Origin of the sequence: Reyranella sp., assembly GCF_965229815.1 — a bacterium.
Taxonomy (GTDB): Bacteria; Pseudomonadota; Alphaproteobacteria; order Reyranellales; family Reyranellaceae; genus Reyranella.
Window position 1 is genome coordinate 1914683 of record NZ_CBDDJN010000006.1, and the last position, 227309, is coordinate 2141991.

Annotated in this window: 201 protein-coding genes, 2 tRNA genes and 2 pseudogenes (2 of these 205 running past the window's edge); 74 read left to right on the forward strand and 131 right to left on the reverse strand. The window is 69.3% G+C overall.

Annotated elements, in window-relative coordinates:
- Positions 1-335: the 5' portion of a hypothetical protein gene (locus tag ACO073_RS20440; RefSeq protein ID WP_421999792.1), read on the reverse strand. It extends 100 nt beyond the left edge of the window; only the first 335 of its 435 coding nucleotides appear in the window; the start codon lies at positions 333-335; its stop codon lies off the left edge, out of view.
- 325 nt (positions 336-660) lie between these two features.
- Here ACO073_RS20440 and ACO073_RS20445 point away from each other — a divergent pair, with 325 nt between their 5' ends.
- Positions 661-1971: a hypothetical protein gene (locus tag ACO073_RS20445; RefSeq protein ID WP_421999794.1), complete on the forward strand. Its 1311-nt coding sequence runs from the start codon at positions 661-663 to the stop codon at positions 1969-1971.
- An 88-nt stretch (positions 1972-2059) separates the two neighbouring features.
- On the opposite strand, the gene ACO073_RS20450 is transcribed toward ACO073_RS20445, so the two are convergent.
- Positions 2060-2431 carry a hypothetical protein gene (locus ACO073_RS20450; RefSeq protein WP_421999796.1) on the reverse strand — a complete coding sequence of 124 codons (372 nt, stop codon included), beginning with the start codon at positions 2429-2431 and terminating at the stop codon, positions 2060-2062.
- Positions 2428-5085 carry an alanine--tRNA ligase gene (gene alaS / locus ACO073_RS20455; RefSeq protein WP_421999798.1) on the reverse strand — a complete coding sequence of 886 codons (2658 nt, stop codon included), beginning with the start codon at positions 5083-5085 and terminating at the stop codon, positions 2428-2430. Before alaS ends, ACO073_RS20450 begins: the two co-directional genes overlap by 4 nt.
- Positions 5086-5141: 56 nt before the next feature.
- On the opposite strand from alaS, the gene ACO073_RS20460 reads away from it, so the two are divergent.
- Positions 5142-5834, forward strand: coding sequence for a YkgJ family cysteine cluster protein (locus ACO073_RS20460; RefSeq protein ID WP_421999800.1), 693 nt, complete (start codon positions 5142-5144; stop codon positions 5832-5834).
- Between the two features lie 151 nt (positions 5835-5985).
- On the opposite strand, the gene recA is transcribed toward ACO073_RS20460, so the two are convergent.
- The gene (recA, locus tag ACO073_RS20465) at positions 5986-7017 is read right to left on the reverse strand and encodes a recombinase RecA (RefSeq protein WP_421999801.1); all 1032 of its coding nucleotides are present in this window, start codon (positions 7015-7017) and stop codon (positions 5986-5988) included.
- 377 nt (positions 7018-7394) lie between these two features.
- On the opposite strand from recA, the gene ACO073_RS20470 reads away from it, so the two are divergent.
- A complete protein-coding gene (locus ACO073_RS20470) occupies positions 7395-8444 on the forward strand; it encodes a class I SAM-dependent methyltransferase (protein WP_421999803.1) in 1050 nt (349 codons plus the stop codon).
- 36 nt (positions 8445-8480) lie between these two features.
- On the opposite strand, the gene ACO073_RS20475 is transcribed toward ACO073_RS20470, so the two are convergent.
- From ACO073_RS20475 to ACO073_RS20490, 4 genes are all read right to left on the reverse strand, one after another.
- On the reverse strand, positions 8481-8678 hold the full coding sequence (locus ACO073_RS20475; RefSeq protein ID WP_421999805.1) for a hypothetical protein: 198 nt from the start codon (positions 8676-8678) through the stop codon (positions 8481-8483).
- Positions 8679-8847: 169 nt separating this feature from the next.
- Positions 8848-22530 carry a hypothetical protein gene (locus ACO073_RS20480; RefSeq protein ID WP_421999807.1) on the reverse strand — a complete coding sequence of 4561 codons (13683 nt, stop codon included), beginning with the start codon at positions 22528-22530 and terminating at the stop codon, positions 8848-8850.
- A gap of 188 nt (positions 22531-22718) precedes the next feature.
- Complete coding sequence (locus ACO073_RS20485; RefSeq protein WP_421999808.1) at positions 22719-23192, reverse strand: cupin domain-containing protein; 474 nt, start codon at positions 23190-23192, stop codon at positions 22719-22721.
- Between the two features lie 10 nt (positions 23193-23202).
- Positions 23203-24393, reverse strand: a complete 1191-nt coding sequence (locus ACO073_RS20490; protein ID WP_421999810.1) for a CaiB/BaiF CoA transferase family protein — start codon at positions 24391-24393, stop codon at positions 23203-23205.
- Positions 24394-24467: 74 nt separating this feature from the next.
- Here ACO073_RS20490 and ACO073_RS20495 point away from each other — a divergent pair, with 74 nt between their 5' ends.
- Together ACO073_RS20495 and ACO073_RS20500 are read left to right on the forward strand one after the other, a co-directional pair.
- Entirely contained in the window at positions 24468-24770 is a 303-nt protein-coding gene (locus ACO073_RS20495; RefSeq protein WP_421999812.1) for a BrnT family toxin, read from the forward strand.
- On the forward strand, positions 24754-25017 hold the full coding sequence (locus ACO073_RS20500) for a BrnA antitoxin family protein (protein ID WP_421999814.1): 264 nt from the start codon (positions 24754-24756) through the stop codon (positions 25015-25017). The genes ACO073_RS20495 and ACO073_RS20500 overlap by 17 nt, the downstream gene beginning before the upstream one ends.
- A gap of 6 nt (positions 25018-25023) precedes the next feature.
- Here the strand turns inward: ACO073_RS20500 and ACO073_RS20505 are convergent, their stop codons facing one another.
- Entirely contained in the window at positions 25024-25668 is a 645-nt protein-coding gene (locus tag ACO073_RS20505) for a hypothetical protein (protein ID WP_421999816.1), read from the reverse strand.
- Positions 25669-25721: 53 nt separating this feature from the next.
- Between ACO073_RS20505 and tcuA the strand changes: the two genes are divergently transcribed.
- From tcuA to ACO073_RS20520, 3 genes are all read left to right on the forward strand, one after another.
- Positions 25722-27212: an FAD-dependent tricarballylate dehydrogenase TcuA gene (gene tcuA / locus ACO073_RS20510; protein ID WP_421999818.1), complete on the forward strand. Its 1491-nt coding sequence runs from the start codon at positions 25722-25724 to the stop codon at positions 27210-27212.
- Between the two features lie 98 nt (positions 27213-27310).
- On the forward strand, positions 27311-28288 hold the full coding sequence (locus ACO073_RS20515) for a Bug family tripartite tricarboxylate transporter substrate binding protein (protein ID WP_421999820.1): 978 nt from the start codon (positions 27311-27313) through the stop codon (positions 28286-28288).
- A 63-nt stretch (positions 28289-28351) separates the two neighbouring features.
- Complete coding sequence (locus tag ACO073_RS20520) at positions 28352-28822, forward strand: PaaI family thioesterase (RefSeq protein ID WP_421999822.1); 471 nt, start codon at positions 28352-28354, stop codon at positions 28820-28822.
- Between the two features lie 3 nt (positions 28823-28825).
- Here the strand turns inward: ACO073_RS20520 and ACO073_RS20525 are convergent, their stop codons facing one another.
- Genes ACO073_RS20525 through ACO073_RS20535 form a run of 3 tightly spaced genes read right to left on the reverse strand, consistent with a single transcriptional unit; the run spans position 28826 to position 30466 of the window.
- Complete coding sequence (locus tag ACO073_RS20525) at positions 28826-29071, reverse strand: carboxymuconolactone decarboxylase family protein (RefSeq protein ID WP_421999823.1); 246 nt, start codon at positions 29069-29071, stop codon at positions 28826-28828.
- Positions 29072-29131: 60 nt separating this feature from the next.
- The gene (locus ACO073_RS20530) at positions 29132-29374 is read right to left on the reverse strand and encodes a hypothetical protein (RefSeq protein WP_421999825.1); all 243 of its coding nucleotides are present in this window, start codon (positions 29372-29374) and stop codon (positions 29132-29134) included.
- 60 nt (positions 29375-29434) lie between these two features.
- Entirely contained in the window at positions 29435-30466 is a 1032-nt protein-coding gene (locus tag ACO073_RS20535; protein ID WP_421999826.1) for a methyltransferase, read from the reverse strand.
- Positions 30467-30736: 270 nt separating this feature from the next.
- On the opposite strand from ACO073_RS20535, the gene ACO073_RS20540 reads away from it, so the two are divergent.
- Positions 30737-32497: a chloride channel protein gene (locus ACO073_RS20540; RefSeq protein WP_421999828.1), complete on the forward strand. Its 1761-nt coding sequence runs from the start codon at positions 30737-30739 to the stop codon at positions 32495-32497.
- A gap of 203 nt (positions 32498-32700) precedes the next feature.
- Here ACO073_RS20540 and ACO073_RS20545 read toward each other — a convergent pair whose 3' ends face one another.
- The 5 genes from ACO073_RS20545 to ACO073_RS20565 are packed head-to-tail and all read right to left on the reverse strand — an operon-like array spanning position 32701 to position 36414.
- Complete coding sequence (locus ACO073_RS20545; protein ID WP_421999830.1) at positions 32701-33633, reverse strand: carbohydrate ABC transporter permease; 933 nt, start codon at positions 33631-33633, stop codon at positions 32701-32703.
- Positions 33623-34891 carry an MFS transporter gene (locus tag ACO073_RS20550; protein ID WP_421999832.1) on the reverse strand — a complete coding sequence of 423 codons (1269 nt, stop codon included), beginning with the start codon at positions 34889-34891 and terminating at the stop codon, positions 33623-33625. Before ACO073_RS20550 ends, ACO073_RS20545 begins: the two co-directional genes overlap by 11 nt.
- Before the next feature lie 27 nt (positions 34892-34918).
- Positions 34919-35113, reverse strand: coding sequence for a hypothetical protein (locus ACO073_RS20555; protein WP_421999834.1), 195 nt, complete (start codon positions 35111-35113; stop codon positions 34919-34921).
- Complete coding sequence (locus ACO073_RS20560) at positions 35113-35526, reverse strand: hypothetical protein (protein ID WP_421999836.1); 414 nt, start codon at positions 35524-35526, stop codon at positions 35113-35115. Before ACO073_RS20560 ends, ACO073_RS20555 begins: the two co-directional genes overlap by 1 nt.
- Before the next feature lie 12 nt (positions 35527-35538).
- The gene (locus ACO073_RS20565; protein ID WP_421999838.1) at positions 35539-36414 is read right to left on the reverse strand and encodes an MBL fold metallo-hydrolase; all 876 of its coding nucleotides are present in this window, start codon (positions 36412-36414) and stop codon (positions 35539-35541) included.
- Positions 36415-36571: 157 nt separating this feature from the next.
- Between ACO073_RS20565 and ACO073_RS20570 the strand changes: the two genes are divergently transcribed.
- Together ACO073_RS20570 and ACO073_RS20575 are read left to right on the forward strand one after the other, a co-directional pair.
- A complete protein-coding gene (locus ACO073_RS20570) occupies positions 36572-37330 on the forward strand; it encodes a hypothetical protein (protein ID WP_421999840.1) in 759 nt (252 codons plus the stop codon).
- Positions 37331-37361: 31 nt separating this feature from the next.
- On the forward strand, positions 37362-37949 hold the full coding sequence (locus tag ACO073_RS20575) for a metallophosphoesterase family protein (RefSeq protein ID WP_421999842.1): 588 nt from the start codon (positions 37362-37364) through the stop codon (positions 37947-37949).
- A gap of 124 nt (positions 37950-38073) precedes the next feature.
- On the opposite strand, the gene ACO073_RS20580 is transcribed toward ACO073_RS20575, so the two are convergent.
- The gene (locus ACO073_RS20580; protein WP_421999844.1) at positions 38074-38448 is read right to left on the reverse strand and encodes a hypothetical protein; all 375 of its coding nucleotides are present in this window, start codon (positions 38446-38448) and stop codon (positions 38074-38076) included.
- Positions 38449-38705: 257 nt separating this feature from the next.
- Between ACO073_RS20580 and ACO073_RS20585 the strand changes: the two genes are divergently transcribed.
- Both ACO073_RS20585 and ACO073_RS20590 read left to right on the forward strand, forming a co-directional pair.
- The gene (locus tag ACO073_RS20585) at positions 38706-39473 is read left to right on the forward strand and encodes an SDR family NAD(P)-dependent oxidoreductase (protein ID WP_421999845.1); all 768 of its coding nucleotides are present in this window, start codon (positions 38706-38708) and stop codon (positions 39471-39473) included.
- A 42-nt stretch (positions 39474-39515) separates the two neighbouring features.
- Positions 39516-40082, forward strand: coding sequence for a DsbA family protein (locus ACO073_RS20590; RefSeq protein ID WP_421999846.1), 567 nt, complete (start codon positions 39516-39518; stop codon positions 40080-40082).
- 316 nt (positions 40083-40398) lie between these two features.
- On the opposite strand, the gene ACO073_RS20595 is transcribed toward ACO073_RS20590, so the two are convergent.
- Positions 40399-40908 (reverse strand): VOC family protein, encoded by a 510-nt coding sequence (locus ACO073_RS20595; protein WP_421999848.1) that lies wholly within the window; start codon positions 40906-40908, stop codon positions 40399-40401.
- 35 nt (positions 40909-40943) lie between these two features.
- Complete coding sequence (locus tag ACO073_RS20600) at positions 40944-41825, reverse strand: TauD/TfdA dioxygenase family protein (protein WP_421999849.1); 882 nt, start codon at positions 41823-41825, stop codon at positions 40944-40946.
- Between the two features lie 214 nt (positions 41826-42039).
- Here ACO073_RS20600 and ACO073_RS20605 point away from each other — a divergent pair, with 214 nt between their 5' ends.
- A complete protein-coding gene (locus tag ACO073_RS20605; RefSeq protein WP_421999851.1) occupies positions 42040-43170 on the forward strand; it encodes an acyl-CoA dehydrogenase family protein in 1131 nt (376 codons plus the stop codon).
- Between the two features lie 133 nt (positions 43171-43303).
- On the opposite strand, the gene serA is transcribed toward ACO073_RS20605, so the two are convergent.
- The 6 genes from serA to ACO073_RS20635 all read right to left on the reverse strand — a co-directional run bounded on the left by serA (position 43304) and on the right by ACO073_RS20635 (position 50087).
- Entirely contained in the window at positions 43304-44887 is a 1584-nt protein-coding gene (gene serA, locus ACO073_RS20610; RefSeq protein ID WP_421999853.1) for a phosphoglycerate dehydrogenase, read from the reverse strand.
- 170 nt (positions 44888-45057) lie between these two features.
- Entirely contained in the window at positions 45058-46224 is a 1167-nt protein-coding gene (locus ACO073_RS20615; RefSeq protein WP_421999854.1) for a phosphoserine transaminase, read from the reverse strand.
- A 110-nt stretch (positions 46225-46334) separates the two neighbouring features.
- Positions 46335-48023, reverse strand: a complete 1689-nt coding sequence (locus ACO073_RS20620) for a hypothetical protein (protein ID WP_421999856.1) — start codon at positions 48021-48023, stop codon at positions 46335-46337.
- A gap of 60 nt (positions 48024-48083) precedes the next feature.
- Complete coding sequence (locus ACO073_RS20625) at positions 48084-48350, reverse strand: cupin domain-containing protein (protein ID WP_421999858.1); 267 nt, start codon at positions 48348-48350, stop codon at positions 48084-48086.
- A 10-nt stretch (positions 48351-48360) separates the two neighbouring features.
- Positions 48361-49125, reverse strand: a complete 765-nt coding sequence (locus tag ACO073_RS20630; RefSeq protein WP_421999860.1) for a class I SAM-dependent methyltransferase — start codon at positions 49123-49125, stop codon at positions 48361-48363.
- Complete coding sequence (locus tag ACO073_RS20635; RefSeq protein WP_421999861.1) at positions 49122-50087, reverse strand: glycosyltransferase family 2 protein; 966 nt, start codon at positions 50085-50087, stop codon at positions 49122-49124. Before ACO073_RS20635 ends, ACO073_RS20630 begins: the two co-directional genes overlap by 4 nt.
- Positions 50088-50574: 487 nt before the next feature.
- Here ACO073_RS20635 and ACO073_RS20640 point away from each other — a divergent pair, with 487 nt between their 5' ends.
- The 3 genes from ACO073_RS20640 to ACO073_RS20650 all read left to right on the forward strand — a co-directional run bounded on the left by ACO073_RS20640 (position 50575) and on the right by ACO073_RS20650 (position 53766).
- The gene (locus ACO073_RS20640; RefSeq protein WP_421999863.1) at positions 50575-51321 is read left to right on the forward strand and encodes a TetR/AcrR family transcriptional regulator; all 747 of its coding nucleotides are present in this window, start codon (positions 50575-50577) and stop codon (positions 51319-51321) included.
- A complete protein-coding gene (locus ACO073_RS20645) occupies positions 51305-52096 on the forward strand; it encodes a response regulator (protein ID WP_421999865.1) in 792 nt (263 codons plus the stop codon). The genes ACO073_RS20640 and ACO073_RS20645 overlap by 17 nt, the downstream gene beginning before the upstream one ends.
- A gap of 158 nt (positions 52097-52254) precedes the next feature.
- The gene (locus ACO073_RS20650; RefSeq protein WP_421999867.1) at positions 52255-53766 is read left to right on the forward strand and encodes an ATP-binding protein; all 1512 of its coding nucleotides are present in this window, start codon (positions 52255-52257) and stop codon (positions 53764-53766) included.
- A 30-nt stretch (positions 53767-53796) separates the two neighbouring features.
- Here the strand turns inward: ACO073_RS20650 and ACO073_RS20655 are convergent, their stop codons facing one another.
- From ACO073_RS20655 to gor, 4 genes are all read right to left on the reverse strand, one after another.
- A complete protein-coding gene (locus ACO073_RS20655) occupies positions 53797-54426 on the reverse strand; it encodes a glutathione S-transferase family protein (protein WP_421999869.1) in 630 nt (209 codons plus the stop codon).
- Positions 54427-54530: 104 nt separating this feature from the next.
- Positions 54531-55682, reverse strand: coding sequence for a hypothetical protein (locus ACO073_RS20660; RefSeq protein WP_421999871.1), 1152 nt, complete (start codon positions 55680-55682; stop codon positions 54531-54533).
- Positions 55683-55718: 36 nt separating this feature from the next.
- Positions 55719-57155, reverse strand: coding sequence for a class II 3-deoxy-7-phosphoheptulonate synthase (locus ACO073_RS20665; protein WP_421999872.1), 1437 nt, complete (start codon positions 57153-57155; stop codon positions 55719-55721).
- 101 nt (positions 57156-57256) lie between these two features.
- Positions 57257-58642, reverse strand: coding sequence for a glutathione-disulfide reductase (gene gor, locus ACO073_RS20670; protein WP_421999873.1), 1386 nt, complete (start codon positions 58640-58642; stop codon positions 57257-57259).
- Positions 58643-58779: 137 nt separating this feature from the next.
- On the opposite strand from gor, the gene ACO073_RS20675 reads away from it, so the two are divergent.
- Positions 58780-59322 (forward strand): EF-hand domain-containing protein, encoded by a 543-nt coding sequence (locus tag ACO073_RS20675; protein ID WP_421999875.1) that lies wholly within the window; start codon positions 58780-58782, stop codon positions 59320-59322.
- A gap of 71 nt (positions 59323-59393) precedes the next feature.
- Here the strand turns inward: ACO073_RS20675 and ACO073_RS20680 are convergent, their stop codons facing one another.
- The 7 genes from ACO073_RS20680 to ACO073_RS20710 form a co-directional block, all read right to left on the reverse strand.
- Positions 59394-60620 (reverse strand): ABC transporter substrate-binding protein, encoded by a 1227-nt coding sequence (locus tag ACO073_RS20680; protein WP_421999877.1) that lies wholly within the window; start codon positions 60618-60620, stop codon positions 59394-59396.
- A gap of 176 nt (positions 60621-60796) precedes the next feature.
- On the reverse strand, positions 60797-62017 hold the full coding sequence (locus ACO073_RS20685) for an ABC transporter substrate-binding protein (RefSeq protein ID WP_421999879.1): 1221 nt from the start codon (positions 62015-62017) through the stop codon (positions 60797-60799).
- Between the two features lie 107 nt (positions 62018-62124).
- On the reverse strand, positions 62125-63297 hold the full coding sequence (locus ACO073_RS20690) for an ABC transporter substrate-binding protein (protein ID WP_421999881.1): 1173 nt from the start codon (positions 63295-63297) through the stop codon (positions 62125-62127).
- Between the two features lie 221 nt (positions 63298-63518).
- Positions 63519-64523, reverse strand: a complete 1005-nt coding sequence (locus ACO073_RS20695) for a branched-chain amino acid ABC transporter permease (protein WP_421999883.1) — start codon at positions 64521-64523, stop codon at positions 63519-63521.
- 1 nt (position 64524) lies between these two features.
- Complete coding sequence (locus ACO073_RS20700; RefSeq protein WP_421999885.1) at positions 64525-65430, reverse strand: branched-chain amino acid ABC transporter permease; 906 nt, start codon at positions 65428-65430, stop codon at positions 64525-64527.
- 9 nt (positions 65431-65439) lie between these two features.
- Positions 65440-66153, reverse strand: coding sequence for an ABC transporter ATP-binding protein (locus tag ACO073_RS20705; RefSeq protein ID WP_421999887.1), 714 nt, complete (start codon positions 66151-66153; stop codon positions 65440-65442).
- The gene (locus tag ACO073_RS20710; protein WP_421999889.1) at positions 66153-66941 is read right to left on the reverse strand and encodes an ABC transporter ATP-binding protein; all 789 of its coding nucleotides are present in this window, start codon (positions 66939-66941) and stop codon (positions 66153-66155) included. The genes ACO073_RS20705 and ACO073_RS20710 overlap by 1 nt, the downstream gene beginning before the upstream one ends.
- Positions 66942-67198: 257 nt before the next feature.
- Between ACO073_RS20710 and ACO073_RS20715 the strand changes: the two genes are divergently transcribed.
- Entirely contained in the window at positions 67199-68320 is a 1122-nt protein-coding gene (locus ACO073_RS20715) for a hypothetical protein (protein ID WP_421999891.1), read from the forward strand.
- Positions 68321-68488: 168 nt separating this feature from the next.
- Here the strand turns inward: ACO073_RS20715 and glmS are convergent, their stop codons facing one another.
- Both glmS and glmU read right to left on the reverse strand, forming a co-directional pair.
- Positions 68489-70312 (reverse strand): glutamine--fructose-6-phosphate transaminase (isomerizing), encoded by a 1824-nt coding sequence (gene glmS, locus ACO073_RS20720; protein ID WP_421999892.1) that lies wholly within the window; start codon positions 70310-70312, stop codon positions 68489-68491.
- Between the two features lie 22 nt (positions 70313-70334).
- A complete protein-coding gene (gene glmU, locus ACO073_RS20725) occupies positions 70335-71693 on the reverse strand; it encodes a bifunctional UDP-N-acetylglucosamine diphosphorylase/glucosamine-1-phosphate N-acetyltransferase GlmU (protein WP_421999894.1) in 1359 nt (452 codons plus the stop codon).
- A 59-nt stretch (positions 71694-71752) separates the two neighbouring features.
- Between glmU and ACO073_RS20730 the strand changes: the two genes are divergently transcribed.
- The 5 genes from ACO073_RS20730 to ACO073_RS20750 all read left to right on the forward strand — a co-directional run bounded on the left by ACO073_RS20730 (position 71753) and on the right by ACO073_RS20750 (position 76165).
- Entirely contained in the window at positions 71753-72454 is a 702-nt protein-coding gene (locus tag ACO073_RS20730; protein WP_421999896.1) for an HAD-IA family hydrolase, read from the forward strand.
- Between the two features lie 46 nt (positions 72455-72500).
- A tRNA-Val gene (locus ACO073_RS20735) sits at positions 72501-72575 on the forward strand.
- 191 nt (positions 72576-72766) lie between these two features.
- A complete protein-coding gene (locus tag ACO073_RS20740; protein WP_421999898.1) occupies positions 72767-73273 on the forward strand; it encodes a hypothetical protein in 507 nt (168 codons plus the stop codon).
- Complete coding sequence (locus tag ACO073_RS20745; protein WP_421999900.1) at positions 73260-73805, forward strand: hypothetical protein; 546 nt, start codon at positions 73260-73262, stop codon at positions 73803-73805. The genes ACO073_RS20740 and ACO073_RS20745 overlap by 14 nt, the downstream gene beginning before the upstream one ends.
- Before the next feature lie 293 nt (positions 73806-74098).
- On the forward strand, positions 74099-76165 hold the full coding sequence (locus tag ACO073_RS20750) for a hypothetical protein (protein WP_421999901.1): 2067 nt from the start codon (positions 74099-74101) through the stop codon (positions 76163-76165).
- Positions 76166-76284: 119 nt separating this feature from the next.
- On the opposite strand, the gene ACO073_RS20755 is transcribed toward ACO073_RS20750, so the two are convergent.
- Positions 76285-76641, reverse strand: coding sequence for a hypothetical protein (locus ACO073_RS20755; protein ID WP_421999902.1), 357 nt, complete (start codon positions 76639-76641; stop codon positions 76285-76287).
- 698 nt (positions 76642-77339) lie between these two features.
- On the opposite strand from ACO073_RS20755, the gene ACO073_RS20760 reads away from it, so the two are divergent.
- The gene (locus ACO073_RS20760) at positions 77340-77588 is read left to right on the forward strand and encodes a hypothetical protein (protein WP_421999904.1); all 249 of its coding nucleotides are present in this window, start codon (positions 77340-77342) and stop codon (positions 77586-77588) included.
- Positions 77589-77769: 181 nt separating this feature from the next.
- A complete protein-coding gene (locus ACO073_RS20765; protein WP_421999906.1) occupies positions 77770-78822 on the forward strand; it encodes a prolyl hydroxylase family protein in 1053 nt (350 codons plus the stop codon).
- Positions 78823-78840: 18 nt separating this feature from the next.
- On the opposite strand, the gene ACO073_RS20770 is transcribed toward ACO073_RS20765, so the two are convergent.
- From ACO073_RS20770 to ACO073_RS20800, 7 genes are read right to left on the reverse strand one after another with little or no spacing between them, the layout of a single operon-like run.
- The gene (locus tag ACO073_RS20770) at positions 78841-79578 is read right to left on the reverse strand and encodes a hypothetical protein (protein ID WP_421999907.1); all 738 of its coding nucleotides are present in this window, start codon (positions 79576-79578) and stop codon (positions 78841-78843) included.
- 55 nt (positions 79579-79633) lie between these two features.
- Entirely contained in the window at positions 79634-80662 is a 1029-nt protein-coding gene (locus ACO073_RS20775; protein ID WP_421999908.1) for a TauD/TfdA dioxygenase family protein, read from the reverse strand.
- On the reverse strand, positions 80659-82194 hold the full coding sequence (locus ACO073_RS20780; protein WP_421999909.1) for a M81 family metallopeptidase: 1536 nt from the start codon (positions 82192-82194) through the stop codon (positions 80659-80661). Before ACO073_RS20780 ends, ACO073_RS20775 begins: the two co-directional genes overlap by 4 nt.
- A gap of 13 nt (positions 82195-82207) precedes the next feature.
- Positions 82208-82774, reverse strand: coding sequence for a carboxymuconolactone decarboxylase family protein (locus tag ACO073_RS20785; RefSeq protein WP_421999911.1), 567 nt, complete (start codon positions 82772-82774; stop codon positions 82208-82210).
- 43 nt (positions 82775-82817) lie between these two features.
- Positions 82818-83480 (reverse strand): ChrR family anti-sigma-E factor, encoded by a 663-nt coding sequence (locus tag ACO073_RS20790; RefSeq protein ID WP_421999912.1) that lies wholly within the window; start codon positions 83478-83480, stop codon positions 82818-82820.
- Positions 83477-84034 (reverse strand): sigma-70 family RNA polymerase sigma factor, encoded by a 558-nt coding sequence (locus ACO073_RS20795; protein WP_421999914.1) that lies wholly within the window; start codon positions 84032-84034, stop codon positions 83477-83479. The genes ACO073_RS20790 and ACO073_RS20795 overlap by 4 nt, the downstream gene beginning before the upstream one ends.
- Before the next feature lie 10 nt (positions 84035-84044).
- Entirely contained in the window at positions 84045-85439 is a 1395-nt protein-coding gene (locus ACO073_RS20800) for a M20 family metallopeptidase (RefSeq protein WP_421999916.1), read from the reverse strand.
- A 62-nt stretch (positions 85440-85501) separates the two neighbouring features.
- Here ACO073_RS20800 and ACO073_RS20805 point away from each other — a divergent pair, with 62 nt between their 5' ends.
- Positions 85502-86644 carry an iron-containing alcohol dehydrogenase gene (locus ACO073_RS20805; RefSeq protein ID WP_422002186.1) on the forward strand — a complete coding sequence of 381 codons (1143 nt, stop codon included), beginning with the start codon at positions 85502-85504 and terminating at the stop codon, positions 86642-86644.
- Here the strand turns inward: ACO073_RS20805 and ACO073_RS20810 are convergent.
- The 15 genes and pseudogenes from ACO073_RS20810 to ACO073_RS20880 form a co-directional block, all read right to left on the reverse strand.
- Complete coding sequence (locus ACO073_RS20810; RefSeq protein ID WP_421999918.1) at positions 86641-88308, reverse strand: SulP family inorganic anion transporter; 1668 nt, start codon at positions 88306-88308, stop codon at positions 86641-86643. The genes ACO073_RS20805 and ACO073_RS20810 overlap by 4 nt on opposite strands.
- Before the next feature lie 80 nt (positions 88309-88388).
- Entirely contained in the window at positions 88389-89696 is a 1308-nt protein-coding gene (gene mgtE / locus ACO073_RS20815) for a magnesium transporter (RefSeq protein ID WP_421999920.1), read from the reverse strand.
- 1 nt (position 89697) lies between these two features.
- Positions 89698-90540, reverse strand: a complete 843-nt coding sequence (locus ACO073_RS20820) for a magnesium transporter MgtE N-terminal domain-containing protein (RefSeq protein WP_421999922.1) — start codon at positions 90538-90540, stop codon at positions 89698-89700.
- On the reverse strand, positions 90533-91372 hold the full coding sequence (locus ACO073_RS20825; RefSeq protein WP_421999924.1) for a mechanosensitive ion channel family protein: 840 nt from the start codon (positions 91370-91372) through the stop codon (positions 90533-90535). The genes ACO073_RS20820 and ACO073_RS20825 overlap by 8 nt, the downstream gene beginning before the upstream one ends.
- A 137-nt stretch (positions 91373-91509) precedes the next feature.
- A complete protein-coding gene (locus ACO073_RS20830) occupies positions 91510-92358 on the reverse strand; it encodes an alpha/beta fold hydrolase (RefSeq protein WP_421999926.1) in 849 nt (282 codons plus the stop codon).
- Positions 92359-92393: 35 nt separating this feature from the next.
- Positions 92394-92684, reverse strand: coding sequence for a hypothetical protein (locus ACO073_RS20835; RefSeq protein ID WP_421999928.1), 291 nt, complete (start codon positions 92682-92684; stop codon positions 92394-92396).
- A gap of 52 nt (positions 92685-92736) precedes the next feature.
- Entirely contained in the window at positions 92737-93726 is a 990-nt protein-coding gene (speB, locus tag ACO073_RS20840) for an agmatinase (protein ID WP_421999930.1), read from the reverse strand.
- 17 nt (positions 93727-93743) lie between these two features.
- Entirely contained in the window at positions 93744-95081 is a 1338-nt protein-coding gene (locus tag ACO073_RS20845; protein ID WP_421999932.1) for an aspartate aminotransferase family protein, read from the reverse strand.
- 103 nt (positions 95082-95184) lie between these two features.
- On the reverse strand, positions 95185-96336 hold the full coding sequence (locus ACO073_RS20850) for an NAD(P)/FAD-dependent oxidoreductase (RefSeq protein WP_421999933.1): 1152 nt from the start codon (positions 96334-96336) through the stop codon (positions 95185-95187).
- A 92-nt stretch (positions 96337-96428) separates the two neighbouring features.
- Positions 96429-98069 (reverse strand): hydantoinase B/oxoprolinase family protein, encoded by a 1641-nt coding sequence (locus tag ACO073_RS20855; protein WP_421999935.1) that lies wholly within the window; start codon positions 98067-98069, stop codon positions 96429-96431.
- 148 nt (positions 98070-98217) lie between these two features.
- A complete protein-coding gene (locus tag ACO073_RS20860) occupies positions 98218-100287 on the reverse strand; it encodes a hydantoinase/oxoprolinase family protein (protein WP_421999936.1) in 2070 nt (689 codons plus the stop codon).
- A 19-nt stretch (positions 100288-100306) separates the two neighbouring features.
- The gene (locus tag ACO073_RS20865; protein WP_421999938.1) at positions 100307-101623 is read right to left on the reverse strand and encodes a Rieske 2Fe-2S domain-containing protein; all 1317 of its coding nucleotides are present in this window, start codon (positions 101621-101623) and stop codon (positions 100307-100309) included.
- 40 nt (positions 101624-101663) lie between these two features.
- On the reverse strand, positions 101664-102338 hold the full coding sequence (locus ACO073_RS20870) for an alpha/beta family hydrolase (RefSeq protein WP_421999939.1): 675 nt from the start codon (positions 102336-102338) through the stop codon (positions 101664-101666).
- A 4-nt stretch (positions 102339-102342) separates the two neighbouring features.
- Positions 102343-102591, reverse strand: coding sequence for a hypothetical protein (locus tag ACO073_RS20875; protein WP_421999940.1), 249 nt, complete (start codon positions 102589-102591; stop codon positions 102343-102345).
- Between the two features lie 55 nt (positions 102592-102646).
- Positions 102647-102781: pseudogene (locus ACO073_RS20880) on the reverse strand (hypothetical protein); the annotation flags it as partial.
- A 26-nt stretch (positions 102782-102807) separates the two neighbouring features.
- On the opposite strand from ACO073_RS20880, the gene ACO073_RS20885 reads away from it, so the two are divergent.
- Complete coding sequence (locus ACO073_RS20885) at positions 102808-104220, forward strand: amidase (RefSeq protein ID WP_421999942.1); 1413 nt, start codon at positions 102808-102810, stop codon at positions 104218-104220.
- A gap of 12 nt (positions 104221-104232) precedes the next feature.
- On the opposite strand, the gene ACO073_RS20890 is transcribed toward ACO073_RS20885, so the two are convergent.
- On the reverse strand, positions 104233-104724 hold the full coding sequence (locus ACO073_RS20890) for an AAA family ATPase (RefSeq protein ID WP_421999944.1): 492 nt from the start codon (positions 104722-104724) through the stop codon (positions 104233-104235).
- 109 nt (positions 104725-104833) lie between these two features.
- Positions 104834-106147: an amidohydrolase family protein gene (locus ACO073_RS20895; RefSeq protein ID WP_421999946.1), complete on the reverse strand. Its 1314-nt coding sequence runs from the start codon at positions 106145-106147 to the stop codon at positions 104834-104836.
- A gap of 61 nt (positions 106148-106208) precedes the next feature.
- Here ACO073_RS20895 and ACO073_RS20900 point away from each other — a divergent pair, with 61 nt between their 5' ends.
- From ACO073_RS20900 to ACO073_RS20910, 3 genes are read left to right on the forward strand one after another with little or no spacing between them, the layout of a single operon-like run.
- Positions 106209-107129, forward strand: a complete 921-nt coding sequence (locus tag ACO073_RS20900) for a polysaccharide deacetylase family protein (RefSeq protein WP_421999948.1) — start codon at positions 106209-106211, stop codon at positions 107127-107129.
- Complete coding sequence (locus ACO073_RS20905; RefSeq protein WP_421999949.1) at positions 107126-108058, forward strand: polysaccharide deacetylase family protein; 933 nt, start codon at positions 107126-107128, stop codon at positions 108056-108058. The genes ACO073_RS20900 and ACO073_RS20905 overlap by 4 nt, the downstream gene beginning before the upstream one ends.
- A gap of 18 nt (positions 108059-108076) precedes the next feature.
- Entirely contained in the window at positions 108077-108883 is an 807-nt protein-coding gene (locus ACO073_RS20910; RefSeq protein WP_421999951.1) for an SDR family NAD(P)-dependent oxidoreductase, read from the forward strand.
- Positions 108884-108979: 96 nt separating this feature from the next.
- Here ACO073_RS20910 and ACO073_RS20915 read toward each other — a convergent pair whose 3' ends face one another.
- Complete coding sequence (locus ACO073_RS20915) at positions 108980-109945, reverse strand: NAD(P)H-dependent flavin oxidoreductase (protein ID WP_421999953.1); 966 nt, start codon at positions 109943-109945, stop codon at positions 108980-108982.
- Positions 109946-109957: 12 nt separating this feature from the next.
- Positions 109958-111112, reverse strand: coding sequence for a 2-methylaconitate cis-trans isomerase PrpF (prpF, locus tag ACO073_RS20920; protein ID WP_421999955.1), 1155 nt, complete (start codon positions 111110-111112; stop codon positions 109958-109960).
- 265 nt (positions 111113-111377) lie between these two features.
- On the opposite strand from prpF, the pseudogene ACO073_RS20925 reads away from it, so the two are divergent.
- The 3 genes and pseudogenes from ACO073_RS20925 to ACO073_RS20935 form a co-directional block, all read left to right on the forward strand.
- Positions 111378-111536 (forward strand): annotated as a pseudogene (locus tag ACO073_RS20925) (helix-turn-helix domain-containing protein); the annotation flags it as partial.
- Between the two features lie 133 nt (positions 111537-111669).
- The gene (locus tag ACO073_RS20930; RefSeq protein ID WP_421999956.1) at positions 111670-112215 is read left to right on the forward strand and encodes a TRAP transporter small permease subunit; all 546 of its coding nucleotides are present in this window, start codon (positions 111670-111672) and stop codon (positions 112213-112215) included.
- A gap of 10 nt (positions 112216-112225) precedes the next feature.
- Complete coding sequence (locus ACO073_RS20935; RefSeq protein WP_421999957.1) at positions 112226-113809, forward strand: TRAP transporter large permease; 1584 nt, start codon at positions 112226-112228, stop codon at positions 113807-113809.
- 48 nt (positions 113810-113857) lie between these two features.
- On the opposite strand, the gene ACO073_RS20940 is transcribed toward ACO073_RS20935, so the two are convergent.
- From ACO073_RS20940 to ACO073_RS20960, 5 genes are all read right to left on the reverse strand, one after another.
- Complete coding sequence (locus ACO073_RS20940; protein WP_421999959.1) at positions 113858-114967, reverse strand: TRAP transporter substrate-binding protein; 1110 nt, start codon at positions 114965-114967, stop codon at positions 113858-113860.
- A gap of 123 nt (positions 114968-115090) precedes the next feature.
- Positions 115091-116785, reverse strand: a complete 1695-nt coding sequence (locus ACO073_RS20945; RefSeq protein ID WP_421999960.1) for a putative 2-aminoethylphosphonate ABC transporter permease subunit — start codon at positions 116783-116785, stop codon at positions 115091-115093.
- Positions 116782-117849 (reverse strand): putative 2-aminoethylphosphonate ABC transporter ATP-binding protein, encoded by a 1068-nt coding sequence (locus ACO073_RS20950; protein ID WP_421999962.1) that lies wholly within the window; start codon positions 117847-117849, stop codon positions 116782-116784. Before ACO073_RS20950 ends, ACO073_RS20945 begins: the two co-directional genes overlap by 4 nt.
- An 87-nt stretch (positions 117850-117936) precedes the next feature.
- Positions 117937-118965: a putative 2-aminoethylphosphonate ABC transporter substrate-binding protein gene (locus ACO073_RS20955; RefSeq protein ID WP_421999963.1), complete on the reverse strand. Its 1029-nt coding sequence runs from the start codon at positions 118963-118965 to the stop codon at positions 117937-117939.
- Positions 118966-119011: 46 nt separating this feature from the next.
- Complete coding sequence (locus ACO073_RS20960) at positions 119012-119530, reverse strand: MarR family winged helix-turn-helix transcriptional regulator (RefSeq protein WP_421999964.1); 519 nt, start codon at positions 119528-119530, stop codon at positions 119012-119014.
- A 39-nt stretch (positions 119531-119569) separates the two neighbouring features.
- On the opposite strand from ACO073_RS20960, the gene ACO073_RS20965 reads away from it, so the two are divergent.
- On the forward strand, positions 119570-120355 hold the full coding sequence (locus tag ACO073_RS20965) for a 2-keto-4-pentenoate hydratase (RefSeq protein WP_421999965.1): 786 nt from the start codon (positions 119570-119572) through the stop codon (positions 120353-120355).
- On the opposite strand, the gene ACO073_RS20970 is transcribed toward ACO073_RS20965, so the two are convergent.
- Entirely contained in the window at positions 120348-121826 is a 1479-nt protein-coding gene (locus ACO073_RS20970; RefSeq protein WP_421999967.1) for a flavin-containing monooxygenase, read from the reverse strand. The two genes, ACO073_RS20965 and ACO073_RS20970, sit on opposite strands and share 8 nt — an antisense overlap.
- A gap of 90 nt (positions 121827-121916) precedes the next feature.
- Between ACO073_RS20970 and ACO073_RS20975 the strand changes: the two genes are divergently transcribed.
- Complete coding sequence (locus tag ACO073_RS20975; protein WP_421999969.1) at positions 121917-123698, forward strand: adenylate/guanylate cyclase domain-containing protein; 1782 nt, start codon at positions 121917-121919, stop codon at positions 123696-123698.
- 31 nt (positions 123699-123729) lie between these two features.
- Complete coding sequence (locus ACO073_RS20980; protein WP_421999971.1) at positions 123730-124080, forward strand: hypothetical protein; 351 nt, start codon at positions 123730-123732, stop codon at positions 124078-124080.
- A gap of 6 nt (positions 124081-124086) precedes the next feature.
- Here ACO073_RS20980 and ACO073_RS20985 read toward each other — a convergent pair whose 3' ends face one another.
- From ACO073_RS20985 to ACO073_RS21005, 5 genes are all read right to left on the reverse strand, one after another.
- Positions 124087-124911: an isocitrate lyase/PEP mutase family protein gene (locus ACO073_RS20985; RefSeq protein ID WP_421999972.1), complete on the reverse strand. Its 825-nt coding sequence runs from the start codon at positions 124909-124911 to the stop codon at positions 124087-124089.
- 73 nt (positions 124912-124984) lie between these two features.
- Positions 124985-125959, reverse strand: a complete 975-nt coding sequence (locus ACO073_RS20990; RefSeq protein WP_421999974.1) for a Bug family tripartite tricarboxylate transporter substrate binding protein — start codon at positions 125957-125959, stop codon at positions 124985-124987.
- Between the two features lie 41 nt (positions 125960-126000).
- Positions 126001-127449, reverse strand: a complete 1449-nt coding sequence (gene phnY, locus ACO073_RS20995) for a phosphonoacetaldehyde dehydrogenase (RefSeq protein WP_421999976.1) — start codon at positions 127447-127449, stop codon at positions 126001-126003.
- An 11-nt stretch (positions 127450-127460) separates the two neighbouring features.
- On the reverse strand, positions 127461-128723 hold the full coding sequence (gene phnA, locus ACO073_RS21000) for a phosphonoacetate hydrolase (protein WP_421999978.1): 1263 nt from the start codon (positions 128721-128723) through the stop codon (positions 127461-127463).
- An 11-nt stretch (positions 128724-128734) separates the two neighbouring features.
- Positions 128735-129886 (reverse strand): 2-aminoethylphosphonate--pyruvate transaminase, encoded by a 1152-nt coding sequence (locus tag ACO073_RS21005; RefSeq protein ID WP_421999980.1) that lies wholly within the window; start codon positions 129884-129886, stop codon positions 128735-128737.
- Positions 129887-129959: 73 nt separating this feature from the next.
- On the opposite strand from ACO073_RS21005, the gene ACO073_RS21010 reads away from it, so the two are divergent.
- Positions 129960-130829 (forward strand): LysR substrate-binding domain-containing protein, encoded by an 870-nt coding sequence (locus ACO073_RS21010; protein ID WP_421999982.1) that lies wholly within the window; start codon positions 129960-129962, stop codon positions 130827-130829.
- Positions 130830-130902: 73 nt separating this feature from the next.
- On the forward strand, positions 130903-132585 hold the full coding sequence (locus ACO073_RS21015; protein ID WP_421999984.1) for a Na/Pi cotransporter family protein: 1683 nt from the start codon (positions 130903-130905) through the stop codon (positions 132583-132585).
- A gap of 154 nt (positions 132586-132739) precedes the next feature.
- On the opposite strand, the gene ACO073_RS21020 is transcribed toward ACO073_RS21015, so the two are convergent.
- The 6 genes from ACO073_RS21020 to ACO073_RS21045 all read right to left on the reverse strand — a co-directional run bounded on the left by ACO073_RS21020 (position 132740) and on the right by ACO073_RS21045 (position 142721).
- Entirely contained in the window at positions 132740-135190 is a 2451-nt protein-coding gene (locus tag ACO073_RS21020; RefSeq protein ID WP_421999985.1) for a GcvT family protein, read from the reverse strand.
- A 91-nt stretch (positions 135191-135281) separates the two neighbouring features.
- Positions 135282-136448 (reverse strand): iron-containing alcohol dehydrogenase, encoded by a 1167-nt coding sequence (locus ACO073_RS21025; protein ID WP_421999987.1) that lies wholly within the window; start codon positions 136446-136448, stop codon positions 135282-135284.
- Positions 136448-137812 (reverse strand): glutamine synthetase family protein, encoded by a 1365-nt coding sequence (locus tag ACO073_RS21030; RefSeq protein ID WP_421999989.1) that lies wholly within the window; start codon positions 137810-137812, stop codon positions 136448-136450. Before ACO073_RS21030 ends, ACO073_RS21025 begins: the two co-directional genes overlap by 1 nt.
- Positions 137813-137888: 76 nt before the next feature.
- Positions 137889-138851 (reverse strand): TRAP transporter substrate-binding protein, encoded by a 963-nt coding sequence (locus ACO073_RS21035; RefSeq protein ID WP_421999991.1) that lies wholly within the window; start codon positions 138849-138851, stop codon positions 137889-137891.
- A gap of 110 nt (positions 138852-138961) precedes the next feature.
- Complete coding sequence (locus tag ACO073_RS21040) at positions 138962-140635, reverse strand: hydantoinase B/oxoprolinase family protein (RefSeq protein WP_421999993.1); 1674 nt, start codon at positions 140633-140635, stop codon at positions 138962-138964.
- 7 nt (positions 140636-140642) lie between these two features.
- Positions 140643-142721, reverse strand: coding sequence for a hydantoinase/oxoprolinase family protein (locus ACO073_RS21045; RefSeq protein WP_421999995.1), 2079 nt, complete (start codon positions 142719-142721; stop codon positions 140643-140645).
- Between the two features lie 92 nt (positions 142722-142813).
- On the opposite strand from ACO073_RS21045, the gene ACO073_RS21050 reads away from it, so the two are divergent.
- The 3 genes from ACO073_RS21050 (at position 142814) to ACO073_RS21060 (ending at position 146519) form a co-directional block, all read left to right on the forward strand.
- Entirely contained in the window at positions 142814-144007 is a 1194-nt protein-coding gene (locus tag ACO073_RS21050) for a cyclic nucleotide-gated ion channel (RefSeq protein ID WP_421999996.1), read from the forward strand.
- A gap of 141 nt (positions 144008-144148) precedes the next feature.
- Positions 144149-145555, forward strand: a complete 1407-nt coding sequence (locus ACO073_RS21055) for a mannose-1-phosphate guanylyltransferase/mannose-6-phosphate isomerase (protein WP_421999998.1) — start codon at positions 144149-144151, stop codon at positions 145553-145555.
- A gap of 4 nt (positions 145556-145559) precedes the next feature.
- Complete coding sequence (locus ACO073_RS21060) at positions 145560-146519, forward strand: hypothetical protein (RefSeq protein ID WP_422000000.1); 960 nt, start codon at positions 145560-145562, stop codon at positions 146517-146519.
- Positions 146520-146664: 145 nt separating this feature from the next.
- On the opposite strand, the gene ACO073_RS21065 is transcribed toward ACO073_RS21060, so the two are convergent.
- From ACO073_RS21065 to gyrA, 13 genes are all read right to left on the reverse strand, one after another.
- Positions 146665-147963, reverse strand: a complete 1299-nt coding sequence (locus ACO073_RS21065) for a glycosyltransferase (RefSeq protein ID WP_422000002.1) — start codon at positions 147961-147963, stop codon at positions 146665-146667.
- Positions 147963-149213: a glycosyltransferase family 2 protein gene (locus tag ACO073_RS21070; protein ID WP_422000004.1), complete on the reverse strand. Its 1251-nt coding sequence runs from the start codon at positions 149211-149213 to the stop codon at positions 147963-147965. Before ACO073_RS21070 ends, ACO073_RS21065 begins: the two co-directional genes overlap by 1 nt.
- Positions 149214-149225: 12 nt before the next feature.
- Positions 149226-149942, reverse strand: a complete 717-nt coding sequence (locus ACO073_RS21075; protein ID WP_422000005.1) for an ABC transporter ATP-binding protein — start codon at positions 149940-149942, stop codon at positions 149226-149228.
- A gap of 1 nt (position 149943) precedes the next feature.
- Complete coding sequence (locus ACO073_RS21080) at positions 149944-151245, reverse strand: hypothetical protein (RefSeq protein WP_422000007.1); 1302 nt, start codon at positions 151243-151245, stop codon at positions 149944-149946.
- Positions 151245-152204, reverse strand: a complete 960-nt coding sequence (locus tag ACO073_RS21085; RefSeq protein WP_422000009.1) for an HlyD family secretion protein — start codon at positions 152202-152204, stop codon at positions 151245-151247. The genes ACO073_RS21080 and ACO073_RS21085 overlap by 1 nt, the downstream gene beginning before the upstream one ends.
- An 84-nt stretch (positions 152205-152288) precedes the next feature.
- Positions 152289-153335 (reverse strand): polysaccharide biosynthesis/export family protein, encoded by a 1047-nt coding sequence (locus ACO073_RS21090; RefSeq protein WP_422000011.1) that lies wholly within the window; start codon positions 153333-153335, stop codon positions 152289-152291.
- Positions 153336-153527: 192 nt separating this feature from the next.
- Entirely contained in the window at positions 153528-153893 is a 366-nt protein-coding gene (locus ACO073_RS21095; RefSeq protein ID WP_422000013.1) for an STAS domain-containing protein, read from the reverse strand.
- Between the two features lie 14 nt (positions 153894-153907).
- The gene (locus ACO073_RS21100) at positions 153908-155065 is read right to left on the reverse strand and encodes a glycosyltransferase (protein ID WP_422000015.1); all 1158 of its coding nucleotides are present in this window, start codon (positions 155063-155065) and stop codon (positions 153908-153910) included.
- 6 nt (positions 155066-155071) lie between these two features.
- Positions 155072-155854 (reverse strand): ABC transporter ATP-binding protein, encoded by a 783-nt coding sequence (locus ACO073_RS21105; RefSeq protein WP_422000017.1) that lies wholly within the window; start codon positions 155852-155854, stop codon positions 155072-155074.
- The gene (locus ACO073_RS21110; RefSeq protein WP_422000019.1) at positions 155832-156710 is read right to left on the reverse strand and encodes an ABC transporter permease; all 879 of its coding nucleotides are present in this window, start codon (positions 156708-156710) and stop codon (positions 155832-155834) included. Before ACO073_RS21110 ends, ACO073_RS21105 begins: the two co-directional genes overlap by 23 nt.
- A gap of 28 nt (positions 156711-156738) precedes the next feature.
- Positions 156739-156813: transfer RNA gene (locus ACO073_RS21115), tRNA-Lys, on the reverse strand.
- Between the two features lie 87 nt (positions 156814-156900).
- Positions 156901-157407 carry a pantetheine-phosphate adenylyltransferase gene (gene coaD / locus ACO073_RS21120; RefSeq protein WP_422000020.1) on the reverse strand — a complete coding sequence of 169 codons (507 nt, stop codon included), beginning with the start codon at positions 157405-157407 and terminating at the stop codon, positions 156901-156903.
- Between the two features lie 70 nt (positions 157408-157477).
- Positions 157478-160279 carry a DNA gyrase subunit A gene (gene gyrA, locus ACO073_RS21125; protein ID WP_422002188.1) on the reverse strand — a complete coding sequence of 934 codons (2802 nt, stop codon included), beginning with the start codon at positions 160277-160279 and terminating at the stop codon, positions 157478-157480.
- Between the two features lie 231 nt (positions 160280-160510).
- Between gyrA and ACO073_RS21130 the strand changes: the two genes are divergently transcribed.
- Both ACO073_RS21130 and ACO073_RS21135 read left to right on the forward strand, forming a co-directional pair.
- Positions 160511-161116: an HAD family hydrolase gene (locus ACO073_RS21130; RefSeq protein ID WP_422002190.1), complete on the forward strand. Its 606-nt coding sequence runs from the start codon at positions 160511-160513 to the stop codon at positions 161114-161116.
- Positions 161113-161544, forward strand: a complete 432-nt coding sequence (locus ACO073_RS21135; RefSeq protein WP_422000022.1) for a thiol-disulfide oxidoreductase DCC family protein — start codon at positions 161113-161115, stop codon at positions 161542-161544. The genes ACO073_RS21130 and ACO073_RS21135 overlap by 4 nt, the downstream gene beginning before the upstream one ends.
- Here the strand turns inward: ACO073_RS21135 and ACO073_RS21140 are convergent.
- The 3 genes from ACO073_RS21140 to ssb all read right to left on the reverse strand — a co-directional run bounded on the left by ACO073_RS21140 (position 161531) and on the right by ssb (position 163786).
- Entirely contained in the window at positions 161531-162067 is a 537-nt protein-coding gene (locus ACO073_RS21140) for a DUF4166 domain-containing protein (RefSeq protein ID WP_422000024.1), read from the reverse strand. The genes ACO073_RS21135 and ACO073_RS21140 overlap by 14 nt on opposite strands.
- Before the next feature lie 59 nt (positions 162068-162126).
- Positions 162127-163134 carry an amidohydrolase family protein gene (locus tag ACO073_RS21145; RefSeq protein WP_422000026.1) on the reverse strand — a complete coding sequence of 336 codons (1008 nt, stop codon included), beginning with the start codon at positions 163132-163134 and terminating at the stop codon, positions 162127-162129.
- Between the two features lie 145 nt (positions 163135-163279).
- Positions 163280-163786, reverse strand: coding sequence for a single-stranded DNA-binding protein (gene ssb, locus ACO073_RS21150; protein ID WP_422000028.1), 507 nt, complete (start codon positions 163784-163786; stop codon positions 163280-163282).
- 186 nt (positions 163787-163972) lie between these two features.
- Between ssb and ACO073_RS21155 the strand changes: the two genes are divergently transcribed.
- Together ACO073_RS21155 and uvrA are read left to right on the forward strand one after the other, a co-directional pair.
- Positions 163973-165217 (forward strand): MFS transporter, encoded by a 1245-nt coding sequence (locus ACO073_RS21155; RefSeq protein WP_422000030.1) that lies wholly within the window; start codon positions 163973-163975, stop codon positions 165215-165217.
- A 75-nt stretch (positions 165218-165292) separates the two neighbouring features.
- Positions 165293-168196, forward strand: a complete 2904-nt coding sequence (gene uvrA / locus ACO073_RS21160) for an excinuclease ABC subunit UvrA (protein WP_422000032.1) — start codon at positions 165293-165295, stop codon at positions 168194-168196.
- On the opposite strand, the gene ACO073_RS21165 is transcribed toward uvrA, so the two are convergent.
- The 4 genes from ACO073_RS21165 to pdxH are packed head-to-tail and all read right to left on the reverse strand — an operon-like array spanning position 168197 to position 172231.
- Positions 168197-169198 carry a hypothetical protein gene (locus ACO073_RS21165; protein WP_422000034.1) on the reverse strand — a complete coding sequence of 334 codons (1002 nt, stop codon included), beginning with the start codon at positions 169196-169198 and terminating at the stop codon, positions 168197-168199. It lies immediately after the preceding gene.
- A gap of 31 nt (positions 169199-169229) precedes the next feature.
- A complete protein-coding gene (locus tag ACO073_RS21170) occupies positions 169230-170729 on the reverse strand; it encodes an AAA family ATPase (protein WP_422000036.1) in 1500 nt (499 codons plus the stop codon).
- A gap of 3 nt (positions 170730-170732) precedes the next feature.
- Positions 170733-171629, reverse strand: a complete 897-nt coding sequence (locus ACO073_RS21175; protein WP_422000038.1) for a cation diffusion facilitator family transporter — start codon at positions 171627-171629, stop codon at positions 170733-170735.
- Positions 171630-171637: 8 nt separating this feature from the next.
- Positions 171638-172231, reverse strand: a complete 594-nt coding sequence (gene pdxH, locus ACO073_RS21180) for a pyridoxamine 5'-phosphate oxidase (protein WP_422000040.1) — start codon at positions 172229-172231, stop codon at positions 171638-171640.
- A 78-nt stretch (positions 172232-172309) separates the two neighbouring features.
- Between pdxH and fabI the strand changes: the two genes are divergently transcribed.
- Genes fabI through sppA form a run of 4 tightly spaced genes read left to right on the forward strand, consistent with a single transcriptional unit; the run spans position 172310 to position 176569 of the window.
- Positions 172310-173146, forward strand: a complete 837-nt coding sequence (gene fabI / locus ACO073_RS21185) for an enoyl-ACP reductase FabI (RefSeq protein WP_422000042.1) — start codon at positions 172310-172312, stop codon at positions 173144-173146.
- Positions 173147-173163: 17 nt separating this feature from the next.
- Complete coding sequence (gene aroC, locus ACO073_RS21190; protein WP_422000043.1) at positions 173164-174234, forward strand: chorismate synthase; 1071 nt, start codon at positions 173164-173166, stop codon at positions 174232-174234.
- 10 nt (positions 174235-174244) lie between these two features.
- Positions 174245-174778: a hypothetical protein gene (locus ACO073_RS21195; RefSeq protein ID WP_422000044.1), complete on the forward strand. Its 534-nt coding sequence runs from the start codon at positions 174245-174247 to the stop codon at positions 174776-174778.
- Between the two features lie 21 nt (positions 174779-174799).
- Positions 174800-176569, forward strand: a complete 1770-nt coding sequence (gene sppA / locus ACO073_RS21200; protein ID WP_422000046.1) for a signal peptide peptidase SppA — start codon at positions 174800-174802, stop codon at positions 176567-176569.
- Between the two features lie 128 nt (positions 176570-176697).
- Here sppA and ACO073_RS21205 read toward each other — a convergent pair whose 3' ends face one another.
- From ACO073_RS21205 to ACO073_RS21230, 6 genes are read right to left on the reverse strand one after another with little or no spacing between them, the layout of a single operon-like run.
- Positions 176698-177201: a 2'-5' RNA ligase family protein gene (locus tag ACO073_RS21205; RefSeq protein ID WP_422000048.1), complete on the reverse strand. Its 504-nt coding sequence runs from the start codon at positions 177199-177201 to the stop codon at positions 176698-176700.
- A 1-nt stretch (position 177202) separates the two neighbouring features.
- Positions 177203-178030 carry a DUF169 domain-containing protein gene (locus ACO073_RS21210; RefSeq protein WP_422000049.1) on the reverse strand — a complete coding sequence of 276 codons (828 nt, stop codon included), beginning with the start codon at positions 178028-178030 and terminating at the stop codon, positions 177203-177205.
- A gap of 27 nt (positions 178031-178057) precedes the next feature.
- Positions 178058-178795, reverse strand: coding sequence for an SDR family NAD(P)-dependent oxidoreductase (locus ACO073_RS21215; protein WP_422000051.1), 738 nt, complete (start codon positions 178793-178795; stop codon positions 178058-178060).
- Positions 178788-179576, reverse strand: a complete 789-nt coding sequence (locus tag ACO073_RS21220; protein ID WP_422000053.1) for an alpha/beta fold hydrolase — start codon at positions 179574-179576, stop codon at positions 178788-178790. The genes ACO073_RS21215 and ACO073_RS21220 overlap by 8 nt, the downstream gene beginning before the upstream one ends.
- 3 nt (positions 179577-179579) lie before the next feature.
- Entirely contained in the window at positions 179580-180875 is a 1296-nt protein-coding gene (locus ACO073_RS21225; protein ID WP_422000055.1) for an O-acetylhomoserine aminocarboxypropyltransferase, read from the reverse strand.
- A 4-nt stretch (positions 180876-180879) separates the two neighbouring features.
- Positions 180880-181068 carry a DUF1192 domain-containing protein gene (locus ACO073_RS21230; RefSeq protein WP_422000057.1) on the reverse strand — a complete coding sequence of 63 codons (189 nt, stop codon included), beginning with the start codon at positions 181066-181068 and terminating at the stop codon, positions 180880-180882.
- 66 nt (positions 181069-181134) lie between these two features.
- Between ACO073_RS21230 and ACO073_RS21235 the strand changes: the two genes are divergently transcribed.
- Entirely contained in the window at positions 181135-182127 is a 993-nt protein-coding gene (locus ACO073_RS21235; RefSeq protein WP_422000058.1) for an NAD(P)H-quinone oxidoreductase, read from the forward strand.
- Between the two features lie 3 nt (positions 182128-182130).
- On the opposite strand, the gene ACO073_RS21240 is transcribed toward ACO073_RS21235, so the two are convergent.
- The 6 genes from ACO073_RS21240 to ACO073_RS21265 all read right to left on the reverse strand — a co-directional run bounded on the left by ACO073_RS21240 (position 182131) and on the right by ACO073_RS21265 (position 187529).
- Entirely contained in the window at positions 182131-183399 is a 1269-nt protein-coding gene (locus tag ACO073_RS21240) for a TRAP transporter large permease (protein WP_422000060.1), read from the reverse strand.
- The gene (locus ACO073_RS21245; RefSeq protein WP_422000062.1) at positions 183396-183881 is read right to left on the reverse strand and encodes a TRAP transporter small permease; all 486 of its coding nucleotides are present in this window, start codon (positions 183879-183881) and stop codon (positions 183396-183398) included. The genes ACO073_RS21240 and ACO073_RS21245 overlap by 4 nt, the downstream gene beginning before the upstream one ends.
- Before the next feature lie 186 nt (positions 183882-184067).
- On the reverse strand, positions 184068-185030 hold the full coding sequence (locus ACO073_RS21250) for a TRAP transporter substrate-binding protein (RefSeq protein ID WP_422000064.1): 963 nt from the start codon (positions 185028-185030) through the stop codon (positions 184068-184070).
- 171 nt (positions 185031-185201) lie between these two features.
- Positions 185202-185858: a DUF1013 domain-containing protein gene (locus ACO073_RS21255; protein WP_422000066.1), complete on the reverse strand. Its 657-nt coding sequence runs from the start codon at positions 185856-185858 to the stop codon at positions 185202-185204.
- 164 nt (positions 185859-186022) lie between these two features.
- On the reverse strand, positions 186023-186982 hold the full coding sequence (locus ACO073_RS21260) for an OmpA family protein (RefSeq protein WP_422000068.1): 960 nt from the start codon (positions 186980-186982) through the stop codon (positions 186023-186025).
- A gap of 202 nt (positions 186983-187184) precedes the next feature.
- Positions 187185-187529, reverse strand: a complete 345-nt coding sequence (locus tag ACO073_RS21265) for a hypothetical protein (RefSeq protein WP_422000070.1) — start codon at positions 187527-187529, stop codon at positions 187185-187187.
- Between the two features lie 124 nt (positions 187530-187653).
- Here ACO073_RS21265 and ACO073_RS21270 point away from each other — a divergent pair, with 124 nt between their 5' ends.
- A complete protein-coding gene (locus ACO073_RS21270; protein ID WP_422000071.1) occupies positions 187654-188445 on the forward strand; it encodes an enoyl-CoA hydratase-related protein in 792 nt (263 codons plus the stop codon).
- A 48-nt stretch (positions 188446-188493) separates the two neighbouring features.
- Here ACO073_RS21270 and ACO073_RS21275 read toward each other — a convergent pair whose 3' ends face one another.
- The 7 genes from ACO073_RS21275 to ACO073_RS21305 form a co-directional block, all read right to left on the reverse strand.
- Positions 188494-188940, reverse strand: coding sequence for a Zn-ribbon domain-containing OB-fold protein (locus ACO073_RS21275; protein WP_422000072.1), 447 nt, complete (start codon positions 188938-188940; stop codon positions 188494-188496).
- On the reverse strand, positions 188937-190118 hold the full coding sequence (locus tag ACO073_RS21280; protein ID WP_422000074.1) for a thiolase C-terminal domain-containing protein: 1182 nt from the start codon (positions 190116-190118) through the stop codon (positions 188937-188939). The genes ACO073_RS21275 and ACO073_RS21280 overlap by 4 nt, the downstream gene beginning before the upstream one ends.
- A 10-nt stretch (positions 190119-190128) precedes the next feature.
- Complete coding sequence (locus ACO073_RS21285) at positions 190129-191331, reverse strand: amidohydrolase family protein (protein WP_422000076.1); 1203 nt, start codon at positions 191329-191331, stop codon at positions 190129-190131.
- A 28-nt stretch (positions 191332-191359) separates the two neighbouring features.
- Complete coding sequence (locus ACO073_RS21290; RefSeq protein ID WP_422000077.1) at positions 191360-191821, reverse strand: MarR family winged helix-turn-helix transcriptional regulator; 462 nt, start codon at positions 191819-191821, stop codon at positions 191360-191362.
- Positions 191822-191886: 65 nt separating this feature from the next.
- Positions 191887-192525 (reverse strand): TIGR02466 family protein, encoded by a 639-nt coding sequence (locus ACO073_RS21295; RefSeq protein ID WP_422000079.1) that lies wholly within the window; start codon positions 192523-192525, stop codon positions 191887-191889.
- Positions 192526-192606: 81 nt separating this feature from the next.
- Positions 192607-193521, reverse strand: a complete 915-nt coding sequence (locus tag ACO073_RS21300) for an MBL fold metallo-hydrolase (protein WP_422000080.1) — start codon at positions 193519-193521, stop codon at positions 192607-192609.
- 4 nt (positions 193522-193525) lie between these two features.
- Positions 193526-194326 carry an enoyl-CoA hydratase/isomerase family protein gene (locus ACO073_RS21305; protein ID WP_422000082.1) on the reverse strand — a complete coding sequence of 267 codons (801 nt, stop codon included), beginning with the start codon at positions 194324-194326 and terminating at the stop codon, positions 193526-193528.
- 122 nt (positions 194327-194448) lie between these two features.
- Here ACO073_RS21305 and ACO073_RS21310 point away from each other — a divergent pair, with 122 nt between their 5' ends.
- Positions 194449-194931 (forward strand): TerB family tellurite resistance protein, encoded by a 483-nt coding sequence (locus tag ACO073_RS21310; RefSeq protein ID WP_422000083.1) that lies wholly within the window; start codon positions 194449-194451, stop codon positions 194929-194931.
- 27 nt (positions 194932-194958) lie between these two features.
- Here ACO073_RS21310 and ACO073_RS21315 read toward each other — a convergent pair whose 3' ends face one another.
- Together ACO073_RS21315 and ACO073_RS21320 are read right to left on the reverse strand one after the other, a co-directional pair.
- Positions 194959-196746, reverse strand: a complete 1788-nt coding sequence (locus ACO073_RS21315; protein WP_422000084.1) for an acyl-CoA dehydrogenase C-terminal domain-containing protein — start codon at positions 196744-196746, stop codon at positions 194959-194961.
- Positions 196747-196771: 25 nt separating this feature from the next.
- Positions 196772-197224, reverse strand: coding sequence for a MerR family transcriptional regulator (locus ACO073_RS21320; RefSeq protein ID WP_422000085.1), 453 nt, complete (start codon positions 197222-197224; stop codon positions 196772-196774).
- A 69-nt stretch (positions 197225-197293) separates the two neighbouring features.
- On the opposite strand from ACO073_RS21320, the gene ACO073_RS21325 reads away from it, so the two are divergent.
- Genes ACO073_RS21325 through ACO073_RS21340 form a run of 4 tightly spaced genes read left to right on the forward strand, consistent with a single transcriptional unit; the run spans position 197294 to position 200910 of the window.
- Entirely contained in the window at positions 197294-197818 is a 525-nt protein-coding gene (locus ACO073_RS21325) for a gamma carbonic anhydrase family protein (RefSeq protein ID WP_422000087.1), read from the forward strand.
- 30 nt (positions 197819-197848) lie between these two features.
- Positions 197849-198559, forward strand: a complete 711-nt coding sequence (locus ACO073_RS21330; protein ID WP_422000089.1) for a VOC family protein — start codon at positions 197849-197851, stop codon at positions 198557-198559.
- Positions 198560-198565: 6 nt separating this feature from the next.
- On the forward strand, positions 198566-199309 hold the full coding sequence (locus tag ACO073_RS21335) for a DUF2272 domain-containing protein (RefSeq protein ID WP_422000090.1): 744 nt from the start codon (positions 198566-198568) through the stop codon (positions 199307-199309).
- A gap of 11 nt (positions 199310-199320) precedes the next feature.
- A complete protein-coding gene (locus ACO073_RS21340) occupies positions 199321-200910 on the forward strand; it encodes a GMC family oxidoreductase (protein ID WP_422000092.1) in 1590 nt (529 codons plus the stop codon).
- Positions 200911-200950: 40 nt separating this feature from the next.
- Here ACO073_RS21340 and ACO073_RS21345 read toward each other — a convergent pair whose 3' ends face one another.
- Complete coding sequence (locus ACO073_RS21345) at positions 200951-201757, reverse strand: DUF2272 domain-containing protein (protein WP_422000094.1); 807 nt, start codon at positions 201755-201757, stop codon at positions 200951-200953.
- 69 nt (positions 201758-201826) lie between these two features.
- On the opposite strand from ACO073_RS21345, the gene ACO073_RS21350 reads away from it, so the two are divergent.
- Positions 201827-202579 carry a GNAT family N-acetyltransferase gene (locus ACO073_RS21350; protein ID WP_422000096.1) on the forward strand — a complete coding sequence of 251 codons (753 nt, stop codon included), beginning with the start codon at positions 201827-201829 and terminating at the stop codon, positions 202577-202579.
- 7 nt (positions 202580-202586) lie between these two features.
- On the opposite strand, the gene ACO073_RS21355 is transcribed toward ACO073_RS21350, so the two are convergent.
- A complete protein-coding gene (locus ACO073_RS21355; protein WP_422000097.1) occupies positions 202587-206282 on the reverse strand; it encodes a hypothetical protein in 3696 nt (1231 codons plus the stop codon).
- Positions 206283-206456: 174 nt separating this feature from the next.
- On the opposite strand from ACO073_RS21355, the gene ACO073_RS21360 reads away from it, so the two are divergent.
- From ACO073_RS21360 to ACO073_RS21375, 4 genes are all read left to right on the forward strand, one after another.
- Positions 206457-208178 carry a long-chain-fatty-acid--CoA ligase gene (locus ACO073_RS21360; protein WP_422000098.1) on the forward strand — a complete coding sequence of 574 codons (1722 nt, stop codon included), beginning with the start codon at positions 206457-206459 and terminating at the stop codon, positions 208176-208178.
- 122 nt (positions 208179-208300) lie between these two features.
- Positions 208301-208897 carry a hypothetical protein gene (locus tag ACO073_RS21365; RefSeq protein ID WP_422000100.1) on the forward strand — a complete coding sequence of 199 codons (597 nt, stop codon included), beginning with the start codon at positions 208301-208303 and terminating at the stop codon, positions 208895-208897.
- Between the two features lie 17 nt (positions 208898-208914).
- The gene (gene ggt / locus ACO073_RS21370) at positions 208915-210513 is read left to right on the forward strand and encodes a gamma-glutamyltransferase (protein ID WP_422000101.1); all 1599 of its coding nucleotides are present in this window, start codon (positions 208915-208917) and stop codon (positions 210511-210513) included.
- A gap of 463 nt (positions 210514-210976) precedes the next feature.
- The gene (locus tag ACO073_RS21375) at positions 210977-212017 is read left to right on the forward strand and encodes a hypothetical protein (RefSeq protein ID WP_422000103.1); all 1041 of its coding nucleotides are present in this window, start codon (positions 210977-210979) and stop codon (positions 212015-212017) included.
- A 37-nt stretch (positions 212018-212054) separates the two neighbouring features.
- On the opposite strand, the gene ACO073_RS21380 is transcribed toward ACO073_RS21375, so the two are convergent.
- From ACO073_RS21380 to ACO073_RS21390, 3 genes are all read right to left on the reverse strand, one after another.
- A complete protein-coding gene (locus tag ACO073_RS21380; RefSeq protein ID WP_422000104.1) occupies positions 212055-212456 on the reverse strand; it encodes a GFA family protein in 402 nt (133 codons plus the stop codon).
- A gap of 22 nt (positions 212457-212478) precedes the next feature.
- A complete protein-coding gene (locus tag ACO073_RS21385) occupies positions 212479-213063 on the reverse strand; it encodes a GNAT family N-acetyltransferase (protein WP_422000106.1) in 585 nt (194 codons plus the stop codon).
- A 307-nt stretch (positions 213064-213370) separates the two neighbouring features.
- Entirely contained in the window at positions 213371-213745 is a 375-nt protein-coding gene (locus tag ACO073_RS21390; protein WP_422000107.1) for a VOC family protein, read from the reverse strand.
- Positions 213746-213841: 96 nt separating this feature from the next.
- Here ACO073_RS21390 and ACO073_RS21395 point away from each other — a divergent pair, with 96 nt between their 5' ends.
- Positions 213842-214393, forward strand: coding sequence for a CGNR zinc finger domain-containing protein (locus tag ACO073_RS21395; protein ID WP_422000109.1), 552 nt, complete (start codon positions 213842-213844; stop codon positions 214391-214393).
- Between the two features lie 6 nt (positions 214394-214399).
- On the opposite strand, the gene ACO073_RS21400 is transcribed toward ACO073_RS21395, so the two are convergent.
- Positions 214400-215260 carry a type 1 glutamine amidotransferase gene (locus ACO073_RS21400; RefSeq protein ID WP_422000110.1) on the reverse strand — a complete coding sequence of 287 codons (861 nt, stop codon included), beginning with the start codon at positions 215258-215260 and terminating at the stop codon, positions 214400-214402.
- 235 nt (positions 215261-215495) lie between these two features.
- Positions 215496-215792, reverse strand: coding sequence for an SCP2 sterol-binding domain-containing protein (locus ACO073_RS21405; protein ID WP_422000112.1), 297 nt, complete (start codon positions 215790-215792; stop codon positions 215496-215498).
- A 99-nt stretch (positions 215793-215891) separates the two neighbouring features.
- Here ACO073_RS21405 and ACO073_RS21410 point away from each other — a divergent pair, with 99 nt between their 5' ends.
- The 11 genes from ACO073_RS21410 to ACO073_RS21460 form a co-directional block, all read left to right on the forward strand.
- A complete protein-coding gene (locus tag ACO073_RS21410) occupies positions 215892-216755 on the forward strand; it encodes an SDR family oxidoreductase (protein WP_422000113.1) in 864 nt (287 codons plus the stop codon).
- A gap of 112 nt (positions 216756-216867) precedes the next feature.
- The gene (locus ACO073_RS21415; RefSeq protein WP_422000115.1) at positions 216868-218484 is read left to right on the forward strand and encodes an acyl-CoA carboxylase subunit beta; all 1617 of its coding nucleotides are present in this window, start codon (positions 216868-216870) and stop codon (positions 218482-218484) included.
- 2 nt (positions 218485-218486) lie between these two features.
- Positions 218487-219647 carry an acyl-CoA dehydrogenase family protein gene (locus tag ACO073_RS21420; RefSeq protein WP_422000117.1) on the forward strand — a complete coding sequence of 387 codons (1161 nt, stop codon included), beginning with the start codon at positions 218487-218489 and terminating at the stop codon, positions 219645-219647.
- A gap of 136 nt (positions 219648-219783) precedes the next feature.
- On the forward strand, positions 219784-220944 hold the full coding sequence (locus ACO073_RS21425; RefSeq protein ID WP_422000118.1) for an acyl-CoA dehydrogenase family protein: 1161 nt from the start codon (positions 219784-219786) through the stop codon (positions 220942-220944).
- A gap of 100 nt (positions 220945-221044) precedes the next feature.
- A complete protein-coding gene (locus tag ACO073_RS21430) occupies positions 221045-221863 on the forward strand; it encodes an enoyl-CoA hydratase/isomerase family protein (protein ID WP_422000120.1) in 819 nt (272 codons plus the stop codon).
- On the forward strand, positions 221860-222321 hold the full coding sequence (locus tag ACO073_RS21435; protein ID WP_422000122.1) for a cupin domain-containing protein: 462 nt from the start codon (positions 221860-221862) through the stop codon (positions 222319-222321). The genes ACO073_RS21430 and ACO073_RS21435 overlap by 4 nt, the downstream gene beginning before the upstream one ends.
- Positions 222318-224189: an acetyl/propionyl/methylcrotonyl-CoA carboxylase subunit alpha gene (locus ACO073_RS21440; RefSeq protein ID WP_422000124.1), complete on the forward strand. Its 1872-nt coding sequence runs from the start codon at positions 222318-222320 to the stop codon at positions 224187-224189. The genes ACO073_RS21435 and ACO073_RS21440 overlap by 4 nt, the downstream gene beginning before the upstream one ends.
- A complete protein-coding gene (locus ACO073_RS21445) occupies positions 224173-224952 on the forward strand; it encodes an ABC transporter ATP-binding protein (protein ID WP_422000126.1) in 780 nt (259 codons plus the stop codon). Before ACO073_RS21440 ends, ACO073_RS21445 begins: the two co-directional genes overlap by 17 nt.
- 95 nt (positions 224953-225047) lie before the next feature.
- Positions 225048-225677 (forward strand): hypothetical protein, encoded by a 630-nt coding sequence (locus ACO073_RS21450; RefSeq protein WP_422000128.1) that lies wholly within the window; start codon positions 225048-225050, stop codon positions 225675-225677.
- A gap of 10 nt (positions 225678-225687) precedes the next feature.
- Positions 225688-226956 carry a hypothetical protein gene (locus ACO073_RS21455; RefSeq protein ID WP_422000130.1) on the forward strand — a complete coding sequence of 423 codons (1269 nt, stop codon included), beginning with the start codon at positions 225688-225690 and terminating at the stop codon, positions 226954-226956.
- Between the two features lie 20 nt (positions 226957-226976).
- On the forward strand, positions 226977-227309 hold the start of the coding sequence (locus tag ACO073_RS21460) for an ABC transporter permease (protein WP_422000132.1). It continues 468 nt past the right edge of the window; the window shows 333 of its 801 coding nt (coding positions 1-333); it begins with the start codon at positions 226977-226979; the stop codon falls past the right edge of the window.

The following is a 227309-nucleotide window of genomic DNA, read 5'->3' on the forward strand; positions in this document are numbered from 1 at the left end:
ATCGCCACGTCGACGAAGCGCGTCTCGCCGGGCTGCAGGGCAACGATGCTGCGCCCCGTCTCGCCGCCCACCGTGCACTGGACTTCGACCGATCCCGGCGGCGCGTCGACGCGGATGAAGGTGTTGTAGTCGAGCTGTGCCGACGGGCCACCGCTCAACGCGACATCGACGGGGCGCGCGAACCCCATAAGTCCCGACCGGTAGACGTACAGGGCGCCCGCGCCGGCGGACGGCGGCGGGAACTGCTTGGCCGCGACATCGGCCTGCGGGACGGCGGCCGGACTGCCGGCGCACGCCCCCGCCAGGAGCAGGATGGGAAGGGATAGATATCGCATGGCCGACCTCCGGCAGAGGAAACGCGGCGGCGCCCGGGAAGATGCGTCGATCGTTTGTCGCCCCGGCCGAAGCGAAGGGCCTTTGGCCTACAGAAAGGTCCCTCGCTGCGCCCGGAATGACAAGGCGTCCGCAGCCCCGATCGCCAGGCCAGAGCACGGGCCCTGGACGATCCCCGGGAAGGGCAACGGCCGGGGCTGGTCTGCGTTGCGGTCCGCGGTCGAGCCCCCACTCCCCATCCTGCACTCCGCGCTTGCCGCCTCCGCCCGAACCGTTGCATTGGAGGATCGTGCGGATACTGAACAAGGCCATCGGGGGCGCTGCGGCTTGAGGGCACTGATCTTCGTCGTCGCCGCCCTGCTGCTCGTGACCGGCCAGTTCCACAAGGCTTTCGACGGCGCCGAGCGATACGGCTACATGGCCGACATCATGCCGGCCGAGTGGGGCGCCACCAACCTCTGGCTGGACAGCACCGAGTGCGCCGTCGAGCGCGGCGTATGGCTGGCGATCTGCGACAAGGGCAAGCTCGTGCCGCTGTCCGAGTACGCCATCGCCGACGACCCGGGCCACGCGCTGCTGCTCGACCTGTGGGCCATGGCCAAGCAGAGCCGCGCCACCTTGCCCGACGTCGCGCGCCTGAACACGCTGCTCGACACGCTGGGACTGGTGGCGCTGGCCGGCCTGCTGTTCGCGCTCCGCGCCTACCTCGCCTCGCTGGTGCTGCTGTGGTTCGGACCCGTCGAGTATCTCGGCTGGATGACGACGGCGCCGCACTGGGCCTTCATCGGCATGGTGAGCCTGGCCGGCATCCTCCCCCTCGCGGTCGCCGGCCGCGACCTCGGCCTGCTGTCGCGCCGCGCCGGCGCCTGGTGGATCGCCGCCGGTGTCGTGTTCCTGGCCCTCGCCACCCTGATCCGCGAGGCGATCGGCCTCATGGGCGTGGCCGTGACGCTGGGGATGGTCGTGTTGCTGGCGCTGCGCCGCCCCTGGGCCACCCGCCGGCTGGGCGGGCTCGCGCTCGCCGTCGCGCTCGCGGTCGCGGCCTTCACCACGCCGAAGTGGGTGGTGCTGGCACGCGACCTTTCGTTCGACATGCAGCGCGCGCAGATCGTGCCGACCCACGGCCTGTCGCACACGCTCTACCTCGGCCTCGGCTTCGTCGAGAACAAGTGGGGCATCCAGTACGACGACTATTACGGCCAGGCCGTCGCGGCGGAGATCGATCCCTCGATCGTGTTCTGCTCACCCGAGTACTTCCGGCTGATGTGGAAGCTCTACCTCGCCCGCTGGGCGGAGGATCCGGGCGAGATCCTGCGCATCTACGCGACCAAGGGCTGGGAGCTTCTGGCCCGTCCGACCATGTATCCCGGCCCGCCGTTCGGCGTCGTGCTGCTGATCGGGCTGGTCCACCTGCTCGTCGCCTCGGCGTTCGGCCTGTGGGGGCGGATCGGCTTCGTCCAGGGCGCGCTGATCGAGACGGCTTGCGTGGCCTTCTTCGGACTGTTCCTGGCGCAGGCCATGGCGGCCCTGCCGAGCCACAACTACGCCATGCCGGTCAATGCCTGGGTGCTCGTCCTGTGGGGCGTGATCGCCGAGTTCGTCGCGCGTTCGCTGTTGCGGGTGCGCCGGGCCGCGTGAGCGGCGCCCAGGAGCATCGAGCGTTCGGTCGGCATCGGCCGAACGATCGATGCCGAAGGTGGCATCGCCCGATCTATCGCGAGTCCCTCTACTTGCTGGTCGAGCCGCCGAAGGTCGAGTTCCGCTGCCACCACGCGCTGAGACCGTTCTGGTTCTTGGGCGCCCACCCGCGCGCTTCCATGCAGCGCGCCGTCAGCCGGTCGACGTTGTTCTTGTAGCCCTGGTTGTCCATCGTGACGTAGAGGTCCTGCTGGCCGTAGCGCTCGCGCTCGCCGGCGAAGACAGAGCGCCGCTGGTCCTCGATGTCGCGGTCGCGGTTGGCGATGGCGCGCACCTGGGACCGGCACTGCGCCTCGTCCTTGGTCATCTGCTCGGCGTCCTTGCCTTCCATGGAGAAGTTCTTCGGCGCGCAGGCCGCGGCCGACAGGAGGGCGAGCGCGACCAGCGCCGGCCGGATCATCGCGCACCCGCCAGCGCGGCTTCGATGGCCTTCAGCGCCTCGCCCGCCTTGGCGGCATCGGGGCCGCCGCCCTGTGCCATGTCGGGCCGGCCACCGCCGCCCTTGCCGCCCAGGGCCGCGACGCCGGCCTTCACCAGCTCGACGGCGCTCAGCGTCTTCGACAGGTCGTCGGTGACGCCGACCACCGCCGAAGCCTTGCCGTCCTCGACGCCGATCAGCGCGACCACGCCCGAGCCCAGCTTCTTCTTGAACGCGTCGGCCATGCCCTTGAGGTCCTTGCCGGGCACGCCGGTCAGCACCCGGCCGATCATGCTGACGCCGCCGACGTCCCGTACCTCGTCGGCCGCCGACGCCTGGCCGCCCGCCGCGCCGGCGAGCGCCAGCGCCTTGCGGGCATCGCCGAGCTCGCGCTCGATGCGGCGCTGCCCCTCGACCAGCGCCTGCAGGCGGGCCGGCACGTCCTCGGGCCGCACCTTCAGGATCGTGGCGGCCTCGCTCAGGAGCTGCGCCTGCTGGCGCACATGCTCCTCGGCCGCCAGGCCGGCCAGCGCCTCGATGCGGCGGACGCCGGCCGAGACCGCGCCTTCGCCGACGATCCTGAACAGGCCAATGTCTCCGGTGCGCAGCGCATGGGTGCCGCCGCACAGCTCGACCGAATAGGTCGAACCGTCGTCGCCGCCCATCGACAGCACCCGCACCTCGTCGCCGTACTTCTCGCCGAACAGCGCCATGGCGCCGGCCGCGATCGCCTCCTCGGGCGTCATCAGCCGGGTCTCGACGGCCGAGTTGCGCCGGATGCGGTCGTTGACCTCGTCCTCGATGCGCCGCAGCTCCTCGAGCGAGATCGCCTTGGTGTGGCTGATGTCGAAGCGCAGCCGGTCCGGCGCCACCAGCGAGCCCTTCTGGGTGACGTGCTTGCCGAGGTGACGCCGCAGGGCCTCGTGCAGCAGGTGGGTGGCCGAATGATGCGCGCGCAACTGCGCCCGGCGGATCGGGTCGATGGTCATGGCGACATCGTCGCCGACCTTGAGCTCGCCCTTCGATACCGTCGCGTGATGGGCACTGAGATCGCCGACCCGCTTCTGGACGTCGGTGATCGCCGCCTCGCCGCCGGCGGCGGCAAAGGTGCCGGTGTCGCCCATCTGGCCGCCCGACTCGGCGTAGAACGGCGTCTGGTTGACGACGATCCAGCCGGTCTCGCCGGCCTTGATCGCCGGGACTTCCTTGCCGTCGACGACGATCGCCCGGATCTGGCCCTCGGCGCGCTCGGTGTCGTAGCCCAGGAACTCGGTGGCGCCCGCCTTCTGGCGCACGTCGAACCAGATCGCCTGGTCGGCGGTCTCGCCGGAGCCGGCCCAGGCGGCGCGCGCCTTGGCGCGCTGCTCGGCCATCGCCGCCTCGAAGCCCTCGACATCGACCTTGATGTCGCGCGCCCGCAGCACGTCCTGCGTCAGGTCGAGCGGGAAGCCGAACGTGTCGTAGAGCTTGAAAGCGACGTCGCCCTTGAGCGTGCCGCCGCCCGCGAGGTCGCGCGTCTCGTCCTCGAGCAGCTTGAGGCCGGTGCCCAGCGTCTTCTTGAAGCGGCCCTCCTCCAGCTTCAGCGTCTCGGTGACCAGCGGCTGGGCGCGCACCAGCTCGGGGTAGGCGTCGCCCATCTCGTGCACCAGCGTCGGCACGAGCCTGAAGATCATCGGATCCTGCGCGCCCAGGATGTGGGCGTGGCGCATGGCGCGGCGCATGATGCGGCGCAGCACGTAGCCGCGCCCTTCGTTCGACGGCAGGACGCCGTCGGCGATCAGGAACGCCGTGGTGCGCAGATGGTCGGCGATCACCTTGTGCGAGGCCGACTGCGGCCCGTCGGGATCGACGCCCGTCTCGTGCGCCACCGCCTCGATCAGGGTGCGGAAGAGGTCGATGTCGTAGTTGTTGTGCTTGCCCTGCAGGACGGCGGCGATGCGCTCCAGACCCATGCCGGTGTCGATCGACGGCTTGGGCAGGTCGATGCGCTGCTCGCGGGTGACCTGCTCGTACTGCATGAAGACCAGGTTCCAGATCTCGATGAACCGGTCGCCGTCCTGGTCGGGACTGCCCGGCGGGCCGCCCGGGATGCCCTCGCCGTGATCGAAGAAGATCTCCGAGCAGGGCCCACACGGGCCGGTGTCGCCCATCGCCCAGAAATTGTCGGAGGTCGGGATGCGGATGATGCGGTCGTCGCCGAGGCCCGCGATCTTCTTCCAGTGGCCGGCCGCCTCGTCGTCGGTGTGGAACACCGTGACCAGCAGCTTCTCCCGCGGCAGGCCGAGGTCGCGGGTCAGCAGGTTCCAGGCCAGCTCGATCGCCTGCTCCTTGAAGTAGTCGCCGAACGAGAAGTTGCCCAGCATCTCGAAGAACGTGTGATGCCGCGCGGTGTAGCCGACATTCTCGAGGTCGTTGTGCTTGCCGCCGGCGCGCACGCATTTCTGCGAGGTCGCGGCGCGGCGGTACGGCCGCTGCTCGAGCCCGGTGAAGACGTTCTTGAACTGCACCATGCCGGCGTTGGTGAACATCAGCGTCGGGTCGTTGCGCGGCACGAGCGGGCTCGAGGCCACGACCTCGTGGCCGTTGCTCCGGAAGTACTCTAGGAAGGTGCGGCGAATGTCGCTGACGCTTTGCATGCGGGCCTTTTAGCGTGCGGGCTCGGGACTCGTCCAGAACAGGGAACCGCCCCGAAATGGCCGCCAAGGCCCATTCCACCGCCACTCTTCGGCTCTCCGTCGGGAGCCTCCGGATCGCCCATCCGATCACCGTGCCGTCCGGGCCCGTGCCCGCCACGGAAATCCTCCCGGCGCTGCAGGGCCTGGTCAATGCCGTCGTCGCGGCGGCCGAGCAGGGCCAGGCGATCTCCTGCCGCAAGGGCTGCGGCGCCTGCTGCCGGCAGCTCGTGCCGGTGTCGCGGACCGAGGGCGAGCGGCTGCTCGAGCTGGTCCGGGCGCTGCCGCCCCGGCGGCGCGAGGCCCTGGCCGGGCGGTTCGCGGCGGCCGAGGCGGCGATCGAGACGGCCGGCCTCGGCGAGCGCCGCGGCCGCAGCGACCGCGACCTGTCGACCGCCTATTTCGCCCTGGGCGTGCCCTGCCCCTTCCTCGAGGAGGAAAGCTGCTCGATCCATCCCGATCGGCCGCTGATCTGCCGCGAATATCTCGTCACTTCGCCGCCCGAGCGCTGCGCCAGCCCGACCCAGGAGGGCGTGGCGCCGCTCGCCGTGCCGAAGGTGTCGATGGCTGCACGCGGCCTGCAGGACGAGGCCGACGACTGGTTCCCGCTGGCGATGCTGATGGCCTGGGCGCGGTCCCGGCCGCGCAAGGCGGCGCGGCGCACGGGCCCCGAATGGGTGCAGCGGTTCCTCGGAAGGCTCGGCATCAAATAAAATGGGGCGGTGCTGCGCGTGGGGATGCAGCACCGCCCCGGCGACAGGAGACAGGGGATCCTGGTCGCAAAAACCTCGTCCCGGGCGCAGCGAGGGATCTCGTCAGAGATTTGGAGATCCGTCACTTCGCTCAGGGTGACACGCGAACGTGTCAGCCCTCGTCGTCCTCTTCCTTGCCGCCCTCCATAAGGGCGGTGGCCAGGATGCCGGCATTGGCCCGCACCTTGTTCTCGATCGCCTGGGCGACCTCGCGATGCTCGCGCAGATAGTTCTTGGCGTTCTCGCGGCCCTGGCCGATGCGCTGGCCGTCGTAGGAGTACCAGGAGCCCGACTTCTCGACGACGCCGGCTTTCTCGCCGAGGTCGATCAGCTCGCCGGTCTTGCTCACGCCCTCGCCGTACATGATGTCGAACTCGACGACCTTGAACGGCGGCGCCACCTTGTTCTTCACCACCTTCACACGCGTCGCATTGCCGACCACTTCGTCACGGTCCTTGATCGCGCCGATACGGCGGATGTCGAGGCGGACCGAGGCGTAGAACTTCAGCGCGTGACCGCCCGTCGTCGTCTCGGGGTTGCCGAACATGACGCCGATCTTCATGCGGATCTGGTTGATGAAGATCACCAGCGTGTTGGACTTGGAGATCGAGGCGGTGAGCTTGCGCAGCGCCTGGCTCATCAGGCGGGCCTGCAGACCCGGCAGCGAATCGCCCATCTCGCCCTCGAGCTCGGCCTTCGGCACCAGGGCCGCCACCGAGTCGATCACCAGCACGTCGATCGCGCCCGAGCGGACCAGCGTGTCGGCGATCTCCAGCGCCTGCTCGCCGGCGTCGGGCTGGGAGATCAGCAGATTGTCGATGTCGACCCCGAGCTTCTTGGCATAGGCCGGATCGAGCGCATGCTCGGCATCGACGAAGGCGCAGGCGCCGCCCTTCTTCTGGGCCTCGGCGACGACATGCAGCGCAAGCGTCGTCTTGCCCGAGCTCTCCGGGCCGTAGATCTCGACGATGCGGCCCTTCGGCAGGCCGCCGATCCCAAGCGCGATGTCGAGGCCCAGCGAGCCCGTCGAGATCGCCTCGATCTCCAGCGCCTCGCGCTGGCCGAGCTTCATGATGGAGCCCTTGCCGAAGGCTCGCTCGATCTGGGCCAGGGCGGCGTCCAGGGCCTTGTTCTTGTTTTCCATGCCTTCTTTTTCGACCACTTTCAGAACTGCGGACATTGACTGCCTCCTCGTTCTCCCACGCCCCTGTCGGGAGCGGCAATGCGGATAAGTCCGCCGGGGGTCGCGCCAATGTACCCATTTTGTTCCAGACGACAAGGGAACAAATAACTCCCTGAGAAAACTAATCTTCTTGACACAAGTTCTAGTAATGTTCGCGGACCCGCGCCGCAGTCATCCCCAGGGCGAACAACGCCCATCGCTGTGGCCCTCCCGCCCGTTTCACGGTGCCGCAGGCCCCGATACGCGCCCCGCCGCCCCCGCGAATGGCGTATGGGTGCCGGGAGCCGCACGCTTCCGCACGCGTTTCTTCGTGCAGTCTACATCCTGGGAGTTGTTCATTGTTCTTCAGCAAGGCCGGCCGGCGCTCCCTGCGCCCCCTCGAGCCGATCACGACGCAAGCGCCCCCCTCCACTCCCGACAATCTGCAATCGACCGAACTCTATGGGCAGGCGGTGGCCTACCTGAAGGACTATCCCGCAGGCTCGCTGATGAGCGACGAATCGCGGGCGGTGCTGTATTCGCTGCTGCGCATCCTGCGGCCGACCTACATCGCGGAGATCGGCACCTTCATGGCCGGGACGACGGAGGTGCTGGCGCGCGCCTGCTGGGAGAACAACTGGGGGATCGTCTACACGACCGATCCGTTCGGCGCCAAACGCTGCCCCGGGATCATCCGCCGATGGCCGGAAGACCTGCGCAAGTACGCCTCGTACCATCCGCTCACCGCCGCCGATTTCTTCTACTATCTGGACGGTCGCTGCATCTCGCTCGACTTCACGCTGATCGACGGGAATCACGACTACGAGTTCGCGATGTTCGACCTGCTCATGACGTCCCGCCGCTGCCGGGCCAACGCCGTCATCGTGATGGACAATGCCGAGCAGAGCGGTCCCTTCCGCGCCTCGCGCGATTTCCTCGAACTCAATCCGCTGTGGCGAGAGATGGGCAATGCCGTCGCCGGCCACGATCCCTCGGTGCCGTTCGACGCGGCGCGCGCGTCGCTGCCCGACACGACCTTCATCATCCTGCAGGGACCGCCGTTCCAGCCGGTCGATCGCGGCCCGATCTCCTGGGGGCAGATGAAGACCAAGTCGACGCGCGTGACCGGCGTAAACTGGCCGCTGGCGGCTCAGGACTGCGCCGGCACGCTGCACTATCAGGTGATCTTCCGCGCCTTCCGGGACGGCCAGGCCCCCGTCGAGGTGAAGACGATCAGCAAGCTGCGCATCGACGCCCACGATGCCGAAACGCGGGAGCATCGCTTCCCCGAGCCGCTCCAGCACCCCGAAGGCGCCCACTATACGGTGGAGATCGACGCCTCCTGGCAGGCCGATCCCGGCGCGCCACCGCTCGCCCTTACAAGTTCGCCGGAACCGATCGCCGGCTGAGCGTTCGCGGCACGGCGCAAGGCGAGCCCGGATCGTTCAGCGGCCGAAGGGCGTCTGGTAGACGGCATCCCAGGGCAGGACGATGTGCGGGACCGGCGGCCGCTGCGTCCGCGGCTTGGAGACAACGACCCAGAGAAAGGTGAGCAGGGCGAACAGGGTGCCGCCGAGAGGCGCATCCGCGAGGGCGGCGACGATGGCGAGCAGGGCCAGGAGGCATCCGACCAGCTGATACATGGGTTCCCCCGTTCTCGATGCGGCGGGAACGACATTGCCTCCGCCGATGCCGCCGGCCCTCGCAGCCAGCAGCGTCGTCGCCCTTTTGATCCCCGCCGCGCGTGGCGTCTGTGTGGGAGCGCACATTCGAGTCCGCGCACCGCGTGGCTCTCGCCGCGAGCCGGAGGCATCACAGGATGTGGTCGCCGTGACTCACGCGCAGCACCATGTCGTTGTAGTCGAAGTCCGATCCCCTGTTGTAGGCGAGGTCCTCGAAGCCGAACGTGTTCTCGCCGTAGATGCGGATCTGCTCGTGGCCGCCCGGGTTCGAGGTGCCGACGACGAACACCTCGCCCGACTGCGTGATCAGCACCGGCGCGTAGTAGCCCCTGTCGCCGGCGACGGTCCAGCTCAGCTCGGCGTGGAAGTTGCCGCCGTGCGTGTCCTGGAAGCCGACATCCATGTGGCTGCGGACGGCGTTGGCGAAGGAAGCGGTCTCGCCGTAGGCGACGCCGCCGACGCTCCACGCGCCCGTGGCCGCGTCGACGTCGAACCGCACGAAGCCCAGCGTGTTGGCGTTGGCGGAGCTGCCCGCCACCTCGACGCTCACCGTGTCGCCGTGCCGCAGGAAGAGAAAGGCCTCGTCGGTGGAGCGCTGCGCGCTGGCGAGGTCCATCGCGTCCGAAAGCGCGTTGTTGGTCATCGCGTGCAACCGCAGGCCGCCGATATTTCCCTGCAGCCAGCCGTCCGGACCGACCGAGAGCTGCGTGCTCGGCGCGGCGTCGATGCCCTGGTGGCCGTTCAGGACGGCGAAGCGCAGCTGCTCGCCGGCCTGCAGGTAGACCGACTGGCTGCCCATGAAGAGGCTCGCGCCGTGATCGTCCATGACGCCGCCCATCCGGGCGATCACGGCCTGCTCCAGGGTGACGTCGCTGCCGGCATGGTGGTCGTCGCGGTTGATCGGATTGCCGGATGCGTCGACCGCGTAGATCAGCAGGGTCGAGCCGGCCGGCAGGCTCGAACCCGTCACGCTGAACTTGACCCAGTTGCCTGCCACCGACAGGCCGCCCGGCGCCAGTTCGATGCCGCGCCCGTCGAGGCTGATCGCCAGCGGGACCTCGCCGCCGCCCGCGCCGGTGTCGCCGAAATGGCCGATCTCGTCGCGCCCGTCGGCCACATGGTTGGCGAGATTGGCCCCGGTATAGCGGGCGATGACGTCGGCCAGCAGCGCCGGGTCGGCACCGGCAGCCGCCAGCGCGTGCGCCGTGTCCCCCTGGGCCGTCAAGCTCACCGCGCTCACCGCACGCAGGAAGCTCAGCGGATCGGCGGCGGTCGACAGCGAGCGGGCCGTGAGCGCGTTGCTGGCGGTGATGAGCTGCGTCGCCGCCCCGGCGGCGTCGCCGGCCACGCCGGCGGCCGCGACCAGGTTCGCGACGAAGGCGGTGTCGGTGAGATTGAGGACCCGACGGTCGGCGGCGGCCGCCGCGATCTCGTCGGCGATGGCGTCGAACGGATCCGCCGCGCCGGCCGCGCTCAGCATCGAGGCGGTATTGAGGACGCTGGCCGCCTGGGCGAAGGCCCCGGCACCGCCGGCGGCGCCCGTCCGCGTGGCGGCGATCGGGTCGAGATTGCCGAGGTCGAGGCCCGCGGGCAGACCGAGGGCGGCCGCCACGGCCTGCTGCGCGGCCACCGGGTCGCCGCTGCCCGAAGCCGCCACCCGCTGCACGAGCGTGGTGAGCGGCGTGACGACGGTCGAGCCGGCGGGGGCCTGCATGGTGCCGGCGAACGGCAGGAGAGTCGCCGTGTCGATGCCGCCCTGGAGAACCAGGGGCGCGGCGCTGCGAGGCAGGACGTAGTTGCCGTTGGCGTCGGTGACGGTCGAAAGCTCGCCGGCGTCGAGCACGCCGTTGAAGTTCGCATCCGCGAAGACGGTGGCGCCCGAGATGTATCCGTCGATGCCGAGGCCGTGAAGCACGTCGCTGAAGAAGCCGCCGACCGTGTGCGCCACCGACCGCAGGACGTTGCCGGCGCTGTCGATGCCCGTGCCGACGTACAGCAGCCCGGTGAGGACGTTCTGGCCGAGGATACGGTAGGAATCGTTGATCTCCGCCAGCGCCTCGTTGATCGTCCCGGCAAACTCCACCATGCGATCGCCGATCGCGTGCAGGTACGGGTTCTTGATCACGAGGTCGAGATAGGCCGCACCGAGCGCCTTCACGTCGTTCCCCAACTCGCCGGTGTCGCCGGTGAAGAGGTGGACGATCAGATCGGCGAACCGCTCCCCGACCACTCCGTAGAGCCGGGGATCGACGCCGGTCTGCAGCTTGTAGTAGTCGAGCGCCAGCTCGCCGATCGAGCTCGCGATACCGACCGCATCGCCGCGCCCGACGGCGCTCGAGAAGTCGATGAAATGCGGCGCCATGCCAGCAGCAATGCCGACACCCACGGTGCCGAGATCCGAGATCGTGTTGCCGATCAGGCTGGCGGTCGCCGCGGCGATGGTAAGCTGGCCGTGCAGGTAGGCCGTCGGCCCCTCGCCCAGCGCGTCCTGCACGGCGCCCATGCTGAGCACGTAGAGAGCCGCCTGTGCGCCGAACTTCGTGGCGGTGATCGCCAGCCCCCAGGGCGTGCCGGCGAACATCGCGTCCACGACCGCCTTGTTGGCCACGACGATGCCGACCTGCGTGCCGAACTGCAGCCAGGCGTTGGCCTCGGCCGGATCGTCCAGCACATTGACGTAGGATCGGCCGAGCGGGTGCCGGTCGAGCACGTACGCCATGCCGTTGCCCATGGTCGTCAGCGCGTCGATGACGGCCTGGTCGCGCTCGCTGAGCGTCAGCGTCGACGGCGTGTGACTGCGGATCGTGTCGAAGGCCTCGCGATAGGCCATCTGCTTGTCGAGCGTGGTGACGAGGGCCCCGGCGCCCGACGACGACATGCCCAGGATCGAGCCGAATCCGGTCAGCAGATCGTCGGAATGGCGCGCGTCCTGCAGGTGCAGCAGCATCTGCCCGACCGCGACGGCACCGTCCGTCCCGGCATGGTTGGCCACGTACTGGCGTCCGCGCAACTGCAGCCAGGCGAGCGCGATCGCGTGCATGATGTCGGGGTCGATCCCGTTGGAACCCAGGGTGGCTGCCGCGGCCTCGCGGTCGAGCACCCCCTCGACCTGGTCGATCGTCAGAAGCCCCGCCGCATAGTTGACGACCAGCGTATCGGCCGCGACGCCCTTGAGGATGCGCGTGCTCAGCTCGTTGACGACGGCGGCGTAATCGGCAGGCTCGGGTGGCCGGTCCGGCGACGCGAGACGCTCGGCCAGCGAGGTCAGCGCCACGTCGAACGCGTAGGCCGTGCGACCGATGTCGGGCGTCGGATTGAACGTCGGGTTGCCCTGCCGCATCGCGTCGATGATCTGGCTGATCGAGGTGAAGCTGACCGTGTCGATGCGGACCTGCTCGGCGACCCACAGCGCGTCGGCGAAGACGTAGCGCGCCTGGGCCACGTCGGCCGGCAGGTAGGCGTTGGTCGCCTCCTCGTTCAGGATGGCGAGCGCCTCCGACTTGGTCAGCGCGGCGGGATCGGCGGCCTCGAGGCGGAACGAACCCGCGCCATCGGACACGAAGGCGGACGTCGTGTGCTCGGCGACGCGTCCTGCCAGCTCGATGGCAAGCTCGCCCGTCGCGATCATGTCGACGCGCGCCTGATGCGCCAGCGTGTGGCCGGCGCCGTCCTGATAGCGCGCGAAGAGCTGGTCGAGCACGTAGATGCCGGCATAGGCCGAGACGTCGTGGCTCGCGGCATAGTCCTTGATGTGGGCGATCGCCTCGGCGGCCGTCATCTGCGCCGTCCGGACCTGGAGGAAAGTCACCCCGGCCTCTTCGAGGATGCCGGTGAAGTAGGCGTCGTCGCCGGCTCCGAATGCCGCCCCGAGATGGTCTGCCTGCGCCGCGAAGTACGCACCGATGGCGGCGTCGTCGGCGGCGCTGCCGGCGCCGTACAACGAGAAGGCCAGGACCTCGGCATGCGAGCCGTCCATGACCGCGGCGTCCTGGGCGGCCTGCGTTGCGGCCATGACCTCGGCGACCGTGACGGTCCCGGCGCGCGCCAGCGCCACGATCTCGTCGCGCGCGGCCTGGAACGCCGGATCGCCGACCTCCGGGACGGCGGCGACGCCGATCAGCATCTGCAGGCCCTGGATGGGGCCGAGGATGCCGCCGTCGACGGCGTCGTGGATGGCGGAAATGTCGGCGCCGATCGTCCCCATCACGGCGCCGAGCCCGAACAGCGCATCCGGCACGGCACTCGTCGCGGCCGCAAGCAACGCCGCCGAAACCGTCACGGAATCGACCAGGCCGTCGGTGACGTAGTCGTGCAGATGAGACGCCGCCCAGAGACGGACCGCGCCGCCCGGATCGGAGGTCAGGGCCGCGAGCAGGCCGCCAATGACGTGCGCCGCCCCCTCCCCCGTCAGGCTGCCGCCTGTCACCGCCGCATCGATGACGTCCAGATACTGGCTGCCGACCGTCGCCACGGGCGCGATCTGGGCGCCGGCCGCTTGCTGCAGGCCCGAATCGCCGTGACCGGCGAGGCCGACATAGAGTTGCACGGCCGTCGGCCAGGTGATGGCGACACCGGGCTGCGCCTGGACGATCTCGCCGATGTAGCCCAAGGCCTGGGATTGAGTCAGCGCGCCGCCGTCGATCAACGTCACGATCTCGGCGGCGATGGCATCGCGCAGGGTCTCCGCGCCCGAGGCGGCGGCGAGCCAGTGCGTCAAGGCCCGGAGGTTCAGCCAGGGCACCGCCGCGTCGACAGAGGCCATCGCGTCGGTCGCGGTCAGCGTACCGGCTTCGACCAGCGCGTCGAGCACATGCGTCGCGGTGGCAGCGCCGGTGGCGGAATTCTGCGCGCCCATGCCGGCCAGCACCTGGGCGAGCTGGTCGGGCGTCAGCACGCCGGCGGCGAGGGCCTGCTCGAACGACTGGAGAGCGGCTTCGTCGGCCGAGGGTGAGCCGCCGAGCACGTAGAGGAGCGGAAAGCTCACAGCGACCGCGGTCGCGGCGTCGGCCGAGGCCATGCCGAGCATCAGCGTGACAAAGAGACCGTCGCCGAGCGCCGCCTGCTGGATCCCGTTCTGAACGGTGTCGAAGGCAAGCGCCCCCGAGGCGATCGTCGCCCCGAGGGCGCGCGCGATGGCGACCTGCCCGGCCGTATCCTCGGCCAGGGCCATGGCGGAAATGAGCTCGCCCTGCCGCGCGCCCACGACATGCGCGCCGACCTCGCGGAAGATCGCGTCGAACGTCGTGGCGCCGTCGTCGACGATCCGCGTCAGCTCGGGTGCGATCGCGTCCGCGGCGCCGGTCTGCGCCTGCAGATGGACCAGCAGCCCGACGACGACGCCGGCAGCGAGGCCGCCCGCCGCGTAGGCGCGGTCGACGGCCGCCACGGCGACATCGGCCGACGCCGCGGCAAGGACGGTCGCCAGGCCGGCAAGGTAGTCGCCGGCGGCGGGGAGGCTCGCGATGCCGCCCGCGACGTAAGCGACCAGCGACGCCGCCGCCGCCGGCTCGATCAGCCCGGCATCGATGCCCTGCACCGTGAGCAGCAGCAGGAGCGCATCGGGATCGAGCCCCTGACCGACGACGTCGCCGAGCGCGGCGCCCAGCACCGCCATCGCCGCCTCGTCGGCAGCGTCGGCCAGCCCGACCAGGATGGCGGCAGCGTCGGCGATGGCCAGCGTTCCCAGCGCCTGTGCCGCCGTGACCGCGGCCGCTGCCTCGGCCCAGGTGACCGCGCCCGCCTCATGGAGCGCCGCCACGATGTGCGCGACCGCAGCCACCACAGGCCCGTCGGGACTGCCGGCCGCCGGTCCGCCGTGCGGCGCGACGAGCAGGCCGTCGATCGCTTCTCCGGCGTCGAGCCCCTGCCCGATCAGCGCCAGGATCTCCTGCGTCACGATGCCGGTCAGGCCGCCGTCGAACGCCGCCAGCCAGGCCATGAAGGCGAGGCCGTTCGCCATCGTCAGGTGGCCGGCGTCGATCTCCGCCGTCACGCCGTCCACCACCTCCTGCGCCGCGAGCGCGCCGCGGCCGATCAGGGCCACGAACTCCGCGGCCACGGCGGTCGATCCGGCGACGTCGCCGGCGACGTCGTCGAAAGCGTCGGCCATGGCGAAGAGGATGGCCTTGGCCTGCTGCGCCGACAGCGCCTGCGGCGTGTCCACGAGCGAGTCGAGCACGGCCAGGACCGCGGATGCCGCCAGCAGTCCCGATAAGTGGATGCCGGCCAGCGCCTGTCCGATCGCGGCCTGGAGCCCCGCGGCGGCGTGCCCGGCCATCGCGGCCAACAGCGCGACCTCGCCCGGCACGTCGCCGGCCCGGAAGTTCGTCTGCGCCGCCAGGATGGCCGTCATCGACGGGGCGATGCCGAGGGCGCCCGCATCGATCTGCCCGCCCAGCCAGTCGCCGAGCGCGACCGCCAGCCCATGCGAGGACGGGTCGGCATCGTGGTGCAGCGCTGCGCCGACGGCGATCGTCGTGGCGACCGCCCCGTCGAACGTCCCGGCATCCACGGCATCGGCGAGCGCCGCCACGACGGCAGCCGGACTGGCGCGGCCGGCGTCGACCAGGGCGGCGATCAGGGCGCCGGCCTCGGCCTGCATCACGACGGCGGCGACGCCGGTCGTTCCCGGTCGCGGCGTCAGCAGGATTGCCATCGCGTCCGCAGCGCCGATCCTGTCCGGGACCAGCGCCACCAGCTCCGCCGCCAGGGCTGTGCGCGGAAACAGTACCTGCCCGGCCGGCCGCAGCCCGAAGCCGCCGGCGAGCAGCGCCAGGGACTGGACGGCGTCGGCCGGGGGCAGCGAGCCGTCACCCACGGAAGCATCGATCGAGCCCACCAGGGTGGTGATGGCCGCGTCGCTCATGTTGGCGAGGAAGTAAGTGCCGATCGGCGAGTCGCTCTCGACAAGGCCGAGGACGAGCATGCCGGAGACGGCGTCGGAGACCTGCGACAGCGCCACCGGGATGTTGGCGGTGGTGAGCTCCGCCAGCGCCTGCCCGATCAGGATCCGGTCGGCCGCGCCGACGCCGGCGGCGAGGCCGGTGAGGAGCAGCGCATGGCTGGTCGGCTGGATGTCGGTCACGCCGACGAGGATGTTGAGGACCTGGGCCACGGCGAGGTCGTCGCCGACGAGATCGGCCATCGCCATGCCGGCCGCGAGGCCGAATTCGGGATAGAGGATGGGACCGTCGAACTCGGCCGCGGACGGATTGCTGACCGTCATGTAGGCCAGCACGCCGGCGACATCGGCCGCCGTCAGCCCGTGATCGACACCGGCCACGACGGCCGTCGCCAGTTCTCCGGCGGTGAGATGGAGCGTGGCACCGACCAGGGCGATCTCTGCCCCGCCGGCCGCCGCCCACGACGGGCCATTGGCCGCCAGCGACAGCGTCGCCTTGGCGAGGAGCGCGACCGCCGTGTCGTAGCCCTGGCCGTACTGCTGGACGAGGCCCACGATCTCCTGCGCGACCAGCTCGCGCACCGCGGAATCGCCGAGCTGTGCGTAGGCCGAGAGGGCGAGCACGACCTGCCCGTAGCGCAGGCCGTTGGCGTCGTGAACCGCCGCGTCGGCAAGGACGGCGTCGACGAGGGCGGCGATCACCGGCTGGACGTACGGCGAATAGTCTGTCGTGAAGGGCGGCTCGTGCAGCGAGGCGATGATCTCGCGCAGCACCGGCTCGGGCACCGTGGCCGCATCCGGATCGAGCATGGCGGCGAGAACCATCGTCGCCAGCGCCGGCGTAACGCCGGCCGCCCCGAAAGCCGCGCGCAGGTCGGCCATCGCCACACCCTGCCCCGCCAGCGCCTCGCCGAGGGCGATCTCGGCCACCACGCCGCCCTCGGTCGCGAGGTCGATCAGGACCGGCAGCGCCTGCGCCGCCGTGAGCCCCTCGGCTCCCATCACCGAGGCGGCGTAGCCGACAATGGCGGCTTGTCCCACGGGATCCGCCAGATACGCGTTCAGTGCCGCCTGGAGGCCCTCGCCGAGAACCGAGGCGGCATCGACATTCGCCGCGATCGCCGTCAGCAGCGGCACGCCGCCGAAGGCCGGAAGGTCCACGAGGTCGCCGAGCAGCGTGGCGGCCGTGACGTCGCCGCTCGACACGAGACCGGCGAGCGCCGACGCGGCGGCCACGATGACGGCGCGGTCGGCGGCGTCGACCGGCGGCTGCACGTGGTTCTCCGCCAGCTCGACCAGGACGGCGATCGCCTCGGCTGCGCCGAGCGGGTGTCCACCGTCGTGAACGGCGGCTAAGATCGTCGTGGCTGCCTCGCCCGCCGTCATCAGCCCCGAACCAATCATCGTGTTGAGGTTGGCGACGATCAGCGTGTTCGATGCCGCGTCGCCCAGCAGCGGCGTCATGGCGAAGAGGGAACCGGTGGGCGAGAGGTGCCCCGCATTGACCTCGGCCATCACCGCCGCCACGGCGGCGTAGACGGTGGCAAGACCTGCATCGACGAGCGCGGCCAGCTCGGCGCCGACGGAGAGCTGCTGGCCCTGCGTGCCGCCGCCGGCGAGTCCGGCCAGCAGGTACAGGGCTCCCGCCGGGTCGATCGTGGCCGCGGTGACGGCCGTGTCGATCGCCTCGATCGCATCGGCGAAGCGCTGGGAATCCGAACCGATCAACGCGATCAGTGTCGCCCCCGCCGCCGCGGCCGCCTGCGTCACGGTGGCCGCGCCGATCAGAAGAGCGGCAGCATCCGCGAAGGCGAGCACGGCCGGGCTTGCGGCCAGCGCTTCGCCCAGCCCCGCGCCGATCTCGGTGAAGGTCAGGTCGCCGGCGACGACCGCCTCGGCCAGCCCGACGCCCAGCAGGCTCTCCGACGCCGGCAGGTCGGCCGCCAGGTGCGCGACCAGGGCGACGGTCTGGTCGGCGGTGAGACCCCAGTCCGCCCTGCCCTCGGCGAGCTGGACGACGGCGGCGTCGGCAGCGAGCAGGCCGTCCGCGATCAGGGTCGAGAGGAAGACGGCACCATCGTGGATCGAGGCCGATTCGAGCGCGAAAGCGACGCTGCCCGCGACCATGGCGGCGGCGGACAGCATGCCGGCGGAGACGGCGTCGGCGAGGCTGGCGGCCAGCGCCTCGGCGGTCGCGAACCCATGGAACGTCACCTGGTAGAGCGTCTGGGCGCCGACGGCGGCGGCGCCGGCTGCCCACACACCGGCCGTGACCGTGACCAGGCCGTCGAGCGTCAGCCCATGGTCGAGGAAGGCGGTATAGACGGCGGCGGCGCCCGCTTCCGTCGTGACGTCGCCGGCGGCGACCAGGGCCGCGATGCCGCCGCCGACCGCCACCTGGAAGGCCACCGGGCCCGCCGCGGCAGCGTCCGCCAGCAGCGCGGCCGCCTCAGCGCCCGTGACGGTGCCGGCGGTCGCGCTGGCGACCACGGCCGCCACGCTCGACGCGTCGCTCCCCGGATGGGCAGCGACGAAGGCCGCGATCTCGCCGCCGATCGCCGCGAGCACCGGAGACGAGGCGCCCGCCGCGATGGCCGCCATCGCCGTCACCGCCTGGACCGCCGTGACCTGGCCGGCGACGATCAGCGACTCGATCTCGCCAAGGACCGCTTCCTGCAGCGCGGCGGTGGCGGGGTCCGAGGCCGACGCTTCCTCGAATCGCAGGAGGAGCATCTCCTGCAGCAGGCCGAGCGCCTCGGCCGCCGTCAGGGTGCCGGCAGCGATGCTGCCGTCGAGCGCCGGCATCACCGCGGCGGCGGCAAGCTGCCCGTCGGCCAGCGCCCGTTCGAGCGCCGCCACGGCGGCATCGCCCAGCGCGCCGCCCGCCACCACCAGCGCGGCCAGCGCGTCGACGCCGGTCGCGGCCGAGTGCGTCCCGGACACCATGGCGCCGACGATCGCCGTGGCGACGCCGCCTGGCGCCGTCGCGCCGGCGGCGATGTCGGCCAGCTCGGCAAGGACTGCCGCACGGGCGCCCGTCGCATAGACGGAAAGCAGAAACTCGACGGCCTTCGACGCCGTCAGATGATCCGGCGGAAAGCCGACCAGCCCGCTGATGTCGTCGAGGGCGTCGCGCTGCTCGCTCGTCGACAGGCCCGCGATCCAGCCGCCGGCCGCGGTGCCGAACTGCGCCGGCGCGCCGGCATCGCCCAGGAAACCCGCCACCTCGGCGACGAGCGTGATCTGCTGGTGCGCCGTGAGCGCGCCCGCCGAGCCCAGGCTCGACAGGATCTGGCCTGACGTCAGCACGGTGCCGATGCTGGCGATCTCGGCCGCCGTCTCCGCGACGCGTCCCAGGTCCGCGCCCGCGCCGTTGGCGAGTGCGGTGATCGCCTGCGTCGCCGTGAAGCCCCAGACCGGATTGCCGTTGGCCTGCGCCGCCGCGCTGGCGGCCGTCACCTGGCCGATATAGGCGTAGATCGCGTCGCGCGCGTCGGCCACGGCGGACAGCGCCACGAGGACGGTCAGTGCCTGGAACGGGTTGACCAGCGGGCTGCCGTTGGACGGCGAGAGCTGGTTGGCGATGTGCTGGATGGCGTCGGCCGTCGCCACGAATCCGCCGGCGACCAGCGACGTGAGCTCCGCCAGGCTGTCCGCGCGGATGCCGGCGTCCGGCAGCGGCATCAGCGACAGCAGTTCCAGGAAGGCGGCGTCGCCGATTCCCGGTGCCACGGCCGCCAGCGCCTCGATCGCCTGGTAGCCGACCAGCCGCGTGTCGTGGTCGCCGCTCAGCGCGAGATCGATGAAGATCGTATAGGCCTGGCTGGCGAGGGCGGGCGTCGCCGACACCAGCGCCTGGATCTCCGCCAGCGCCTCGTCGCGCAGCACCCGCGCTGCGCCCGACACGACGCTGCCAAGGACCGAGACCGCATTCGAGGCGCCGTACTGTCCCGCGGCGACCGCCGCATCGAGGGCGTCGACGGAAACCACCCCGCCCGAGACCAGCCCGGCCAACGCGCCGTTGACGGCCGCCGCGCCACGCGTCGCGAGGTCGCCGAACACGGCGAAGACCTCGGCGACCGTCAGGCCCCCGGTGTTCGCCTGCACGGCAATGGCGTCCGCCATCGTCCCCACGCCGATGTCGGGCGCCGCCTGCCCGCCGTGCACGGTGGTGAGGTCGGCGATGGCGGCGAGCACGGCCGGCGCGCCGTCGCCGCCCTGGGCATAGACCTTCGCCAGCAGGGTCGCCGCCTGCCCGCCGGTCAGCGTACCTGCCTCGATGCGGCCCGCCAGGGCGTCGAGCACGCTCTGCGCCAAGGTCGGGTCGCTCGTGAACAGCGAGGCGAGCAGGATGGCAGCCGCCTGCACCTGGGCCGGAGACCCGAGCCCCGCCGTGTCGGCGAGCGTGGCGGGATCGGTCAGCAGGATCGCCAGCTCGTCCTCGAGCACCGACAGAAGGGCGCCGGAAGCGCCTGGCAGCATCGCCTGGAATTCGGCGATCGCGTCGTCGATCGCGATGGCGCCGCTGCCGATCAGGCTGCCGATCGCAGTCTGCGCGGCCTCCCGCAACGCACTGTCGCCGGCGGCCGCCATGTGGATCAGCACGACGAGCGCGCCGTCGGCCGCCAGGGTGGCTGGCACGGCCCCCTCGACGACCGCCAGCACGTCGGCGCTCGCCAGCGCGCCGTGGCCGATCACGGCAGCGAGCTCGGCGCCCACCGTGCCCTGCAGCGCCGCTGTCCCCTCGCCGGCCAACCCGACCAGCTGGAGGGCGAGGTCGCCCGCGCCGATGGCGCCGCCGTCCACCCAGGCGAGCAGGACGCCGCTCAGCGCGTCGGCCGTCGCCACCGAGCCGAGGGCGGCCGTCTCGGCCAGGACGAAGACGCCCAGCGCGGCGTCAAGGACGCCCGATGTCACCGCCGCTTCCAGCACCGCCGCTCCGGCCGCGGGATCGGCGTCCATCTCGGCGGCGAGCTGCGCGAAGATCTCCGGCAGCCCGACGGGCGGCGTCGCCGTCGCCGCGCCGGCCAGCAGCAGGATCGCCTCGCCGTGGCCGAGAAGTCCCGCCGCGACCGCATCGGCGATCTCGGCCACACCGTCGGTCGCGCTGATGAACTGCTGGTTCAGCACGAACGAGAGCTCGCGACCGGCCGCCACCTGCTCGCCGGCGCTCCCCTCGCTCGCGTAGCCGACAACCATGGCGATCGCCGCGGCCGAATCGAGCACGCCGCCCAGCAGCCCGTCGCTGACGCCGCTCATGGCGTAGGGGCTGGCGCCGTCGGACAAGGCGAGCGCCGCGCCGACGAAGGACAGACCCTGCGGGTCGACGGCCGCCAGCGCCACCGCGGCCTGCACGATCGTGCCCATCGCCAGCGCGGCGCTGTCGACGCCGAGCGGGAAGACGCCGTCGAACGCCGCCCCCAGCGCCGCTTCCGTCAGGCCCTGATCGTGGACGAGTCGGGCGATGCCTGCTGCCGCGGCGGCGACAAGATCGGGATTGCCGACATAGACGACCGTGTTGCCCAGGATCTGCTGCGCGCCGCTGCCGCCCAGGCCCACCAGGGCCGTCACGCCCTGCGCGGCCGTCAGGCCAAGCGGTTCCAGCGCGGCAACGATGGTGGCGACGGCGTCCTCCGCGCCGATGGCTCCCGACAGCAGGTCCCGGATGCCATCTGCGGCGACGTTCAGGGCGTTGCGGTCCGGCGTGGCGCCGCCCGGGACGGTCGCCATGGCGGCCAGCAGGACGACCGCCTCGGGCGCCGACACCCTCGCCGTATTGAAGGCACCGACGATGGCGGTGCGCGCATCCTGGGCCGTCATAAGGCCGCCCGGCACCGAGAAGAGCGGGCTCGTCGTGTCGATAAGCTCGGCGAGGTGCCGGCCGATCGGATAGACCATGTCCGGGTCGACGCTGACGAAGGCGATCAGCAGCGACAGGTTCGAGGCATACAGGGTGTCGATCGTGTCGGCGGCCGTCGCGACGCCGTCGTGGATCAGCCCGTTGACCTCCGTCGCCACCGCCTCGAGGGTCGACACGCTGAGCGAATCGTAGCGCGAGCCGATGCCCAGCATCATCGTGAGGCCACCGGCCGGCGACACGGTCCCGGCCGCGACGCCGCCCCCGATCACGTCCAGCATCTGCGGCAGGGTGAAGGCCGGCGTGACGAAGGTCGTCGCCACCGTGTAGATCGTGCTGGCGATGTTGTCGCTGTAGACCGCGACGGCGCCCAACAGCAGGTCGATGACGTGCTGGACGTTTGCGATATCGCCGCCGGCGTTCGCCTGGAGTTCGGCCAGCGCCGCCGTATACAGGCGGAAGTTGTTGGTGATGGCGGCGCCCACCAGGACCTCGTCCGCCTGCGCCCGGGTGAGGCTGCCGGCCGTCACCGCGTCCTCGATCGCCTGGATCGCGCTGGCCGCGGTCAGGCCACCGTCCTCGCTGCTCCCCGAGACGATGTCGCGCAGCGCGATGCCGGCGCGGAGCTGGAGCTCGGTCGAATCGGTGGCGCCGAGCGCCAGCACGACCTGCAACGCCTCGGACCGGCTGATCCAGCGGTCGAACACCGCGAAGAACAGGTCGGACAGCGCCGGGCCCGAGTCGAGCTCGCCGCTCACGATCAGCCGCGCGACCTCCGCGGCCGCCGCAACGGGATGGCTGGCGTCGCCGTCGAGCTGGGTCAGCGCGTGGGCGAAGGACAGCAGGACGAGGACCGGGCTGGCGTCGTTGTCGGCGCCGACCGCCTCGATCAGCGCCACGCCGTTGGCGTAGCGCGCCGCGCCCGTGAGGTTGGCGAAGGCGGCGGCCGCGATCTGCGTGCCGAGCGCACCGCTTTGCAGCGCACCCGCATCGAGCGTCAGGGCCGAGGTGTCGAAGCCCGCGATGGAATCATAGTCCTGGGGCGAGCCGCTCATCGTGTTCCCTCATCGAGGCGACGACGGCCGTCGCTCACGCGCAGGAAACTAGGAGAAGCGACTCTGGAGAATCAATTTGCCACGACGATTCTACGCCGACTTTTATTGGGTGCTTTCGACTCGAGCATCGCGCGGCGCCACGCGAGAGCGCATGATGAACTCGGCGCTTCCCGCCAGGCCGCCTTGCCTCAGCCGTGGGCCGGCAGCGGCTTGCCGTCGTGCTCGACCGGCCGTGCGTCGATCAGCACGAAGGCGATCACGCACGGCGCGTCGGAGCGGTTGATCCAGTTGTGGACGGTACCGCGCTGCACCAGCACGTCGCCGGCGCGCAGCGTCACGACCCGGCCCTCGTCCAGGGTCATGTCGATCTCGCCCGACAGCACGACGGCATAGTCGATCGAGTCGGTGCGATGGTTGCGCGGCGCGACGCCGGGCGCGAACTCGATGACGCGGAACACCGTGCCGCCGGCCCGGGTCGTCGCCGTGATCTCCTTGGCGGTGTCGGCGAAGCCGTTGTTGTCGACCGGGAAGCCCATCGTCGACCAGATGTTGGCCACCGTCGCGCCGGGGCGGAAGGAGACGACGTCGCGCGAGACTTCGTCGATGGCGACGAGGGCGCCGCCCTTCTCGTCGTGACCGGTGACCACCCGCCTGATCTTCATGTCGACCTGCCTATTTCGGTCCGAGCACGCCCGCCTTGCCGAGCGAGGCGATCGCGGCGGCATCGTAGCCGATCCCGGCGAGCACCGCCTCGTTGTCCTGGCCGATCGAAGGCGGATCGGACACCAGCGGCGGCCGCCAGCCGAGCATCTGGAAGGGCAGGAGTGGCAGGCGGGTCTGGACGCCGCCGGCCAGCGTCGTCGGCGCCAGCGAGCCGTTGGCCAGCAGATGCGGATGGTCGAACAGGTCCTGCGGCTGGGCGACTGGCGCGAAGGAGATGTCGGCGTCGAGGCACAGCCGCTCGAGCTCGTCCTTCGTGTAGCCCTTGAAGATCTCCGCGACCTTCGGCACCAGCCAGGGCCGCGCCTCGATACGCTGGTTGTTGGTGGCGAGCTTGGGATCGGCCGCCAGCGCCTGCTGGCCGAAGAACTCGCAGAAGCGCTTCCACTGGCCGTCGCTGGTGATGCCGATGAAGACCTGTTGGCCGTCGCTGGTGGCGAAGATCTCGTAGATCGCCCACGAGCTCACGCGTTCCGGCATGGGCGGCGGCGGTGCGCCGTTGATCGCCGTGATGGCGAGGTGCTGGCCCATCAGGAACACCACCGATTCGAACAGCGCACTCTCGACCAGGCCGCCCTTGCCGGTGCTGTCGCGGGTCTTGAGCGCCAGCACGGTCGCGAAGGCGCCGAACATGCCGCCCACGATGTCGACCACCGAGGTGCCGGCGCGCAGCGGCCGGCCCGACGGGCCGGTCATGTAGGCGAGCCCGCCCATCATCTGGACGACCTCGTCGAGCGCCGGCCGCTTCTCGTAGGGACCGGGCAGGAAGCCCTTCAGCGAGCAGTAGACCAGGCGCGGGTTGATCTTCTCGAGGTCGGCGGGGCCGAGGCCGCGCTTGGCCATCGATCCCGGCGCGAAGTTCTCGATCATGACGTCGGCCGACTGGAGCAGCTTCACCAGCACCGCCCGGCCGTCGGGCGAATCGGCGTCGAGCGCCAGGCTCTTCTTGTTGCGGTTGAAGTAGCCGAAGAAGCCGGCGCCGAAGCCGCGCAGCTTGCGCGTGCGGTCGCCGTCGACCGGTTCGACCTTGATCACCTCGGCGCCGAGATCGGCCAGGATCATGCCGCAGGACGGCCCGAGGATCGTGTGCGTGAGCTCGACGACGCGGATGCCCTTGAGGGGTGGCGTGATGCTTGAGGTCATGGCGACCTCAATACCCAGCGCGGCCACGGCGCTCAACTCCTTGCCGGCAATGTATATTATGGTAATATACGTCCATGCTGGACTGGCGGCTCGTCGAAGGCTTCGACTGGGACGATGGCAATGCCCGCAAGAGCGTCGACAAGCATCGAGTCAGCCAAGGTGAAGCTGAGGAGATCTTCTTCAACGAGCCCTTGCTGATCGGCGAGGATATCGCCCACAGCATCGGCGAACCGAGGTTCCACGCCCTGGGGCGTGCGGATGCGGGACGATTTCTTCATGTCACCTTCACGCTCCGCAACGCGGGAAGGCTGATCAGGGTCATCTCGGCAAGGCCCATGCATCGCAGGGAACGAGCGCGTTATGAGCAAGAGTCCTAAGACTGTCCCGAAGTTCAAGAGCGAGGCCGAGGAGCGTCGCTTCTGGGAAACGCACGATTCCAGCGACTATGTCGACTGGAGCAAGGCCCGGCGCGCCCGTTTCCCGAACCTGAAACCGTCGACCACCTCGATTTCCCTAAGACTGCCGGTCACTCTTCTCGACCGAATCAAGATCGCCGCCAACAAGCGCGACGTTCCCTATCAGTCCTTGATCAAGGCCTGGCTCGCCGAGAAGACCGACAAATAGTCGCCTTCATTGTGAACCGAACCAGCCCTCGATGTCCTTGGTGAGCGGCAGGCCCGCCGCCTCGCCCAGCACCTGGTGGGCCATGCCGGCGCCGACCAGGAACGCTTCCTGGTGCGGCAGGTTGTTGGCCTTGAGCAGGCGGCGGATGGCCGGACCGTCATGGCCCCAGCCGATTGCCTCGACCTTGCCCTCGAAGGCACGGTTGAGCGTGGCGAGGAAGTCGGCGCGCTCGACGTCGGTCAGCCCCGGGACCGCGTCGATGTCGCCCAGGACGAACAGCCGGCCGCGGAATTTCGCCACGAGATCGGCGACCGAATTGCGCGCCTCGACGACGATCTCTCCGCCGGGCCCGCGGCGCACGCGGGCCGCCAGCGACAGCGGCAGGATGGCGGCGCCGAGATGGGCACCGGAATCCATGAGCGCGGCCGTCAGTTCCTTGTAGGTGATCCCCAGCCGTTCTGCTCGCCGGAGGCGCATCCGGGCCACTTCGGGCTTGGGCGTCTTCCAGGCCTTGGCGGTGGCGCGGCGCCACACCCAGGCCTCCCAGGACATGTCGAAGGTCGGCCCGTTATTGTGCCCGATGCCGGGCCGGCGCAGCAGGGCCTCGACATTGGCATGTCGGAGCCCTAGACGGTCGAAACGATCACCCATGGCCGCATTCTAGCGCTAAATTCAGGGTGATGCAGGCAAAGGGAGTGCCAAAGGTGGACGATTTCCAGGTCGATGTGCTGGTCGTGGGCGCGGGCAACGCGGCCGCCTGTGCGGCGCTGGCGGCGCGCGAGAGCGGCGCGACGGTGGCGATGCTCGAGGCCGCGCCGGAGGAAGAGCGCGGCGGCAACAGCACCTACACCGCCGGCGCCATGCGCGTGGTGTTCCACGGCGTCGACGACCTGGCGCAGCTCTATGACCTCACCGAGGACGAGAAGCGCGACGTCGACTTCGGCAGCTACTCGGCCGACGAGTATCTCGACGACATGGGGCGGGTCACGAACTACCGCTGCGACCCCGAGCTGACCGACATCCTGATCGGCCGCAGCTTCGAGACCCTGAAGTGGATGCGGACCAAGGGCGTGCGCTTCCAGCCCTCCTACGGCCGCCAGGCGTTCAAGGTGAACGGCAAGTACAAGTTCTGGGGCGGCCTCGCGGTCGAGGCCTGGGGCGGCGGGCCGGGCTTGGTCGACCTCGAGCACAAGGCGGCGATCAAGGCCGGCATCCCCATCCACTACCAGACGGCAGCGGTGTCGCTGATCGAGGAGGATGGTGTGGTGCGCGGCGTGATCGCCCGCCACAAGGGCCGCAAGGTCCGGATCGGCGCCAAGGCCGTCGTGCTGGCCTGCGGCGGGTTCGAGAGCAACGCCGAGATGCGCACCCGCTACCTTGGGCCCACCTGGGACCTCGCCAAGGTGCGCGGCACCCGCTTCAACACCGGCGCCGGCATCAACATGGCGCTGGCGGTCGGCGCCAAGCCGCACGGAAACTGGTCGGGCGGCCACGCCGTCGGCTGGGACATGAACGCGCCGGAGTTCGGCGACCTCGAGGTCGGCGACAACTTCCAGAAGCACTCCTACCCGCTCGGCATCATGGTCAACGCCAACGGCGTGCGCTTCGTCGACGAGGGCGCCGACTTCCGCAACTACACCTACGCCAAGTACGGCGCTGTGATCCTCAGCCAGCCGCAGCAGTTCGCCTGGCAGATCTTCGATTCCAAGGTGCTCGACAAGCTGCGCGACGAGTACCGGATCAAGCGCATGACCAAGGTGCGGGCCGACACGATCGAGGAGCTGGCCGGCAAGCTCGAGGGCGTGAACGCCGAGCAGTTCCTGAAGACGATCAAGGAATGGAACGCCGCGGTCATGACCGAGGTGCCGTTCAACCCGACCGTCAAGGACGGCCGCGGCACGCGCGGCCTCGCCGTGCCGAAGAGCCACTGGGCCAACACGATCGACGAGCCGCCGTTCGAGGCCTATGCCGTGACCTGCGGCCTCACCTTCACCTTCGGCGGGCTCAAGATCACGACCGACGGCGAGGTCGAGAGCACCGACGGCCCGCCCATCCCCGGCCTGTTCGCGGCCGGCGAGCTGGTCGGCGGCCTGTTCTACCACAACTACCCGGGCGGCACCGGGCTGGTGTCGGGCGCCGTGCTGGGCAAGCTTGCCGGCGACAGCGCCGGGCGCTACGTGCAGGGGAAGAACTAGAACGCACGGTGTCATCCCGAGGGCGAAGCCCGAGGGACCTTTGAGGCTACCCAAAGGTCCCTCGCTCCGCTCGGGGTGACTGCATTGCCGGGGGAAACATGATCAAGCTCACGCGTCGCAACGCCCTGCTCGCCGGCACGGGCGCCTTTCTGCTGCCCGGATCCGGGCGCGCCCAGGCGGCCTGGCCCAACGGGCCGGTCACCTTCGTGGTCGGCTATGCCGCCGGCGGCGGCGCCGACATCAATGCCCGCGAGCTGGCCAACATCGAGGGGCCGATGATCGGCGCCCAGATCGTGGTCGATAACAAGGGCGGCGCGGCCGGCAGCGTCGGCGCCCGCATCGTCGCCGCCGCCAAGCCGGACGGCCAGACGCTGTTCTATGCCGTCGGCACCAACGTCATCATCAATCCCTGGGTCCAGAAGGGCATGATCGACACGCTGGCGACGCTGGCCCCGATCTGCCAGACGACGGCTTACCAGTACGTATTGGCGGTCAATCCCAAGGTGCCAGCCAACACCGCCGCCGAGCTGGTGGCACTGGCCAAGAAGGACCCGGAGAAGCTCACCTTCTCCTCGTCCGGCGTGGGCGGCAACAACCACCTCGCCGGCGCGCTGTTCGCCGAGGCGGCCGGCATCAAGATCGTCCACGTCCCCTACAAGGGCACCGGACCGGCGCTGGCCGACGTGATCAGCGGCGTCATCACCATGAACTTCTCGTCGCTGCCGCCGGCCGTCGGCCAGGTCAAGGCCGGCAACCTGAAGGCGCTGGCCGTCACCGGCGAGAAGCGCGTCAGCTCGCTGCCCGACGTGCCGACCCTCAAGGAGCAGGGCATCGACGTCGTGGTCAACGGCTGGCATGGCCTGTTCGCCCCCGCCAAGACGCCGGACGCCGTGCTCGACAAGATCGCCGCCGACACCAAGGCCGCGATGAAGGACCCGCGCTGGGCGACGGCCCTGGCCAAGGACGGGCTCGAGATGCCGCCCGATCTCAGCCGCGCCCAGTTCGCCAGGTTCGTCGCCGACGAGCACGCCTTCTGGGGCAAGAAGCTGAAGGAGCTCCACGTCCAGATGGAATGACGGCGGGAAGACCGGGTCCGCTTTCCGCCAGCGCCACGGCTGGCCCTGGGCTAGTGAGGGCCCATGACCGAGAAACGATACGGCGTCGTGCCGCCGTCCCAGCAGGCCGCCCTGAGCGGCCTCGACTTCGTCCAGGGGCTCGTGAGCGGCGCCCTGCCCCACAACAGCATGGCGCGCACCCTGGGCTACGACATCGTCGAGGCGACGGCCGGCCGCGTCACGGTGACGGCAACGCCGAGCGCCGACCTCCTCAATCCCGCCGGCACCGTCCATGGCGGTTTCTCCGCGACGCTCCTGGACACCTGCATGGGCCTCGCGGTGCTGACGACGGTGGAGAAGGGATTCGCCTCGACGACGCTGGAGTTCAAGATCTCCTTCGTCCGCCCGATCACGCCGGAAACCGGGCAGGTGCGCGCAGAGGGGATCGTCGTTTCGGCAGGACGGCGGATCGGCACCGCCGAAGGCCGCGTGACCGACGGCACGGGACGGCTGCTCGCCCACGCCACGACGACCTGCCTGATCTTCGAGCGCTGACCGTCAGCGTTTCGGCACCATGCAGAAGCCCTGGGCCTCGATGCCGAGCGGCGGGTTGAACTTGGAGCGGAAGTTCTCCATGGCGATCGCCGCCGTCAGCTCGACGATCTGCGGCTCGGTGAAGTGCTTCCTCAGGTCGGCGAAGAAGGCCGCGTCGACCGTCTGCCCGGTCGTGGTGATGCGCTCGGCGTACTCCAGCGCCAGCCGCTCGGCGGGGCTGAAGAGCGTGCTGGTGCGCCAGTCGAGCACCTCGGCGAGCTTCTCGGAGCCGCCTTCATGTTCCGTCGCCCGGACGGAATTAATGTCGATTCAGAACGGGCAGCCGTTGATGGTGGCGACCCGGACATAGACCAGCGGCAGCAGGGCCTTCGGGAGCTGGCCCGATTGCTCGATCGACGCCCCCAGGAGCTGGGCGGCGCGCAGGATCGGCGGGCAGTGCGCCATCACCTTGGTGGGATTGAGCAGGCCGCCGAACATCTCGCGCTGGCGGTCGAAGACCGCCTTCAGGGTGGGGTCGCCACCGTCTTCCTCGATCTCGCTGATGCGGGCCATGGTCGCTCCTCTGCTTTGGCCTCACCATGCAGACCGCTTGCTCCATCGGCAAGGTACGCCTCAGCGCGATTCCTTGTAGGCGACCGCCGCGCGGGAGGGGCCGTCCAGCGGGATCGTCTCGAAGCGACGGAACCCCGCCTCCCCGCACCACTCCCTGAATTCGGCAACGGTGAAGTCGAACGCGTCGCCGAACTCGATCAGCATCGTGAGCGAGAGGAAGAGCCCGAAGCTGTTGCTGCGGCGTGCGTCGTCGATGAACGATTCGATCGCGACGAACGCGCCTCCTTCCGGCAAGGCCTCGAAGACCTTGCGGACGAGCAGCTTCTTCCTCTCGAGGTTCCAGTCGTGCAGGATCATGCCCATCGTGATCACCTGCGCACCGGGCAGCGGATCCTCGAAGAAGTTGCCCGAGACCGCGGTGATCCGGTCCGACAGGCCGGCAGCCGCGATCCTGCGCTCCGCGAGCGCCGACACGGCCGGCATGTCGAAGCTGATGCACCGGAGATGGGGGTGCGCGGCCGCCACCTCCCGGCTGAGCAGCGCATCGGCCCCGCCGATGTCGGCCATGGTCCGGTAGCGACCGAACGGAAAGCTGCGCGCAAGCGCCTGGAAGTTGCGGATCGACGCGCCGTGCATGGCGCCCATGAAGGCCTCGAGCTGCGCCGGATCGGCGAGCATGGACTCGAAGAACGGCGTTCCGGCGTGCTTCGCCTCGTTCTGCGGCTGGCCGGTGCGCAGGCCTTCCGTCAGGTCGGCCCAGAACCGGTAGTTGCGCTTTTCCCAGATCTCGATGATGCCGCCGATATAGTCGGGCCGGTTCCGGTCGAGGTAAAGGGCCGTCGCCGTTGTGTTGCGGTAGCGCGCGCCCAGCCCGTCGCCGTCGCGATCGAGCAGGTCGGTCGAGACCAGCAGGTCGAGGAAGTCCCTGGCAGGCCGGGGCTTGAGGCCGAAGGCCGCGACGACCTCGTCCAGCGTCATCGGTCCGTCGGCCAGCCGCGTGAAAAGCCCGATCCCGACGGCCGACAGCAGCGCCTTCGAGACACCATAGCCGCTCGCGATTCGCATGATGTGGGAGGGATCCGGTGCGGCCATGGCACTCCACCTCGCAACTGCGCCGCCAGGGGCGCGCTTCGATCCTTCGTACCATGGGTTCCGGGGCCGCCGCGACCGCGAGCCGCATCGGTACGGCCGCCGTTGCCGGCAATGCGCCTCAAGATGGCCCCGAATGACGAGGAAGGAGAGGGCCGACTCGATATCGGAACCGATCGAAGGCAGAGGGCGACCATGGCGGGAAACGCGGCGGCAAGGCCGTCCCGATGGGCCCGGGCAGCGACCTGGGCGCGGGCGCGACGCGTCTTCCGCATGCAGAGCCGCCTGCGGTCCAACGACTTCATCCAGATCCTCGTCTGCGCCGCGTTCGGCGCCGTCGTGGGCGCCCTCGTCGCCGGCGTCCATGCGCTGGTCGATCTCCTGCACGAGACGGGTTTCCGGCTGGCCACCGAGCACAGCCTCAGCACCGGCATCGGGGTCGACCCGCAGCGCATCCTCGTCATCCCGCTGATCGGCGGCCTCCTGCTTGGGCTCTCCGCCCTCGTCGGACGCCGCTTCCGCCCGAAGGAGGTCGTCGACCCGATCGAGGCCAACGCCCTCCATGGCGGGCGCCTGTCGCTGATCGACAGCCTCCGCCTGCTGGTCTCGACGATCATCTCGAACGCCTCGGGCGTGGCGGTCGGCATGGAGGCGGGCTACGCCCAGCTCGGCTCCGGCGTGCTCTCGAAGGTCGGGCAGCTGTTCCGGCTTCGCCGGTCGGACCTGCGCATCTTCGTGGGCGCCGGCGCCGCCGCTGCCATCGCCGCCGCCTTCAATGCGCCTCTGGCCGGTGCGTTCTACGGCTACGAGCTCATCCTGGGCAGCTATTCCGTGCAGTCCCTGGCGCCGGTGGCGGCGGCGGCCCTCACCAGCACGCTGACGCTGCGCGCCCTGATGGACCCCGCCCCGCTGTTCGACGTCGGGTTCATCTTCCCCTTCAGCCCGTGGCTCTACCTCGCGTTCGCCCTGCTCGGCATCCTCTCCGCCGGGTTTGCCGTGCTGGCCATGCAGGCGGTGACCTGGGCCGAGCGCGGGCTGCGCCGGCTGCCCCTGCCGCCCTGGCTTCGCCCGGCGGTCGGCGGCCTGCTCGTGAGCGCCATCGCGCTCCTCGTGCCGCAGGTGCTGGGCAGCGGGCACGGCGCCATCCAGCTCGTGTTCGACAGCAGCTTCACCCTGCCGCTTCTGCTGGTCCTGCTCGCCGCCAAGCTGCTGGCCTCGGCCCTCTCGCTGGGGGCCGGCTTCCGCGGCGGCCTGTTCAGCGCCTCGCTGTTCCTCGGCTGCCTGTTCGGTGCCGCCTTCGCCGACGTGGCGGGCTACCTCGCGCCCCACCTCGTCCAGCAGCACGCGACGCTGATGATGGTCGGCATGGCCTCGGTGGCGGCCGGGGTGATCGGCGCCCCGCTGACCATGATGTTCCTCGTGCTCGAAGGGACCGGCAATTTCCCGCTGACCGTGGGCGTGATGGTGGGCGTCGTCTTCGCCTCCACCATCGTGCGCCTCACCTTCGGCTACTCCTTCTCGACCTGGCGCTTCCATCAGCGCGGCCTCGGCATCCGCAGCCCGCACGATGTCGGCTGGCTCGCCGACCTCACGGTGAGCCGCCTGATGCGAGCCGATCCCAAGACCGTGCCCGCCACGATGCCGATCGACGCGGTGCGCGAGAAGTTCCCGCTCGGCAGCGCGAAGCGCGTGTTCGTGGTCGACGGCAACGGCGCCTTTGCCGGTACGATCGACATCTCGGCCGTTCACGAGGCCGAGGCGGGCGACGGGCCCGACCGGCGCCTCGCGGGCGATCTCGCCGCGGACGCCGATCTCTTCCTGCTGCCCTACGACAATGTCCGCACCGCCCTCGCCCGCTTCGAGCAGCGGGAAGTGGAAACGCTGCCGGTGCTGGCCTCCGTCGGCGACCGTTCGGTGGCCGGCTACCTGACGGAGCAGTTTGCCCTGCGGCGCTACAACCAGGAGCTCGAGCGCCGGCGGACCGCCGAGCTGGGCGAGCGCGACCTGTTCTCGATCTCCGAGCCGCGGCGCTAGCAACGAGAGCCCCTCCCGAGCGCTCACGACGCCCCCGGCAGATGATAACAGAAGTCATTGTCGATCACCAGGGTCCCGTACGGCGGTCACCCGCGCGATCTTTTATTGCGACTTTTTGGGCTCCAGGGGACGCCACCCCCTGCGGGCACATCCGGCCGCGACACCACACCTTGTGCGTCTATCAGCGTGTGCCTGCAGTGCCGTCAGGAATCGCTGCCCCGCCGGACGACGCCGCGCAGCACCAGGATCGCGGCCGCCGCCAGGACGGGCACCATGAAGAGCGAGATGGCCGCCCCCATCGGGAGGTTGCCGCCGATGATGCCGACGAGGAACGCCGACGTGCCCAGCACCTGGGTGGCGCCCAGCGGGCCGCCGTTGGTGAGCACGTTCACGATGGTGAAGCCCGCGAAGCTGCCGATCAGCGAGAAGATCATGGTGATGGCGATGATGTTGCGCATCATCGGCAGGGTCACGTAGCGGATGCGCTGCCACCAGGTGGCGCCGTCGATCGACGCCGCCTCGTAGAGCTCCGCGGGCACCGACTTCAGCGACGCCAGGTACATGACCATGAAGAACGGGGCGCCGAACCACACGGTCACCAGGATCACGGACAAGCGCGCCCAGCCCGTCTCGCCGAGCCAGAGGATGCGGGGCAGGCCCACCTGCTCGAGGATCCAGTTGAGGGCGCCGAACGAGGGCTCGAACAGGAGCCGCCAGGCCAGCACGCTCATGGCCGCCGGGATCACCCACGGCACGAGCAGCATGCCGCGCCACTTGCGCTGGCCGCGGGCCGGGAGGTTGTGCACGAAATGGGCGGCGACGAAGCCCAGGAACGCCTTCAGCGCGACGGCGGCGAACGCGAACAGGCAGGTCTGCCAGACGATCCCCCAGAACCGGCTGCTGTCGAGAAGGAGCGCGAAGTTGGCGAGCCCGACGAACCGCGTCGTCGTGCGGTCGAGCATCGACAGCCAGATCGCGAAGCCCGTGGGATAGGCCACGAGCCCGACCATCACGACCAGCAGCGGCACGGTCATCAGGAAGGCGATCGCCGACCGGCGCTGCAGCAGGGCGTGGAGGCCGCGGCGGCGAGCGGGCACCGGTCCCTGCTGCTGGCGCGCTTGTCCCTCAACCGGCATGTCGATCGCGCCGACGGGCCGTCGCCATCACCAGCGCCGCGAGCGCCTGGAGCGCCGCGGTCAGCGCCAGCGCCCAGCTATAGGCGTCCGGCTCCCAGCCGCCCGAAACGGTGCGGGGCCAGAGATCGAGGATCCAGCCGATCGCCGCCTGGACCAGGAAGGCGCAGCCCAGCGTCAGGGTGTTCACCGCCGTCGATACGCGTCCCGTCTGCTCGGGCGGAAACATCTGGCACACCGCGATGTAGCCTGCCGGTCCGGCCGCCCCGCACACCGCGATCCCGAGCCACAGCGCAAGCACGACGGAAGGCTGGCTCGGCTGGAGCATGAGGCCGCCCTGCAGCAGCACCAGGCCGACCAGCGACACGACCGGAACGAGGAACGGCGGCAGGCCGGCCGCGCTCGCGCGGCTGGCGGCGCCGCCGGCAAGCAGGCTGCCCGCGACCATCGCGAAGGTGTAGAGGAACAGCACGCCGGCCCGCCCCGGCCCGTCCATGCCGGCGACGTCGCGCAGCCACGGCCCTGCCCACAGGCCGAGATAGACGAAGTTGAAGGTCGACAGCGTCGCCACCGCCGGTGCGAACCGCCAGAACGGCCGCGAGGCGAGGATGCGGCCGCTCAACGCGATGTCGTCGCGCAGGCGCCGCGCAACGCCTCCCGCACGCCGATCGGCGGCCGGCTTTTCCGGCAGCGACAGGAAGATCCAGGTCGCGACGCCAAGCGCCACCAGGCACAGGACCCAGAACACGCCCCGCCAGCCGACCGCCGGCAGCATGGCCTGCGCGGGCGAGGTGGCGAGCGTGCTGCCCAGCGCGCCGAGGGCGCTCGCGATACCGGTCATGGACGCCACCCGGCTCCGCTCGAACCAGTCGGCATGCGCCTTGATCACCGCCATGAGGCCGGCCGAGATGCCGATCCCGAGGACGATGCGTGCCACGACGAGCCCGGCAAACCCCGGCGACAGCGCGAAGATCGCGAACCCGACCGCCGCCAGCACCATCAGCACCGTCTGCACGCGCCGGGCGCCGAAGGCATCGAGCGCGACCCCCAGCGGCAGTTGGACGGCGGCGTAGGCGGCGAACAGGCAGGCGGCGAGCACGCCCAGCTCGACCGCGGACAGGCCGAGTTCCACGGCGATGACGGGACCGACGATCGCCATCACGGTGCGCGAGGCCTGGTTCATCACGTTCGCCGCGGCCAGCGGAAAGGTCACCCGGACCAGCATCCGCGGCACCAGCGGCATGACGTTCTCCTTCTTCACGGGAGGGCTGACGGTTCCTTCGATGCGCTACTGGTAGGCAGCCTTTATCGTCCGGGTCAGCTCATCGTCCGGTCCGTCCGGCGGATGCTCCGAATCTCCGGCACCGGAGGCCGTCGACGGCGCGACAGGATCGACGTCGGCCATCGACTTCACGGCGGGAACCGCGACCGACCGGCCGCCGCCCTTCACCCCGACCCTACGTCCGGGAAGGCGCTTCCTCATCAGCCCGCCCGCACGTCCTGGTCTTCCAGGATCTCGAGAATCTCCAGATCGCGGATCGACACCCAGGTCGTGGAACCCGGCCAGTTCGGCGGGCACTGCATCATGGGTTGTGTGCCCTCGGATGCCGTTTCGGTCATGCCGACATGCCGAAAAGTGTCCTCGCGGCCGATGAAGCGCTCGAGGCCGGGCGCCAGCCCGTCGCGACTCCGCGGACGGAAGACGGCGCGCACGCTGTCGAGATAGTGGACGGCGGTACGGTCGATCGGGGTCGGGCGGACGCAGGCGCCGGGGGGCTTCCCCGGCGGCGCCGACCGCTCAGCGTCCGTCATCGAGGGCACGGCCGGCACGTCGATCGTGCGCCGTCCGACCCGCAGGCGCCCGGCAGGCTTCCGGGAGACTCCCTTGCGATTCATCGGTCCTCGGCTTCAGCCCTTGACGTACTCCAGGCGGAAGCCGTCGCCCCATCGCTTGACATGGCCGACCGAGGGCGACGGGAAGTGCATCGTGCAGCACAGCGTGTCGGTATCGCAGTAGCGCTCGAAGAAGCTCCGGCGCGTGCGGACCGCCTGGTCGCGGTCGGTGTCGACGCGCATGACCAGGTCGGGGTAGCGGGCCTGGATCGGCGAATGGATCAGGTCGCCGGTGAACACCGCGGCGTCGGAGCCCTTGCCGGCGCAGACCGCGAAATGGTCGGGCGTGTGGCCCGGCGTCGGGTTCAGCCGGATATGGTCGTTGAGCGCATGGTCGCTCGTGACCAGCTCCGCCCGGTTGGCCTCGATGATCGGCAGCACGCTGTCGGTGATCTGGTCGAGCGGCGTCTTCTGGTGGATCTCGCTCCAGTAGGTGTATTCCTTCCTGGAGAAGAGGTAGCGCGCCTTGGGGAAGGTCGGGACCCAGCGGCCGTTCTCCAGGCGCGTGTTCCAGCCGACATGATCGCCGTGCAGATGCGTGCACATCACGAAGTCGATGTCCTCGACCCCGAGCCCGGCCGCCTCGAGCGCCGCCATCCAGTTGCTGTCGGTCTTCTTGTTCCAGGTCGGCCGGTTCGGGAAGTTCTTGTCGTTGCCGATGCAGCTGTCGACCAGGATGTTGTGATGCGGCGTCTTGACGACGTAGGACTGGAAGCACAGCACGACATTGCCGCTCGCGCTGTCATAGCCCCCGGGCGCCAGCCAGGAGAGGTTCTCGTCGAGGGTTTCCTTCGACAGGGTCGGCAGGAAGTCGAGGATGGGCGTGAAGCCGCTCTCCTGCTCGACGATCCGGTGGATGGTCATGTCGCCGACGGAAAAGCTCGTGCGCATGGCTGGCGTCTCCTCACCCGTGTTGTTCCCGATTGCCGGCATCGTAGACCAGCCGGAAGTCGATGACGAAGGGCGGATTTCGACCATCAGTCGGTCTGCAGCCCTGACGATCCGACCGCCCTTGGTCGGACGCGGCGCCTGGACTACCGTGCGTGCCATGCAACGGGGACGAAAAGACCGGCTGGCGTCGCTCTCGAGCGGTCTCGCCATGGCGGTGCTGCTGGGAACCCTTCTCGGCCTCCCCTTCTGGCTGCTCGGGCTGCTCCGCGTCATCCGGATCAGCGGCTACTGGCGCGCCGTGCACTACGTCCGGCGCGGCCGCGTGCTGATCGTCGCCAACCATCCATCGCTCATCGAGACGTTCCTCATTCCCCTCGTGTTCTGGCCCTGGGCAATGTTCAGCCTCCGCATGTTTCCGTGGAGCCTTCCGGACAAGAAGCTGTTCAAGGGTCTCACGCCGGAAGGCCATGAGCGCCTGTGCTGCATCCGGGTCGGCCGCGACGACACGCTGGAATCGCGGAAACTCAACTGGTCCGCGATGAAGCGGGTGATGGAACTGTTCGAGAGGCGGCAATCGTTCATCGCCCATCTCGAAGGCGGCCGGACGGTCAAGCAGGCCGAGCACGTCTCGGTCGGACCGAACAGGATGGGCCGGATCCGGAACGGCCAGGTCCTGAAGGCCGCCTGGAAGAAGCGGGCCTGGATCCTGCCGCTGCATGTCGGGATGACGGAGGCCATGAGCCGCGATCTGCCGGGCTTCGGAGAGTCCCTGCGGCGCCTGCTCTTCAGCCCGAGATGCTGGCCGATCCGGCTCGAGTTTCGCCGTCCCTACAGGATCGTCGGGCCGACGTTCGACGAGGAGGCGGAGAAGCGGCGCCTGGAGCTGGCGATCCTCACGCCGGCGCTGCCGGCATGATCCGCCGGCATTTCCCGTCCGGGGGAATTCGTTGAAGGTCGGTATCGTCTCGGACCTGCACTGCAACATCGCCGGCCTCGACCGCGCGCTGGCGACCATGGGACCGGTCGAGGCGCTGTTGTGTCTCGGCGACAGCATCTCCGAGCACAGGTTCTCGAACGCCGTGATCGCTCGGCTGCGCGAGCGCGACGCGATCACCATCCTGGGCAATCATGAGGAGGTCTTCCTCGGCGCAGCCGGCGTGCGGGCGCGGTCCGCGCCGGAGATCGACCGCGACCTGCTCGACTGGCTCGCCGGGCAGCCCCACCGACGCGACGTGCTTCTCGGCGGCAAGCGCATCCTGATGGTTCATTCGACGCCGTGGGAGCCGCGCGGCAGCTACGTGCTGCCCACCAGTTCCGAGCTGGAGCGCTTCGGCGAGGCGGACGCCGACATCCTGCTCTACGGCCACACGCACCGGCAGGTCGTCCGCCGCGTCGGCCGGGTGCTGGTGGTCAACCCGGGCTCGGCCGGCGAGGGCCGCGACCCGCATAACGGCCGGCAGTTGAGCTGCGCCGTCCTGGACACCGTGACCGAGGAAGTCGTGGTGCACGATTTCCAGCCGGCGATGCGTGGCTAGCGAGCGATGGCGCGCGCGCCCCCCGCTAGCAGAGGGCGTCAAAATTCGGAGCGCGGACCTCCAGGTCCGCATCATGATCATGAGCGGACCTGGAGGTCCGCGCTCCGATCAAGGGCTTATCGAGTCAGCACGAAGGCGCGGTGCGGGTCTGGTAGCCGTCGTAATACTGGCTGCCGCAGACGACCTGCTGCTGGACGACGTCGTCGCGATACCCGTTCTGGCCGCGGTTCGTCACGGTGACCGAGGTGTAGCGACGGCCGTCTGACTTGTTGTACCAGGAGCCCTGCTGCTGCTGCGCATAGCCGTACTGGTTGCCGTACGGGTTGCCGTACTGGCGCGGCGGCGGCGCGTAGGCATTGCCGTAGTACGGGGCGCGGTAGGCCGGCGCCGACTGATAGTAGACGGGCGCCGGCTGCTGATAGTAGCCGGTCGGGGTGCCGTAGCCGGCGCCATCCTGGCAGGCCGCCGCAGCAAGGCCGATGCCGGCAACGAGAGTCATTCTCAGAAAGAGCCTCGACATCTCGATTCCTCCCAGATGGGACCGGTTCAATAACCGCCCAATTTGTCCGCTCGATGGCGGGTAACGACTGGTGATACGGATGGTTGCCGCCGGCCGTGCCCGGCGAACCGCCGTTCCATCCGGCCGGAATCGCTTCCCACGCCCTCTCTCGCGGTGGTTTTGACCGGTCCCAGCCCGGCCGGCATGCTGTGGCGGTCGCAACAGGCGACCGACACGACCGAATGAAGGGGGAAACCATGGGAAGGCTCGACGGCAAGATCGCCGCGGTGACGGGCGGGGCCTCGGGAATCGGCGAGGCGACGGTCAGGCGCTTCGTCGCCGAGGGCGCGAGCGTGGCGTTCTGCGATCGCGACGGCGAGCGCGGCCGCCGCGTGGCGGGCGAGCTCGAGGCCGCGGGCGCCAAGGTCGCCTTCACGCAGGCCGATGTCGGCAGCGAGGCCGCCTGCCTCGGCTTCGTCGAGGGTGCGGCGCAGCAATTCGGGCGCCTCGACATCCTCGTCAACAATGCCGGCATCCGCAAATACGAGAAGATCGACCAGGCGAGCGCGGCGAGCTGGAACGAGATCCTCGGCGTCAACCTGATGAGCTACGTCTTCTGCGCCAAGGCGGCGGTCCCGCTGATGCGCAAGGGAAACGGCGGCGCCATCGTCAACGTCGCCTCCGTCCGCTCGGTCGTCGCGGGCGGCGGCAACCTTCAGTACGACACGACCAAGGCCGCCATCGCGGGCCTCACGCGGGCGCTCGCCGCCGACCACTCCTCGGAGGGCATTCGCGTGAACGCCGTCGGTCCCGGCCCGATCTTCACGCCGTTCCATGCGCGGCGCATCGCGGCGGCCGGCGAGACCGTCGAGCAGTACAACGCCCAGGCCGCCCGCGGCACGATGATGAAGCGCCCGGGCCGGGCCGAGGAAGTCGCCGCCGCCATCCTCTTCCTCGCCTCCGACGATGCCTCCTATGTCACCGGCACCCTGCTGTTCGTGGACGGCGGCATGACGGCGCTGTGAGGAGGCCATGCGGCAGGCACGACGGAAGCAAGGAGTGAACGAATGGCCGACAAGAACACGGCGTGGCGCGCGGATCCGCTGACCTGGGGGCACGGGCCGAAGGTCTTCGAGGTGTTCCTCGAGCCGACCTGCCCGTTCTCGGCGAAGGCGTTCGGCAAGCTCGACGAGACCCTGCAGTCGGCGGGTGCCGACAGGATCACGCTCAGGATCTGGCTGCACTCCCAGCCCTGGCATCTGTTCTCCGGGGTGATCACGCGGTGCGTGCTCGCCGCCTCCACGCTCGGCGCGGGCAAGGACGCCGCCCGCAAGGTGCTGGCGGGCGTCGCCAACCACCGCGACCAGTACGAGCCCGCCGACCACTGCAGCGGTCCCCTGCTGGACCTGTCGCCCGCTGACGTCATCGCGCGCGTCGAGGACCATTCCGGCCTGAAGCTGGCCGAGGCCTACGCCCTTCCGACGCTGGACCGGGAGGTCAAGCGGCATACGAAATATGCCCGCCAGAACGGCATCCATGTGTCGCCGACCTTCATGATCGATGGCCTGGTCCAGGGCGACATGAGCAGCGGCGACGCGGTCTCTGCCTGGGTGGCGCGGCTGTCGGGGAATTAGGCGCGCTATCCCATCGATTCATTGCTGGGCGCGCGCTACTCCGAGCACGTGAAGTTATCGGAGCGGCATACCCGCCCCTCGGCAGCGAAAGAACGCGTTCTTCCTCATGCTCCTCTCCCCCGTTAGGGGGAGAGGTTGGGTGAGGGGGCTGCAGGCAGCCTTCTACCCCCTCACCTAGCCTCTCCCCCTAACGGGGGAGAGGAACCCGATTGTCACTGCTCGGACCAATGTTCTTCTGGACCGCGGACCCCCGGGTCCGCTCATGATCATGAGCGAGCGTGGAGGCTCGGGGTCCGGAAGACGACGAGCGCGCCGGCTACCCCGCAGCCGCCCGGCTCGGCGGTGGCGGGGCGATCTCGGCATCCCAGGGGCCGGGGAAGCGGCCGGTCCCGGTCTTCTCGCGCGTGAACACGTTGTAGTCGACCGGCCAGTCGGCGCGCGGCATCTCGTAGAAGACCTCGACGCCGTTGCCGTCGGGGTCGCGCAGGTAGATGCCGAGCGAGATGCCGTGGTCGATGATGCGCTCGATCGGCTGCCCCGCGGCCTTGAGATTCGCGTAGAACGCCTTGAGGTCGTCGAGGCTTTCGAGGCGCCAGGCCATGTGGTTCAGGCCCACCTGGCCTTTCGCCTGCAGAGGCGCGTCCTCGCCGACCTGCATCAGCGCCACCTCGTGCGACTGCTCTTCGTCGGCGGACAGGAAGGCGGCCCAGCCCGGCCGGTATTCGTAGACGTGGAGACCGAGCAGGTCCTCGTACCATTGCTTCGACCGCTCGACGTTACGGACGTAGACATTGACGTGCTGCAGATACATCGGTCGTTTCGCCATGTCGTCCTCCCCTTTCCGGCCTTTCCTGGACGGACTCAGTAGGGCCGGTCGCCCCGCACCAGCATCCGGTACAGGCGACGGTGCTGGCTGTGATCGTAGTCGAAGCCCGCTTTGTGCAGCGAAGCGCGGTCGTCGATGATCAGCAGGTCGCCCTTCCGGTACTCGTGCGTGTAGCAGTACTGCGGCTGCGTGATGCGGTCGGTGAGCTCCTGCAGGAACTCCTGGGTTTCCTCGGGCGACAGGCCGCTCACCCGCTCGGTCTTGGCCTTGTGGAACCACAGGGCCTTTGTCCCCGTCTCGGGATGGGTTCGGACCAGCGGATGCACCGTCGGCGGCCGGGTCGACTCGCGCTGGGCCTTCACGATGTCCGGATTGGCGGTCTTCATGCGCGCGCTGCTGATCAGCGTGTTCTCCGTGCGGGCGCCGTCGATCCTGCGCTTCAGCTCGTCGGGCAGCGCTTCGTAGCCGGCCCGCGCGTTGCAGACCGCCGTCCCGCCACCCCGGTCCGGCACGGCCACCGCATAGAGCATGGTGAACTTCGGCGGCAATTCCTGGTTGGTATGGTCGGTGTGCCAGGTGGCATTGGCGCCGACCTTTGCCGGCTGGCCCTTGCTGTCGAGGTGATGGTTGTCGAGCACGCTGATCAGCGGGAAGCCGTCGACCAGGTATCGCCGGTTCTGGTCCTCCATCAGTTCGCCGAACATTTCCGCGGCGGCCTGCAGCTGGCCCGGCGTCAGATGATCCTGCCCGCGAATGACGAGGACCACGTTCTCGACCACGGCGTCGTAGAGCGCCTTCCGGGTGGCGCCGTCGAGAGGACGGGCGAGATCGATGCCCGTGACGATGGCACCGATATGCTCCTTGACCTTGTCGATCCTGATCGACTGGGCGGGACTCAGCGACGCTGATGCGTTCATGATCCGGCTCCTCCCGGGAAGCATTCTTGCTCCCAGCATCGGCCGAATGGCGGCCTCTATCAAGATCGTCCCAAAGGTGACCCGGCCGTGGCCCGCGGCGGCAAACCCGTTCCAACCTGCGGTTCGCGGCTGGCCGGACCCGCGATCCCTTGACCAGGGTGCCCGGTCCGTCGGAAATCGATCGGGCCGCGCTTCGCGGAGCAGGAGACAGAGCATGGCGACCGTCCATCCGCAGGTGCAGAAAGCGCGCGATCTCGCGCCCCTGATCGCCGCGGCCTCGGAGGAGAACGACGAGAGCCGCCGGCTCGCCAGGCCCGTGGTCCAGGCCCTGGTCGATGGCGGGTTCTTCACCCTGCTGAAGACGAAAGATGTCGGCGGCATGGAGCTTAAACCCTCGATCTTCGCCCAGGTCACCGAGGCGCTCGCCAGCGCGGACGGTTCCACGGGCTGGGTGGTGTGCCAGAGCAACGGCTGCTCGACCGCGAGCGCCTATCTTCCGCCGGACATTGCCCGGGAGATGTTCGGCCGCCCGGACGGCATCCTCGCCTGGGGGCCTCCCGGCCCGTACGAGGCCATGCCCGTGGACGGCGGCTACCGCCTCACCGGAAAATGGCGTTTCCTGAGCGGCAGCCAGAACGCCACCTGGCTCGGCGCACATGTGCGGGTCGCCGGCACCACGGAGCTGAAGACTTTCCTTTTTCCCAAGGCCAGCGCCACGTTCCACGACATCTGGCACACGCTGGGACTGCGCGGCACGGCCAGCAACGAGTATTCCGTCGACGACCTGTTCGTGCCGCACGAGTGCGCGATCTGGCGCGACGACGCCCGCGACCGCCGCAGCGACAGCCCGATCTACCGTTTCACCAGCACCCAGCTCTATTCGATCGGGTTCGGCGGCGTCGCGCTCGGCATCGCCCGCGGCACGATGGATGCGTTCTTAGGGTTGCCGCGGGAAAAGACCCGCGGCGGCGCGGCCAGGCCCATGGCGGAAAACAACGTCGTCCAGAGCCACGTGGCGCAGTGCGAGGCGAAGTGGCGGTCGGCGCGCTACTTCCTGCACGCGGCGGCGGACGAAGCGCTCGAGACGATCGAGGAACGCGGCGAGATGGACCTGGACCAGCGCACGCGCCTGCGGCTCGCCTCGACCTGGGCGATCCAGTCGTCACGCGAGATCGTCAACACGCTGTTCCACCATTGCGGCTCGATGGCGATATTCGAGGACAGTTCGTTCGAACGCCGCCTGCGCGACATCGACACCGTCGCGCAACAGGGCCAGGGGCGCCTCATGCACTACGAGACGGTCGGCCAGATCATGCTCGGCCTGTCGCCGGAGAATATCTACTAGCGCCTCATGCTCCTCTCCCCCCCTCGAAGGAGAGGCTGGGTGAGAGGGTGATACGGGAAAGGGTCTTCGCCTTGCCCCCTCACCTAACCTCTCCCCCGGAGGGGGAGAGGAACATGATGGGGGAGGCGCTAGACTAGAACCCCAGCACCTTCGCCTGTACCACGCCTTCGATGGCGGCGATCTTCGTCAGGAGTTCCGGCGAGATCGGCTGGTCGACCTGGACCAGCGCGATGGCCGAGCCGCCGGGCTTGTCGCGGCCGAGGTGGAAGGTCGCGATGTTGACCTTGTTCTCGCCGAGCATCGTGCCCAGCCGGCCGATGAAGCCCGGCTTGTCGTCGTTGGTGATGTAGAGCATGTGCGGGGCGAACTCGGCCTCGATCTCGATGCCCTTGATGTCGACAATGCGCGGATGCTTGCCGCCGAACAGCGTGCCGCTGACCGAGCGCGTCTGCCGGCCGGTCGTCACGGTGACGCGGATCAGCGACTGGTAGTCGCTGGCACGCTCGTGCTTGACCTCGGCCATCTCGACGCCGCGCTCGCGGGCGATGACGGGCGCGTTCACCATGTTGACGCTGGCGAGCTGCGGGCGCAGCACGCCCATCAGTGCCACCTGGCTGAGCGGCGTGATGTTGAGCGTCGCGACATGGCCTTCGTACTCGATCGACACCGCCTTGATCTCGGTCTCGGTGAGCTGACCCGCGAAGGAGCCCAGCTTCTCGGCGAGCTCCAGGTAGGGCGCAAGCTTGGGCGCGTCCTCGGCCGTGACGTTGGGCATGTTGAGGGAGTTCACGACCGCGCCGGTCAGCAGGTAGTCCGACATCTGCTCGGCGACCTGCAGGGCCACGTTCTCCTGCGCCTCGACCGTCGAGGCGCCGAGATGCGGCGTGCTGACCAGGTTGGGCGCGCCGAACAGGACATTGTCCTTGGCCGGCTCCTCGGTGAAGACGTCGAAGCCGGCGCCGGCGATGTGGCCCGAGACCAGCAGGTCGCGCACCGCCAGCTCGTCGACCAGCCCGCCGCGGGCGCAGTTGATGATGCGCACGCCCTTCTTGGTCTTCATCAGGTTGGCGCGGCTGAGGATGTTCTTGGTCTGCTCGGTGAGCGGCGTGTGCACGGTGATGAAGTCGGCGCGCGCCAGCACCTGGTCGAGCGTCGCCTTCTCGACGCCCAGCTCCTGGGCGCGCGCGTCGGACAGGAAGGGATCGTAGGCGATCACGCGCATCCTGAGGCCGATCGCGCGCTCGGCGACGATCGAGCCGATGTTGCCGCAGCCGATCAGGCCCAGCGTCTTGAAGCTGAGCTCGGTGCCCATGAAGCGGTTCTTCTCCCACTTGCCGGCCTGGGTCGAGGCGTTGGCGTCGGGGATCTGGCGGGCGACGGCGAACATCAGGGCGATGGCATGCTCGGCGGTGGTGATGGCGTTGCCGAACGGCGTGTTCATGACGACGACGCCGCGCGCGGTCGCCGACTTGATGTCGACATTGTCGACGCCGATGCCGGCGCGGCCGACGACCCGGAGCTTCGTGGCTTCCGCCAGCACTTCGGCCGTCACCTTGGTGGCCGAGCGGATCGCCAGGCCCTCGTAGTTGCCGACGATGGCGCGCAGCTCGGCCGGCTTCAGGCCCGGCTTGAAATCGACGTCGCAGCCGCGCTCGGCGAAGATCTCGACGGCGCGGGGGGACAGCTCATCGGAGATGAGAACCTTGGGCTTTGCCATCTACGTCACTCCAACAACTTCGTGTGCTTCATGCTCCTCTCCCCGCAGGGGGGAGAGGTTGGGTTAGGGGGTTGCAGGCGGTCTTCGAGGCCCCCACTCCTAGCCTCTCCCCCTGGCGCGGGAGAGGAACATGAGGAGCGAGGAACTCGAGGGCGACGCCGCTGCAGGCGTCAGGCCGCGGCCTTGCCGAACTCGCGCTCGATCTCGGCGTAGGCCCAGTCGAGCCAGGGCAGCAGGGCCTCGAGGTCGGCCTTCTCGACCGTGGCGCCGCACCAGATGCGCAGGCCGGGCGGGGCGTCGCGGTAGGAGCCGAGGTCGTAGCCGGCCTTCTCGCTCTCCAGCAGGTCGGCCATCTTCTTGGCGGCGGCGGCCTGACGGTCGGCCGGCAGCGCGGCGAACCACGCGGCGCCGATCACGAGGCAGACCGAGGTGTTGGAGCGCACCGCCTTGTCGGCAGCGAGGAAGTCGATCCACGGCCGCGCCGCGACGAAGCCCTCGAGCACGCCGAGATTGGCGGCCGAGCGGGCCATCAGGCCCTTCAGGCCGCCGACGCCCTCGCCCCAGCGCAACCCGTCGATCGCATCCTCGACGCAGAGCAGCGACGGCGTGTTGATCGTGTCGCCCTTGAAGATCGCCTCGGAGAATTTGCCGCCCGAGGTCAGGCGGAAGATCTTCGGCAGCGGCCAGGCCGGCGTGTAGCTCTCCAGGCGCTCGATGGCGCGCGGCGACAGGACCAGCATGCCGTGCGCGCCCTCCCCGCCCATCACCTTCTGCCAGGACCAGGTGACGACATCGAGCTTGGCCCACGGCAGGTCCATGGCGAACACCGCCGAGGTGGCGTCGCAGATCGCGAGCCCCTGGCGGTCGTCGGCGATCCAGTCGCCGTCGGGCACCTTCACGCCGGAGGTCGTGCCGTTCCAGGTGAAGACGACATCGTGCGTCCAGTCGACCGCCGCGAGGTCGGCGATCTTTCCGTACGGCGCCTTCAGCACGCGGGCGTCCTTGAGCTTGAGCTGCTTCACCACATCGGTGACCCAGCCCTCGCCGAAGCTCTCCCAGGTCAGCATGTCGACGGGACGGGCGCCCAGCAGCGACCACAGCGCCATCTCGACGGCGCCGGTGTCCGAGGCCGGCACGATGCCGATGCGGTAGTCGGCGGGAATGCCCAGCAGGGCGCGCGTGCGGTCGACCGCCTCGACGATCTTGCGCTTGCCCAGCTTGGAGCGATGGGACCGCCCGACGGCGGCATCCTTCAGGATTTCGGGCGTCCATCCCGGACGCTTGGCGCAGGGTCCGGACGAAAAGTCGGGACGCGCCGGACGCATGGTCGGCTTCATCAAACCTCTCCCTTACAGAAGAGCTGCACTCCGGTGGGGGAGCGTGGCCCGCGGCGTCTATACGGTCGCGCGGCGGCGGCGTCAATGCGCCGAGGGCTTCAGGGGAATGGTCAGCGTCGTCGCAGCTCGTAGTAGGTTCCGGCCATCGGGTCGCTGAAAACCGGGCGTGCGTCGTAACCGTCGTGCAGCATGCGCCAGATCGCGGGCGCGCGGCCGGCCGCGGACAGGCCGCCGAGCTGGCCCGCCAGCTCGCGCTCGCTCCACGTCCAGACGTCGGAGATCACCACGCGATAGCCACGGTCGAAGGCCTGGTCGATGTCGCGCTTCAGCACCGCGGCATTCTCCTCCGCCGACCAGCCGGGATGGCGGATGGCACCGGCATCGAGTGCGATCCACTTGAACACCGGGTCGGCCGACGGTGCCGGGCCGAGCGGCCGGGCGCCGTCGAGGTCCCAGGTGCGGCTCCACAGCGCGTACTGCCACATGGTGATGGGCTCGAAGCCCCAGTAGACGAACACGGTCGAGGCCGGCGGAAAGCGCAGCTCGAGCTCGGCGACGGCGCGCAGCGCCGCGGCATCGCCGCCGCGGAAGCGCGTGAGCTGGCCGACATTCCAGGCCAGCGGCAGCAGCGACAGGGCGACCAGCACAGTGGCGAGATCGGGCGCACGGGCGAGCAGCGCGGCCCCCAGCAGGCCCCACGCCACGGCGAGAAACGCCATGACGTTGATCTGCATCTGCGGGTCCTGCGGCTGGGAATAGAGGTTGAACGCCTGGCCCGCGACCAGCGTGCCGAGGAACACCACCGCGATGGCGCGCAGCCGGCGGTTGCCGCGCTGCGGCCACAGCATGACCGCGGCAGCGGCCAGGAGCGCGAGCTGCAGGAGCAGCGACAGGGCGAGCGGTCCGGCGGCGCGGCGCGCCGACAGCGGATCGACCCAGCCGCCGACGATCAGGAAGTAGTTGCCGACGCCCGAGAGCATCATCCAGGCCTTGTCCCACGACAGGCCGGCCCAGCCGGTGGCCACGCCCTTGCCGGTCCACAGCAGGTCGTGCAGCCCGACGGCACCCTCGTGACCTTCCCACAGGAGCTGCACGATGCCGGCGACGGCGAGGATCGACACGAGCAGCGTGCCGATCCAGGCGGCGCGGCGCATCGGCCGCCCATCGGCCACGGCGAGCGCCGCCAGCAGGGCCGGCAGGGTCGGGAAGATCAGCCGCCACTCGACCAGCCAGGCCAGGGTGAACAGCGCACCGACGATGGCGACGCGGCGATGGGTCGGAGCGTCGAACCACAGGCCGGCCAGCGCCATCGCGCCCAGCACCAGCGTGTAGCCGGGCATGATGTCCTCGCTGATCACCGACAGCAGCAGGACGAAGCCGCAGCCGAAGTGGAAGCAGGCGGCCAGCGCCGACGCCCGCCAGCTCCCGGTGGCGCGATGGACGAAGGCGTAGACGATGGTCGTGGCGATGCTGGCGAAGAAGGCGTTGAGCCAGGCGAGCTGGCGCCACGGCAGGCCGCGCTCGATGTCGAGCCCGTCGAGCAGCCGGCACAGCGTGCCGTAGAGCGGGAAGTAGAGATAGTTCGACGGGTCGAGGCGCGCGCGCGCAGGATCGGCGATCCAGGGCTCCGCCTGGATGCTCTTGTACATGCCGTTGGCGGTGATGATGTGGACGTTCTGCAGCCAGTCGATCAGACCGCAGAGCGCCCCCAGGGAAAGCGCGAAGGCGACAAGCAGGTGCCAGACGGGAGCCCCCCTGCCGTCCCGGGCGGGGCGCGGGACCTCATCGGCGGTCGCCAACGGAACGAGATCCTTCGCGTCGCTCAGGATGACGGAGGGCTCAGGACGACGAGACAGCCGTCACATCTTCCGGCCGACCAGGGTCACAGCTCCTTCGTCGCCATAGCTTTCGGCGTGCAGGCAGCCCTTGGCCATGGTGAAGATCTCGCCCGGGCTGTAGGTCGTCGTCTTGCCGCCGGTGGTGAGCGTCAGCGCGCCCTTCAGCACCATCGCCCGGACCTCGAAGGGGTGGCTGTGCTCGGGGTTCACCTTGGCGCCCGGCGTGGTGCTGGTCTGGATGTCATAGCCGTCGCGCTTCAACTCGGCCTCGAAGCTCTGCTGGTCCATCCGATCTCTCCTATTGAGCGCCTTTTCGCGCCGCCACGACATATTGCGCCCCCAGCGGCAGCCACGCCAGCGCACGGTCGATCGGCCGCAGCGGCGCGATCCCGGGCGGCATGAACATGAGGTAGTCGGTGTCGAGCTCGTAGCGCGCCGTGTCGAGCAGCCCGTGCCGGATCTCGCGCGCGTCGAGCAGGATGGCGTTCTCGTCGATCGGCGTCCGCGCCACGACGTAGCGGACCAGCGGATTGCGCGGATTGTGCTCGAAGGCATAGAGTCGCCCGCCCGGCTTCAGGAGCCGCCCCAGCTCGCGGTAGACGGAAGGCCGCTCGGCGACCGGCACGTGATGCAGCACGGCGCTGATGGTGACGATGTCGAACTGTCCGTCGGCAAAGGGAGCGAGTGCCCCGTCCTGGGCGGCGAACGCCGGTGCCGGCCCCAGCCCGGCGGGCCAGCGCCGGCCGGCCTCGGCCAGCATGCCGGTCGAGACGTCACAGCCGGTGAAGTCGGCCCGCGCGCCGAGTGCCGCCAGCACGCGCATGAGGTCGCCGGCGCCGCAGCCATAGTCGAGCAGGGCGAGCTTTCCCCTTCCCGGCTCAGCTACCGGCCCTGGCCCCGGGCCCGGCCGGAGCGCGGGCTCGCGGCGCAGCAGCCAGCGCGCCTTGACGGCGATGAACTGGTCGGGCGAGCTGCCGAGCAGCCGCTTGACCGGATTGTCGAGGCCGCCGTCGTAGGTGGCGGCGTGGCGGTCGAACTCGGCCTGCTTGCCGTCCGGCGTCATCGCGGACCGCCGACGATGTCGCGGATCATGAAGAGCGGCCGGCCCTTGCTCTGGTCGTAGAGCCGGCCGAGATAGGCGCCGATGATGCCCAGCATCAGGAACTGCATGCCGCCCAGCAGGCCGACGGCGGCCATCAGCGAGGTCCAGCCCGGCAGCGTGTGGCCGAACAGCCAGCCGACGATCGAATAGACGAAGAACGCGAAGCCGATGGCCGCCATCACCCAGCCGATCGTCATCGAGGCCATCAGCGGCACGACCGAGAAGGCGGTGATCGCATCGACCGCGAAGCGGACCATCTTGGCCAGCGGATACTTGCTCTCCCCCGCGGCGCGGGCCTGGCGGTCGTAGACCAGCGGCACCTGGCGGCCGCCGATCCAGGCAACCATGCCGCGGATGAAGCGGTGACGCTCGGGCATGGCGGTCAGCAGATCGAGCACGCGCCGGGTGATCAGCCTGAAGTCGCCGGCATCGGTCGGGATCTCGATGTCGGTGATGCGGCCGATCAGCCGGTAGAAGGCGGCGGCGCTGGCGCGCTTGAACAGGCTCTCGCCGTCGCGCTGGCGACGCTGGCCGTAGACGACGTCGGCGGCGCCCTGCCCGTCGGCGCCGTCCATCAGCGCCATCATCTCGGGCAGCAGCTCGGGCGGGTCCTGCAGGTCGGCGTCGATGATCAGGATGCGCTCGCCGCGGCACAGGCTGAGGCCGGCCGTGAGGGCGAGCTGGTGGCCGTGGTTGCGCATGAGGCGTACCGCCACGATGCGCGGGTCGGCCGCCGCCGCGCCGGTCATCGCATCCCAGGTGCCGTCGCGCGAGCCGTCATCGACCAGCACGATCTCGCTGGTCCCGCCGATGCCATCGAGGACCGAGCTCAGGCGGCGCAGGAACTCGGGGAGAACGTCCTGCTCATTGTAGCAAGGCGCCACCACCGACAGGGCCGGGCGATTGGCGGCGGTCGGGGACACGCGGCAGGAGGTACTATCAGCGGAGCCGTCCGGCGACCGCGCGTCTTGAGATCCCATACTCGGCAATCATAACAAACCGGTACAGGCAGAGCGACGGCGCCGTTTCGGACCGATGGCCACCCCGCCCGCGTCGCCCCTCGCGTCCGGCCCGGCGTGACCCGCCGGCTCCAGCGAGGGCCGGTGGGGAGCTTCCGGCCTTTCCCGGAAAATGACCCGATCGGCACCGTGTGCGCTCTTGCGACGCAGGCGCGCCACAGACCGTTTCTCCCGGCGCCCGGATCCCGGTGGAAACGGATGCAACCAAAACGACAATGAAATCAGTCCACTGTCACCATAGGTGACGGGAGCGTCATTCTCTGGTCCGCGCCATGGTGCAGACACCGCGCGCTTGCCGGGCACCCGCGCCGTCGTTAAACATCTGTTTAATTGCAGTTGCAATCACCGCCGGACACCGTTGCGGCGGATGGCGCAGGATGGAGAAGATCGGATGTCGCCTACGCCGCGGCGCAAAACCTCGACCAGGGCCGACGGAAGGCCCGAGCCGCGCGCACGAATCCTCGCCGCGGCGCGCGAGCACTTCGCCGAGCACGGCCTGCGGGATTCGTCGGTTCGCCGGATCACACGAAATGCCGGCGTAAACGTCGCCCTCATCACCTATCACTTCGGTTCAAAGCGAAGCCTGTTCGAAGCCGTTCTCGCCGACTGCGTGGAAGCCCTGAACCGCCCTCGCTTCGAAGCGCTGGAGAGGCTGCAAAGGAGGGCCGCGGGTCAGGCGGTGCCGATCGACAAGATTCTCGCGGCCTATGTGCTTCCCTACAGACTCGCCGCCGAAGGCAAGTCGGTCGAAGCCCTGATCTACATCCGCTTCTTCGGCCGCCTGTTCACGGAGCGGACCGACGATATGCGGCAGATCCTCCGGACACAGTTCAAGGCGCTCCATCTCCGCTATGTCGAGGCCTTTGCAGCAAGTCTCCCCCACGTCGCCAGAAAAGAACTGTTCGTCCGGTTCACGTCACTGAACGGCGCCATAGCATTCATGTTCGCAGACACCGGTACGCTCGAGTTGATATCGGAGGGAGCCTGCTCGACCCGGCCGGCCGCACTCTTCTGGAAGCAGTTCTGCCGCGCCTGGGCCGCAATGCTGAGCGCGCCTGCTCGGTCTCCCCAAAAGCGTCCTGCAACAGCGCCGAGGTCGGTCGGCGCCCGAGGGAATAGGCATGACAATGGATCGTGAAGAGCTTTTGAAGGCATTCGTCGAGAAGATGGGCGGATATGGCGTGATCCTGCTCGATCCGAACGGAATGATCCTCAGCTGGAACGAGGGGGCCTCCACCTTGCTCGGCTACGCGACGCCGGACGTCATCGGTCGGGAGTTCGCCGGTCTGACGGCCATCGACGCGAGCGCCGCCCAGCGCTGGCGCGGCCTCCTTTCAGCAGCCCGCCACAAGCGCCAGGACTCTCCGGAGAAATGTCGAGGTGCCGACGGCAAGCCGAGGAACCTCCGATGCCTGCTGCAGCCCATCACGGATCCGGCCGGCCGGTTCCTCGGCATCGGATGCCTCTTGCGGGGTGACCCGGGAGCGAAAGGCGCCGCCATCCCGGGGCGTGCCCAGGGTCCGCGCTGGCAGAAGACCGTTCTGGTCGTCGACGACAACGAGGATGCGCGTCAGGTCGCGGCCGATCGGCTGCGGGTCCTGGGCTTTGCGGTGATCGAGGCCGCGAGCGGCGCCGAAGCTCTCCGGGTACTGGAATCGAGCGCAGACATCGACATGCTCTTCACGGACGTCGTCATGCCCGGCGACGTCGATGGCCGCACCCTGGCGGAAGAGGCGCAACTGTTGCGCCCGGCCCTTCGCGTTCTTTTCGTGTCGGGCTACCTGCCGCACGCGCTCGTGGCCACCAACCAGCTCAAGCCGGGCTGGCCCATCCTGGTGAAGCCGTACAGCCGGCTGCAGCTGGGGGAGATGATCCAGAGGCTGCTACCCGTCGGGCATCGGAATGCGCCTTGAGGATCGATAGACGTCCCGATCTCGCGGCGGCCCGCGCAGGCGCCGCGCCTTTCCCTCCGGCACAGGTTTCCCTGCCGCCGAGCGCGAAGGCGTTTCGCGCTGCCCGGTCGGCGGCGGACCGCGCCATCGCGAACGAGCGAAACGCCATCCTCAACGCGTTGCCCATGCGGCTGGCGCTGCTCAGTCCCGCCGGCGTGATCGAAGTCGTCAACAAGGTCTGGGAGGACTATTTCCCACGGCTCGGCGGCGACGTCGGCTGCAGGATCGGCGAGGTCTATGCCGACTACTGGAGATCGGAGAAGGTCCGCGGCCGGGTCGACGGCGACGAGGCGATCCGGGGCATCGAGGCGGTGCTGCGGCAGGAAACGAAGATTTTCTCGTGGGAGTACGAGCTGCCGACCCGCAAGGGGCGGCGCTGGTATCGACTCGTCGTCTCTCCCCTGGTGGGAGGAATCCAGACCGGCGCCATGGTCATGCAGGGGGACATCACCGAGCGCAAGAAGACGGAGGAGGCTCACCGGCTGGCCGACGAGAAGATCACGCAGATGCAGCGCCTCGATGCGATCGGGCAGCTGACCGGCGGCGTCGCCCACGACTTCAACAACCTGCTTACCGTCATCATGGGCAAGGCCGAGCTGCTGCAGGACAGTCTCGACGAGGCCGACGGACGTCGGCGCTGGGCGGACGACCTGTTCACCGCGGCAGAACGAGGCGCCACGCTCACGCAGCGCCTGCTGGCCTTTGCCCGTCGCCAGGCGCTGCAGCCCCGCCGGGTGGACGTGGTCGCCCTGCTGGAGAGCACCACCGCCCTGCTCCGGCGCTCCCTGGGAGAGCACATCGGCGTCGTCCTTCCGGAAGACAGGTCGCCGCGATTCGTCCGGGCGGACGCGCCTCAGCTCGAGAACGTCGTGATCAACCTCTGCGTCAATGCTCGGGATGCAATGCCGAACGGTGGCACCATCACGTTCGAGGTCGACGAGGTCGTCGTGACGGAGCTCGAAGCGACCCGAAGCCCCGACGTGACCGCGGGGCGGTACATCCGCATCGCCGTCGCCGATACAGGCGACGGCATGGACGAAGCGACGGCCCAGCGCTGCTTCGAACCGTTCTTCACCACCAAAGCCGTCGGCAAGGGGACCGGGCTCGGACTGAGCATGGTCTATGGCTTCGCCAAGCAGTCGATGGGGTCGGTAGCCCTCCGCTCGACTCCCGGGAACGGCACCCGGGTGATCCTGCTGCTTCCGCGATCGGACGACCTGCCGCAGGCGGCCACGGAAGCCGAGGAAGAGACGGCGCCCAACGGGTCCGGCGAGCATGTCCTCATCGTCGAAGACAATCCGATGGTGAGCCGCCACGTCACCGAGCAGATCGCGAGCCTCGGCTACCGGGTTCGCACGGCATCGAACGCGGCCGAGGCTCTCGCCACGATCGAGTCGGCGGACCGCATCGACCTGCTGTTCACCGACATCGTCCTGTCGGGAGGCATGAACGGCCTCGAGCTGGTCGAAGCGGCACGAGCATTGAAACCGGACCTGCACGTACTCCTGACGTCCGGTTACGCCGAGGCGCTCGAGCATGCGGCAAGGTCGCGATTCACCGAATCCCTGCTCGCCAAGCCGTATCGAAAGCTCGCGCTGGCGCGAAAGCTCCATGCCGCCCTCGCGGCATGAGGTTTCTCGCAGAGCCCGGCTGACCGCGGGTCACGCCGCGACGAGAACGTTCTGCTCGCGCTCGAGAACGCGGCGCACGGCCGGCCGGGCCAGCATGCGGTCCTTCCACGCCGTGTAGTTCTTCAGCTCCTCGACCGGCAGGCCGATGCGCTTGCCCCAGCCGTAGAAGACCAGGGCGTAGCCGTCGACGACGCTGAACTTGTCGCCCAGGATCCACTCCTTGCCGGCCAGCATCCCGTCGATCTCCTTCAGGGCGTTGAAGAAGTTGTCGCGGCCGACCGACTTCAGGTGGTCGAACACGGCGGTGTCGGTGGCGAAGCGCTCGGGGCGAGCGATGTGCGTGAAGGCCGGGTGCACGTTGTTGGAGAACCAGGCCATCAGGGAGATGGCGCGCGCCCGCTGCACCGGATCCGATGGCATGAGCTGCGGCGCGTATTTGGCCGCGACGAAGTCGAGGATGGCGGTGTTCTCGACGATCGTGCCGTCGTCGATCGCCAGCGCCGGCACGCGGCCGCGCGGGTTGATCTTCAGGTACTCCGGCGTCCTCTGCTCGCTCTTGGCGAAGCTCAGCGCCTGCGAATCGTATTTGGCCCCGCTTTCCTCGAGGGCGATGTGCGACGCCGTCGAGCAGGCGCCGGGGGCGTAGTAGAGCTTGAGCATTGTTGAACTCCCTTGATGTTCGAGCGACCGCTGTCGTCCCGAGCGAAGCGCCTGCCCTGAGCGAAGCCGAAGGGAGGGCGCTGCGCTCGGGATGACACAAACTGCTACAGCGGCTGCGTCGCGCCGTTGGTCGAGCGCACGCGGTGCAGGAATTCGCGGCCGACCTTGACGCGCTTGTCGCCGTCGTACTCGACGATGTCGGCGGTGGCGTAGGTCTCGGTCCAGTTGGACGGCAGGAAGGAGCCCGAGCCCACCACGTCGATCGGCGCCTTGGCCTCTGCCATGACGCGGCACTTCGCAGGGCCGAAGCCCGACGAGGCCACGATCTTCACCTTGTCGAAGCCCGCGCCGTCGAGCGCGGCGCGCAGGTGGAAGATCGCCGCCGCCGACACGCCGGTGCCGACGAGGTAGCGCAGCTCCGCCTCGCTGCGATAGCCGCGGATCGATTCGGGCGAGAAGCGCTCCAGCACCGCATAGGAGGTCGCCGGATCCAGCCCCTCGATGTAGCGGCCGCCTGTCGTGTCGAGGCGCAGCGAGAGGTTGCCCGCGGCCGCGAGCTCGGGGAAGCGCCGGCAGACCTCGAGCGAATCGGAGATCTCGCGGGCGAAGTAGTCGACGAGCACGGTCATCGCCTCGCCGGGAAAGGTCTCGTGGTACATCTCGGCGGCACGCACGGTCGATCCGGCATAGCCGATCAGGGCGTGCGGCATGGTGCCGAGCCCCTTGTCGCGGCCGAAGAAGTGCGCCGTCGCATGGGTCGCGTTGCCGATGAAGCCCACCGCGCCGACCTTGCGCCTGGCCCGCGCCGATCCCACCGAGGCGGCATAGGCCATCATCTCGGCCATCTCCTGGCCCGCGCAGTGGCGCGCATCCATCGCCAGGAACGCCGATTTCGGCATGTCGGCGCACATCGTCCAGGCGTTGTAGGCCGCCACGCAGGCCGGCCCGAGCTTCTGCAGGAAGATCGTCTCGAGGTCGACGAGGTGAAAGAACGAGCCGGTGATGTACATCATCGGCTCGCCGGCGCCGACCCACTTGCCCTCGCCGTAGCGCAAGTCGAGATCGACCGCGGTGTTGCGCGAGCGGCCGAGCTCCTCCAGCCATTCAAGGGCCAGCCGCGGCGCGAACACGACCGGGCGCCGCATGAAGATCGCGTAGGTGACACGGCTGTCGCCGAAACGGCCGATCACCTGCTTGGTGCGATTGAAGTAGTGGTCGGTGAATCGTTCGATCTCACCGTCCGACGGATGCATCATGGCCCTCCCCCTCGAGCTCGCCGCCGTCCGCCGCCCTCAGGCCGCCGGTCTCGCCCGGGCCACCGCCAGCCGCTCCGACTTGAGCTGCTCGGCCAGCAGGAAGGCAAGCTCCAGGGCCTGGCTGGCGTTCAGTCGGGGATCGCACTGCGTCTCGTAGCGCTCGGCGAGGTTGTCGACGGTGATGTCGACGGCGCCGCCGACGCATTCGGTGACTTCCTGGCCGGTCATCTCGAAGTGGACGCCTCCGGGATGCGTGCCCTCGGCCCGGTGCGCGGCGAAGAAGTCCTTCACCTCGCGCAGGATCGAGTCGAAGTGCCGGGTCTTCCGGCCGTTGGTCGCGGTGACGGTGTTGCCGTGCATCGGATCGCACGACCAGACGACCGAGCGGCCCTCCTTCTTGGCCGCGCGCAGCAGCGCCGGCAGCTTGTCGCCCACCTTGTCGGCGCCCATGCGCGCGATGATGACGATGCGGCCGGGCTCGTTGGCCGGGTTGAGCGCCTCGTTCAGGCGCAGGAAGTCGTCGACCGAGAGGCTCGGGCCGGCCTTGAAGCCGAGCGGGTTGCGCACGCCGCGGAGGAACTCGACATGGGCGCCGTCGGGCTGGCGGGTGCGGTCGCCGATCCACAGCATGTGGGCCGAGCAGTCGTACCAGTCGCCCGACGTGGAATCGACGCGGGTCAGCGCCTCCTCGTAGGGCAGCAGCAGCGCCTCGTGGCTGGTGAAGAAGTCGGTCTCGGCGATCTGCGGCGTCGTGGCCGAGGTGAGCCCGCAGGCAGCCATGAAGTTCAGCGTCTCGTCGAGGCGGGCCGCAAGATCGTGGTAGCGCTCCGACGCCGGCGAGGCGCGCACGAAGTCGAGGTTCCAGCGGTTGACCTCGTGCAGGTCGGCATAACCGCCCTGGGCGAAGGCGCGCAGCAGGTTGAGGGTCGCCGCCGACTGGTTGTAGGCCTGCACCATGCGCTCGGGATCGGGCAGGCGCGACTGGGCGGTGAACTCGAAGCCGTTGACGTTGTCGCCGCGGTAGGACGGCAGCTCGACCTCGCCCTGCTTCTCGACGTTCGAGGAGCGCGGCTTGGCGAACTGGCCGGCCATGCGGCCGACCTTGACCACGGGAACGCCGGCGCCATAGGTCAGGACGACGGCCATCTGCAGCAGCACGCGGAACGTGTCGCGGATGTTGTTGGCGGTGAAGTCGGCGAAACTCTCGGCGCAGTCGCCGCCCTGCAGCAGGAAGGCCTCGCCGGCCGCCACCTTGGCGAGCGCCGTGGTGAGCTTGCGGGCCTCGCCGGCGAAGACCAGCGGCGGATAGCGCCGCAGCCGCGCCTCGACGCCGCCCAGCGCGGCGGCATCGGCATAGACCGGCATCTGCTGCGCCGGGCGGCCCCGCCAGCTCGTCGGCGTCCAGTCAGGTGCGCGCGTGCTGCGGGACTGCGCCTTCGCAGCCGTGCGGGACGGGCTCTGGATCGCGGTCATCTCTTCTTCCTCCTCGTCCCGGCGATCGTCCGGCCGCCGGGGGTCGTGAACCTATACGGGGTGTGGATAAAAGGCCAGCTTCCGGCCTTCCTGCCCCGCCCCTACTCCGCGGCTCTCGCCCGCGGCGCGGGCTCGGCGCGGGCCGTGCGCATGGTGACGAACTCCTCGCCGGCGGTCGGATGGATGCCGACCGTGGCGTCGAACTGCGCCTTGGTGGCGCCGGCCTTCACCGCGACGGCGAGGCCCTGGATCAGCTCGGCGGCATCGTCGCCCACCATGTGGACGCCGACCACGCGGTCGGTCGCGGCCTCGACCACCAGCTTCATGAAGGTGCGCTGCTCGCGGCCCGAGATGGTGGCCTTCATCGGCCGGAAGGCCGAGGCGAAGATCCGCACCTCGCCCAGCCGCATGCGCGCCTCCTCCTCGGTCAGGCCGACCGTGGCGAGCTCGGGCTGGCTGAACACGGCGGACGGCACGTCGCGATGATCGGGCTTGCGCGGCCGGTTGCCGAACTCGGTGTCGGCGAAGCAATGGCCTTCCATCAGCGCCACCGGCGTGAGGTTGATGCGGTCGGTGACGTCGCCCACCGCCCAGATGTTGGGCACGGTCGTCCGCGACCATTCGTCGACCGCGATGGCGCCCGCCTTGTCGAGCTGCACGCCGACCTTCTCGAGGCCGATACCGGCCGTGTTGGGAGCGCGGCCCGTGGCGTACATCACAAGATCGGTCTCGAACATGCCGCCGAGCTGGGTGCTCACCTGGAAGGGCGCCTTGCCGCCGCTCGCCTCGATGCGGACGATCTCGGTCTCGGTGCGCAGGCGGATGCCGCTCGAGCGCAGGCCCTCGTTGACCGCCGTGCGGCACTCCTCGTCGAAGCCGCGCAGCACCCGGTCGCGGCGCAGCACGATGTCGACCTCGCAGCCCAGGCCGTTGAAGATGCCGGCGAACTCGACCGCGATGAAGCCGCCGCCGACCAGCGCGATGCGCTTCGGCAGTTCGGCCAGGTGAAAGGCCTCGTTGGAGGAGATCGCCCATTCCTTGCCGGGAACGTCGGGCGAGACGGGATGGCCGCCGGTCGCCACCAGGATCTTCTCGGCCGTCACCGTCTCCTCGCCGATCGCGATCGTGTGGCGGTCCATCAGCCGGCCGCGTCCCAGGTGCAGCTTCACGCCGGCGCTCTCGAGCAGGCGGATATAGACGCCGTTCAGCCGGTCGACCTCCTTGGCGACGTTGTCGCGCAGCGTCTCCCAGGAATGGGTGGGCGTCGGCACCGTCCAGCCGAACGGCGCGGCGTCCTCGAACTCGTGGGCGAACTTCGAGCCGTAGACCAGCAGCTTCTTCGGCACGCAGCCCCGGATCACGCAGGTCCCGCCGACGCGAAAATCCTCGCAGATGCCCACCCGCGCGCCATGGGCGGCGGCGATGCGCGAGGCCCGAACGCCGCCGGAGCCCGCTCCGATGACGAAGAGGTCGTAGTCAAACGCCATGTGGATATCCCGAGAACAAAACCACAACACGGCCCCAATTGGGACGCCGGGCCGACTATATCGACGCTTACAGGGCCGGGTAAGGGAGATGGAGACGAGAATTTCCGTCTTCCGATACAACCTTACGGAGAGACACGATGTCGAAGTTCCCCCGCCTGTCCATCGGCCTGCCCCTCGTCCTGCCGCTCGCCGCGCTCGTGCTGCTGGCAGGCCCGGTCCGGGCCCAGCCCAGCGGCCCGCCGTCCGCCGAGTCGCCGGCCGCCCGGCCCGCGCCCGCCAGCCCGGCCCGCGCGCAAACCGCCCCCGGGCCGGCCGGCCGCCCCGCACGCGGGATCATGCGCTACGACAGCAACCAGGACGGTGTGGTGGACCGGGCCGAATGGATGGCCGGGCAGGAAGCGCGCTTCCGGCAGCTCGACGCCGACCGCGACGGCAGGCTCACCCAGGACGAGCTGTTCGCCCGCTCCCGGGCGACGCCGGCGAACGCCGTCCTGCCGTCCGACCGCGAGGCGCAGCGCCAGTCCGCCTACTTCCAGCGCCTCGACGCGGACAAGGACGGCAGCGTGAGCCAGGCCGAGTTCATCGCCCAGGCGGAGCGCAACTTCGCGCGCTGCGACGCCGACAAGGACGGTCGCACCGATGCGGCGGAGTGCCGGCAGGCCCTGCAGCGCAACCGCTGAAGCCTGGCCCCTGCCGGACATGAGAAAGGCCGCCTCGCGGCGGCCTTTCCCTCGATTTAGCGCAAGCCGCTCTAGCTGCTCTCGGCGTGCATGACGTCGCCGAACAGCTCCCAGCTCTCGCCCTTGAAGCGCTGCAGCTGCACCGCCTGGATGGGATAGAAGTCGGTCGGGCTGGTCGAGATCGTGATGCCCGGCAGCAGCATCGGCAGCTTGAACTTCTTGAAGCTGGCCGCCTGCTTCATGAGGTTCTCGCGGGTCAGCTCGTTGCCGCAGCGCTTCAGCGTCTCGTGCATCAGATGCGCCACGGCATAGGCGAAGACGTTGGAGCCGTCCGACAGGCTGGCGCCGGAATTGTGCTTGGTCATCCAGGCCTTCCACGCCTTCATGTCGTCATTGCCGTCCCACTGGCTGTCCGTCGGGTCCATCAGGTAGGCCGCCGTGATGACGCCCTGCACGTTGTCGAAGCCGGCCGGCTTCATGACGGTCGCGACGCTGACCGACACGTTGTTGAGGTACTGCGCCGGCTTCCAGCCGATGTCGCCCGCCTTGCGCATGGCCTGGGCGGCGAACTTCGGCGTCGAGATGTTGAAGAAGACGTTGGCACCCGAATCCTTGAGCTGGATGACCTGGCTGTCGACCGTCGGGTCGGTGACCTCGTAGGTCACGTGCTTGACGACGCGGCCGACCTCCTTGCCGAGGCCGTCGCGCAGGCCTTCCCAGTAGTCCTTGCCGTAATCGTCGTTCTGCATCAGCACGCCGATCTTGGCATCCTTGACGTTGGCCAGCATGTGCTTGGCGTAGATGACGGCCTCGGTGTGGTAGTCGGGCTGGAAGCCCATCGTCCACGGGAACTCCTTGGGCTTGCCCCACTTCGAGGCGCCGGTCGCGACGTAGAGCTGCGGCACCTTCTTGGCGTTCATGTACTTGTGGATCGCCGTGTTGGTCGGCGTGCCGAGCGTGTTGAACAGGCACAGGACCTTGTCCTGCTCGACGAGCTGACGCACCAGCTCGACCGTCTTCGGCGGGCTGTAGCCGTCGTCCAGCGTGATGAAGTCGATCTTGCGACCGTTGATGCCGCCCTGCTCGTTGACGTACTTCCAGTACGCCTGGAGCGTCTTGCCGATCACACCATAGGCCGAGGCCGGACCGCTGTAGGGGTTGGTGTGCCCGATCTTGATTTCGGTGTCGGTGGCGCCGTCTGAATACTTCTTGGCACCCTGGGCGAACGAAGCGCCCGATGCGGAGAGAACTGCGACAGTCGAAACGCCGCCGAGAAAGGTACGCCTATTGGTCTTCAACGTTAGCCTCCTGTACTTATGTTTTTTACGGGAGGCAGGGTCGCGCGAAATCGCGGCGCGGAAAAGCGAAAAACTCGCCCTGCGATATACAGTTTTTCAATGTTGCATGGCGGAAGCGGGCAAAAGGAAGGCCGCCCGGTGGCGGTCGGCCTTCCCACAGGCTGTGAAACCGGCCGTCAGGTGCTCTCGGCCGACATGATCTCGCCGAACAGTTCCCAGGTCTCGCCCTTGAAGCGCTGAAGCTGCACCGCCTGGAGGGGATAGAAATCCGTCGCGCTGGTCGAGACGGTGATCCCGGGCAGCAGCATGGGCACGCGGAACTTCTGGAAGCCGGCCGCCTGCTTCATGAGGTTGGCGCGGGTGAGCGTGTCGCCGCAGCGCTTCAGCGTCTCGGTCATGAGAAAGGCCACGGCGTAGCCGTAGATGTGGTTGGCGTCGGCCTTGTTGGCCTGCGGCATGTGCTTGTCCATCCACGCCCGCCAGGCCTTCATCTCCTCGTTGCCGTCCCACTGATGGTCGGTCGCATCCATGAGATAGGCGGCCGTGATGATGCCCTGGGCGTTCTCGTAGCCCGCCGGCTTCATGACCGCCGCCACCGACGCAGAGACGTTGTTGAGATAGTGCGCCGGCTGCCAGCCGAGATCCGCCGCCTTGCGGATGCCCTGGGCGGCGGCCTTCGGGCCCGAAACGTTGAAGAAGACGTTGGCGCCCGAGTTCTTGAGCTGGATGATCTGGCTGTCGACCGTGGGATCCGTCGCCTCGAACGTCACGATCTTGACGATCCTGTCGACGTCTTTGCCGAGGCCTTCCTTGAACCCGTCGAGATAGTCGCGTCCGTAGTCGTCGTTCTGGTGCAGCACGCCGATCTTCGGATCCTTGACGTTGGCCATGAGGTGCTTGGCGTAGATGATCGCCTCGGTGCGGTAGTCGGGCTGGAAGCCCATCGTCCACGGGAAGTGCTTGGGATCGCCCCACTTCGACGCGCCGGTCGCGACATAGAGCTGAGGCACCTTCCTGGTGTTCATGTACTTGTGAATCGCCGTGTTGCACGGCGTGCCGAGCGACTGGAAGAGCGCGAAGATCTTGTCCTGCTCGACCAGCTGGCGGACCATCTCGACCGTCTTGGGCGGGCTGTAGCCGTCGTCGAGGGAGATGAACTTCACCTTGCGGCCGTTGATTCCGCCCGCGTCGTTGACGGACTTGAAGAAGGTATCGATCGTCCGGGCGATCGCGGCATAGGACGAGGCCGGACCGCTGTAGGGATTGGTGTTGCCGATCCTGATCTCGGCGTCGGTGACGCCCTCGTCGTACTTCTTCTCGGCCAGCGCCGCGGAGGAACCGGAAAGCACGGCCAGCGCCGAGGCGCCGCCGACGAACTGCCGCCTTGTCGTCGTCACTTGGGGACTCCCTAGCTATCGTTCTTGTTGCCTCCAGTCTGATCCGGTTCCGGGCAAAAAAGAAGGCCGCCTTTCGGCGGCCTTCGCTCGGCAGGAGCCGACAGTCCCTATGAACCTTCGGCCGACATGATGTCCCCGAACAGATCCCAGGTCTCGCCCTTGAACTGGGCGAGCTTGACCGACTGGATCGGGTAGTAGTCGGTCGCGCTGGTGCTGATGGTGATGCCCGGGATCAGCATGGGCAGCCGGTACTTCTGGTAGTTGGCCGCCTGCTTCATGACGTTCTCGCGCGTGAGGTTGTCGCCGCACTTCTTCAGCGTCTCGTGCATGAGGTTCGAGACGGCGTAGCCGAAGACATGGTTGACGTCGGCCAGGTTGGCGCCCGGCATCCACTTGCCCATCCAGGCCTTCCACGCCTTGAAGTCGTCGTTGTTCTCCCACTGCTTGTCGGTGGGATCCATGAGGTACTGGGCGGTGACGATGCCCTGGCTGTTCTCGAAGCCCGCCGGCTTCATCACAGAGCCGACCGAGGCCGACACGTTGTTGAGGTACTGCGCCGGCTTCCAGCCGAGATCGGCCGCCTTGCGGATCGCCTGGGCGGCTGCCTTGGGCGTCGCGATGTTGAAGAAGGCGTTGGCGCCGGAATCCTTGAGCTGGATGACCTGGCTGTCGACCGTCGGATCCGTCACCTCGTAGGTCACGTGCTTGACGATCTTGTCGGCGTCCTTGCCGAGCCCTTCCTTGAAGCCTTCGTAGTAGTCCTTGCCGTAGTCGTCGTTCTGCATCAGCACGGCGATCTTCGGATCCTTGACGTTGGCCAGGAGGTGCTTGGCGTAGATCTTGCCCTCGGTGTGGTAGTCGGGCTGGAAGCCCATCGTCCACGGGAAGTGCTTGGGATCGCCCCACTTCGACGCACCGGTGGCGACGTAGAGCATCGGCACCTTCTTCACGTTCATGTACTTGTGTATCGCCGTGTTGGTCGGCGTGCCGAGCGTGTTGAAGGTGCACAGCACCTTGTCCTGCTCGACCAGACGGCGAACCAGTTCGACCATCTTCGGCGGCGAGTAGCCATCATCCAGCGTGATGAAGTTGATCTTGCGGCCGTTGATGCCGCCTGCCTCGTTCACGCTCTTCCAGTAGGCCTCGATCGTCTTGCCGATCTGGCCGTAGGCCGATGCCGGGCCGCTGTACGGTCCGGTGTGGCCAATCTTGATCTCGGTGTCGGTCGCACCGTCGGAATACTTCTTCTGCGCGAAAGCCGCAGTCGAACCGGAAAGCAAGGCAAACGCCGAAACGCCACCCACGAAACCACGCCTACTCGTTTCCACCACACACCTCCATGTTTTCAGATGGCCGCGAGTTTCTTTCAGAATCGCGGAAAAAAGAAGGCCGCGGGGTTGCGGCCTTCCGCATCACGGACATGTTGCACGCTGTCGCCGCACCGATTGTACGCCGCAAGAGTGGATAGAATTTCCCCCTGCCGGTCAGGCCGCGGCGCCCCTCAGCCGCGCGCGGCGCGCAGGCGGCGCCAGGCCATGTAGATGCCGCCGGCAATTCCCATGGGCATCAGGTAGATGATGCCGACCAGCAGCACGCCGAACACGGTATAGGCCGACAGGTCGAACGGCAGGCCGAGGTCGTTCTTGATGAACTGCGACAGGGCCTGGGCCGAGTTGTCGACCAGCACGTAGAACACGCCGCCGATCACCGAGCCGGCCAGCGAGCCGATGCCGCCCACGACCAGGCCGATCAGGAACTTGATCGACAGGAAGATGTTGAAGCTGTCGGGCGCGACGAAGGCGATGGCCGAGGCCGAAAGCGCGCCGGCGATGCCGGTATAGGCCGCGCTGATCCCGAAGGTGACGGTCTTGTAGAGGGCGATGTCGATGCCCATCGTCTCGGCCGCCATGTTCTGGTCGCGGATCGCCATCATGGCGCGGCCGCTGCGACTGTTGAGCATGTTGGCCGCCGCCCAGTAGAGGACGATCATCACGATCAGGCAGTAGTAGTACAGCCACTGGTCCTCGCTCAGCGGCAGGCCGAACGGCACCTCGGGCTTCAGCAGCACGATGCCCTGCACGCCGCCGGTCAGGCCCTCGAGCCACTTGTATTTCAGGATCTGGGGCACCGCGAGCGCCAGCGCGAAGGTGGCGAGCGCCAGGTAATGGCCCTCGAGCTTGAGCGCCGGCAGGCCGAACAGGTAGCCGACGATGAAGCAGATGATGGCGGCTGCCGGAACGGTCGCCCAGTACGGCCACCCCGCCTGGTCCATCAGGATGGCGGCGGCATAGGCGCCCACGGCGTAGAACGCCCCGTGGCCGAGCGAGAACTGGCCATTGAAACCGGTCAGCAGGTTGAGCCCGAGCACCGCGATCGAGGCGATGATCATGGTGCTGAAGAGGAACAGCCGGTAGTCGGAGATGTAGTCGGGGAAGACCGGCTTCAGCAGCGGCGTCACCAACGCCAGGACGATCAGTCCCAGCACCCACTTCTTCGAGCCTGCCATGTCAGACCCTCTTCACGACGACGCGGCCGAACAGGCCGGCGGGCTTCACCGTCAGCACGGTGATGACGATGATGAGTGCAACCGTGAGCTTCTCGCCATTGCCGATGATGTAGATGCCGGTCGTCTTCTCGATCAGGTTGCCCGTGAAGGCCACCAGGTTCTCCAGAACGCCGACGATGAAGCCGCCGGCCACCGCGCCGGCCGGATTGGAGATGCCGCCCACCAGGGCGCTGGCAAAGGCGTAGAGCAGGATGCCGCTCATCATGTTGGGATCGAGGTAGACGATGTGGGCGACCATGATGCCCGCGACGGCGCCGACCGAGGCCGCCAATCCCCATCCCAGGGCCAGCATCCAGTCGACACGCACCCCGACCAGGCGGGCCATCTGGGGATTCTGGGCGGCCGCGCGCATCGCGAGGCCGAGCGGCGTGTAGCGGAAGAAGACGAACAGCAGGCCGAGCACGACCAGCGTGACGATGACGACGCCGAGCTGGTGCGGCCCGATGACCCCGGCGATGCCGAAGCTGCTCTTCGGGAAGGGCGAGGGATATTCCTTGATCAGGTAGCTCCAGATCGCGCCCGCCATCGAGTTGAAGATCGCCAGCAGGCCGATGAAGACCACGATGATCGACAGGATGGGCGCGCTGTGCAGCGGTCTCAGGATCAGGCGCTCGATCAGCACGCCCATGACGAAGGACAGCGCGACGGCGACGATGAAGGCCAGCCAGAAGCTCAGCCCCCAGGTCATCAGCTGCCAGCTGATGTAGGTCGAGAACATCGCCATCTCGCCCTGGGCGAAGTTGATGTGGTCGGTCGACACGTAGATCATGACCAGCGCCAGGGCGACGCAGGCATAGATGGCGCCGTTGGCGAGGCCCGAAGCGATCTGCTGGAGAAGCTGTTCCATTACGCTGCCTCAGTAGCCGAGGTAGGACTTGCGGATGGTCTCGTCGTTCTTGACCTCCGACGAGGCCCCCGACATGACGACCTTGCCGGTCTCCAGCACATAGGCGTGGTCGGCGAGGTCGAGTGCCAGGGCGGCATTCTGCTCGACGAGCAGGATGCTGACCTTCTCCTCCTCGTTGATTCGCCGGAGGATGCGGAAGATTTCGAGCACGATCAGGGGCGCCAGGCCGAACGACGGCTCGTCGAGCAGCATCAGGCGCGGCTTCAGCATCAGCGCGCGGGCGATTGCCAGCATCTGCTGCTCGCCGCCCGACAGCGTGCCGGCCTGCTGCTGGACGCGCTCCTTGAGCCTGGGAAAATAGCCGAAGACGCGGCCGAGGTCGGCCTCGACGCCGGCCTTGTCCTTGCGGGTGTAGGCGGCGATCCGCAGGTTCTCGTCGACCGTGAGCGTCGTGAAGGTGCCACGGCCTTCCGGCACGTGGGCGATGCGCAGGCGCACGATCTCCTCGGTCGCCTTGCCGACGATGTCGCGGCCCTCGAAGCGCACCGTGCCCTCGGTGCGCACCATGTTGCAGATCGCCCGCAGCGTCGTGGTCTTGCCGGCGCCGTTGGCGCCCAGCAGCGTGGTGATGCCCCCGGTCTCGATGTCGAAGCTGACGTCGTAGAGCGACTGGGTCTGCCCGTAGAACGCCTTCAGCCCCTTCACTTCCAGAAGCGCCGCCATCACGAGGTCCCCAGGTAGGCGCGGATCACCTCGGGATCGCGCTGCACTTCCGCCGGCGTGCCGTCGGCGATCTTCTTGCCGAAGTCGATCGCGACCACCTTGTCCGAGACCGACATGACCAGGCTCATGTGATGCTCGACCAGCAGCACGGTGACATGCTGCAGGTCGCGCACGCGCCGGATCTGGTTCTTCAGCACCTCGATCTCGTCGTGGTTGAGGCCGGCCGCCGGCTCGTCGAGCAGCAGCAGCTTGGGGCTGGAGGCGAGCGCGCGCGCCAGCTCGACACGCTTGCGGATCGGGAACGGCAGGCCGCCGGCGATCGCGTGGGTGAAGGGCACGAGATCCATGAACTCGATGAGCTCGAGCGCCCGCGCGGTGATGTGCGCTTCCTCGCCGGCCACCTTGGGCAGGCGCACGGCGTTGTCGAAGAAGCTCGTCGAGCTGCGGCTGTGGCAGCCGACCTTGACGTTGTCGAGCACCGACATGCGGTCGAACAGCGCGACGTTCTGGAAGGTGCGGCCGATGCCGATCCGCGGGATGTCGTGGCGGGGCCGGTTCAGGATGGTCCGGCCCTCGAACACCACGTCGCCGCCGTTCGGCGTGTAGAGGCGGCTCAGGCAGTTGAACAGGGTCGTCTTGCCGGCGCCGTTGGGCCCGATCAGACCCGCGATCTGGCCGGCGAAGACGTCGAAGGTCACGCCGTCGAGTGCCACGATGCCGCCGAAGCGAACCGAGACATCGCGGACGCTGAGGAGCGGCGAGCCGCTGGATGGTGTCGATTCTGCCATGATCACGCTATTTCGCAGCTGGGAGCATTGAACGCTCCGGCACCGCGAAATTACCCTTGCCTCCCAGTAACTTGTGACCCTTCTTCGGAGTCATTTGCCGATTCACGATGGCCTATCCGCGCCGCTCACGCAACCCCATTGGCGACTCGCCACGCTTTCGGCGCGATTGCGCCGCACATTCCATCCGCAGCGCGGACGTTGACACGTTCCGTTTTGCCGCCGATACGACTCGACCCCTCTCTTGCGGGCTGACCGCCATGAAACGTCTTTTCCGTCCCCTCCTGATCACCACTGCGGCCGTCCTGGCCCTTCCCGCCGCGGCGCAGACGCCGCCGACGCAGGGATGGCCGTCCAACCGTCCGCCCAACCAGGCAGCACCGCAGGCCAAGCCGCCTGAGGCGCCGGCCAAGCCGGGCCCCAGAGCCGCAGCGCCGGCCGCCCCGGCGGGCTCGCCGCAGGCCTCGACCCAGCCGCCGCCGGTCCCGCTGCCGCCGTGGTTCACGGAGATCGACACGGAGAAGAAGGGCGAGGTCACGCGCGCCGACTTCCTGAAGTACCGCATGAAGTCGTACGACGAGCTCGACACCAACAAGGACGGCAAGCTCTCCATCGAGGAGTTCGTCAAGGTCGCCGAGCCGCCGCTGTCCAAGGACGTGCCCGGCGGCCCGTCGCTCGAGGAGAGGCGCAACCGCGCCCGCGCCGAGTTCCACAACCTCGACACCAACCGCGACGGCTTCGTCGAGCGCGGCGAGGCCGAGGCGCTGGTCCACGCCGAGTTCAACCAGTACGACACGGACCGGGACAACAAGGTCACCGAGCCCGAGGTCCGGCTGATCGTGCAGCGCGCGATGGCCCGGGAGGCCGCCGAGCGCCAGCAGGTCGAGCAGAAGCGGCGCCAGGGCATGGCTGCCATCAACGACTTCATCGACATGCAGCTGCGCGAGGCCGACAAGATCGACAAGAACGGCGACGGCAAGATCAGCCAGCAGGAGTACCTGGTGCTCGCCGGACCGGCCGACGGGCCGCAGGCCAAGGGGCTGCTGCCCTACGACCTGCGCAAGAAGCTGGTGCTCCGCAAGTTCGGCGAGATCGACACCAACAAGGACGGCCAGCTCGACCGCGTCGAGCTGACGGGCTCGGCAGTCAAGCAGTTCGCCGACATCGACGAGAACCACGACCGCTTCCTGACCGAGGACGAGTTCAAGAAGGCGCAGGAGAACGAGACCAAGAAGATGCGGGCGATCCTCCAGGCGATGCAGCCGGCCCAGCCGGCGGCGCCCCCGCGCCCGGCCCCCGCGCCGGCCCAGCCGCGCTCGGTGCCGATCGCTCCCACGACGCCGTCCGGCCTGGCGCCCGGCCTGCCGCAGGGCACGCGTTAGCGCGCAACGACTTGAGATCGATCGCGGCCGTGCTGGGGACATCCACGTCCGTGGTCAGGATCATGTTCTTCTGGACCGCGGGCCTCCAGGCCCGCTCATGATCATGAGCGAGCCTGGAGGCTCGCGGTCCGTAAGACGATGAGCGCCGCGGGAACTGAGCCCCGAGCCTCACTCCACCGTCACGCTCTTGGCGAGATTGCGTGGCTGGTCGACGTCGGTGCCCTTGGCGACGGCGGTGTGATAGGCCAGCAGCTGCACGGGCACGGTGTAGAGGATCGGCGCCACCAGCGGGTCGACGCTGGGCAACCCGACCGCCGCGACGGCATGATCGCCCAGCCGCGCCAGCCCCGGCCCGTCGCTGATCAGCACCAGCTTGCCGCCGCGCGCCTTCACCTGCTCGAAGTTCGAGGCGATCTTGTCGAACAGGGCGTCGGTCGGCGCCACGACGACGACCGGCACGGCCTCGTCGATCAGCGCGATCGGCCCGTGCTTCATCTCGCCGCCGGCATAGCCCTCGGCGTGGATGTAGGAGATTTCCTTGAGCTTCAGCGCGCCCTCGAGCGCGATCGGGAAGGACGAGCCGCGGCCGATGTAGAGTACGTCGCGGGCCGGCGCCAGCACCTCCTCGGCGATGCGGCGGTATTCGTCCTCGCGGTTGAGCGCCTCGTTGACGTGGGCGGGCAGCTCGATCAGCGCATGGCCGATCCGGGCCTCCTCCTCCTGCGACAGGGTGCCCCGCGCCCGCCCTGCCGCGATGGCGGCGACCAGCAGGACGGTGAGCTGCGTGGTGAAGGCCTTGGTCGAGGCGACACCGATCTCCGGCCCGGCCAGCGTCGGCAGCACGATATCCGATTCACGCGCGATGGCGCTCTCGGGCACGTTCACGACCGACAGGATCGTCTGCCCCTGCGCCTTGGCGTAGCGCAGGGCCGCCAGCGTATCGATGGTCTCGCCCGACTGGGAAATCGCGATGCACACGCCGCCCTCGGGCAAAGGCGGCTCGCGGTAGCGCAGCTCCGAGGCGACCTCGACCTCGACCGGGAGGCGCGCCAGCTTCTCGAACCAGTACTTGGCCACCATGCCGGCGAAGCACGCCGTCCCGCAGGCGGTGATGGTGAGCCGGGGGACCGACGCCCAGTCGAACGGCAGGGCCGGCAGGCTGACCGAGCGCGTCGCGGGATCGAGGTAGGTCTGCAGCGTGTCGCCGATCACCGCCGGCTGCTCGTGGATCTCCTTCAGCATGAAGTGGCGGTGGTTGCCCTTGCCCATCATGGCGCCGGTGATGCCGCTCTGGCGGATGTCGCGGCGCACCTCCTCGGTGCCCTGGAAGATGCGGGCGCCCTTGGCGTCCAGGACCACCCAGTCGTCGTCCTCGAGATAGGTCACGCGCTTGGTGAAAGGCGCCAGCGCCAGGGCATCGGTGCCGATGTACATCTCGCCGTCGCCGTAGCCGACCGCCAGCGAGCTGCCGCGGCGGGCGCCCATCAGGATGTCGTGGCGGCCGCTGAACAGCGCGACCAGGGCGAAGGCGCCGCGCAGGCGGGCCATGGCCTCGCCCATCGCCGCCTCGGGCGAGCGCTGCCGCTCCAGCAGCGAGGTCAGGAGCTGGGCCACGACCTCGGTGTCGGTGTCGCTCTCGAAGCGCCTGCCCTCGGCCTCGAGCTCGTCCTTCAGCTCCTGGAAGTTCTCGATGATGCCGTTGTGCACCACGGCCACGCGGTCGGTGGCGATGGGATGGGCATTGCGCTCGCTGGGCTTGCCGTGCGTCGCCCACCGTGTGTGGCCGATGCCGATCGTGCCCGGCAGCGGCTGGCTCCCCAGCCGCGCCTCGAGGTTGACCAGCTTGCCCTCGGCGCGCCGGCGCTCGATGTGGCCGTTCACCAGCGTCGCGACGCCGGCCGAATCGTAGCCGCGATACTCGAGCCGCTTCAGCGCCTCGACCAGCAGCGGCGTGACCGGTGCCTTGCCGATGATTCCGATGATGCCGCACATGGGGAGATCTTCCGCGAGGGGACTACTGCTTCCTGCTCCGCTTGGCCTCCGCCGCGCGGACTTTCAGTTTCGCACGAAGCGCGGCGGCCCGCCCCTTCTTTGTGACCTGGCGGGCGCGACCGAAGGCGACGGCGCCGGGCGGCACGTCCTCCGTGACCACACTGCCCGCCGTCACGTTGGCGCCGCGCCCGATGCGAACCGGCGCCACCAGCGAACTGTTGGAGCCGACGAAGGCGTCGGCACCGATCTCGGTCCGCCATTTCCCATAGCCGTCGTAGTTCACGAAGATCGTGCCGGCACCGATGTTGCTGCCCCGCCCGATCGCCGAATCGCCGAGATAGGCCAGGTGATTGGCCTTGGCGCCGCGGCCCATGCGGGTGGCCTTGAGCTCGACGAAGTTGCCGACATGGGCGGCGTCGGCGACCTCCGAGCCCGGGCGGATGCGGGCAAACGGCCCGATGATGGCGCCGCGGCCGATGCGCGCCCCCTCGATGTCGCAGAAGGCCTTGATCTCCGTCCCCGACGCCACGCTGACGCCGAGGCCGAAGCGCACGTTGGGACCGAGCGTGACGTCGGCCGCCAGCCGGGTGTCGGCCGCGAGCCAGACGGTCTCGGGATCGGCCATGGTGACCCCGCCCGCCAGCGCGGCCGCGCGCAGGCGCTGCTGCAGCGTCCGCTCGGCATCGGCCAGTTCGGCACGAGAGTTCACGCCCTTGAACTCGGCCTCCTCGCCGGCGACGGCGATCGCCAGCCGCCCGGCCGCCCGAGCGATCGCGACCGCATCGGTGAGATAGTATTCGCGCTTGGCATTGTCGTTGCGGATCGCGCCCAGCAGGTCGCCGATTGCCGCGCCGTCGAGACACATCACCCCGGAATTGCAGAAATCGATGGCCCGTTCATCGGGGCCCGCGTCGCGGCTCTCGACGATGCGCTCCAGCACGCCGTCGCGCACGACCAGGCGGCCGTAGGGGCTGGGGTCGCGGGCGACAAAGCCCAGCACACCGACGGCAGCACCCGAGCGGCGACAGGCCTGGACGAGGCGCTGCAGCGTCGCCGTCGTGACCAGCGGCGAGTCGCCGTAGACCACCAGCACCGGGCCGCGATGGCCGGCCAGGGCGCCGAGTGCCGCCTTCGCCGCGTGGCCGGTGCCGAGCGCCCGCCGCTGCACCACCGTCGGATGGGGGGCGAAGCCCGCGGCCACCGTGGCGGCGCCGGGCGCCACCACGCCGACGACGCGGACCGGCCTGAGGCGGCCCACAGTCTCCAGGACGTGGCGCAGCATCGGCCAGCCGGCCAGCGGATGCAGGACCTTGGGCAGCGCGGACTTCATGCGCGTGCCGGCCCCGGCGGCCAGCACGACCACGGCGATGGGCGGCTTCATGCCGGTGCGATGCCACGAGGCTGGCGGCCCCGCAAGGCGGATGTGCTAAGGGTTGCAGCATGCACCCGAACGCCGACAATCTGATCGCCGCCCGCTTCGACACCGTGATCTACGACCTCGACGGCACGCTGATCGACAGCGCCCGCGACATGTGCGTGGCGGTGAGCCGCGTCCTCGCCGACCACGGCCTGCCGGCGATCACCGCCGACGATGCCCGCCACTTCATGGGCGAAGGCAGCAAGATCACCATGCGCCGGGCCTTCGCCAAGGCCGGGCGAACGCTCGACGAGGACGAGGCGAGCGCCGTGACCCGCGAGTTCGTGCGCTACTACGAGGAGGATCCGGTGCGCTTCACGACGGCCTTCGACGGAGTGACCGACGTGGTCGCCCGGTTCGACCGGCTGGGCCTGAAGCAGGGCGTCTGCACCAACAAGTTCGAGGGCCCCTCGCGCATGATCCTGAGCCACCTGAGGCTGATGCCGCCCATCGCCGACGTGGCCGGCGCCGACACCTTTCCCGTGCGCAAGCCCGACCCCGGCCACGTGCTGATGCTGATCGAGCGGCTGGGCGGCCGGCCCGACCGCGCCGTGATGATCGGCGATTCTGTCCACGATGTCGGCGCGGCCCATGCCGCCGGCCTGCCCGCGGTGCTGGTGAGCTGGGGCTACACCGCCACGCCCGCCCGCGAGCTCGGTGCCGAGGTGGTGATCGACCGGTTCGACGCGCTGCCCGAGGCGCTGCAGCGCATCGCCGCCGGCTGACGACTGGTTGACGGGTCGGGCGGCAGGCCCTATACGCGCCCCTTCCGGGCGCTTAGCTCAGCGGGAGAGCACACCCTTCACACGGGTGGGGTCGTAGGTTCAATCCCTACAGCGCCCACCAAAGCCTTTTCCCGACAGGCTTCCACGGCGTTGCTCTGGGCACCGAAACCAAGGCATTCCAGCAGCTATCGGGACGACGGTTGGAATGGACTTGTCTTGCGCTTGCCCGACACCAGGTCGCGCGAACCCCGTCGATCGGCGACGCGACGATATGGCGCTCCTGGCCCGCCGGGCCTGCCCGGAGGCGTGGTGATGGCGGTCCTGATATCGGCGGTCGGCCTGTTCCTGGCAGCTCTCGTGCTTCATCTGATCTGGTGGCGCTTCAAGGTGCCTCGGCGTCAGCTCGCCGCGCTCGCAGCGCTCTTCCTCATGGTGGCGGCCGTAGGCTTCGCCGCGCTGGTCGCCTCCGGCATCTTTTCCGACGACCTTCCCCTGCCCCGTCTCCTGATGGCGATCCTCCTCTTCGGCAGCCTCGGCGTGGTCTACCTGATCCTGTTCACCGCGCTCGAGGCCGACAGCCCGACGCTCACCATCATCGGCCTCATCTCGGAGACCGGCGCAAGCGGGGTGCACCGCGAGGCCCTGATCCGCGCAATGGCACGACACTCCTACGTCCAGACCCGCATCGACCAGATGGTGGCCGACGGCATGGCCGTCGAGTCGGCCTCGGGACTGCGTCTGGCGGCGCAAGGCCTTTGGCTGAGCAGGCTCGTGCTCCTCTACAGACAGCTGCTGACGCGCAAGCATGTCGGCGGCTGACGCAAGCACCACTGCCGACTACTGGCTGCTGGCAGCTCCCATCGTCGGCACCGTCGCGAATGTCGGCGCACAGCTCGTCCTGGCGCGCCTCATGACGACTGGACGGCTACTGATTCTGATCGCCGCTGCCTTCGGTATCGGCCTGGGGACCACGGCCGCGCTGACCCTCTTCGCCCTTCGACTGGGCGACACCACGACGCCCGACGCCCTCGCGCTCTCGGCCAGCATCCTGTTCATCTATTCCGCCGCCGGATTCGTGCTCTTCGCCATCATCAATCTCGGCGAGACGTCGCTCCGCATCCGCATGATGCGGATGCTCCTGGCCAGGCCGGGCGGCATCGGGCGCGAGGAACTGGTCGCCGAGTACGACGATCGGGCGCTGATCGCCGTCCGGCTCCGGCGTCTCGAAGAAAACGGCCAGGCTCGCGTCGCACAGGGGATGTACTACGCGCGCCCGTCGGTCCTGTTCATTGCAGCGGCCATCATCCGACTGGTGAAGCAAGTCGTCTATGGCAGGCATCGGACTCGGTGATGGCCGACTCGCCGATGAAGGCTCGACGGTGCTGAGGCGCCGTCATCCGGCCCGGCTCGACTCCTTGACGATCGCCCCGGCCCTCTGACGCGCGACGGCAATGTCGGACGTTCGGCCACGGCGTCCGGTTCCGGCCGCACAGGGCCGCGTTGTCCGATGTTGCCCCTGTTCTCCTGCTCTGAACGCCAGTAGGTTTCGGCCGGCAGCGCCTTCTCAAGGGACCTATCCGTTTGATTCCAACGATTTGCCTCGGCCATCGCGACTTCGCTCGCTTGATTGGAGCGCTTTTTGGCGTGGCAATCGGTGCAGGACTCGCCCTGTTGCTGGTGAGTGTCTTCTTTCCGGCACCAGACGTGAAATTTGGCGCCGCCGGCGTCGGCACGCTGGACTGGGTGAAGCCGGCGATCCGCCACGAACAGCGCGAGTCGGGCTTCTATCTTCTCACGCTCATACTCGGCGGAGTCTCAGGGTACGTCGGAGCATCGCGCTGGTTTGGCGGGCGCCAGGTCAGGCCTCTGCCGCTGATCTTGCTTGTCGCCCTGGTTCCGGCCTCCACACTTGCGATCGGCGCAGCCATGCCCGCCAGCCGCCTGCTGGCCACGCTCTATTCAGTGGCGGCAATCGTTGCTCTCGCGGCCGCCGTCTGGCTCTTACGAAGAACCGACAAGCCCGCGGACGACGCCCTGCCGGGTCCAAAGGATACTCCCGCCCCTTCGTCTTCAATCCGCCCCATCGTGTCGCCCCTGGCGGCCGCTGCGTTCGCTCTCGCGGTCATGGCGATCTTCGTCGTGCCGCTCGGAGCAAAGGGCATCGCGTCGACTATCGGCTTCGACATGCACATGGCGTCGTTCATGATGGGGCCAGCCACATACTCGTTCGGCGACAGGCTGCTTCCCGGGATCGACTATTTTACCCAGTACAGTGTCGGCACGCCCTGGCTGTTCTCGTTCTTCCTCGCGCCGACGGCGAGCGAGTCCATGGTGAACGCGGTCTGGTTCATCATCGCGGAGATCCTGTTCTTTCAGCTCACGCTGCTCTGCTTCCTGCGATGGTTCCTGCGGAGTTGGGGATGGGCGCTCGTGGTGGCCCTGGCCTGCCTCATCTTGCAGTTCACGACCCAGAGCCCGCTGTACGCCCCGTCGAGCACTTCGGCTCGTCATCCTCTTCTGATCTTGTCGATCGCGGCGTTCGCCTACTGGGTGCGCCGTGACTACGGTTGGGCGGAAGCACTTCTCCTGGCCGTGCCGCTTTCGGGATCCCTCTTTCTCAACACCGAGACCGGGATCTACACGTGTGCCGCGGTGGCGATCGTCGCGCCCGTGCTGGGACCCGGCCTCATCGTTCCAGTCACCAGGACACTGCTGCTGGGTGCGATGACCTTCGTTCTTTTCATGACCTGGAACGTGATCGCGTTCGGGTTCGGCGTCCTGCAGGTGCAGTATCTGGTCCTTCTGCTCGAACCTCTCATGATCTATGCGGGCGGCATGGGCGCCTGGCCGATCGAGTGGATCGGCGGCTATCACTGGCTCTACAACATCGTCTCGCCGGGCCTGTCACTGGCAACCATTGGTTGGGTGGCCTCGACAGCGAGGCAGCCCGACCATCCGATTGGTCGCGCCGAACTGGGCGCGCTGGCGGCGATTTCTCTCGTTGGGCTTTTCCTCACCGCCAAGTTCATCAACATGTCCATCGTAGGGCTTTGGCAAGTCAATTCGCTCTGCCTTGTCATCGTCATGGCGTGGTGGGCGCGTGCCCTCGTAGACGTCCTCCCCGAGCGCTGGAGACCGGCCTCCGCAGGCACGCGGAGGCCGCCACGATTCGCCCCCGCGTTTTCACCGAGGGCACTGTCCTCGTTGAGTTTGGCGGTTCTGCTGGTGTTGTTCCTGGGCACGATCACGGACGCCCGGAACCCGAGCCTTTATGGGATCACCGCGTACCGAACCCATCCGACACTGGTCAATCTCGTGTTCGGTGTGGATTCGTATCCATGCCCCCCGGAGCGCACCGGTTGCGCATCGACGCCGATTTCCCCGCAGGACGTCGCATTGATCGACAGTCTCTCCGCGCCGAAGGAGAGGGTCGCACTGCTGCTGATGCAGGACTGGGCGGTCCTGCTCGAAGCCAGGCGCGCCTCCAAGTTCCATTTTCTGCCGAGCGTCGTTGTCTTTACCCAACGCCAACTCGATGCGTCTCTGCAGCAGCTCGACCTTGTCTTTCTGCCTCGCGAGCCCGCCGACAAGCTCGGCATTGCCCACCCGGCAATGGAAGCAATTCTCGGCCCGATGCTGAAGCGCGACTTCAAGGTCGTTGGCGAGACCCCCACCTTGCTGGCATGGCGCCGCACCAAGAGCGGGGAATGATCGGACTTGCACCCATCTGGAGAGGACATCCGGCGCCGGCCGACCGACACGCGGCTGGCCGGACGACGCCTGTGGCGTCGCCCGGCCGGTAGTCCCCCCAAAAGATGCCCGTGCCGGCGTCAGCTCTTGCTGGTCGCCGGCGTCGTCAGGATCTCCGCGCAGGCGCGCGCAACGTCCCGATCGATCTCCTTGCTTCCCGGCATGATGGCGAACTTGCCGACGACATCGTCGCGGTCCCAGAAATTCGCCTTGTTCAGAAGCGCCAGCCTGGCCTTCGCGTCCTCCTGATTGCGGAAGCGCTGGGCACAGATCGGCGCCAGCGCGTCGACACGCGCGTCGTGGGCCGCCAGGGCGACGGCCTTGCGCGACGTCGACCCGCTCACCCAGCCGCCCCACGTGAACCCGATCAAGGCACACAGCACGGCGCCGCCGATGGCGCCCCAGAGGACAGGCTTCGTCTGCGTTGGAAGCTTCATGGTGCGTTTCCTTTCCCTTCCTTTCCCTTTTTTGGCCGCTCGAGCCAGCCGAAGGTGACCGTTGTCGCCATGACGTGTGTGCCATGACGTGGCGTGTGGTCTCCCTTGCGTGATGCGCAAACCATCGGCGGACGATGAGGCGAGAATGCGACATCGACAGGGAAGTCGGATGACATGTCGTCCGCCCGACAACCGCCCAATGCTTGCCCCATTGTCGGTAAGATTGAGCGCCACCCTTCGACCGTCCGCGAACGATCAACAAGACAAGAAGAGCGTCGCGGCGGTGCACCCTCAGGGCCGCACCACGGTCGGCGCCGGGTCCTTGCGTCGATGCATCGACCGGTGCGGCGACACGAAACGGGGACGCAACAACGAAAGGAGACGGCGATGACACGCCTGCGAACCACATTCGACGATGTCACCAGGGCATCGAGAAACCGGCTCAAGGCCGCCCATGCGCGCGATCTGGCGCGCGACGCCGCCGGCGAGCCCGCGGGCGAGTGGCTCCGCCTCTACGCACGGCGCCTCGAGGGGGCCGCCCGCGTCGCGGTGGGTCGGGTCCTGCGGACACGCCCGCGGGGATAGCAGGACGTCTGCGTCGCGCCGCGGCTTCCGGCGAAGCGCCCAGTGGAAGGGGGACACTTCGCCATCGGAGGCCTTCGGTTCGCTGCAACGACAAATCGAGGGAGAAAGGACGGATGGATCGCACCACACGAGGACTTCTATCGGCCTGCGTGATGTTCCTGAGCGGGCTCCTGGCAACCTACGCGCTCGCCGCCATCCTGCAGCAGAGCGCCATCGAGCGGGAAAGCGCGGTCATTCGCGCCGAGGCGGTCCAAGCGCCGGCAGGCCCTGTGAACGCCGATGGCTGGCCCGCACCGTCCGTCAAGGGACCACAGGCCCCGAAGAGCGCACCAGGCAACGGCAGCGACACGGCGCACCTCTGAGCCCACGGCCGCTCTCGATCGCCTTCGTCCATGACATGGATCAAAGGAACTCTGGAGCTGTGACGGGCTGGGTCAATTGACCGCCAAGTCGTTGGCTTGACACCAAACTTCGTCGCCTTCACACGGACAGGATGCCGGGGGCCAAAGCTCCGGCGCCCACCCATTTCCGTGCCGGATTCCGATGACCGCCGCGCTCAGCCTTCGTCCCGGTGACCGCGTTCCCGATTTCGCGCTGCCCGGCCTCGACGGCAAGCTGCGCAAGTTCGTGTGGAGCTTCATCGGCCGCCCGGTCGCCCTCGTCGTGGTCGACGATCTCGCCAATCTCGACGCCGCTCCCTTCGCCGCCCTTCGCGAGGCCTGCGCCGCCAGCGCCGTGACTCCGGTCGTGATCGCGGGCAATGCAGTCGCCGCCGCGGCCGGCCCGTGGTCGTCGATGGCCGGAACCGCCGACGACGCACCGCTGCTGCTCTGCGATCCGGAGCGCAGGTTCGCGGGCGCCCTGCTCGCCCAGGGCGGCATTGGCCTCGGCCCGACTGGGGCGCTGCGCCAGCGCGTCATCGTGCTCGACCCCAACCAGCGGGTCGCGGCCACCTTCGACACCCGTGCCCTGCCGGCCGCCACCGAGGCCATGGCCGCGCTGGCGGCGTCGGTGCGCGCCGACGGCGGCGCCGGCGAGGTGCTGCGCGTGCCGATGGCGCCCGTGCTGGTCCTGCCGCGCGTCTTCGAGCCGGACTTCTGCACCCAGCTCATGCGCCTGTGGAGCAAGGGCGACCACAAGGACAGCGGCGTCTCCAGCCGCTACGGCAACGTCAACATGGCCGCACTCAAGCGGACAGAGGACTACACGGTCGTCGAGCCGATGATGCAGAAGGCGATCTCCGACCGGCTCGCCTATCGCATCGGCCCGGAGCTCACCAAGGTCTTCGCCTTCGACCGGCAGTTCACCTTCGATTCGCACGTCGTCCTCTCCTACAGCGCCGAGGGTCACCACTTCTTCGGCGCCCATCGCGACAACGGCGCGCCGACGACCGCCGACCGCGCCTTCGCCGTCTCGCTGAACCTCAACGACGACTTCGAGGGCGGCAACCTGGTGTTTCCCGAGTATGCCGCCGTCCAGGTGTGTCCGCCGGCGGGCGCCGCGGCCGTCTTCTCGTGCTCGCTGCTCCACGAGGTGCTGCCCGTGACGCGCGGCCGTCGCTTCGCGCTCACGACCTTCTTCCGCGCCAAGAGCTGAAGCCCGGCCGGGCGACGCTCAGTCGGCTTCCGACCGGTGGGCCTGGGAAAGCTCGACGCGCGCCTTGTCGAGGCCGGGATCGAGCAGGTCGAGCCGGGCCGCCTCGTTGAAGGCGCGGTCGGCCGCCGCCAGGTCCTTGCGCGCGATCGCGCTCCTCATCTCGGCGAGCAGCTCGGCGATTCGTTGCTCGCGCCGGTCGTCGTGGCTCGCCGCGGCGTCGAGGGACTTCTTCAACGGCGCGATCTGCGGCGCATTGGGATCAAGACGTTCGGCCTCGGCGAGGGCTTTCCGGGCACCGGCCATGTCGTCGCGCTCGATCGCCAGCCGGGCCCGATCGAGCTGAAGCGCGAGCTGCGCCTGCGGCGTCGACTGCCGGTCGATCTCGCGACGTGCCGCCGCGATCTCGGGCTGTCCGGGCAGGAGCTTGTCGGCCCGGTCGAGCGTTGCGCGGGCCTGCTCGAACTCTCCGGTATCGGCGAGCCGCCGCGCCTCGCCCACGAGGCGCAGAATCTGCTCGTTGTCGGCATCGCTGCGCATCGTCTCCTCGCCCTCGCCGGCCGGCGCGGCCGCGGTGGCCGTCGCCGGCGCGCGCTTGGCGCCCCGTCCCGACCCCGCGGCTGCCGGCGCGGAGGCGGTCGCCTGGGCGGGGGACGCCGGCTCGGACGCACTGAAGGAATGGATCACGGCGAAGGCGACGCCGCCGCTCAGCAGGACCAGCGCGCCCACCAGCAGAACGCGTCGAAGGGAGAGGCTCACGACAATACTCCGGATGCACCCGTCAACGTCCGGGAGCCGAGGCGGGTTGCCGGCGTCAGTCCGCCGCGGCCTCGCGCGGGATCCAGCTCTTGGCTTCGCCGTCGTAGGCGGTGCCGGGGTTGCCATGCACCGTCGTGCGCCACATCAGGCGCTGCTCGCTCTCGCCATCGTACCAGGTCGCCGAATGCACCAGGCAGCGATTGTCCCAGACCAGCAGGTCGCCCTGCTGCCACTCGTGAACGTAGACGAAGGCCGGTTGCGTGAGATGGGCCATCAGCGCGTCGAGCAGCGCCGCCCCCTCGCCGCGCGGCCCGGGCTCGAGACCGACGAACGGGCCTTCGTGCCAGTCCATCTGGCCCCATTCGCAGAGGTACAGCGCGCGCTCTCCCGTGACGGGATGGCTGCGGACGACCGGCTGGCGCTGCGAGCGCTGGTGCGCCGCGAACGGTCCCGGCAAGCGTCCCCCGAGCGCCGCCTCGCGGGAGCGCCCGGTGCCCGGCTGGGCATGCAGCCCTTCCAGCCCCTCGACGCGGCGGCGCAGTTCGGCTGGCAGCGCCTCGTAGGCCAGGATGCCGTTGGCGAACAGCGTCTGGCCGCGGTCCGGCGCCACCGGCGTCACGGCATAGAACAGGGAGATGTCGGGCGGCGGCCGGCGATAGCTCTGGTCGGTATGCCAGCCGCGCCGGTGGGGATACTGAACGGGCAGCCCGCCGGCGGCGGTGAGCGGCGGCTCCGGCCGCTTCGGCGGCGCCTTGCCGTAGGGCGGCAGGTTCGAGATCACCAGGATCTGCGGTTGCCCGGGATGGACCGACCTGAGATCGGTCAGCGTGTGGCGATAGTCCTCGACCTCGGGTCCGAACACGCCGCTCAGGCCGATCAGCAGCTCGGGCCGCCCGGCGATCTCGGGCAGGCCGCGCACCAGCAGCAGCCCCTTCGCCTGGGCGAGCAGCTCGGGAAGCCGGCCGGGCTCGTCCCGGGCGGCGGCGACGAACGACGGCGCCCCGGCCTCGCCCGTCCACCGTACCGTTGCGCCGAACGAAGCGCCGGGCAGCGGCCCCGTGGCCTCGATGCGGCCTGCGCTCACGCGCGCGCCCCGCCCTTGAGCGCCCCGGCATGCGGATCGTTGACGCCGTCGAGCGGCCAGATGGGACGCCGCAACCGCGTGAACTTCAGCCGCGAGATGTCAGGCGAGCAGATGCCGCCCGAATCCACCAGCACGACCTCGCGCGCGATCGGCGCGTAGGCGGCGCGGAAGTGCTGGACGCTCTTCACCACGACCACGCTCTTGGAACGCGGATCGATGCCCTGGCTCAGGAAGACCTGCAGGTCGATGGTCTGGATGCGGTTGGAGATCGTGACGACGTCGATGCCGCCGATGCGCAGCACGGCGGTCGGGCCCATCGCCGTCTCGACGCCGGCGTTCATGGGGCCGTCGTTCCTGAAATGGCCGTCCGACAGCATCTTCACCCGGGCCGTCGCCTTGATCGGCGCCCCCATGGCGGGATCGGTATGGCCGCCAAGGCTGACCTCGATGTCGGTGCCGACACCGGCCTTTGTCGCCTGCTGCACGGTGGCAGGGTCGTAGATCGTGCCGAACGCCACGTCCTCGATCCCGGCATCGAGCAGGGCCTGCAGGACCGGCGTCGTGTCGTTGTAGCCGCCGCCACCGGGATTGTCGGTGCCGTCGGCGATCACCAGCGGACCCTTGCCGTCCTTGCCGGCGCCCGCCTTGGCGGCGGCGATCCCGTCGGCGATCGGGCGGTAGTAGCTCTTGGCCCCCTCCTCGCGCCGGCGCCACATCTCGTCGATCAGCTCGGCGGCGATGGCCCTGGCGCGCGCCTCCGCGCCGGGCTCGTGGGCGACCGCGATCGACGGGCCCGTGTAGGGGATGTCGGCCCAGGTGAAGCCGGCCTGGATGCTGACCACGTCGATTCCCGGTTCCTTCTCGAAGGCATCGGCCCTGGCCAGCAGGTCGCGCATGAGACCGGGCTGCGTCGTGCGGCCGTGCTCGGCGCCCTCCAGCATGGCGGGCTGGACCAGCAGGCAGCGCGGCTGCTTCCTGCCCTCCATCGCTGCCTGGACCAGCGCCGCGGCCTGGACCGCGCGCTCGTAGCCGTCGATGTGCGGATAGGTCCGGTAGCTCACCAGCGCATTGGCGTTCTTCGCCATCTTCACCGTCGCGTTGGCGTGCAGGTCGAGCGTCGTGGCGATCGGGACGTCCGGCCCGACCACGCCGCGCAGCATCTCGAGCAGCGCGCCCTCGGCATCGTCCTCGGTCTCCGTCACCATCGCACCGTGCAGCGACAGGCAGATCCCGTCGAGCTTGCCGGCCTTGCGGGCCGCGTCGACGATCATGTCGCGGATGGTCTCCCAGGTCTCGCGCGTGAGCTTGCCGGACGGCGTGGCGTTGGCCGCGCCGCCCCAGACCGGCTCCCAGCCGTACTCCTTGACGGCATCGATGTAGCCGCCGATCTCGTTCTTGGTGCCGGTGAAGCGAGGCACCATCGCGTCGCCGTCGATCAGCCAGCGCTTGCGGTAGTCGTCGAGGGTCGTCGTCAGTTTCGAGAACGTGTTCGTCTCGTGCATGAACTGCGCGATCAGGACGCGGTACGCCATCTGCCCATCACTCCTAAAGCTTGGCCGTCTTCAGCCACTCGGCCTGGCCTTCCTCGCCGTCGACGCCGAGGCTCTCAAGCAAACGGCAGACCATCATATAGTAGCCGACGGTCAGCGTGAGCTCGACCAGCGCGCCCGCCGACAGGAAGGACTGAAGCGGCTTCAGCGTCTTGTCCGAGGCGCGCACGTTGCGCACGACGTCGTCGGTGTAGCGCAGCACGGCCCTGTCGTGGTCGGTGAAGGCCGCCGCCTCGAGCGTGCCGTCGCGCAGGGCGGCGATCTTGTCGTCGGCAACGCCGACCTCGCGGGCGATCCGCTCGTGCTGGAAGACCTCGTAGGCGGCACGGCTCAGCCGCCCGACGCGCAGAATGGCGAGCTCGCGCAGGGCCGGATCGAGCTCGCAGCGGTGCAGCAGCGCATTGCCCATGCGAATGAAGCCCTTCAGGCCCGCTTCCGAATTCGCCAGCATGCGGTAGATGTTGAGATGCGGCTGCAGCTTGCCGAGGAACTCGGCATGCTTGCCGGTGGCGTTCTCGACCTCGTAGTACGGAATGCGCGGCATCGTCTCTCCCTCGCTCATGCCTCCTCTCCCGCCAGGGGCAGAGGAACGGAGGGGAAACCTGTCAGATCAGGCCACGCCGTACCAGCGGATTGAGCCAGCGCCCCCACGAACCGGTGAGCACGATCGGATTGTCGATGACGATCAGCGCGATACAGGGCTCGCCGGGGTCGGCCACGGGCTCGTGCTGATCCGGCCCGGGCCCGACCGCGAAATCGCCGACGCCGTAGTTTCCGGTCGCGTCGGTGTAACCGCCCTGCAGCACCACCGTGTATTCCTCGCCGACGTGACGGTGCATCGGCAGCCCATGGCCGGGCTCAAGCCGCAGCAGCGACGCGCGATGGTGGGTGCCCGGCACGTCGAGGCGGATCTCGTCGAACTTGCCCAGGATCCGCCGCCAGCGAGACGCCGGACCGAGATGGCGGGCGAGCGGCGCGGGCGCCCATTCGAACCCGGCCGGCGCCGACCAGGGCGCCGGCGGCGGCTCGACCGGCTCCGAGTCGAGACGCGCCAGCATGCGCTCCAGCGCGCCCTCGTCGGCAGCCGCGCCGGGCGCCCCACCGGCGTCCTCCAGCAGCAAGCCAGCCATCGCGCCGAGATCCGCCACGGTACGGCGCGCCACGGGATCGAGCGCGACGTGCAGGGCGACGGCGAGCGACGGGCCTGGGGCCAGCGTGCCGGCTGCATAGTCGAGCAGCAGCTCGTCCGGGGCCGTATGACGGCTCATTCCTCGTCCTTCTCCAGCGCCTGTCGCAGGCGACCCAGCGCCAGGCGAATGCGTGATTTCACAGTCCCGAGCGGCAGCTTGAGCTCTTCGGCGATGGCGGTGTGCGTCTTGTCCTCGAAGAATGCCTTCCTGATCACCACCATCTGGTCGGCCGAAAGGTCTCCCAGCAGCTCCTTCACGCGCGTATACGTCTCACCCGCAAGAACGGATTTGTCCGCATCCTCGGCCTCCGGGGCAAAAACCGTCAGCCAGTCCTCGGTCTCGATCGCCGGACGGCCGGTCCGCCGGGCAAAGTCGATCCTCTTGTTGCGGGCGATCGCATAGATCCAGGTCGCCGCGGAGGCCCGGGTGCGGTCGAAGCTGGCGGCCTTGCGCCAGACCAGGATCAGCGCCTCCTGGGCCACTTCCTGCGCGGTCTCTGCATCGCTGCCGCCGCGCATCAGGAACGCCTTCACCCGCGGCGCATAGTGGCGGAAGAGGTCGGCGAAGGCGGCGCGATCCTGCCGGGCCGCGATGGCCTCGATCAGGTCGGCCGCCTCGTCGGAGGAAAGCATCGATGCGCGGTCAGCCCGGCCGCCCCTGCGCGCCGAGATCCCAGAAGAGGCCGGTCATCAGCCGCAGCCCGTCCCGGGCCACCGGCGCCAGCAGGTGCTCGTTCGGCGCGTGCTGGGAGCAGGCGGCATAGGAATGGGGCACCCACACGGTCGGCATGCCCAGGATCTCCGTGAAGACCTCGTTGGGCAGGGAGCCGCCGAGATTGGGCAGCATGTTGGGCTTCTGCCCGGCGGTCTTCGTGATCGAATCGGCGGCGAAGCGTGCCCAGGGATTGTCCGGGTCGAGCCGGGTGGCGTTCATGATGACCTCCCGCGAGGGCGTGACCTCGATCGCCCCGAAGCCGTGGCGCTCGAGATGGCGGCGCAGCGCCGGCACGATGTCCTCGGGATCCGTGCCGACCACGAAGCGCAGCTGGCAGTGGGCGACGGCGCTGGGCGGGATGGCATTCACCGGCCGGTCGGGATTGCCGGTCTTGAAGGCCAGCACCTCGAAGCTGTTCCAGCCGAAGACGCGCTCGACCGGCGTCAGCGATTCCTCGCCCCAGTCCGGGTCGATGGCGGGCGCGCCCTCGCCGGCGTCGACATGCGCGTCGGCCAGGGCGGCGCGCACCGAGTTGGTGAGCGTCGTCGGGCGCCATTCCGGAACCTTGATCTGGCCGCGACGGTCGGTGATCGTCGCCAGCGCGTGGGCCAGCACGATGCCGGGGTTGGACAGCAGGCCGCCCCAGTTGCCGGAGTGATGCCCGCCCTCGCGCAGCGTCAGCCGGAGGTCGAAGTTCATCGTGCCGCGCGTGCCGCCGAAGATGGTCGGCCGCCGGTGATCGAGGCGCGGACCGTCGGACCCGATCAGCGCATCGGCCTGCAGCGCCGCCTTGTTGGCCTTGCAGAATTCGGCCAGGCCCGGCGAACCGGTCTCCTCGCCGGTCTCGATCAGGATGGTCGAGTTGAAGCCCAGCGAGCCGCGCTCCTCGAGGACGCAGGCGAGCGCGGCGATGTTGATCGTGTGCTGGCCCTTGTTGTCCGCCGTCCCGCGGCCGTACAGGCGGTCGCCCTCGGTCACGATGCGCCACGGCGACAGGCCGGAGCGCCACTGCTCCTCCTGGCCACGGATCACGTCGCCATGGCCGTAGGTCAGGACAGTAGGCTTGCCCTCCTCCTCGACCCGGCGGGCGATCAGGAACGGGCCGTACTCGGCGCGGGGATTGGGCAGGACCGTGCAGTCGTAGCCGAGCTTCTCCAGCGACCGGGTCATCTCGCCCGAAACATACTCCTGCAGGGCCGGCATCGAATCGGATTCCTGGCTCGTCGTCGGGATCGCCACCCGGCGCTGCAGGTCGGCCAGGAAGCCGCCCTCGTCGAAGTACTTCTCGGCGCGCGCGATCGCGCCATCCCTGCTACCACTCATCGGCGTTCCTTGCCTGTTTCCCGGCCACGATAGCAAAATGCAGAGGAAGAGAGGAATCTATGCTGACATCGGGCCGCATCGTCTTCGGCGACATGGAAGAGGTCTCCTTCGGCAAGCCGGCCGCCCCGGCCGCGGCCGGCCTGGCCGAATCCTACGGCGCCGAGCGCGTCTTCATCATGGCCAGCGGCACGCTGAACCGGCAGACCGACGAGGTCGAGAAGGTCCGCCGGGCGCTGGGCAACAAGTGCGTCGGCACCTTCGACGCGATGCCGGCGCATTCCCCGCGCAGCGCCGTCGTCGCGGCGGCCCGGCAGGCGCGGGAGGCCCGGGCCGACCTGATCGTGACCCTGGGCGGCGGCTCGATCACCGACGGCGCCAAGGCCGTGCAGCTGTGCCTCGCCAACGGCGTCGCGACCGTCGACGACATGGACCGGATCCGGGGCACCGCCCGGCTCGAGGCGCCTTCCGTGCGCCAGGTCTCCATCCCGACCACTCTCTCGGCCGGGGAATTCTCCGGCATCGCCGGCGTCACCAACGAGGCGACGCGGGTCAAGGAGATGTTCCGTCATCCGCTCACCGTGCCGCGCGCCGTGATCCTCGATCCCGAGGTGACGCGGCACACGCCGATGTGGCTGTTCCTGTCGACCGGCATCCGCGCCGTCGACCATTGCGTCGAGTCCATCTGCTCGGCGGAATCGACGGAATTCACCAACGCCTCGACCCTGCACGGCCTGTCGCTGCTGGCGCGCGGCCTGCCCGGCGTGAAGGCCGATCCGTCGGACATGAAGGCGCGGCTCGACTGCCAGATCGGTGCCTGGCTGTCGATGGGCGGCCTCGCCGCCGGCGTGCCGATGGGCGCCAGCCACGGCATCGGCTACGTGCTGGGCGCTGTATTCGACGTGCCGCACGGCCACACGTCCTGCATCATGCTGCCGGCGGTGATGCGCTGGAACCGATCGGCCAACGCCGAGAGCCAAGCGCTCGTGGCCGCCGCCATGGGGCATCCCGGCAAGGACGCGGGCGACGTCCTCGACACGTTCATCCGCGGCCTCGACATGCCGCGCAGCCTGGCCGAGGTGAAGATCGGCCGCGACCAGTTCGACCGCATCGCCACGCAGGCCATGGACACGCCGTGGGTGCCGCGCAACCCGCGCCGGATCGAAGGCCCGGCCCAGGTCAGGGAAATCCTCGAGCTCGCGGCCTAGGTCGGAGGCGCCGTCGCGACCGCGGCGACGGCGGCCGCCACGCTGGGAAAGCAGTAGCCCTCGCCGTCGACCGCAAGGCCGCGCTCGATGTCGCGCCGGACATCGTCCCGAAGGTTGCCGAACGCCAGGCGCACGCCGCGCGCCGCCAGTTCGCCCTCGATCTCGACCAGCGCCTCGCAACCCATGAGGTCGACGTCCTGGAGGGTGCCGCCATCGACCACCACGGCGGACACCGGTGCCGGCGCCGCGGCGATCAGCGCCTCGATGCGTTCGCGGAAGCGGCTGCAGTTGGCATAGAAGAGCGGCGCGGCGAAGCGGTAGACGAGCACTCCCGGCACCGGCACGGCGGCGGGGCGATGGGCCGGATCGTGCCACTCGCCCTCCGGGGTACGGCCGAGTGCGGCGTCGGGTGGAAAGGCCAGCGCCCGCAGCAGCAGCACGATCGAGAACACGACGCCCAGCAGGATGCCTTCCATGACGCCGAGCGCCACGACGCCCGCCAGCGTCACCAGCGCGCCGGCGAGGCTGATGCCGCGGAAGCGCCAGAGCCGGCCGAACTCGCCGAAGTCGCACAGGCTCCAGGCCGCGGCGATCAGGATGCCGCCCAGCGCCGCCGCCGGCAGGTAGTAGAGGTACTCGGCCAGCCACAGCATGACGGCGGCCACCACGAGGGCCGCGACCACGGACGTCACCTGCGAGCGGCTGCCCGCCGCCTCGGCGACGGCGGTGCGCGAATCGCTGGCGCTGATCGGCAGGCCCTGGGTGACGCCGGACAGGAGATTGGCGGCGCCGATTCCCAGCAGCTCCTGGCTGGCGTCGATGCGATCGCCGCTGCGCTGGGCGAAGGCGCGTGCCGTCACCATCGTGTCGGAGAAGGCCAGAAGCGCCGCCCCGAGCGCGACCGGCAGCAGGAGATCGAAGTCGGCCAGCGTCACGCTCGGCACCACCAGCTCGGGCAGCCCGGTGGGGATGCGGCCGACGACGGCAACGCCCTGCCTGTCGAGGCCGAAGAGGACGACGGCCAGCAGCGAGCCGAGCAGCGCCACGACATGGCCCGGCACGCGCGGCACGAAACGCTTGCAGAGCAGGATCACCGCGAAACTCGCCACGCCGATGGCGAGCGCCACGGGGTTGGTGTCGCCGAGCCGCGGCAGCAGGCTCGCGAGCTGCTCGAGCGTCGTCTCGCCCGCGGCCTTGATCCCCAGCACCTTCGGGAGCTGCGAGCCCACGATCACAAGAGCGATGCCATGCATGAAGCCGACGATCACCGGCTTGCTGAGGAAGTTGGCGACGAAGCCCAAGCGCAGGAGACCGCCACCGATGCAGATCACCCCGACCATCACGCCGAGCAGCGCGCAGAGCAGCCCCAGCCGCGCCGGATCGCCGGCCGCCAGCGGCGCCACCGCGACGGCGACGATCGCCGCCATGGCGGAATCGGGCCCGACCACCAGCAGGCGCGAGCTGCCGAACAGGGCATAGGCGAGGAGCGGCAGGAGGCTGCCATAGAGGCCCGCCAGCGGCAGCCCCGCCAGCTCGCCATAGGCCAGCCCGACCGGCACCAGCACGGCGCCGAGCGTCAGGCCGGCCGCGAGGTCGCGCGGCAGGTACTCGGCCTTGTAGGTCCTGAGGGTCGCCAGGCCGGGCAACCAGCGCGCGATCGTCATGCGTTCAAACTCTCCCCCGCCGCGACCGTACCACACGCCATCTGCCGACGCGCCGGCGCAACGAAGGCAGGGATGCGGTCTCAGAGCAGCGCGCTGAGGGCGCTCGCAATGCCGAGGAAGGCGAAGAAGCCCGCGACGTCGGTGATCGTGGTGAGCACGATCGACGACGACTGGGCGGGATCCTGCCCCAGCCTCACCAGCATGACCGGCACCACGGCGCCCGCGAAGCCGGCAACCATCATCGCCAGGATCATCGAGGAGGTGATCACGAGCACGAGACCCAGCGATCCGCTCCACAGGTACACCGCGACGCCGCAGGTGAGCGCCACCGCGACGCCGTTGAGGAAGCCGACCGTGACCTCCTTGCGCATGACGCGCAGCCAATCGCGGGCGGTGATCTCGTGCAGGGCGAGGCCCCGCATGGTCACGGCCAGCGCCTGGGCGCCGGCGTTGCCCGACTGGCCGGCGACGACGGGCAGCAGGACGGCAAGGGCGGTGAACTGGGCAATCGTCGATTCGAAGAGCCCGACCACCGAGGCGGCGAGGAACGCCGTCGCCAGGTTGATCTGGAGCCACGGCATCCGCTTGCGCACGGCGAACCTCGAGGAGGACAGTGCCCGCTCGTCGCGGCTGGCACCCACCATCGTCTGGATGTCCCCGGCCGCTTCCTCCTGCATGGCATGGATGAGACTCTCCTGGCTGACGACGCCGAGCAGGATGCCGTCGAAATTGACGACCGGAAGATCGACGAACCTTCCGCGGTTCAGGATGCCGGTCACCTCCTCCTGCGGCGTGGTGGGCTCGACGGAGGCCACGATCGGCTGCGCCAGCGCGGCGAGGGTCTGCTGCGGCGACGCGACGGCGAGATCCTGCAGGAAGATGCGGCCGACCAACCGCCTGTCGAGGTCGACGAGGTAGAGGCTGCGGCCGGAACCCGCGCCCCTCTCCCGCAGGGCCTGAAGCGTTTCGGCGACGGTCATCGATCCGCGATAGGCGACGACGCGGGAATCCATCAGGCGGCCCGCGCTGCCTTCGGGAAAGGCCATGAGCATCTCGAGATCGCGGCGGACGGCGGGATCGAGCCGATCCAGCCGCCGCCGACGCTCGTCGGGATCGAGATGGGCGAGGAGCTGAACCGCGTCGGCGGGAAGAAGCTCGGCGAGAAGCGCATCCGCCGTCGGTTCGGGCAGCACGGCGAGAAGCCGTGCCCCGGCTTCCGGCAGCAGCCTGCGCCAGACCGGCACCAGCACCTGGACCGACTGAGCGTTCAGGGTCGGCGCGAGCGCCTCGGCCGGATGGCGTTCGAGCTCGATGGCGGCATCGGCCGGATGATCGAGCAGGAAGCGCCGGTCGAGCAGCGCAATGGCCTGTGTCGGATCCTGGGCCATGTCAGTTCCCCCCGGGCCCGCGGCGGTCGCCGTCGCCACCGACGAGGTCGAGGAGGCCGGTCATGCTGGCGAGCAGCGCGCCGCCCACCTCCGACAGGATGGACCCGTCGGCGCCGGCCTCGTCGGAGATAGGCGACAGGGCCGCCATGCCCTGCTTCAAGTCGCCCCGCGTCAGCGTGCCCAGCATCTGGCCGAGCCGACTGACGACGGGCAGGCAGAGATAATCGTCCCAGGTCGCGAGGACCGTGGCATCGCGCAGCAGCGTGCGCGCGAACAGGGGCACGGGCGCGGCTGCCATGACGTCGGAGACCCGCGCGCTGCCGGCATGCCGCACCAGCGATTCCATGCGCAGGATGCCCGCCAGATGCTGGGTCTCGTCGACCACGAAGATCGGATCGCCCAGGAGGCCGCCAGCGGCACGCACCACGGCGCTCGCCTCCTCGATCGTGGCGCCGCGCGACAGCGTCGGGACGGTGAGGTCCATCCAGGCGCCGACGGTGTTGCGAGGGTACTGCAGCGACTGCCGCAGGTCCCTCGCCAGCGTCGAGGGCAGATGCTCGAGGATCGGGTCGCGCCGCTCGGCGGGTATCAGCCGGAGCAGGACAGTCGCCGTCTGGTACGACGCCTCGGCGACGATCGCGGCGGCCCGCTCCGCCGACAGGTGCTGGAGGCAGAGCGCCGCCGGCCATTTCTCCATCCGTTCGACGACCGGAGTCAGGATCCGGATGGGCACGGCCTCGAACAGCGCCGCGCCGTCGGTCCGCGACAGGCCGGCAATGGTGCGGGCCGCGGCCTCCGGCAGCCGCTCCATGTAGGCGATCGTGAGCGGCGGGATGTCAGTCATGGGGCGTATCCGCATCGACGACGGTCATGCTCTCGGCGGCGAAGCGGCCGGCGGGAATGCGCAGCCGCCCCTCCCGGGTCGCGAGGACGAGCGTCGTCGCGGTGACGCCGACGACCTCGCCCTCGCCGCCGCCGAAGCGGACGATCTGTCCGGGTTCGAGCACCCGCCCGAGTTCGCGGGCACCGATCAGGTTGGCCACATAGGTGCGGGCGCCGAGGCCGAACGCCAGCGCAAGCCCGCCGAGCAGCGCCGCGGTGGCGATCGCCAGCACGGTCACGATGAAGGTGACGTTGATGCCGATCTGGTCGAGGCCGACGATCAGGGCGACGACGGCGACCACGACCTGCACCGCCCTGCCGACCATCAGGCTGCGCGACGCCCCCGCGGCGGGCATGGCTGCGGCGGTCAGGTCGCGGACCACCGGGCCGAGCAGGAAGCCGAGAACGATCACCAGGATGCCGACGACCAGGTTCGGCAGATGGCCGACCATGCGGTCCAGCCAATAGCCGAAGCTGGCGAGACCGACGGCGCGCGCCGCGATCGACGCGAAGACGAGCAGGGTCAGCCAGAACACGATCCGCGCCAGGGCGGTGAGCATGCGCGGCGACAGCCGATAGTCGACGAGGCGCCCGCTCCTGAAGGCCCGGTCGAGCAGGCGATTGAGGTGATCGCCGGCGCGCTGCACGCCGGCCCGCAGCAGGCGCGCGACGAACCAGCCGACGAGCAGCAGGATGGCTGCGCCCAGCAGCGTCGGCAGGAAGTCGATCACCTCCGCACCGGTGCGGATCGCGGCCCGCCTTCCATTCTCGAGAATCGCGGAAATCTCGTCCATCGTGTCCTCCGGTCGCGATGCCTGAAGGATCGCACAGGAAGGTGTTCAAGGGGACCGGTTCGACCCGAAGGCATAATCCACCCGGATGGAAACGGCGTTGCCCGCCGATGGATGCCTGCCGGCGGCCCGTCGGCGCGTCAATCCCACGTGCGCTCGAGGAAGAGCAGGGCGGCTTCGGTGAACTGGCGCGGCGCCTGAAGCATCGAGAAATGGCTGACCTCGGGCTGCAGCAGCAGGCCGGCACCCGGGATGGCGCGTGCCATGAACTCGGTGTTCTCGCGTTTGATCGCCTCGTCGTGATCGCCGTCGACGATCCAGGTGTGCACCCCGATCTTCGCGAGATCGGCCTCCGTCCAGTGCGGCTGGCTCGCCCACATGTGGCTGATCTCGGCGACGAACTGCTGGTACTGGCGGGGCGTCGCCGACAGCGCCTCGTACTCCTTCTCGGCCCGCGCGATGAACGCGGTGAAGACCGGGCTCTTGTCGACGTCCTTGACGCCGCTGGGATCGGAGTTGGCGGCGAAGGCGAAGAGCCGCGCCACCCGGTCCGGGTGGTTCATCGCCAGGCTGAGCCCGATGATGGCGCCGTCGCTCCAGCCGACGATCGCCGCCTTCGGGATGCCGAGAAAATCCATGAGCCCGATCACGTCGGAGGCCATCAGCGCGTAGCCGAAAGGCTGGCTGTCGCGCGTGCTGCGGCCATGGCCGCGGCTGTCCATGACGATGACGCGGTGGCTCCTAGCCAGCTCTGGGACCTGGTGCCCCCAGTAATTCGAGTTGGCGAGGCCGCCGTGGAGCAGGATCACCGGGGGGCCGCTGCCGAAGGTCGCGTACCAGATCGAGACGCCGTTGACCGGCGCATGGCCGCTGCTCACCGGCGTGGGCAGGGTCGGTGTCGGCGGCAGGGTCATCCAGCGCGGCGTTCCCTGCGCCGCCGCGGCGGTTGCGACAAGGCCGGCCAGCAGGCCAAGCAGAAGGGCTCTCATGGCGCGAGGCTAGCCCAAGCCGGCCCGCACCGGAATCAGTCGTCGTCGGGAACGACGCTCGGCCCCGGCGGTGGAACGGAGAACTTCTTGTCGACCAGCAGCCGCTTCATCGTCTCGATGCCTTCCCGATATCGGCCGCGATTGCAGTCGATCTCGGCGCCGATGCGCGTGTGGTTGCGCCGACCGTCGGAATCGGCGCTGCGGCTGGCGCCATAGCGGTCGTAGTAGGCGACGAGCTGCGTGCAGCGCGCCTCGAGATCGGGCGAGGATTTCGGCTTCGACGCCTCTCCCGCCGTCAGGGCCGCAAGCATAACGATCGTGCGCATGACCGACACTAACGACCGGACCGGCGGCTCGTTCCGCCGGCACCCGATCCTGCTAGAGCCGCCCCTTGCGCCGGCCCACCGCCTCCGACAGCAGGCAGAGGATCTCCCACATCATGGTCACGCCGACGAGCGCGGTGTTGCCGCTCATGTCGAATGGGGGCGAGACCTCGACGACGTCGCCGCCGACCAGGTCGAGGCCGCGCAGGCCGCGCAGCATGCGCTGCGCCTCGTGCGGCGTGTAGCCGCCGATCTCGGGCGTGCCGGTCCCGGGTGCATAGGCCGGATCGAGCCCGTCGACGTCGAAGCTGATGTAGGTCGGACCGTCGCCCACGACGCGGCGCGCCTCGGCGATCACCTTCTCGACCCCGAGGTCGAAATACTCCTCGATGGTGATCACCCGCATGCCGTGGTCGAGCGCCCACTGGTTGTCGTCGCGCTTGTAGAGCGAGCCGCGGATGCCGATCTGCACCACCCGCTTCGGATCGAGCAGGCCTTCCTCGACGGCCCGGCGGAACGGCGTGCCGTGGGTGTACTTGTAACCGCCGAAATATGTGTCCCACGTGTCGCTGTGGGCGTCGAAATGGACCATGCCGAGCGGCGGCAGGCCCTTCCGGATGCCGCGCATGATGGGCAGCGTGATCAGATGGTCGCCGCCCGCCGACAGCGGCACGGCGCCGGCGGCATGCAGCCGGGCGTAGAAGTCCTCGATGCGCGCCAGCGAATCGTCGACGCTCGCCGGGTTGACCGGAGCGTCCCCGAGGTCGCCGCAGATCGCGAGATCGTAGGGCGCGACGCCGGTGACGTGATGGATGCGCCGCATCATGGTCGACAGGTCGCGCATCTGGCGCGGACCGTGGCGGGCGCCGGGCCGGTTGGTCGTGCCGCCGTCCCAGGGCACGCCGACCATGCCGATCTCGACATCGGCCGGGTCGCGGCTGAGCGGCAGGCGCATGAAGGTGGCGACGTCGCCGAAGCGCGGCACCACCGTGCCGGAAACCGGCTGCGGGAAGGCAGGCCTGGAAGGGGGCGAGGCGTCGTTCATGCGCTCTATGTAGGTAGTTATTGTGGCTGCAAAAGAGCCTTCCGGGTCGTCACGAACTCCTCGACGGCCGCCACGAAACGGTCGCCCTCGGCGTCGCCGATCATCAGGTTCAGCGCCACGAAGCCGCGCCGGGCGATCCAGATCCCGGCCGCCAGCATGTCGAAGAAGAAGAGTTCCTTGGCGTCCTGGTTGCTGGAGGCGATGTCGGCGGCCGTGCGGATCGGCCGGCTGGTGGCGTGCGCCGTCATCATCGAGCCGATGCCGGAGAACTGGAACGCGACCTTCTCGCGGAGACAGATGGCATTCAGACGCTCGCGGATCTTCTCGCCGCGCTCGTTCAGCGCCTGGGCCGCCGCCGGCGTGTAGACCTCGCCATAGCCCGCGGCGCCCGCCGCCATGGTCAGCGCGTTGTTGTTGAAGGTCCCGGCGTGCGGCAGGGCGTCGGGCTTGGTCGGGTCGAACAGCTCCATGATGTCGCGCCGGCCGCCGAAGGCGCCGAACGACATGCCGCCGCCGATATACTTGCCGAGCGTCGTCATGTCGGGGATGACGCCGGTCCTCTCCTGCAGGCCGCCGGGCGACAGGCGCGAGGTCATGACCTCGTCGAAGATCATCGTGATGCCGCGCGCGCGGGTCTCCTCGCGCACCATCTTCAGGAAATCGAGGTCGCCCGGCAGGCAGCCATGGCTGCCCTGCATCGGTTCGAGCAGGACGGCGAACAGCTCCTCGCCGTGCTTCGCCAGCAGCCCCCGTGTGCCCTCGACGTCGTTGTAGGGCGCCACGACGTACTCGTAGGGCATGTTCACCGGGCTGCCGCCGCTCACGAAATAGAGGACGCCGCCATGATAGCCGCCGTGGAACACCATGACCTTGGTGGCCTTGCTGCGGCCCTTGCGCTGGGCGTAGACCCGCGCCCCGGCCAGCGCCATGACGTTGCCCTCGGTCCCGGAGTTGGTGAAGCGCACCAGGTCGATCGAGGGCATGCGGTCGGCCACCAGCCTGGCGAGCCTGGCCTCGTTGGCGTTGCGGCCGCCATAGTTCCAGCCGCCGTCGAGCGCCTTGTCGATGGCGGCGCGGATCACCGGGTGGGAATGGCCATAGATGCCGGCCGTGTACTCGCCCAGCACGTCGATGTACTCGTGCCCGTCGACGTCCCACAGACGGCAGCCCTCGCCCTTCACGACGGTCAGCGGGAACGGGTTGTTGTGCAGGGTCGTGCGCGTGTTGCCGCCCGGCATCGCCTCGCAGGCCTCGTGATGCCGCGTCAGGCTCTTAGGATTGCGGGCGGTGTAGGCCTGCCGCGCCTCGTCCAGGGCGGACTGCAGGTCTGAATTCACCAACGGCTGATCGGGCACGGCAGACTCCTGGGACCAAGGTCATCCTGAGCGCAGCGAAGGATCGCATGCCGTCGGAACCGGCGATGAGGTCCTTCGCTGCGCTCAGGACGACATCATCGTATCACACCACGTTCAGCTCCCGGATAGGCCGGCCGGCAGATATCCGCTCATAGCCGAATTGCCCGAGGTCGAGGGATCGGTAGGCGCCGTGGGCGATCAGCTCGGCGACCGCCCGACCGACCGCCGGCGACTGCTGCATGCCGTGGCCCGAGAAGCCGGTGGCGAAGACCAGGCTCTCGACCGCGGGATGCCGGCCGACGATCCCGTTGTGGTCGAAGGTATTGTACTCGTAGTAGCCGGCCCAGGCGTTCACCACCTTGGCCGCCTCGAAGGCCGCCACGCGCGCCGCCAGTGCCGGCCAGACCATCTCGTCCCATTCCTGGTGCTGGACCTCGAGCGGCGCGCCGGCCGGGTCGTTGCCCTCGGCCGGCGTCGTGCCGCCGAGGTAGAAGCGGCCCTCCGGCCGGAACCAAGTGCCCGACGGGTCGATGGTGAGCGGCGTCTGGCCGGGCGGCTTCCGGACATCGAACACGAACACCGAACGCCGCCGCGGCTCGACCGGCAGGTCGATCCCCGCCGTGGCCGCGAGCGCCCCCGACCAGGCGCCGGCCGCCAGCACCACCGTGCCTGCCTCCAGGCGCCCGCCGGCAAGCAGATCGACCCCGTCGGGGCGCAGCCGCACGGCCTCGTCGGCGAGGTAGCGGGCGCCGGCCTCGCGCGCCTTGCGGCGGAAGGCCTGCATCAGCGCCGGCCCGTCGAACCAGCCTTCGTTGGCGACGCCATGGGAGGCGAGCCGCACGCCCTCGCCGGAGATCCAGGGGAAGCGCGCCCGCAGCGCGTCCGGCTCGAGCAGTTCGATGGCGCAGCCCTCGGCCGCCTGCACGGCATGGTTGGCACGCAGCACGGCCTCGCCGGCGGGGCTGGCCAGGAACAGGTAGCCCGGCTCGCGCAGGCCGAGATCGACCCCCAGCAGCTCCGGCGCGCGGCGCAGGAAGCCGATGCCGAAGCGCGACAGGTGGATGTTGAGCGGGGTCGAGAACTGCTGGCGGATCGAGCTCGCCGACAGCGAGGACGAGGCCCGGGCATAGGTCGGATCGCGCTCGAGCACCACGACCTCGCCGGCATATCCCTCCTGCGCCTTCAGGTGCCAGGCGATCGAGGAGCCGACGGCCCCACCGCCCACGATGACAACGCGCATGCTCGCTTCGGACATGGCGCCACTATAGGGGTCGTGGCCTGTCCTGTCGGAGGTCTCGATGACGCAAGAGCCGGGTTACGGCGTGCGCGGCCGCCCTTCCTGACCGATCAGTCGGCGGCCGGCAGCCCCGTCAGACCGTAGACGTCGCGCGCCGTCGCCGCGCTGATGGCGCCCTCGGCGAGGTCGCGCGACGCCGCCGCGGGATCGCGCCGGTCCGGCGGGCCGAAGCCGCCGGCGCCCGGCGTGACGATGGCGAACCACTGGCCCGCCTGCAGGACGGCCGAATCGCCGTCGAACGCGACGCCCGGTCCCGGCTCGACCCTTCCGTGTCCGCCCGGCCCGCCGCCGAACAGACCCCAGCTCTGCGAGCGCTGGCGGGTGATGTCGACCCGCACGCGGCATTCGTTGGTGGCCTGGTAGACGCGGCGCAGGCCCATGCCGCCGCGATGCTCGCCGACGCCGCCGGAATCGGCCACCAGCTCGTAGCGCGTCAGCATCAGCGGATATTCCGTCTCCAGCGATTCGACCGGCAGGTTCGAGGTGTTGGTCGTGTGGACGTGCACGCCGTCCAGACCGTCCTTGCGCGCGCGCGCGCCCGAGCCGCCGCCGATCGTCTCGAGATAGACCCAGGTCGAGCCGTCGTGCGGCTGCTTGCCGATGAAGTAGGCGACCGTGCAGGCCGAGTTGGAGCAGGCCATCACCCGTTCCGGCACGGCCTGGGCAAGCGCCCCCAGCACCATGTCGGCGACCCGCTGGCAGGTCTGCAGGCGGCCGTTGACCGCAGCCGGCGCGACGCAGTTCAGGATGCTGCCCTCGGGCGCGCTCACGCGGAGCGGCCGCGCCAGGCCGGCATTGGGCGGGATCGAGGGATCGAGCACCGACTTCACGACGTAGTAGGTCGTGGCGAGCAGCGCCGTGTAGGTCATGTTGATGCCGGCGCGGCACTGCGCGGGACCGTCGAAGGCGAGCGCCATTTCCTCGCCCGTCACCGTCACCTCGACCGACATCGGCAGGACGCCCGCCACCTCCTCGTTGTCGAACACGTCCTCGAAGCGCCAGGTCCCGTCCGGCAGGGCGGCGATCGCCGCCCGCATCTTGCGCTCGGCATGGTCCATCAGCGCCGAGCCCGCCGCCAGCACCGTGTCGATGCCGTACTTCGCCGCCAGCCCCTGCAGGCGCTGCACGCCGACACGGTTGGCCGCCATCTGCGCCCGCAGGTCCGACAGGCGCTCGGCCGGCACCTGGCAGTTCAGCAGGATCAGGTCCTGGACGTCGCGCTGCAGCTCGCCGCCGCGGTAGAGGCGCACCGGCGGGATGCGCAGCCCTTCCTGGAAGATGTGGGCATGGCCGCGGTCGACGAAGTCGGCATGGTGCGCGAGGTTGACCGTCCAGGCGACCAGCCGTCCGTCGACGAACACCGGCTCGGCCAGCACGATGTCCGGCAGGTGCGTGCCGCCGCCCTCGTAGGCGTCGTTGCCGACGAAGGCGTCGCCCGGCCTTATGTCCTGCGTCGGGTAGCGCCGCATGATGTGCTTCACCAGGTCGAGGAAGCTGCCGAGATGGATCGGGATGTGCTCGGCCTGGCACAGCGTCTCGCCGGCGGCGTTGAACAGCGCCGTCGAGCAGTCGCGGCGCTCCTTGATGTTGGTCGAGTGCGAGGCGCGGATCAGCGTCTCGCCGCACTCCTCGACGATCGAGCCCAGCGCCGCGCCGATGACCTCGACGGTGATGGGATCGGGGGTGGTCATGAATATCCTCCCCTTGCGAAGTAAGGGGAGGTGTCGGCGTCATACGCCGACGGAGGGGTCATGGGCAGCAGGCTCGGTGGGGCTTCTGACCCCTCCGCCCGCTGCGCGGGCACCTCCCCACGCAGAGCGTGGGGAGGAAGGTCACATGTCACGTCGCTGCCTCCAGGACGAGATTGAGATACGCATCGACCTCGGCCGTCCAGCCCGGCGGCACGACGGTGGTGGAATCCATCTGCTCGACGATGGCGGGGCCCGCGATGCGGTGGCCGGGCCGCAGCCCGTCGCGGCGATAGACCGGCGTGTCGACGGCGGCGCGACCGTCCGGCGGCCAGACCGCGCGGTGGCCGACGATGGCTGTCGCCGTGTCGGGCCCGCCCTCGGCATGGGACCGCAGCTCGGCCTTGCGCACCGCGCCCGTCGCCTCGACGCGCAGGGTCACGATCTGCATCGGCTCGTCCTCGGGACCGAAGCCGTAGCGCCGGCGATGCGCCGCGACGAAGGCCCCCGTCAGCGCCGCGACGGTGTCCTCGCCGATATCGCCCTCGGGCAAGGGCACCGCGAGCTCGTAGTTCTGGCCGAGGTAGCGCATGTCGACGGTGCGGGCGAGCCGCCGGTCGGCGGCCGCGATGCCCTCCTGCTCGAACCACTGTCCGGCCTGCGCGTCCAGCGCCGCGAAGCCCATCGCCAGCTCGGAGGCCGACGACGCCCGCGCCGGCAGCAGGCGTGTCACCGCGAAGTCGGCGCGCAGGTCGGTGAGCAGCAGGCCGAGCGCGCACAGGATGCCGGGCGTGGGCGGCACCAGCACGCGGGCGATCTCGAGCTCGGCGGCGAGCCGCGCCGCGTGCAACGGCCCCGCCCCGCCGAACGCCATCAGCGTGTAGTCGCGCGGGTCGTGGCCGCGCTGCACCGAAATGACCCGGATGGCGCGCGCCATGTTGGCCGTCACCACGGCGAGGATGCCCTGCGCCGTCGCCGCAGTGTCGAGGCCGAGCCGGGCGGCGAGGCCCGCGACGGCGCGCTCGGCCAGCTCGCGCCGGATGGTCATGCGGCCGGCCAGAAGGTACTCGGGGTTGAGGTTGCCCAGCACGACGTTGGCGTCGGTGACGGTCGGCTCCTCGGTGCCGCGGCCGTAGCAGGCGGGGCCGGGATCGGCGCCGGCCGAGCGCGGCCCGACCTTCAGCAGCCCGTTGTCGAGGAAGGCGATCGAACCGCCGCCGGCGCCCACCGTGTGGATGTCGAGCATCGGCGCCTTGATCGGGTAGCCGTGCACCGTCGCCTCGGCCGTGAGCCGGCAGTTGCCGTCCTGCAGCAGGGCGACGTCGGTCGACGTGCCGCCCATGTCGAAGGTGATGAGGTCGGGGAAGCCCGCGGCGCGGCCGATCGCCTGGGCGGCGACCACGCCCGTTGCCGGGCCGGACAGGACGGTGCGCACCGGCCGGTCGGCGGCGGTCTCGAAGCCGATGACGCCGCCATTCGACTGGGTGAGATGCGGCGCCACGGTCATGCCGAGCGCCTCCAGCCGCGGGCTGAGCCGCCGGATGTAGCGCCGCATCACGGGGCCGAGATAGGCGTTCAGCACCACGGTCGACAGGCGCTCGTACTCGCGGAACTCGGGCGCGATCTCGTGCCCGGCCGACAGGAAGGCGTCGGGCATCTCCTCGCGCAGGATCTCGAGCGCGCGCTTCTCGTGGTCGGGCCGCACGAAGCCGTAGAGGAACGAGACGGCCACCGCCTCGACGCCGGCCGCTTTCAGCGCACGCGCCGCCGCGCGCATGCTCGCCTCGTCGAGCGGCGTGTCGACCTCGCCGGTGTGGCGCACGCGTTCGGGCACTTCGAGCCGCAGGTCGCGCGGCACCAGCGTCGGCGGCTTGTCCGCCTGGATGTCGTAGAGGTCGGGCCGCTTCTGGCGGCCGATCTCCAGCAGGTCGCGGAAGCCGTCGGTCGTCACCAGGCCGGTGCGCACGCCGCGATGCTGAATCAGGGCGTTGGTCGCGACCGTCGTGCCGTGGCCGAAATAGACGATGGGCGCCGCCGGCCCGCCGGCCGCCTCGGGCGCCACCCGCCGCATCCCCTCCTCGACGCCCTGGGCGATGCCGCGCGAGGGATCGTCGGGCGTCGACGGCACCTTCCAGGTCTCGACCCGGCCGCTCGCCTCGTCGAACAGGCAGATGTCGGTGAATGTGCCTCCGGAATCGACGCCAACCCGCCAACGCGACATGCTGCTCCCTGCCCGCCCTTCAGCCCGGCGGATGGGCGGATGATGCCAGCGTGCGGTCGTAGACCTCGCGCCACGGCGCCTCGCCCTCGGGGCTGAGGAAGTAGCCGCTGCGGGCGGCGCGATAGACCGCGGGGTCCGCGGCGCCCGGCGGCGCCTCGCCCGTCTCCTGCAGCGCCCGGGCCGCCTTCAGCAGGCGACGGCGGGTACGGGTGATCATCTGGTCCGACGGCGCCAGGTGCTCGAAGGCGAAGTGGGTGACGGGCCCCATGCTCTCGGTGATCGCCTGGTCCTGCAGGTGGATGCCGTCGATGCCGGTGTAGATCTCGTTGCGCCGCTGCTTGTCGCGGTCGATGCCCCAGTCGTTGCCCTCGTTCAGCGCCAGCCGCCAGCGCCCCAGCCAGTCGGTGGTGTTGGGCAGCATGCGAATGCCGCCGCGGCCGGTGCCGCCGATCGGCCGGCCGTCCTTGAAGGTCGGCTGCGGCAGCGCCTGCGCCGAGCGCGCCTTCTTCCACCAGATGAAGACGAACATCGTGTGGCCGTCGTCGAGCGGCACCCAGCCGCGCGCATGCATGTGGCTCTGGAACTCGCCGTTGGGCGCCTGCGACCAGCAGGGGAACAGGAAGTTGGCGAAGCGCCAGTAGGTGCGCCCCTGCCCGGCGGCGCGATAGCCGGCATATTGCGTGCCCCACGGCGCGTCGCTGACATGGTACTGCGGCGCGCGGTTGGTGATGGTGAAGTAGAAGGGATCGTTCTCCGGCACGTCGTCGGGATCGACATGCCCGCCGTGCAGGAAGCCGAAATGCGCGGTGTCGATCTCCCCTTCCAGCGCCTGCAGCCAGTTGCAATCGCGCTGCATCATGTGGACGTTGATCTCGTCGGCCGGCATGTCGAGGATCTCGAAGCCCGGCAGGCCCGCCGGCTCGCCCTCGCCCATGTGGACCCACACCAGGCCGGCCCGTTCGACGACGCGATAGGCCTTCGCCTTGACCTTGTGGCGGAACTCCTGGTCCTCGGTGAGGTTCGGCATGTCGAGGCAGCTGCCGGCGACGTCGAACTTCCAGCCGTGATAGACGCAGCGCAGGCCGCCCTGCTCGTTGCGGCCGAGGAACAGCGAGGCGCAGCGGTGCGGGCAGCGGTGGTCGAGCACACCGACGCGGCCAGCGCTGTCGCGGAAGGCCAGCAGCTTCTCGCCCAGCAGCATGAAGCGGGTCGGCGGCCCGTCGCGCTCCAGCTCCGACGAGAGCAGCGCCGGCAGCCAGTAATGCCGCATCACCCGGCCCATCGGCGTGCCGGGGCCGACCTGCGTGAGTTCCGCGCCTTCGCTCGCCGTCGTCATGAGCTGCCTCCCGCGTCGGGACTGGTCGGGCGAGTGTCGCTCAGCCCGCCACGCGTGTCATCCACGCCGCCGCGGCGTCGAGCAGCTCGCCCAGCACGGCGGCGTCAGTGCGGCCCGACCGCACCGGCACGTGGAAGGCGTGGTCGGCGCCGTCGGCCAGGACCAGCGTCGCACGCCGGCCGAGCGCCTTCACTTCCGCCTGGAGCAGGGCGAGGTCGGCCAGCGCGTCCTTCGTGCCCTGCAGGAACAGCATCGGCACCGCAATGTCGGCCAGGTGATCGGCGCGCGTGCGCGCGGGCTTGCCGGCCAGATGCAGCGGGAAGGCGAAGAAGACCAGACCGCGAACGTCCGCCAGTGGCTCGAGCGCCTGGGCCTGCGAGGTCATGCGGCCGCCGAACGACTTGCCGCCGGCGAACAGCGGCAATCGCCCGGCCAGCGCCGCCGCACTGGCACAGGCCGCCCGCACCGTGGCGTGGGCGAGCGGCGGCCGGTCGGGGCGCTTCGAGCCCTTCTCCATGTACGGAAACTGGTAGCGCAGCGTGGCCACGCCGCGCTCGGCGAGGCCCTCGGCGATCGCCGCCATCGAACGGTGGGACATGCCGGCGCCGGCGCCATGCGCCAGGACGAGGCAGGCTTTCGCCCGGGTCGGCGCGAGCCAGAGACCGGAGACCTCGCCGGCGCCGGCGACCTCCAGGACGACGGCGCGGTCGGTCATGGCCTCAAGTGGGCTTCACGCAGTCGAAGGCGGCGGCGGCGCCGTTCTGGCCGACGAAGCGCGCGGCACGGTCCTGGCGGGCGCAGTATCGCTGGGCCAATTCGAAGGCGACGGTGGGACTGGCGGCGCCGCTCACCTGGACCGAGACACCGTTGCCGGCGATTTTCTCGCCATTTGGACCGGTCGAGGTGCTGACACCGCTGCCGCCGCAGCCGGCGACGACGAGCGCGAGGAGGAGGATGAGACGCTTCATCGGGCAAGCGTAGCCCGATCGCGCGACAACGCAAGGGAGCGGTCTGTGACCGCGCTCAGCGCGCTCCGCGCACCAGCCGGCCGGGGAGCGCGCCGGTCGCCTCACCGTCGCGGTAGGTGACCTCGCCGCGCACGACGGTGGCGCGATAGCCCTCGGCCTTCTGCACCAGGCGGCGGGATCCCCACGGCAAGCCGGCGTTGGTGTAGGGTTCGCTCCATGAACGAAACAGATCTCTGCTTCCTGCCGGCCACCGACATGGCCGATGCGTTGCGCGCCAAGGAACTCTCCGCCGTCGAGATCGTCTCGACGGTGCTGAAACGGATCGAGCGGCTGGAGCCCCGGCTCAACGCCTTCGCCTGGCTGGCCGCCGACGAGGCGATGGCGGCCGCTGCAGAAGCCGACCGGACGCTCGCCCGCGGCGCACCCCTTGGTCCGCTGCACGGCGTGCCGGTCACCATCAAGGACCACGAGGCCGTGCGCGGCATGCAGCTCGAGTACGGAACCTGGCTGCGCAAGGGCGAGGTGGCGGCGTCCGACAATGCGATGGTCTCGCGCCTGCGCGCCGCCGGCGCGATCATCCTCGGCAAGACGACGACGCCGGAGTTCGGCTGGATGGGCGTGAGCAACAGCCCGCTGACCGGCATCACCCACAATCCCTGGAAGCAGGGGATGAACGCCGGCGCCTCGTCGGCCGGCGCCGGCGTCGGCGCGGCGGCGGGCTACGGGCCGCTGCACCAGGGCAGCGACGGCGCGGGGTCGATCCGCATGCCGGCGCATTTCAGCGGCGTGTTCGGCCTGAAGCCGACCTACGGCCGCGTGCCGCAGTCGCCGGTGGCGGCGAGCGACAACACGGTCCATCTCGGGCCCCTTACCCGCACCGTCGCCGACGCCGCGCTGATGCTGCGCACGATGGCGGGGCCGCATCCCGACGACCACACCAGCCTCGAGACCCTGCCCGCCGACTATCCGCGGCTGCTGGGACGGCGGCCGCGCGCTCCGCGCCTCGCCTATAGTCCCGACCTCGGCCATGCCCGGGTCGATCCCGAGGTGGCGGCGCTGGTCGAGAAGGCCGTCGCCGCCTTCGAGAGCGAGCTGGGTTGGCACGTCGAGCCGGTGAAGACGCCGTGGGGACCGAAGGGTCCGGCACTCGCCCGCTTCTTCTGGCCGGCGCATTTCACGCGCCACGCCGACCGGCTGCCTGAATTCCGCGACCGCATGGATCCGGGCTTCGTCGCCTGCATCGAGGCGGGGGCGGCGATCACCATGGCCGACTACCAGAAGAAGCGCCTGGAGAAGTACGCCTACTGCGCCGAGATCAACCACTTCTTCGACGGCTGGGATTTCCTGCTGACGCCTGCGGTGTCGGTCGCGGCCTTCCCCGCCGACCGGCTGCAGCCGGCGCACTGGCCCCAGCATCCCTGGGACTGGCTGTCGTGGGCCGAATTCTCCTACCCGTTCAACCTGTCGCAGAACCCTGCCGCCTCGATGCCCTGCGGCTTGACCGCGGACGGGCTGCCGGTCGGGCTGCAGATCGTCGGCCGGCGCTTCGACGACCTCGGCGTGCTGCAGATGGCCGCCGCCTTCGAGGCGGTGCGGCCGTGGGCCGACAAGCGGCCGCCTGTCGACTGACGGCGGCGGTGCTCAGGCGGAGTGGACGACGAGGTTGAACCCTTCCTCGGGCCGCGGGGACACGAGGAAGCGGGTGAACTGGTCGAACTCGGCGTCGCTCACCTGGAACGCATGCGCGCCCGCTTCATTGCGCTGCCGCAGCCGCACCTTGCAGACCGCATCCGGCACATCGAGGACGTGGAGTACGTGGTCGACGCCCGCCTCGTCGATCAGGGATCGCATCCAGGCCCGCTGGGTCGGCGTGTTGGCGGGAAAGTCGAGCACGACCGAGACGCCGAGCCGCAGGATCGAAACGAGATGCGGCGCCATCGCCGCGCGCAGCCGCGCCGACAGGCGGCGATAATCGTCGATCGTCCTGAGCTCGTCGGGGAACAGGGTCGCCGTCCAGTGGTCCTCGCTGACCAGCAGCGTCGCCGGTTGCGCGGCGAGCGTGGCGGCGAGCGTCGATTTTCCGGCAGCGATCTTCCCATAGAGAAGATGGAGGGTCGCCACGGCCTTGCTCACGATCTTCCGGACCGGCCGACCCCGTCACCCCGAGCGCAGCGAGGGGCCCTTGAGGCGACAGGAAAGGCCCCTCGCTGCGCTCGGGGTGACAAGGAGTGGCGATCAACCATCAGCCCAGGATGCGCTGGCGGGACTCGGCCACCATCCTGGCCGCCCGCGCCGCGTCGAAGCCCTGCACCACACCACCCTTCACCCGCACCTTGCCGTCCACCAGCACGGTGTCGATCTCGCGTGGGCTGGTCTGCAGCAACACGTGGGCGCAGGGATCGTCGACGACGGAATCGCCGAACGGACCCTTGCGCACCAGCACGATGTCGGCGCGCTTGCCCGGGGTCAGAGAGCCGACATGCCCGGCGAGGCCCAGCACGCGTGCCGCGGTGATGGTCGCCATCTCGAGCAGCTTGCGCGGCGTCAGCAACGGCAGCCCCTCGCGCACCGGCGGGCGACGGCCCAGCACAATCGAGTAGCTGCGCTCCATGGCGCCGTCGAGGAAGCCCTGCACGTTGAACATCACACGCAGCTGGCCCAGCGGGTCGGAGGCCACGCTGCAGGGCACGTCGCAGCCGAACACGACATGCACGCCGCGCTCGATCGCCCGACGGACGACGTCGGCCGGCGTGCCCTGCGTGTCGGCGGTGGGCGTGAAGCAGAGCGGCATCCCTGCCTCCGCCATGCGCTCCAGCTCCGGGTTGCTGATCAGGTTGCCGTGGATGACCCAAAGGTCGGAACCCAGCAGGCCGGCGGCGTCGAGCTTGCCGATGACGCCCGCCTCATTGACGTGGATGCAGCTCGGCGCCGACATCGACCGCGCGACGTCGACCTGGGCCTCGAGGCCCGGCGCGCCCCAGGAATCGACCCCGAACCCGATCGTGGTGAGGCCGCTTGGTTCGTGGAACCGCTCGTGGACCTGCCGGCCGTCGGCCAGGCGGTCCTCGGGCCGGGCGAACTCGTCGGGTCCCACCGGCATGAACGAATAGGTGAAGAGGTGGCGGATGCCGGCCTCCTTCAGCGCGGCGATCGAGGCCGGCGCGAAGGCGGGACTGCGGATGTCATGGCAATAGTCGACGACCGTCGTCGTGCCGTAGGACAGCATCTCGTGGGCGCCGATCCAGGCGGCATTGTAGTTGTCGTCCGGCGTGTAGCGGCTGCGCAGCGGCAGGAACTTCGAATAGTAGGTGCCGGGCCACAGGTCGGGCACGTAGCCGCGCAGCACCGTCTGCCACAGGCAGGTATGGGCATCGATGATGCCAGGCAAGGCGATCATGCCCGTGCCGTCGATCGTCTCGGCCCCGGTGCCGTCGAGGGACGGTCCGACGGCAAGGATCGCGCCATCCTGGACCAGGATGTCGGCGGCCTGGAAATCGCCCAGCGCGCCGTCCATGGAGACGATTTGGGCACCGCTTATGTGAATTCGATGGGTCATGGCGAGAGTCTTAGTCAATGCGGTGGCCGACGGCTATGGTCCGTCGCGAGAGGTGAAGAGTATGCTCGCCGAACCCGGACACTACGATTACGCCCCCTACAGCGGCCGACCGCGCATCGCCTGGCCGAACGGCAACCGCATCGCCGTCTGGCTGGCCCCCAACATCGAACACTACGAGCTCGAGCCACCCGGCAACCCGCGCAAGGTGCCCTGGCCGCGGCCGGTGCCCGATATCCTGAACTACTCGCACCGCGACTACGGCAACCGGGCGGGCTTCTGGCGCATGGCCGACGTCATGGCGAGGCACGGCGTGCGCGGCAGCGTCTCGCTGAACGTCGCGGTCTGCGACCACTATCCCGAGATCATCGAGCGCTGCTGCGAGCTCGGCTGGGAGCTGTTCAGCCACGGTACCTACAACACGCGCTACTTCTATGACCTTTCGGAGGACCAGCAGCGCGCCGTCATCGCCGACAGCCGGGACACGATCCGCAAGTACAGCGGCCAGACGCTCGACGGCTGGCTGACGCCTGCCATCACCAACGACGAGACGACGCAGCACGTGCTGGCCGAGGAAGGCATCAAGTACACGCTCGACATGGTGCACGACGACCAGCCGATGCCGGTCAAGGTGCGCAACGGGCGGCTGATCAGCATTCCCTACTCGCTCGAGGTCAACGACGTGCCGCTGTTCCAGCTGCGCAACACGCCGGTCGAGCGCTACACCGAGATCGTCAAGGCGCAGTTCGACCAGCTCTACGCCGAGGGCGCCGAGAACGGCACGGTGATGTGCCTGCCGCTGCATCCGTTCCTGATCGGCCAGCCGCAGCGCATCGCCGCCCTCGACGCGGCACTGGCGCATATCGTGGCGCACGACGGCGTCTGGCTGGCGACCGGGCGCGAGATCGCCGCCTGGTACACCGAGCACTATTACGACACGGTCTCGCAGTGGCTGGCCGCCGGCACGCCGGGAGGCCGGCGATGAGCGGCCCCGGGCTCCCCGGCTATCTCGACTATCCGTGGCGGCGGCGCGGCCTCGACCATGACCGCTTCCCCTATCGCATCCTGCCCCGCGCCACGCCGATCGCCTGGCCGGGCAAGGCGCGGGTGGCGCTCTGGATCGCGGTCCATGTCGGTCACTTCCCGATGGACATGCCCCGCACGCCCTTCGTGGCGCCGGGCGGTGTCGACCGGCCCTACCCAAGCTACTGGGACTATACGCAGCGCGACTACGGCAACCGGATCGGCATCTACCGGCTGATGCGCGCCCTCGACGCCCGCGGGCTGCGCGGGACGGCCCTGATGAGCAGCGCCGTGGCCACGCGCTATCCGGCGCTGGTCAAGGAGGTCGCCGCCAGCCGCTGGGAAGTCGCCGCGGCCGGCGTCGACATGGGCAAGCTGCACCACGGGGGCCTCGACGAGGCGTCGGAGCGGGCGCTGGTGACGCGTGCCGTCGCCAACCTGCGCGCCGCCTTCGGTCCGACCGTCCGCGGCTGGCATTCGCCGGCGCATTCCCAGTCGATGCGCACGCTCGACCTCGTCGCCGAGGCTGGCCTCGACTATGTCGCGGATTGGATCAACGACGACATGCCCTATGCCGTGACGACGGCGAAGGGCCCGCTCACCGCCATGCCGCTGGCCTGGGACCTCTCCGACCAGCGCCTGCTGTTCCAGCAGCACATGGACACGGGCGAGTTCGTCGAGCAGGTGCTGCGCGCCTTCGCGAGCTTCAAGGCCGAAGCGGCGGACGGCGCCGGACGTGTGCTCACCGTCACGATCACGCCCTGGCTGATGGGCCAGCCGCACCGGATCCGGGCGCTGGGCGAGATGCTCGACCGTCTCCTCGATCAGGACGGCGTCTGGCCGGCGACGGGCGCGGAGATCGTCGATGCCTGGAAGGCGAGCGCCGGCTAGCCGGCGGGGAGGACGGGAATGGCGAAGACGGCATTGATCACCGGCGCCACCGACGGCGTCGGCCGCGTGGTGGCCCGCGCGCTGGGAAAGGACGGCTGGCGGGTGCTGGTGCACGGCCGCGACCGGACGCGCGGCGAGACCCTGGTGGCGGAGATCGCGGCCTCCGGCGGCAGCGCCACGTTCCTGCCGGCCGATCTCGCCGCACTGGCCGAGGTCCGCCGGCTGGCGGCCGAGGTGCGAGGACAGACCGACCGGCTCGATCTCCTGATAAACAACGCCGGCATCGGCACGGCCGGCGCCGACCGCGAGCTCAGCGCCGACGGTCACGAGCTGCGCTTCGCGGTGAACTACCTGGCGGGCTTCCTGCTGACCCACGAGCTGCTGCCGCTGCTCGAAGCCTCGGCGCCGTCACGCATCGTCAACGTCTCGTCGGCCGGCCAGCAGGCGATCGACTTCGCCGACGTCATGCTGACCCGGCGGTACAGCGGCGTCGCCGCCTACTGCCAGAGCAAGCTGGCGCAGATCCTGTTCACCATCGACCTCGCCGAGCAGCTGAAAGGCAGCGGCGTGATCGTCAATGCGTTGCATCCCTCGACCTACATGAACACGACCATGGTGCGGCGCGCCGGCGTGTCCCCGGCCAGCAAGGTCGAGACCGGCGCCGAAGCCATCCTGCAGCTCGCGGTCTCCCCGACAATGGAAGGCAGGAGCGGCCTCTATTTCAACGTCATGAACGAGGCGCGCGCCAATCCGCAGGCCTACGACGCCGAGGCGCGGCGGAAGCTGCAGGCGTTGAGCCTGGAACTCACCGGGGCCAGACCTTGACCGTCATCCCGAGCGAAGCCGCCCATAGGGCGGCGTAATCGAGGGACCCCCGTCTTGTCGCTGCACCGAAAAGGCAGATCCCTCCACTGCGCCTCGCTACGCTCGGCCCCGGTCGGGACGACGAAGGCTGGCCAGGCGGTCGATCTCGCGCCAGAAGCCCGCGATCGTGTCGTCGACGATCTGCTGCACCGACTTGATCTCGTGGATCAGGCCGGCGCTTTCGCCGGCAGCGCCATGGGTGTTGTCGACGTCGCCCCTGACGTAGAGCATGTCGAGCGTGGCGTCGCGCGGCAGGCGCTCGCGCTTCCCCTCGGCGACCTCGACGGCATAGGGCGTCCGGAGGCCGCGCGAGCGGGCACGCGGCGGATTGTCGACCAGCGCCGTGCCCGTGATCGGCGCCGCCACGATCGCCTGCTTGTAGTTCAGATGCACCGGGCTTTCGTGCGAGGCGACGAAGCGCGTGCCCATCGTGACGCCCTCGGCACCGAGCGCGAAGGCCGCGGCCATGCCGCGACCGTCGACGATGCCGCCCGCCGCCACGATCGGCACGTCGACCTTCTCCCGCACCGCCTGCAGCAGCGCGAAGGTATGGACCTCCTCGGGATTGCGCAGGCCGGCGCTTTCGGCGCCTTCGACGATCAGCCCGTCGACGCCGGCATCGACCGCCTTGATCGCCCCGCGCAGCGTCGCCGTGGCGTGATAGACGCAGACGCCCGCGTCCTTCAGCATCCGCGTGTAGCGCGTCGGATCGCCGGCCGAGGTCGTCACGAAGTGGATCCCCTGGCCCAACAGCCAGTCGATGATGGCGCTCTCCTCCTTCGGGTCCATCTGCAGGTAGCGCACCGGCAGGTTGACCCCGAAGGGCTGGTTGGTGGCGGCGCGGATGGCGGCGAACTCGCGCTGCGTGACCGACAGGTCGCGGATCGAGTTTTCCAGCAGTCCCATGCCGCCCGCGGCCGAGACCGCGGCGACCAGCGGCCCGCGGGCGATCCACGTCATCGGCGACTGGAAGATGGGATAGCGCGAGCGCGTATGGGCGGTGACCCGGTTGCCGTCGAACATCTCGCCTTCGTATCACGCCCCGGCCGGCGGCACCCGCACCCAGCCCTCCATGAGCCGGCGAGCGGAACGGCTCATCATGACCTTCCGGACCGACCACCGGTTTCCGTCGCGCTCGACCGCGGCGCCGACCTTCAACGTGCCCGACGGATGCCCGAAGCGGACCCGGCCGTCCGCCCCGGCCGGCGCGACCCGGTGTACCAGGGTACCCGGAATCGCGGCCGCCGCGGCGATCGCGACCGCACCCGTGCCGGTCATCGCATGGTGCAGCACCCCCATCGAGAAGATGCGCGCCAGCAGGTCGATCGAATTGGCTTCCACGCGGCGCCCGTCCGACGCGGTGTAGCCCGCGGGCCTGGCGACGAAGGAGAGCTTGGGCGTGTGCGGCCGCTTCGCCGTCGCCTCCTCGGGCGTGGCGGCGTCGCCCATCGCCACCGCGCCCTGTGCGCGCACCGCCTCGGCACGGGCGAGCAGCTCGGGATTGCCGTTGACGTCGCCCTGCAGCTCCGTGCCGGTGAGGCCGAGCCGCGCCGCATCGATGAAGATCGTCGGATTGCCGGCGTTGATCAGCGTCGCCTCGACCGGGCCGAGGCCCGGTACGTCGAGCATGTCGATGTGGTTGCCCGTCGGGAAGGTCGACCCGCCCTCGTCGTCGGCCGGATCGAGGAACTCGATCTGCACCTCGGCCGCCGGAAAGGCGACGCCGTCGAGCACGAAATCGCCCAGCTCCTGGACCTCGCCGCCGCTCATCGCGACATGATTCACGATCTTCTTGCCGATGTTGCACTGCCAGATGTTGACCGTGGCCGTGCCGTCGGCCGGCGCGTCCACGAGGCCCGTGCTGATCGCACACGGGCCGACCGCGGCGCTCAGGTTGCCGCAGTTGCCCGACCAGTCGATCAGCGGACGGTCGATCGCGACCTGCCCGAAGAGATAGTCGACGTCGCAGCCGGGACGGCTCGACTTCGACAGGATGACGACCTTGCTGGTGCTGGAGGTGGCGCCGCCCATCCCGTCCGTATGCTTGCCGTAGGGATCGGGACTGCCGATGACGCGCATCAGGACACGGTCGCGCTCGGCCGGATCCGTCGGCAGGTCCTCGGCGCGGAAGAAGACGCCCTTGCTGGTGCCGCCGCGCATGTAGACGGCGGGAATGCGAAGCTGCTTCACGGTCTTTCCTCCTCGCCGACGGCTCGGTGCGGTCGGGCCGGCAGGCGACGGTCGCGCGCTTCCCCGCCCGGAGACGCGATTATGTGTTCCTGATGCCCATCTCGACGCGATTCGGAGGCCGGCCTGGGTTCGGGCGGGAACCCGGGGGCAGGATGAGGCTGCTGGTCGTCGACGACAATACGTGCCGGGCGCCGAGAGACCGACCCTCGCCCTCGGCACGGTGTGGCTGCGCACCGACGGAGGGCGGGTCGCCGTCGACGGGCGCATGCTCACCCTTCCCGCCCGTAATGTCGACGTGCTTGAGGTCCGGCTAAAGCGCCGTGGCCAGGTCGTGTCGTACGGCATGCTCGAAGGCAACGTGTTCGGGCCGGCACAGGACCTCGCCTCGAACGCCATCGAGGTTTACGTCCATCGTTTGCGTAGAATTCGCGACCGAAGCGGGAGTCAACGTGCCGCTCGCACCTCCGAAGGTCATGCGCTACGCTCCTGCCTGATCGAACCGCCACGGTCCTTCGAGAGACCATCAAGACGGCGGACGACGGATCGGGAGGCTCGGCATGGATTCTGTTGCGCGCGCCGTCGCGGCCATCGACTGGATCAACCGGGTCGTGGGCCGGGTTGTCGCATGGCTGACGCTGGCGACGGTGGTGGTCTGCGGCACCGTGGTGTTCTTGCGTTACTCGCTCGGGATGGGCCGGGTCTGGATGCAGGAACTCTACGTCTGGACGCACGCCATGACGTTCCTGCTGGCGGCAGGCTTCGCCTATCTCCTCAACGCCCATGTCCGGGTGGACATCATCTACGCCCGGCTCAGCGCGCGCGGCAGGGCCTGGATCGACCTGCTCGGGGTCGTCTTCCTCCTGATGCCATGGCTGGCGCTGCTCGGCTGGACGTCGTGGACCTATGTCTCCTACTCCTGGCAGACGAACGAGATCTCCGTGCAGAGCAACGGCATGCCGGCCATGTACGTGCTGAAGTCGGCGATCATCGGCTTCGTCGTGCTGCTGGCGCTGCAGGGGCTGGCCTGGATCGGCCGGTCCATCCTGGTGCTGAATGGCCGCGAGCCACCGCCCAACGAGACCCTGACCGGACCGCTGGGCTGAGGGCGGCGCAATGTCCAATGAACTGATCGCCGATATCCTGGCCATCGGCCTGTTCGTCGTCGCCACGTTCGGCGTGCTGTGCGGCTTTCCGATCGCCTTCAGCCTGGCGGGCTTCTCGCTCGTCTTCGCGGCGCTGGGCTGGTGGCTCGGCGTCTTCGACCCGATCATCCTGACCAGCCTGCCGTCGCGCTACTTCGGCCTGATGACCAACGAGGTGCTGGTCGCCGTGCCGCTCTTCATCTTCATGGGCGCGGTGCTCGAACGCTCGAAGATCGCCGAGGCCCTGCTCGAGACGATGGGGCAGCTGTTCGGCAGCCTGCGCGGCGGGCTCGCCATCTCCGTCGTGATCGTGGGCGCGCTGCTCGCGGCCTCGACCGGCGTGGTCGGCGCCACCGTCGTCACCATGGGCCTGCTCAGCCTGCCGGCGATGATGCGCGCCGGCTACAATCCCGGGCTCGCCACCGGCGTGATCTGCGCCTCCGGCACGCTCGGCCAGATCATTCCGCCTTCGGTGATCCTGATCTTCGTCGGCGACCTGCTGATGGGCGCCAACCAGCTGGCCGCCCAGCGCACCGGCAAGGCGCTCGAGCCGATCTCGGTCGGCGATCTCTTCGCCGGCGCCTTCCTCCCCGGCCTGGCGCTGGTCGCGCTTTATATCCTCTACATCATCATTCTCGCCGTGTTGCGGCCGGCGACCTGTCCGGCGCTGGTGATGAACGATGCCGAGCGGGCCTCGCTCGGCCGGCGCTTCGTGCGGGCCCTGATCCCGCCGCTGCTGCTCATCGTGGCGGTGCTGGGATCCATCCTGGCCGGCATCGCCACGCCGACCGAGGCGGCCTCGATCGGTGCGCTGGGCTCGATCATCCTCGCCGTCGCCAACCGGGCCTTCTCGTTCGCCACCCTGCTGGCCGTGATGCGCAACACCGCGGTGATCAGCGCCCTGGTATTCGGCATCGTGCTTGGCGTCTCGGTGTTCTCGCTGGTGTTCCGCGGCCTGGGCGGCGAGCATCTCGTCGAGCAGCTGCTCGTCGACGTGCCGGGCGGAACCTTCGGCGCGGTCATGGCCGTGATGATGGTCATGTTCGTGCTCGGCTTCTTCATGGACACGATCGAGATCGTGCTGATCGTCGTGCCCATCACGGCGCCGGTGATCATCGCCATGGGCGTGAGCCCGGTGTGGCTCGGGGTCATGATCGGCATCAACCTGCAGACCGCCTTCCTCACGCCGCCGGTCGGCTTCGCGCTGTTCTACATGCGTGCCGTCGCGCCGGCATCGATCACGACCGGCGCCATCTATCGTGGCATCGTCCCGTTCGTCGGCCTGCAGGCGGCGGCAATTGCCGTCCTGTGGGTCTTCCCCGAGCTCGCCACCTGGCTGCCCAAGGTGGTGTTCCCCGATCCGGTCGCCATCATGGGCGAACCGTCGCCCGCCTCCGGGCCGGGATCGGGATCGGGTTCCGTGCTCGACGACATCCTGAAGACGCCGTCGACCGCGCCTTCGTCGGGCTCGCCGCTCGACCAGATCCTCAACCAGCCGACGACCAACAGGCCCGCGGACAACGACCCTGTCCTCGACCGGCTCCTGAAAAAGTGAAGGGCCGGCGCTGCCGCCGGCCCTTCCCAATCTCCGCTTCGGATCGCCTCAGGTGAACTGGAAGCCGATCAGGCGGGCGTTGAGGTACTCCTGCAGACCGATGCGCGTCCAGGCCATCTGCTCGCGCTGGAACTTGTAGTAGGAATCGAGCGTCTTCTTGGTGATCTCGTCGCCCGAGTCGCGCATTTCCTTCATCACCTCGGCCACGGCCTTGCCGTAGGCCTTGATGAACTCGTCCGGCAGCTTCTTGAGCTGGACGTTGTGCTGCTTGATCAGCACCTCGAGCGCTCCCGAGTTGCTGGCGTCGTTCTCGGCCGTGAGCTGGCTTTGCTCGTCGCCGCAGCCCCAGGCGAAGATCTGCTGGACGTCCTTCGGCAGCGCGTCGAACTTCGCCTTGTTGACGGTGATCTCGTTCAGCGTCGCCGGCTCGTGCATGCCCGGCCAGTAATAGTACTTGGCGACCTTGTAGAAGCCGGCCGCCAGGTCCTGCCACGGACCGACCCACTCGGTGGCGTCGATGGCGCCGGACTGCAGCGCGCCGAAGATCTCGCCGACCGGCAGGTTGACGATTGTCGCGCCGAGCTTGCGCAGCGCCTCGCCACCGAGGCCGGGGATGCGCATCTTGAGGCCCTGGAAGTCCGCCGCCGACTTGATCTCCTTGTTGAACCAGCCGGCCATCTGCACGCTGGTCGACCCGGCGTGGAAGCCCTTCAGTCCGAACTTGCCGTAGATCTCGTCCCACAGGGCCTGGCCGCCGCCGTAGCGCAGCCATGCCACCGATTCGTTGTTGGTCATGCCGAAGGGCACGGTGGTGAAGACGCTCAGCACCTTGGACTTGTTTTGCCAGTAGTAGGGCGTGGAATGCATGCAGTCGGCCGTGCCGCGCTGGACCGCATCGAAAGCCTCGAAGGCGGGCACCAGCTCGCCGGCGGCGAAGACCTTGATGGTGAGACGCCCGCCGGTCGCGTCACTGATCTTCTCGGCGAAACGCACCGCGGCGACACCGCCGCCTGGAAACATTTTCGGCCAGCTTGTCACCATGCGCCATTCCTGGCGATTCTGTGAAATCGCCGGTGCCGCCACCGTCGTCAACGCCGCTGTCGCGGCGGCTCCGCCCACGGCGGCTTTCGCAAAGTTGCGTCTCTTGATCTTGGCCATTGTGGTCGCCTCCCAATTGTATGGATCCCCGATTACCCGGAACGGTACGCTACACTTGGTCCGACATTCGGATGCTACAGGCCAAAGCCGCCTTGTCAAAGCGTCGGCGGCGCCCGAACGCGTTCAGCGGCGACGCCAGGCCTGCAGATGGCCGAACAGGAAACGCTCGGCGAGGAGATGCAGGCCCTTCACCGCGGCAGAGGTGACGGCGATCACGACGCAGAGCGCGGCGGCCGCCGCCGTCGTCCCGGCTTCCTCGATGTTCACGGCCGCCACCGATGCGAGCTTGGTGTCCGGCGAATAGAGGAAGATGACCGACGACACCGTCGTCATGGCGTTGACGAACAGATAGATCGCGATGTCGAGGATCGCAGGCAGGCAGATTGGCGCGGTGACGCGCAGGAAGGTGCGCGTCACCGGCACCTTGAGCGAGGCCGAGACCGATTCGAACTCGGGATCGATCTGCTTCAGCGCCGTCGTCGCGGTGAGGTGCCCGACAGTGTAGAAGTGCGCCACGGTGTTGATCACCAGGATCGCCATGGTCGCGTAGAGGAAGTTGAGCGGGTTGCCCGGGGCGTTGAAGAAGAAGATGTAGCCCAGGCCGAGCACCAGCCCCGGCACCGCCATCGGCAGGAAGGCCAGCAGCTGGACCACGCCGCGCACCACGTGGAAGCCCCGGGTCTTCTCGTTCAGCCAGGCGCCGACGAACATCAACGCCGTGCCGAAGACGGCCGCCCCGGCCGCCATGCCCAGCGAGTTGAAGTAGGAGTCCCAGCCGTTGGCATCGAACTGCGCGAAGTCGTAATTGTCGAGCGTCAGGGCGAGATTGTAGGGCCAGTACTTGATCAGAGAGCCCCATGCCGCCATGCCGACGACCGTCAGGATCCCGATCGCGACCAGGCCGCAGAAGAGCGACAAAGCGAGGTCCCGCCCGAGCCGGCGCCGCGGCACCAGCGGCACGGCCCGTGCCGTCAGCAGCGCCACCTGCCGGCGCTGGACCAGGCGGTCGACCGCGAAGGCGAGCGCCGCCGGCGCCAGCAGCACCATGCCGACCACCGCTCCCATCGAGAAGTTCTGCTGACCGATCACCTGCTTGTAGACATCGGTGGCGAGCACGTTGTAGTTGCCGCCGATCACCTTGGGGATGCCGAAGTCGGTGATGACCAGGGTGAACACGACCAGGGCTGCGCTGATCACGCCGTACTTCGCGCCGGGCAGCGTCACCGTGAAGAAGGTGCGCAGCCGCGAGGCGCCGAGCACGTCGGCCGCCTCGTAGAGCCGCGCGTCGGCGGTCGCCAGCGCCGTCACCAGGATCAGCGTGGCATGCGGGAAGCAGTAGAAGACCTGGGCAATGACGATGCCCTGGAAGCCGTAGACCGGACCAGACAGCCAGTCCTTGAAGAAGCCCTGGTTGCCGAACAGGTAGACGAGCGCGATGCCGGGCAGCAGGGATGGCGCGAAGATCGGCACCAGCGAGACGGCCTGGAAGAGTCCGCGCAGGGGCAGCACGGCGCGGGTGAGCGCATAGGCGTAGAGGAAGGCGAGCGGCACGACGATCGCGGTCGCCACCACGGCCACGTGCAGCGAGTTCAGCGCCGAATCGAACAGGGCCGGCGTCGAGAAGTAGGCATGGAAGTTGGCGAGACCGACGAAGCGGCCGTCGCGGTCCTCGAAGCCCTTGGCCAGCAGCGCCCAGAGCGGCAGGCCGACCGTGACAAGCAGCACCGCCGCCAGCGCCAGCACGCCGCCGCGCATGACGAGATCGTCGCGCGACAGGCCGATGCCGGCGCGGCGCGCCGGCGCAGCCGGCACGCTCACGCGGCGAAGATCCGCAGGCGGTCCGGCGGCAGGGCTATGTCGAGGCGGCTGCCGGCCGCGACGCCGAGGTCGCGCATGAGGTTGGACGAGAAGTCGGCGGTCAGGGACAGGTCGGGACGGTCGCGGACGGCGAGCCCGGCGCGGCAGAACGAGCCGACGAAATCGAGTTCGGTGACCTCGACTGGCAGGCGGTTGGCGGCATCGGCCGGCACGTCGCGGACCTGGACGTCCTCCGGCCGGATGCAGAGCTGCACCCCGCCTCCAGCGACCAGCCCGTCCTGCGGCAGGCAGGCCAGCGCCAGCCCCGCGACCTCGACGCGGTCGGCCGCCGCGAGCCGGCCGGGCAGGAAGTTCATGGAGCCCACGAAGTCGGCAACGAAGGCCGTCGCCGGCCGCCGGTAGATTTCCTGCGGCGCGCCGACCTGCTCGATCGCGCCGTGGTTCATGACCACGATGCGGTCGGCCATGGTGAGCGCCTCTTCCTGGTCGTGGGTCACCATGATGGTGGTGACGCCCAGCCGGCGCTGCAGCGCCTTGATCTCGTGGCGCAGACGCAGGCGCACCCTCGCGTCGAGGGCCGACAGGGGCTCGTCGAGCAGCAGCAGGCCCGGCGAGGTGGCGAGCGCCCGGGCGAGCGCCACGCGCTGCTGCTGGCCGCCCGAGAGCTGGGCCGGATATTTGCGCGCCGCATCCGGCAGGCCGACCAGGGTCAGCAGCTCATCGACCCGCGCCGCGATCGCCCGCCGGCCCTGGCGGCGGCTCACCAGCCCGTAGCCGACATTGTCGGCCACGCTGAGATTGGGGAAGAGCGCGTAGGACTGGAAGACGATGCCGAAGTCGCGTCGGGCCGGCGGCAGGGCCGAGACGTCCCGCCCCTGCTGGTGGATCGTGCCCGACGTCTGCGGATCCAGCCCGGCGATGGCGCGCAGCAGGGTGGTCTTGCCGCAGCCCGAGGGTCCGAGGAAGCAGACGAACTCGCCCTCGCCGACTTCCAGCGAGACGTTGCCCAGCGCCGTGAAGGTGCCGTAGCGCTTGCCGAGGTTGCGGACTTCGAGATAGGCCATCGCCGTCAGACCGGGGCCACGGGTCGAGGGACCCCTGCCGTTACCGCAGGGATCCCTCGTTGCGTTCGGGACGACACGCAGCGCGTGTTACTTCTTCGGCGCCGACTTGCCGTCGTAGCGCTTGGTCCATTCGGCGAGGATGCGCTCGCGGTTCTTGGCCATCCAGTCCATGTCGTTCTTGATCATGGCCTTCTCGGCATTCGCCGGATAGTTCTTGGGTAGCGCGTCGATGCCGGGATAGGCGACGACCGCGTAGGACTTGGCGTAGAGCTCGTTGGCCTTCTTGGTGACGGCCCAGTCGGCGAGCTTCTTCGCCGCGTCGAGGTTCTTGGTGCCCTTGACGATGGCCGTCGCCTCGAGCTCCCAGCCCACGCCCTCCTTCGGCACGATCAGCTCGATGGGCGCGCCCTTGGTCTTCTCCGAGGCGCCACGCATGTCGAGGCCGATGCCGATCAGGCGCTCGCCCTTGGCGGCCTGCACGCAGGGCGCCGAGCCGGAATGGATGTACTGGGCGATGTTCTGGTGCAGGGCGTCCATGAACTTCCAGCCCGCCTCCTCGCCCATGATCTGCAGCCAGGCGGCGACGGTGAGATAGCCGGTGCCGGACGAGGCCGGGTTCGGCATCACGATCGAGTCCTTGTACTCGGGCTTGATCAGGTCGGCCCAGCTCGCCGGCACGGCCTTGTTGCCCTTCTTGCCCTCGACGGTGTTGAAGCAGACTAGCGAGAGGTAGGCGTCCATGCCGACCCAGGTCTCGGGCTTCTTGCCGCTCTTGAACATAGGCTTGATCTGGGCGTCGCCGGCCGGCGTGTAGGGCTGCAGCATGCCCATGTCGCCGAACAGCGCGATGCTCGAGGCCGCCAGGCCCCAGATGATGTCGGCGCGGGGATTGTCCTTCTCGGCGATCAGCTTGGCGGTGACGACGCCCGTCGAATCGCGCACCCAGGCGATCTCGATGCCGGGATTGTCCGCCTCGAACGCCTTCTTGAACGGATCGAGCTGGTCGTTCTCCAGCGCCGTGTAGACCGTGAGCCGCGTCTTCTGCGCCATGGCGGGCTGCGCCAGCCCGACCGCCGCCGCCATCGCCAGCGCGCCCAGGGCGACGCGGCGACCCATTCCGTATCCCATCATTCAATCCCCCTCTGCCAACAGGCAGCAAACCTTAGCGTTCCCCTCGGTCGCCAGCCAGCGTCTCCGCGACGCCGCTCAGCCATCGCCGCACGACCTCCTCCTCGCCGCGTCCCGCCAGGCCGGCGAGCCGCGCCTCAACCGCCGCCACGCGGGTGCGGCAGCGCCGAAGCAGTGTCCGCCCGCGCGGCGTCGCCGCGAGCGGAAGGACCCGCCCATGCAAGGCATGGGCCGATTTCTGCACCAGCCCGGCCTTCTCCAGGTTGCGCACGATGACGTTGATCGTCTGCGGCGTCAGGAAGGTGAGCCGCGCGAGATCGGCGCCGGACAGGCCGGGATAGGCCACGACCATCGTAAGCACGGCAAATTGCGGCGGCGTGACACCGAGGTCCGCCAGCGCCCTGTCCAGGGCGCCGCGGACCGCGGCGCCGGCCTGCCGCACGAGGTAGCCGAGATGGCCCTCGGGGCCGCGCTTGCCCTCGCCCGGTCCCGGCACGGCCGGCCGCGCGCGCCGGGCACGGAAGGTCTGGCCATTCTCGGCCTGGCCCGGCATGAGGTTTCCTCCTGAGTCGAAGACGCCGAGAAGACACTGATGGACCTGACCGCGCAACGGGAACTCGCCCGCCTCCTCGCCGACCTGCGCCGCGCCGCCCGGCAGCAGAGCGGCCTCGATCCGCGCCTCGTCCCGCCCGACAAGGATACGGCCTATCGCGTGGCCGCGCGCGTCGCCGAGGAACTGGGATGGGACGTCGGCGGCTGGAAGATCGCGGCCATGAAGGCCGAGATGCAGGCGGCGCTGCGCACCGATTCGCCGATCTACGGCCGCGTCTTCGCGCCCTTCGTGAAGGCGACCCCGGTCACCGTCGCGCACGCGACGCTGCTCAGCCCGATCCCCGAGGTCGAGTACCAGGCCAGGCTCGGCCGCGACCTGCCGCCGCGCGACCGGCCGTACACGATCGCGGAGGTCACGGACGCCGTTGCGTCCCTGCACCCGGGCCTCGAACTGGCGGAATGCCGCTTCGTCCACGACCAGGCCTTTCCGCCCCTGCCGGCGATCCTCGCGGACGGCGCGGGATCCGGCACGATCATCTACGGCCCAGCCATCGAGGGCTGGCGCGACCGCGACGTCCCCGCCCAGGAAGCGACGCTCTCCTGCGACGGCACGGTACGCCGCCGCGGCACCGCCGCAGCCGCCCTCGATCATCCGATGGCGCCGCTCGCCTGGCTCGCCAACGAGCTGTCGCGGACCGGCGTCGGCCTGAAGGCCGGGCAGACGGTCAGCACCGGCACGCTCACCGGCATGCTGGCGCCGCGCGCCGGGCAGACCTATGTCGCCGACTTCGGACCGTTCGGTTCGGTGACCCTGACCTTCACCTAGAAAAGATCATCGCCCGATCGCGCAGGGAGCCGAAGCGCAGGCTGAGCAGATCGAGGAGATAGTTCTGGTACAGCCGCCACGGCCGCCGCACGCCCTGCTTCGGCAGCCGGTCGATGGCGCGACGGATGTAACCCGACGAGAAATCCAACGCCGGCAGGCGCTCCATCGCCGGATCGTCGAGTCGCGGCACGCACTGGCGCAGGCCGTTGCGACGCATGTGGTTCAGCAGCCGGCAGACATAGGCCGAGACGAGATCGGCCTTCAGCGTCCACGAGGCGTTGGTGTAGCCCGACACGACGGCGAAGTTGGGGACGTCACTGTACATCATGCCCTTGTAGGAGACCGTCTCGCCGGGCTCGATCCGGCGGCCGTCGACGCTGAGCGTCATGCCGCCCAGCGCCTGCAGCGACAGGCCTGTGGCCGTCACGATCAGTTCGGCGTCCAGTTCGGCACCCGACCTCAGCCGCAGTCCCGTCTCGGTGAAGGTCTCGATCTCGTCGGTGACGACCGAGGCCCGGCCGCCGCGAAGGGCGCGGAACAGGTCGGCATCAGGCACCAGGCACAGGCGCTGGTCCCACGGGTCGTAGCGCGGCGTGAAGTGCGTCTCGACATCGTAGTCGGGACCGAGGCAGGCCCGCACGCCCTTCATGATCATCGCCCTGGCACGCTCCGGCCGCCGCTTGCAGAGGCGGTAGAAGACCATGCCGAGCGCCACGTTCTTCCACCGCGTGAGCCCGTAGGCGAGGCCCGCCGGCAGGCGGCGGCGCATCCGGTTGGCCAGGGCGTCCTCGGCCGGCCGCGCCACGACGTAGGTGGGCGACCGCTGAAGCATGGTGACGTGCGCTGCCTGCTCGGCCATCGCCGGCACCAGGGTCACCGCGGTCGCCCCGCTGCCGATGACGACGACCTTCTTGCCCGCGTAATCGATATCGTCGGTCCACTTCTGGGGGTGCACGATCCGCCCCCGGAAGCGCTCGGTGCCGGCGAAGTCCGGCGTGTAGCCCGCGGCATAGTCGTAGTAGCCGCTGCACATCCACAGGAAGCCGCAGGTCATCGTCGCCCGCTCGCCGTCGCCGTGCGCGATCTCGACCGTCCATCGCGCCTCTTCGCTCGACCACGCGGCTGCGACGACGCGATGGCCATACCGGATCCGGCGGTCGATGCCGTGATCCCGCGCCACTTCGCGGATGTAGGACAGGATCGCCGGCCCGTCGGCGATCGCCTTGGCGTCCTTCCAGGGCCGGAAGGCGTAGCCCAGCGTGTACATGTCGGAATCGGACCGGATCCCGGGATAGCGGAAGAGGTCCCAGGTGCCGCCGCTGGCCGATCGCGCTTCCAGGATGGCGTAGCTCATTCCCTTGCATCGATCCTGCAGATGCCAGGCGGCGCCGATGCCCGACAGGCCGGCGCCGACGATCAACACGTCGAGATGTTCGCTTTTGGCGCGTGCATTGTCGGCGACCGTATCCATATTCCCAGCTTCTTCGAGCCTGCCGCGCGTGGCAACCATCTCGCGCAGAGGAACGTGCATCGCTATCCTGAGGCCTGGAAACCCCGATCCATGCACGAACAGCGTCCTGAACGAAGACTGGCGGCCATCCTGGCCGCCGACGTCGCCGGCTACAGCCGGCTGATGAACCGGGACGAGGAAGGCACGCTGCGCCGCCTGAAGGCGCATCTCGGCGAGCTGATCGAGCCCCACATCGCGACCCACCGCGGCCGCATCGTGAAGCGCACGGGCGACGGGCTGCTGGTCGACTTCGCCAGCGCCGTCGAGGCGGTACGCTGCGCGCTCGCCATCCAGGCCGGCATGGCCGACCGCAACAAGGCGGCGGCCGAGGATGGGCGGATCGAGTTCCGCATCGGTATCAACGTCGGCGACGTCATCATCGAGGGCGAGGACATCTTCGGCGACGGCGTCAACATCGCCGCGCGCCTGGAATCGCTGGCCGATCCCGGCGGCATCTTCGTGTCGCGCGCGGTCCGCGATTCGGTGCAGGACAAGCTCGGCGTCGTGCTCGAGGACCTGGGCGAGAAGCCGGTCAAGAACATCGCCCGGCCGGTCCGCGTCTTCCGGGTCGGTGCCGCCGCCGCCGGGCGCCGATCCCTCCCCGCCGTGCCGGACAAGCCGTCGATCGCCGTGCTGCCGTTCGCCAACATGAGCGGCGACAGCGACCAGGAGTATTTCAGCGACGGCATCTCGGAGGACCTGATCACCGACCTGTCGAAGGTCTCGGCCCTGTTCGTGATCGCCCGCAACTCCTCCTTCACCTACAAGGGCCGGGCCGTGAAGGTGCAGGAGATCGGCCGCGAGCTCGGCGTGCGCTTCGTGCTCGAAGGCAGCATCCGCAAGGCCGGCAACAGGGTGCGCATCACCGCCCAGCTCGTCGACGCGGAGAGCGGCGGGCACCTGTGGGCCGACCGCTTCGATCGCGAGATGACCGACATCTTCGCCACGCAGGACGAGGTCGTGCATCGCATCGTCGAGGCGCTGGCGGTCAAGCTGAGCCGCGTCGAGGAGCAGGACCTGCGGCGCGGCGGCACGCGCAACGTCGCGGCCTACGAATCCTGGCTGCGCGCCCGCCAGCTGCTGGGCCGCGGCACGGCGGAATCGATCGCCGAGGCCCGCGCCCTGCATCGCCGCGCGCTGGCCCTCGACCCCAATTTCGCCGCCCCGCATGTCGGCCTCGCCTTCGCGGCGGTGTCCGACTACGTCAACGGCTGGGGCCCCGACCCCGCGCTCGCCCTCGACGACGGCGAAGGCTGGGCGCGGCGCGCCATCGAGCTCGACGACCGCCAGCCGGGCGGCCACGTGGCGCTGGGCAACGTGCTGGTCTGGCGCCGGCGGCACGACGAGGCGCTGACGGAGCTCGACCAAGCGGTCGACCTCGACCCCAACTATGCCCAGGGGCACGCGCTGCGCGGCATGGCGCTGATGTACGGCGGCCGATCCCGCGAGGCCCTGGTGGCGCTGGCGGTGGCCATGCGCCTCGACCCGCACTATCCCAACATCCTGCTGCACCTCGTCGCGCAGGCGCATTTCAGCCTGGGCGAGGACGAGCCGGCCGTGACCCATCTCCTCGAGCGCATCGCGCGCAATCCCAACACCGACGCCAGCCGCATGTTCCTGGCCGCCGCCTACGGCCATCTCGGCCGGATCGACGAGGCCCGGGCCGCCTGGGCCGGCCTGCTGGAGGTCAACCCCGCCTTCTCGGTGGTCCAGCGCGAGGCGGTCCTGCCCTACCGCAATGCGGCCGACTTCCAGCGCATCCTCGACGGGCTGGCCAAGGCCGGGCTGCGCGAGCCGGGCCCTTCACGGGCAGGGCCCGTGACCCTATCCTGAGCGTTCGATCGTGTGTGAGGAAAACAGACAGATGCCGACCCCGTCGAGGGTTGCCGTGATCACCCTGGCCGTCCTGCTGTGTCTGCAGGCCGCGCCCGCTCTTGCCCAGTTCTGCGACGACCAGGAGGGCAAACAAGTCACCATGTCCGGGACGATCGACAAGGCGGTCGATGCGGCCGGCGTCGTGTTCTTCCGCGACACGAAGACGGCCTGCCAGTTCGGGCTCGTCACCAGCCGGAACGACAAGGGGTGCAAGCCCGGCGCCCAGATCGAGGTCTCGGGCAAGCTGGTCAAGAACAAGTTCCTGCCCGATACCTACGACATCGACCGCGGGACCAAACCGGCGCCCGGCAGCCTGACCTGCAAGGAACCCGGCAAGTAGGCGCCGTCACTCCTTCATGAAGGCGTTCAGCTCGGGCGTCGGGATCGAGCGGTCGAGATAGGTGAAGGTGCCCTTGTCCTTCACCTCCTTTGCGGCGTCGAGCAGGCCGGTCATCGCCGCCCGGTAGAGCGACGTCGCGAGGCTGATGCGCTTCACGCCCGCGGCCTCGAGCTCTGCCTTGCTGAACGACCGTCCCTTGATGCCGACCATGAAGTTGAAGGGCTTGCGCACGGCTGCGCACACTGTCTTTACGGCAGCAAGATCTGGCAATCCCGGCGCGAACAGGACATCGGCCCCGGCGGCCTCGAAGGCCTGAAGCCGCTTGATGACGTCGTCAAGATCGGGCCGGCCGCGCAGGAATCCCTCGGCCCGCGCGGTCAGGGTGAAGGGAAAGGACAGCGCGCGCGCCGCCTTGACGGCCGCCGCCACCCGGGCCGCCGCTTCCTCGATGCCGTAGAGCGGCTTGTCCTTGTCGCCCGTCGCATCCTCGATCGAGCCGCCCACCAGCCCGACCTCCGCCGCCTGGCGGATGGTCTCGGCGGCGGCGTCCGGGGCATCCCCGAAACCCTTCTCCAGGTCGGCCGCCACCGGCAGGTCGCAGGCCTCGACGATCATGCGGGCATTCGCCAGGGCCTCGGCGCGCGACACCCGGCCGTCGCGCTTGCCCAGCACGCCGGCCTTGGCGCCGCTCGACGTGGCCAGCGCCTCGAAGCCGAGACCGGCCAACAGGCGGGCCGAACCCGCGTCCCACGGGTTGGGAATGACGAAGGCCCCCGGCGCCTCGTGCAGGGCGCGGAACTTCTTGGCCTTGTCGACCTGGCTGACGCTCATGGGCGAATCCTCCTGCGCGCGAGGGTGCATGCTGCACCCCCGCAAGGCAACCGGGATCCCGCCGCGGGACTCGTCAGGACGGCTTGATTTTGCCCTTCACGATGACGTCGCCCCAGCGCTTGATCTCGCTGCCCATCTTGGCCTGCGTCGCGTCGAGCGTGGTGCCCGACGGCACGATGCCGAGCTTCAGCATGCGCGCCTTGAAGTCGCCGTCGGCGATGACCTCGTTGCCGGCGCCGTTGAGCTTCGCGACGATGTCGGCGGACACGGCCTTGGGCGCGAACAGCGTGTAGTTGGTCGCCGATTCGAAACCCGGCACGCCGGCTTCGGCCATCGTGGGCGCGTCCGGCAGCAGCGGCGAGCGGACCTTGCTGGTGACGGCGAGGCAGCGCACCTTGCCCGAGGCGATGTGCGGCAGGTGCGCCAGCACGTTGTCGATCGAGACCTGGACGCGGCCCTCGTAGAGGTCGCCCTGGAAGAACGACGTGCCCTTGTAGGGGACGTGCGTCATCTCCGCCCCGGTCATCTGCTTCAGCATCTCGTAGTTGAGATGGATCAGCCCGCCGAAGCCCGACGAGGCGTAGGACAGCTTGCCGGGATTGGCCTTGGCGTAGGCGATCAGCTCCTGGACGGAGTTGACCGGCAGGCTGGGCGTCACGAGCACGCCGACGGTCCCGTTGCCGATCTCGACGATGGGCACGAAGTCGCGCGCCATGTCGAAGGTGAGGTTCTGGTGGACGTAGGGCGCGATCGAGTAGTCGACCATGCTGCCGACCATCAGCGTGTAGCCGTCGGCCGGGCTGCGCTGCAGAGCGGCCGCGCCGATCGTGGCGCCGGCGCCCGGCTGGTTGTCGACCACGATAGTCTGCCCCAGTTTGGGGGCGAGCTTCTCGGAGAAGCCGCGCGCCACGGTGTCGACGCCGCCGCCCGGCGGATAGGGCGCGATCATCTTGATGGGCTTGGCCGGCCAGGCCTGGGCGCGTGCCATGCCGGGCATGGCGAAAAGGGCCGCGGAAGCCGCGACCACACGACGACGGTTGACGAGCACGATGGTGTTTACTCCCTAACTCAAGCCGCGATCTTAGCGCGTCAGCCGGGCCAGGGCAGCGACCAGGTCTTCACATTCGTGAAACTTTTCATCGCCTCGAGCACGCCTTCCTTGTAGCCGAGGCCGGAATCCTTGATGCCGCCGAACGGCGACATTTCGATCCGGTAGCCCGGCACTTCCCAGACGTTGACCGTTCCGACCTGCAATTCGTCGACGAAGCGCGTGATGTAATCCAGCCGGTCGGTGCAGACGCCGGACGACAGGCCGTAGGCCGTGCCGTTCGAGACCCGGATGGCATGGTCGATGTCCTTGACCCGGATCACCGGAATGGCCGGACCGAACGTCTCCTCGCGCACCAGCTCGCAGGCCGGATCGACACGGTCGACCACGGTGGGCGGGAAGAGCGCGCCGCGCCGGTCGTTGCCGTGCAGCAGCCGGGCGCCATGGTTGGCGACGGCAGCCGACACGCGATCCTGGAACAGCGTCGCCGCGCGCTCGTGGATCACCGTGCCGACGTCCGTCTCGGGATCGAGCGGATCGCCGGCCTTGAGCTTCCTGGCCCGGGCGAGCACACGCTCGACGAAGGCATCGGCCACGCTGTCGACGACGATGATGCGCTTCACCGCCGTGCAGCGCTGGCCCGAGTTCTTGGTGGCGCCGGCGACCGCGAGCTCGGCCGCCCTGTCGAGGTCGGCATCCTCCATGACGATCAGCGGATCGTTGCCGCCCAGCTCCAGAACCAGCCGCTTGTAGCCCGCGGTGGCGGCGATGTGCTTGCCGACCCGGACCGAGCCCGTGAAGGTGACGAGGTCGGCATGCGGATCGGTGATCATCGCATCGCCGATGTCCGACGGATTGCCGGTGATGACCGACAGCATCTCCGGCGGCAGGCCGGCCTCGTAGAGCGTGTCGGCCAGGAACAGGGCGGTGAGCGGCGTCAGCTCGGTCGGCTTCAGCACCACGCAATTGTTGGTGGCGAAGGCCGGCGCCAGCTTGTGCGCCACCATGTTCAGCGGGTGGTTGAACGGCGTGATCGCAGAGATGGCGTTGAGCGGCTGGCGCAGGGTGAAGATCTTGCGCGACTTGCCGTGCGGGGTGAGATCGCAGGAGAAGGTCTGGCCGTCGTCGAGCAGGCAGAGCTGGCCGGCGAAGGTGAAGACGTCGTAGGCGCGGCCGACCTCGTACTGCGAATCCTTCAGGCAGAGGCCGGATTCGAGAGTGATCAGGCGCGACAGCTCCTCCTTGCGCGCGACCAGCAACTCGGCCGTCTTGAGCAGGATCTGCTGGCGCTGGTAGCGCGTCAGCGTCGGCTTGTAGCCATGGGCGATGCGGAAGGCCTCGGCCACCAGCTCGGGCGTGGCCCGCGGCACGCTGCCGACCAGGCGGTTGTCCCAGGGGAAGCGCACCTCGAGGCGGGCCTTGGTCTCGACCTTCCGGCCGGCGATGCGCAGCATTTCGTGCCGGACGTCGCTCCGGATCACCGTGTCCATGTCTGTCCCCTTCAGGCGACGAGGTTGAGGGCGAGGTCGAAGGCGTCGAAGTTCCGCCAATGGCGCGAGCCGTCGGCGGCCGCCAGCATGCGGTTGCAGATCAGCGGCACGGTCTGCTCCGAGATGCCGCCATGGCTGCGAAGGGGCTCGGTCAGCCCGGAGAGGTCGTGGCGCGCCGCCGAGGTGCCCAGCACCTTGTGCCGGGTCGAGACCACGACGAGATCGCCCAGCCGGTCGGCCGGCAGCTCGAAGCGCGCCGCCGCCTCGGACTTCGTCAGCGCGGCCTCGATGCCCGGCATCGCCTTCAGCCTGGCCGCCATGGCTTCGGCGGTCGTGCCCTCGGGCAGGTAGACCACCGCGAACGAGCCCAGCGCGCCGTGATGCACGACATAAGGGTCCGTGATCGGCAGGATCACCCGCGCCGCGTCCGTGCCCAGCCAGCCGTCGAACAGGTCCTGCAGGTAGATCACGTCGGGCTGGCCGTCGTCGCCGAACTTGGCGTTCATGCCGTGGTCGGCCGTCAGCACGATGGTGCAGCCGAGCGCGTCGAGCTTCGCCATGTAGCCGTCCATCATGGCGTAGAAGTCGTTGGCCACCGGCGTGCCCGGCGCATGCTTGTGCTGAATGTAGTCGGTCGTGGAGAGATACATGATCTCCGGCCGGTCGCGCTCCATCAGCTTCACGCCGGCGGCGAACACGAACTCCGACAGGCCGGCGCTGTAGACGTCGGGCACGGCCATGCCGACGAGCTCGTTCACCTTGTCTATGCCGTTCTCGGCCAGCGTCGCCTGGTCCGACTTCTCCGACGAGAAGCTGCAGGCCTTGCCCGGTGCCAGCGCCAGCCCCTTGCCGAGCAGGCCGCGCAGCTTGTCCTTGGCGGTGACCACGGCGATGCGGCAGCCGGCGCGCTGGAAGGCCGGGAACAGCGTCTCGATCCGCAGGAACTTCGGATCGTTCATCATGACCTCTTTCCCGGTCTCGGGATCGAGGAAGTAGTTGCCGCAGATCCCGTGCTCGGCCGGCGGGCGGCCGGTGACGATGGAAAGGTTGTTGGGGTTGGTGAAGCTCGGCACGACGCAGTCGGCCCGCAGGTTCGTCCCCTCCGCAAGGACCTTGCCGAACCACGGCGCCCGTCCCGCCTCGACCGCCCGCTCGATGTAGCCCGGCTCCGAGCCGTCGATGCAGACAACGACGGTCGGCCGGGTCGGCAGGCGGTAGCGGCGGCCGTTGACGGCGATCTCGCCGCCCGTGAGTTTCAGGCTGTCGGGTGCCATGTCCTGTCTCCCTATTCCGCCGCCAGCGCCGGACCGCCGTTGCTGACCCGCATCTCGTCCAGCACCGCGCGCACGGCCTCCAGGGCGCCCTTCATCTGCTCCGGATACAGCCGGCCGATGCAGCCGATGCGGAAGGACTCCGCGACGGTGAGCTTGCCCGGATAGATGACGTAGCCGCGCTCCTTCAGCGAATCGTAGAAGCGCTGGAAGACGAACTTGGGGTCGGTCGGCATATGGAAGGTGACGATGATCGGCGCCTGCAATCGGTCGCCCAACAGGGTGCGGAAGCCCATGGCGCGCATGCCATCGATCAGCACCCGGGCATTCTCGCGGTAGCGGCGGCCGCGCCCGGCGACTCCGCCCTCGGCGGCATGCTCCTCGATCGCCTTGCCCAGCGCCACGATGACGTGGATGGGCGGCGTGAAGCGATACTGTCCGGTGCGGGCGAAGGCCTCGGCCTGGTCGAACAGGTCGAGCACCAGGGTCGTGGCGTTGCCCTTGCACTCGGCCAGCGCGTCGTCGCGGCAGACCACGAAGCCCAGGCCCGGCACGCCCTCCAGGCACTTGTTGGACGAGGCGGCGAGCGCATCGTAGCGCACCTGCCGCGCGTCGATCTCCAGCGCCCCGAAGGCGCTCATGGAATCGACCAGCAGGCGGCGATCGTGCCTCGCCACGATCGCCGCGACCTCGGCGATGGGATTGAGGATGCCGGACGTCGTCTCGCAATGGACCGCGAAGACGTGGCTGATCGCCTTGTCGTCGGCCAGCAGCCGGTCGAGGGAAGCGAGATCCGGCGGCGTGTCCTCCGGCGTCTCGAGCGCCACCGCGGCGCGGCCCGCGATCTGCGCGATCCAGAGCGCGCGCTGGCCGTAGGCGCCGTTGATCAGGACCAGCAGCTTGCCCGTCTTCGGGACGAAGCTGGTGATCATCGCCTCGACCGCGAAGGTGCCCGAGCCCTGGACCGGCACGGTCGTATGGGTGCCCTGCCCGCCCGCCAGTTCGACGATCTTCTCCAGCACCATCCTGTTGATGGCGAGGAAGTTGGCATCGCGCGAGCCCCAGTCGTGGACCATGGCCTGTTTGACGGCGGCGGAGGTGGTGAGCGGCCCGGGCGTCAGCAGCAGCGGATCGCCGGTCTCGGAAGCGGCAGTCGTCTTGGACATGCGGTGGATGGTGGTCGCGCGCTCCCTATCCGTCCAGTATATATTCCATATGCGACGTATCGGTTTCTGATATATGACGCCCACCCAGCTTCGCGCCTTCCACCTGGTGGCCGAATCCGGCTCCTTCTCGGCCGCCGCCCGCGCCTCGGGGCTCAGCCAGCCCAACCTGTCGAGCCAGGTGACGGCGCTCGAGCAGCGCTACGGCGTCCGCCTGTTCGACCGCCGCGGCCGAACCGTCGTGCCGACCGAGACCGGCCGGCAGCTCCACGGCATCACCACGCGCCTGTTCGCCGTGCAGGACGAGGCGCGCGCCCTGCTGGCCGGCGAGCAGGCGCTGACCCGCGGCCATCTCAGGATCGCGGCCGATTCGGCCCATCACGTGGTGCCGATCATGGCCGCCCTGCGCACGCGCGCCGAGGGGCTCACCTTCGCCCTCGCCATCGACAATTCGGCGGTCGTGCTGGAGCGGGTGCTGCGCCACGAGGCGGACGTGGCGGTGATGGCCAAGAGCGTCTCGGACCCACGCCTGCACGCCGTGCGCCTGCGCACCGACCGGGTCGTCCTGTTCGTGCCGGCCGGCCATCCCCTCGCCCGCCGCCGCAGCGCGCCGCTCCGGGCCCTGGCCGGGCAGTCCCTGGTGCTGCGCGAGCGCGGCTCGATCACCCGCGAGGTGCTGGAGCAGGCGATGGCCGCGGCCGAGGTGCGCCCGGACGCCATCGTCGAGGTGCAGACGCGCGAGGGCGTACGCGAGGCGGTGGCGGCGGGTTTCGGCATCGGCGCGGTGTTCGCCGCCGAGCTGGGCGAGGACCGCCGCTTCCGCCCCGTCGCGGTGGCCGACGCCAATCTCGACGTCGCCGAATACGCCGTGTGCCTGCAGGAACGGCGGCGGGTCGCCCTGGTCCGCGCCTTCATGGACGAGGCGGTGCGCCTGGCCGCGGGTTGAGTCCGCCCCGCTCAGTCATAAAACTGTCAAAAATCTTTAATGAATGAGAGGCGAAGCGTAGGATTCGCCGATCATGCATGGCGTCGAGACGATCCTGAACGTGCTGGGCAGCGTCGCGCTGCTTCTGTGGGGCGTCCGCATGGTGCGCACCGGGCTGACGCGCGCCTTCGGCGCCGCGCTGCGCCGGGCAGTGGCCGCCTGCGCGCGCAATCGCGTCACAGCCTTCCTGGGCGGGCTCGCGATCACCGGCCTGCTGCAGTCGAGCACGGCGACCTCGCTGCTGGTCTCGTCCTTCGCCGGCCGCGGCCTGATCCCGCTCTCCATCGCCTTCGCCGTGATGCTGGGCGCCGACATCGGCACGACGATCGCCGCGCAGGTCCTGTCGTTCGACCTCGGCTGGGTGTCGCCGCTGCTGATCGGCGCCGGCGTCATCGCGTTCCTGTCGAGCGATTCGGTCAAGCCGCGCCATCTCGGCCGCGTCGCGATCGGGCTCGGCCTGATGCTGCTGTCGCTGAAGCTGCTGGCCGCCGCGACCCAGCCGTTGCGCAGCGCGCCGGCCTTCATGGCGCTGCTGCAGGGCCTGCAGGACGAGTATGTGATCGCCGTCATCGTGGCCACGCTCGCCACCTGGTTCGTGCATTCGAGCCTGTCGATCGTGCTGCTGGTGATGTCGTTCGCCGGCTCGGGCCTGATCGAGCCGAGGCTCGCCCTGGCGCTGGTGATCGGCGCCAATATCGGCGGCGCGCTGGCGCCCTACATGGCCCAGTCGGGCGCCGACGTGGCCGCCCGGCGCGTGCCGCTCGCCAACCTCATGACGCGGGCCGTGGTCGGCGTGGCGCTGCTGCCCTTCCTCGGCCCCGTGGCCGACGGGCTGGCACAGCTCGATCCCTCGGCGACGCGCCTGCCGGTCAACTTCCACACGGCTTTCAACACGCTCGCCTCGCTGATCTTCCTGCCGCTGACCGACGTCGTCGCCTGGGCCTGCCGCAAGCTCCTGCCCGACAAGCCGGTCGCGGACGATCCCGGCCAGCCGCGCCACCTCGATCCCAACGTGCTCGATTCGCCGGCCGAGGCGCTGGGTTGCGCCCTGCGCGAGACGCTGAACCTCGGCGACCGCGTCGCCGACATGCTGCGCCAGACGATCGACGTGCTGGAACGCAACGATCCCCGGGCCGTCAAGGCGATCGAGGCGTCGGACGACGCCGTCGACCGGCTCTACGAGGCGATCAAGCTCTACCTCGTCCAGACCTCGCGCAACGAGCTGGGCGACGAGGACGGCCAGCGCTACGTCGAGATCCTGACCTTCACGACCAACCTCGAGCATATCGGCGACATCATCGACAAGAACCTGATGGAGCTGGCGGCCAAGAAGATCCGCAACCGCTATGCCTTCTCGCCCGAGGGCATGGCCGAGCTGCGCGCCTTCCACGCCCGCATCCTCGAGAACCTGCGGCTGGCGCTGAACGTCTTCACGACCCGCGACCTCTCGCTCGCCCGTCGTCTGGTCGCCGAGAAGGCAGCCCTGCGCGAAGCCGAATCGCGCGCCGCCGACAGCCATTTCGCGCGCCTGCGCCAGGGCCGGCCGGAATCGATCGAGACCAGCTCGATCCACATGGACGTGATCCGCGACCTCAAGCGCATCAACGGCCACCTGGCCTCGGTCGCCTATCCGATCCTGGAAGCCGCCGGCGAGCTCGCCGACACGCGGCTGCGGGCGCCCGATCCCGTCGCCGAACAGGCGGCGCCCTCGACCTAGGCGCGGCTTGCCGGACCGCGGGCCCCCCGGCCCGCTCTTCTCTGTCGTCCTGAGCGTAGCGAAGGACCTCATCGCCGTTGGCCATCGGCATGAGATCCTTCGCTACGCTCAGGATGACATGATGAGGGCCGGGAGGCCCGCTCCGGCCGTGAGGTCAGCCCTTGATGCGTGTGCCGGACGGATCGAATGGGCAGCGCAGCGAGACCCGTGCGCCCAGCCGGACGCCGGCCAGATCGACCTCGAAGCGCCCGCCCTCCAGCCAGGCGGCATCGATCGCTGCGCCATCGTCGCGTCGGACATAACCCAGCCCGACCGCGGCGCCGACCGTGTGGCCGTAGGCGGCCGAGCTGAGGTCGCCCACCGGCCGTCCGTCGCGCAGCAGTGCCTCGCCGCCCCACAGGAGCGGCTCGCCATCCTCCAGCACGACCGACACCAGCCGGCGCATCAAAGGCTTGCCCTTCGCCGCCACCAGCGCCGTCCGGCCGATGAAGCCGCCCGGCTTGTCGAGCTTCACCGCCCAGCCGAGCCCGGCCTGGAACGGCGTGTCGTCGGGCGTGAGCTCGCGTCCCCAGGCGCGGTAGCCCTTCTCGAGGCGCAGGCATTCGACGGCGTAGTAGCCGGCGTCGCGCAGGCCGAAGGCCGCGCCCGCCGCGTGCAGCGTCTCGAACACCGTGACCGCGAACTCGACCGGCACGTAGAGCTCCCAGCCCAGCTCGCCCATGTAGGTGCGGCGCGAGGCCAGCACCGTCCCGTGACCGATCCCGACCTCGCGGATCGTGCCGAAGGGAAAGCCCTCGTTGGAGAAGTCGGCCCGGCTCACCGCCTGCAGGAGCGCCCGGCTCTTCGGGCCCATGACCGACAATACCGTCCAGGCGCCGGTGACGTCGGTCAGGGTGACGTGCGCCTCCGGATCGACGTGGCGGCCGAGCCAGTCCATGTCGCGCACCGGCTGGGCCGAGCCGGTGATGATCAGGAAGCGGTCGCGGGCCAGCCGGGCGATGGTGAGGTCGCTCTCGAAGGTGCCACGCTCGTTCAGGATGCCGGTGTAGACGGTGGTGCCGACCGGCACGGCGACGTTGTTGGCCGCCAGCCGCTGGAGCTGGGCCTCGGCATCGCGGCCCTGCACCAGGATCTTGCCGAACGAGGTCTCGTCGACCACCGTGACCGCCTCGCGGGTCGCGCGATGCTCGGCGGCGACGGCGTCGAACCAGACGCCGCGGCCCCAGCCGTAGGTCATCTCGGGGACCTTGCCGATGCCGGCGAACCAGTTGGGCCGTTCCCAGCCCATCTTGTTGCCGAACCAGGCACCGCGCGCCGCCAGCCGGTCGTAGAGCGGCGAGCGGCGGAACGGCCGGCCGCTCTCCTGTTCGCGCTGCGGCCACGGCATCTTGTAGTGCAGCCCCAGCGTCTCGGCGACGCGGCTCTTCAGCCAGGCGTCGTTGCCGTGGAAGCCCGCGAAGCGCCGGATGTCGACCGGCCACAGGTCGAGCGTCGGCTCGCCGGCCACGATCCATTCGGCCAGCGCCATACCGGCGCCCCCCGAGCTCGCGATGCCCATCGAGTTGAAGCCGGCGCCGACGAAGAAGCCCCTCACCTGCGGCGCCTCGCCCAGGATGTAGTTGAGGTCGGGCGTGAAGCTCTCCGGACCGTTCATGAAGGTCTTGATGCCGGTCTTCTCCAGCGACGGCACGCGGACCAGCGCATTGTCCATCAGGATCTGGAACTGGTCCCAGTCGTCCGGCAGCATGCCGAACTCGAAGTCGTCGGGGATGATGTCCTTGTCCCACGGCTTGGCCTCGGGCTCGAAGCCGCCCATCAGCAGGCCGCCGACCTCCTCCTTGAAGTAGATGTAACCGTCGGGATCGCGCATCACCGGCAGGTCGCGCGGCACGTTCTCCATCTTCTCGGTGACGATGTACATGTGCTCGCAGGAATAGAGCGGCACCGTGACGCCGACCGTGCGCGCGAGCTGGCGCGCCCACTGGCCGCCGCAGTTGACGACGATCTCGGCCGTGATCGGCCCTTCCGTCGTCTGCACGCCGGTGACGCGGCCGTCCTTGGTGTCGATCGCGGTCACCCGCACCTTCTCGAAGATGCGCACGCCGCCGTTGCGCGCGCCGCGGGCCAGCGCCTGGGTGATGTCGGCCGGGTTGGCCTTGCCGTCGCCCGGCAGCCACACCGCGCCGACGAGATCGTCGGTGCGCATGATCGGATACTTGTCGCCCGCCTGCTTGGGCGTCAGCGGCTCGCAGGAGACGCCCTGGGCGTTGGCCATGGCGGCGGAGCGGCGCAGCAGCACCATGCGCTCCTCGGTGCGCGCCACCGAGAGCGAGCCGCACTGCTTCCAGCCGGTGGCGAGCCCGGTCTCGGCCTCGAGCTTCGCATAGAGCTCGGTGCTGTAGCGGATCAGCCGCGTCAGGTTCTGGTAGCTGCGCAGCTGGCCGACCAGGCCCGCGGCATGCCATGTCGTGCCGCCGCTCAGCCGCCCCTGCTCCAGCAGCACCACGTCCTTCCAGCCGAGCTTGGCCAGGTGATAGGCCGTCGAGCAGCCCATGATGCCGCCGCCGACGATGACGACGCGGGCCTGGGTGGGGACGTTGGTCATTTGCTGGGGGCGCGCCACTCCAGTGGCGCGTTATTCGTTGCAACGGCAGATGATCGCGCCACTGGAGTGGCGCGCCCCCAGCGCATGAGCATCACAGCCTCCCCGCCACGGCAGCCTCGTAGAGCCGGCGCATCTCCGGCACGCCGGCCTTGACCGGGTTGCCGCCGGCCGTCGGGTCGACCGCGGCCATCTCGGCGAAGCGGTCGAGATGGTCGACCGTCACGCCGAGCTCGGCCAGCGTGTGCGGGATGCCGATCTGGCGGCGCAGCTCGAGGGTCCATTCCATGAAGCCGTCGAAGCTCGGATTGCGCAGGCCGAGCCAGCGCGCCAGCCGCTGGATCTTTTCGTCGATGGCCGGGCGGTTGAAGCTCACCACGTAGGGCATGGCGACGGCGTTGGTCAGGCCGTGATGCGTGTCGAGCACCGCGCCGACCGGGTGCGACAGCGAATGAATGGCGCCCAGCCCCTTCTGGAAGGCGGTCGAGCCCATCTGCGAGGCCGCCAGCATGTGGCCGCGCGCCTCGAGGTCCCGACCGTCCTTGACCGCGCGCGCGAGGTTCTCCTTCACCAGCCGCATGCCCTCGACGGCGATGCCCTCGGCATAGGGATGGTAGCCGGGCGCGCAATAGGCCTCGAAGCAGTGGATGAAGGCGTCCATGCCGGTGCCCGCCGTCAGCTTGGGCGGCAGGCCCACCGTCAGCTCGGGATCGGCGATGACGATCGACGGCATCATCTTCGGATGGAAGATCACCTTCTTGGTGTGGGTCTCCTCGTTGGTGATCACCGAGGCGCGGCCGGTCTCGGAACCGGTGCCGGCCGTCGTCGGCACGGCGATGATCGGATAGATCCCCGCCGGATTGGCACGGGTCCACCAGTCGCCGATGTCCTCGAAGTCCCACAGCGGCCGCGTCTGCCCGGCCATGAAGGCGATCGCCTTGCCGGTATCGATGCCCGAGCCGCCGCCCCAGGCGATGACCCCGTCATGCTTCCCGGCCCGCAGCAGGCGGATGCCGGCCTCGACATTACCGGCGACGGGGTTGGGCTTGACCTCGCTGAACAGCGCGACCTCGATGCCGGCCTTGCGCAGGCCGAGCATCGCGTCGGCGATCATCGGCAGCTTCGCCAGCCCCGGGTCGGTGACAATCAGAGGGCGCCGGAGCCCGACGGCCTTGCAGGCATCGGCCAGCTCGCGGACGCGGCCGTCGCCGAAGCGGATCGCGGTCGGGTAGTTCCAGTTGCCGACCAGGGGCTGCGCCATCAGATGATCTCCATGTAGCGGTCGAGTTCCCACTCGGTGATGGCCTTGCGGAACTCACGCTCCTCCCATTCCCGTGTTGCAGAATAGTGATCGACGAAGCTGTCGCCGAACAGCGACCGTGCCGCCCTGGAACCCTCGAGCCGTCCCGCCGCCTCCATCAGGGTGCGCGGAAGCTGGGTCTCGGCCGGATGTTCCATCTCGTAGGCGTTGCCCGTGACTGGTGCGCCGGGATCGACCTTGTTCTCGACGCCCCACAGGCCAGCCCCGACCGCCGCGGCCAGCGCGAGATAGGGGTTGGCGTCGGCGGCGGCCACCCGGTACTCGACGCGGGTCGACTTGGCGGAGCCCGGAATGACGCGCAGCGACGTCGTGCGGTTCTCGACGCCCCAGCTCGCGGCGGTCGGCGCCCAGAAGCCGGGGACCAGGCGGCGGTAGGAGTTGACGTTCGAAGCCACCATGGCGAGCAGCTCGGGCATCAACGCGCGCTGGCCGCCGACGAAGTGGCGCATGGTCTCGCTCATGCGCTGCGGGCCGGCCTCGTCGAAGAAGGCCGACTTGCCCGACTGCCACAGCGACATGTGCATGTGCCCGCCGCAGCCTGGCCAGTCCTTGGACCATTTGGCCATGAAGGTGGCGAGCCAGTCGCGCTTCTGCGCCAGCACCTTGGTGTAGAGCTTGAACAGCGCGGCGGCGTCGGCGGCACCCAGCCCATCCCTGACGCGCAGCGCCGCCTCGAGCACGCCGGCGCCGGTCTCGGTGTGCAACCCCTCGATGCCCATGTCCATCGTCTCGCAGAGGTCGAGCAGGTCGCGGTACCAGTCGGACAGGACCGAGTTGCGCAGCATCGAGTAGCCGAAGAAGCCGGGCGAGATCGGCTTCAGGTTGCGGTAGCCCTTCTCGCGGATCGAAAAGGCGGTCTCGGCGAAGACGAAGAACTCGTACTCGAAGCCGACCCGGACCTCGAAGCCCATCGACTGGGCCTTGGCCAGCACGCGGCGCAGGATGCCGCGCGGGCAGATCTCCTCGGCCTTGTCGGCGAACTCGCAGAGGAACAGCAGGTTGCCCGGCTCGGTCGCGATCTCGCGGCAGGTCTCGGGCAGGATGCGCACGGTCGCGTCGGGATAGGCGGTGTGCCAGCCCGTATAGGTGACGTTGTCGTAGAGTTGGTCGTTGGAATCCCAGCCCAGCACGACGTCGCAGAAACCCATGCCGCCGTCGAGCGCCGCGCTGAACTTGTCGACGTGGAGATACTTGCCGCGCAGGACACCGTCGACGTCGTGCACGCCCACCTTGACGTGGCGCAGCCCGCGCTCCTGCACGATCCGGCGCGCATCGGCGGCTGTCTTGACCTGACGCGGTTCCATCGCTCTCCCCTCTTCGCCTGCCCACCCTAGAGGACTATCGCTCCGGCGGATATTGACGGCCGGGCCGCCGGGCGGTTCATGCCCGCTTCCGGTCGGCGAGATAGGCCTTGAGCGGCGCCTCTGCGGCCGGCACGCGCTCCATGAAGATGGCCAGCAGGCGGGAGGTCCTCTGGCGCAGCTCCGCCATCATGGCCGCCGACGGCGTCACCAGCGCCATGCCGCCGGCCGCAAGCTGCCGGCGGCTCTCGGCGTCGACGTCCACCGACGACTGCCAGAACGCCGGCTCGAGCCGGCGCGCGACGTCCATGATCGCCTGGCGATGGTCGGCCGCGATCCTCCGCCACGAGTCGTTGTTGATCGAGACGATCTGCGACGACCATTGCTGGCTGGTCGCATGGAAGAACTTCACGACCTCCCACAGCTTGCCGTTGGCGGCCGAGAAGGCCGACGTCGCCACCCCGGAGACTTCGCCGGAGGACAAGGCCGGCAGCGTCTCCGCCCACGGGATCAGCGCCGGCGCCATGCCGATCGCGGCGGCCATATCCCGACATTCACGGTCCGGCACGCGGATCTTGATGTCGCGGAGGGCGCCGACCGTCTCGGCCTTCACCCTGAGGTGCAAATACTGGGCGGGCCAGGGCACGACATAGAGGATCGTCTGCTCGTTCCGGAGCGCGACCTCGTCGAACGCCGGACGGATGAAGCGGTGAAGCGTCCGCAGCTCCTCGATGTCGGCCGCCAGGAACGGAAGGCCCTCGATCCCGAGGACCGGCTCGTCGCCGGCCTGCTGCGTGCTCATGAAGTCGGCCATGGGCACGAGCGCGTCGCGCACGGCCCGCATCTGCTCGGGCCCCGTGAAGGCAAGCTGGCCGCCCGACTTGACGTCGATCTCGACCGCGCCGCCCGTCGCCTGCCGGACCTCGTCGGCGAAGCGCCGGCAGTTGACGGTATGGAAGTTGGTATCGGGCAGGACGGTCGACAGCGGCAGCCGGAGCGGTGCCTGGGCGCGCAGCACCGCCGGTGCGCCCAGCAGCGCCAACCCTGCCCCAAGTCCCGCCCTCAAAGCCCTTCTGCGTCCGACGCCCATCACCGCATCCTGTCGCTGATCGAAGGCCTGCCGATGCCGCGAGGCCGCCGTCGTTTCGAGGCCTATTCCGCGGCCCGGGGCGGCGCGTAGGCGTAGACCGTCTCGGCGGTCGCGGACGAGATCAGGCCGTCGGCCAGGTCGTTGGCGACCTGGACGCGATCGCGCTCGGCCGGCGCACCGATGCCGGCGCCGCCCGGCGTCATGATGACCAGGCGGTCGCCCGACGGGATGAGCTGGAAGCCCTTGCCCTTCAGCGTGCGGCCCGACTTCAGCGCCACGTGGCCCGCCTCGCCGTCGCAGCCGCCGTCTCGGCCGCGCGGCGGATGCTCGATGCGGTCGAAGGCGGCCAGGAGGTCGAACGGCTCGTCGATGCCGCTCTCGATCTCCATGACCTGTCCCAGGCCGCCGCGCGTGCGGCCGGCGCCGCCGGAATCGGGGCGGAACTCCTTGCGCCAGAAGATGAGCGGCGTCTGCGTCTCGGCGATCTCGACCGGCGTGCCACGCACGCCGCTGGGATAGGCGGTCGCCGACAGCCCGTCCTTGTCGGCGCGCGCCCCGGTGCCGCCGTTGGAGGTGATGGCCATGCCGAAGCCGTAGTTGCCGCCATCGCCGCCCTTCACGCGGCCGCGCACGTTGATGTTCCACAGGCAGGACGTGCCCTCGGCCGGCACGCGCTCCGGCACGACCTGGCGCAGGCAGCCGAAGGTGACGTCGGGCAGCATCTGGCCGATGACGTGGCGCGACGCCACGGGGCTGGGCTTGGGCGCGTTGAGGATCGTGTCGGCCGGCGCCGAGACGGTGAGCGGCTCGAGCGAGCCGGCATTGTTCGGGATGTGGGTGGAGACGACGCAGCCCAGCCCGAACACCGTGTAGGCCGTGGTGTAGGCATGCGGCACGTTGATGCCGCGCCCCGAGGCGCCCGAGGTGCCGGCATAGTCGACGTAGATGCCTGTGTCGGAGATGGTGAGCGTGGCCCTGAGCGTCAGCGGCTCGTCGTAGCCGTCGATCGTCATGGCGTTGTGCCAGGTGCCCTTGGGCAGCTTGGCGATCTCGGCGAGAACCGCCTCGCGCGAGCGGGCGATGACGTGCTCGCCGAGCTCGTCGAGCGTATCGATGCCGAACTCGTCCATCATCTCGACCAGCCGGCGGGCGCCGACATCGTTGCAGGCGGCCAGGGAGTAGACGTCACCCTCGGTGTCGACCGGCAGGCGGGTGTTGGCCCGGATCATCGCCATCAGGGTCTCGTTCACCTTGCCCTGGTCGATGAGCTTCAGCATCGGGATGTAGAGGCCTTCCATGAAGACGTCGGTGGCGTCAGGCCCGAAGCCGATGCCGCCGATGTCCATCAGGTGGCTGGTGCAGGAGAACAGCGCAACCAGCCGGCCGTTGCGGAAGCAGGGCGTGGTGATGACGAAGTCGTTGAGATGCCCCGTCCCCATCCACGGATCGTTGGTGATGTAGGCATCGCCCGGCTTCATCGTCTCGGCCGGGAAGTGCCGCAGGAAGTGCTTCACCGATTCGGCCATCGAGTTGACGTGTCCCGGCGTGCCGGTGACCGCCTGCGCCAGCATGCGGCCCTCGAGATCGAAGACACCGGCCGAGAGGTCGCCGCACTCGCGGACGATCGGGCTGAAGGCGGTGCGCATCAGCGTCTGCGCCTGTTCCTCGACGACGGCGATCAGGCGGTTCCACATGATCTGCAGGTCGATCAGGCCGACGCTGTTCGATGGGCTCATGTCTTCCTCACGCGTCCTTGCGGTCCATGACGATACAGCCGGACGCATCGATGTGCGCGGCAAAACTGGCCGAGACGTAGGTCGAGGTCTCGTCCTCGGCGACGATGGCCGGGCCGGCGAAGCGGCTGCCCGGCGGCAGCGCCTCGCGGCGGTAGACCGGCACCTCGGTGCTGCGGCCGCTACGGCCGTCGAACACGGGCCGCCGGCCGACCGGCCGGGGCGCGGCGGCCGCCGGCGCGGTGCCCTGCACGGCCGGCCGCTTGGCCTCGGTCGAGACCTGCACCGACCAGCTCAGGATCTCGATCGCGGCATTCGGGATGTGGCGCTCGAACAGGGCGGCGTAGTTGCGCTCGTAGGCCTCGCGCAGCGCCTGGGCATCGGCCGCCTGCAGGGTCCGGGACGGCAGCTCGACCGTGATCTCGTGACCCTGCCCGACATAGCGCATGAAGGCGGTGCGCCGCTCGAAGGTCGGCTGGCCGCGCGCGCCCGGCTCGACCAGGGCGGTCGCCTCGCGGCTCATCTCGTCCAGCAGCGCGTCGACCGCGGCGGCGTCGAAGGCGTCGAGGCGCATGTAGCGGCTGCGGATCAGCTCGTAGGAGACCGGCGCGGCGAGGAACCCGACGGCCGAGCCGACGCCGGCATTGGGCGGCACGATCACGCGCCTGACGCCGATCTTCTCGGCGACCCGCGCGGCATGCAGCGGGGCGCCGCCGCCGAACGCGATCAGATTGTACTGGCCGATGGCGGCGCCGCGCTCGACGGCGTGGACGCGGGCGGCGCTCGCCATGTTCTCCGAGACCATCTCGTAGACCGCGTAGGCCGCCATGTCGGTCGAGAGCCCCAGCCCTTCGGCGACGTCGCGATCGAGCGCACCGCGCGCCGCCTCGGTGTCGAGCGCGATGCTGCCGCCGGCGAAATGCGCCGGGTCGATCGTGCCCAGCACGACGTTGGCATCGGTCACCGCCGGATGGGCGCCGCCGCGGCCGTAGCAGGCCGGCCCGGGCTCTGCCCCGGCGCTCTCGGGCCCCACGGTCACCCGCTTCAGGGCGTCGAGCCGGGCGATCGAGCCGCCGCCGGCGCCGATCTCGACCATCTCGATCACCGGGATGCGCACCGGCAGGCCCGAGCCCTTGAGGAAGCGCGCGGCCCGGTCGACCTCGAACAGCCGCGCGGTGTGCGGCTGGTAGTCGTCGATCAGGCAGATCTTGGCGGTGGTCCCGCCCATGTCGTAGCTGAGCGCCCGCGCCTCGCCGGCGCGTGCCGCCACGTCGGCGGCGAAGATTGCGCCGCCCGCCGGGCCCGATTCCACCAGCCGCACGGGATAGCGCCGCGCCGTCTCGATGGCGGTGAGCCCGCCGCCCGACGTCACGAGGTAGATCGCGCCCGCGAAACCCTCCGCCGCCAGCGCCGCCTGCATGCGCTCGAGGTAGGAATCCATCAGCGGCTGGACGTAGGCGTTGGCGACTGCCGTCGACGTGCGCTCGTACTCGCGCACCTCGGGGCAGACCTCGCTCGCCAGCGTGACCCAGAGGCCGGGCATCTCCTCCTTCAGGATCTCGCGCGTCCGCCGCTCGTGCGCCGGATTGACGTAGGCGTGCATGAAGGCCACAGCGACGCTCTCGATGCCGTCGGCCGCCAGCGAGCGCGCGGCGGCGCGCACGGCGTCTTCGTCGAGGGCCAGCCGCACGGCGCCATGCACGTCGATCCGCTCCGGCACGGTGAGCCGGCGTGCGCGCGGCACCAGCGGCCGCGGCTTCTCGATCGTGAGGTCGTACTGGTCGTAGCGGCTCTCGTTGGCGATATCGAGGATGTCCCGGAAGCCCTCGGTGGCGATCAGCGCGGTGCGCGCACCGCGGCGCTCGATCACCGCGTTGGTGGCCAGCGTCGTGCCGTGGACGAAGACCGCGACGTCGGCGAAGCGGCGTCCGGCATCGGCGAGGATCAGCCGCACGCCCTCGAGCACCGCCTCCTCGGGCCGCTGGGGCGTCGTCAGCAGCTTGCGTGTCCGGCGCCGCCCATCTTCTTCCAGCACCACATCCGTGAACGTGCCGCCGATATCGACGGCGATGCGCAAATCGTCAACCACCTGACCTGGACCATGCTTTCGGAATCGGCCGGGACCGTAGACCCGGCGGCGATGCGTTGCAATTCGCACGCCAGCGGCCCTATGGTCGCGGCGTGACGGCCACGGCACCGACCCCGCGGGCGCGAATCTACGCCCTGCTGCGCTACGAAGAACTGACGCCTTCCGCCCGTCGGTGGCGGACCTTCCATGTCCTGGTCCTCGCGATCGGCCTGGCCGCGGTGATCCTGCTGTCGCTCGACCATCTCAGCGGCGAATCGCGTCACATCCTGCGCGTCGTCATCTGGGCGGCGACGATCGTCTTCTTCATCGAGTACCTGCTGCGCCTGTGGGTGGCGCCGGAATTGCCGCATCTCGTCGATTTTCCGGCCGCCCTGGCCCGCCTCCGCTGGGCGCTGTCGCTGTCGGGGCTGATCAACCTCGCGGCGGTGGCGCCGGCCGTCGTGTTCGCCGGCGGCTACGCGCTGACCGGCACCGACACGGCCTCGGTCTTCTGCATCCTCTGGGTCCTCAAGCTCGGTCTGCATGCGCCCGCGTTCAGCACCCTGGCCCGCGTCGTCTCCAACGAGCGCGCGCCCATTACCTCGGTGCTCATCCTGTTCGCGATCCTGCTGATGATCGCCGCGACCGCCGCGCATGTGTTCGAGCGCGACAAGCAGCCGGAGGCCTTCGGGTCGCTGCCCGGCGCGATGTGGTGGGCAGTCGTCACCCTCACGACAACGGGCTATGGCGACGTCGTCCCGCAGACCGTGGGCGGGCGCCTGATCGGCTCGCTGCTGATGATCTCCGGCATCGCCGTGCTGGCGCTGCTGACCGGCGTGCTCGCCACCGGCTTCTCGCAGGAGGAGCGGCGGCGCGAGTATCTGCGGGTCTGGGAGCAGGTCGCGCGCGTGCCGATCTTCTCCTCCCTCGGGGTCGTCACCCTGTCGGAGATCGTCGGCAAGCTGCGCACGCGCTACTACCCGCCGCGCGTCACGGTGGTCCGCCGAGGCGACGCCGGCGATTCGATGTTCTTCATCTCCAGCGGCGAGGTCGAGGTCCGCCTGCCCAACGGCGGCTCGGTGCGCCTGGGCGACGGCGCGTTCTTCGGCGAGATGGCGCTGCTGGAGCGCCAGCCGCGCTCGGCCACCGTGGCGACCACGCGGCCGACCACGCTGCTGGTCCTCTACGCCAGCGACTTCTACGAGATCGCGTCCCACATTCCGCAGCTCGCGGATGCCGTCGAGATCGAGGCGAAGCGGCGGCGCGAGGAGAATCTCGGCCGGCAGGCGGGCGGCTCCCGGCAATGATGCAGGGACGCCGCGCAAACCCGGGACCACGGGGATTGGGTCGGCCGATCGTCGTTGGCCCGGCCCTTCCCCTGCGCTATATCGCGGCTCGTCCTGCGGATCGGCCCCCGGCCTGACCGCCCGGTAACGAAAGAAGCCCCCATGTCGTCGATCACGCCCGTCATCCTGGTTGGAGGCTCCGGCAAGCGGCTGTGGCCGCTGTCGCGCGAAAGCATGCCCAAGCAGTTCGTCCCCCTGCTCGGCAGCCAGTCGACCTTCCAGCAGACCCTGCAGCGCGTCGCCGACCGCGGCCTGTTCGAGCGCCCCATCATCGCGACCAACGAGGCCTACCGCTTCATGGCCGAGCAGCAGGCCCGCGACATAGGGATGGAGATCGACATCCTGGTCGAGCCGTCGCGCCGCGATTCCGGGCCGGCGATGGCGGCGGCGGCGGCCTATGCCCGCGACCGAGGCGCCACCGCCGTGCTGGCCCTCGCGTCGGACCACCTGGTGATCGGCGCGGAGGAATTCCGCGCCGGCTGCCGCGAGGGGTTGGCCGCCGTCGAGAAGGGCGGCATCGTCACCTTCGGCATTCCGCCGACCGAGCCCAAGACCGACTACGGCTACATCCGCCCGGGCAGCGAGCATGTCGGCACCGTGCAGAAGGTCGCCGCCTTCGTCGAGAAGCCCAACGCCCAGAAGGCGCTGCAGTACATCGCCGAGGGACTGCTGTGGAACAGCGGCAACTTCCTGTTTCCGCCCCGGGTGCTGCTGGCCGAGATGGAGCGCTTCGAGCCCGAGATGGCCGCCGCCGCGCAGGAGGCCGTCGCGAAGGCGAAGAAGACCGGGTCGACCGTCTTCCTCGACGCCGACGCCTTCGCCAGGGCGCCGGCCAAGTCGATCGACTATGCCGTGATGGAGCGCACGGACAAGTGCTGGGTTGTGCCGGCGCGCTTCCGCTGGTCCGACCTCGGTACCTGGGACGCCCTGCTCGACGTCGGCGCCGCCGACAGCGCCGGCAATGTCACGGAAGGCCCGGTCGAGATCGACCATGTCCGCAATTCCTATGTCCGCTCCGACGGACCGTTGACGGCGGTGATCGGCGTCGAGGAGGTCGTGGTCGTGGCGATGAACGACGCCGTCCTGGTCGGCCATCGCGACAATCTCCCGCGACTGAAGGACGTCGTGCAGCGCATGTCCGACGGCAAGCACAGGGCCGCGACCGAGCACGCCGTCATGCACCGCCCCTGGGGAAGCTACCAGGACATCGACCGCGGCGACCGGTTCCGCGCCAAGCGACTGACGGTCAAGCCGATGGGCAAGCTCAGCCTGCAGAGCCACAAGCGCCGTGCCGAGCACTGGGTCGTGGTCAGGGGCGTCGCCGAGGTGACGCTCGACGGCAAGATCATGACCCTGCGCGAGAACGAGTCGATCTACATCCCGATGGGCGGCATCCACCGCCTGGCCAACCCGGGGAGCGAGCCGCTCGAAGTCGTCGAGGTCCAGACCGGCGAGTATCTCGAGGAAGACGACATCATCCGCTACGAGGACATCTACGCGCGGGTCTGAGGCCATGCGGTTCGGCGCCCACCATGAATGGGGCCGGCTGCGCGAGGTCGTGATCGGCCTCGCGCCGGCCGAGGATTTCATCGTCTTCCACGAGCCGTCGATCCGCTGGATGCCACCGGACGTCGACCCTTTCTGCCGGCGCCACGCGGGGCAGCGGCTGGTCGACATCGACCCCGACTGGGCGCACCGCTGCGAGCGGCAGGTCGACGCGCTGGCCGAGCTGGTGGCGCGCGAGGGCGTGACCGTGCATCGCCCGCGTCGCCTCGAGGGCCCCGAGCGCACCTTCCTGGCGCCCAATGGCGAGGGCCTGCAGCTTTTCCCGCGCGACGCCATGATCGTCGTCGGCGAGCACGCGATCGAGGCGTCGCTGCGCCTGGTCTGCCGCCAGCGCGAGCGCTTCGGCCTGCGCCCTGCCCTGCAGCAGATCGTGCAGCGCGGCGCACGCTGGTCGACGGTTCCCCTGGGATCGCCGAACGGCGTCGACGGTCCGTTCCTCGAGGGAGGCGACACCCTCCTCAATGGCGATCAGGTCTATGTCGGCATCTCGGGATGCGCCTCCGACCTCGCCGGAGCCGACTGGCTCCAGGCCCTGCTGGGCGACCGCTACCGCGTGCTCCCGGTCGCGATGAAGTCGAGCGTGCTTCACCTCGACTGCTGCCTGGCGCTCGTCAAGCCGGGCCTGCTCATCTGGTGCCCCGAGAAGCTGATCGACGGCCTGCCGATGGCGCTGCGCGACTGGGACAAGATCGCGGTGTCGGTCGACGAGGCGAACCGGCTGGCCACCAACGGGCTTGTGCTCGAAGAGGGGCGCATGATCATGGACAGCGACAACGTCCGGGTGATCGAGGAGCTGCGCCGGCGCAAGGTCGAGGTCATCGCGATCCCCTTCGACGGCCCGATCCGGGTGGGCGGCAGCCTGCGCTGCGCCCATCACCCGCTGCTGCGGGAAAGCGTGCTGGCCTAGTCTTAGGGCCCAAGCGCGAAGCGAGAGATCAATCACTTGCCGGGGGCGCGCCGCTCCGTGGCCCATCGTTGGAGCGCGGACCTCCAGGTCCGCATCATGATCATGAACGGACCTGGAGGTCCGCGCTCCGATCGGCCGGGCTGGATTAATCGCCCTTCTTCGGCGTGCGGTCGAAGACGACGGGCTTCGGTCTGTCGAGACGCTTGCGGATGTGGACGGCGAGCGAGCGCACCACCATGGCGATCTGCCCGCCGACGAAGCGCACCAGCACCATCGCGAAGCGGGCCGGCGGCATCTCCCCGCCCCGGATGAAGTTGTGGCCGGCGCGCAGGAACGTGGCGGCGCAGAACACCACCCACGCCAGGGTGAGGACGAACAGCGTCAGCAGCAGCGGCACCAGCGACGGCGCCAGCAGCCCCGCGAGCAGGCCGCTGACCACGCCGACCAGCAGCACCGGCTGGTTGAGCGACATGCAGAGATGCAGCAGCGCCGCCGCCTTGGACGACGGCGTGATGTCGCGGCTGCCCAGGATTGCCGGGAACATGCGCATCGAGACGTGGCGGAAGCCGTCCTGCCAGCGCTGCTGCTGCCTGAGCCAGGTCTGGGTGTCGGCGGGCAGCTCGCCCGGGACCGGGACGCTGGTCAGGAACAACGCCCGCCAGCCCTTCACCCAGCCGCGGTAGGTGAGATCGAGGTCCTCGGTGACCGTATCGCCCTTCCAGCCGCCGCCGGCCTCGATCGCCGCGCGCTGCCAGATCCCGCAGGTCCCGTTGAAGGGCAGAGGATGGCCGGCCCAGCAGCGTGTCGCCTGCTCGATGCCGAGATGGGCGTCGAGCGTCACCATCTGCATCTCGGTCAGCGCGTTCTCGTGCGGATTGAGGAAATCGAAGCGGGCCTGCACGAATGCCCAGTCGGGGTTGGCGAAGAACGGCCGCATGCAGGTGCGGAGGAAATCGGGCGACGGGACGTAGTCGACATCGAAGATGGCAAAGAAGTCGTGCGGCGTCTTCTGCATCGCCTCGTGCAGCGCGCCGCCCTTGTAGCCGCTGCGATCGACGCGCTGCAGGGCCACGGCGTCGATGCCCCGGGCGCGCAGCTCGGCCACGACCGTGCGGGCGAGCTCGGCGGTCCCGTCGGTGCTGTCGTCGAGGACCTGGATGTGGAGCTTGTCGCGCGGCCAGTCGAGACGGGCCGCCGCCTCGACGCCGCGGCGCAGCACCGGCCCCTCGTTGAAGGACGGAATCTGCACCACGACGTGCGGCAGCTCCTCGTCGGGCGGCAGCGGCGTCGCGAGCAGTGTTTCCTCGCGGCGCAGCCCCGTCTCCTTCAGCCGATGGTGCAGCACCACCATGTAGAGAAGGCTGCCGATGAAGGCGCCGAGCAGCAGGCAGCACACCGCGAAGATCGCGGCGAGCAGCAGGGCCAGGGTTGCGACGACCGCCATCAGCCCTGGCTACCCGTCTTGGGCGTGCGCCTGAACTCGGTCTTGCGCCCGAACCCCGCGCCGACGATGGCGCCGGCATTGGCGACCGCAAGATAGACGATCAGCGCCGGCACGCTGGCCGCGGTCGCGAGGTAGCGGCCGAGGCTGCCGCGCCGCAGCCGCCGGTAGGCGCCCCAGGTCATGCCGATCAGGACGGCCAGCATCCCGAGGAGCCACAGCCACAGCAGGAAGCGGAAGAAGCCCAGCAGATGGCCATGGCCCACGATCGACACGATCAGGGCGACGATGCCCAGGGCCAGCATCGGGAAGATGAGCTGCTGGCCGAGCGCGACCGTGGTCGTGAACTTGGCCTCGCCGGACCAGTCGGAGGCCCAGATCGGCGCGATCAGCTTGCGGGCCACCTGCACGAAGCCCTTGGACCAGCGGCTCTGCTGCGCGCCGAAATCGTCGATCCGCGCCGGCAGCTCGCCGACCACGTGCGGCTCCATCAGGAAGACGCCGTGCCAGCCCCTGAGGGAGGTGCGCAGCACCAGGTCGAGATCCTCCGACAGCGTGTCGTGCGACCAGCCGCCGGCCTCCTCGACGGCCGCGCGCCGCCAGATGCCTCCGGTGCCGTTGAACTGGAACGGCACGCCGCGGCGCGCCCGCACGTCCTGCTCGACGGCGAAATGGGCGTCCTGCATCAGACGCTGGGCGCGGGTCAGCCAGTTGCGGTCGCCGTTGCCCCACTCGATGCGCGTCTGCACGAACGCCGCCCGCGGCGCCGCCAGCAGCGCCGCCATGGCGCCGCGCAGCCAGCCCGGCGGCGGCACGAAGTCGGCGTCGAACACCGCGACATAGGGTGCATCGGAGAGTTCCAGGCCGGCGGCCAGGGCGCCCGCCTTGAAGCCGCTGCGGTCGGCGCGGCGCACGTGGGCGACGTCCAGGCCGTCGCGCCGCAGCCTCGCCACCGCGTGCACGGCGATGTCGGTGGTGATGTCGGTGCTGTCGTCGAGGAGCTGGATCGCCAGCCGGTCGCGCGGCCAGTCCAGCGCCGCGGCGGCGGCCAGCACGCGATCGACCACGAGCGGCTCGTTGAACACCGGGATCTGGACCAGCACCTTCGGCAGCTCGTCGGGCAGCACGGACGCGGCCGCCTCGGCGGGCGGCAGCTCGTAGGCCCAGTAGACCAGGTAGAGGAAGTAGCCGGCGATCACGAACTGGACGGCCAGGCAGAGGAAGACGACCAGGTCGACGACCGGGAGCAGCACGGCGGCCCGCCGTCAGTGGTAGTGGATCGGCACGTCGAAGCAGCGTCCGTCCTCGATGTGGAGGCGGCGGGAGGCGACGTCGAAGATCCGCTCGTCGTGCGTCGACAGCACGACCGCGCACTTGGCGCGGAGCGCGAGGTCCTTCAGCTGGTCGACCACGAGCCGGCCGGCCACGCGGTCGAGGGCCGAAGTCGGCTCGTCGGCGATGATGAGGTCGGGCAGCCCGATCATCACGCGGGCGATGGCCACGCGCTGCTGCTGGCCGCCCGACAGCTCGTCCGGCCACGCAGCCGACTTGTCGCCCAGCCCGAGCAGGGTCAGGAGGTGCCGGGCGCGCGGCTCGTCCCAGGCGGGGTCCGACAGCGGCGTGGTCGACACCCCGGCCATGACGTTCTGCAGCGCCGTCAGCGAGGACAGGAGGTTGCGCTTCTGGAACAGGAAGCGGATCCGGTTGCGCAGGACGTCGAGTTCGCTGCCGGCCAGGCCGACGATGTCGGTGCCGAGCAGGCGCAGCTTGCCCTCGGATGGCCGCCGCATGGTGCCGAGGATGGTGAGCAGCGTCGTCTTGCCCGACCCCGAGGGGCCGGTGACGATCACCAGCTCGCCCTCGCGCACCTGCATGTTGATGTCGAACAGCACGTCGACGCGCTGCGGCCCGCTGCCGTAATGGTGGTGGACGTCGATCGCCTCGACCACCGGCGGCCCGAAATTGTTCTGTTCCTCGGACATGTCACTCGAACAGCATGATGGGGTCCACCTTCCACAGGCGGCGGATGGCGAACAGGCTCGACACCACGGTCATGATCACGCAGGCGACCAGGGCGACGGACATCTCGCGCAGGCCCATCGACATGCCGAGATGCATCGCCGCCTCGGTCGCGCCGTAGACCATGCGCGCCAGGGTGAAGGAGACGAGGAACGCCGGGGTGATGATGGCGGCGCCGATCTGGCCGATCATCAGCAGGAAGAACCACCAGTCGTAGCCCAGGCTCTTCAGGATCGCGTATTCGGGCAGGTAGAAGCGGATGATCTGGTACTGGGCGTAGTAGATGAACACCATGCCGATCATCACGCCCATGATGAAGCCCAGGTCCGTGATGTAGCCGACCGGCGTCTCGCGCGACCAGTAGAGCCGCTCGCGGTGCTCGAACTCCTGCTTGGTGATGGCCTCGCCGCGCCCCACCAGGGTGCGGTTGAGCTGCTGGCGCACCGCCGCGACGTCGGCGCCGGGGACCAGCGAGATCGAGATGAACGCCGGCCGGTCCGACCACCAGTTGCCGAAGACCTCGGCCATGGTCTCCTGCGACATCAGCACGGCGCCGTCGTTCAGCACGTTGGGCCCGACGGCGAAGGTGCCGACGACGAACAGCTGGCGCAGCAGGCCGCGATTGTCGGGCGGTCCCAGCACCGGCACTTCCTTGCCGGCATCGACCTGCTCGGCGAGGTCGCCGAAATAGGGGCGGGAATCGCGATCGAACAGGATGCGCCTCGTCTCGCGCAGCTTGTAGAGGTTCTCGGTCAGGCCGGGCAGGTCGACGGCCGGTCGCTCGGGATCGATGGCGTACCAGGCAAGCCGGCGCGACGTCGGCATGCCGGCGTGGCTGATCGACATGACACCGAACCAGAACGGCGAATAGCTCTGGACCGAGGGATTGGTGGCGATGATGTCCGTGACCGCGACCGGAACCTCGGCGTGCAGCTGCATCGACTTGAAGCCGTAGGGCACGATGATGAGGTCGCCGGCGACCATGCGGTGCAGGCGGACCGAGGATTCGTAGACGGCCCGCTCGATGCCGAGCTGGGCGAAGATCACCAGCAGGCTCGCCGTGACGCCGCCCAGCGACAAGAGCGTGCTGGTTCGCTGGCGCCTGAGCTGCTGGGCGCCCAGCGGCATGGCCGTGGCGGTCCGGGCCGCCGCCCGCAGCCGGGACATGGTGAAGTCCGGGCGCCAGCGTGCCACGCGCCCGATGCGCGCCCACAGGCGCGACAGCCTGTGGCGCAGCGCCGGGACGTCTGGCAGGGTGAGTGCCATCAGAGGAACGTGACGCGCGTCTCGCGTCCGAGCACCGGCGGAATGCTGGCCGGGTCGTCCATGACGATCTCGACCTGCACCACGCGGGCGTCGGTGGAGGAGCCGCCGTCGGGCTCGACGCGCTGCATGCGCTTGACCGTCGGGGCGATGCGCTCGATCGTGCCCTTGTAGACTTCGTTGTTGCCGCGGAAGGTGACGTCGACCTTGCCGCCCGGCTTCAGGCGGCCGACATGCAGCTCGTCGACATCCGCCAGGACACGCAGCTTGCTCATGTCGACGATCTTGGCGATGCCTGCCGGGGAGACGCGCTCGCCCTGTCGCGAGAAGATCTGAACGACCACTCCGTCGAGCGGTGAGCGCACCAGGGCATCCTCGCGGGTCCGCCGCGCGCTCTCGACCCGGGCCCGCGCATTCTCGAGATCGAGCTCGGTCTGGGTCAGGTCGTTCTTGAGGCTGGTCTTCATCAGCTCGAGCCGTGCCTTCTGCCGCTCGAGGGCCTGGTCGGCGATCGTCGCCTCGAGCTCACGGACATCCGGCGGCTTGCCCGAGCGGGCGCGCTGCAGGGCATCGAGCTTGTTCTGCTCGATCGAAGACTTGAGCGTCGCTTCCTGCAGCTTGATCTCGGTGACCCGCGTGCCCTTGAGCACCGTCTCGTAGGACTGCTCCAGCTTCTCGAGGTCGGCCTCGATCATGCGCAGCGACACGTCCGCCCGGTTATGGTTGGACAGGACCGCGATGACCTCGTCCTTCTTGACCTTCTGGCCGTCCTTGATGCGCAACTCGACCAGGACGTTGCCGCCCGCCGGGTCGCCGGCGACCACCGCCGTCCCGGCCGGGGCGTCGGTGTACCCCCGCGAGATCAGCGGCGGCTGGGCCGGCTTGGGCGCGTCCTGGGCGCTACTGGTCTGACGGGTCGGAGTGATCCAGAGGAGCACCGCCGCGACCGCGACGACGATCAACGCCCCTGCCGCTCCCCACCTGAATTTCGTCTCTCGAGCCATTGCTGATTGTACCAGAAATCCTCGTCCTTGGCCTTCAAGCCGTCAGTACGTTGTCGTGATCGGGATGTTGCCCCGGGCGATGCCGACGACCGAGAACGTGCGGTAGATCGACGTCAGGATCTTGTCGTACTCGTACAGCGGCGCGTTCGTGACATAGATAACATCGCGAGCCTGCAAGCCGAACTGCTGTGCGACAAAGATAGACACCGGCTGGAAGAGGTCCAACCGGAAAACGCGCGCACGCGCCGTGGGATTTGTGTCCAGGTCGCCCATTCTGAACACATAAACGCCGGTTTTGTTGGCGCGCTGGTCCGACAGGCCGCCGACCGTGCCCAGCGCCTCGAGCAGGCTGAGATTGTGCTTGGACATCTCGACGTTGCCCGATTTCTGCACGGCGCCCAGCACGGTGAACACGCGCGGGTTGGGCCGCACCACGATCTCGTCGCCTTTCTGGACCGGGATGTCGCCGCCGGCGAGAAGGTCCGAGAACTGCGCCGTCAGGATCATCTGCCCGTCGCGCCGCACGACCACCTGGATCTGGTTCGCCGCCGAGCCCGTGGCGCCGCCGGCGCCGCTGCTGCCCATCGGGCCACCCGCCTTGTTGATGGCGTCGACGACCGTGCGGACGTCCTCGAGGATCGAGACGCGGCCGGGGTTCTTGACGTCGCCGGCGACCATCACCGTGAGGTTGCGCGGCGCGTCGAACTCGACGATGACCTCGGGCTCCTGCACCTTGTTGCCGAGCTGCTGGATGATCCTGCGCTCGATCTGGTTGAGGTCGAGGCCGGCCACCCGGACGACCCCCACCACCGGAACCTTGATGGTGCCGTCGGGCTCGACGCGCTGGATGCCGAGGTCGGCGCTCTGTCCCTGGATGGTCGGAAAGATGTTGCCGCCATAGCGCTCGAAGATCCGGACTTTCAGCGAGTCGCCCGGAGCAACCGTCAGCTTCTGGGCCGGCGAGAGATGGCTGGTCGACGAGGGCCGGTCCGGCGTGACCGGTTGCCGGTAGGCCGCGACCGTGGTCGGCGTCAGGTCGATGACGTCGAACGGCAGCGCCTCGGTGCTGGTCGTCTGCGCGCCCCCCATCCAGGGTCCGTCGCCCGGCAAGGCCGTACAGGCTCCGATGCCAATGCCCATCCCAACGACAACAGCGGTCAGTCGCGCGGCAGCGCCCAGCCGACTCCAGATTGTCAAATTCCGATCTCCGTCAGGAGTGGTAGCGACATCGAGTGTCGCGCCGCGCCCCGTCCCATGAAACTGCCTCAGCCCGGCCAGTTATTAACCCGTGGCGCCGCGGCGGTGCAAGCGTTGCCCGGCGCTGCCTGTGGGCTGGAACCGCAGCTTCTTCGTGGCCTCCTCGATACTGTCGACCACGTCGAAGAGTTGCGTGAAACCGCTCACCAGGAGGCAGTCGGCCGCAGCCCCGGTGAAGCGGCAGAACACGACGCGTGCGCCCTGCTCCTGCGCCCGGTGGAGGGAGCGCGCGAAGGTGCGCACGCCGGCCGCGCTCATGTAGGTGACCTGGCTGCCGTCGACGATGACGCCGGCGCCCGGAACCAGGGCCGCGAAGATCGTCGCCTCGACGCTCGCCGACGTCTCGGAATCGACCTTCTCGGGCAATAGGACAGTCTTGTTGTCGCTCATGGCGCTCATCACCGTCATACGAGTTTCCGTCCGGCCCCATCCCTGCCGGGGCGCCAGCCGCCGGCCAGGTCGGTGCCGCGCCAGTCGATCCGGTTGCGTCCCCGCCAGGCCTCGGCCGCGAGGACCGGCACCAGCATTTCACGGGCCAAAGCCGCCGCCCAGGCCCGAGGACCGAAGGAAAGGCCATGGGCCGCGAGGAACCAGGCTTCGGCGGCGAGCCACAGCCCGGTGTGGAGGGCCAGCGCGAGCGCCAGGACGGCCGGATCGTGCACGCCGGCGAGCAGCAGCGCGGCAAGGCCGGCGAGGCCCGAGAGGAGCCAGCCGATCAGCGGCTCCAGCAGCACCAGCCGGCTGACCTCCGGGGCGAGGTTGAGCCGGGTCGACCCCCAGCGGACTTGGCGCCGCCACACGTCCTGCCAGCGCCGCCGACCCAGTGGCAGGCGGGGCATCGTGCCGGCGAGGCAGGTGGTCATCCCGGCCTGGTCGCGCACCGTCCGCACCACCGAATAGTCGTCGGCGAGGTAGTTGAGGAACCCCTGGTGCACCCCGATGCGGTGCAGGACGTCGCGGCTGAGGATCGTGACCCCGCCCGACGCCACCGGCATGCCGAGCCGGTCGGCGGCCTTGAGGAAGCGTCCCTGGTGGCCGTTGATGTAGGCGCACTCCATCTGCGCCGCGAAGGTCTCCGGCCGGTCGCCCGCCTTCAGCGCCAGCACCAAGCCGACCTCGGACGACAGCGGGGCGGCCGAAGCGGCGAGGTCGGCGGGTGTCAGGACGATGCCGGCGTCGCACAGCGCGACCACGGGCCGGCTCGCCCGCTCCAGGCCCTTGCGCACGTTGTTCATCTTGGGATTGAAGGTGTCGTCGCTGCCGACGAGGATCGGCGCGTCCGGCCAGACCGCCCGCACGGCGGCGATCGCCGGATCCCGCTCGGCGGCCACGCAGATCAAGATCTCGGCGCCCGCCTGCGACAGGGCCGCGAGACTGCGAACATAGGCATCGGAGGCATCAGCGGCCCCGGCCATCGGGGCGACGATGCTGAACTCGGCCGCGGCGTGCCGGCCGGGACCGGCGGGCCGCCGCTGGCGCCCGAGGGCGGCGCTCAGCCACTGCACGACCATTGCGACCGCCCACCAGGCGAATGCCAGCCAGAAGAGGATGCCGGCCGCCATCCGCCATCACTCGCTCACGGAGAAGCGGTGGATATCGTCCTTTTCCATGGCCAGGGCGCGATGGTAGGCGCGGATGACGGTGCTCGGCTCGCCCTGGGACCGGATGCGGCCGTCCTCGATCCAGATCGCCCGGTTGCACAGGCGGCGCACCTCCGACGGCGAATGCGAGACGAAGAGCAGGGTTCCCTTGCGCCGGAAGCTGTCGATCCAGTCGAGGCACTTGCGCTGGAAGGCCGCATCGCCGACCGCCAGGGCCTCGTCGACCACCAGGATCTCGGCCTCGACATGGGCGCAGATGGCGAAGGCCAGCCGGGTGCGCATGCCCATCGAGTAGTGCTTGACCGGCTGCTCCATGTAGTCGCCGATGCCGGCGAAGTTGGCGATGGAGTCGAACTTCGCCAGCACCTCGGCCCGGGTCAGCCCCATGACGGCGCCGCCGATCATGATGTTCTCGCGGCCCGACAGCTCGGCGTCGAAGGTCGCGCCCAGCGCCAGCACCGGCGCGACGCGCCCGGTCACCCTGAGCTCGCCGTTGCTCGGCAGGGTCATGCCGCAGATCACCTGCAGCAAGGTCGACTTGCCGCAGCCGTTGCGGCCCAGGATGCCGATGCTGTCGCCGCGATGGACGTCGAGGTCGATGTCGCGCAGCACCCAGAACGGCTTGTAGTAGGTCTTGTACCAGCCGAACATGACCTGCTTCAGCCAGTCGCTGCGGCGGGCGTAGAGCTGGTAGGCTTTGCCGAGGTGCCGGGTGCGGACGACGACCTCAGATGACGTCGACGATGACATTCCGATACCTGTCGAAGAACCAGTAGCCGAAATAGAAGGTGACGAACGACGTCACCAGCATCCACAGCACGACCAGCGGATTGGGGAAGGTTCCGGCCAGCACCAGGTTGCGCACCGCCTCGACGTAGGCGGTGAGCGCATTGATGTAGATGAGGAGGTTCCAGGGCGGCGACATGTTGGTGTGCGAGAAGAAGATCGGCGTCATGAACATGAACAACGGCACGATGTTGATCATGAGGTAGCCGGCGTCGCGCGTGAACGCCCCGACCGCGCACAGGAACCAGGCCAGCCCCATCAGGAATATCGTGAGGGGCAGGAAGACCAGCGGCATGAAGATCACCGTCCAGTGCAGGCCGCCGGTGACCAGCAGGACGCAGACCAGCATGACCACCGCGCCGATCGCGGTGTAGACCGCGGCCCTCATCGTCGCGATGACCGCCAGCATGTCGCTCGGGAAGATCGTCTGCTTGATGAAGTGCGCGTACTCGTGCAGCAGCATCGGCGAGCGGTACGCCATCTCCGAGAAGAAGTTGAAGACGATCAGGCCGGCGAAGATGAACAGCGCATAGGCGATGGGCCGCTGCCCCTCCTCGCCGACGAACGACATCTGCAGCTTGGTCGTGAAGGCGAAGGTGTAGACGCCGATCGCGAACAGCGGCGCGGCCACCGCCCACAGCCAGCCGCCGGCCGAGCCCGTGAAGCGGGCCCTGAGCTCGCGGCGCAGGATCGCCAGCACGATCTCCTTGCTGTAGATCATCTCGAGGAAGGGCTTGGCAAGGAAACGCCGGAGGCGCTGGGAGCGGTCGAGCTGCTCGACCACGATCTGCTTGCCGTTGACGACTTTCACCGACGGCATGAGCCGCGTGTCTCCTTCTCGCCTGCGCTGGTGAGCCCGGTAGGGATCGAACCTACGACCACCTGATTAAAAGTCAGATGCTCTACCGCTGAGCTACGGGCTCGCTCCGGCCTGGCGCGGAGGGCCGAATCCCCGCGCGGCGCCCGTATATGATGTGTCGGCCCGCCGGTCAACGCGGCCCCGGGCGGCGTCAGGACCGCGAAAACTTGGCTTTCAGCCGCTCGAAGACCTTCTTGGACACGAACTGGGAGGTATCCCCGCCCAGCCGGGCGATGTCCTTGACCAGGGACGAGGCGATGAACTGGTGCCGGTCCGAGGCCATCAGGAAGATCGTCTCGATATTGGGCTCCATCCGGGCGTTCATGTTGGCCATCTGGATCTCGTACTCGAAGTCCGAGACCGCGCGCAGGCCGCGGATGATCACCGATGCGTTCACCTCGCGCGCGAAATGGATCAGCAGCCCGTCGAACGGCACGATCTCGATGCGCGCCTTGTCGGTCTCCGAGAAGTCCGCGATGTCGTCGGCGATGATCGCGACCCGCTCCTCCAGCGTGAACAGCGGCCCCTTGCCGATGTTCGTCGCCGGTCCGATCACCAGCCGGTCGACCAGCCGCAGCGAGCGGCGCACCACTTCCATGTGCCCGCTGGTGATGGGATCGAACGTGCCCGGATAAACGCCGACGCGTTCTGACGCCATGTCTGCCCCCCACTTCCCGATTGCTCGTGCGCCATGCGTGGAGGCGAAGTCTTAGCGACACGGGAGGTCCTTATCCACCGTTTGTTTCGGCATGGCCGTCGCCGTTGCCATTGCCGTTTCCGGCATCGTCGTCGCCGATGCGCACCGCCGAGACGACGCGCTCGCCCTCGCTGACGCTGACGATGCGCACGCCGCGCGTGCCGCGTCCCGCGATGCGGATTCCGTCGACCGGGCACCGGATCAGCGTGCCGCCGTCGGTCACCAGCATGATCTGGTCGCTCTCCGGCACAGGGAACGCCGCCACGACCTCGCCGCCGCGGGCGAGGCTCATCAACTCGACGCCCTTGCCGCCGCGTCCGGTCACCCGATACTCGTAGGCCGAGGTGCGCTTGCCGAAGCCCGACGAGGCGACGGTCAGCACGAACTCCTCCTTGGCCTGCAGCTCCCGGAATCGCTCCTCCGACAGGCTCGTGTCGGGCGCGCCCTCCTCGGCCGCCGCAACCTCCTCCTCGGCACCCTCGACTGCGCCCTCGACCGCATTCTCTGCCGCGTTCTCGGCCTGCCGCAACGCCCGCGACTGGCGCAGATAGGCGTCGCGCTCTTCCGTCGCGATGCCCTTGCCGCCGTCCACGAGGGACATCGAGATGACCTCGTCGCCCTCGGCCAGCGCGATGCCGCGCACGCCGGTCGAGTTGCGGCTCTGGAAGACGCGCACGGTCGCCACCGGGAAGCGCATGGCGCGGCCGAGCCGGGTCGCCAGCAGCACGTCCTGGTCCTCGCTGCAGACGCCCACGCCGATCAGCCGGTCGCCGGCATCGTCGCCCTCGAACTTCATGGCGATCTTGCCGCTCTGGTTGACGCTCACGAAGTCGCTGAGCTCGTTGCGGCGCACGCCGCCGCGCGCCGTGGCGAACATGACGTGCAGCGTCGCCCAGCTCGCCTCGTCCTCCGGCATCGGCATGACCGCGCTGATCGTCTCGCCTTCGCTGAGCGGCAGCAGGTTGACGAAGGCCTTGCCGCGGGCCTGCGGCGCGCCGAGCGGCAGGCGCCACACCTTGAGCTTGTAGACGATGCCGCGGCTGGAGAAGAACAGGACCGGCGTGTGGGTGTTGGCGACGAACAGGCTGGAGACGAAATCGTCCTCGCGCGTCGCCATGCCGGACCGGCCCTTGCCGCCGCGGCGCTGGGCGCGATAGGCCGAGACCGGCACGCGCTTGACGTAGCCGCCGTGCGTCACCGTGACGACCATGTCCTCGCGCTGGATGAGGTCCTCGACGTCCTGCTCGAACTCGTTGTCCAGGATCTCCGTGCGGCGCGGCGTCGCGAACTGCTCCTTGATCTCGAGCAGCTCCTTGCGCATCAGCGCGAACAGCTTGTCGCGGTCGGCCAGCAGTTCGAGGAACCCTTCGATCAGCCGGGCGACCTCGGTCAGCTCCTCGGCGATCTTGTCGCGCTCCAGCCCGGTCAGGCGCTGCAGGCGAAGGTCGAGGATGGCGCGGGCCTGGATCTCCGACAGCCGGTAGGTGCCCTCGGCCGAGACCTCGCGCCCGGGCTCGGCGATCAGCTGGATCAGCGGCGCCACGTCGACGGCCGGCCAGTCGCGCGCCATCAGGCGCTCGCGCGCGACCACCGGATCGGGCGCGCGGCGGATCATCTCGATCACCTCGTCGATGTTGGCGACGGCGATGGCGAGGCCGACCAGCACGTGAGCCCGATCGCGCGCATGGCGCAGCTCGTACTGCGTGCGGCGCGTCAGGACCTCGGCGCGGAACCGGATGAAGGCCTCGAGCAGCTCCTTGAGGCTCATCAGCCGCGGGCGGCCGCCGTCCAGGGCCAGCGCGTTGACGCCGAACGAGGTCTGCAGCGGCGTGTAGCGGTAGAGCTGGTTCAGCACGACGTCGGACATGGCGTCGCGCTTCAGCTCGACGACCAGGCGCACGCCGTCGCGGTCGCTCTCGTCGCGGATCTCGGAGACGCCCTCGACCTTCTTGTCGCGCACCACCTCGGCGATCCGCTCGTGCAGGCGCGCCTTGTTCTCCTGGTAGGGGATCTCGGAGATGATGATCGATTCACGGCCGTTGCGGCCTTCCTCGATGCGCGTGCGCGCCCGCATGATCAGCGAGCCGCGGCCGAGCTCGTAGGCGGCGCGGATGCCGTTGCGGCCGAGGATGGTGGCGCCGGTCGGGAAGTCGGGTCCCGGCACGTATTCCATGACCTGCTGCGTGGTGAGCGCCGGATTGTCGATCAGCGCGCAGCAGGCGTCGATCAGCTCGCCGAGATTGTGCGGCGGGATGTTCGTCGCCATGCCGACCGCGATGCCGCCGGCGCCGTTGGCCAGCAGGTTGGGGAAGGCGGCCGGCAGGACGGTCGGTTCGAGCTCGCGCTCGTCGTAGTTCGGCTGGAACTCGACGGTCTCCTTCTCGATGTCGGCCAGCAGCGTCTCGGCCGCCGGAGCGAGCCGCGCCTCGGTGTAGCGCATGGCCGCCGGCGGATCGCCGTCCATCGAGCCGAAATTGCCCTGCCCCGAGATCAGCGGCAGGCGCATGGAGAAATCCTGCGCCATGCGCACCATGGCGTCGTAGATCGCGCTGTCGCCGTGCGGGTGATACTTGCCCATCACGTCGCCGACGATGCGCGCCGACTTGCGGAAGGGCCGCGTCGAATCGTAGCCGCCTTCCTTCATGGCGTAGAGGATGCGCCGCTGCACCGGCTTCAGCCCGTCGCGCGCATCGGGCAGCGCACGCGACACGATCACGCTCATCGCGTAATCGAGGTACGACCGCCGCATCTCCTCTTCGATGGTGATCGGCGCTATGTCGTGCGAAGGCGGCTCTGGCGGGGGCTCGTCGGGCGGCGGAGGGGCCGGCGGGATTGTCGAATCGTCGCTCACGGAAACCTGGGTTTTCTCGCTCCTGTGGGCCCTGCCAGACGGGCCCGGCGGAACGTTGGCGCACCCTAGCAAATGCCATCCCGGACACCAACAAAAATCGCTTGAGGGCCGCGCCCATAAGTGATTGATTTAATTGAGTTAATCCTACCGGGAAACGACCCCCAGAAAGGCCTCCGATTGGCGCCCGAATCGCCCCCTTCCCCGCCCGCGATCGTGGTCTTCGACATGGGTGGAGTCCTGCTCGACTGGAACCCTCGCCATCTCTACCGGAAGCTCATTCCCGACGCCGGCGAGATGGAGCGCTTCCTCGCCACCGTGACAACCTCGCAGTGGCACGGTCTCCAGGACCGCGGCGGCGATCCGGCCGAGGCGACACGCCGGCTGCAGGCCGAGAATCCCGGCCAGGAGGCCCTGATCGAGGCCTTCTATGGCCGTTTCGACGAGATGCTGGACCACGCCTTCCCGCCCATGGCGGCCCTGGTCGAGCGCCTGCACGATGCCGGCACGAAGCTCTACCTGCTGTCGAACGCCCCCGCCTTCATCGACCCCTGGCTGCGCGGCCCGGCCCGCCACCGCCATCCGTTCCTCGGATGCTTCAGCGACTATGTCGTGTCCGGGCTGGTCGGCTGCTGCAAGCCCGACGCCGCGATCTACGACCTGGTCTGCCGGACCGGCTCCTTCCGGCCCGGCGAGGCCGTGCTGGTCGACGACGTCCTGTCCAACGTGGAGGGTGCCCGCCGCTTCGGCATGCACGCCGTCCAGCATCGCTCGCCGGAAGCGACCGTGGACGCCCTGCGCACGCTCGGTCTGCCGGCATGAAGGTCCCGGCGAGCCTCGGCGATCTGCCACGGCCGCTCTATTTCTTCGACGGCCACTGCGTCCTGTGCAGCGCCTTCGTCGCCTTCTGCCTGGCGCGCGATCCGGAAGGTCGGCTGCGCTTCGCCAGCACCCAGTCCGCGCTGGGCCGGCGGGTCCTGGCCGCGCTGGGCCTGCCGGACGGCACGTTCGACCGCACCGTCCTGCTGCTCGATGCCGACGGCGCTCACCTGCGGTCGGCGGCCGTCCTGCGCGCCCTGGCGTACCTGAAAGGACCGGTGCGCTGGCTGCGTCCCCTCGGCGCGATCCCCGCGGCGCTGCGCGACCCGGTCTATTCCATCGTCGCCCGCAACCGCTACCGCTGGTTCGGCCGCCGCACGGCATGCCTTGTCCCGGCAGAGTCCACGCGTGGCCGCTTCATCGACCTGTGAGCCAGCCGCGGTAGCGCACCAGCCGCCCGACCAGGGGCAGGGCGATCGAGACGTCGAAGAAGAAGCGTCCGTCGGCCTCGTATTCCGTGGCGCCGATCCGCGGCCACAGGCTGCGGGGAAGCGGCAGCCCGCAGAGGCGCATACCCTCCATCGCGAGGCGCAGACGGCCGTCGGCCACCCGAAGTGCGAGATCGAAGGCGAACCAGCCGAACTGCTCGACGATCCGCCCGGGAACGCCCGGCTTCAGAAACTGGCGGGAACGCATCGCCCGCCCCCCGACGTGGCGGGTCCAGGTCTCCACGCCGTCCGCGACCACGAACGCGACCTCGATGGCGGCGTCCTCGGTGCCAGCCGGCAGGCCGAACAGCCGCGCCAGGGTCCGGCCGGCCAACGTCTCGCCACCGTCGACCCGGCAGCGGCCCGACCAGGTCGACGTGCCCGCGTCGTGGAGCGCCTGCCCGGCGGCCGACTGGCGTCGATAGGCATCGCCCAGGGCTTGCCGGTAGAGGCTCGTCCCGGACATGCCGTCAGCGCCCGGTCGCCAACGAGGGCCGGTCCGGCCGCCGAAGACGAAGCATCGACTCAGACCTTCAGCTTGAAGATCCGCAGGGCGTTGGTCTCGTAGATGCTGCGGCGTTGATCGTCGCTGACGGTGGCGCCGTCCATGAAGGACACGGCCTCGGAATCGTCCTCGTAGGGAAAGTCGGCGGCGAACATGATGCGGTCGACGCCCAGCTCGTCGAGCCCGAGCTTCAGGACGGCCATGTCCGTCACGCCCGCGGTGGTGATGTAGAAGTTCTGCAGGAAATATTCGCTCGGCCGCTTGGGCAGTTCCTGGCAGGCCCCGATCCGCACCTGCATGGCGAAGCGGTTGTCGATGCGCTTCAGCCAGTAGGGGATGCCCTCGCCCATGTGGCCCAGCACGATGCGCAGGCGGGGGTGGCGGTCGAACGCGCCCGACATGATCAGTCGCATGGCATGCAGGCCGGTCTCGGCCGAGAAGCCCCAGGTCGCGAAGTAGAGGCCGTAGTCGAGATAGGGCGTCACCATCGACGGGCCCGGCTCGCGCGGATGCAGGTAGATCGGCATGTCGAGCGCCTCGGCCGCCTCGAGGATGGGCCGGAACTTCGGCAGGTCGAGATACTCGCTCCTCGTGTGGGAGTTGATGATGACGCCGCAGAGGCCGAGCTTCTTGCCGCGCTCGATCTCGCGCGCCGCGGCCGCCGGATCCTGCGGCGCGATCGCGGCCAGCCCGGCCAGCCGCGTCGGATGGGCCTCGATCGCTGCCGCCAGCGCGTCGTTGGACTCCGCGGCAAGCCGGGTCGCCATGTCCGTCTCGAAGATCTGCACCCCGGGCGAGGTCAGCGACAGGACCTCGACGTCGATGCCGACCTTGTCCATGTGGGCGATGCGGCCGGCCCCGATGTCGAGAAGATCGTCCATCAACTGCCGGCCCGCGGCGGACGGAGCGAGCAGGCTGCCGCCCAGCTTGGCAAAGCCGGGCTCGACATCGCTGCTGGCCAGGACCTTCTTCCAGCCCGCCAGGATGTCGGCCGTGATGAAGGCCTCTTCGACCGCAATCCGTCGCATGAATTGATCCCCCCGCTATCGGCTGTTCCCCACCCGCCGACAGCGCAGCCCGAAAACGACCGGCCGGTCGCCATCGGCTCCGGGCCGGGCAACAGGCCCCCGACCGCCGCAGGATCCGCGACGGAGGGGCGCCCGATGTTGCGTCCTAGAACGGAATGTCGTCGTCGAGCTCGGCCTTGCCGCCGCGCGACGCGGGACGGCTGCCACCGCCACCGCCGCCGCCGCCCGACATCGAGCCGCCGCCGAAATCGTCATCCGGGCCACCGCCGCCACCGCCACCGCCACCGCCACCGCCATCGCCGCGACCGTCGAGCATGGTGAGCGCGCCGCCGAAGCGCGGGATCACGACCTCCGTCGTGTAGCGCTCCTGGCCGCTCTGGTCGGTCCACTTGCGGGTGGCGAGCTGGCCCTCGACATAGACCTTCGATCCCTTGCGGATGTACTTCTGGGCCACCTCGGCCAGCTTCTCGTTGAAGATCACCACGCGGTGCCACTCGGTGCGCTCCTTGCGCTCGCCGCTCTGGCGATCGCGCCACGTGTCCGACGTGGCCACCGACATGTTCACCATGGAACGGCCGTCCTGCATGGACCTCACTTCGGGGTCGCGGCCGAGATTGCCGACCAGGATGACCTTGTTCACGCTGCCCGCCATCGGGGCCTCCTTCGCTTTCCCGGCGCCGCGGATTGCGGCGCCTACCTCACGGCCGGCAACCTAGACCCGGCCGCCTGTGGGCAGCCACCGAATTAGGGTTGTGTCCCCGCCGCCCGAGGGCCGCTCATGCCAGCCCTCCGACAATTCATTGGTTCGGCCGGGAATTCCTCCCCTATCTTCCCGGCCATGAGCCCGTCCTTCCACGTCGCCCAGGTCTCGCGCGCGCAGGCGCTGACCATGCTGGGCGGCGCCGCCCTCATGATGACCATCGCGATGGGCATTCGGCAGAACCTCGGCCTGTTCCAGGCGCCGGCCTCGCGCGAGCTGGGCATCGCCATCTCCGACTTCGCCCTCGCCATCTCGGTCCAGCAGGTCGCCTGGGGCGTGAGCCAGCCCTTCGCCGGCATCCTCGCCGACCGCCACGGCACGCGCGGCGTGGCCCTGGTCGGCGCCCTCCTCTACATCGCGGGCGTGATTCTCACGGCGACGGCGCAGGGCACCCTGCCGATCGTGCTGGGTGCGGGCCTGCTGATCGGCATGGCGCTGGCCTGCACGACCTCGGGCATCACGGCCAACATCGCCGCGCGCGTCGTGCAGCCCAGCCGGCGAACGCTGGCCTTCGGGATCGTCTCGGCCGCGGGCTCGATCGGCACCATGGTCACCGCACCGATCGCGGCCTATCTGCTGGGTTCCGAGGGGTGGCGGGCCGGCCTGTGGGCCTTCGCCGTGCTGGCCGTCGCCATGCTCCCCGCCGCCTGGCTGGGCAGCCGCGCCGACCGCCTGCCCAACGGCGTGAAGAACGAGCGCGACCTGTCGCTGGCCGGCGCCCTGCACGAGGCGCGCCGTCATCCCGGCTACGTCGTCATGTCGGTGGCCTTCTTCGTGTGCGGCCTTCAGCTCGTGTTCCTGACCACCCACCTGCCGACCTATCTCGCCCAGTGCGGCATGGACCCGTCCTACAGCGCGCTCGTCCTCATGCTGGTCGGCGGCTTCAACGTGCTGAGCTCGTGGCTGTTCGGCTGGCTGGGCGACAAGTACCCCAAGCGCCTGCTGCTGGGCGGCATCTACCTCGTCCGGTCGCTGGCGCTCGCCCTCTTCTTCCTGTTCCCGCCCACGCCGGTGTCCGTCGTCCTGCTGGGCGCGGTGATGGGCGTGCTGTGGCTGGGGGTCATTCCCCTCGTCAACGGCCTGGTCGTCCAGATCTTCGGCCTGCGCTACCTCTCGACCCTCACCGGGATCGCCTTCCTCAGCCACCAGGCCGGGTCCTTCCTCGGCGCCTGGGGCGGCGGCTATCTGTTTGATCTGACAGGATCCTACGACCTCGCCTGGAAGATCGGCGTGTTCGTGGGCCTGGTCGCGGGCACGATGCAGTTGCTGATGAACGACCGTCCGACCGCCCGGATGCAGGCATTGCAGGCAGCTGCCGCCTGATGACAGGGACTGGCATGGCTGGGGGTTAATCGCCATATGCGGGGGTCCCCCGCATCCCCTATTCTTCCCGGACCGATGGCCAAGTCCCGCTTACCCGTTGCCGAACCGCACCGCTTCATCTCCGTCCGCGGAGCGCGCGAACACAACCTCAAGAACGTCGATCTCGACCTGCCGCGCGACCGGCTGGTCGTGATCACCGGCCTGTCCGGCTCGGGCAAGTCGTCGCTCGCCTTCGACACGATCTATGCCGAGGGCCAGCGCCGCTACGTCGAGAGCCTGTCGGCCTATGCCCGCCAGTTCCTCGAGCTGATGCAGAAGCCCGACGTCGATTCGATCGAGGGCCTGTCGCCGGCCATCTCGATCGAGCAGAAGACGACCTCGCGCAACCCGCGCTCGACGGTCGGCACCGTCACCGAGATCTACGACTATCTGCGCCTGCTGTTCGCCCGCGTCGGCGTCCCCTACTCGCCGGCGACCGGCCTGCCGATCGAGAGCCAGACCGTGTCGCAGATGGTCGACCGCGTGAAGGCGATGCCGGAAGGCACGCGCCTCTACCTGCTGGCGCCCATCGTGCGCGGCCGCAAGGGCGAGTACCGCAAGGAGCTGCAGGAGCTCCTCAGGAAGGGGTTCCAGCGCGTCAAGATCGACGGCAAGCTTCACGAGATCGCCGAGGCCCCGGCGCTCGACAAGAAGTACAAGCACGACATCGACGTCGTGGTCGACCGCATCGTCGTTCGGCCCGACCTCGGCAACCGGCTCGCCGATTCGCTGGAGACCGCCCTCGGCCTCGCCGAGGGTCTCGCGGTGGCCGAGAATGCCGACACGGGCGAGCGCACCGTCTTCTCCGCCCGCTTCGCCTGCCCGGTCTCGGGATTCACCATCGAGGAGATCGAGCCGCGCCTCTTCTCGTTCAACGCGCCGCAGGGCGCCTGCCCGGCCTGCGACGGGCTGGGCGTGAAGATGTTCTTCGATCCCGAGATGGTGGTGCCCGACGACCGCTTGTCGCTGGCCGAGGGCGCCGTCGCGCCATGGGCCGATTCGTCGGGCCAGTACTACATGCAGACGCTGGAAAGCCTCGCCCGCCACTTCAAGGTGAAGATGTCGACGCCGTGGCGCGAGCTGCCCAAGAAGGCGCGCGACGCCATCCTGTTCGGCAGCGGCGGCGAATCGGTCGCCATGCGCTACGACGACGGCATCCGCCAGTACCAGACGACCAAGCCGTTCGAGGGCGTCATCCCCAACCTCGACCGGCGCTGGAAGGAGACCGACTCGTCGTGGGTGCGCGAGGAGCTCGAGCGCTTCCAGCACGAGAGCAAGTGCGAGGCCTGCGGCGGCGCCCGCCTCAAACCCGAGGCGCTGGCCGTCAAGATCGCCGGCCTCAACGTCAGCCAGACCACCGAGTTCTCGATCGGCGAGGCGGTGAAGTGGTTCCTCGAGCTCGACGGAAAGCTGACGGCCAAGCAGCGCGAGATCGCCGCCCGCATCCTGAAGGAGATCAACGAACGGCTGGGCTTCCTCGACAATGTCGGCCTCAGCTACCTGACGCTCAACCGCACGTCCGGCACCCTGTCGGGCGGCGAGAGCCAGCGCATTCGCCTCGCCTCGCAGATCGGGTCGGGACTGACCGGCGTGCTCTACGTGCTGGACGAGCCGTCGATCGGCCTGCACCAGCGCGACAACGACCGGCTGCTGAAGACCCTGACGCGGCTGCGCGACCTCGGCAACACGGTGCTGGTGGTCGAGCACGACGAGGACGCGATCCGCGCCGCCGATCACCTGGTCGACATGGGACCGGGCGCCGGCGCCCATGGCGGCAAGGTGATCGCCGAGGGAACGCCCGAGGAGGTCATGCGCAACACGGCCAGCCTCACCGGCCAGTACCTGTCGGGCTTCCGCCAGGTTCCCGTGCCGAAGACCCGCCGCGAACCCGCCGGACCTCCCGGCGCCAAGAACGGCGGCCGCTGGCTCACGCTGAAGGGCGCGCGCGAAAACAACCTGCAGAACGTCACGGCCAGCATCCCGCTCGGCACCTTCACCTGCGTCACCGGCGTGTCGGGCAGCGGCAAGAGCACGCTGATCGTCGAGACCCTGTACAAGGCGCTCGCCAGGCGGCTGAACAATGCACGCGAGCATGCCGGCGCCCATGCCGGCCTGGACGGCGTCTCCCATCTCGACAAGATCGTCGACATCGACCAGTCGCCGATCGGCCGCACGCCGCGCTCCAATCCCGCCACCTACACCGGCGCCTTCTCGCCGATCCGCGACTGGTTCGCCCAGCTCCCCGAATCGACCGAGCGCGGCTACAAGCCGGGCCGCTTCTCGTTCAACGTCAAGGGCGGGCGCTGCGAGGCCTGCCAGGGCGACGGCGTCATCAAGATCGAGATGCACTTCCTGCCCGACGTCTACGTCCAGTGCGACGTCTGCAAGGGCAAGCGCTACAACCGCGAGACGCTCGAGATCCAGTTCCGCGGCAAGTCGATCGCCGACGTGCTGGAGATGACCGTCGACGAGGGCGTCGAGTTCTTCAAGGCCGTGCCGGTGATCCGCGACAAGCTCCTGACCCTGCAGCAGGTCGGGCTGGGCTACATCCATATCGGCCAGCAGGCGACGACCCTGTCGGGCGGCGAGGCGCAGCGCGTCAAGCTCGCCAAGGAACTGTCGCGCCGCGCCACCGGCCGCACCCTCTACATCCTCGACGAGCCGACCACCGGCCTGCACTTCGAGGACGTGCGCAAGCTGCTCGAGGTGCTGCACCGGCTGGTCGAGGGCGGCAACACGGTGCTGGTGATCGAGCACAATCTCGAGGTCATCAAGACCGCCGACTGGATCCTCGACCTCGGCCCCGACGGCGGCTCGGGCGGCGGCCGGCTGGTCGCCGAGGGTCCGCCCGAGGAGATCGTCAAGGTCGCCGAGAGCTACACCGGCCAGTATCTCGCCCGCCACCTGCCGCGCTCGGCGGCGACCAAGAAGCGGGCCTGATCAGAAGGCGGTGACCGCCGTCACGCGGCCATCGGCCTCCCATCCGGCGACCACCAGCCGGCCGCTCGCCGCGCAGGCCTCGACGGCCAGCCGCGTGCAGGCGTTCACGACCGGCGGCACCGCCCAGGCGAGACCGGGAGCCGGCCTGCCGGCCCATGCCGAGAGGCCGGCCACGCGCCGACGATTGTTCTCGTCCGGCGTGCCCTCACCGCAGACCCGCGGACGCCAGCCCGGAGCCTCGTCGCGCCACGCATTGGCGATCACCGTGCCGTCGCGATAGAGGCGAACGTCCCGGCCGTCGCGCTCGATCACGACGCGCTCGCCCGGCGCGCAGCCGGTCAGGAGGAACAGCACGGGCCGGGCGACCGGCGCCGCCGACAGGAACCGGCACGCCTCGTCGAAGGTTGCGCAGGTCTCGAAGGCCAGTCTGAGCACGTGCTCCGGCGGCGGCCGGCCGCGATGCCTCAGGGCGTCCAGGGCATTGAGCGCGTAGTCCAGCCACAGGAGCCAGCCGGCACGGGTGCGCCGGCGCATCGGCGCCTGGTTGATGGCGGCGGCGAAGCGGCCCGGTGCCGTCGCTGTCAGGACTCCGGCGAAGCCCGGCCATGTCACGTTGAGGAAGTCACCGGCCGGCCCGCTCTGCCGGGCGACCTCGACGAGCCGGCCGAGGCCGGGGAACGGCCAGTCGAGGGTGCGGCGAAGGACCGGCCCGTCCGCGCCCTCGTCCGCCATGGACGTGCAGCCGACGGCATAGGCGGCGTGGAGGAGCCAGACACCCGGCCGGCGAACGGTGTCGGCGATCGCCGCGACGTCGGCGATGAAGGGCGAGCCCGAGCGGCGGAGCCACCAGCGCGCCACCGGGTCGGCCAGTCTCGCCAGAGCGCCTCCCAGCGGCAGCCAGCCCAGGCAGGCGGCTCGCAACGCCCGCGCCTCGTTGCAGCGGCGCTCGGCGTGAGCGGCCGGACCGCCCGGCCGCACGTCGATCAGCGGGACCTCAAGCATAAGTGAGTGATTGCTCACTTATTCTCGGATGTCAAGTCTGTCGCCGCTGCCAGTCGATGGTCCCGAGATCGTAGTCGAACTGCCGCTCGACGACGGCGGGCGTGGCGTCGGACGCATCGGCTTTGCGTCCGGCGACGCGGGACTGGGCGACCTCCTTCGGCACGTCGAGCCAGATCCCCTCGAACGGCACGCCGACCCTGCGGGCCAGCGCCTCGGCGGCCAACCGCTCCTCCGCCCGCGCGAACACGGCGTCGAGGACGACGCTGTGGCCCGCGCGCAGGACGCGCTCGGCGCGCGCGAGCAATGCATCGTAGACCTGGGCCGAGGCCGCCGGCGTATAGCTGCCCGCCGGCATGCGCTCCTCGAGGGCGACCCCCGCGCGGCGCTTGCGCTCGACGTCGCTGCGCACGACGACAGCCCCCGGGTTGCGACCGATGCCGGGGGCGATTTTCAGCGCCATCGTGGTCTTGCCGCTGCCCGACAGGCCGCCGACCGCCAACAGGCGGGGCGGCGCGGGCTGCAGGAACGACAGGGCCACCTTCTGGTAGGTGCGGGCCCGGCTCGTGTCGCCGCCGCCCACCGCCGCGGCCTGCGCATCGACGAAGGCCCGGATCGAGGCGCGCCGGGCCAGGAACATCGGCAGCAGCGCCAGCGCCGCCTCGTGCGGCGCATCCTGCAGCTCGCCGATCCGCCACAGCCATTCGTTCAGCAGGCGATTGGCGAGCGGCCGGAGATCGCGCTCGCACAGATCCATCAGCGTGAAGGCGAGATCGTAGAGGACGTCGATGTTGGCAATGCGCTCGGAAAACTCGATGGCATCGAACGGGACCGGTCGGCCGTCGATGGCCACGATGTTGCGCAGGTGGAGGTCGCCGTGGCAGCGCCGGATGGCCCCGGCCTCGACGCGGCGGGCGACGAGGTCCATGTGCGGCTCCAGCGCCCCCGGCATCGCCTCCGCCAGGGTCCGGCTGGTCTCCGGATCGAGCCGCTCGCCCTGCTCGACCATCTGGCGGACATCGGCGGCGACGGAGTGGCGGTAGTCGTCGGGCCGGCAGAAGCCGTCGCGGATGGCGTCCAGCCCGTCGTGGAAACCTGCGATGCGCGCGCCCAGGCTGGCCATCAGTTCGGTCGTGAGGGCGCCGCGCTCGGCCATGCGGTCGAGCAGCCCGTCCTCGTCGAAGCGGCGCATGACGACCAGCCAGTCGATCGCGTCGGCCGGCCGCTCGCCCACCTCGCCGAGGACCAGGCCGCCATCGGCCGCGGGCTTCACGGCCGCCACCCCGAGATAGATCTCGGGCGCCAGCCGCCGGTTGATGTCGATCTCGGCCGCGCACATCTCGCCGCGGCGGTCGGCCGTCGAGAAGTCCATGTAGGGGAAGCGCACGGCGCGCTTCATCTTGTAGGCGCGGTCGGCCGTCAGGAAGACGACGGCGCCGTGGGTATCGATGCGGCGGTCGGGCCGCAGCTGCTTCTCCAGGAAGGCGATGGTGGCGGACTGGTCCGCCACGACGAAGGAAGGTCGCTGGCTCATGGGTCAGGCGGTCGCCACCCGCGGCGCGGCGAGGCCGTGCGGATCGACGTGCAGGATGACCTCGGCGCCGGGGAACGCGGCTTCGATGTCCGCCTGGACCTGCCGGCCGATCTCGTGCGCCCGGACGAGCGGCAGGCCGGGGTCGAGCCCGACATGGAGCTGGACGAACTTGGTGAGGCCGCTCGAGCGGGTGCGCAGGTCGTGCGCGTCGCGGACCTCGGGGTGATGCCGCACGATGTCGAGGATGCGCCGCCGGTCGCCGTCCGGCAGTTCGCGGTCCATCAGCACGTCGAGCGATTCGCGGCCGACCTGCCAGGCGCCGTGCATGAGGTAGAGGGCCACCAGCGCGGCCACGCCGGCATCGATCAGCGGCAGCTTGAAGGTGCCGCTGAGGAAGATGGCGATGCCGACGGCGATGTTGCTGACCAGGTCGGTCGCATAGTGCGCCCGGTCCGCGCCGACGGCGATCGAGCCGGAGCGGCGCACGACATGGCGCTGGAAAAGAACGAGCCCGCCGGTCAGCACGAGGGCCAGCGCGCTGACGGCGAGGCCCAGCATCTCGCGCTCGACCGCGTGCGGATGGACCAGCCGGTCGCCCACGGTGAGCAGCAGGCCGGCGCCCGAGGCGGCGATGAAGCCGGCCTGTGCGAGGCCGGCCAGCGCCTCGGCCTTGCCGTGGCCGAACCGGTGATCGGCGTCGGCCGGCACGAGCGCCTGGCGGACGGCGACGAAGGTGACCAGGGAGGCTACGAAATCGAGTCCCGAATCGACCAGGGACGAAAGCATGCTCACCGAATCGGTCAGCAGCCAGGCCGTCGATTTGGCGGCGATCAGGACCAGGGCGACCCCCATCGAGGCGAGGGTGGCCAGCCGCATCAGGCGCTGAGGGTCGAGCGCCATCGTGGCCTTCAGGGGTACAGCGTCCGGGTCGTCCACGGCTCGGCCGGGACGGTGCGCCGGTATTCCAGCCGGTCGTGGAGGCGGAAGGCTCCGTCCTGCCAGAACTCGATCAACAGGGGCTCCAGCCGAAATCCCGACCAGTGCGGCGGCCGCGGCACCTTGCCGACGACATGCCGGGCGGTGACCTCCGCCACGCGCTTCTCCAGCGCGAACCGGCTCTCCAGCGGCCGAGACTGGTCGGAGGCCCAGGCACCGATCTGGCTGCCGCGCGCACGGGTGGCGAAGTAGGCGTCGGCCTCTTCCGCCGAGACCTGGACGACCGGCCCCTCGAGCCGCACCTGGCGGCGCAGCGACTTCCAGTGGAACAGCAGCGCGGCCTTGGGATGGGCCAGCAGGTGCTCGCCCTTGCGGCTCTGGTAGTTGGTGTAGAAGACGAAGCCCGCGGCGTCGAAATCCTTGAGCAGGACCATCCGGACCGCCGGCATGCCGTCCGGCCCGACCGTGGCCAGGCTCATGGCCGAGGGGTCGTTCGGTTCGGACTTGGCCGCCTCGTCGTACCATTCCCGGAACAGCGCCAGCGGATCGGACTTTTCGCGGATCATGACCACAATATGAGGGGCTGTGGGCGGCCAGACCACCGGCATCTTGTCCCAATACCCGTCCCCCGCTAGAACCATGCCATGACCGCACCTGCACAGCTGATGGCCGGTAAGAAGGGCCTCGTCATGGGCGTTGCCAACGAACGCTCGATCGCCTGGGGCATCGCCAAGGCCTGCCACGACCACGGTGCGGAGGTGGCCTTCACCTTCCAGGGCGAGGCGCTGGAAAGGCGCGTGCGGCCGCTGGCCGGCTCGATCGGCGCCAAGATCATCCTCCCCTGCGACGTGACCAACGCGGCCAGCATCGACGCGACCTTCGCGGAGATCGACAAGCAGTGGGGCGGCCTCGACTTCGTGGTCCACGCCATCGCCTTCTCGAACAAGGACGAGCTGCGCGGCCGCTACCTCGACACCACGCCGGAGAACTTCCAGCTCACGATGAACGTGAGCTGCTATTCCCTGACCGCGGTCGCCCAGCGAGCCGTGCCGCTGATGAAGAACGGCGGCAGCCTGCTCACGCTGACCTACTACGGCGCCGAGCGCGTGATCCCCCACTACAACGTGATGGGCGTCGCCAAGGCGGCGCTCGAGGCGAGCGTGCGCTATCTCGCCGCCGACCTCGGCGAGCAGAAGATCCGCGTCAACGCCATCTCCGCCGGCCCGATCAAGACGCTGGCCTTCGCCGGCATCAACGATGGCCGCTACATCCTGAAGTGGAACGAGCTGAACTCGCCCCTCAAGCGCAACATCACCCAGGAAGAGGTGGGCAATTCCGCCCTCTACCTTTTGTCCGACCTCGGCACCGGCATGACCGGCGAGGTGATGCATGTCGACGGCGGCTACCATGTCGTCGGCATGATCAAGACCTCGTCGGCCAAGCAGATCGCCGAGCTGCTCGGCAATTTCGAGGGCGAGTAGGACGGAGGCCGGCGGGCATGGCCGGCAGCAGCTTCGGCACCCTCTTCCGGTTCACCAGCTGGGGCGAGAGCCACGGCCCGGCCATCGGCTGCGTCGTCGACGGCGCGCCGCCGCGAATCCCGCTCAGCGAGGCCGACATCCAGGGCTGGCTGGACAAGCGCCGGCCCGGCCAGTCGCGCTTCGTCACCCAGCGCCAGGAACCGGACACGGTGCGGATCCTGTCCGGCGTGTTCGAGGGGGTCACGACCGGCACGCCGATCGCGCTCCATATCGACAACGTCGACCAGCGCTCGCGCGACTATTCCGAGATCAAGGACCGGTTCCGGCCCTCGCATGCCGACTACACGTATTTCAAGAAGTACGGCGTGCGCGACTATCGCGGCGGCGGCCGGCAGTCGGCGCGCGAGACGGCGGTGCGCGTCGCGGCCGGCGCCATCGCGCGCCTGATCCTGGGCACCGGCGCGACCATCCGCGGCGCCGTCGTCCAGCTCGGCAGCCAGAAGATCGACCGTGCCCGCTGGGACTGGTCCGCGACTGCCGACAATCCCTTCTGGTGCCCGGACCGGCAGGCCGCGCAGGGTTGGGAAGGCTATCTCGACGAGATCCGCAAGCGCGGCAGCTCCGTCGGGGCGGTGATCGAAGTCGTCGCCTCCGGCATTCCCGTCGGGCTGGGCGACCCGGTCTACGACAAGCTCGATGCCGATCTCGCGAAGGCGCTGATGAGCATCAACGCCGTCAAGGGCGTCGAGATCGGCGACGGCTTCGCCACCGCGGCGATGAGCGGCGAGGAGAACGCCGACGAGATGCGCATGCGGGACGGCGCGGTCGCCTTCCTCAGCAACCATGCGGGCGGAATCCTGGGCGGCATCTCGACCGGCCAGGACATCGTCTGCCGCCTGGCCGTGAAGCCCACCAGCTCGATCCTGTCGCCCGTGCGGAGCGTCGACCGTCTCGGCAACGACGTGGAGCTGCGCACGAAGGGCCGCCACGACCCCTGTGTCGGAATCCGTGCCACGCCGGTGGCCGAGGCGATGATGGCCGTCGTGCTGGCGGATCACCTTCTGCGCCATCGGGCACAGTGCGGCTGAGCCGGTCCTGATGGCGGGCACGCCGACCGAGGCGCGATGGAGCCTGCTGCACAATGGCAGCATGGCGATCGTGTCGCTGGCCATGATCGGCGTCGGGATCGGCCACGTGCTCGACGATCCAGCCGGTGCACCGGCGCCATCGCTGGCCAACCCGCGCTTCGTGCTCCTGATCCTGCTGGCGCTGGCGCTCCTGTACTACGTCTTTCTCGGCCTCAGCCGGGTCTTCAGCCGGCGGCCCCAGATCGCGGTCGACGGGGACGGAATCTGGATCGGCTTCGGACGCGACCGCCGGCTCACCTGGGACGACATCGTCGTCGTGCGCCTGCGCCGCCTCGCCTTGCGTCCCGCGCTCGAGGTCACCCTGACCGATCAGGCCTTCTCGGCGGCCAACCTCAGGCTGGTCATGTGGAGCCTGGATGACAATCTGCGCCCCGTGCGCGGGCAGCCCTCGTCCGTGCTGATCCGCGACAACGGGCTCGACACCGGGGCCGCCGCGCTGCTTGACGCCATCAGGACCTTCCGGCCGAATCTGGCTCCCCTCTGAAGAGCTGAACGGAGCTTCGCCATGAGGCGATATATCGTTGGCCTCCTCGCGACGGTAGGCGCCCTCTGCCTGCTCGCGGTCGTAGGCCTGGCCGTGCTGATCGCCACCAGTCCCTTCTCGGCCAGGTCCCTTCCCCAGGCCATGGTCCTGTCGGTCGATCTGCGCGACGTGCCTCCCGAATCCGGCGGCGGCGACCTGCTGCGCGGCGGCCTGTTCGCCCAGCCGCGCACCATCGTCGACACGATCCAGCTCCTGTGGCAGGCGGCCGACGATCCCCGGGTGGTCGGCCTGTTCGTCGACATCGGCGACGAAACGGCGGGCCTCGGGCGCGTCCAGGAGTTGCGCCAGGCGATCGCCCACTTCCGCGGCAAGGGCAAGTTCGCCATCGGCTTCGCGGAATCTCTGGGCGGCGATGGCGCGCACCTCTCCGACTATTATCTTGCCTCCGCGCTGGAGCAGATCTGGCTGCAGCCGAGCGGCAGCTTCGCCGTGGCCGGGCTCGCCATCGAGACGCCCTTCCTGAAGGAAGGGCTCGACCGGCTGGGCATCCGCGTCGAGGGCGGCAAGCGCTACGAATACAAGAGCGCGCCCGACTCCTTCACCGAGACCGGCTACCCGCCGCCCGCCCGCGAGAACCTGCAGCGCCTGCTCGACAGCCTCTACGGCCAGTTCATCGACGATGTCTCGCGGGAGCGGCACATCGAGGCGGGGCGGCTGCGACAGCTCATCGACACCGTTCCCTTCACGCCGGAAAAGGCGCGCGAGGAAAAGCTCATCGACCGCGTCGGCTATCGGGCCGATGCCCTCGACGACGCCTGGACGCGGGCCGGCAACACGCGCGAGCTGGTCACCCTGGCCGATTATGCCGCCGACGGCGAGCGGCCCCGGCCCCAGGGCGACGTCGTGGCGATGGTGCGCGTGAGCGGCGCGATCGTCTCCGGCGGCGGCCGGGGCAGCCCGTTCTCGGAAGAGGCGACGGCCGGCGCCGACGACATCGTCGAGGCGCTGGAGCAGGCCGCCGCCGCCAAGGAGGTGAAGGCCATCCTCCTGCGCATCGATTCCCCCGGCGGCACCTACCCCGCGGCCGACGCCATCGCCGATGCCGTCGGCCGCGCGCGGTCGGCCGGCAAGCCGGTGATCGTCTCCATGGGCGACGTCGCCGCCTCCGGAGGCTACCTGGCGGCCCTGCGGGGCGACGTGATCGTCGCCGAGCCCACGACCATCACCGCCTCGATCGGCGTCTTCGGCCTGTGGCCCGTGGCCGACAAGCTGCTCGCCTCGCTCGGCGTCAATGTCGAGCGGCTGTCGGTCGGAGCCAATGCCGGGATGTACTCGATGTTCCAGCCGCCCACCGCCGAGCAGCGGGCGGCGGTCGCCCGCGAACTCGATCACGTCTATGCCGAGTTCACCCGCCAGGTGGCCGAGTTCCGAAAGCTGCCGCCGACCCGCGTCGACGCGGTCGCCCGCGGTCGCGTCTTCTCCGGCGCCGATGCCCGGAGGAACGGCCTGGTCGACGAGCTGGGCGGGCTCCAGCTCGCGCTCAACATCGCCAAGGCCAAGGCCGGCATTGCGGAGAACCGTGCCGTCGAGATCCGGCCCTTCCCGCCCGAGACCGACAATCTGCAGAAGATCGTCGACGCCGTGCTGCGGCTGACCGGGATGCAGTCGGCCGCGCCGACGCTCGCGGCGTCGCGCGAGCTGCGCGAGTTCCGGGAGCTGCTCGCCCGCTTCGGCATCGCCCAGCACGCCGGCAGCGTCCGCCTGCCGCCGCTGCCGCCGCTGTGGCGATAGCGCGAGGCCCATGGCGCGATGACTTGAGATTCAACGTCCTCTTGCTGGGCGCGCGCCACTCCGTCGCGCTTATGGGCATCGAGACAAGGACGCGCCACGGAGTGGCGCGCCCCCAGCCATGAGCCTCATCAGCCGCCGAGCCGACGCCGCTCGATTGTCTCCAGACGGTCGCCGTCCCGCCGCAGCAGCGCGATCTCCTCGATCCGGCCGTGCATCGGCAGATGCTGACGCTCGACGATGCGTGCCACCTGCTCGGCGTCGGCGGCGCGATCGAACAGGCCGAGCGTGACATGAGGCTCGAACGGCTCGGCACCCGGGCCGGGGCTTAAGGCGTCGTACAGCGCCGAGAGCTCGGCGGCGCCGTCGGCCGGCACGGCGAAGAGATAGGCGGCGCGCGACGGCGGTGCCATGTCGTGACGGACGAGCCGTTCGAGCACGAACCAGAAGGGACGGCCGCCGAGCGCGGCCAGCGCCGCCCGAAGCCGCTTCTCCTCCGTCGCCGGCACGCCGAACACCAGGGTGAAATGCGGGCCGATCAGGCCGGCCTCGCGCGGGTGGTACTGCGCCCTCAGGCGCCGCAGCGCCGCGTCGTCGGCCTCCGCCAGCAGCGGCAAGGCGACGACATAGAGCATGTCAGCCGTAGCTCTTGGCCATGCCGAAGGCCGGGTCCATCGCCGCGCCGTAGGGCGGGAACGGATAGCGCAGGCCGTTCTTGCCGAGCTGTGCCATGCCCTCGACGGCGCGCAGGAACTCGTCCGGCGGGCAGGCCATCAGGAGCTCGTCGTCGGCGACGCCGCCGTAGCGCCGCTCGGCATAGCAGGGCAGCGACAGCGAGGTCTGGCGGGTGGCGAGCGCCCGCCCCCACGAATCGGCGCAGGCGCTCTCGCCGGTGACGGTGAAGTCGTAGCGGCGGTAGCGATGGAACTGCAGTCCGTTGATGAAATAGATCATCTGCCCCGGCGTGCCGTAGAACAGGCAGATGTCCGGCGGGTCGAGTCGCGCCGAGCGCAGCGGCGAGACGACCAGACCGTTGTACGTGCCGTCGGGCACGCGCGGCATCTGCGCCTGATGGGCGGCCGAGGCTTCCTTGTTGCCGAACCAGACGCCGTTCATGTGATCGCCCGACAGGAAGCCCTCGCCGGGATGGTTGAGACCGACCACGCCGCCGCAGTTGCCGCCGCGGGTGTTGTCGACGGTGATGCCGAGGGTGAAGCCGTACCAGCGCGACTGCGTCACCATCTGGCACATGGTGAACTTGAAGCCGTCGGTCGGCTTGCGCAGGCCCTGGATCTTCTCCATGTCCGCCGGATTCTCGAACAGCCGCATGCCGATCGGCTGGGTGCGGATGCGCAGCAGGTCGATGAGCCGGGCCGAGGCCTCGGCCAGCATCTTGCCGTCAATCTTCTCGGGCGGCGTCCACGGGGCGACCTTGTAACCGGGCGGCAGGGTCTGGACGTTCATTGTTTCCTCCGTGTCTGGCTAGGGGGGCTAGGTAAGGTTGAGTCCCCCGTCGGCGATGACGATCTCTCCGGTAACGTAGTCGCTCGCGACCAGCGCGGCCACCAGATCGGCGATGTCCTCGGGCCGTGCCGGCCGGCGCATCGGCGACCGCGTGTTCCAGAGCTCGGTCGCCTCCGGCCAGCCGGCGCCCATCGGCGTCTCGACGAGGCCCGGCGCCACGCCGTTGACCCGGATGGCCGGACCGAGCGACAGCGCCAGGAGGCGCGTGACATGATGGAGCCCGGCCTTGGCCGCGGCATAGGGGATCGACGCCCCCTTGGGCCGCGCCGCGGCATGGGTGCCGATGTTGACGATGCAGGTCGGCCGCCCATCGGCGGCGGCGGCGCGCAGGGCGGCCTCGGCCTCGGTGACCAGGATGAACGGCGCGATCAGGTTGACGTCGACCATGCGCCGCCAGATCTCCGGCGTGGCCGCCCGCAGGTCGGCGTGGGGGATGCGGATCGATTCGCCGGCATTGTTCACCAGCACGTCGAGGCGCCCCTGCGCGGCCAGCACGTCGGCGATCAGCCCGCGCGCCGCCGCCTCGTTGGCGAGATCGGCCTGGTGGTAGGTCGCGCCCGGCAGTTCCGATGCCATGCGCCGTCCCGTCTCGGCCGATCGCCGGCCGTGCAGCGCCACCCTGTAGCCGTCGCGCGCCAGGCGCCGGGCGGTCGCGGCGCCGATGCCGGAGGTCGAGCCGGTGACGAGGGCGACGCGCTCAGGCACAGGCCTTCAGCGCGTCCAGCGTCTCGTCCGGCCGCTCGACGATCATGAAGTGCCCACAGTCGGGAATGACCACCGTTCGGGCGCCGGCGATCGCGGCCGCCAGCGGCTTCGCCTTGGCGGCTGGCGTCATCAGGTCGCCGTCACCCAGCACCAGCACGGTCGGGCACTTGATGGCCGCGGCGCGCGCCAGCGCGTCCTTGTAGGCGTTGCAGGCGGCGAGGTCGGCGTGGATCACGCCCGGCGCGTTGCCGGCCAGCACGGCCAGCGATTCGCGCCGCAGCCACAGGCCGGGCGAGACCATCCCGCCCTTGTGGATCGCGCTGCCCATGCCCCAGAAGGTCATCAGCTCGCGCACCTTCGGCGTGTTGGCCTCGGCCGATTGCAGCATCTCGGGATGCACCGGCATCTCGGCGGCGACGCCGCAGAGGCCGAGCCCCCTCACCTTGCCGGGGTAACGGGCGGCGGTGTCGATCGCCACCAGCGCGCCCATCGAATGGCCGACCAGGGCCGCCTGCGCGAGGCCCGCCGCGTCGATCAGGGCCGCCGTCCAGTCGGCCATGGCGGCGATGCTGCCGAGCGCCGGACCGTCCGACCGGCCATGGCCGGGAAAGTCGACCGCCAGGACGCTCCGCCCATGATGGGCGAACCAGCGCGTCTGCAGGCGCCACGCGGTGCGGTCGAAGCCGGCGCCATGGAGGAAGATCACGGCGGGCTTCGCCGGGTCGAACTCGCTGCCGCCGGTCGTCGCAAAGACGCTGCTTCCATCCACGGTGAGCTTCATGGATCAGCCCTTCGCCGCGGCGCGCAGCGCCTGGCCGAGATCGTCGAGCAGGTCGTCCGGATCCTCGAGCCCCACCGACAGCCGGATCATGCCCTCGCCGATGCCGGCCTCGGCGAGCGCCGCCGCATCGAGCTGGGCGTGCGTCGTGGACGCGGGATGGATGACCAGCGACTTGGCGTCGCCGACATTGGCGAGGTGCGAGAACAGGCGCAGCCGTTCGATGAAGCGCCGGCCGGCCTCGCGCCCGCCCTTGATATCGAAGCTGAAGATCGAGCCGGTCCCCCGCGGCAGCAGCTTCGCGGCCAGCGCGTGGTCGGGATGCTCCGGCAGTTCCGGCGAGGCGATGCGTTCGACCACGGGGCTCGCCTTCAGGAACGCGATCACCTTGCGGGCATTCTCGACATGCCGCGCCATGCGCAGCGGCAGCGTCTCCAGCCCCTGCAGCAGGTAGAAGGCGGTCTGCGGCGCCATGCAGCAGCCGAAGTCGCGCACGCCCTCGCTGCGGGCGCGCATGACAAAGGCGTGCGGACCGAACTCCTCGGCGAAGTCGATGCCGTGATAGCCGGCATAGGGCTCGGTGAGGGTCGGGAACTTGCCCGATCCCTCCCAGTCGAAGCGGCCGGATTCGACGATCACGCCGCCGATCGCCACGCCATGGCCGCCGATGAACTTGGTCGCCGAATGGAACACGATGTCGGCGCCGAGCGTCAGCGGCCGGCAGAGGACCGGCGAGGCGAAGGTGTTGTCGATCATCAGCGGGATCTTCGCGCGATGTGCGATCTCGGCGACCGCCGGGATGTCGAGCACCTCGCCGCCGGGATTGCCCACCGTCTCGCCCAGCACCAGCCGCGTCTCCGGCCGGATGGCCTTCGCGAACCCGTCATGGTCGCGCGGGTTCACGAAGGTCGTGGTGATGCCGAAGCGCGGCATCGTGAGCGCCAGCATGTTGCGCGTGCCGCCGTAGAGCGAGGTCGAGGCGACGATGTGGCCGCCCGCATCCATCAGCGTGGCGATGGCGATGTGCAGCGCCGCCTGCCCGCTCGAGACGGCGACGGCGCCCGATCCTTCCTCCAGCGCCGCCACCCGCTCCTCGAACACCGCGACGGTCGGGTTGGAGATGCGGCTGTAGATGTGGCCGCCGACTTCGAGGTTGAACAGGCTCGCGGCATGGTCGACGTCGCGGAACACGAAGGAGGTCGACTGGTAGATCGGCACGGCGCGCGCGCCGGTGACGGGATCGGGATGCTGGCCCGCGTGCAGGGCGAGCGTATCCGGCTTCAGGAACTTGGCTTCGACCACGATGTCACTTCTTGAAGAGGGAGGCGGCCGCCACGGCGTGGCTCTGCTTCGACTTGACCTTGTCCTCGACGCGCGCCAGCTCGGCCTTGAGCACGGCGGCGTACTCGCGAAGGTCCTCGATGTTCATCGAATCGAGATTCCTGGGCTGCGCCTTCTTCTGGCGCGGGTCGAGATCGTCGAGGTCGAAGGCCATGGCGCGGCTCCACGGAAGAGTCTAAGGGAGACCTACCATTGCTCCCACCGCTCCGAAAGGCCGACCATGAGCGCCCTGCCCGCGACGATGAGCTGCGTCGAGATCAAGAAGCCCGGCGGGCCCGAGGCGCTGGTTCCGGCGACGCGGCCGCTGCCGCAGCCGAAGGACGGCGAGGTGCTGATCAAGGTCGCGGCGACCGGCGTCAATCGTCCCGACATCGCGCAGCGCGCCGGCCTCTATCCGCCGCCGCCGGGCGCCTCGGACCTGCCGGGCCTCGAGGCCGCCGGCACGGTCGCGGCGCTGGGCGCGAACGTCGCGCGCTGGAAGGTCGGCGACCCGGTGTGCGCGCTGACGCCGGGCGGCTCCTACGCCGAGTACTGCACGGTGCCCGCGCCGCAGTGCCTGCCTCTTCCCGCCGGATACGACATGCTGCGCGCCGCCGCGCTGCCCGAGAACTACTTCACGGTCTGGCACAACCTCTTCGAGCGCGGCCGCCTCGCCGCCGGCGAGACCGTGCTGATCCACGGCGGTGCCAGCGGCATCGGCACGACGGCGATCCAGCTCGCCAAGGCCTTCGGCGCCACGGTCCTCACCACCGTGCGCACCGGGGAGAAGGCGAAGGCCGTGCGGGCGCTCGGCGCCGATCATGCCATTCTCTACAAGGACAATGACTGGGCGGTCGAGGCCAAGAAGCTGTCCGGCGGCGTCGATGTCGTCCTCGACATGGTGGCCGGCGACTACCTGCCGAAGAACCTCGGTCTCCTGAAGGAGGACGGCCGCTGCGTCGTCATCGCGATCCAGGGCGGCGCCACGGCCACGGTCAGCGCCGGCATCCTCATGATGAAGCGCCTGACGCTCACCGGCTCGACGCTGCGGCCCCAGAGCATCGCAAGCAAGGCGCGCATGGCGCAGGGCCTCGAGGACAAGGTCTGGCCGCTGCTCGCCGCCGGCACGATCAAGCCCATCATCTACAAGACCTTCCCGCTCGCCGACGCCGCCGGCGCCCATGCCGAGCTCGAGCGCGCCGACCATGTCGGCAAGGTCATGCTGACCGTGTGAGGCTCAGAACTTTCCGGTCACGAGATACATGGCGATCCAGGGTTGCCACAACAGCAGCCCAAGCCCCCCCAGCATCAGCAGGATGAAGGGCAATGCGGCGCGGCAGAGCAGGCCGAACTTCTGCTTGAAGGCGCTCATCGCAACGATGAGGTTGAGGCCGACAGGCGGCGTCAGGTAGCCGATCTCCAGGTTGAGGATCATGATGACGCCGAACAGCACCTTGTCGAAGCCGTAGGCGACCGCGACGGGCGCCAGGAGCGGCGCGAGCACCAGGATCGCCTCTCCAGTCGTCATCAGGCAGCCCACGATCAGCAGCAGGACGTTGATCAGCAGGATGAACAACAACGGACTGTCGATGTAGTCCTGCATGAAGGCGACCATGCCCTGCGGGATGCGATGCTCGATCATGATGATGTTGAGGCTGAGGGCGACGGCCAGCACGGGAAACAGCGAGCCGCCGAGCTTCGAGGCGTCGAGCACGACGTTGTAGAAGTCGCCCAGCTTGAGTTCCTTGTGCACGAAGACCTCGATCACCATGGCATAGGCGAGCGCCACGGCGGCCGCCTCGGTAGCCGTGAACAGGCCGGAGTAGATGCCGCCCAGCAGGATGACGGGCATCAGGGCCGCCCAGATGCCGCGGGTGAAGGCCGTCTTGAATTCCTGAACGTCGAAGCGCTCGCTCGGCCGGTGACGGTTCATCCACACCGCATAAGCCGAGAGCATCACGGTGAGCAGGATGCCGGGGCCGAAGCCGGCGAGGAACAGGTCGACGATCGAGGTCTCGGTGACGAGCCCATAGATGATCATCGGGATCGACGGCGGAATGATGATGCCGAGCGTGCCGCCGGACATGATGGCGCCCAGCGTGAACTTGTTGTCATAACCTGCCTTGAGCATCGCCGGATGGAGCACCGAGCCGACGGCCAGCATGGTGACGATCGACGAGCCCGAGATCGCAGCGAAAACCGCGCACGACAGCACGCAAGCTACGGCGAGCCCGCCCGGGAGAGGCCGCGTGACGGCTTGCAACATGGCGACCAGCCGCTGGGCGATCGAACCGCGCGTCATGACGTTGCCGCACAGGATGAACAGCGGGATCGACAGGATCAGCTCCTTGTCGATGCCGACCCACATGTCCTCGACGATGTAGTCGAGTTCGCCGCGGCCCCAGACCATGTGAATGTAGGCCGCTACGCCCAGCAGGATGACGACCAGCGGCTGGCGCAGCACGAGCAGCAGGACGACGAGTCCGGCAAGCAGGACGCCGCTCATTCCTGGAACTCCGGCGGTCGCGGCCGTAGCTCGGGCCAGGCCGCGTACACGAAATTGCGCAGGGCCGCCGACAGGAATCCGAGCGGGATCGCCGACTGCAACGGCCAGACCGGCCAATCCAGCACCGGCATGCGCAGCCCCGTTTCCGCCGTCGAGGTCACGAAGACCACGCCGAACCAGACGAAGCCGAGAAGGAAGAGACCCGTGACCACGTCGGCGATGCGGTCGAGCGCGGGCCCCCATTCGGCCGGCACCCAACCGTGCGCCACGCGCGGCACGAGGTGACTGCCCGTCGCCGTGGCGATCCCCACCCCCATGAAGCTGCCGACGATCAGCGCGATCATGGCGAGGCGGCCGGCAGCAAAGATTCCGGTGGGACCGATGTCGATGCCCAGCGCGGCGAGAACCGGGCCCAGCACTTCGCGGCCGAAGACGTCGATCACCATGATCAGGGCGATGAAGGCGAAGCAGACAACGGCCACCCAGCACTCGATCCGATGCCAGACGGCGAGGACTTGGCGGAGCCAGGCCGGCGCCGCTTGTGGACGGGGATCCTCCCCGGTTTCACTCGGTTGGGTCATGGGGTCGAGAGTTGGGAAGGACGCGACTCCGGCGCGCAGGGAGCGCGCCGGCAGTTCATTCGGAAGCGGTTGTCGTCGTCCCGCCGATCAGGCGCCGCACTTCTTCTTGGCGTCTTCCATCAGCTTGAAGAAGGCATCGGCGTTGCCACCTACGGCCTTCACGATCTCCGGCCAGGCCGGCTGGAGAGCCTTCTGCCACTGCGCCCGCTCTGCCGGCGTGAGTGGAACGATCTGCCCGCCATTCTTGACGTGAAGATCCAGGATCTTCTGTTCGAAGCCGCGGATTTCGGCGCGAAGCTGAGCGGCCGAGCGCTTCGCGACGGCTGCCTGCAGAGCGCTGCGCTGTTCGGGGGTGAGCTTGTCGTAGACCGCCTTGGACATCACGACGATGCCGCCCGCGTCGACGTGATTGGTGCGGGTATAGACCGGGGCGATCTTGCCGAGCCCGGATGGGACGTAATAGGTGACCGGCGCATCGGACACGTCGACCAGGCCGGTCTGATGGGCGGATGCCCATTCGGTGATGCCGAGCGGCGTGGGATTGGCGCCGAGTGCCACCCAGAACGCCGCTGCCGTCTTGGTCGGCGCAGATCGCGCCTTCAAGCCCTTGACGTCGGTCGGCGCCTTGAACGGCTTCTTGCCGACGATGTTGCCCGAGCCGACATGGGTCCAGCCGAGAAACACCACGCCCTTCTGCGCCAGCGCCTTCGCGGTGTAGGGGATGAGCTGGTCGTAGACGCAGTCCTGCTGTTCGGTGCTGTCGAAGTAGAACGGCAGGCTGGTGAGCGACAGTTCGGGCACCAGCGCCGCCGCCGCGGCGACCGAGAAGCCGCCCATGTCGATGCGTCCACGCGCCGTCTGCTGCATCGTGTCCTGCTCGTTGCCGAGCTGGGCATTGATGAAGGGGTTGATCTTGATCGTGCCCTTGCTCTGTTCGTCGACATCTTTGACGAAGCGATCGAGCTGCATCACCCACGGCGTGTTTGGTGGTGCTCCCGTCGTGTAACGAAACTCCACGGGCTTGCCCTGCGCCAGCGCAGTCCCCGCCAAGGCAATTGTAAATGCCGCGCTCGCGCTCGCGAGAGTTCTGGTCAATCGCATCATGCCCGCGTCTCCTCCTGCAGACGAGTCGGCGCGCTGACGGCGCCGTTTCTCCCCGTACGCAGTCTGCCGAGGTCGAATCGCGATGGCGAGTGCGAAGTTGGCGGAAGTGTCAGATTCTCAGCTGCGCGGTTCGCCGAAGTCGGGCTGATCGGCCTCGCCGGGATCGACCGTCTCCGTGACGATCTCCGCTGCTTCCTCGGCCACCGGCTCGCCGCTCGCGGCCGCCTTCTTCTTGGCGGCATCCTCGCGCGCGGCCTTGCGGCGCGCCTTGTCGACCGCGTCGTTCAGGTCCTTGAGCGAGCACAGGCCCAGCGTCACCGGATCGCGCGGCCGGACATTCTGCATGTTCCAGTGCGTGCGGTCGCGCACCGACTGGACCGTGCTCTTGGTCGAGCCGACCAGCTTGGCCACCTGCGAATCCTGCAGCTCGGGATGGACCTTGAGCAGCCAGGCGATGGCGTCGGGACGATCCTGGCGCTTGGCGACCGGCGTGTAGCGCGGGCCCTTGGAGCGGGCGACCGGGATGGGAACGTCGCGCGGGCTGAGCTTCAGCCGGGCGCCGGCATCGCCCTCGACCCGCTTGATCTCTTCCTTGGTGAGCTGGCCGTTGGTCGTCGGGTCGAGCCCCGTCATGCCCCCGGCCACCTCGCCGTCGGCGATCGCCTGGACCTCGAGCGGATGCAGGCCGGTGAAGGCCGAGATCTGGTCGAAGGTCAGCGTGGTGTTCTCGACCAGCCAGACGGCGGTCGCCTTGGGCATCAGCACTTGCGACATATTTCTTCTCCTGCGCCCGGATATAGAGACCGGTCAGGCCCGCGCCAACCCAAAAGCGAGGCCCGTCGGCGCATGTCCCAAACATGGCCGGCGTTGGTTAGAGTCCCAAAAAGAAACGGCCGGGCGTTCGGCCCGGCCGTTTCCGAAGTCGAGGCTTCTGATCGTTAGTTGATGACGATCTCGACGCGGCGGTTCTGCGGCTCGCGGACACCGTCGGCGGTCTGGACCAGCAGGCCCTTCTCGCCCATGCCGATGACCGAGATCGCCTGCGCCGGCACGCCGTTGCGCACCAGGGCGTCCTTGACCGCGTTGGCGCGGCGCAGCGACAGCGCCATGTTGTAGGCTTCCGGGCCCGACGTGTCGGTGTGGCCCGTCGCCGTGATCCGCGCGCTGCCCTTCGTCTTGAAGGCGTCAGCCGCCTGCTTGATCGTCGCCAGCGCCTGCTGCGACAGGTTCGACCGATCCCAGTCGAAGAACACCATGAACGTCGTCGCCTGAACGGCCGGCGGCGGCGGCGGCGGCGGCGGCGGAGCCGCGCCGAACTTCAGCTGAAGGCCCAGCATCACGCTGAAGTTGTTGTTCGTCCACTGCTGCCCGTTGATCGACGGGTTCGACGTGCCGTAGTAGCGGCCGTCCAGGTTCACGCGGAAGTTCGTGTCGACCAGCCAGCCCAGGCCGATGATGCCCTGGTAGGCGAACACCGTGCTGCTCAGCGAGCTCGAACCGTCAACGAAGCCGATGCCGGCGCCCGCGCCGATGTACGGCGTGATCACAGAAGCCGGCATGAAGTCGTACAGCAGGTTCGCCATGATACCCAGCTGGCCGATCTGGTTGTTGATCGCCGTGCCCGGGACGCCGACGTTCGTCGGGTTCCAGCGGTACACGCCTTCCAGCTCGACGCGCGGCCCGACGAAGTCGTAGCCGATCACGCCGCCAGCCGCCCAGCCCGTACCCGGCGTAACGCCGACAACGGGGGCCGCCGCAACGTTCGTGTTCGCATTGAAGTTCAGCAGCCAGTTCAGGCCGCCTTCCGCTCCAATGTAGACGCCCGGCGCCGGAGACTGCGCCTGAGCAATGGCCGGCAGCGCAACAAGCGCAGCAGCAGCCATCAATGCCTTCTTCATGAGTTCTTCCCCTCGATATTTCGAAACTGACGAGCGTTGGCGGGGCTGGGCACTACCAACTCCGGGGCGGACTATACACCAGAAGTAGTGGGGTGCAAGGAACGCGGCGGTTCCACGGCGACTCGATGGCGGCCTGTGGCGGGAAGGCAACAGTGCCGGGTTGCCTGTTCCTTGTTCACCAGGACTACATCTTGTGGCGCAACTACCGGCTATGGTCGGCCGGGATCGGCACCCGCAAGCCGAACACGCCGCCGCCCTGCTCCTGGCGACCGTAGATCTGCGCCCGCAGGGCCGCCGCGGTCGTGTCCCGCGCCGTCGACAGGTCGGCGCGCGGCAACGGCACGTCCGGATCGGAAGCGCCAGGATTCAAGGCCTTGTTGACCTGCTCAACGGGGGTCGCCTCGCGCGCGGCCGCCGGTGTCGGAGCCGGGGCACGACCGGCTGCCGGCTGCCCGGCTTGGGCCGTTGCCGCCGCCGCTGCCGCGATCAGCACGAGCAAGCCCGCCGCCGACGCTGCGGGCCGATATAGTCCTGAAATGAAACTCATGGCGTTGCTTCTTCTTGGTTTTTATCCACAACGTTCCGAGAGGGGCTATCGGCACCGCACAAGCGGCATTTTGTATGGACGTCAGTTGAGGTAAACCCGCATTCACCAAATAGGAGGGAATGCCATGGGCCAGTACAGCAAGGTCGAGATCGACGGCCGCCTGATGACCGTCACCATCAACCGGCCCGAAGTATATAATGCCTGCCATCCCATGGCGAACGAGGAATTGGTCGCAGCCTTCGACGAATTCCATGCCAACCCCGACCTCTGGGTCGCCATCATCACCGGCGCCGGCGACAAGGCCTTCTGTGCCGGCAACGACCTCAAGTACCACGCCGAGACCCAGGCGAAGACCGGCAAGCGACCGGTCCATCCCCTGAAGGGCTTCGGCGGGCTGACCAACCGCCACGATCTCGACAAGCCGGTCATCGCCGCCGTCAACGGCGTCGCCATGGGCGGCGGCTTCGAGATCGCGCTGGCCTGCGACATCATCGTGGCGTCCGACAAGGCGACCTTCGCCCTGCCCGAGCCCAAGGTCGGCCTGGCCGCCGGCGCCGGCGGCATGCAGCGCCTGTCGCGCATGATCCCGCTCAAGAAGGCGATGGGCATGATGCTGACCGGCCGCCACGTGCCGGCGAAGGAAGGCTTCGACCTGGGCTTCGTGACCGAGGTCGTGCCGCACGCCGACCTGATGAAGGCCGCCCGCCGCTGGGCCGACGATATCCTCGCCTGCTCGCCGATGTCGGTGCGCGCGACCAAGCAGGTCGTCATGCGCTCCCTCGACGTGCCCGCCCTCGAGGTGGCGATGCACAACCTCCACTATCCGGCCTTCGTCGCCATGACGCGCAGCGAGGACACGGTCGAGGGCCCCAAGGCCTTCGCCGAGAAGCGCAAGCCCGACTGGAAAGGCCGGTAGGACGAGCGGGCAAGGCGACGACGTCGATCGCGCCGCCGCCCGCCGGCATCACCCGCCGAGGACCCGCCACTGCACCAGGGTGAAGGGCGGGCTGGCGTCGTCGTGCGGCTCGAACACGGCCTCCACGTCGGCGCCGATGCGCACCTCCTGGTGCGGATCGCCGAGCAGGTTGCCCAGCATGCGTACGTTGCCCGCGTCGGGCAGCTCGACCAGGACGACGACATAGGGGCCGTGGCCGTTCAGCGACGGATGCACCGGGTGCCAGGGCCGCTCCCAGCTGTAGATGCGTCCCCTGCCCGACACCTTGTGCCAGTCGAGCTGGAAGGAAAGGCAGTGGTGGCAGATCCACTCGGGTCCCCACTGGAAGGTGCCGCAGCTCCGGCACCGCTGCACCAGGAGCTCGCCGCGGCGCGCAGCATCCCAGTAGGGCTTGTCGAGCCCGTCATTCTCGGGAACGGGGATGGGGAGGCCGCCCGGCAGGTAGGTCTTGCTCACAGCGTCGCCTCCGCACCCAGAATCATGCTGGAGACCGGCGTCACCATCGGGCCCGAGATCACCATGGAAACCTCGGCATCTGGCACCTGCGAGGTCGACTGGCCGCGCAACTGGCGCACCGCCTCGACCTGCAGCTCGAGCCCGTGCATGTAGCATTCGGCAAGATTGCCGCCCGAGGTGTTGAGCGGCAGCCGCCCGGTCGGCGCGAGCAGGTTCTCGGTCCTCAGGAAGTCGTTCGCCTCCTCGGCCGTGAAGAAGCCGTGCTCGACCAGGCTCATCAGCACGCCGCCGGTGAAGTTCTCGTAGCTCTGCACCACGTCGACGTCGGCCGGAGACACGCCGGCCATGGCGTAGAGCTGCGGCGCCACCGTCGTGAAGCTCGAGGTGGCGTAGAGCGGCGCGTTGTGGCAGCGGGCGCCGTTGCGGTGCTCCGAACCCTGCGCCGCGCCCAGCAGATAGGCGGGCTCGTGGCGGAAGTCGCGAGCCTGCTCGGCCGGCACGACGATCAGAGCCGCTGCGCCGTCGTTCTCCTGGCAGCAGTCGAACAGGCGCCACGGCTCGACGATCCAGCGCGACGCGTCGTACGCCTCCTCCGTGAGCGGCCGGCCGTGCATCACCGCCCGCGGGTTGGCCTGGGCGTGGTGGTAGGAGGCGAGCGCGATGGCGCGCTGCGCCGACGGCGCGATGCGGTTCTCGTAGAGGAAGCGCATGGCGCGCATGGCGTAGCGCTGCGCCGGCGACATCACCCCGTAGGGCGCATTGAGCGCCGGCTCGCCGCTCGCCGTGCCGCCCGGCGGCGCCGCGCCGAAGCGCTGGAACTGGCCCTGTGCCAGGGCGCGGAAGACCACGACGCAGTCGGCGACGCCGCAGGCGACGGCTGCGGCGGCGTTGCCGACGGCGGCCGAGCCGCCGCCGCCGCCGCCACCCCAGTTCATGTTCGAGAAGCGCAGCGCCGGCAGGCCGAGTGCCGCCGCCAGCCGGGACGGCTCGTTGCGGTCGTTGGAGTAGGACGCGAACCCGTCGATGCGGCGGGGATCGATCCCGGCGTCCGCGCAGGCCGCGAGGATCGCCTGCAGGGCGAGCTTGAACTCCGGGTCCGGCGACTTGCCGTGCCTGTAGTAGGTCGTCTCGCCGATGCCGACGATCGCCGCCTTGCCGCGCAGGGTGCGGTTGCCCATGGCGATGCGCTCAGTGCCGGCGGTAGCGCGCCGGCACGTCGATGCCGAGGAATCGCGCGCCGTTGAGGCCGAGGATCTTGGCGCGCGCATCGTCGGAGAGCTGCCCCATCGTGCGCTCGATCGCCTCGGCCGAATGCGGCCACGTCCCTTCGTGGTGCGGGTAGTCGTTCGCCCACAGGAAGTTGTCGGCGAGGCCGTGCGGCTCGGCGAGGTCGAGGCCGGCCTTGTCCTCCTGGAAGGAGGAGAAGCCGTGCATGCGGTAGTACTCGCTCGGCAGGTGCTTGAGCTTGGGGCGCACCCAGAAGTGATGCTTCTTGTAGGCCTCGTCCATGGCGTCGAGCAGCCACGGCACCCAGCCGATCCCCGCCTCGATGGTGGCGAAGCGCAGCCCGGGAAAGCGCTCGAGCACGCCCGACGCGCACAGGTTGGCCACCGGCTCGATGGTCGGCGACAGGGAGTGCGAGACGTAGTTCACCACCGCCCCGCCGTTGCCGCGCGCGGCGCGCGGGTCGCGACCGGTGGAGACATGGAAGGTGATCGGCAGGCCGGCGTCGGTGATGGCCGCCCACAGAGGATCGAAGTGCGGCAGGTTGTAGTTGACGTGGGCGCTGTCGTGCGCGCCCCAGATCGGCTTGCAGGGCAGCGTCAGGCACCTGAACCCCAGCCGGGCAAGCCGCCGCACCTCGGCGATCGAGCCCTCGAGATCGGCCGTGGCCAGGCAGCCCGCCGGGATCATGCGCTCGCGGTGGGCGCCGAACTGCTCCCACGCCCAGTCGTTCCACACCCGGCACTGCGCCATGGCGAACTGAGGATCGGGCGTCGCCCACATCGCCAGCCCCTTGTTGGGGAAGATCAGCTCGACGTCGATGCCGTCCATGTCGTGGTCGGCCAGCCGGCCCTGCGGATCGGCGCCGGCCTTGTTGCGGGCCATGTCCTCGCCTTCCAGCGTCGAGAGTCGCAGGCGGTCGGGACGATGGCCCTCGCTGACGCGCCACTGGACGCCGTCCTTGTCGGTGACCACCCGCGGCAGGCGCTCGCGGTACTGTGCGTCGATGCGCTCGACCCAGAGGTTGGCCGGCTCGTTGGCGTGGCCGTCGGCCGAAACGATGAAGTACTTGTTGGCGGCGTCGGGTCGCGCGCTGCGCGGCCAGCCCGCCGCGCCCGGCGTCTCGAGGCGCCAGCGGTTGGGCTCGTTGACCACGATCTGGCTCATCGCTTCCTCCTTCGTTGATTTCGTTTCGTCAGTTGGCGGTCGGTGCCGCAAGCTCCTGCCTGTCCTCCAGTTCGCGCTCGATGGCGGCCAGCACCCGCTGGCAGGCCGCCAGCTCGTCAGCCGGCACATTGGCCAGCAGGCGGGCCTGGATCTCTCCGCCCACCTTGGCCGCCCGCCGGGCGAGGTCGCGACCGGCCCGTGTCAGATGAATGCCCCGTGCGCGCCGGTCGTTCTCGTCGGCGCGCCGCTCGATCAGGCCGCGACGCTCGAGATTGTCGAGCAGCCGGACGAGCGACGGGCCCTCGATCGACAGGGCCGTCGCCAGTTCCTTCTGCCGGACGCCGTCGCCCAGCCGGCGCACGTAGACCAGCGGCCGCCACGTCGCCTCGGTGAGGCCGAGCGATCGCAGCTCGGCATCGACCGCCTGCCGCAGCCGCCGCGCGATGCGCGCGACGCGGAAGCCGAAATCGATCTGGCCGGCGGAGGGCATGGCGAAAGATAGGACGCTAACTATCTAAAGCGCAAGCGCCAACCCTCGTCAGCGCGACGCCGAACTCATCCTGCCTGGCCGGCCGACGGCTTCCAGCGCGGCGCCGCCATCGTCTCGGCGAAGTTCGTGAACATCAGGTTGAAGGCGATGCTGATCCGCTCGGTCGTGCCCTCGTTCGAGGGCACGTGGTGCCGCAGCCAGGACGGGAAGATGACCATGCGGCCCGGCTGCGGCAGCGCGAGCGACGCGTTGGACGTGAACCGGGTGGGCTTGGTGGTCGCCGGTGTCATGGCGAGCGGCCGCGGGTCCTGGAAGACGAGGTGCGAGCCGGCATCGGGAACGGCCACGTAGTAGACGCCGCTCAGGTAGTTGTTGGGATGGTTGTGCGTCGGGTGATAGGAGCCCGGCGGATTGATGTTGGCCCAGCAGCCCGTGATCATCATGGGATGCTGCTCGATCCCGAGGAACTGCGACACGCTGCGGGCGGCGATCTCGATCAGCTGCGCCAGCTCGGCGAACTCGGGCCGCGAATGCAGGTCCTGCGGCGTCTGCCAGTTGCTGCCGCTCGGCACCTTGGGCCGCGCCATGATCTTCTCGATCTCGACTTTGAGCCGGGCATTGAAGGCCGCCGCGTCCGACGGTTGAACGTCGAGAATCCAGAGCGGCGTGGGAAAAAGCTCTTCGATCGATTGCTTGATCTTCATCGGCCGGAGTGTAGGTAGTTCCGGCGCGCAAGTCAGCCGCCGGCCGCCCGTCCATCGCGACGCAGGCGGCCGGCAGCGAACCTATCGGCCGCGCGCGTTGTCCCAGTCCCAGTCGAGCTCGAAGCGGTCGGCGCCGCCCCGGGCGCCGGCGTCCTTGACGTAGGCCGCGTGCGGCGGCGCGAAGTGCGCCGGCATCAGGAGCGCGCCCTGCTCGACGCAGTCGGCCAGCAGCGTGTGGCGGCTCTTGCGCGCGAGGTCGCGATCCTCGCAGAAGCAGCTGTTCCACTGCCACAGCGGCACCTGCACCGGATTGTGCAGGGCGTCGCCCGCGAAGATCGCCCGCTTGCCGCGCGAATCGAGGTCGACGCGGATCTGGCCCGGCGTGTGGCCGGGCGCGGGCTTCAGCGTGAGGCAGCCGCACATGCCGTGCTCGCCGCTCACGAACTCGGCCATCTTCTTCTCGACGATCGGCAGCACCGAGTCGTTGTAGGTGTTGACCTTGAAGGCCTCGGTGCCGGGCTTCTTCGCCTCGGCCTGCCAGAAATCGTGGTCGGTGCGCGACATCACGTACTTGGCGTTCGGGAAGGTCGGCACCCAGGTGCCGTTCTCGAGCTTCGTGTTCCAGCCGACATGGTCGACGTGCAGGTGCGTGCACATCACGAAGTCGATCTCCTCGGGCTCGACGCCCGCCTCGCGCAGCCGGTCGAGATACTGCGTGTTCAGCATGTCGAAGCGGGGCATGCCCGGGCGCGGCTTGTGGTTGCCCGAGCAGGCATCGACCAGGATCGTGTGCTTGCCCGTGCGCAGCAGCCACGAATGGATCGACGTCATCAGCCGGCCGCTCTCGGGCTGGTAGTAGCTCGGCGCCAGCCAGTGGCCCTCGGCCGCGAAGGTCTCGGCCTCGAACTCGGGAAAGAAGTCCTTGGCCGGAAAGCCCGGGCCCATCTGTTCCTCGATGCGCGTCACGCGCACGTCGCCGATGTGACGATCCTGCATGTCGTTACCTCCCCTTGAAGGCCGCCTTGCGCTTTTCCAGGAATGCGCTGAGCCCCTCGGCATGATCCTCCGTCGCCGCGCAGGCCGCCAGCCCCTCGGCCTCGCGATGCGAGTGCTCGTCCCAGGAATTGTCGAACGAGGTGCGGATCAGACCCTTGGCGACCCCGAGCGCGAAGGTCGGCCCGTCGGCGAGCTTGCGCGCCATCCGCTCGGTCTCCTCCGCCAGCGTCGCGCGCGGCACCACCCAGTTCAGGATGTGGTTGTCCTTCGCCTCCTGCGCGGTGAAGCGCTCGCCCAGCAGCGCGATCTCGAGCGCCTTCCGCTCGCCCACGATGCGCGGCAGGAAGTAGGTCGCGCCGCCGTCGGCCGACAGGCCGATATGGCGGTAGGCCAGGGTGAAGAAGGAATCGTCGCTGGCGATCGCGAGGTCGGCGTTCAGGATCAGCGACAGGCCGAAACCCGCCGCCGCGCCCTGCACCGAGGCCAGCACCGGCTTCCGCATGCGGCGGATCTGGTAGATCGTCTGGTGCGCCTTCACGACGCGCATCTCGAAGCCCGCGAGATGCTGCTCGCGCGTTTCGGTCAGCGACCGGTGGAAGCCCTTGATGTCGCCGCCCGCCATGAAGTGCGAGCCGGCGGCGCGGATCACCACGCAGCGCACGGCGCTGTCCTTCTCGAACTGGGCGGTATGCCGGATCAGGAGATCGGTCATCTCCGGCGACAGGGCGTTCAGCGATTCCGGCCGGTTCAGCGTCAGCCAGCCGATGCCGTCCTTGACCTCGGCGAGAACGTGCGGTGCGGACATGTAGGCGTTTTCCCTTGTTGCGTCGTGACGGCCAGTCTGCCCGCTGGGTAAGCACGGCTCCAGTGCCACCTGCCCGGCGATTCCGCGGTTTCATCGAGCGTCCCGACGCGCTAACAGCGGGCATGATCGACCGACTGCTGGACTTCCTGACCGGCCGCGCCGAGGCGACATCGGACGCGGGTGAGAGCAACCTCGAATCGGCCGTGGCTGCCCTGCTGATCGAGGCGGCCCGCATGGACGATGCGTTCGACGCCGGCGAGCGGACGGCCATCGAGCAGCTGCTCGCCCGGCACTTCGGTCTCGATGCCGCCGGCGTGCAGTCGCTCGTCGAGCGGGCCGAACGGGAGGTCCGGCGCTCGACCCAGTACTTCCCCTTCACGCGGGAGATCTGCCAGCGCGCGAGCGAGGCCGAGCGCCTGCAGATCATCGAGATGCTGTGGGCCGTCGCCTATTCCGACGGCACGCTCGATCCCGACGAGGACGCGCTCATCCGCCAGATCGCCGGCCTGATCCAGGTGTCGGATCAGGAGCGCGGCGCGGCGCGCCAGCGGGCGCTGGCCAAGCTGGCCGCGGCCACCCCGCCCTCCTGGGGGCCGCGGCAGTAGTCGGTCGGGGTCTCGGCCGGACCCTCGTCAGAACGCCTCGGCCGGCAGCGCCATCACGGTCGCCGCACCCGCCTTGATCTGGTGGTTGAGCGACGTCGTCTGCGGCAGCACGCGGGCGACGTAGAAGCGCGCCGTCGCGAGCTTGGCCTCGTAGAAGCCCTTGTCGCCGCCGTTGGCCAGGCCCTTGCGGGCGGCCACGACGATGCGGTTCCACATGTAGGTCATGGCGGTCAGCGCCATCAGGCGCAGCAGGTCGGTCGCCGCGGCGCCCGCCTCGTCGGGGTTCTTCATGGCGTTCTGCATCAGGTACAGCACGGCATCCTGGACGCGGCCCATCGCCTTCTCGAGCGGCTCGACGAACTCCTTCATCGCCTCGTCGCCCTTGTGCTGGGCGATGAAGCCCGAGATCTCGCCCAGCAGGCGCTGCGCCGCCTGCCCGCCCTTCATGGGCAGCTTGCGGCCGACCAGGTCGAGCGCCTGGATCCCGTTGGTGCCCTCGTAGAGCTGGGTGATGCGCGCGTCGCGCACCAGCTGCTCGACGCCGTTCTCGCGGATGAAGCCGTGGCCGCCATAGGTCTGCACGGCGAGGTTGGCGCATTCGCTGCCCATGTCGGTGAAGTACGCCTTGATGATCGGCGTCAGCATCTGGATCAGGTCGTCGGCGGCGGCGCGCTTCTCGGCGTCGGGATGGCGATGCGCCTCGTCGATCAGCATGCCGACCCACAGCGACAGCGCGCGGGCGGCCTCGGTGAACGACTTCTGGATCATCAGCATGCGCCGCACGTCGGGATGCACGATGATCGGATCGGCCGGGCCCGCGGCGTTCTTCGGGCCGGTCAGCGAGCGGCCCTGCAGGCGGTCGCGGGCGTAGGCGACGGCGCTCTGGTAGGCGGTCTCGGCGATGCCCAGACCCTGCATGCCGACGCCGAGGCGGGCCGCGTTCATCATCACGAACATCGCCGGCATGCCCTTGTTGAGCTCGCCGACCAGCCAGCCCTTGGCGCCGTCGAGGTTCATGACGCAGGTGGCGTTCGCCTTGATGCCCATCTTGTGCTCGAGCGCGCCGCAGCGGATGCCGTTGCGCTCGCCGATGCTGCCGTCGGCCTTGGGCACGAACTTCGGCACCAGGAACAGCGAGATGCCCTTGGTGCCGCCCGGCGCATCCGGCAGGCGCGCCAGCACGAGATGGATGATGTTCTCGGCAAGGTCGTGCTCGCCGGCCGAGATGAAGATCTTGGTGCCGGTGATCGAGTAGCTGCCGTCGGCCTGCGGCTCGGCCCTGGTGCGCAGCATGCCGAGGTCGGTGCCGCAATGGGGCTCGGTCAGGCACATCGTGCCCGTCCACGTCCCGTCGGTGAGCTTGGGCAGGTAGAGCTTCTTCAGCGCCTCCGAGCCGTGGCGCGACAGCGCCTCGTAGGCGCCGTGGCTGAGCCCCGGATACATGGCGAAGGCCTGGTTCGAGGCGGTGAACATCTCCTGCAGCGCGAAGCCCACCGTCGCCGGCAGGCCCTGGCCGCCGAACGCGGGATCGCAGGTCACGGCCGTCCAGCCGCCCTCGCGGAACATGTCATAGGCTTCCTTGAAGCCCTTGGGCGTGCGCACCACGCCGTTCTCGTAGGTGCAGCCTTCCTCGTCGCCCGAACGGTTGATCGGGAACAGCACGTTCTCACAGAGCTTGGCGGCCTCCTCGAGGATCGCCTGCACGACGTCGGGCGTGGCGTCCTCGTAGCCCGGCAGCCTGGCCAGGCTGGAAACGTCCAGCACTTCATTGAGGACGAAGTTGATGTCCTTGAGCGGGGCCTTGTAGACGGCCATCGGATCCTCCCTGGTGCTTCTAGTCTCAGTCGCTGTCCGGGTCGACGCCGCGCCGGCGCAGCTCGGCGCCGACATGGGACTCGACCTCCCGGAACTCGTTGATGTGGGCGTCGAGGTCGCGGCGCTTGCGCTCGAGGTCCGCGATGTGCATGCGGCTGCGGCGCAGCAGCTCCAGCAGTTGCTGCACGCCGGTGCGATCGACCTGGTAGAGGTCGAGCAGCTCGCGGATCTCGGCCAGCGCGAAACCCAGCCGCTTGCCGCGCAGGATCCACATCAGCCGGGTGCGGTCGCCGGCGCTGTAGAGCCGCGTCAGCCCCTGGCGCCGCGGCTTGATCAGCCCCTCGTCCTCGTAGAAGCGGATCGTGCGCGGGGTGATGGCGAACTCGCGCGACAATTCGGCGATGCTATAGATGCGCTGGCTGTCGCGGGACGCTGAGCTGGTGGCCGCGGCAGCGGCCGGCGGAACGGCGACGGTCATGATACGAAAGGACATAGTTGACGTTTACGTAAACGTCAATGAGAGTTTACGTAAACGGAAGGAAGCCCGATGGCCATCTACGCGTTCGGCGACAAGGTCCCCGTGATCCCCGCCTCCTGCTACATCTCGCCCGAGGCCACGATCATCGGCTCGGTCGTGCTGGGCGAGCGAGTCAACATCCTGCCGGGCGTCGTCCTGCGCGGCGACAACGACCCGATCGTGATCGGCGACGACAGCAACGTGCAGGACAATTCGGTGGTGCACACCGATCCGGGCGCGCCGGTCACCCTCGGCAAGGGCGTGACCATCGGCCATCAGGTCATGCTGCACGGCTGCACGATCGGCGACGGTACGCTGGTCGGCATCGCCGCGGTCGTGCTGAACCATGCCGTCATCGGCAAGGAATGCCTGGTCGGCGCCGGCGCCGTCGTCACCGAGGGAAAGTCCTTCGCCGACCGCTCGATGATCGTCGGCACGCCGGCCAAGGTGCTGCGCGAGGTGACGGAGGATCACGTCACGCGCCTGCGCATGAGCGCCGAGAGCTACATCCGCCGCGGCGCCCAGTACAAGACCGACCTGAAGCGCATCGGCTGACCGCGGCGTCCCGCGACGAGCGACGATCGCATGATCGACTTCCTGGACCACCTCGCCCTTGCCGGCCCGGTCGCGGACTACGAGACCCTGCTCGGCCGCCGGGCCGTCGACGGCCGGCTGCAGGCCGGCAATGTCGGCCTGACGTTCGGCGCGGCCGGCGCGCCGCTCTCGTCGATGGTCTTCGCCACGGCCTCGCTCGACCGGGCCGAACGGCTGCTCGGGCGACGCGGCGTGGCGACGACCCGCGGCCGGCAGCTCGAGCTCGCGGCGGCGGCCACGCACGGCGTGCCGATCGCGCTGGTCGAGCGGGCGGCCGCGCCGCCGCCGTCGCCCCTTCTCGCCGACGAGGCGTCCGCCGTCTCAGGCCTCGATCATGTCGTCATCCGCTCGCCCCATCCCGAGCGGGCCATCGCCTTCTATGCCGGCCGGCTCGGCCTCGACCTCCGACTCGACCGCGGCAATCCCGCCTGGGGCGCGCGGCTCCTGTTCTTCCGCTGCGGCGACCTGGTCGTCGAGATCGCGCACGACCTCGAGGCCGGCATCTCCGACGCACCCGACACGCTGTGGGGGCTGTCGTGGCGCGTGCCGGCGATCGCCGCGGCGCACGCGCGCCTCAAGGCGGCCGGCCTCGACGTTTCCGCGCCGCGCGCCGGCCGGCGCCCGGGCACCGAAGTCTTCGGCGTGTCGAACGGCACTGCCGGCGTGCCGACCCTGGTGATCGCCGGCGCGGCGCGCTGGTAGGCCTCGATGCGTCGGATGCTGGCGCTGCTCGGCCTTGCCGCCGCGGCCTGCTCTCCGGTCGAGCCGCCGGCATCGCGCGCGCCCGCGCCGCTGCCGCCGCTCGGCCCCTGCCCGCCTTCTTCCTGGACGCCCGCGGCGCCGCCGCCCGCCGCCAGCGCCAGGGTCTCGATGGTGCTGCTGGCCGTCGGCGAATGGGCGCGCTTCGGCCGCCAGACGGTCGTGCACGCCAGCGACGCGCCGCCGCGGATCGAGGTGCGCGGCCTGAGCGAGCGCGAGGCGCCGGCGCGGATCGGCGACTACTGGGCGAGCGTCGGCCTTCCCGACAAGACCGGCCGCGACGACATTCCCTGGTCAGCGGCCTTCGTCTCGTGGGACATCGCCACCGCCGGCGTCCCGCGCGACCAGTTCTGTCCCGACGCGCGTCACACGATCTACGTCGAGCGACTGGTCGGCCGCGCCCGCCGCGCGGGGCCGGCCTTCGTGCCGCGCCGGCCCGACCAGCGCGCGCCGCAGGTTGGCGACCTGATCTGCGCCGTCCGCAGCGGCGGCACGACCACGCTCGACAACCTCGACCGCGGTCCCGGCCATTGCGACATCGTCGTCGAGCGCAAGCCCGGCTGGGTGGCGGCGATCGGCGGCAACGTCGACGATTCGGTCACCCGCAGCGTCTTTCCACTGGACGACCGTGGATTTTTGTCGCCCATTTCCGGCCGGCCGATTTTCACCGTCATTGAAAACAGATTGCCTTAGGTAGAGCGAGAATGTCCTGGCCGTACGACTACATCATCATCGGTGCCGGCTCGGCCGGCTGTGCCATCGCCAATCGTCTCGCCGAAGACTATGCCCTCCGCATCCTGGTCCTCGAGGCCGGCCCGCCCGATGCTTCCTTCAAGCTCCGGATGCCGGCCGGCTTCGCCAGCCTGGGCGAGAACTCGCCCTACAACTGGCGCTACGAGACGACGCCGCAGAAGCATTGCAACGACCGCCGCATGTACTGGCCGCGCGGGAAGACGCTGGGCGGCTCCTCGTCGATCAACGCCATGCTCTACGTCCGCGGCCATGCCAGCGACTACGACCACTGGCGCCAGCTCGGCAACGAGGGCTGGAGCTGGCAGGACGTGCTGCCCTACTTCAAGAAGGCCGAGAACAACGAGCGCGGGCCGACCGACCTGCACGGCGTCGAGGGGCCGCTCAACGTCGCCGACCAGGCCGAGCCGCTGCACATCAACGAGGCGTTCTTCCATGCCTGCGGCGAGGCCGGCTACCAGCGCAACGACGATTTCAACGGCCCCCGACAGGAAGGCGTCGGCTACTACCAGGTGACGCAGAGGGACCGCCAGCGCTGGAGCGCCGCCAGCGCCTACCTGCGGCCCGCCGTCGAGCGCAACCGCAACAACGTCCATGTCATCACCGACGCGCTGGTCGAGCGCATCATCCTCGACCAGAACCGCGCCATGGGGGTGCGCTACGTGGTGAACGGGCAGGACGAGGTCGCGCGCTGCAGCCGGGAGATCCTGCTGTGCGGCGGCGCGGTGAACTCGCCCCAGCTCCTGATGCTGTCCGGCATCGGGCCGGCCGAGCACCTGAAGTCGCTGGGCATCCGGCCGCTGCATGACCTGCCGGGCGTCGGCGGCAACCTGCAGGACCATCTCGACGTGTCGCTGATGCAGTTCTGCAAGACCCGCGACACCTACGACCGCGCCAACCCGCTGATGGCGCTGTACCGCTACTGGAAGGACAAGAAGGGCCCGGGCGCGTCGCCGATCGCCGAATCCGGCGGCTTCCTGCGCAGCCGTCCCGAGCTCGAGGCGCCCGACATCCAGCTCCACTTCCTGCCGGTGCTGGTGGTCGATCACGGCCGCGTCCGCCTGAAGCGCAACGGCTACAGCCTGCACGTCTGCAAGCTGCGGCCGGACAGCCGCGGCACGATCCGCCTGAAGAGCAGCGATCCCCGGGAGCATCCGCTGATCGACGCCAACTACCTGGCCGAGCGCAGCGATCTCGAGACCCTGGTCGAAGGCGTGAAGATCGGCCGCCGGATCCTGGCCGGCTCGGCCTTCGTGCCCTACCGCGACGACGAGTTCCAGCCCGGCGACGGCGTGCAGAGCGACGCCGAGATCGAGCAGTGGGTGCGCGGCCACTGCGAGACGATCTATCACCCGGTCGGCAGCTGCAAGATGGGCCCCGATTCGGATCCGATGGCCGTGGTCGACAATCGCTGCCGCGTGCGCGGCCTCGAAGGCCTGCGCGTGGTCGACGCCTCGGTGATGCCGACGCTGGTCGGCGGCAACACAAACGCGCCCACCATCATGATCGCCGAGCGCGTCGCGGCGTTCATGCAGGAGCCGTAGAGCTCTTTCTGTCGTCCTGACAGGAGGCGTTCGCCTCCCGTCAGACGCGCTTCTCGACCACCATGAACCAGGTCTTGCCGGGGACCGGCCGCAGCCGGCCCCGGCTGTCCACCGGATAGAGGCTCATCGAGACGCTGTCCTTCACGTTGCCGCCGACCGCCTGCACGAAGCCGCCGCGCACGTCGGTGACGATGTCGCAATGGCTCGCCGTATGGTCGATCCGACGGCGCGCCGTGCGCGAATCGGCATGGCGCCAGGTCGGGCCGGCCGAGCCGGTGCAGACGAGGTCGCCGGGCCGCGGCGAGTATTCATTGGGCGCGTGCAGGACGAAGGCGGGCCGGCCGCCGATCCGCTGCCGGTCGTAGAGCGTGGCGAGATAGCCGCCGTGGCGGCCGTCGCGCGGGAACTCCTTGGCGCTGATGTCCGAGTGGCTCATGACCCAGGTGACGAACGCGCCCGACCAGGGCTTGCTGGTGCGGCCGTTCCAGCTCGGATGGCCGCAGCTGCCCCAGTAGTCGCCGATCTTGCTCGACAGCGGCTCGCTGCGCTCGCTCACGCCGCGGCGATTGACGTAGCCGCCCGCCTGCCCGCCATAGACGACGGTCGAGCGGCCGAAGCGCGTCCATTCCTGCCAGGCCGTGAGCGCGACGCGGTCGGACGGCGGCCGGTCGGCATAGCCGCCGCTGCCGCTGCTGCCACCGCCGCAGCCGGAGAGAAGCGACGCCAGGAGAAGGACGAGGACGAACGGAAGGATCGCTGGCAGCCTGCCGTCGGCCCCGTGGGAGGAACGGGAACCCGCCGGCTGCCAGCAAGCACGAACGTCGACGAAGGGGCGGTCGATATTCATGTGCGACTTGCAGGATGACAAATAAACGCTTGTTATTGATTGGCTTTAACCTAACACGTCCGGTGCACAATGTCACGGCCCACAGACCTCGATTCCGTTCGGCTCCTGGAGGAACGGGCGTTCGCTGCCTGGCCCGCCCTGGAGACGGTCGACCGGCGGGGCTGGCGTTCACGTTTTGCTGGAGGTTATACGAAAAGAGCCAATTCTATCAACGCATTATCGTATGAACCTGAAGTTGATGACGAGCTGATCGCCAGCCTCGAGAAGGCCTACCGCGACCGCGGTCAGACCCCGGTCTGGCGCCTCACCCCGCTGGCGCCGGCGGGCTTCGAGGCTCTCCTGGACGACCGCGGCTACCGCTCCATCGACCCCAGCCTGGTCCAGGTCTGTCCCCTCGCGGCGACCTTCGCCGCGGACCCGGAGGTGACGATCGGCGAGCAGCCGAGCGAGGCCTGGATCGAGGCCTTCGCCACCTGGAGCCCGGTGCGGCCCGAGCATCGTCCCGTGATGCGCCGCATGCTGGCCGCGATCGCCGCGCCGGTCGGCTTCGCCTTCGTCGAGGAGGCCGGCCGGGCGATGGCCATGGCGATCGGCGTCGTCGACGGCGACCATATGGGCCTGTTCGACGTGCTGGTGATGCCGCATGCCCGCCGCCGCGGCCTGGCGCGCCGGGTCACCGAGAGCCTCTACGCCTGGGCGTGGGCCCGCGGCGCCCGCTTCGCCTACCTCCAGGTCGTCGCGTCCAACGAGGCGGCCCTGCCGCTCTACGCCGCCCAGGGCTTTCGGACCGTGTACCGCTACGCCTATCGGGTGCCGGCGTGACGATCGCTCACGCGTTCTGCAGCGTGAGCTTCATCACGAGGTCGTTGTAGTCGAAGTCGCTGTGTTGGTCGGCACGCAGGTCCTCGAAGCCGAACGTGTTCTCGCCGTACATGCGGATATGGTCGCGACCGTCGACGTTGGCATTGCCGATGACGAAGATGTCGCCCGACTGGGTGACCAGGACCGGAGCGTAGAAGCCGGTCCCCGACGAGGCCGTCCAGGCGACCTCGCCGTGGAAGGTGCCGCCTCCCCCGGTCGAGGCGATGCCGGGATCCCAGTTGGCCTGCACCGCCGCCCGGAAGGCATCGGTGTTGCCGTAGGCGACGCCGCCGACGCTCCAGTTGCCGGCGCCGTCGACGTCGAGATGGACCATGTGGATCGTGTTGGTGTTCTGGGCGCTGCCCGCCACCTCGATCGTCGCCTGCTGGCCCTGGTTCAGGAATAGCCAGGGCTGGTCGTATTCGCGCTGGCTCCCCGCCAGGGTCGCGGCCGACGACAGCGTATTGTCGACATGGGCCGTCAGGTTGAGCGTGCCGAAGGTGCCGTCGACCTTCACCGCCAGCGAATCACTGCCCGTGACCGCGACGCTCGGCAGCAGCTGGATCGTCCCGTCGCCCGTCTGGACGGCGAAATGCAGCTGGTGCCCGACCGGCAGGTAGACCGACTGGCCGCCGTGGAAGAGGAACGCGCCGCCGTCCGAGGCCACCGCGCCGATGCGGGCGAGCACCGCCTCGCCGAAGGTCACCCCGGTGCCGGTCTCCCCGTCGCGTCCCACGAGGTTGCCGTCGAGATCGGTCAGGTAAACGAGCAGCGTGCCGTTGGGCATGCTCGAGCCGACCGTGTCCATGCGAATCCAGTTGCCGCCCGCCGCGCCGCTGGCGCCGTCGAGCTGGATGACGCTGCCGTTCGAGTGCGCAAAGGCCAGGGTGGGAATGTCGACGGTGAAGGTGAGCGGCGAGCTGGCGTTGGCGACCGGCGTCTTGAACGTCGTGTCGCCGGACAGATACTCCGTCATCGTCGCGGTATAGGTGCCGTTGCCGAACTGGCTGGCGGCCGTGACCCACTTGCCGTCGATGTCGGCGTGGGCGGAGATCGCGTTGTGGGCGGTTCCCGTGAAGGTGATCAGCGCCACGTCGAGGCCGCTCACCTTGTTGGTGTAGCTGCCGATGACCTGGATGGCGCCGCCGGCATGGGCCGCGTTGTACCCTACCCAGTTCATGTCCGAGCCCATCCAGCCGATCGCCAGGTTGCCGGCCGTCACGGCTCCGAGCGCGGCCGCCGTATTGGCGGTGGTGTAGTTCTCCGAACCGCCCCAGTTGGTGAAGGTGTCCCCGGACAGGGTTCCCAGGACCGGCGCCAGGGGCTTGGGCCAGGTCGCGCTGTTGGTGCTGTTCGTTATCACCGAGGCATCGGTGATCAGCGTCATGAGGTTGGGATCCATCGACAGCGTGCCGCCGTTGAAGGCCGCGATGGTCAGGCTGGTCGTGTACTGCTGCGTCGCCGGCAGCGTGGCCGCCGGGATCTGGGCCAGCCCGTCGAGGGCCAGCGACCCCGACTGATCGACGCCACCCTGGTCGTAGTAGGGATTGAGCAGGCCCGTCCCCGCCACGGCGTCGGCGTAGAGGTTGAAGGTGCGGGTGGCCGTGCCGTTCGAGATCTGGATCTGGTACCAGTTGATGCCGGTATCGTAGGGCAGGCCGTTGAGCTGCAGGATCGAGCCGGACGGACTCGCCCCGCCGCCCGCCGTGAAGGCGCCGTTGCCGTAGACCCAGGTCTGGTAGAGGCTCTCGGTGCTCGACGACGGGACCGTCACATAGTCGAACTGGGCGAGCCCGTTGCTGGTGCCCGTGTAGAAGCCCACCTTGACCGTCGACGAGGGATCGGGGCGCATCTGGCCGAGGCCCAGGCTCACGACCAGGCTGAGGTTCGGCGCGCCGGTCGACGACTGCGGCGCCACGAACGGCCCGCTGCTGGTGTCGTAGATCGCCGTCGGCGTGTAGCCCTGATGCTGGGCCAGTGTCTGGCCGCCGGCCGCCGCCTCGTTGTCGTCGAACAGCGTCAGCGTGATGGCCTGCACGTCCTTCTGGTAGATGACGGCGCTGCCGCCGCCGGTCGTCGTGGACGTGGCCTTGACGCTGGCTCCCGCCGAGAACGTGTAGGTGCCGGCGCCGCCGTTCACGCCGGTGATGCTGAACGTGCCGTTGAGATTGAGCCCGCCGACCGTGGCCACGTTGCTGAAGGTGACGAGGTCGCCGGCCTGGTAGGTCGAGGCACCGGGATCGGTCACGGTCACCACGTTCGAGTTCACCGTCACCGAGAACGGATTGGCGCCCAGCGTGTCGCTGTAGCCGGTGGCGATCAGCGGCCCGCCCTGCTGGAACAGGCTCATCAGCGCGTCGGAATAGCCGTTGCCGTAGGAATTCGTGTGCTGGAAGAAGATCTCGGCAAAGGGGTCGTAGGAGACGCCGGCGCCGTAGGTCGCCTGGCTCCATGTCCACGGCGTGACGGCGCCCGGCTGGCCGGACGCGGCCTGTCCGCCGAAGGCGAAGGTGGGATCGAAGTTCCAGTTCTCGCTGAGGCTGATCGCCTGCGAGCCCAGCAGCGAATTCTGCGGCGTCGCCGTGCCGCCGAGATAGCCGCCGATGAACCCGGTGAGCAGCTTTACGAAGAAGGCGCCCCACTCGTTGTTGGCGCCGGTGTTCATGTCGGTGCCGTACTGGACCGTGCCGCCGCTGTAGGAGCTGAACTGGTACGGGGTGCCGTCGGGCGCGGTGACCGTGGCGTTGCCCAGCGTCGAGTAGATGCTGTTGGCCAGGTCGGCGGTCGAGATGCTGATCGTGCCCTGGATCTGGCTGTTCGCCGCCGGCGTGAAGACGTAGGTCCCGCTCGTGCCGGTGCCCGGCTGGTAGGTCAGCGTGTACGAGTAGAAGCCCGGATTGTGATATTCGAGGTACTGGTAGGCGGCGCCGTTGTAGGTGGTCCATTCGACGCTCGGCGCGCCGTTGAAGTAGCCCGCGATCCGCACGCCGCTGGCACCGCTGGCGCCGAGCGATTCCACGTAGCCGTTCCAGTCGCTGGCCGAGGGGCCCGGCAGGGAGTTCGACACGGCGGTCGCCGGCGACGCCGCCATGCGGTAGTGACCGGCGACGGCCAGCGGTCCCTGCGAATAGGCGTAGAGCAGCGAGCTGCTGACGTTCGTGTCGATGTCGGAGAAGACGCTGGCGCCGTTCACGGCGTAGCCGCGCGTCTGCGCCGTGGCGCCGTTGGGATAGGTCACCGCCACCGACATCGGGATGCCGAAGCCGTTGACGTCGGTGAGATTCCCGGCGTCGCCGGCCAGCCCCAGCAGCGACACCTCGAAGCTGTCGTAGCGGAAGTCGAGCGCGGTGGCGCTGGTCCAGCTTACGTCGGATTCCTGGGTGATCGTGTTGCCGGATCCGAACGTGAGCGGCGCGATGGGCGTGGCCGCGCCGGGATCGACGCTCTGGATGATCAGGTAGAGCTTGCCGCCGTTCAGCGGCTCGTCGAGGGTGATCGGCGTCGACGCTGCCACGACCTGCGACGTGCCGTTCCAGCCGGCGAGCTGGTACGAGTCCTCGTAGGCCCCGGTCTGGCCGTTGAACAGCACGGCCCATGCGTAGACGTTCTGCTGGTTCAGCGTGCCCTGCAGGGTCGCGCTGAGATTGACGGTCAAAGTTGCCACGGACGCCCCAAGCAAATCTCGTCGCCCGACGGGTCTGCGGCCCCGAAAGCGACGATCCGAAACTCCCCGCCCGGATCATATCTCAGTGAGCGCCGCGATCACAGGCTCCGTGGTCGCAGCATCGCTTGACCCCTTGCCCCGCCTCCCCCGATAGTCGCCGCGGGAGGAACCGAAATGGCCGACTATCCTTGGGTGAAGAGCTACCCGCCCGGCGTCGCGTGGGAGCTCGACATTCCCCGCAAGACGATCCACCAGATCTTCGAGGACAGCTGCGCCCAGTACGGCGACCGGCCCTTCACCGACTTCCTCGACAAGGTCATGACCTTCCGCGACTACAAGGAGGCGTCGGACCGCGCTGCCGCGGGCTTCCAGAAGCTGGGCGTCAAGCCCGGCGTCAATGTCGGCCTCTACCTGCCCAACACGCCGCACTACCTGATCGCCTTCTTCGGCATCCTGAAGGCCGGCGGCCGGGTGGTGAACTACAGCCCCCTCGACGCCGCGCGCGAGCTCGAGTTCAAGATCGGCGATTCGGAGACCGACATCCTCGTCACGCTCGACGTGACGGCGCTCTACCCGAAGATGGCGGCGATGAAGGGCAAGACGCGGCTGCGCAAGCTGATCGTCGGCTCGATCGCCGACTATCTTCCGTGGCCCAAGAACTGGCTCTATCCGCTGGCCAAGAAGAAGGAGATCTCCGCCTGGCCGCGCGACGACTGGCACATGTCGTTCAAGGACCTGCTGGCCAACGACGGCAGGTACACGTCCCATCCGGCAGGCGAGGACCTGTGGGACGAGGTCGCGCTGCTGCAGTACACCGGCGGCACGACCGGCGTGCCGAAGGCTGCCATGCTGACCCACGGCTGCGTCGTGGCGGCCATGAGCCAGGGCCAGGCCTGGACAACGCCCTACACGACCCCGGGCACCGAGAAGGTCGTCTGCGTCCTGCCGCTGTTCCACATCTACGCGCTGTCGGGAATCATGCTGGGCGCGGTGCGCAACGGCAACCAGCTGATCCTCTATCCGCGGCCCGACATCGACATGATCGTGAAGGACCTCGCGACCAAGAAGCCGACCTTCCTGCCCGGCGTGCCCACCCTCTACACCGCGATCAACAAGCATCCCAAGGCGCAGGGCCTCGACCTGAAGTCGCTCAAGATCTGCATGTCCGGCGGCGCGCCGCTGCCGGTCGAGGTGCAGCAGGCCTTCGAGAAGCTGACCGGAGCCACCCTGATCGAGGGCTACGGGCTGACCGAGACCTCGCCGACCGGCGCCATCTGCCCGATCGACAAGAGCGTGCGCCGGCTGGGCTCGTGCGGCGTGCCGATGCCGGGAACCGTCATCGAGATCCGCGACATGGACGACGGCGACCGCGTCCTCCCGCCCGGCAAGGAGCATGTCGGCGAGGTCTGCATCATCGGCCCGCAGGTCATGAAGGGCTACTGGAAGAAGCCGGAGGAGACCGACAAGGTCCTGTTCAGCCATCCCGGCAGCAACTGGAAGGGACTGCGCACCGGCGACATGGGCTACATGGACGCCGACGGCTGGCTGTTCCTGGTCGACCGTTCCAAGGACCTCATCCTGTCGTCGGGCTACAACGTCTACCCGCGCATGATCGAGGAGGCGATCTACGAGCATCCTTCGGTCGACGAGTGCATCGTCATCGGCATCCCGGATCCCTACCGGCAGGAGGCTCCCAAGGCCTTCGTCAAGCTGAAGCCCGGCGCCTCGCTCACCTTCGAGGAGCTGCTGAAGCACCTCAACGGCAAGATCGGCAAGCACGAGATGCCGGTGGCGCTCGAGATCCGGCCCGAGCTGCCCAAGACGCCGGTCGGCAAGCTTTCCAAGAAGGAGCTGAAGGAGGAGGAGCGCGCCAAGGCCCAGGCCAAGGCGGCGTGACCATTCTCTTCTTTCTTATTCCTCTCCCCCGCTTGGGGGAGAGGTTAGGAGAGGGGGTTGCACGGGCCGTCGAAGCCCCCTCTCCTAGCCTCTCCCCCAAGCGGGGGAGAGGAACATGAATCATGAGCGTTTCCCGTCGCGTACCCCTCCTCGGCATCCCCTCCGTCGCGCTCGCCGGCTGCTTCGACAGGCCGTGCGAGGAGCGCAATCCGGCGCAGAAGGCTTTCCTCGACGGGCTCTCGTCGCTGGCCAAGCCGGCGCTGGCCTCGGGCAACCCGCTGCAGATCGAGGAAGCCGCCCGCCGGAGCGTCGCCCTCGCCGACAAGGTCGGTGCCTTCTCCGACTGGTGCGGCACCCTCACCGCCATCGAGGGCACCGCCGACAAGGCGACCGTCACGGTCGACATCGGCCGCCAGGTTTCGCTCTACGCGTTCAACGACTGGACGCTGGCCTTCGCGGGCTCGGTTCTCGACCTCTTTTCGTCGCGATCGCGGCCCCCGCCGCCGCCGGGCCTTTCCGACGCCGCCGTGGCGGCGCTAAAAACCCTGGGGCTCGGCCAGCGCGTGTCGCTGTCGGGGCGCATGGGCGAGATCGCCGGCTCCGGCGTGTTCGATCTTTCCCGCCTGTTCGGCAAGAGCGAGGCCGAGCATCGCCAGTTCCTGAAGACGCCGCGGTTCGTCGCGCGCATCGAGGCGCTGGCGGTGGAGCGGAAGCAGTAGAGTAGAAAGGACCCGAAGTGCCGTCTTTCACGTACGATTTTCCCTACCCGTCGCGGAAGCTTCCGGTCTTCGCGTCCAACGTCGTCGCCTCCTCCCAGCATCTCGCCGCCACCGCCGGCCTGCGCATGCTGGCCAGGGGCGGCAACGCGGTCGATGCCGCGATCGCCAGCGCCATCGCCATCACGGTCGTCGAGCCGACCATGAACGGCATCGGCGCCGACGCCTTCTGCATCCTGTGGGACGGAACCAAGCTCGTGGGGCTGAATGCCTCGGGCCATTCGCCGGCGCTGATGACGCCCGACAAGTATGCCGGCCAGGCCGCCATGCCGAGCACCGGCTGGGGCAGCGTCACCACACCGGGCGCCGTGTCGCTGTGGATGGAGCTGCACAAGCGCTACGGCAAGCTGCCCTTCGCCGACCTGTTCGAGCCCGGCATCAAGTACGCCGCCGACGGCTGGCGCGTCTCCTACATGGTGGCCCGCCAGTGGGAGCGCGCCATCGACCGGCTCAAGGGCCAGGAGAGCTGGGTCAAGGCCTTCCTGCCCAACGGCCGGGCGCCCAGGCCCGGCGAGATCTGGAAGTTCCCCGACCAGGCGCGGACGCTCACGAAGATCGCCGAGACCAAGGGCGAGGCCTTCTATCGCGGCGAGCTCGCCGAGGCGATGGACCGCTACGCGCGCGAGACCGGCGGCGCGCTGCGCAAGGAGGATCTCGCCAACCACAAGGCCGACTGGGTCGATCCGATCGGCCTCACCTACCGCGGCACGACGCTGCACGAGATCCCGCCCTCGGGCCAGGGCATCGCCGCCTGCATGGCGCTCGGCATCCTCGAGAACTTCGACCTTGCCGGCCACGAGGCCGACGGGCCCGAGGTGGCGCATCTGCGCATCGAGGCGATGAAGCTCGCCTTCGCCGACATCTGGCGCTACGTCGCCGATCCGCGCTTCATGGAGGTGACGCCGGCGCAGATGCTGGACAAGCACTACCTCAAGAGCCGCGCCAAGCTGATCGATCCCAAGAAGGCCCAGCAGTTCGGCCCGGGCACGCCCCGCGACGGCGGCACGATCTATCTCGGCGCCGCCGACGAGCAGGGCATGATGGTGTCGCTGATCCAGTCCAACTACACCGGCTTCGGCTCGGGCATCGTGCCGCCCGGCACGGGCATCGCGCTTCAGAACCGCGCCACCGGCTTCGTCACGACCAAGGGCCATCCCAACGAGGTCGGCCCGGGCAAGCGGCCCTTCCACACGATCATCCCCGCCTTCATCACCAAGGACGGCAAGCCGGTCGCGACCTTCGGCCTGATGGGCGGCGCGATGCAGCCGCAGGGCCACATGCAGGTCTTCTCGCGCATCGTGGACTACGGCCAGAACCCGCAGGCCGCCATCGACGGCCCGCGCTGGCGCGTCCACGAGAGCGACGGCACGGTCTGGACCGAGGACCACATGCCGGCCGACACGCTGAGCGGCCTCGAGGCCAAGGGCCACAGGCTCACGCGCACGAAATGGCCGAGCTTCGACTTCGGCTCCAGCCAGATCATCTGGCGCTACCCCGAGGGCGGCCCCTACCTCGGCGCCTCCGAAAGCCGCCGCGACGGCGCCGCCGTCGGATTCTGATTTGTCTACAGCGCCCCTCGAGTTCCTCTCTCCCGCTTGGGGGAGAGGAGCATGAGGGAGGCAGTCGCCTTCTGATCCTTTCGAGTTCCTCTCCCCCGCTCGGGGGAGAGTTCAGGTGAGGGGGTTGCAGGAGCTGTCGAAGCCCCCTCACCCTGCCTCTCCCCCTAACGGGGGAGAGGAGCAAGAGAGAAAGTGGCGGTCGGCTTCTGATCTTCTCAGGTTCCTCTCCCCTGCTCGGGGGAGAGGTCAGGTGAGGGGGTTGCAGGAGCTGTCGAAGCCCCCTCACCCTGCCTCTCCCCCTAACGGGGGAGAGGAGCAAGAGGGAAAGTGGCGGTCGGCTTCTGATCTTCTCAGGTTCCTCTCCCCCACTCGGGGGAGAGGCCAGGTGAGGGGGTTGCACGCGCTGCCGAAGCCCCCTCACCCTGCCTCTCCCCCAACGGGGAAGAAGAGCACGAGGGAGAGCATGACCACCGCCATCTCCATCGCCAACGGCGGCTTCGCCATCGACGGCATCCCGACCTACCCGGGCCGGTCGTGGAGAGGCCGTCGCATCGAGGGCCTGCTGTTCAACAGCCGCATGGCCAACGCCATTGCCGACGACGAGAATCCGGCGACGCGCGGTGCCTGGTCCTATGCCGACGGCCCGTGGGACGCCGAGCGCAGCACGCGCGGGTTCGTCGCCGCCCTGCCCTCGTATCGCGCCCATGGCCTGCTGGCCGTCTGCCTCAACCTCCAGGGCGGCAGCCCGCAGGGCTACTCCTGGCACCAGCCCTGGAAGATCGGCGGCTTCACGTCCGACGGCACGATCAAGCCGGCCTGGGCGGCACGCCTCGCCACGGTGATCGAGGCCTGCGACGCGCTGGGCATGGTCGTGATCCTGGGTCTGTTCTACGGCAAGCAGAGCCCGACCCTGACCGACGAGGCCGCGGTGAAGGCCGCCGTGACCAACACCGTCGACTGGCTGCTGCAGCGGAAGGCGACCAACGTGCTGCTCGAGATCGGCAACGAGGTCGACCTGCCGAACGTGTTCGCCCACCCCGTCATCACCGCCGGGCGCTGCCACGAGCTGGTCGACCTTGCGAGAAAACGCGGCCAGGGCCGGCTGCTCGTCAGCACCAGCCTGATAACGCTCGACGCGCCGCCCGAGGCGCTCCTCGCCGCCTGCGATTTCCTGCTGCCGCACGGCAACGCCGTGAACGGCCCCGACGGCCCGCCGCAGTCGAGCCCGCACGGCATCCGCCTGCAGGTCGCCCGCTGGCGCGCCGGCGCGGGCTATCGCGGCCAGCCGGTCGTCTACAACGAGGACGACCATTTCGACTTCGACAAGCCCGACAACCATCTCGTGGCCGCGGTCGAGAGCGGCGCGAGCTGGGGCTACTTCGACTTCCGCCGCATCCGCGAGCGCTTCGAGGACGGCTTCCAGTCGCTGCCTGTCGACTGGACGATCTCGTCGGCCCGCAAGCGGGCATTCTTCGGGCTGCTGAAGGAGATCACCGGCGCCTGACGACCGTCTCATTCGCAGGCCGACGCCAGTTGCCCTGTTACCGGTCCGATTCCCGCGTCGTCGGCCACGCCGGCAAGTCATCGGCGATCGTCACCCAGGAAAGCATCGAGCGCGAGAAGGTGTGGTCCCGCGGCGGCACCTGTTCCGGTTCGTCCAGCGAGCAGGTGGCGATGTCGAGGTCGCCGGGCGTTCGCGTCGATTGATAGGTCAGGGTCGTGCCGCAGTCGGGACAGAAGGATCGCGTGGCATGCTCGGACGACCTGTAGCGCCGGGGCTCGGCGGCCACGAACCGCACCGAGCCCGGAGGCACGGTGAACCATGCAACGATCGGGGCTCCTGCGGCGTGGCGGCACATCGTGCAGTGACAGATCGTCTCCTTGGTCGGCTGGGCATCGATCTCGTAGCGGACCGCCCGGCAGAAGCATCCTCCTCGCAGCATCCTCTCCTCCACTCTTCGCCGGTCAGTCATGCCGCGGCGGGCGCACCATCGGCGTGAACAACGGCGAGTTGCCGACCTGGATGCGGCCGGTGACCTGAAACCCGTGGCGCTCGTAGAGCGCGACGTTGCGCGGGTTCGACGATTCGAGATAGGCGACGGCACCCTCGCGGTCGAAGAGGTCGGTGGCGTGCTTCAGCAGCCGGCTGCCGAGGCCCCTGTTCTGGTGCGCGGGATCGACGCCCAGCATGGGCAGGTACCAGTGCGGCTCCTCGGGATGGTGCGCCGCCATCTGCTTCATGACCTGCGGGCCGTCCTCGGCCGTGGCGACGTCGGCGGTGCTCATCATCAGCGCCATGATCGCGGCATCGTCCGAACCGACGCCCGGCGGCAACCACAGGGCGGCCGCCGCCGTGCCGATACGATGGGCGCTCCCGGCGGCGAACGCCGCGCCGCCGAATGCCCTCGCGAAGCGCGGAAAGGCGTCGAGGAAGGAAGCGGGCTCGGGCCAGGTCCAGCGGCTCGCCGGATCGGTGCTGAAGGCCAGCGTCAGGATGGACAGGACGGCGGACTCCTCGTCCGCCGCCGCGACGTGCACGGTCTCGGTCATGACCGCCAGCGTAGAGCGGCCCGGCCGGCCGGTCACTTGCCGGCGCTGGCCGAACGCAATCCCTGCTGGTCGGTCGCACGCGTGAGGACGGCGCGGCCGCACCGCGCCGTCCCCCACCCGCAAATCGGAGACCGGATCCGGCGAAACCCCAAGCCCGCCAGGCCCCCTTCCCACGGGCGGGAAATGAGCGCATCCGGGCCCGTTCGCAACCCGGCCTCGTCCTTCGCTCGGCGACGGCGTCCAGAATCTCGGTCAACCGGGAGCCGAGATCGAATGGGGAATGTCCCGCTCCGTCCCATCAAGAGCATCAGGATGCTGCGGTGAAAGCCTCCAGGCGATAGCCGTCGGGATCGATGGCGAACGCCGCGTAGTAGCTCGGCCCGTAGTCGGCCCGCACACCCGGCTTGCCATTGTCCTTGCCGCCGGCCTTCAGCGCCGCGGCATGGAAGGCGTCGACGGCCGCCCGGTCCCCGGCGGTGAAGCAGAAGTGCAGCCCCGATTCGCTGTCCGGCTTCACCGGCTTGGCGGTGGCGCCCAGCCAGAGCTGCACCGCCTTGGCCCCGTAGCCCAGCGAGGTCTCGCCGTCGCTCAGCAGGGTGAAGCCCAGCGGCTTCAGGGCGGCATCGTAGAACTTCCGCGAGCGCGCGATGTCGGCGACGCCGATGGAAACGTGGTCGAACACGGCATACCCTCCTTCGTTAAACTATATAACGGGTTATATGGTTAGGTCCGAGTCGGGCGCTTGTCAACCGGTCAACCGGTTACTAAGTCGGTAAGGATGGCCCGGCCCGACCTCTGCCTCGACTTCGCGAACACGCGCTACTGGCGCGGCCAGGCGATACCGACCGAGACGCTGAACGGCGCCGACGCGCTCGCGGCCTGGACGGTGGCGAACGTGACACGGGAGGCGCGGCCGCTGGCGCGACGCGAGTTCGAGCGGGCGCTCGAGGCGCGCGAGACGATCTACCGGGTGTTCGACGCCACGGCGCGCGGCAAGGCGCCGGCGGCGGCCGACCTGCAGGCGCTGAACGACCTGCTGGCGGCGGCCCCGTCGCGCACGACGCTCAGGCGCGAGCGCGGCGGCTTCTCCTGGGATGTCGACCTGCGCGGCGGCACCGCGCTCGGCCAGCTCGCGCCGGTGCTGTGGACGGCGGGCGATCTCCTGACCGGCAATCGTCTCGACCGGGTCAGGCGCTGCGCCAACCCCGAATGCGGCTGGCTGTTCCTCGACGACAGCCGCGCGGGCAAGCGGCGCTGGTGCTCGATGTCGGCGTGCGGCAACCGCGCCAAGGCGCGGCGGCACTATCACAAGAGCAAGGAAGAGGCTTAGAAGCTCTCAGCGCCTGCCCGCCGCCGGCAGCACCTCGGCGCGCAGCCAGTTGCCGAACTCGGCGCTGCGCCGTGCGGGATCGAGCACGTCGCTGCCGACGCCGTAGCGCCAGGCCAGGTCCTTGCGCGTCGGGTCGCGCGCCAGGTCGCGGAAGTCGCCGACGATTCCGGCGACCTCTTCCGGAGAGCGGGCGAGCCCTTCGCTGAGATGGCGATCGGCCCGCAGGGCGATGATGGCGGCGACCGCGGCGAAGTCGAACTCAGGATGGTACTGCACGCCCCAGAAACTGCGTCCCTCCTCCCGTACGACCGCAGCCTGCACGGCGCTGACCTCGTTCGAGGCCAGCACGGTGGCGCCCGGCGGCAGCGTCGCCACCTCGTCCTCGTGGCTGCACAGCGCGTCGAACGTTTGCTCCTTGCCGCGCAGCAGCGCGTGGCCGCGGCCCGCCTCGGTCGGACGGATGCGACGGGCGACGCCGATCTCGCGGCCGCGCGGGTTGAGATGCACGGTACCGCCCAGCGCCGTCGTCATGAGCTGCAGCCCCCAGCAGGAGCCGAAGCTCGGGACGCCGGCCTGCCAGACGGCACGGGCGAGGTCGATCTGCTCGCGGACGCTGGGCTGGTCGAGCCTGTAGACGTTGAAGGGCGATCCGGAGATCCAGACGCCGTCGAAATCGCCGAGCGCCACGCCCTGCGGCAGGCGTTCGCCGTCGGCGACATTCAGCGTGAAGGGATCGATCGTCCGACCTTGCGGCAGATGATGCCCGAGCGCTTCCAGGAAAAGCGTGTCGTAGCGCCGGCTTCCCTCGGCGGCGACGCGCTGCAGCAGGGCGTCGGGCGAGCAGTTCAGGATCAGCAGACGCAGCATCGGTTCGCCCTGCGCCCCAGTGCCGGCAGTGACGGCATTCACCACCTGTAGTGGATCGCGCCAACGCCCCATGGAGCGCAAAAATACCAGCTGTTGATTCGCCGCCCGTTGGCCGCCCTCACCGGCGGCCGACGTCCGTGGGCTTGCATCGTATGATAACTTCCGTTATCATGCGTTGGCGTCGGACGGGTCGAACGCTAGGGCCGCTCGCTCCGCCCGGACGACCGCCGCAAGGTCAGCGCAGGATGCTCTGCAGCTTCATGGCGACGCCCATGTCGCCTTCGATCTTGAGCTTGCCGGTCATGAACGCCGTCATGCCGTCGAGCTTGCCGCCGATCATGTCGGCGAAGTCGCCGAAATCCATCCTGAGCGTGCAGTCGGCGGCCTTGTCCTCGTTGCTGACGGCCGGCGGATTCTGGTTGCCGTCGATGTAGACGACGCCCTGGTCGGTGGAGAACTTGACGGTGTTGCCGAAGGCCGACTTCTTCGAGGCGCCTTCCTTCATTTTCGCGGTGACTTCGTCCAAGGTCATGTTGGGTTCCTCCAGTCGGCCAGTGGTGAGGGGCTTACTTGACCTTTACGTAAACGTCAAATAGAGGCCGATAAACGGCTGTTCAGGCCGGGAGGAAGCATGTCGTACCGCTCGGTCTTCAAGCCGGGACTGTTCAACGGCCAGACCTTCGTCGTCACCGGCGGCGGCAGCGGCATCGGCCGCTGCACGGCGCACGAGCTCGCGGCGCTGGGCGGTCACGTGGTCATCACCGGCCGCAAGCCCGACAAGCTGGCAACCGTCCAGGGCGAGATCGAGGCGGCCGGCGGCACCTGCGAGACGCACGCCTTCGACATCCGCGAGGAAGCGCAGGTCAAAGAGGCGATCGCAACGATCATCCGGAAGAACGGCCGCATCCACGGCCTGTTCAACAACGCCGGCGGCCAGTTCCCCTCGCCCGCCGCCGCCATGAGCGCCAAGGGCTTCGACGTGGTGGTGCGCAACAACCTCACCGGCGGCTTCATCGTCAGCCGCGAGGTCTTCACCCAGTCGATGGAGGCGAACGGCGGCGCGATCGTCAACATGGCGGCCGACTTCCGCAACGGCTTCCCCAACATGGCGCATACCGGTGCGGCGCGCGCCGGCATGGTGAACCTCACCATGACGCTGGCGCACGAATGGGCCTATGCCGGCGTGCGGGTGAACGCCGTGTCGCCGGGCTGGATCGCCTCGTCGGGCATGGACACCTACCAGGGCGAGTTCAAGGAGCAGATACCCAAGCTCAAGGGCTACTGCCCGCTGGGCCGGCTCGGCACCGAGAGCGAAGTGTCGGCCGCGGTCTGCTTCCTGCTCAGCGACGCCGCGGGCTACATCACCGGCACGGAGCTGCGCATCGACGGCGGCACGCCGCTCGGCAACCGCTCGATGGCGCTGCGCCCCGTCGAGCGCCTCAACGAGTTCAACGGCTTCCACCTCGCGGTGCGGCCCAAGGTTTTGGGCGGCTAGGCATGGAGTCACACGTGCCCGCTACCCACCAACTGTCATCCCGAGCGCAGCGAGGGACCTTTCCTGCGGCCTCAAAGGCCCCTCGCTCCGCTCGGGGTGACAGGTCCTGACCATGCCGATCATCGAAAGCCAGGTCGACCGCAGCAGCGAGGACTACGCGAAGAACCGCGAGCGCATGCTGGCCGCCATCGCCGAGTTCCGTGACGCCGAGAGGAGCGTGCAGGCCGCCTCGGAGAAGGCGCGGGAGCGCTTCGCCCAGCGCAAGCAGCTCATGCCGCGCGAGCGCATCGCGCTCCTGCTCGACCGCGGCGCGCCCTTCCTCGAGCTGATGCCGCTGGCCGGCTACCGCATGCACGACGACAAGGACGGATCGAGCGCCGGCGGCGGCTCCGTCGCGGGCATCGGTTATGTCGAGGGCGTGCGCTGCGTCGTGACCGCCTCGAACTCCGCCATCAAGGGCGGCACGGTGGCGCCATCCGGCCAGCGCAAGGGCCAGCGCGTGCAGCAGATCGTGATGGAGAACAAGCTGCCGGTGGTGAACCTGGTCGAATCGGGCGGCGCCAACCTCCTCTACCAGGCCGAGATCTTCGTGCCCGGCGGCCGCGGCTTCGCCAACCAGGCGCGCATGTCGGCGCGCGGCATCCCGCAGGTCACCGTGGTGCACGGCTCGTCGACGGCAGGCGGCGCCTACCTGCCCGGCCTCTCCGACTACGTCATCATGGTGCGCAACCAGGCCAAGGTGTTCCTGGCCGGCCCGCCGCTGCTCAAGGCCGCGACCGGCGAGATCGCCACCGACGAGGAGCTGGGCGGCGCGGAGATGCACGCCACAGTGTCCGGCGTCGCCGAGTGGATGGCCGAGGACGATGCCGACGGCATCCGGCTGGCGCGCGAGGTCATCGCCACATGGCACTGGAACGACAGGCTGCCGCCGCGCGCGAAGCGGTCGTTCAAGGAGCCGCTGTACGACATCGACGAGCTCTGCGGGGTCGTGCCGCCCTCGCACAAGGATCCCTACGACGTGCGCGAAGTGATCGCCCGCCTGGTCGACGGCTCGGACTTCCTCGAGTTCAAGGGCCTCCACGACCAGCAGACGATCTGCGGCTGGGCGGAAATCGAAGGCGAGCCGGTCGGCCTGATCGGCAACAACGGCCCGATCACCACCAAGGGCGCGGTGAAGGCCGCGCAGTTCATCCAGCTCTGCTGCCAGCAGGGCACGCCGATCGTCTACCTGCAGAACACGACCGGCTACATGGTGGGCACCGAGGCCGAGCGCGGCGGCATCGTCAAGCACGGCTCCAAGATGATCCAGGCGGTGGCCAACGCCACCGTGCCGCAGATCACCATCGTGATCGGCGGCAGCTTCGGCGCCGGCAACTACGGAATGTGCGGCCGCGCCTACGATCCCCGCTTCATCTTCGCCTGGCCCAACAGCCGTACCGCCGTGATGGGCGGCGAGCAGGCGGCCGGCGTGATGAAGACCGTGACCGAGCAGAAGTTCCAGCGCGAAGGCAAGGAGCCGCCCGCGGAGCAGATCGACAGGATGTTCAAGTCGATCGTCGAGCAGTTCGAGCGCGAATCGACGGCGCTCTACGGCACGGCGCACCTGTGGGACGACGGCATCATCGATCCGCGCGACACGCGCCGGGTGCTGGCCTTCACCCTGTCGATCGCCCGCGAATCCATGGTCCGGCCGCTCAATCCCATCACCTTCGGCGTCGCGAGGATGTAGCCATGAAGTTCACGCCCGAGCACGAGGCGCTGCGCCAGACCTGGAAGACGCTGATCGATCGCGAGATCAATCCGCATGTCGACGAATGGGAGCAGGCCGGCGCCTTCCCCGCCCACGAGCTGTTCAAGAAGATGGGCGATGCCGGGCTGCTGGGCGTCGACAAGCCGGTCGAGTATGGCGGCTCGGGCCTCGACTTCTCCTACGCCATGATCTGCTCGGAATCGCTCGGGCTGGTGAACGGCGGCTCGATCCCGATGGCGACCGGCGTGCAGATCTCGATGGCGACGCCGGCGCTCGCCCGCTACGGCAGCGACGAGCTGCGCCGGGAGTTCCTCGCCCCCTCGATCAGCGGCGACTACGTCGCCTGCCTCGGCGTGTCGGAGACCGGCGCGGGCTCCGACGTCGCCTCGATCAGGACGACCGCGCGCCGGGTCGGCGGCGACTGGGTCATCGACGGCGGCAAGATGTGGACGACCAACGGCGCCCAGGCCGACTGGATGTGCGTGCTCGCCAATACCGGCGACGGCCAGGTGCACAAGAACAAGTCGCTGATCGTGGTCCCGATGAAGACTCCGGGCGTGCAGATCGTGAAGAAGCTCGACAAGCTCGGCATGCGCGCCTCGGACACGGTGCAGACTTTCTTCGACGGGGTGAAGGTGCCGGTGCGCTACACGATCGGCGAGCCGGGCTCGGGCTTCATCTACCAGATGCAGCAGTTCCAGGAGGAGCGGCTGTGGGCAGGCGCCGGCACCCTGATGGGCTGCGACCGCATCATCAACGCCACCATCGAGTATACGCGCGAGCGCAAGGTGTTCGGGAAGCCGCTGCTCGACAACCAGGTCATCCACTTCCGCCTGGCCGAGCTCAAGAGCGAGGTCGAGGCGCTGCGGTCCCTCGTCTATCGCGCCTGCGAGGAGTATCTCGCCGGCACCGACGTCACCATGCTGGCCTCGATGGCCAAGCTGAAGGCCGGTCGGCTGCGCCGCGAGGTCTCCGACGCCTGCCTGCAATACTGGGGCGGCGCCGGCTACCTCTGGGACAATCCCGTCGCCCGCAGCTACCGCGACGGCCGCCTCGGCTCGATCGGCGGCGGCGCCGACGAGGTGATGCTGCAGATCATCTCGAAGCTCATGGGCACGCTCCCGCGGCTGGGCAATCGATGACTAAAACCGCTCGACATTCATATTCCTCTCCCCCGCTAGGGGGAGAGGCTAGGAGAGGGGGCATCAACGAATGCCTGCAACCCCCTCTCCCAACCTCTCCCCCTATCGGGGGAGAGGAGAAAGACTGAGGAACGCCATGCACTTCACCCCCGAACACGCCGAGATCCGCCGCACGCTGCGCGCCATTGTCGACAGGGACATCAACCCGCACGTCGACCAGTGGGAGCAGGACGGCATCTTCCCCGCCCACGAGGTGTTCAAGAAGCTGGGCGATGCCGGGCTGCTCGGCATCAACAAGCCGACCGAATATGGCGGCATGGGGCTCGACTATTCCTATGCCATGGTGATGGCCGAGGAGCTCGGCCACATCAATTGCGGCTCGGTGCCCATGGCGATCGGCGTGCAGACCGACATGGCGACGCCGGCGCTCGCCCGCTACGGCAGCGACGAGTTGCGCCGGGAGTTCCTCGCCCCCTCGATCGCCGGCGACTATGTCGCCTGTCTCGGCGTGTCGGAGGTCGGCGCCGGCTCCGACGTCGCCTCGCTCAAGACCACCGCAAGGAAAGTTGGCGGCGACTGGGTGGTCAACGGCGGGAAGATGTGGACGACCAACGGCACCCAGGCCGACTGGATGTGCCTGCTCGCCAACACCGGCGAAGGCCCGGTCCACAAGAACAAGTCCTTGATCGTGGTGCCCATGAAGACCCCGGGCGTCCAGGTCGTGAAAAAGCTCGACAAGCTCGGCATGCGCTCGTCCGACACCGCCCAGATCTTCTTCGACGAGGTGAAGGTGCCGGTGCACCACACGATCGGCCAGGAGGGCATGGGCTTCGTCTACCAGATGCAGCAGTTCCAGGAGGAGCGGCTGTGGGGCGCCATCAGCGCGGTCGTCGGCATGGAGCGGCTGATCGACCAGACGGTCGAATACACGCGCGAGCGCAAGGTGTTCGGCCGGCCGCTGCTCGACAACCAGGTGATCCACTTCAAGCTGGCCGAGTTCCGCACCGAGGTCGAGCTGGTGCGCTCGCTCTGCTACCGCGCCTGCGAGGAGTATCTCGACGGCCAGGACGTCACCATGCTGGCCTCGATGGCGAAGCTGAAGGCCGGCCGCATGCTGCGCCTGGTGACCGACGGCTGCCTGCAATACTGGGGCGGCGCCGGCTATCTCTGGGAATCGCCGACCGCCCGGTCGTTCCGCGATTCGCGCCTGGCCTCGATCGGCGGCGGCGCCGACGAGGTCATGCTGCAGATCATCGCCAAGCTGATGGGCACCCTGCCGCGGCTGGAGAACCGATGAGTTCATTGCTGGGGGCGCGCCACTCCAGTGGCGCGATCATCTCCTGTCTCGACGAAGACGCGCGACTGGAGTCGCGCGCCCCCAGCAATAAGGAAGGGAAATGACCGACTTCGCCCCCCAGTACGAAACCCTGCTGCTGCGCCGCGAGCGTTCGCGGCTGCACGTCACGCTGAACCGGCCGCAGGTCAAGAACGCGCTGAACCCGACCCTGATCGGCGAGCTGCGCGCGGTGTTCGGCATCCTGCGCGAGCGGCGCGACATCAAGGTCGTGATCCTGCGCGGCGCCGGCGGCACCTTCTGCGCCGGTGCCGACCTCCGGAACATGGAGCAGAGCCTCGGCCAGCCGCCGCGGCCCGGCGAGAAGGACCCGGTCGCGCTGAACAACCGGGAATACGGCACCTTCCTCGAGATGGTGAACACCACACCGCAGGTCGTCGTGGCGGCGGTCGAGGGCTATGCCATCGCCGGCGGCTTCGGCCTGCTCTGCGTCTCCGACGTCGCGATCTGCACCGAGGACGCGGGCTTCGCCATGAGCGAGACCGCGATCGGCATCGTGCCGGCGCAGATCGCCCCCTTCGTCGCCGCCCGCATCGGCGTGCCCCAGACGCGCCACCTCGCGCTGACCGCGGCCCGCTTCAAGGGACCGGAGGCGCTGCGGCTCGGCATCGTCCACCACCTCGTGAAGGACTCGGCGGCGCTCGACACGAGGCTCGAGGAAGTGTTGAAGCAGGTCGATCGCTGCGCCCCGCTGGCCAACGCGCTGACCAAGGCCGTGGTCATGAAGGTCGGCACCGAGCCCCTGTCGGCGGTGCTCGACTTCGCCGCCGACCGGTTCGCCGAGGCCCGCCGCAGCCCCGAGGCGGCCGAGGGCCTGCGCGCCTTCGCCGAGAAGCGGCCGCCCAGGTGGGCGGTCGAATGATCGCCGCCCGCGCGCTCGACCTTCCGGCCCGCACCGGATCGGATTACCCCTCGCCGCACGATCGGCCGTGCCAGGCCCGCATCCGGCGGGCGCTCGGCGACGCCTTCGGGCTCTCGCAGTTCGGCGTCAACCTGCTCGACCTGACCCCCGGCACCTGGTCCTCTCAACGGCACTGGCACGAGCGCCAGGACGAGTTCGTCTATGTGCTGGAAGGCGAGGTCGTGCTGGTAACGGACGAGGGCGAGACCGTGCTGACGGCGGGAATGACGGCGGGCTTTCGCGCCGGCTCGGGCAACGGCCATCATCTCGTCAATCGCTCGCAGGCCATCGCGCGCGTGCTGGAGGTCGGCACCCGCACCGTCGAGGAAGTGGCGCACTACTCCGACATCGACATGATGGTCCGCGAGGACGCCGAGGGCTGGGCCTATTCCACCAAGGACGGGCGGCCCCTGAAATGAGCTTCTCCACCATCCTGGTCGCCAACCGCGGCGAGATCGCCTGGCGCGTCATGCGCACGGCGAAGGCGATGGGCTACCGCACCGTCGCGGTCTATTCCGACGCCGACAGGGACGCCCCGCACGTTTCCTTTGCCGACCAGGCCGTGCGCATCGGCCCGCCGCCGGTTGGCGAGAGCTATCTCGACATCGGCCGCATCCTCGAGGCGGCCCGCGCCTCCGGCGCCGACGCCGTCCACCCCGGCTACGGCTTCCTGTCGGAGAACGAGGCCTTCGCCCGGGCCTGCGAGGCCGCCGGGCTGGTCTTCATCGGGCCGCCCCCCGCGGCCATCGCCGCCATGGGCAACAAGGCCGCCGCCAAGCGCCGCATGATCGAGGCCGGCGTGCCCTGCGTGCCGGGCTACCAGGGCGCCGCCCAGGACGACGCCACGCTCGAGCGCGAGGCGCAGCGGATCGGCCTGCCGGTGATGGTGAAGGCAGCGGCCGGCGGCGGCGGGCGCGGCATGCGTCTGGTCGAGCAGGCGGCCGACCTCGCCGAGGCGATCCGCACGGCCCGGTCCGAGGCCGAGAGCGCCTTCGGCTCGGGCGAGCTGATCCTCGAGAAGGCCGTCGTCGACGCCCGCCATGTCGAGATCCAGGTCTTCGCCGACGCCCATGGCAACGTCATCCATCTCGGCGAGCGCGACTGTTCGCTGCAGCGCCGCCATCAGAAGGTCGTCGAGGAAGCCCCCTCGCCGGCCGTCGACGCCGGCCTGCGCGGCCGCATGGGCGCGGCCGCCGTCGCCGCCGCCCGCGCCATCGGCTATCGCGGCGCCGGCACCGTCGAGTTCCTGCTGGGCGGCGACGGCGCCTTCTATTTCCTGGAGATGAACACGCGCCTGCAGGTCGAGCATCCGGTGACCGAGATGATCACCGGCCAGGATCTCGTCGCCTGGCAGCTCGGCGTCGCCGCCGGCGGCAAGCTGCCCCTGGCGCAGGACGAGGTGACCTTTGCCGGCCATGCGATCGAGGTCCGGCTCTACGCCGAGGATGCCTATGCCGGCTTCCTGCCGCAGACCGGCCGCGTCGACGTGTGGCGGCCGGCGACGGGCCCGGGCGTGCGCATCGATCATGGCATGAAGGAAGGGCTTGCGATCTCGCCCTTCTACGATCCCATGATCGCCAAGGTGATCGCCCACGGGGCGACCCGGGACCAGGCGCGGGTGCGGCTCCTTCAGGCGTTGCGTGAGACCGTGGTGCTGGGCCCGATCACCAACCGGCATTTCCTGATCCGGCTGCTGGAGCATCCCGAATTCGCCGCCGGAGAAGCGACGACGGCCTTCCTCGGCCAGCACGCCTTCCCCGCCCCGACCGTGAGCGATGCGCACTGGCAGCTCGCCGCGACCCTGCTGTGGCGGCAATCCGCGGACCGCTATCCGGCGGCGCTGCGCGGCTGGCGCAACTCCAACCCGGAACCGACGCCGATCCGGCTGGCCATCGGGAGCAGCGAACGCCTCCTGCAGGTGACCGGCGGCGAGCCCGTCGGGGACGGCGTGCGGCACCATGTCGACGGCGACGATATCGTCGTCGATCTCGACGGCTTCACCGTGCGCTTCACCGACCGGACCTGGGCGCCGCCCGCGGCGGCGGCGGGAGGCAGCGACGGCCGGCTGCGCGCGCCGATGGACGGACGCATCGTCGCGGTGAAGGTGGCGCCGGGCGACAGCGTCGCGCGCGGCCAGACCCTGGTCGTGCTCGAGGCCATGAAGATCCAGCACCAGCTCAAGGCGGGCGTCGACGCCCGCATCGACTCGGTGACGGTGAGCGAGGGCCAGCAAGTGTCCAATCGCGCGATCCTGCTGACGATGACGCAAGATGCCCCTACATCTTGAGAAGATCTCCCATCGCTACGGGCCCGTGGAGGCGCTGTCCGAGGTTTCCCTCGACATCGCCGACGGCGAGACGGTGGCGCTGATCGGCCCCTCGGGCTGCGGCAAGTCCACCCTGCTCGGCATCGCGGGCGGCCTGCTCGCCCCGACCTCGGGCGCCGTCAACTGGTCGGGCGCGCCGCCCGCCGATTCCCTCAACCCCTTCACCTACGTCTTCCAGGACTTCGCCCTGCTGCCGTGGCGCAGCGTCGCCGACAATGTCGGCCTGGCGCTGGAGCACCGGCCGCTCTCGGCGGCCGAGCGGCGCGAGCGCGTCGCCTCGGCGCTGGCGCTGACCGGCCTCACCGAGTTCGCCGCGGCCTATCCCAAGCAGCTCTCCGGCGGCATGCGCCAGCGCGTCGGGATCGCCCGCGCCCTGGTCGTGCGGCCGGCCGTGCTGCTGCTCGACGAGCCGCTCTCGGCGCTCGACGCCCAGACGCGCGAGCTCCTGATGGAAGACCTGCTGAAGATCTGGGCGCGCGAGAAGAGCACGCGCCTCTACGTCACCCACAATCTCGAGGAGGCGGCGCGGCTCGCCGACCGCGTCGTCGTCCTGTCGCGCCGGCCCGGCCGGGTCCGCGAGATCGTGCCGATCGAGGTGCCGGTGCGCGAGCGCGGCCGGCCCGAGCATGCCGGCTTGCTGCGCGCGGTTCACGACCGTCTGTGGTCGCTGATCCGCGACGAGGCGGCGACGGCGGACCGGGAGATCCAGCCCATCGCCTCGTGAGGCGGGTTGAGTCTGTGCTGTGATCACGCCTGGCGGCGGCTTGACGCCGGCATGGACCCTCCGGATGCTTCCCGGACCTGCTGCGGAGCGCCTGCTTGGACTCCCTCGATACGCTCCTGCTGATGCGCATGGCCGAGCGGCTGCTCGGCCTCCTGGCCGGTGCGCTCAGCATCGTGCTGGGCTACGGCCTCTTCATCCGGCTGCCCGAGAAGACGGATTCCAGCGGCAAGGTCGTGCTGCCGGGCGGGATCAGCATCTGGATGTCGCGCGTCGGGCCGGGCCTGTTCTTCGCGCTGTTCGGCGCCGCCATCATCGCCTACTCCTTCACCAGCACCGTCAAGGTGACCGACGAGCAGCTGCTCGCGCCGCCGGCCGGCAAGCCGACGGCCGAGGCGGCGACGATCCGGCGCCAGGAGGTCGGCGCCATGTCCGACCGCTCGTCGCCCACGCCGTCGGCGGAGGAGCGCGAGCAGTCGCTGGTGCGGCTGCGCGGCGCGATGGCTGACCTCAACGCCGCCATCGAGCGGCTGGATCGCGACGACCGGGAGCAGCGCCTGGTCGCCGGCCTGCAGAACGCCAAGCTGCTCCTGCTGCGCAGTTCCTGGCAGCCCCGCTGGGGCGACCCGGCGCGTTTCCAGTCGTGGATCAACAGCGGCGCCAGACCGCCCGCCCCCGCCGGACTCGACGAGCCCGCCGGCCTCTACCTCGCGGGTCCCGCACGATGAGGAGATCGTCATGCGCGTCATCCTCGCCCTTCTGTTCCTGCTGGCGACCGCCGCGACGGCGCGTGCCGAATGCGCCCCGGCGCACGACTGGAGCGGCTTCTATCCCGCCGAGGCCCTCGACCGGGTCGCCCGGCGCTCGACCCCGGGACTGAAGTCGAATTTCGACGAAGTCCTGCTGCCGCGGCTGACCGACCGCGAACGCCGCGCGCTTGGGCCGGTCCGGCTGGATCTCGGCCAGCGCGAGGACCGCGGACATCCGATGAACTTCTACGCCACATCCGACGGCCGGATCGTGCTGCCGCTGTCGTCGGTGAAGCTGGTGAGCGACCTCATGCTGGCGCTGGCCTGGTACAACCGCCATCGCCTGCCCGAGCAGAAGGTCTACGACTATGCCGCGATGCTGGCCTGGCGCGGCCCCTCGCCCGACGGGGTTCGCGCCCTGCCCCTGCCGACCCTGGGCGTGCCGGACGGCGACGCCGAGCCTGCGGTCGAGGCGCTCTTCCAGAAGCTGTACGGCACCACCATGGTCTTCATCATGGCGCACGAGGTCGGCCACCTCTTCCACCGCCATCGCGCCACCACCGACACCGCACGCTCCCAGGGCCAGGAGAACGAGGCCGACGCCTTCGCCGTCGAGCTGATGGCGCGCCTCGGCGCGGCGCCGATCGGCATCGGCTTCTACTTCACGCTGGCCGCGCCCTTCGCCTGCGCCGAGCGCAGCACCCATCCCCTGTCCGGCGCCCGCGTCGGCCGCCTCGTCACGTCCCTGCGCGGCAGCACCGACCAGTTCACGCGGGACAAGCCGTCGCCGTCGCGCGAGCGCGCGCTGATCGAGAGCATCGCCCAGGACCTTGGCCGCGTGGCGACGCTCCTCGACGATCCCGACATCCGCCAGTCGACGCGGCTGGTCGGCCTGTCGTCGCGCGCCACGAGCTTCTCGCCTGCCAGACCCGGCGGCGATCGGCAGGGCCTCGCCCGCCAGGCGTTCGAGGGCGACTATGTCGGCCAGTGGACGGACGCCAAGGGCACGTCGCTCGACTTCCGCATGCGGCTGACCCGCCAGGGCGCCACGGTGCGCGGCTCCTACGAGTTCGGCATGGGCGCCGCCGAGCTCGAAGGGACGGTGACGGGCGACCAGCTCGACTATGCCTGGCGCTGGGGACGCGACTATTTCGGCCGCGGGCGCATGCGCAGCCTGGCCGACGGCGCCCTGCAGGGCACCTGGGGCTACACGCGCCGCAGCGAGGGCGGCGGCACGCTGAGCGCCGCGCCGCGCTGAATCGTGATACAGGGGGCGCCATGTCCGACCCCCTCGCCGCCCGCCGGGCCGTCCCCTTTCGCGGCGGCGGCTTCGCGCCGGCGCCGCGACGCATCCTGCCGTGGATCGTCTTCGTCCTGCTGATCGCCCTCTGGCAGGCGGCTTCCAGCGGCGGCCTGCTCTCGCCGCTCTTCATGCCGAGCCCCGCGACCGTCGTGCGCGCGCTGGCCGAGCTGTGGCTGGACGGCACGCTGGTCGAGCACGTCACGGCGTCGCTGCAGCGCATCATCCCGGGCTGGATCGTCGGCACCGCGGCGGGCCTGGCGGCGGGCCTCGCCATGGGCATCTTCTCGTCCGCCCGCGCGGCCGGCCTG

Coding starts and splice junctions, on each gene's coding strand:
- ACO073_RS20975 (WP_421999969.1), top strand. CDS start 121,917: ATGCACGAACAGCGTCCTGAACGAAGACTGGCGGCCATCCTGGCCGCC.
- ACO073_RS20765 (WP_421999906.1), top strand. CDS start 77,770: ATGACCGCCGCGCTCAGCCTTCGTCCCGGTGACCGCGTTCCCGATTTC.
- ACO073_RS20520 (WP_421999822.1), top strand. CDS start 28,352: ATGACCGAGAAACGATACGGCGTCGTGCCGCCGTCCCAGCAGGCCGCC.
- ACO073_RS21280 (WP_422000074.1), bottom strand. CDS start 190,118: ATGGGCAACCGCACCCTGCGCGGCAAGGCGGCGATCGTCGGCATCGGC.
- ACO073_RS20780 (WP_421999909.1), bottom strand. CDS start 82,194: ATGGCGTACCGCGTCCTGATCGCGCAGTTCATGCACGAGACGAACACG.
- ACO073_RS20755 (WP_421999902.1), bottom strand. CDS start 76,641: ATGAAGCTTCCAACGCAGACGAAGCCTGTCCTCTGGGGCGCCATCGGC.
- glmS (WP_421999892.1), bottom strand. CDS start 70,312: ATGTGCGGCATCATCGGAATCATCGGCAAGGCACCGGTCACGCCGCTG.
- ACO073_RS20645 (WP_421999865.1), top strand. CDS start 51,305: ATGACAATGGATCGTGAAGAGCTTTTGAAGGCATTCGTCGAGAAGATG.
- ACO073_RS20960 (WP_421999964.1), bottom strand. CDS start 119,530: ATGCCGGGCCAGGCCGAGAATGGCCAGACCTTCCGTGCCCGGCGCGCG.
- ACO073_RS20450 (WP_421999796.1), bottom strand. CDS start 2,431: ATGATCCGGCCGGCGCTGGTCGCGCTCGCCCTCCTGTCGGCCGCGGCC.
- ACO073_RS20555 (WP_421999834.1), bottom strand. CDS start 35,113: ATGAGGAAGCGCCTTCCCGGACGTAGGGTCGGGGTGAAGGGCGGCGGC.
- ACO073_RS21350 (WP_422000096.1), top strand. CDS start 201,827: ATGTCACGGCCCACAGACCTCGATTCCGTTCGGCTCCTGGAGGAACGG.
- ACO073_RS20630 (WP_421999860.1), bottom strand. CDS start 49,125: ATGACGCCGGACGGCAAGCAGGCCGAGTTCGACCGCCACGCCGCCACC.
- ACO073_RS21330 (WP_422000089.1), top strand. CDS start 197,849: ATGATCGACTTCCTGGACCACCTCGCCCTTGCCGGCCCGGTCGCGGAC.
- ACO073_RS21365 (WP_422000100.1), top strand. CDS start 208,301: ATGAGCGTTTCCCGTCGCGTACCCCTCCTCGGCATCCCCTCCGTCGCG.
- ACO073_RS20585 (WP_421999845.1), top strand. CDS start 38,706: ATGGGAAGGCTCGACGGCAAGATCGCCGCGGTGACGGGCGGGGCCTCG.
- ACO073_RS21445 (WP_422000126.1), top strand. CDS start 224,173: ATGCCCCTACATCTTGAGAAGATCTCCCATCGCTACGGGCCCGTGGAG.
- ACO073_RS20745 (WP_421999900.1), top strand. CDS start 73,260: ATGTCGGCGGCTGACGCAAGCACCACTGCCGACTACTGGCTGCTGGCA.
- mgtE (WP_421999920.1), bottom strand. CDS start 89,696: ATGGCCCAGGATCCGACACAGGCCATTGCGCTGCTCGACCGGCGCTTC.
- ACO073_RS21155 (WP_422000030.1), top strand. CDS start 163,973: ATGAGCCCGTCCTTCCACGTCGCCCAGGTCTCGCGCGCGCAGGCGCTG.
- ACO073_RS21300 (WP_422000080.1), bottom strand. CDS start 193,521: ATGCAGGATCGTCACATCGGCGACGTGCGCGTGACGCGCATCGAGGAA.
- ACO073_RS20570 (WP_421999840.1), top strand. CDS start 36,572: ATGCAACGGGGACGAAAAGACCGGCTGGCGTCGCTCTCGAGCGGTCTC.
- glmU (WP_421999894.1), bottom strand. CDS start 71,693: ATGAAGCCGCCCATCGCCGTGGTCGTGCTGGCCGCCGGGGCCGGCACG.
- ACO073_RS21080 (WP_422000007.1), bottom strand. CDS start 151,245: ATGGCACTCACCCTGCCAGACGTCCCGGCGCTGCGCCACAGGCTGTCG.
- ACO073_RS21220 (WP_422000053.1), bottom strand. CDS start 179,576: ATGAAGCTCACCGTGGATGGAAGCAGCGTCTTTGCGACGACCGGCGGC.
- ACO073_RS21205 (WP_422000048.1), bottom strand. CDS start 177,201: ATGCTCTATGTCGTCGCCTTGCCGCTGCTGGCGGAGGCCGACGACGCG.
- ACO073_RS20785 (WP_421999911.1), bottom strand. CDS start 82,774: ATGAGCGAGGGAGAGACGATGCCGCGCATTCCGTACTACGAGGTCGAG.
- ACO073_RS21410 (WP_422000113.1), top strand. CDS start 215,892: ATGTCGTACCGCTCGGTCTTCAAGCCGGGACTGTTCAACGGCCAGACC.
- ACO073_RS20965 (WP_421999965.1), top strand. CDS start 119,570: ATGGACCTGACCGCGCAACGGGAACTCGCCCGCCTCCTCGCCGACCTG.
- ACO073_RS21175 (WP_422000038.1), bottom strand. CDS start 171,629: ATGGCGCTCGACCCTCAGCGCCTGATGCGGCTGGCCACCCTCGCCTCG.
- ACO073_RS21020 (WP_421999985.1), bottom strand. CDS start 135,190: ATGACCAACGTCCCCACCCAGGCCCGCGTCGTCATCGTCGGCGGCGGC.
- ACO073_RS21015 (WP_421999984.1), top strand. CDS start 130,903: ATGCATGGCGTCGAGACGATCCTGAACGTGCTGGGCAGCGTCGCGCTG.
- ACO073_RS20660 (WP_421999871.1), bottom strand. CDS start 55,682: ATGATGCATCCGTCGGACGGTGAGATCGAACGATTCACCGACCACTAC.
- ACO073_RS21010 (WP_421999982.1), top strand. CDS start 129,960: ATGACGCCCACCCAGCTTCGCGCCTTCCACCTGGTGGCCGAATCCGGC.
- ACO073_RS20830 (WP_421999926.1), bottom strand. CDS start 92,358: ATGAGAGCCCTTCTGCTTGGCCTGCTGGCCGGCCTTGTCGCAACCGCC.
- ACO073_RS20500 (WP_421999814.1), top strand. CDS start 24,754: ATGAGCAAGAGTCCTAAGACTGTCCCGAAGTTCAAGAGCGAGGCCGAG.
- ACO073_RS20490 (WP_421999810.1), bottom strand. CDS start 24,393: ATGACCTCAAGCATCACGCCACCCCTCAAGGGCATCCGCGTCGTCGAG.
- ACO073_RS20895 (WP_421999946.1), bottom strand. CDS start 106,147: ATGACCCATCGAATTCACATAAGCGGTGCCCAAATCGTCTCCATGGAC.
- ACO073_RS21260 (WP_422000068.1), bottom strand. CDS start 186,982: ATGAAGAAGGCATTGATGGCTGCTGCTGCGCTTGTTGCGCTGCCGGCC.
- ACO073_RS20580 (WP_421999844.1), bottom strand. CDS start 38,448: ATGACTCTCGTTGCCGGCATCGGCCTTGCTGCGGCGGCCTGCCAGGAT.
- ACO073_RS20665 (WP_421999872.1), bottom strand. CDS start 57,155: ATGACCGCGATCCAGAGCCCGTCCCGCACGGCTGCGAAGGCGCAGTCC.
- ACO073_RS20655 (WP_421999869.1), bottom strand. CDS start 54,426: ATGCTCAAGCTCTACTACGCCCCCGGCGCCTGCTCGACGGCGTCGCAC.
- ACO073_RS20790 (WP_421999912.1), bottom strand. CDS start 83,480: ATGAGCCGTCATACGGCCCCGGACGAGCTGCTGCTCGACTATGCAGCC.
- ACO073_RS20950 (WP_421999962.1), bottom strand. CDS start 117,849: ATGGCCTATCTCGAAGTCCGCAACCTCGGCAAGCGCTACGGCACCTTC.
- ACO073_RS21265 (WP_422000070.1), bottom strand. CDS start 187,529: ATGAGTTTCATTTCAGGACTATATCGGCCCGCAGCGTCGGCGGCGGGC.
- ACO073_RS20615 (WP_421999854.1), bottom strand. CDS start 46,224: ATGAAGCCGACCATGCGTCCGGCGCGTCCCGACTTTTCGTCCGGACCC.
- phnY (WP_421999976.1), bottom strand. CDS start 127,449: ATGGACACGGTGATCCGGAGCGACGTCCGGCACGAAATGCTGCGCATC.
- ACO073_RS21325 (WP_422000087.1), top strand. CDS start 197,294: ATGGCCATCTACGCGTTCGGCGACAAGGTCCCCGTGATCCCCGCCTCC.
- ACO073_RS20740 (WP_421999898.1), top strand. CDS start 72,767: ATGGCGGTCCTGATATCGGCGGTCGGCCTGTTCCTGGCAGCTCTCGTG.
- ACO073_RS20795 (WP_421999914.1), bottom strand. CDS start 84,034: ATGCTTTCCTCCGACGAGGCGGCCGACCTGATCGAGGCCATCGCGGCC.
- ACO073_RS21415 (WP_422000115.1), top strand. CDS start 216,868: ATGCCGATCATCGAAAGCCAGGTCGACCGCAGCAGCGAGGACTACGCG.
- ACO073_RS20485 (WP_421999808.1), bottom strand. CDS start 23,192: ATGAAGATCAGGCGGGTGGTCACCGGTCACGACGAGAAGGGCGGCGCC.
- ACO073_RS20730 (WP_421999896.1), top strand. CDS start 71,753: ATGCACCCGAACGCCGACAATCTGATCGCCGCCCGCTTCGACACCGTG.
- ACO073_RS21065 (WP_422000002.1), bottom strand. CDS start 147,963: ATGGCGGTCGTCGCAACCCTGGCCCTGCTGCTCGCCGCGATCTTCGCG.
- ACO073_RS21040 (WP_421999993.1), bottom strand. CDS start 140,635: ATGAGCCCATCGAACAGCGTCGGCCTGATCGACCTGCAGATCATGTGG.
- ACO073_RS21320 (WP_422000085.1), bottom strand. CDS start 197,224: ATGACCGTCGCCGTTCCGCCGGCCGCTGCCGCGGCCACCAGCTCAGCG.
- ACO073_RS21090 (WP_422000011.1), bottom strand. CDS start 153,335: ATGGGGGGCGCGCAGACGACCAGCACCGAGGCGCTGCCGTTCGACGTC.
- ACO073_RS20560 (WP_421999836.1), bottom strand. CDS start 35,526: ATGAATCGCAAGGGAGTCTCCCGGAAGCCTGCCGGGCGCCTGCGGGTC.
- ACO073_RS20475 (WP_421999805.1), bottom strand. CDS start 8,678: ATGTATCAGCTGGTCGGATGCCTCCTGGCCCTGCTCGCCATCGTCGCC.
- ACO073_RS21395 (WP_422000109.1), top strand. CDS start 213,842: ATGGCCCGGCCCGACCTCTGCCTCGACTTCGCGAACACGCGCTACTGG.
- ACO073_RS20865 (WP_421999938.1), bottom strand. CDS start 101,623: ATGACGACGGCGAGCGAAGGCGCGGAACTCACGCAGGTCGGCCCCGGC.
- ACO073_RS20910 (WP_421999951.1), top strand. CDS start 108,077: ATGGCGAAGACGGCATTGATCACCGGCGCCACCGACGGCGTCGGCCGC.
- ACO073_RS20850 (WP_421999933.1), bottom strand. CDS start 96,336: ATGTCCGAAGCGAGCATGCGCGTTGTCATCGTGGGCGGTGGGGCCGTC.
- speB (WP_421999930.1), bottom strand. CDS start 93,726: ATGAACGACGCCTCGCCCCCTTCCAGGCCTGCCTTCCCGCAGCCGGTT.
- ACO073_RS21430 (WP_422000120.1), top strand. CDS start 221,045: ATGACCGACTTCGCCCCCCAGTACGAAACCCTGCTGCTGCGCCGCGAG.
- ACO073_RS21285 (WP_422000076.1), bottom strand. CDS start 191,331: ATGAGCCAGATCGTGGTCAACGAGCCCAACCGCTGGCGCCTCGAGACG.
- ACO073_RS20855 (WP_421999935.1), bottom strand. CDS start 98,069: ATGACCACCCCCGATCCCATCACCGTCGAGGTCATCGGCGCGGCGCTG.
- ACO073_RS20970 (WP_421999967.1), bottom strand. CDS start 121,826: ATGGATACGGTCGCCGACAATGCACGCGCCAAAAGCGAACATCTCGAC.
- ACO073_RS20590 (WP_421999846.1), top strand. CDS start 39,516: ATGGCCGACAAGAACACGGCGTGGCGCGCGGATCCGCTGACCTGGGGG.
- ACO073_RS20605 (WP_421999851.1), top strand. CDS start 42,040: ATGGCGACCGTCCATCCGCAGGTGCAGAAAGCGCGCGATCTCGCGCCC.
- ACO073_RS21055 (WP_421999998.1), top strand. CDS start 144,149: ATGTCGTCGATCACGCCCGTCATCCTGGTTGGAGGCTCCGGCAAGCGG.
- ACO073_RS21455 (WP_422000130.1), top strand. CDS start 225,688: ATGCGCGTCATCCTCGCCCTTCTGTTCCTGCTGGCGACCGCCGCGACG.
- ACO073_RS20835 (WP_421999928.1), bottom strand. CDS start 92,684: ATGCGCACGATCGTTATGCTTGCGGCCCTGACGGCGGGAGAGGCGTCG.
- ACO073_RS21440 (WP_422000124.1), top strand. CDS start 222,318: ATGAGCTTCTCCACCATCCTGGTCGCCAACCGCGGCGAGATCGCCTGG.
- ACO073_RS21310 (WP_422000083.1), top strand. CDS start 194,449: ATGATCGACCGACTGCTGGACTTCCTGACCGGCCGCGCCGAGGCGACA.
- ACO073_RS20515 (WP_421999820.1), top strand. CDS start 27,311: ATGATCAAGCTCACGCGTCGCAACGCCCTGCTCGCCGGCACGGGCGCC.
- ACO073_RS21405 (WP_422000112.1), bottom strand. CDS start 215,792: ATGACCTTGGACGAAGTCACCGCGAAAATGAAGGAAGGCGCCTCGAAG.
- ACO073_RS21360 (WP_422000098.1), top strand. CDS start 206,457: ATGGCCGACTATCCTTGGGTGAAGAGCTACCCGCCCGGCGTCGCGTGG.
- ACO073_RS21240 (WP_422000060.1), bottom strand. CDS start 183,399: ATGAGCGGCGTCCTGCTTGCCGGACTCGTCGTCCTGCTGCTCGTGCTG.
- ACO073_RS20825 (WP_421999924.1), bottom strand. CDS start 91,372: ATGGACGAGATTTCCGCGATTCTCGAGAATGGAAGGCGGGCCGCGATC.
- gor (WP_421999873.1), bottom strand. CDS start 58,642: ATGGCGTTTGACTACGACCTCTTCGTCATCGGAGCGGGCTCCGGCGGC.
- coaD (WP_422000020.1), bottom strand. CDS start 157,407: ATGGCGTCAGAACGCGTCGGCGTTTATCCGGGCACGTTCGATCCCATC.
- ACO073_RS20505 (WP_421999816.1), bottom strand. CDS start 25,668: ATGGGTGATCGTTTCGACCGTCTAGGGCTCCGACATGCCAATGTCGAG.
- ACO073_RS21400 (WP_422000110.1), bottom strand. CDS start 215,260: ATGCTGCGTCTGCTGATCCTGAACTGCTCGCCCGACGCCCTGCTGCAG.
- ACO073_RS20985 (WP_421999972.1), bottom strand. CDS start 124,911: ATGAGCGTCAGCCAGGTCGACAAGGCCAAGAAGTTCCGCGCCCTGCAC.
- ACO073_RS20535 (WP_421999826.1), bottom strand. CDS start 30,466: ATGGCCGCACCGGATCCCTCCCACATCATGCGAATCGCGAGCGGCTAT.
- ACO073_RS20565 (WP_421999838.1), bottom strand. CDS start 36,414: ATGCGCACGAGCTTTTCCGTCGGCGACATGACCATCCACCGGATCGTC.
- ACO073_RS20480 (WP_421999807.1), bottom strand. CDS start 22,530: ATGAGCGGCTCGCCCCAGGACTATGATTCCATCGCGGGCTTCGACACC.
- ACO073_RS20460 (WP_421999800.1), top strand. CDS start 5,142: ATGGCCGCCAAGGCCCATTCCACCGCCACTCTTCGGCTCTCCGTCGGG.
- ACO073_RS21375 (WP_422000103.1), top strand. CDS start 210,977: ATGACCACCGCCATCTCCATCGCCAACGGCGGCTTCGCCATCGACGGC.
- ACO073_RS21105 (WP_422000017.1), bottom strand. CDS start 155,854: ATGTCATCGTCGACGTCATCTGAGGTCGTCGTCCGCACCCGGCACCTC.
- phnA (WP_421999978.1), bottom strand. CDS start 128,723: ATGGCACCCGACAGCCTGAAACTCACGGGCGGCGAGATCGCCGTCAAC.
- ACO073_RS20700 (WP_421999885.1), bottom strand. CDS start 65,430: ATGGAACAGCTTCTCCAGCAGATCGCTTCGGGCCTCGCCAACGGCGCC.
- ACO073_RS20625 (WP_421999858.1), bottom strand. CDS start 48,350: ATGGACCAGCAGAGCTTCGAGGCCGAGTTGAAGCGCGACGGCTATGAC.
- ACO073_RS20935 (WP_421999957.1), top strand. CDS start 112,226: ATGTCCAATGAACTGATCGCCGATATCCTGGCCATCGGCCTGTTCGTC.
- alaS (WP_421999798.1), bottom strand. CDS start 5,085: ATGCAAAGCGTCAGCGACATTCGCCGCACCTTCCTAGAGTACTTCCGG.
- pdxH (WP_422000040.1), bottom strand. CDS start 172,231: ATGATCCGCGAAAAGTCCGATCCGCTGGCGCTGTTCCGGGAATGGTAC.
- ACO073_RS21210 (WP_422000049.1), bottom strand. CDS start 178,030: ATGAACGTCCAGACCCTGCCGCCCGGTTACAAGGTCGCCCCGTGGACG.
- fabI (WP_422000042.1), top strand. CDS start 172,310: ATGACCGCACCTGCACAGCTGATGGCCGGTAAGAAGGGCCTCGTCATG.
- ACO073_RS20545 (WP_421999830.1), bottom strand. CDS start 33,633: ATGCCGGTTGAGGGACAAGCGCGCCAGCAGCAGGGACCGGTGCCCGCT.
- ACO073_RS21140 (WP_422000024.1), bottom strand. CDS start 162,067: ATGTCCGGGACGAGCCTCTACCGGCAAGCCCTGGGCGATGCCTATCGA.
- ssb (WP_422000028.1), bottom strand. CDS start 163,786: ATGGCGGGCAGCGTGAACAAGGTCATCCTGGTCGGCAATCTCGGCCGC.
- ACO073_RS20875 (WP_421999940.1), bottom strand. CDS start 102,591: ATGAAGCGTCTCATCCTCCTCCTCGCGCTCGTCGTCGCCGGCTGCGGC.
- ACO073_RS20705 (WP_421999887.1), bottom strand. CDS start 66,153: ATGGCGGCGCTTCTGGAAGTGAAGGGGCTGAAGGCGTTCTACGGGCAG.
- ACO073_RS20885 (WP_421999942.1), top strand. CDS start 102,808: ATGAACGAAACAGATCTCTGCTTCCTGCCGGCCACCGACATGGCCGAT.
- ACO073_RS20695 (WP_421999883.1), bottom strand. CDS start 64,523: ATGGCAGGCTCGAAGAAGTGGGTGCTGGGACTGATCGTCCTGGCGTTG.
- ACO073_RS20810 (WP_421999918.1), bottom strand. CDS start 88,308: ATGACGATCGCGCGCTGGTTGCCCGGCCTGGCGACCCTCAGGACCTAC.
- ACO073_RS21435 (WP_422000122.1), top strand. CDS start 221,860: ATGATCGCCGCCCGCGCGCTCGACCTTCCGGCCCGCACCGGATCGGAT.
- ACO073_RS21420 (WP_422000117.1), top strand. CDS start 218,487: ATGAAGTTCACGCCCGAGCACGAGGCGCTGCGCCAGACCTGGAAGACG.
- ACO073_RS20940 (WP_421999959.1), bottom strand. CDS start 114,967: ATGGCCAAGATCAAGAGACGCAACTTTGCGAAAGCCGCCGTGGGCGGA.
- ACO073_RS21195 (WP_422000044.1), top strand. CDS start 174,245: ATGGCGGGCACGCCGACCGAGGCGCGATGGAGCCTGCTGCACAATGGC.
- ACO073_RS20915 (WP_421999953.1), bottom strand. CDS start 109,945: ATGTTCGACGGCAACCGGGTCACCGCCCATACGCGCTCGCGCTATCCC.
- recA (WP_421999801.1), bottom strand. CDS start 7,017: ATGGAAAACAAGAACAAGGCCCTGGACGCCGCCCTGGCCCAGATCGAG.
- ACO073_RS21075 (WP_422000005.1), bottom strand. CDS start 149,942: ATGTCCGAGGAACAGAACAATTTCGGGCCGCCGGTGGTCGAGGCGATC.
- ACO073_RS20540 (WP_421999828.1), top strand. CDS start 30,737: ATGCAGAGCCGCCTGCGGTCCAACGACTTCATCCAGATCCTCGTCTGC.
- ACO073_RS20955 (WP_421999963.1), bottom strand. CDS start 118,965: ATGGGTCGCCGCGTCGCCCTGGGCGCGCTGGCGATGGCGGCGGCGGTC.
- ACO073_RS20930 (WP_421999956.1), top strand. CDS start 111,670: ATGGATTCTGTTGCGCGCGCCGTCGCGGCCATCGACTGGATCAACCGG.
- ACO073_RS20905 (WP_421999949.1), top strand. CDS start 107,126: ATGAGCGGCCCCGGGCTCCCCGGCTATCTCGACTATCCGTGGCGGCGG.
- ACO073_RS20715 (WP_421999891.1), top strand. CDS start 67,199: ATGAAACGTCTTTTCCGTCCCCTCCTGATCACCACTGCGGCCGTCCTG.
- ACO073_RS20800 (WP_421999916.1), bottom strand. CDS start 85,439: ATGAGTGGTAGCAGGGATGGCGCGATCGCGCGCGCCGAGAAGTACTTC.
- ACO073_RS21290 (WP_422000077.1), bottom strand. CDS start 191,821: ATGCCCTCCGCCGGCCAGATCGATTTCGGCTTCCGCGTCGCGCGCATC.
- ACO073_RS21230 (WP_422000057.1), bottom strand. CDS start 181,068: ATGGCCTTCGACCTCGACGATCTCGACCCGCGCCAGAAGAAGGCGCAG.
- ACO073_RS20600 (WP_421999849.1), bottom strand. CDS start 41,825: ATGAACGCATCAGCGTCGCTGAGTCCCGCCCAGTCGATCAGGATCGAC.
- ACO073_RS21095 (WP_422000013.1), bottom strand. CDS start 153,893: ATGAGCGACAACAAGACTGTCCTATTGCCCGAGAAGGTCGATTCCGAG.
- ACO073_RS21270 (WP_422000071.1), top strand. CDS start 187,654: ATGGGCCAGTACAGCAAGGTCGAGATCGACGGCCGCCTGATGACCGTC.
- ACO073_RS21005 (WP_421999980.1), bottom strand. CDS start 129,886: ATGTCCAAGACGACTGCCGCTTCCGAGACCGGCGATCCGCTGCTGCTG.
- ACO073_RS20820 (WP_421999922.1), bottom strand. CDS start 90,540: ATGACTGACATCCCGCCGCTCACGATCGCCTACATGGAGCGGCTGCCG.
- ACO073_RS20495 (WP_421999812.1), top strand. CDS start 24,468: ATGCTGGACTGGCGGCTCGTCGAAGGCTTCGACTGGGACGATGGCAAT.
- ACO073_RS20760 (WP_421999904.1), top strand. CDS start 77,340: ATGGATCGCACCACACGAGGACTTCTATCGGCCTGCGTGATGTTCCTG.
- ACO073_RS21235 (WP_422000058.1), top strand. CDS start 181,135: ATGAGCGCCCTGCCCGCGACGATGAGCTGCGTCGAGATCAAGAAGCCC.
- ACO073_RS20710 (WP_421999889.1), bottom strand. CDS start 66,941: ATGGCAGAATCGACACCATCCAGCGGCTCGCCGCTCCTCAGCGTCCGC.
- ACO073_RS21340 (WP_422000092.1), top strand. CDS start 199,321: ATGTCCTGGCCGTACGACTACATCATCATCGGTGCCGGCTCGGCCGGC.
- ACO073_RS21165 (WP_422000034.1), bottom strand. CDS start 169,198: ATGCTTGAGGTCCCGCTGATCGACGTGCGGCCGGGCGGTCCGGCCGCT.
- ACO073_RS21315 (WP_422000084.1), bottom strand. CDS start 196,746: ATGGCCGTCTACAAGGCCCCGCTCAAGGACATCAACTTCGTCCTCAAT.
- ACO073_RS20640 (WP_421999863.1), top strand. CDS start 50,575: ATGTCGCCTACGCCGCGGCGCAAAACCTCGACCAGGGCCGACGGAAGG.
- ACO073_RS21335 (WP_422000090.1), top strand. CDS start 198,566: ATGCGTCGGATGCTGGCGCTGCTCGGCCTTGCCGCCGCGGCCTGCTCT.
- sppA (WP_422000046.1), top strand. CDS start 174,800: ATGAGGCGATATATCGTTGGCCTCCTCGCGACGGTAGGCGCCCTCTGC.
- ACO073_RS21110 (WP_422000019.1), bottom strand. CDS start 156,710: ATGCCGTCGGTGAAAGTCGTCAACGGCAAGCAGATCGTGGTCGAGCAG.
- ACO073_RS21100 (WP_422000015.1), bottom strand. CDS start 155,065: ATGGCGGCCGGCATCCTCTTCTGGCTGGCATTCGCCTGGTGGGCGGTC.
- ACO073_RS20675 (WP_421999875.1), top strand. CDS start 58,780: ATGTCGAAGTTCCCCCGCCTGTCCATCGGCCTGCCCCTCGTCCTGCCG.
- ACO073_RS21060 (WP_422000000.1), top strand. CDS start 145,560: ATGCGGTTCGGCGCCCACCATGAATGGGGCCGGCTGCGCGAGGTCGTG.
- ACO073_RS21255 (WP_422000066.1), bottom strand. CDS start 185,858: ATGTCGCAAGTGCTGATGCCCAAGGCGACCGCCGTCTGGCTGGTCGAG.
- ACO073_RS20870 (WP_421999939.1), bottom strand. CDS start 102,338: ATGACCGACCGCGCCGTCGTCCTGGAGGTCGCCGGCGCCGGCGAGGTC.
- serA (WP_421999853.1), bottom strand. CDS start 44,887: ATGGCAAAGCCCAAGGTTCTCATCTCCGATGAGCTGTCCCCCCGCGCC.
- ACO073_RS20595 (WP_421999848.1), bottom strand. CDS start 40,908: ATGGCGAAACGACCGATGTATCTGCAGCACGTCAATGTCTACGTCCGT.
- aroC (WP_422000043.1), top strand. CDS start 173,164: ATGGCCGGCAGCAGCTTCGGCACCCTCTTCCGGTTCACCAGCTGGGGC.
- ACO073_RS21170 (WP_422000036.1), bottom strand. CDS start 170,729: ATGAGCCAGCGACCTTCCTTCGTCGTGGCGGACCAGTCCGCCACCATC.
- ACO073_RS21305 (WP_422000082.1), bottom strand. CDS start 194,326: ATGTCCGCACCGCACGTTCTCGCCGAGGTCAAGGACGGCATCGGCTGG.
- ACO073_RS21425 (WP_422000118.1), top strand. CDS start 219,784: ATGCACTTCACCCCCGAACACGCCGAGATCCGCCGCACGCTGCGCGCC.
- ACO073_RS20530 (WP_421999825.1), bottom strand. CDS start 29,374: ATGGCCCGCATCAGCGAGATCGAGGAAGACGGTGGCGACCCCACCCTG.
- ACO073_RS20860 (WP_421999936.1), bottom strand. CDS start 100,287: ATGTCGCGTTGGCGGGTTGGCGTCGATTCCGGAGGCACATTCACCGAC.
- ACO073_RS21295 (WP_422000079.1), bottom strand. CDS start 192,525: ATGAAGATCAAGCAATCGATCGAAGAGCTTTTTCCCACGCCGCTCTGG.
- ACO073_RS21345 (WP_422000094.1), bottom strand. CDS start 201,757: ATGAATATCGACCGCCCCTTCGTCGACGTTCGTGCTTGCTGGCAGCCG.
- ACO073_RS21025 (WP_421999987.1), bottom strand. CDS start 136,448: ATGGCGCAGCCCCTGGTCGGCAACTGGAACTACCCGACCGCGATCCGC.
- ACO073_RS20980 (WP_421999971.1), top strand. CDS start 123,730: ATGCCGACCCCGTCGAGGGTTGCCGTGATCACCCTGGCCGTCCTGCTG.
- ACO073_RS21030 (WP_421999989.1), bottom strand. CDS start 137,812: ATGGAACCGCGTCAGGTCAAGACAGCCGCCGATGCGCGCCGGATCGTG.
- ACO073_RS20900 (WP_421999948.1), top strand. CDS start 106,209: ATGCTCGCCGAACCCGGACACTACGATTACGCCCCCTACAGCGGCCGA.
- uvrA (WP_422000032.1), top strand. CDS start 165,293: ATGGCCAAGTCCCGCTTACCCGTTGCCGAACCGCACCGCTTCATCTCC.
- ACO073_RS21145 (WP_422000026.1), bottom strand. CDS start 163,134: ATGCGACGGATTGCGGTCGAAGAGGCCTTCATCACGGCCGACATCCTG.
- ACO073_RS21385 (WP_422000106.1), bottom strand. CDS start 213,063: ATGACCGAGACCGTGCACGTCGCGGCGGCGGACGAGGAGTCCGCCGTC.
- ACO073_RS21135 (WP_422000022.1), top strand. CDS start 161,113: ATGAAGGTCCCGGCGAGCCTCGGCGATCTGCCACGGCCGCTCTATTTC.
- ACO073_RS21380 (WP_422000104.1), bottom strand. CDS start 212,456: ATGCTGCGAGGAGGATGCTTCTGCCGGGCGGTCCGCTACGAGATCGAT.